General features: G+C 33.2%; 160 protein-coding genes, 59 pseudogenes and 1 riboswitch (2 of these 220 only partly in view). Of the genes and pseudogenes, 139 read left to right on the top strand and 80 right to left on the bottom strand.

Annotated elements, in window-relative coordinates:
• The 4 genes from ABLV95_RS09990 to ABLV95_RS09975 all read left to right on the top strand — a co-directional run.
• Window positions 1–390: the 3' end of an N-acetylneuraminate lyase gene (locus ABLV95_RS09990; RefSeq protein ID WP_069817158.1), read on the top strand. Its footprint begins 492 nt before the window's first position; only the last 390 of its 882 coding nucleotides appear in the window; its start codon lies off the left edge, out of view; its stop codon occupies window positions 388–390.
• Window positions 391–415: 25 nt separating this feature from the next.
• Window positions 416–1,954: a sodium:solute symporter family protein gene (locus ABLV95_RS09985; RefSeq protein WP_427706384.1), complete on the top strand. Its 1,539-nt coding sequence runs from the start codon at window positions 416–418 to the stop codon at window positions 1,952–1,954.
• A gap of 312 nt (window positions 1,955–2,266) precedes the next feature.
• Window positions 2,267–3,073, top strand: a complete 807-nt coding sequence (locus tag ABLV95_RS09980) for a Cof-type HAD-IIB family hydrolase (RefSeq protein ID WP_069817154.1) — start codon at window positions 2,267–2,269, stop codon at window positions 3,071–3,073.
• A gap of 403 nt (window positions 3,074–3,476) precedes the next feature.
• Window positions 3,477–4,133, top strand: coding sequence for an NAD(P)H-dependent oxidoreductase (locus tag ABLV95_RS09975; protein ID WP_460875505.1), 657 nt, complete (start codon window positions 3,477–3,479; stop codon window positions 4,131–4,133).
• A gap of 114 nt (window positions 4,134–4,247) precedes the next feature.
• Here the strand turns inward: ABLV95_RS09975 and ABLV95_RS09970 are convergent, their stop codons facing one another.
• On the bottom strand, window positions 4,248–5,060 hold the full coding sequence (locus ABLV95_RS09970; protein ID WP_427706386.1) for a VOC family protein: 813 nt from the start codon (window positions 5,058–5,060) through the stop codon (window positions 4,248–4,250).
• A gap of 188 nt (window positions 5,061–5,248) precedes the next feature.
• On the opposite strand from ABLV95_RS09970, the pseudogene ABLV95_RS09965 reads away from it, so the two are divergent.
• From ABLV95_RS09965 to ABLV95_RS09955, 3 genes and pseudogenes are all read left to right on the top strand, one after another.
• Window positions 5,249–5,795 (top strand): annotated as a pseudogene (locus tag ABLV95_RS09965) (hypothetical protein).
• Between the two features lie 155 nt (window positions 5,796–5,950).
• Entirely contained in the window at window positions 5,951–7,732 is a 1,782-nt protein-coding gene (locus ABLV95_RS09960; protein ID WP_427706388.1) for an ABC transporter ATP-binding protein, read from the top strand.
• A pseudogene (locus ABLV95_RS09955) lies at window positions 7,725–9,489 on the top strand (ABC transporter ATP-binding protein). Before ABLV95_RS09960 ends, ABLV95_RS09955 begins: the two are co-directional and overlap by 8 nt.
• A 166-nt stretch (window positions 9,490–9,655) precedes the next feature.
• On the opposite strand, the gene ABLV95_RS09950 reads toward ABLV95_RS09955, so the two are convergent.
• Complete coding sequence (locus ABLV95_RS09950; protein WP_069817142.1) at window positions 9,656–9,934, bottom strand: GNAT family N-acetyltransferase; 279 nt, start codon at window positions 9,932–9,934, stop codon at window positions 9,656–9,658.
• Window positions 9,935–10,132: 198 nt separating this feature from the next.
• On the opposite strand from ABLV95_RS09950, the pseudogene ABLV95_RS09945 reads away from it, so the two are divergent.
• Window positions 10,133–11,166 (top strand): annotated as a pseudogene (locus ABLV95_RS09945) (metal ABC transporter solute-binding protein, Zn/Mn family).
• A gap of 93 nt (window positions 11,167–11,259) precedes the next feature.
• Here ABLV95_RS09945 and aldA read toward each other — a convergent pair.
• On the bottom strand, window positions 11,260–12,684 hold the full coding sequence (gene aldA, locus ABLV95_RS09940) for an aldehyde dehydrogenase (RefSeq protein WP_069817137.1): 1,425 nt from the start codon (window positions 12,682–12,684) through the stop codon (window positions 11,260–11,262).
• A gap of 274 nt (window positions 12,685–12,958) precedes the next feature.
• Between aldA and ABLV95_RS09935 the strand changes: the two genes are divergently transcribed.
• The 4 genes and pseudogenes from ABLV95_RS09935 to mhqD all read left to right on the top strand — a co-directional run bounded on the left by ABLV95_RS09935 (window position 12,959) and on the right by mhqD (window position 16,043).
• Window positions 12,959–13,387: a MarR family winged helix-turn-helix transcriptional regulator gene (locus ABLV95_RS09935; protein ID WP_069817135.1), complete on the top strand. Its 429-nt coding sequence runs from the start codon at window positions 12,959–12,961 to the stop codon at window positions 13,385–13,387.
• A gap of 75 nt (window positions 13,388–13,462) precedes the next feature.
• Window positions 13,463–14,421, top strand: a pseudogene (gene mhqE / locus ABLV95_RS09930) (ring-cleaving dioxygenase MhqE).
• 50 nt (window positions 14,422–14,471) lie between these two features.
• Complete coding sequence (locus tag ABLV95_RS09925; protein WP_460875502.1) at window positions 14,472–15,371, top strand: VOC family protein; 900 nt, start codon at window positions 14,472–14,474, stop codon at window positions 15,369–15,371.
• Between the two features lie 78 nt (window positions 15,372–15,449).
• Entirely contained in the window at window positions 15,450–16,043 is a 594-nt protein-coding gene (mhqD, locus tag ABLV95_RS09920) for a methylhydroquinone degradation carboxylesterase MhqD (protein ID WP_427706395.1), read from the top strand.
• Window positions 16,044–16,346: 303 nt separating this feature from the next.
• Here the strand turns inward: mhqD and ABLV95_RS09915 are convergent.
• Window positions 16,347–17,407 (bottom strand): annotated as a pseudogene (locus tag ABLV95_RS09915) (hypothetical protein).
• Between the two features lie 348 nt (window positions 17,408–17,755).
• Between ABLV95_RS09915 and ABLV95_RS09910 the strand changes: the two are divergent.
• Window positions 17,756–19,531, top strand: a complete 1,776-nt coding sequence (locus ABLV95_RS09910) for a cation:proton antiporter (protein ID WP_460872850.1) — start codon at window positions 17,756–17,758, stop codon at window positions 19,529–19,531.
• Window positions 19,532–19,597: 66 nt separating this feature from the next.
• Here the strand turns inward: ABLV95_RS09910 and ABLV95_RS09905 are convergent, their stop codons facing one another.
• On the bottom strand, window positions 19,598–21,550 hold the full coding sequence (locus tag ABLV95_RS09905) for a fructose-1,6-bisphosphatase (RefSeq protein ID WP_460875500.1): 1,953 nt from the start codon (window positions 21,548–21,550) through the stop codon (window positions 19,598–19,600).
• Window positions 21,551–22,055: 505 nt separating this feature from the next.
• On the opposite strand from ABLV95_RS09905, the gene putP reads away from it, so the two are divergent.
• The 4 genes and pseudogenes from putP (at window position 22,056) to ABLV95_RS09885 (ending at window position 27,557) form a co-directional block, all read left to right on the top strand.
• Window positions 22,056–23,606 carry a sodium/proline symporter PutP gene (putP, locus tag ABLV95_RS09900; RefSeq protein WP_427706401.1) on the top strand — a complete coding sequence of 517 codons (1,551 nt, stop codon included), beginning with the start codon at window positions 22,056–22,058 and terminating at the stop codon, window positions 23,604–23,606.
• A 398-nt stretch (window positions 23,607–24,004) separates the two neighbouring features.
• Window positions 24,005–24,184 (top strand): putative quinol monooxygenase, encoded by a 180-nt coding sequence (locus ABLV95_RS09895; protein WP_460875497.1) that lies wholly within the window; start codon window positions 24,005–24,007, stop codon window positions 24,182–24,184.
• Between the two features lie 202 nt (window positions 24,185–24,386).
• Window positions 24,387–25,085: an acetolactate decarboxylase gene (gene budA, locus ABLV95_RS09890; protein WP_460871986.1), complete on the top strand. Its 699-nt coding sequence runs from the start codon at window positions 24,387–24,389 to the stop codon at window positions 25,083–25,085.
• 554 nt (window positions 25,086–25,639) lie between these two features.
• Window positions 25,640–27,557 (top strand): annotated as a pseudogene (locus tag ABLV95_RS09885) (FUSC family protein).
• 128 nt (window positions 27,558–27,685) lie between these two features.
• Here ABLV95_RS09885 and ABLV95_RS09880 read toward each other — a convergent pair.
• Both ABLV95_RS09880 and ABLV95_RS09875 read right to left on the bottom strand, forming a co-directional pair.
• Window positions 27,686–28,915, bottom strand: a complete 1,230-nt coding sequence (locus ABLV95_RS09880; protein ID WP_427706410.1) for a 5,10-methylene-tetrahydrofolate dehydrogenase — start codon at window positions 28,913–28,915, stop codon at window positions 27,686–27,688.
• Entirely contained in the window at window positions 28,905–30,077 is a 1,173-nt protein-coding gene (locus tag ABLV95_RS09875) for a hypothetical protein (RefSeq protein WP_460875495.1), read from the bottom strand. Before ABLV95_RS09875 ends, ABLV95_RS09880 begins: the two co-directional genes overlap by 11 nt.
• Before the next feature lie 194 nt (window positions 30,078–30,271).
• Here ABLV95_RS09875 and ABLV95_RS09870 point away from each other — a divergent pair, with 194 nt between their 5' ends.
• From ABLV95_RS09870 to uidA, 9 genes and pseudogenes are all read left to right on the top strand, one after another.
• Window positions 30,272–30,685, top strand: coding sequence for a DUF2188 domain-containing protein (locus ABLV95_RS09870; RefSeq protein WP_427706415.1), 414 nt, complete (start codon window positions 30,272–30,274; stop codon window positions 30,683–30,685).
• A gap of 229 nt (window positions 30,686–30,914) precedes the next feature.
• Window positions 30,915–31,610, top strand: a complete 696-nt coding sequence (locus tag ABLV95_RS09865; RefSeq protein ID WP_427706417.1) for a GTP pyrophosphokinase — start codon at window positions 30,915–30,917, stop codon at window positions 31,608–31,610.
• 262 nt (window positions 31,611–31,872) lie between these two features.
• Window positions 31,873–32,555, top strand: a pseudogene (locus ABLV95_RS09860) (GntR family transcriptional regulator).
• Window positions 32,556–32,590: 35 nt separating this feature from the next.
• Window positions 32,591–34,142 (top strand): annotated as a pseudogene (gntK, locus tag ABLV95_RS09855) (gluconokinase).
• Window positions 34,143–34,326: 184 nt separating this feature from the next.
• Window positions 34,327–35,686 (top strand): annotated as a pseudogene (locus ABLV95_RS09850) (gluconate:H+ symporter).
• A gap of 563 nt (window positions 35,687–36,249) precedes the next feature.
• Window positions 36,250–37,329 carry a YkvI family membrane protein gene (locus tag ABLV95_RS09845; RefSeq protein ID WP_427706422.1) on the top strand — a complete coding sequence of 360 codons (1,080 nt, stop codon included), beginning with the start codon at window positions 36,250–36,252 and terminating at the stop codon, window positions 37,327–37,329.
• 187 nt (window positions 37,330–37,516) lie between these two features.
• Window positions 37,517–38,731, top strand: a complete 1,215-nt coding sequence (locus ABLV95_RS09840; RefSeq protein ID WP_427706424.1) for a helix-turn-helix domain-containing protein — start codon at window positions 37,517–37,519, stop codon at window positions 38,729–38,731.
• 527 nt (window positions 38,732–39,258) lie between these two features.
• Window positions 39,259–40,663 (top strand): annotated as a pseudogene (locus ABLV95_RS09835) (MFS transporter).
• Window positions 40,664–40,706: 43 nt separating this feature from the next.
• Window positions 40,707–42,500 carry a beta-glucuronidase gene (gene uidA / locus ABLV95_RS09830; RefSeq protein WP_427706428.1) on the top strand — a complete coding sequence of 598 codons (1,794 nt, stop codon included), beginning with the start codon at window positions 40,707–40,709 and terminating at the stop codon, window positions 42,498–42,500.
• A gap of 444 nt (window positions 42,501–42,944) precedes the next feature.
• Here uidA and ABLV95_RS09825 read toward each other — a convergent pair whose 3' ends face one another.
• From ABLV95_RS09825 to ABLV95_RS09805, 5 genes are read right to left on the bottom strand one after another with little or no spacing between them, the layout of a single operon-like run.
• Window positions 42,945–43,172, bottom strand: coding sequence for a hypothetical protein (locus ABLV95_RS09825; protein ID WP_460871983.1), 228 nt, complete (start codon window positions 43,170–43,172; stop codon window positions 42,945–42,947).
• 31 nt (window positions 43,173–43,203) lie between these two features.
• Window positions 43,204–44,313: a glycoside hydrolase family 3 protein gene (locus ABLV95_RS09820; RefSeq protein WP_460875492.1), complete on the bottom strand. Its 1,110-nt coding sequence runs from the start codon at window positions 44,311–44,313 to the stop codon at window positions 43,204–43,206.
• On the bottom strand, window positions 44,310–44,672 hold the full coding sequence (locus tag ABLV95_RS09815) for a hypothetical protein (protein ID WP_460875490.1): 363 nt from the start codon (window positions 44,670–44,672) through the stop codon (window positions 44,310–44,312). Before ABLV95_RS09815 ends, ABLV95_RS09820 begins: the two co-directional genes overlap by 4 nt.
• Window positions 44,673–44,676: 4 nt before the next feature.
• Window positions 44,677–44,853 carry a hypothetical protein gene (locus ABLV95_RS09810; RefSeq protein ID WP_460875488.1) on the bottom strand — a complete coding sequence of 59 codons (177 nt, stop codon included), beginning with the start codon at window positions 44,851–44,853 and terminating at the stop codon, window positions 44,677–44,679.
• On the bottom strand, window positions 44,834–45,523 hold the full coding sequence (locus tag ABLV95_RS09805) for an HAD family hydrolase (protein ID WP_460875486.1): 690 nt from the start codon (window positions 45,521–45,523) through the stop codon (window positions 44,834–44,836). Before ABLV95_RS09805 ends, ABLV95_RS09810 begins: the two co-directional genes overlap by 20 nt.
• Before the next feature lie 515 nt (window positions 45,524–46,038).
• On the opposite strand from ABLV95_RS09805, the gene ABLV95_RS09800 reads away from it, so the two are divergent.
• On the top strand, window positions 46,039–46,224 hold the full coding sequence (locus tag ABLV95_RS09800; RefSeq protein ID WP_069817088.1) for a hypothetical protein: 186 nt from the start codon (window positions 46,039–46,041) through the stop codon (window positions 46,222–46,224).
• Between the two features lie 240 nt (window positions 46,225–46,464).
• Here the strand turns inward: ABLV95_RS09800 and ABLV95_RS09795 are convergent, their stop codons facing one another.
• On the bottom strand, window positions 46,465–46,734 hold the full coding sequence (locus ABLV95_RS09795; RefSeq protein ID WP_069817078.1) for a DUF1413 domain-containing protein: 270 nt from the start codon (window positions 46,732–46,734) through the stop codon (window positions 46,465–46,467).
• A 187-nt stretch (window positions 46,735–46,921) separates the two neighbouring features.
• Here ABLV95_RS09795 and ABLV95_RS09790 point away from each other — a divergent pair, with 187 nt between their 5' ends.
• The 3 genes from ABLV95_RS09790 (at window position 46,922) to ABLV95_RS09780 (ending at window position 48,447) form a co-directional block, all read left to right on the top strand.
• A complete protein-coding gene (locus tag ABLV95_RS09790) occupies window positions 46,922–47,626 on the top strand; it encodes an SDR family oxidoreductase (protein WP_427706434.1) in 705 nt (234 codons plus the stop codon).
• 86 nt (window positions 47,627–47,712) lie between these two features.
• Window positions 47,713–48,213, top strand: a complete 501-nt coding sequence (locus ABLV95_RS09785; RefSeq protein WP_427706436.1) for a GNAT family N-acetyltransferase — start codon at window positions 47,713–47,715, stop codon at window positions 48,211–48,213.
• Between the two features lie 48 nt (window positions 48,214–48,261).
• Window positions 48,262–48,447 carry a hypothetical protein gene (locus ABLV95_RS09780; protein WP_176721522.1) on the top strand — a complete coding sequence of 62 codons (186 nt, stop codon included), beginning with the start codon at window positions 48,262–48,264 and terminating at the stop codon, window positions 48,445–48,447.
• 83 nt (window positions 48,448–48,530) lie between these two features.
• Here ABLV95_RS09780 and ABLV95_RS09775 read toward each other — a convergent pair.
• A pseudogene (locus ABLV95_RS09775) lies at window positions 48,531–48,898 on the bottom strand (VOC family protein).
• Between the two features lie 177 nt (window positions 48,899–49,075).
• Here ABLV95_RS09775 and ABLV95_RS09770 point away from each other — a divergent pair.
• Window positions 49,076–49,993: an ABC transporter substrate-binding protein gene (locus ABLV95_RS09770; RefSeq protein WP_427706438.1), complete on the top strand. Its 918-nt coding sequence runs from the start codon at window positions 49,076–49,078 to the stop codon at window positions 49,991–49,993.
• A 153-nt stretch (window positions 49,994–50,146) separates the two neighbouring features.
• Here the strand turns inward: ABLV95_RS09770 and hisIE are convergent, their stop codons facing one another.
• From hisIE to ABLV95_RS09720, 10 genes and pseudogenes are all read right to left on the bottom strand, one after another.
• Entirely contained in the window at window positions 50,147–50,776 is a 630-nt protein-coding gene (gene hisIE, locus ABLV95_RS09765; RefSeq protein ID WP_460875482.1) for a bifunctional phosphoribosyl-AMP cyclohydrolase/phosphoribosyl-ATP diphosphatase HisIE, read from the bottom strand.
• Window positions 50,773–51,531, bottom strand: coding sequence for an imidazole glycerol phosphate synthase subunit HisF (gene hisF / locus ABLV95_RS09760; RefSeq protein WP_427706440.1), 759 nt, complete (start codon window positions 51,529–51,531; stop codon window positions 50,773–50,775). The genes hisIE and hisF overlap by 4 nt, the downstream gene beginning before the upstream one ends.
• Window positions 51,528–52,233: pseudogene (gene hisA / locus ABLV95_RS09755) on the bottom strand (1-(5-phosphoribosyl)-5-((5-phosphoribosylamino)methylideneamino)imidazole-4-carboxamide isomerase). Before hisA ends, hisF begins: the two are co-directional and overlap by 4 nt.
• Entirely contained in the window at window positions 52,230–52,805 is a 576-nt protein-coding gene (hisH, locus tag ABLV95_RS09750) for an imidazole glycerol phosphate synthase subunit HisH (protein ID WP_427706442.1), read from the bottom strand. Before hisH ends, hisA begins: the two are co-directional and overlap by 4 nt.
• Complete coding sequence (gene hisB / locus ABLV95_RS09745) at window positions 52,802–53,380, bottom strand: imidazoleglycerol-phosphate dehydratase HisB (RefSeq protein WP_069817060.1); 579 nt, start codon at window positions 53,378–53,380, stop codon at window positions 52,802–52,804. The genes hisH and hisB overlap by 4 nt, the downstream gene beginning before the upstream one ends.
• Window positions 53,358–54,364: pseudogene (locus tag ABLV95_RS09740) on the bottom strand (pyridoxal phosphate-dependent aminotransferase). Before ABLV95_RS09740 ends, hisB begins: the two are co-directional and overlap by 23 nt.
• Complete coding sequence (gene hisD / locus ABLV95_RS09735) at window positions 54,357–55,619, bottom strand: histidinol dehydrogenase (RefSeq protein ID WP_460872849.1); 1,263 nt, start codon at window positions 55,617–55,619, stop codon at window positions 54,357–54,359. Before hisD ends, ABLV95_RS09740 begins: the two are co-directional and overlap by 8 nt.
• Window positions 55,609–56,226 carry an ATP phosphoribosyltransferase gene (hisG, locus tag ABLV95_RS09730; protein WP_069817054.1) on the bottom strand — a complete coding sequence of 206 codons (618 nt, stop codon included), beginning with the start codon at window positions 56,224–56,226 and terminating at the stop codon, window positions 55,609–55,611. Before hisG ends, hisD begins: the two co-directional genes overlap by 11 nt.
• A gap of 19 nt (window positions 56,227–56,245) precedes the next feature.
• A complete protein-coding gene (locus tag ABLV95_RS09725; protein WP_069817053.1) occupies window positions 56,246–57,061 on the bottom strand; it encodes an ATP phosphoribosyltransferase regulatory subunit in 816 nt (271 codons plus the stop codon).
• Window positions 57,062–57,316: 255 nt separating this feature from the next.
• A pseudogene (locus tag ABLV95_RS09720) lies at window positions 57,317–58,619 on the bottom strand (D-serine ammonia-lyase).
• 152 nt (window positions 58,620–58,771) lie between these two features.
• Here ABLV95_RS09720 and ABLV95_RS09715 point away from each other — a divergent pair.
• Both ABLV95_RS09715 and ABLV95_RS09710 read left to right on the top strand, forming a co-directional pair.
• Window positions 58,772–59,146, top strand: a complete 375-nt coding sequence (locus tag ABLV95_RS09715; RefSeq protein WP_460875480.1) for a hypothetical protein — start codon at window positions 58,772–58,774, stop codon at window positions 59,144–59,146.
• Window positions 59,147–59,151: 5 nt separating this feature from the next.
• Window positions 59,152–59,511 (top strand): hypothetical protein, encoded by a 360-nt coding sequence (locus tag ABLV95_RS09710; protein WP_460875478.1) that lies wholly within the window; start codon window positions 59,152–59,154, stop codon window positions 59,509–59,511.
• A 226-nt stretch (window positions 59,512–59,737) separates the two neighbouring features.
• Here the strand turns inward: ABLV95_RS09710 and ABLV95_RS09705 are convergent.
• The 4 genes and pseudogenes from ABLV95_RS09705 to ABLV95_RS09690 form a co-directional block, all read right to left on the bottom strand.
• A pseudogene (locus ABLV95_RS09705) lies at window positions 59,738–61,904 on the bottom strand (RNA degradosome polyphosphate kinase).
• Between the two features lie 67 nt (window positions 61,905–61,971).
• Complete coding sequence (ppx, locus tag ABLV95_RS09700; RefSeq protein ID WP_427707042.1) at window positions 61,972–63,501, bottom strand: exopolyphosphatase; 1,530 nt, start codon at window positions 63,499–63,501, stop codon at window positions 61,972–61,974.
• 218 nt (window positions 63,502–63,719) lie between these two features.
• A complete protein-coding gene (locus ABLV95_RS09695; RefSeq protein WP_427707044.1) occupies window positions 63,720–65,258 on the bottom strand; it encodes an AbgT family transporter in 1,539 nt (512 codons plus the stop codon).
• A 279-nt stretch (window positions 65,259–65,537) separates the two neighbouring features.
• The gene (locus ABLV95_RS09690; RefSeq protein WP_460875476.1) at window positions 65,538–66,614 is read right to left on the bottom strand and encodes a M42 family metallopeptidase; all 1,077 of its coding nucleotides are present in this window, start codon (window positions 66,612–66,614) and stop codon (window positions 65,538–65,540) included.
• Between the two features lie 210 nt (window positions 66,615–66,824).
• On the opposite strand from ABLV95_RS09690, the pseudogene ABLV95_RS09685 reads away from it, so the two are divergent.
• Window positions 66,825–67,344, top strand: a pseudogene (locus ABLV95_RS09685) (thioredoxin domain-containing protein).
• Window positions 67,345–67,407: 63 nt separating this feature from the next.
• Here the strand turns inward: ABLV95_RS09685 and ABLV95_RS09680 are convergent.
• A pseudogene (locus tag ABLV95_RS09680) lies at window positions 67,408–68,995 on the bottom strand (FMN-binding glutamate synthase family protein).
• Between the two features lie 198 nt (window positions 68,996–69,193).
• Here ABLV95_RS09680 and ABLV95_RS09675 point away from each other — a divergent pair.
• From ABLV95_RS09675 to ABLV95_RS09660, 4 genes are all read left to right on the top strand, one after another.
• On the top strand, window positions 69,194–69,976 hold the full coding sequence (locus tag ABLV95_RS09675) for a CPBP family intramembrane glutamic endopeptidase (protein ID WP_427706456.1): 783 nt from the start codon (window positions 69,194–69,196) through the stop codon (window positions 69,974–69,976).
• A gap of 142 nt (window positions 69,977–70,118) precedes the next feature.
• The gene (locus ABLV95_RS09670) at window positions 70,119–70,769 is read left to right on the top strand and encodes an ABC transporter ATP-binding protein (RefSeq protein ID WP_427706458.1); all 651 of its coding nucleotides are present in this window, start codon (window positions 70,119–70,121) and stop codon (window positions 70,767–70,769) included.
• Entirely contained in the window at window positions 70,769–71,542 is a 774-nt protein-coding gene (locus ABLV95_RS09665; protein ID WP_069817030.1) for an ABC transporter permease, read from the top strand. The genes ABLV95_RS09670 and ABLV95_RS09665 overlap by 1 nt, the downstream gene beginning before the upstream one ends.
• A 234-nt stretch (window positions 71,543–71,776) precedes the next feature.
• Window positions 71,777–72,949, top strand: a complete 1,173-nt coding sequence (locus ABLV95_RS09660; RefSeq protein ID WP_460875473.1) for an MFS transporter — start codon at window positions 71,777–71,779, stop codon at window positions 72,947–72,949.
• A 193-nt stretch (window positions 72,950–73,142) separates the two neighbouring features.
• Here ABLV95_RS09660 and ABLV95_RS09655 read toward each other — a convergent pair.
• Window positions 73,143–74,517, bottom strand: a pseudogene (locus tag ABLV95_RS09655) (APC family permease).
• A 189-nt stretch (window positions 74,518–74,706) separates the two neighbouring features.
• Here ABLV95_RS09655 and ABLV95_RS09650 point away from each other — a divergent pair.
• From ABLV95_RS09650 to ABLV95_RS09605, 10 genes and pseudogenes are all read left to right on the top strand, one after another.
• The gene (locus tag ABLV95_RS09650) at window positions 74,707–75,303 is read left to right on the top strand and encodes a YdeI/OmpD-associated family protein (RefSeq protein ID WP_427706462.1); all 597 of its coding nucleotides are present in this window, start codon (window positions 74,707–74,709) and stop codon (window positions 75,301–75,303) included.
• Between the two features lie 287 nt (window positions 75,304–75,590).
• Window positions 75,591–76,139: a TetR family transcriptional regulator gene (locus ABLV95_RS09645; RefSeq protein WP_460875471.1), complete on the top strand. Its 549-nt coding sequence runs from the start codon at window positions 75,591–75,593 to the stop codon at window positions 76,137–76,139.
• Window positions 76,140–76,332: 193 nt separating this feature from the next.
• Window positions 76,333–77,225: pseudogene (locus ABLV95_RS09640) on the top strand (3-keto-5-aminohexanoate cleavage protein).
• Window positions 77,222–78,187 (top strand): 3-hydroxyacyl-CoA dehydrogenase NAD-binding domain-containing protein, encoded by a 966-nt coding sequence (locus ABLV95_RS09635; RefSeq protein WP_460875469.1) that lies wholly within the window; start codon window positions 77,222–77,224, stop codon window positions 78,185–78,187. The pseudogene ABLV95_RS09640 and the gene ABLV95_RS09635 overlap by 4 nt, the downstream one beginning before the upstream one ends.
• A 1-nt stretch (window position 78,188) precedes the next feature.
• Window positions 78,189–78,663: pseudogene (locus tag ABLV95_RS09630) on the top strand (thioesterase family protein).
• A 302-nt stretch (window positions 78,664–78,965) separates the two neighbouring features.
• Window positions 78,966–80,150 carry a betaine/proline/choline family ABC transporter ATP-binding protein gene (locus ABLV95_RS09625; protein ID WP_460875467.1) on the top strand — a complete coding sequence of 395 codons (1,185 nt, stop codon included), beginning with the start codon at window positions 78,966–78,968 and terminating at the stop codon, window positions 80,148–80,150.
• Window positions 80,150–80,786, top strand: a pseudogene (locus ABLV95_RS09620) (ABC transporter permease). Before ABLV95_RS09625 ends, ABLV95_RS09620 begins: the two are co-directional and overlap by 1 nt.
• A 15-nt stretch (window positions 80,787–80,801) precedes the next feature.
• On the top strand, window positions 80,802–81,746 hold the full coding sequence (locus ABLV95_RS09615; protein WP_460871968.1) for an osmoprotectant ABC transporter substrate-binding protein: 945 nt from the start codon (window positions 80,802–80,804) through the stop codon (window positions 81,744–81,746).
• Window positions 81,746–82,436: pseudogene (locus tag ABLV95_RS09610) on the top strand (ABC transporter permease). The gene ABLV95_RS09615 and the pseudogene ABLV95_RS09610 overlap by 1 nt, the downstream one beginning before the upstream one ends.
• Window positions 82,437–82,455: 19 nt before the next feature.
• Window positions 82,456–83,218: pseudogene (locus tag ABLV95_RS09605) on the top strand (alpha/beta hydrolase).
• Between the two features lie 151 nt (window positions 83,219–83,369).
• Here ABLV95_RS09605 and ABLV95_RS09600 read toward each other — a convergent pair.
• The 5 genes from ABLV95_RS09600 to ABLV95_RS09580 form a co-directional block, all read right to left on the bottom strand.
• Window positions 83,370–84,419, bottom strand: a complete 1,050-nt coding sequence (locus ABLV95_RS09600) for an acyl-CoA dehydrogenase (protein WP_427706478.1) — start codon at window positions 84,417–84,419, stop codon at window positions 83,370–83,372.
• A 14-nt stretch (window positions 84,420–84,433) separates the two neighbouring features.
• The gene (locus tag ABLV95_RS09595; RefSeq protein ID WP_427706480.1) at window positions 84,434–85,195 is read right to left on the bottom strand and encodes an ABC transporter permease; all 762 of its coding nucleotides are present in this window, start codon (window positions 85,193–85,195) and stop codon (window positions 84,434–84,436) included.
• 5 nt (window positions 85,196–85,200) lie between these two features.
• Window positions 85,201–86,160 (bottom strand): ABC transporter substrate-binding protein, encoded by a 960-nt coding sequence (locus tag ABLV95_RS09590; RefSeq protein WP_427706482.1) that lies wholly within the window; start codon window positions 86,158–86,160, stop codon window positions 85,201–85,203.
• Between the two features lie 13 nt (window positions 86,161–86,173).
• Window positions 86,174–86,914, bottom strand: a complete 741-nt coding sequence (locus ABLV95_RS09585; protein ID WP_427706484.1) for an ABC transporter ATP-binding protein — start codon at window positions 86,912–86,914, stop codon at window positions 86,174–86,176.
• 356 nt (window positions 86,915–87,270) lie between these two features.
• Window positions 87,271–87,783 (bottom strand): DUF4242 domain-containing protein, encoded by a 513-nt coding sequence (locus ABLV95_RS09580; RefSeq protein ID WP_460871967.1) that lies wholly within the window; start codon window positions 87,781–87,783, stop codon window positions 87,271–87,273.
• A gap of 264 nt (window positions 87,784–88,047) precedes the next feature.
• Here ABLV95_RS09580 and ABLV95_RS09575 point away from each other — a divergent pair, with 264 nt between their 5' ends.
• The 5 genes and pseudogenes from ABLV95_RS09575 to ABLV95_RS09555 form a co-directional block, all read left to right on the top strand.
• Complete coding sequence (locus ABLV95_RS09575; RefSeq protein WP_285324356.1) at window positions 88,048–89,661, top strand: M20/M25/M40 family metallo-hydrolase; 1,614 nt, start codon at window positions 88,048–88,050, stop codon at window positions 89,659–89,661.
• 133 nt (window positions 89,662–89,794) lie between these two features.
• The gene (locus ABLV95_RS09570; protein WP_460871965.1) at window positions 89,795–90,235 is read left to right on the top strand and encodes a DUF805 domain-containing protein; all 441 of its coding nucleotides are present in this window, start codon (window positions 89,795–89,797) and stop codon (window positions 90,233–90,235) included.
• Between the two features lie 224 nt (window positions 90,236–90,459).
• Window positions 90,460–91,165 (top strand): annotated as a pseudogene (locus tag ABLV95_RS09565) (DUF969 domain-containing protein).
• Window positions 91,158–92,084 carry a DUF979 domain-containing protein gene (locus tag ABLV95_RS09560; protein ID WP_460875465.1) on the top strand — a complete coding sequence of 309 codons (927 nt, stop codon included), beginning with the start codon at window positions 91,158–91,160 and terminating at the stop codon, window positions 92,082–92,084. Before ABLV95_RS09565 ends, ABLV95_RS09560 begins: the two are co-directional and overlap by 8 nt.
• Before the next feature lie 50 nt (window positions 92,085–92,134).
• Window positions 92,135–92,673, top strand: a pseudogene (locus ABLV95_RS09555) (pyroglutamyl-peptidase I); the annotation flags it as partial.
• A 172-nt stretch (window positions 92,674–92,845) separates the two neighbouring features.
• Here ABLV95_RS09555 and ABLV95_RS09550 read toward each other — a convergent pair.
• Entirely contained in the window at window positions 92,846–93,346 is a 501-nt protein-coding gene (locus ABLV95_RS09550) for a GNAT family N-acetyltransferase (protein WP_285324352.1), read from the bottom strand.
• A 235-nt stretch (window positions 93,347–93,581) separates the two neighbouring features.
• On the opposite strand from ABLV95_RS09550, the gene ABLV95_RS09545 reads away from it, so the two are divergent.
• Window positions 93,582–94,394, top strand: a complete 813-nt coding sequence (locus tag ABLV95_RS09545) for a metallophosphoesterase (RefSeq protein ID WP_460871963.1) — start codon at window positions 93,582–93,584, stop codon at window positions 94,392–94,394.
• A 70-nt stretch (window positions 94,395–94,464) separates the two neighbouring features.
• Here the strand turns inward: ABLV95_RS09545 and ABLV95_RS09540 are convergent.
• Window positions 94,465–95,080, bottom strand: a pseudogene (locus ABLV95_RS09540) (C39 family peptidase).
• Between the two features lie 168 nt (window positions 95,081–95,248).
• Between ABLV95_RS09540 and ABLV95_RS09535 the strand changes: the two are divergent.
• Window positions 95,249–95,713 carry a GyrI-like domain-containing protein gene (locus tag ABLV95_RS09535; protein WP_460871962.1) on the top strand — a complete coding sequence of 155 codons (465 nt, stop codon included), beginning with the start codon at window positions 95,249–95,251 and terminating at the stop codon, window positions 95,711–95,713.
• A 94-nt stretch (window positions 95,714–95,807) separates the two neighbouring features.
• Here ABLV95_RS09535 and ABLV95_RS09530 read toward each other — a convergent pair whose 3' ends face one another.
• Window positions 95,808–97,016, bottom strand: coding sequence for a multidrug effflux MFS transporter (locus tag ABLV95_RS09530; RefSeq protein WP_460871961.1), 1,209 nt, complete (start codon window positions 97,014–97,016; stop codon window positions 95,808–95,810).
• 171 nt (window positions 97,017–97,187) lie between these two features.
• Between ABLV95_RS09530 and ABLV95_RS09525 the strand changes: the two genes are divergently transcribed.
• The 3 genes and pseudogenes from ABLV95_RS09525 (at window position 97,188) to ABLV95_RS09515 (ending at window position 100,289) form a co-directional block, all read left to right on the top strand.
• A complete protein-coding gene (locus ABLV95_RS09525; protein ID WP_069832923.1) occupies window positions 97,188–97,568 on the top strand; it encodes a GtrA family protein in 381 nt (126 codons plus the stop codon).
• Window positions 97,569–97,762: 194 nt separating this feature from the next.
• Window positions 97,763–98,617: pseudogene (locus ABLV95_RS09520) on the top strand (cation diffusion facilitator family transporter); the annotation flags it as partial.
• 82 nt (window positions 98,618–98,699) lie between these two features.
• Window positions 98,700–100,289 (top strand): annotated as a pseudogene (locus ABLV95_RS09515) (IS3 family transposase).
• A gap of 296 nt (window positions 100,290–100,585) precedes the next feature.
• Here the strand turns inward: ABLV95_RS09515 and ABLV95_RS09510 are convergent.
• Window positions 100,586–100,964, bottom strand: a pseudogene (locus ABLV95_RS09510) (hypothetical protein).
• A gap of 378 nt (window positions 100,965–101,342) precedes the next feature.
• Here ABLV95_RS09510 and ABLV95_RS09505 point away from each other — a divergent pair.
• Entirely contained in the window at window positions 101,343–102,029 is a 687-nt protein-coding gene (locus ABLV95_RS09505; protein ID WP_069817446.1) for a 2,3-diphosphoglycerate-dependent phosphoglycerate mutase, read from the top strand.
• A gap of 232 nt (window positions 102,030–102,261) precedes the next feature.
• On the opposite strand, the gene ABLV95_RS09500 is transcribed toward ABLV95_RS09505, so the two are convergent.
• The 3 genes from ABLV95_RS09500 to ABLV95_RS09490 form a co-directional block, all read right to left on the bottom strand.
• On the bottom strand, window positions 102,262–103,035 hold the full coding sequence (locus ABLV95_RS09500) for an ABC transporter permease (protein WP_069832925.1): 774 nt from the start codon (window positions 103,033–103,035) through the stop codon (window positions 102,262–102,264).
• Window positions 103,035–103,730: an ABC transporter ATP-binding protein gene (locus ABLV95_RS09495; RefSeq protein WP_460875463.1), complete on the bottom strand. Its 696-nt coding sequence runs from the start codon at window positions 103,728–103,730 to the stop codon at window positions 103,035–103,037. The genes ABLV95_RS09500 and ABLV95_RS09495 overlap by 1 nt, the downstream gene beginning before the upstream one ends.
• Before the next feature lie 491 nt (window positions 103,731–104,221).
• Window positions 104,222–104,326, bottom strand: coding sequence for a putative metal homeostasis protein (locus tag ABLV95_RS09490; protein WP_002511503.1), 105 nt, complete (start codon window positions 104,324–104,326; stop codon window positions 104,222–104,224).
• 221 nt (window positions 104,327–104,547) lie between these two features.
• Between ABLV95_RS09490 and ABLV95_RS09485 the strand changes: the two are divergent.
• The 6 genes and pseudogenes from ABLV95_RS09485 (at window position 104,548) to ABLV95_RS09460 (ending at window position 110,066) form a co-directional block, all read left to right on the top strand.
• Window positions 104,548–105,994, top strand: a pseudogene (locus ABLV95_RS09485) (MDR family MFS transporter).
• A gap of 119 nt (window positions 105,995–106,113) precedes the next feature.
• Window positions 106,114–106,446, top strand: a complete 333-nt coding sequence (locus ABLV95_RS09480; protein ID WP_427706504.1) for an ASCH domain-containing protein — start codon at window positions 106,114–106,116, stop codon at window positions 106,444–106,446.
• Window positions 106,447–106,636: 190 nt separating this feature from the next.
• The gene (locus ABLV95_RS09475; protein WP_427706506.1) at window positions 106,637–107,005 is read left to right on the top strand and encodes a cystatin-like fold lipoprotein; all 369 of its coding nucleotides are present in this window, start codon (window positions 106,637–106,639) and stop codon (window positions 107,003–107,005) included.
• A gap of 43 nt (window positions 107,006–107,048) precedes the next feature.
• Complete coding sequence (locus ABLV95_RS09470) at window positions 107,049–107,657, top strand: DsbA family protein (protein WP_427706508.1); 609 nt, start codon at window positions 107,049–107,051, stop codon at window positions 107,655–107,657.
• Between the two features lie 158 nt (window positions 107,658–107,815).
• Entirely contained in the window at window positions 107,816–109,372 is a 1,557-nt protein-coding gene (gene adcA, locus ABLV95_RS09465; protein ID WP_427706510.1) for a zinc ABC transporter substrate-binding lipoprotein AdcA, read from the top strand.
• A gap of 177 nt (window positions 109,373–109,549) precedes the next feature.
• Window positions 109,550–110,066 (top strand): annotated as a pseudogene (locus ABLV95_RS09460) (YceI family protein).
• Window positions 110,067–110,158: 92 nt separating this feature from the next.
• Here ABLV95_RS09460 and ABLV95_RS09455 read toward each other — a convergent pair.
• Entirely contained in the window at window positions 110,159–110,926 is a 768-nt protein-coding gene (locus ABLV95_RS09455; protein ID WP_460875460.1) for a hypothetical protein, read from the bottom strand.
• Window positions 110,919–111,257, bottom strand: coding sequence for a PadR family transcriptional regulator (locus ABLV95_RS09450; RefSeq protein WP_427706514.1), 339 nt, complete (start codon window positions 111,255–111,257; stop codon window positions 110,919–110,921). The genes ABLV95_RS09455 and ABLV95_RS09450 overlap by 8 nt, the downstream gene beginning before the upstream one ends.
• A gap of 159 nt (window positions 111,258–111,416) precedes the next feature.
• Here ABLV95_RS09450 and ABLV95_RS09445 point away from each other — a divergent pair, with 159 nt between their 5' ends.
• The 3 genes from ABLV95_RS09445 (at window position 111,417) to ABLV95_RS09435 (ending at window position 112,744) form a co-directional block, all read left to right on the top strand.
• The gene (locus tag ABLV95_RS09445; RefSeq protein ID WP_427706516.1) at window positions 111,417–112,010 is read left to right on the top strand and encodes a helix-hairpin-helix domain-containing protein; all 594 of its coding nucleotides are present in this window, start codon (window positions 111,417–111,419) and stop codon (window positions 112,008–112,010) included.
• Window positions 112,011–112,484 carry an SRPBCC family protein gene (locus ABLV95_RS09440; protein WP_069817463.1) on the top strand — a complete coding sequence of 158 codons (474 nt, stop codon included), beginning with the start codon at window positions 112,011–112,013 and terminating at the stop codon, window positions 112,482–112,484.
• Between the two features lie 83 nt (window positions 112,485–112,567).
• A complete protein-coding gene (locus tag ABLV95_RS09435) occupies window positions 112,568–112,744 on the top strand; it encodes a hypothetical protein (RefSeq protein ID WP_176721553.1) in 177 nt (58 codons plus the stop codon).
• 227 nt (window positions 112,745–112,971) lie between these two features.
• Here ABLV95_RS09435 and ABLV95_RS09430 read toward each other — a convergent pair whose 3' ends face one another.
• Together ABLV95_RS09430 and ABLV95_RS09425 are read right to left on the bottom strand one after the other, a co-directional pair.
• Window positions 112,972–114,414, bottom strand: coding sequence for a 6-phospho-beta-glucosidase (locus ABLV95_RS09430; protein ID WP_460875455.1), 1,443 nt, complete (start codon window positions 114,412–114,414; stop codon window positions 112,972–112,974).
• Between the two features lie 23 nt (window positions 114,415–114,437).
• Window positions 114,438–116,334, bottom strand: a pseudogene (locus ABLV95_RS09425) (beta-glucoside-specific PTS transporter subunit IIABC).
• 168 nt (window positions 116,335–116,502) lie between these two features.
• Between ABLV95_RS09425 and ABLV95_RS09420 the strand changes: the two are divergent.
• Entirely contained in the window at window positions 116,503–117,204 is a 702-nt protein-coding gene (locus ABLV95_RS09420) for a GntR family transcriptional regulator (RefSeq protein WP_069817477.1), read from the top strand.
• Window positions 117,205–117,272: 68 nt separating this feature from the next.
• Here ABLV95_RS09420 and ABLV95_RS09415 read toward each other — a convergent pair whose 3' ends face one another.
• Window positions 117,273–117,674: an Rrf2 family transcriptional regulator gene (locus ABLV95_RS09415; RefSeq protein ID WP_069817479.1), complete on the bottom strand. Its 402-nt coding sequence runs from the start codon at window positions 117,672–117,674 to the stop codon at window positions 117,273–117,275.
• 201 nt (window positions 117,675–117,875) lie between these two features.
• On the opposite strand from ABLV95_RS09415, the gene ABLV95_RS09410 reads away from it, so the two are divergent.
• From ABLV95_RS09410 to ABLV95_RS09340, 15 genes and pseudogenes are all read left to right on the top strand, one after another.
• A complete protein-coding gene (locus ABLV95_RS09410) occupies window positions 117,876–118,694 on the top strand; it encodes a formate/nitrite transporter family protein (protein WP_069832933.1) in 819 nt (272 codons plus the stop codon).
• 189 nt (window positions 118,695–118,883) lie between these two features.
• Window positions 118,884–119,420, top strand: coding sequence for a GNAT family N-acetyltransferase (locus ABLV95_RS09405; protein ID WP_069817484.1), 537 nt, complete (start codon window positions 118,884–118,886; stop codon window positions 119,418–119,420).
• A 138-nt stretch (window positions 119,421–119,558) separates the two neighbouring features.
• Entirely contained in the window at window positions 119,559–120,311 is a 753-nt protein-coding gene (locus ABLV95_RS09400; protein ID WP_460875453.1) for a sirohydrochlorin chelatase, read from the top strand.
• Window positions 120,280–120,744, top strand: coding sequence for a precorrin-2 dehydrogenase/sirohydrochlorin ferrochelatase family protein (locus tag ABLV95_RS09395; RefSeq protein WP_069817488.1), 465 nt, complete (start codon window positions 120,280–120,282; stop codon window positions 120,742–120,744). Before ABLV95_RS09400 ends, ABLV95_RS09395 begins: the two co-directional genes overlap by 32 nt.
• A pseudogene (gene nirB / locus ABLV95_RS09390) lies at window positions 120,737–123,142 on the top strand (nitrite reductase large subunit NirB). The gene ABLV95_RS09395 and the pseudogene nirB overlap by 8 nt, the downstream one beginning before the upstream one ends.
• Window positions 123,143–123,144: 2 nt before the next feature.
• A complete protein-coding gene (locus ABLV95_RS09385; protein WP_427706525.1) occupies window positions 123,145–123,459 on the top strand; it encodes a nitrite reductase (NAD(P)H) small subunit in 315 nt (104 codons plus the stop codon).
• On the top strand, window positions 123,450–124,367 hold the full coding sequence (gene cobA / locus ABLV95_RS09380; protein WP_460871950.1) for a uroporphyrinogen-III C-methyltransferase: 918 nt from the start codon (window positions 123,450–123,452) through the stop codon (window positions 124,365–124,367). Before ABLV95_RS09385 ends, cobA begins: the two co-directional genes overlap by 10 nt.
• A 305-nt stretch (window positions 124,368–124,672) precedes the next feature.
• Window positions 124,673–128,356, top strand: coding sequence for a nitrate reductase subunit alpha (locus tag ABLV95_RS09375; RefSeq protein ID WP_460875450.1), 3,684 nt, complete (start codon window positions 124,673–124,675; stop codon window positions 128,354–128,356).
• A complete protein-coding gene (gene narH / locus ABLV95_RS09370; protein WP_427706531.1) occupies window positions 128,346–129,914 on the top strand; it encodes a nitrate reductase subunit beta in 1,569 nt (522 codons plus the stop codon). The genes ABLV95_RS09375 and narH overlap by 11 nt, the downstream gene beginning before the upstream one ends.
• Entirely contained in the window at window positions 129,907–130,482 is a 576-nt protein-coding gene (gene narJ, locus ABLV95_RS09365) for a nitrate reductase molybdenum cofactor assembly chaperone (protein ID WP_460875447.1), read from the top strand. The genes narH and narJ overlap by 8 nt, the downstream gene beginning before the upstream one ends.
• Complete coding sequence (gene narI, locus ABLV95_RS09360; protein ID WP_427706536.1) at window positions 130,475–131,152, top strand: respiratory nitrate reductase subunit gamma; 678 nt, start codon at window positions 130,475–130,477, stop codon at window positions 131,150–131,152. Before narJ ends, narI begins: the two co-directional genes overlap by 8 nt.
• A gap of 14 nt (window positions 131,153–131,166) precedes the next feature.
• A complete protein-coding gene (gene nreA / locus ABLV95_RS09355) occupies window positions 131,167–131,619 on the top strand; it encodes a nitrate respiration regulation accessory nitrate sensor NreA (RefSeq protein ID WP_069817505.1) in 453 nt (150 codons plus the stop codon).
• Between the two features lie 9 nt (window positions 131,620–131,628).
• Window positions 131,629–132,664 (top strand): annotated as a pseudogene (locus tag ABLV95_RS09350) (sensor histidine kinase).
• A gap of 21 nt (window positions 132,665–132,685) precedes the next feature.
• Entirely contained in the window at window positions 132,686–133,339 is a 654-nt protein-coding gene (nreC, locus tag ABLV95_RS09345) for a nitrate respiration regulation response regulator NreC (protein ID WP_460871948.1), read from the top strand.
• A gap of 384 nt (window positions 133,340–133,723) precedes the next feature.
• Window positions 133,724–134,891 (top strand): annotated as a pseudogene (locus ABLV95_RS09340) (nitrate/nitrite transporter).
• Window positions 134,892–134,977: 86 nt separating this feature from the next.
• On the opposite strand, the gene ABLV95_RS09335 reads toward ABLV95_RS09340, so the two are convergent.
• Window positions 134,978–135,412 (bottom strand): Hsp20/alpha crystallin family protein, encoded by a 435-nt coding sequence (locus tag ABLV95_RS09335; protein ID WP_285324175.1) that lies wholly within the window; start codon window positions 135,410–135,412, stop codon window positions 134,978–134,980.
• A 383-nt stretch (window positions 135,413–135,795) separates the two neighbouring features.
• Window positions 135,796–136,236, bottom strand: a complete 441-nt coding sequence (locus tag ABLV95_RS09330; RefSeq protein WP_285324173.1) for a MarR family winged helix-turn-helix transcriptional regulator — start codon at window positions 136,234–136,236, stop codon at window positions 135,796–135,798.
• A gap of 457 nt (window positions 136,237–136,693) precedes the next feature.
• On the opposite strand from ABLV95_RS09330, the pseudogene ABLV95_RS09325 reads away from it, so the two are divergent.
• Together ABLV95_RS09325 and ABLV95_RS09320 are read left to right on the top strand one after the other, a co-directional pair.
• Window positions 136,694–137,051: pseudogene (locus ABLV95_RS09325) on the top strand (DUF3139 domain-containing protein).
• A gap of 453 nt (window positions 137,052–137,504) precedes the next feature.
• Entirely contained in the window at window positions 137,505–138,779 is a 1,275-nt protein-coding gene (locus ABLV95_RS09320; RefSeq protein ID WP_460875445.1) for a cation:dicarboxylate symporter family transporter, read from the top strand.
• A gap of 195 nt (window positions 138,780–138,974) precedes the next feature.
• On the opposite strand, the gene ABLV95_RS09315 is transcribed toward ABLV95_RS09320, so the two are convergent.
• The 3 genes from ABLV95_RS09315 to ABLV95_RS09305 all read right to left on the bottom strand — a co-directional run bounded on the left by ABLV95_RS09315 (window position 138,975) and on the right by ABLV95_RS09305 (window position 141,582).
• Complete coding sequence (locus tag ABLV95_RS09315) at window positions 138,975–139,322, bottom strand: DUF4889 domain-containing protein (protein WP_427706547.1); 348 nt, start codon at window positions 139,320–139,322, stop codon at window positions 138,975–138,977.
• 156 nt (window positions 139,323–139,478) lie between these two features.
• Complete coding sequence (locus ABLV95_RS09310) at window positions 139,479–140,363, bottom strand: hypothetical protein (RefSeq protein ID WP_460871946.1); 885 nt, start codon at window positions 140,361–140,363, stop codon at window positions 139,479–139,481.
• Complete coding sequence (locus ABLV95_RS09305) at window positions 140,356–141,582, bottom strand: helix-turn-helix domain-containing protein (protein WP_460875443.1); 1,227 nt, start codon at window positions 141,580–141,582, stop codon at window positions 140,356–140,358. Before ABLV95_RS09305 ends, ABLV95_RS09310 begins: the two co-directional genes overlap by 8 nt.
• A gap of 226 nt (window positions 141,583–141,808) precedes the next feature.
• Here ABLV95_RS09305 and ABLV95_RS09300 point away from each other — a divergent pair, with 226 nt between their 5' ends.
• Both ABLV95_RS09300 and ABLV95_RS09295 read left to right on the top strand, forming a co-directional pair.
• Complete coding sequence (locus ABLV95_RS09300; protein WP_460875441.1) at window positions 141,809–142,384, top strand: N-acetylmuramoyl-L-alanine amidase; 576 nt, start codon at window positions 141,809–141,811, stop codon at window positions 142,382–142,384.
• 141 nt (window positions 142,385–142,525) lie between these two features.
• Window positions 142,526–143,968 carry a sucrose-specific PTS transporter subunit IIBC gene (locus tag ABLV95_RS09295; protein ID WP_460875439.1) on the top strand — a complete coding sequence of 481 codons (1,443 nt, stop codon included), beginning with the start codon at window positions 142,526–142,528 and terminating at the stop codon, window positions 143,966–143,968.
• Window positions 143,969–144,080: 112 nt separating this feature from the next.
• On the opposite strand, the gene ABLV95_RS09290 is transcribed toward ABLV95_RS09295, so the two are convergent.
• Window positions 144,081–145,019 (bottom strand): magnesium transporter CorA family protein, encoded by a 939-nt coding sequence (locus ABLV95_RS09290; protein WP_460875437.1) that lies wholly within the window; start codon window positions 145,017–145,019, stop codon window positions 144,081–144,083.
• A gap of 66 nt (window positions 145,020–145,085) precedes the next feature.
• Entirely contained in the window at window positions 145,086–145,706 is a 621-nt protein-coding gene (locus ABLV95_RS09285; protein ID WP_427706558.1) for a TetR/AcrR family transcriptional regulator, read from the bottom strand.
• 155 nt (window positions 145,707–145,861) lie between these two features.
• On the opposite strand from ABLV95_RS09285, the pseudogene ABLV95_RS09280 reads away from it, so the two are divergent.
• The 5 genes and pseudogenes from ABLV95_RS09280 to ABLV95_RS09260 all read left to right on the top strand — a co-directional run bounded on the left by ABLV95_RS09280 (window position 145,862) and on the right by ABLV95_RS09260 (window position 153,354).
• Window positions 145,862–147,153, top strand: a pseudogene (locus ABLV95_RS09280) (ABC transporter permease).
• 386 nt (window positions 147,154–147,539) lie between these two features.
• Window positions 147,540–149,205 (top strand): annotated as a pseudogene (locus ABLV95_RS09275) (Na/Pi cotransporter family protein).
• Between the two features lie 240 nt (window positions 149,206–149,445).
• Window positions 149,446–150,462 carry an MsnO8 family LLM class oxidoreductase gene (locus ABLV95_RS09270; protein WP_460875435.1) on the top strand — a complete coding sequence of 339 codons (1,017 nt, stop codon included), beginning with the start codon at window positions 149,446–149,448 and terminating at the stop codon, window positions 150,460–150,462.
• A pseudogene (locus ABLV95_RS09265) lies at window positions 150,459–151,788 on the top strand (LLM class flavin-dependent oxidoreductase). The gene ABLV95_RS09270 and the pseudogene ABLV95_RS09265 overlap by 4 nt, the downstream one beginning before the upstream one ends.
• A gap of 81 nt (window positions 151,789–151,869) precedes the next feature.
• Window positions 151,870–153,354, top strand: coding sequence for a Na+/H+ antiporter NhaC family protein (locus ABLV95_RS09260; protein ID WP_427706568.1), 1,485 nt, complete (start codon window positions 151,870–151,872; stop codon window positions 153,352–153,354).
• Between the two features lie 97 nt (window positions 153,355–153,451).
• Here the strand turns inward: ABLV95_RS09260 and ABLV95_RS09255 are convergent, their stop codons facing one another.
• Entirely contained in the window at window positions 153,452–154,216 is a 765-nt protein-coding gene (locus tag ABLV95_RS09255; protein WP_065338647.1) for a DeoR/GlpR family DNA-binding transcription regulator, read from the bottom strand.
• A 174-nt stretch (window positions 154,217–154,390) separates the two neighbouring features.
• Here ABLV95_RS09255 and ABLV95_RS09250 point away from each other — a divergent pair, with 174 nt between their 5' ends.
• The 9 genes and pseudogenes from ABLV95_RS09250 (at window position 154,391) to ABLV95_RS09210 (ending at window position 162,102) form a co-directional block, all read left to right on the top strand.
• Window positions 154,391–155,473, top strand: coding sequence for an MDR/zinc-dependent alcohol dehydrogenase-like family protein (locus ABLV95_RS09250; protein ID WP_069817542.1), 1,083 nt, complete (start codon window positions 154,391–154,393; stop codon window positions 155,471–155,473).
• 46 nt (window positions 155,474–155,519) lie between these two features.
• On the top strand, window positions 155,520–156,518 hold the full coding sequence (locus ABLV95_RS09245) for a dihydroxyacetone kinase subunit DhaK (protein ID WP_427706570.1): 999 nt from the start codon (window positions 155,520–155,522) through the stop codon (window positions 156,516–156,518).
• A gap of 12 nt (window positions 156,519–156,530) precedes the next feature.
• Window positions 156,531–157,163 (top strand): dihydroxyacetone kinase subunit DhaL, encoded by a 633-nt coding sequence (gene dhaL / locus ABLV95_RS09240; protein WP_427706572.1) that lies wholly within the window; start codon window positions 156,531–156,533, stop codon window positions 157,161–157,163.
• Between the two features lie 33 nt (window positions 157,164–157,196).
• Window positions 157,197–157,644 (top strand): annotated as a pseudogene (gene rpiB / locus ABLV95_RS09235) (ribose 5-phosphate isomerase B).
• Window positions 157,645–157,953: 309 nt separating this feature from the next.
• Window positions 157,954–159,205 (top strand): annotated as a pseudogene (locus tag ABLV95_RS09230) (copper resistance CopC/CopD family protein).
• Window positions 159,206–159,245: 40 nt separating this feature from the next.
• A pseudogene (locus ABLV95_RS09225) lies at window positions 159,246–159,801 on the top strand (YcnI family protein).
• Between the two features lie 146 nt (window positions 159,802–159,947).
• Window positions 159,948–160,368, top strand: a pseudogene (locus ABLV95_RS09220) (DUF2871 domain-containing protein).
• Window positions 160,369–160,594: 226 nt separating this feature from the next.
• A pseudogene (locus ABLV95_RS09215) lies at window positions 160,595–161,628 on the top strand (NAD(P)/FAD-dependent oxidoreductase).
• A gap of 71 nt (window positions 161,629–161,699) precedes the next feature.
• A pseudogene (locus ABLV95_RS09210) lies at window positions 161,700–162,102 on the top strand (GNAT family N-acetyltransferase).
• Between the two features lie 290 nt (window positions 162,103–162,392).
• On the opposite strand, the gene ABLV95_RS09205 reads toward ABLV95_RS09210, so the two are convergent.
• Both ABLV95_RS09205 and ABLV95_RS09200 read right to left on the bottom strand, forming a co-directional pair.
• The gene (locus ABLV95_RS09205; protein WP_427706581.1) at window positions 162,393–163,751 is read right to left on the bottom strand and encodes a glucose transporter GlcP; all 1,359 of its coding nucleotides are present in this window, start codon (window positions 163,749–163,751) and stop codon (window positions 162,393–162,395) included.
• Window positions 163,752–163,964: 213 nt separating this feature from the next.
• Complete coding sequence (locus tag ABLV95_RS09200) at window positions 163,965–164,954, bottom strand: acrylyl-CoA reductase family protein (RefSeq protein ID WP_285324144.1); 990 nt, start codon at window positions 164,952–164,954, stop codon at window positions 163,965–163,967.
• Between the two features lie 271 nt (window positions 164,955–165,225).
• Between ABLV95_RS09200 and ABLV95_RS09195 the strand changes: the two genes are divergently transcribed.
• Window positions 165,226–165,744 (top strand): GNAT family N-acetyltransferase, encoded by a 519-nt coding sequence (locus ABLV95_RS09195; RefSeq protein WP_427706583.1) that lies wholly within the window; start codon window positions 165,226–165,228, stop codon window positions 165,742–165,744.
• Between the two features lie 194 nt (window positions 165,745–165,938).
• Complete coding sequence (locus tag ABLV95_RS09190; protein WP_460875430.1) at window positions 165,939–166,805, top strand: hypothetical protein; 867 nt, start codon at window positions 165,939–165,941, stop codon at window positions 166,803–166,805.
• A 104-nt stretch (window positions 166,806–166,909) separates the two neighbouring features.
• Here ABLV95_RS09190 and ABLV95_RS09185 read toward each other — a convergent pair.
• A pseudogene (locus ABLV95_RS09185) lies at window positions 166,910–168,601 on the bottom strand (CDP-glycerol glycerophosphotransferase family protein).
• Between the two features lie 236 nt (window positions 168,602–168,837).
• Here ABLV95_RS09185 and ABLV95_RS09180 point away from each other — a divergent pair.
• Window positions 168,838–170,439: an L-lactate permease gene (locus ABLV95_RS09180; RefSeq protein ID WP_460875428.1), complete on the top strand. Its 1,602-nt coding sequence runs from the start codon at window positions 168,838–168,840 to the stop codon at window positions 170,437–170,439.
• 270 nt (window positions 170,440–170,709) lie between these two features.
• On the opposite strand, the gene ABLV95_RS09175 is transcribed toward ABLV95_RS09180, so the two are convergent.
• Entirely contained in the window at window positions 170,710–171,867 is a 1,158-nt protein-coding gene (locus tag ABLV95_RS09175; protein WP_460875426.1) for a glycosyltransferase family 4 protein, read from the bottom strand.
• Window positions 171,868–172,257: 390 nt separating this feature from the next.
• Between ABLV95_RS09175 and mqo the strand changes: the two genes are divergently transcribed.
• On the top strand, window positions 172,258–173,736 hold the full coding sequence (gene mqo / locus ABLV95_RS09170; protein WP_460875422.1) for a malate dehydrogenase (quinone): 1,479 nt from the start codon (window positions 172,258–172,260) through the stop codon (window positions 173,734–173,736).
• A gap of 89 nt (window positions 173,737–173,825) precedes the next feature.
• Here the strand turns inward: mqo and ABLV95_RS09165 are convergent, their stop codons facing one another.
• Together ABLV95_RS09165 and ABLV95_RS09160 are read right to left on the bottom strand one after the other, a co-directional pair.
• Window positions 173,826–175,193, bottom strand: coding sequence for a HAMP domain-containing sensor histidine kinase (locus ABLV95_RS09165; protein ID WP_427706593.1), 1,368 nt, complete (start codon window positions 175,191–175,193; stop codon window positions 173,826–173,828).
• The gene (locus tag ABLV95_RS09160) at window positions 175,186–175,860 is read right to left on the bottom strand and encodes a response regulator transcription factor (protein ID WP_069817568.1); all 675 of its coding nucleotides are present in this window, start codon (window positions 175,858–175,860) and stop codon (window positions 175,186–175,188) included. Before ABLV95_RS09160 ends, ABLV95_RS09165 begins: the two co-directional genes overlap by 8 nt.
• Before the next feature lie 155 nt (window positions 175,861–176,015).
• Here ABLV95_RS09160 and ABLV95_RS09155 point away from each other — a divergent pair.
• Together ABLV95_RS09155 and ABLV95_RS09150 are read left to right on the top strand one after the other, a co-directional pair.
• Window positions 176,016–177,067: pseudogene (locus tag ABLV95_RS09155) on the top strand (ABC transporter permease).
• Window positions 177,067–177,735 carry an ABC transporter ATP-binding protein gene (locus ABLV95_RS09150; RefSeq protein ID WP_002506847.1) on the top strand — a complete coding sequence of 223 codons (669 nt, stop codon included), beginning with the start codon at window positions 177,067–177,069 and terminating at the stop codon, window positions 177,733–177,735. The pseudogene ABLV95_RS09155 and the gene ABLV95_RS09150 overlap by 1 nt, the downstream one beginning before the upstream one ends.
• Before the next feature lie 206 nt (window positions 177,736–177,941).
• Here ABLV95_RS09150 and ABLV95_RS09145 read toward each other — a convergent pair whose 3' ends face one another.
• Window positions 177,942–178,913, bottom strand: coding sequence for a YdcF family protein (locus ABLV95_RS09145; RefSeq protein WP_427706597.1), 972 nt, complete (start codon window positions 178,911–178,913; stop codon window positions 177,942–177,944).
• A 216-nt stretch (window positions 178,914–179,129) separates the two neighbouring features.
• Here ABLV95_RS09145 and ABLV95_RS09140 point away from each other — a divergent pair.
• The 3 genes and pseudogenes from ABLV95_RS09140 (at window position 179,130) to ABLV95_RS09130 (ending at window position 182,843) form a co-directional block, all read left to right on the top strand.
• Window positions 179,130–179,595, top strand: a pseudogene (locus ABLV95_RS09140) (MarR family transcriptional regulator).
• Between the two features lie 395 nt (window positions 179,596–179,990).
• Window positions 179,991–181,382, top strand: a complete 1,392-nt coding sequence (locus ABLV95_RS09135) for a zinc ribbon domain-containing protein (protein WP_427706599.1) — start codon at window positions 179,991–179,993, stop codon at window positions 181,380–181,382.
• Between the two features lie 248 nt (window positions 181,383–181,630).
• Window positions 181,631–182,843 (top strand): annotated as a pseudogene (locus tag ABLV95_RS09130) (multidrug effflux MFS transporter).
• Window positions 182,844–182,957: 114 nt separating this feature from the next.
• Here ABLV95_RS09130 and ABLV95_RS09125 read toward each other — a convergent pair.
• Window positions 182,958–183,506: a TetR/AcrR family transcriptional regulator gene (locus ABLV95_RS09125; RefSeq protein WP_285323694.1), complete on the bottom strand. Its 549-nt coding sequence runs from the start codon at window positions 183,504–183,506 to the stop codon at window positions 182,958–182,960.
• A gap of 128 nt (window positions 183,507–183,634) precedes the next feature.
• Here ABLV95_RS09125 and ABLV95_RS09120 point away from each other — a divergent pair, with 128 nt between their 5' ends.
• The 3 genes and pseudogenes from ABLV95_RS09120 (at window position 183,635) to ABLV95_RS09110 (ending at window position 187,869) form a co-directional block, all read left to right on the top strand.
• Window positions 183,635–184,282, top strand: a complete 648-nt coding sequence (locus ABLV95_RS09120) for an HlyD family efflux transporter periplasmic adaptor subunit (RefSeq protein ID WP_460875418.1) — start codon at window positions 183,635–183,637, stop codon at window positions 184,280–184,282.
• A 12-nt stretch (window positions 184,283–184,294) separates the two neighbouring features.
• Window positions 184,295–186,196: a DHA2 family efflux MFS transporter permease subunit gene (locus ABLV95_RS09115; protein ID WP_460875415.1), complete on the top strand. Its 1,902-nt coding sequence runs from the start codon at window positions 184,295–184,297 to the stop codon at window positions 186,194–186,196.
• Between the two features lie 72 nt (window positions 186,197–186,268).
• Window positions 186,269–187,869, top strand: a pseudogene (locus tag ABLV95_RS09110) (IS3 family transposase).
• A 134-nt stretch (window positions 187,870–188,003) separates the two neighbouring features.
• Here the strand turns inward: ABLV95_RS09110 and ABLV95_RS09105 are convergent.
• Complete coding sequence (locus ABLV95_RS09105) at window positions 188,004–188,645, bottom strand: hypothetical protein (RefSeq protein ID WP_427706609.1); 642 nt, start codon at window positions 188,643–188,645, stop codon at window positions 188,004–188,006.
• Window positions 188,646–188,924: 279 nt separating this feature from the next.
• Between ABLV95_RS09105 and ABLV95_RS09100 the strand changes: the two genes are divergently transcribed.
• Window positions 188,925–189,824, top strand: a complete 900-nt coding sequence (locus ABLV95_RS09100) for an alpha/beta hydrolase fold domain-containing protein (RefSeq protein ID WP_427706611.1) — start codon at window positions 188,925–188,927, stop codon at window positions 189,822–189,824.
• A gap of 196 nt (window positions 189,825–190,020) precedes the next feature.
• On the opposite strand, the gene ABLV95_RS09095 is transcribed toward ABLV95_RS09100, so the two are convergent.
• Together ABLV95_RS09095 and ABLV95_RS09090 are read right to left on the bottom strand one after the other, a co-directional pair.
• Window positions 190,021–190,422, bottom strand: coding sequence for a hypothetical protein (locus ABLV95_RS09095; protein ID WP_285323699.1), 402 nt, complete (start codon window positions 190,420–190,422; stop codon window positions 190,021–190,023).
• Window positions 190,419–190,904, bottom strand: coding sequence for a thioesterase family protein (locus ABLV95_RS09090; RefSeq protein ID WP_427706614.1), 486 nt, complete (start codon window positions 190,902–190,904; stop codon window positions 190,419–190,421). The genes ABLV95_RS09095 and ABLV95_RS09090 overlap by 4 nt, the downstream gene beginning before the upstream one ends.
• Before the next feature lie 151 nt (window positions 190,905–191,055).
• On the opposite strand from ABLV95_RS09090, the gene corA reads away from it, so the two are divergent.
• Window positions 191,056–192,003: a magnesium/cobalt transporter CorA gene (gene corA, locus ABLV95_RS09085; protein WP_427706616.1), complete on the top strand. Its 948-nt coding sequence runs from the start codon at window positions 191,056–191,058 to the stop codon at window positions 192,001–192,003.
• Window positions 192,004–192,077: 74 nt separating this feature from the next.
• Window positions 192,078–193,122, top strand: a pseudogene (fni, locus tag ABLV95_RS09080) (type 2 isopentenyl-diphosphate Delta-isomerase).
• A gap of 109 nt (window positions 193,123–193,231) precedes the next feature.
• On the opposite strand, the gene ABLV95_RS09075 reads toward fni, so the two are convergent.
• Both ABLV95_RS09075 and ABLV95_RS09070 read right to left on the bottom strand, forming a co-directional pair.
• The gene (locus ABLV95_RS09075) at window positions 193,232–193,921 is read right to left on the bottom strand and encodes a sodium/glutamate symporter (RefSeq protein ID WP_460875412.1); all 690 of its coding nucleotides are present in this window, start codon (window positions 193,919–193,921) and stop codon (window positions 193,232–193,234) included.
• Window positions 193,887–194,291, bottom strand: coding sequence for a sodium/glutamate symporter (locus ABLV95_RS09070; RefSeq protein WP_460876750.1), 405 nt, complete (start codon window positions 194,289–194,291; stop codon window positions 193,887–193,889). Before ABLV95_RS09070 ends, ABLV95_RS09075 begins: the two co-directional genes overlap by 35 nt.
• A gap of 544 nt (window positions 194,292–194,835) precedes the next feature.
• On the opposite strand from ABLV95_RS09070, the gene ABLV95_RS09065 reads away from it, so the two are divergent.
• Window positions 194,836–196,167, top strand: coding sequence for a Na+/H+ antiporter NhaC family protein (locus ABLV95_RS09065; protein WP_460875410.1), 1,332 nt, complete (start codon window positions 194,836–194,838; stop codon window positions 196,165–196,167).
• A gap of 326 nt (window positions 196,168–196,493) precedes the next feature.
• Here the strand turns inward: ABLV95_RS09065 and ABLV95_RS09060 are convergent, their stop codons facing one another.
• Entirely contained in the window at window positions 196,494–197,105 is a 612-nt protein-coding gene (locus ABLV95_RS09060; RefSeq protein ID WP_427706622.1) for a DNA-3-methyladenine glycosylase, read from the bottom strand.
• A gap of 204 nt (window positions 197,106–197,309) precedes the next feature.
• Here ABLV95_RS09060 and ABLV95_RS09055 point away from each other — a divergent pair, with 204 nt between their 5' ends.
• From ABLV95_RS09055 to ABLV95_RS09040, 4 genes and pseudogenes are all read left to right on the top strand, one after another.
• Window positions 197,310–197,954, top strand: a complete 645-nt coding sequence (locus ABLV95_RS09055) for a DUF805 domain-containing protein (protein WP_460875408.1) — start codon at window positions 197,310–197,312, stop codon at window positions 197,952–197,954.
• Between the two features lie 189 nt (window positions 197,955–198,143).
• Window positions 198,144–199,044: pseudogene (locus ABLV95_RS09050) on the top strand (ABC transporter ATP-binding protein).
• Window positions 199,037–200,275 carry an ABC transporter permease gene (locus tag ABLV95_RS09045; protein WP_460875406.1) on the top strand — a complete coding sequence of 413 codons (1,239 nt, stop codon included), beginning with the start codon at window positions 199,037–199,039 and terminating at the stop codon, window positions 200,273–200,275. The pseudogene ABLV95_RS09050 and the gene ABLV95_RS09045 overlap by 8 nt, the downstream one beginning before the upstream one ends.
• Window positions 200,276–200,954: 679 nt before the next feature.
• Window positions 200,955–201,971: an aldose epimerase family protein gene (locus ABLV95_RS09040; RefSeq protein ID WP_427706630.1), complete on the top strand. Its 1,017-nt coding sequence runs from the start codon at window positions 200,955–200,957 to the stop codon at window positions 201,969–201,971.
• A gap of 221 nt (window positions 201,972–202,192) precedes the next feature.
• Here ABLV95_RS09040 and ABLV95_RS09035 read toward each other — a convergent pair whose 3' ends face one another.
• The gene (locus tag ABLV95_RS09035; protein ID WP_427706632.1) at window positions 202,193–202,861 is read right to left on the bottom strand and encodes an MOSC domain-containing protein; all 669 of its coding nucleotides are present in this window, start codon (window positions 202,859–202,861) and stop codon (window positions 202,193–202,195) included.
• Window positions 202,862–203,024: 163 nt separating this feature from the next.
• Here ABLV95_RS09035 and ABLV95_RS09030 point away from each other — a divergent pair, with 163 nt between their 5' ends.
• Window positions 203,025–203,714, top strand: coding sequence for a ribose 5-phosphate isomerase A (locus ABLV95_RS09030; protein WP_069832974.1), 690 nt, complete (start codon window positions 203,025–203,027; stop codon window positions 203,712–203,714).
• Between the two features lie 224 nt (window positions 203,715–203,938).
• Here the strand turns inward: ABLV95_RS09030 and ABLV95_RS09025 are convergent, their stop codons facing one another.
• Together ABLV95_RS09025 and ABLV95_RS09020 are read right to left on the bottom strand one after the other, a co-directional pair.
• Entirely contained in the window at window positions 203,939–204,229 is a 291-nt protein-coding gene (locus ABLV95_RS09025; protein ID WP_460875403.1) for a hypothetical protein, read from the bottom strand.
• Window positions 204,230–204,279: 50 nt separating this feature from the next.
• Complete coding sequence (locus ABLV95_RS09020; RefSeq protein WP_460875399.1) at window positions 204,280–205,320, bottom strand: lysostaphin resistance A-like protein; 1,041 nt, start codon at window positions 205,318–205,320, stop codon at window positions 204,280–204,282.
• A 394-nt stretch (window positions 205,321–205,714) separates the two neighbouring features.
• On the opposite strand from ABLV95_RS09020, the gene hutG reads away from it, so the two are divergent.
• The gene (gene hutG, locus ABLV95_RS09015; protein ID WP_427706636.1) at window positions 205,715–206,644 is read left to right on the top strand and encodes a formimidoylglutamase; all 930 of its coding nucleotides are present in this window, start codon (window positions 205,715–205,717) and stop codon (window positions 206,642–206,644) included.
• On the opposite strand, the pseudogene ABLV95_RS09010 reads toward hutG, so the two are convergent.
• Window positions 206,634–207,508 (bottom strand): annotated as a pseudogene (locus ABLV95_RS09010) (LysR substrate-binding domain-containing protein). The gene hutG and the pseudogene ABLV95_RS09010 sit on opposite strands and share 11 nt — an antisense overlap.
• Window positions 207,509–207,651: 143 nt before the next feature.
• Here ABLV95_RS09010 and ABLV95_RS09005 point away from each other — a divergent pair.
• The 9 genes and pseudogenes from ABLV95_RS09005 (at window position 207,652) to ABLV95_RS08965 (ending at window position 218,455) form a co-directional block, all read left to right on the top strand.
• On the top strand, window positions 207,652–208,926 hold the full coding sequence (locus ABLV95_RS09005; RefSeq protein WP_427706640.1) for a YjiH family protein: 1,275 nt from the start codon (window positions 207,652–207,654) through the stop codon (window positions 208,924–208,926).
• Window positions 208,927–208,973: 47 nt separating this feature from the next.
• The gene (hutU, locus tag ABLV95_RS09000) at window positions 208,974–210,638 is read left to right on the top strand and encodes a urocanate hydratase (RefSeq protein ID WP_427706642.1); all 1,665 of its coding nucleotides are present in this window, start codon (window positions 208,974–208,976) and stop codon (window positions 210,636–210,638) included.
• A complete protein-coding gene (hutI, locus tag ABLV95_RS08995; RefSeq protein ID WP_427706644.1) occupies window positions 210,635–211,873 on the top strand; it encodes an imidazolonepropionase in 1,239 nt (412 codons plus the stop codon). Before hutU ends, hutI begins: the two co-directional genes overlap by 4 nt.
• Before the next feature lie 155 nt (window positions 211,874–212,028).
• Window positions 212,029–213,247 (top strand): annotated as a pseudogene (locus tag ABLV95_RS08990) (SulP family inorganic anion transporter).
• A complete protein-coding gene (locus ABLV95_RS08985; RefSeq protein ID WP_460875392.1) occupies window positions 213,247–214,371 on the top strand; it encodes an amidohydrolase in 1,125 nt (374 codons plus the stop codon). The pseudogene ABLV95_RS08990 and the gene ABLV95_RS08985 overlap by 1 nt, the downstream one beginning before the upstream one ends.
• An 85-nt stretch (window positions 214,372–214,456) precedes the next feature.
• Window positions 214,457–215,341 (top strand): annotated as a pseudogene (locus ABLV95_RS08980) (SDR family oxidoreductase).
• 70 nt (window positions 215,342–215,411) lie between these two features.
• A complete protein-coding gene (locus ABLV95_RS08975) occupies window positions 215,412–216,023 on the top strand; it encodes a flavin reductase family protein (protein ID WP_460875390.1) in 612 nt (203 codons plus the stop codon).
• Window positions 216,024–216,150: 127 nt separating this feature from the next.
• Window positions 216,151–216,252, top strand: a riboswitch (SAM riboswitch).
• Between the two features lie 123 nt (window positions 216,253–216,375).
• Window positions 216,376–217,668 carry a Na+/H+ antiporter NhaC family protein gene (locus ABLV95_RS08970; protein WP_460875389.1) on the top strand — a complete coding sequence of 431 codons (1,293 nt, stop codon included), beginning with the start codon at window positions 216,376–216,378 and terminating at the stop codon, window positions 217,666–217,668.
• Between the two features lie 280 nt (window positions 217,669–217,948).
• Window positions 217,949–218,455 carry an SRPBCC family protein gene (locus ABLV95_RS08965; protein WP_046465894.1) on the top strand — a complete coding sequence of 169 codons (507 nt, stop codon included), beginning with the start codon at window positions 217,949–217,951 and terminating at the stop codon, window positions 218,453–218,455.
• Between the two features lie 333 nt (window positions 218,456–218,788).
• On the opposite strand, the gene ABLV95_RS08960 is transcribed toward ABLV95_RS08965, so the two are convergent.
• The gene (locus tag ABLV95_RS08960; RefSeq protein ID WP_046465893.1) at window positions 218,789–219,553 is read right to left on the bottom strand and encodes a MurR/RpiR family transcriptional regulator; all 765 of its coding nucleotides are present in this window, start codon (window positions 219,551–219,553) and stop codon (window positions 218,789–218,791) included.
• 221 nt (window positions 219,554–219,774) lie between these two features.
• Between ABLV95_RS08960 and ABLV95_RS08955 the strand changes: the two are divergent.
• Window positions 219,775–221,368: pseudogene (locus tag ABLV95_RS08955) on the top strand (alpha-glucoside-specific PTS transporter subunit IIBC).
• Window positions 221,369–221,444: 76 nt separating this feature from the next.
• On the opposite strand, the gene ABLV95_RS08950 reads toward ABLV95_RS08955, so the two are convergent.
• Window positions 221,445–221,975, bottom strand: a complete 531-nt coding sequence (locus ABLV95_RS08950; protein ID WP_046465891.1) for a hypothetical protein — start codon at window positions 221,973–221,975, stop codon at window positions 221,445–221,447.
• A 265-nt stretch (window positions 221,976–222,240) separates the two neighbouring features.
• Between ABLV95_RS08950 and ABLV95_RS08945 the strand changes: the two genes are divergently transcribed.
• The 3 genes from ABLV95_RS08945 (at window position 222,241) to ABLV95_RS08935 (ending at window position 224,161) form a co-directional block, all read left to right on the top strand.
• Window positions 222,241–223,155, top strand: coding sequence for a bile acid:sodium symporter family protein (locus tag ABLV95_RS08945; protein WP_069817605.1), 915 nt, complete (start codon window positions 222,241–222,243; stop codon window positions 223,153–223,155).
• Between the two features lie 165 nt (window positions 223,156–223,320).
• A complete protein-coding gene (locus ABLV95_RS08940; RefSeq protein ID WP_460871901.1) occupies window positions 223,321–223,965 on the top strand; it encodes an HAD family hydrolase in 645 nt (214 codons plus the stop codon).
• A 4-nt stretch (window positions 223,966–223,969) separates the two neighbouring features.
• Complete coding sequence (locus ABLV95_RS08935) at window positions 223,970–224,161, top strand: hypothetical protein (RefSeq protein WP_046465888.1); 192 nt, start codon at window positions 223,970–223,972, stop codon at window positions 224,159–224,161.
• 130 nt (window positions 224,162–224,291) lie between these two features.
• Here ABLV95_RS08935 and ABLV95_RS08930 read toward each other — a convergent pair whose 3' ends face one another.
• The 3 genes and pseudogenes from ABLV95_RS08930 to ABLV95_RS08920 all read right to left on the bottom strand — a co-directional run bounded on the left by ABLV95_RS08930 (window position 224,292) and on the right by ABLV95_RS08920 (window position 225,734).
• Window positions 224,292–224,474, bottom strand: a complete 183-nt coding sequence (locus ABLV95_RS08930; RefSeq protein WP_002506889.1) for a hypothetical protein — start codon at window positions 224,472–224,474, stop codon at window positions 224,292–224,294.
• The gene (locus ABLV95_RS08925) at window positions 224,471–224,830 is read right to left on the bottom strand and encodes a hypothetical protein (protein WP_460871926.1); all 360 of its coding nucleotides are present in this window, start codon (window positions 224,828–224,830) and stop codon (window positions 224,471–224,473) included. The genes ABLV95_RS08930 and ABLV95_RS08925 overlap by 4 nt, the downstream gene beginning before the upstream one ends.
• Before the next feature lie 72 nt (window positions 224,831–224,902).
• Window positions 224,903–225,734 (bottom strand): annotated as a pseudogene (locus ABLV95_RS08920) (formate/nitrite transporter family protein).
• A 348-nt stretch (window positions 225,735–226,082) separates the two neighbouring features.
• On the opposite strand from ABLV95_RS08920, the gene ABLV95_RS08915 reads away from it, so the two are divergent.
• Complete coding sequence (locus tag ABLV95_RS08915; protein ID WP_460871900.1) at window positions 226,083–227,471, top strand: amino acid permease; 1,389 nt, start codon at window positions 226,083–226,085, stop codon at window positions 227,469–227,471.
• Between the two features lie 232 nt (window positions 227,472–227,703).
• Window positions 227,704–229,135: pseudogene (locus tag ABLV95_RS08910) on the top strand (alkaline phosphatase).
• Between the two features lie 160 nt (window positions 229,136–229,295).
• Here the strand turns inward: ABLV95_RS08910 and ABLV95_RS08905 are convergent.
• A complete protein-coding gene (locus ABLV95_RS08905) occupies window positions 229,296–230,171 on the bottom strand; it encodes a MurR/RpiR family transcriptional regulator (RefSeq protein ID WP_460871899.1) in 876 nt (291 codons plus the stop codon).
• Between the two features lie 2 nt (window positions 230,172–230,173).
• Window positions 230,174–230,686, bottom strand: a pseudogene (locus tag ABLV95_RS08900) (PTS transporter subunit EIIC); it runs 929 nt beyond the window's last position.

Below are 230,686 nucleotides of genomic sequence, written 5' to 3'. Positions count from 1 at the left end.
AAATACACGGCACCAAACTTCTTCTTGCTTGAGCGTATACGTAAAGCGTATCCAAATAAACTAATACTTTCTGGCTTTGATGAAATGTTAGTTCAAGCCGCAATATCTGGGGTAGATGGTGCAATTGGCTCAACTTATAATGTAAACGGCAAACGCGCAAGACAAATTTTTGAAAAAGCTCAAAATGGTGAAATTGAGGAAGCTTATCAAATTCAACATGATACAAATGACATTATTGAAAATGTATTATCCATGGGCATTTATTCAACATTAAAAGAAATTTTAGCAACACGTGGTATTGATGGTGGTCAACCTAAGCGTCCATTCAAACCATTTGATGAAAGTAATAGAAGTAAATTGGAAACATTAATCAAAAACTATAATTTATAAAACATCACGTAAGGGGATGAAGTAAATGCAACAGGTAGGTTTTGGTACATGGAACTGGGTAGCAGTAATCGTTTATTTATTAATTATGCTGTTAGTTGGGGCATATTTTACAAAACGAGCAAGTCAAAATACAGATAGCTTTTTCACGGCAAGCGGACGTTTGCCATCTTGGGCGGTAGGATTTTCTATTTATGCGACCACTTTAAGTGCGATCACATTTATGTCTACGCCAGAAAAAGCATTTCTAACTGACTGGTCTTATATTGCTGGTAATATTGCAATTGTAGCAATTATTCCACTGTTAATTTATTTTTATGTGCCGTTTTTCAAAAAGTTAAATGTTACTTCGGCATACGAGTATTTAGAAGCACGATTTGGACCGAGTGTCCGCGTCATAGGTTCATTACTGTTTGTGTTATTTCATATAGGTAGAGTTGCAATAGTAATTTATTTACCTACATTGGCAATCACAGCAGTATCTGATATGAATCCTTATGTAGTGGCAAGTCTGGTCGGCATACTTTGTATCTTATATACTTTCCTAGGGGGCTTTGAAGGTGTAGTATGGAGTGACTTTATTCAAGGGGTTATCTTATTAGGTGGTGCCGCGGCAATTATCATCTTAGGGGTAACGCATATACAAGGTGGTATGGATACACTTATATCAGATGCTTTAGAGAACAAGAAAATTATTAGTGCAGATAACTGGAAATTAAATTCAGCAGCTGCGGCGATTCCTATTATTTTCTTAGGGAATATATTTAATAACTTGCACCAATATACGGCGAGTCAAGACGTAGTACAACGTTATCAAGCGTCAGATTCGATGAAAGAAACAAAAAAATCATTATGGATGAATGGTGCTTTAGCATTAATTTCTGCACCATTATTTTATGGTATGGGTACAATGCTTTATTCATTCTATAGCCATGAAAGTAGTTTGCCAGAAGGTTTTAATACATCATCAATCGTACCTTACTTTATACTTACTGAAATGCCGCCATTTATTGCCGGTTTACTAATCGCTGCTATTTTTGCAGCCGCGCAGTCAACGATTTCATCAAGCTTAAATTCAATTTCTGCTTGTTTATCTGTCGATATTAAACATAGATTTTTCGGTAAAGGTGAAGAGAAAAAAGAAGTTACGTTTGCAAGATGGATGATTATTTTATCAGGTTTGTTTGGTTTTGGAATGTCACTCTATCTTATTGCAGCGGATTCCAATGATTTATGGGATTTATTCTTATTAGTTACAGGTCTTGTAGGCGTACCATTAGCAGGTGTATTTGCGGTTGGTATCTTTACAAAACGTACGAATACATTTGGTGTCATTGTAGGATTGATTTTGGGAATTATATTTGCTTATATCTTTAACGGTGTAGGTGGAGGAAGTTCACCATTCTTCGTTTCCATTATTTCATTTGTAGTTGCATTTATCTTCTCTTATATTGTGAGTATTATTGTTCCAGGTGAGAAGAAAGATATTAAAGGTTTAACTATTTATGATATTAAAGAAAAATCTAATTATGTATCTAAAGTACATGTTAAAAAACCTAAAAGTTAAGCATGATTATACAACAACTTTCCTTAATTAAAATAACTGTTAAAGCTATAATATAGTTTGAAATAAAAGTGAAAATTACAATATTGGAAGCATATAAACTGTCGAAAAAGCATCAAATTTTCCGGCAGTTTTTGTATTTGTTTTCCATTATTTAAGTTACATGAAAAAATATAAAATTGATTTTTGTAATAAGACAGTGTGGGTTAAGTATTAATAATTAAATTACAATATATAATGAATTTACTTTGAATCAAACTGTATAGTCGATATAATATAAAGATATACATAATAAGGAAGATTTGAGGGGACATTATGATAAAAGCAATTGCAGTTGATATGGATGGAACATTTTTAGATTCCAAAAAAGGTTATGATGAAAAAAGATTTGAACAAATTTTTCAACAGCTCAAAGCACATGACATTAAGTTTATTGCAGCAAGTGGTAACCAATATGCAAAATTAAAATCTATTTTCGGGCAACGTGATATGTTGTTTGTGGCTGAAAACGGTGCGGTTATATATGAAGGAGATACTTTATATGACTATGAAGCATTTGATAGAAGCTTTTATCAAAAAGTAATTGACTATTTAAATATTGAGCGTGGCATTGATAATCTGATTGTTTGTGGATTACGCAGTGCATATATATTAAAAGATAATACGGAAGCATTTAAAAAAGATGCGCATTTTTATTATCGTCAATTGGAAGAAATTGAGTCATTTCAAGATTTGCCAGAGGATGAATATGTGAAAATAGCATTGAATATTAATAGAAACTCACATCCGACACTGGATGATGATTTAACTAAAAACTTTACAGAAGATTTAAAACTTGTGTCGAGTGGTCGAGACAGTATCGATCTTATTATACCTGGAATGACTAAAGGCCAGGCATTGCATCGTTTACTTAAAAAATGGGAATTAAGTCCTGATAGCCTGATGGCATTTGGTGATGCCAATAATGACTTAGATATGTTAGAACTTGCAACACATAGTTATGTTATGAAAAATAGTGAAGATGAAACATTATTTGAAGTAGCAAATCACATCGCACCTACGAATGATGAGCAAGGCGTGTTAACTGTGATTGAGGAAAAAGTATTAAAAGTACTGAATTAAATAGGGAAGCGGGACAGAAATCTTTAACTTTGCTGTATTTATGTACCTTACGCTTAAACTGTCGACAAAATCGTAACGTTGTTGGCAGTTTTTTTGTCCTTTCTACAAACATAACTTTGACAGTGCTATATAAATTTCATACTCGCTTGCCTAGGGCTATAAGCCTCAGCCTATAGTCTTGGGCTCGTGCTGTTCCCTCAGGCGTCTCGTATGAAATAATGATTTGGATACTATAGTTTATATAAAGAGAGTTGATTTATTATAAATCATACTCGCTTGCAAGAGCACAGCCTTAGTCGTTTATATTAGCCACTACAATTATATAAACATATTATTTCAATAAGAATTAAAAAGTAGCTATACTAAGATATATAATTGATTTGAAAGGTAGGTCACTCAGGTTATGACACAAATGCAACAAACGATATTAGATGCGTTTAATTTTAGACATGCAACAAAACGTTTTGACGCAAGTAAAAAAATAGAAGACAGTGATTTTAATACTATTTTAGAAGCGGGCAGACTTTCACCAAGTTCACTTGGATTAGAGCCGTGGAAATTTGTTGTAATTCAAAATAGTGAGATCAGAAATAAATTGAAAGAAATCAGTTGGGGGGCACAAGGCCAACTAGATACAGCAAGTCATTTTGTATTGCTTTTAGCACGCAAAAATGTAACAGCAAAATCACCTTTCGTTCAACATATGATACGTGATATTAAACAATATAGTGAAGAAAGTATTCCCGCAACAGAAGAAAAATTTGAAAGTTTCCAAACAAGTTTCCATATTAATGATACTGAACAAACATTGTTAGATTGGGCTAAAAAACAAACATATATTGCACTTGGTAATATGATGACGAGTGCGGCATTGTTAAACATTGATTCTTGTCCTATCGAAGGCTTTGATTTAGATGCGGTTACTCAATTCTTAGATGAAGAAGGTATTGCAGATACAGCACACTTTGCACCTTCCGTAATGGTCGCTTTTGGTTATAGAGAAACAGAATCGAAAGACAAAGTACGTCAGCCACAATCAGATGTTGTAACGTGGTTATAATAAACTATTAGTAAAATATTTAATTTATATAATAAATAAAACCTCCAAACTATCTACTTTTTGCAGAAGCTTTGGAGGTTTCTTTGTATACTTTATTCGAAAAGACGCTAGTAGTTATTCATTTTTATCTGCTACGAGTGAGGTGTCATTGTGTATTGCAATTTCAAAACCTTCTGGTCCAATAAATTGTTCTGAAGTTGCACTAGGTTTGTAAATATCTACATGTGATAGACCGAAACTTGTGTCGTTATCTTGACGCATCGTGTTAGATTGCCATACGTTTGCTGCAATATGGTGGTGGTATCGGTTAGTAGACATGAATAGCGCTTGTGGGTAATCAGAAATGTGCTCTAACCCTAATTGGTCAATATAATAACGACGCGCTTGTTCTAAGTCTGCGGTTTTTAAATGTAAATGTCCTATTTTGGCATCGCTAGGCATACCTTGCCAACCTGTTTCTGTACGTTGTGCAACAAGGTCATTAACGTCGACTTGCAGTGTATCCATTTTTACTTTATTACCGTTCCATGACCATTCATCTTTTGAGCGATCATCATAGATTTCAATTCCGTTGCCTTCAGGATCTGAGAGGTATAACGCTTCACTGACAAGGTGGTCACCTCCACCAACTTGTACGCCTAAACTTGATGCGTGATATAAAAAATTAGCTAAATCTACTCTAGATGGTAATAGTAGAGCGATATGGAATAGACCTGCTTCTTTCATAGAAGGGCGACGTCCATCAGTGATTTCGTGTAAAGTTAAAGTGTGACCATGGTTGCCTATATTAAATATAATGTCCTTTTGTGTTTCAGTATTGACGGTTAAGCCTAAAATTTGTTTATAAAATTTAATCATTGTTGATAGGTTTTCAACATTTAAAGTGATATTCGTTACTTGGATTGATGTATTATCGTGAAAAGTCATAATAAAGCTCCTTATCATTACTTGTATTTATTATTATTACAAGTTTGAGTTTAGAGTAACTTACTTTATAAGTCAACACAATTTGCTTGAATATACAAATAGAATTTCAAAATTATTTATTGTTTGAATATCAACATTCGGGTATATTAGGGTTAAATGAAGAAAGTTAACGGATAGGAGTTTTGAAAATGCCACATTATTATTTTAAAGAAAATTTTTTCAGTTCTTCCAAATCAGCAATTGATGTGTTTAATGATAAGGATGAAGCGGTATTTAAGTTACAGTTATTTTATACTTCATCAACACAAGAAGCTTTTGCAATGTTTGGCAATAGTAAACAAAACTTTGAGATTACAGATGGCAAAGATACGTATCGTATTCTTCAGGAAAAAACCATAAGTGGGGCATTTAAAACGCCATTTAAAACGGTATGGGAAGTAGAGAAAAACGACAATCCAATAGGTGTTTTTCGTTCGAAAATAGGGTTTAAACCCACATTACTTTTTGAAGGTAATAAAGGAGATACATTAAAATTTCAATCAGGACTTTTTTCTAGAAGCGTAAAAGTGACAGACGGACACAATGTATTAATGCAAACAAAGTCTGAACGCTTTAAATTAGCATCACGTCATGACGTATATATTGAAGATGAAACGTATCACCCGAGCAATGTTAATTATGTTATTTCAAGTGTTTTACGAATTTCAAGAACAACAACGGAAAAACTCAAACTAAAACTTATTATAATTATGCCGGCAGTGATCCTCATTGCTGGTATTTTTGTATCTTTCTCAGCAACTAATTATGTAAAAATATTCCTATATTTACATATGTTAACTTATGGTAAAATATGGAGACAATGTAATTAACGTGATTTTGGGGGTGAGGGTTTGAAAGTATTTTGGAAATTAGGATGGTTTTTTAAGCAACAAAAAATGAGCTATATTATTGGTTTGTTTACGTTGCTATTAATCGCATTAATTGAAATTGTACCACCTCAAATCATAGGTAAGACAATAGATCAAATGACGACAAATAAGTTAACACCCAAATTATTAACAATCTACCTCATTATCCTAACTATAGTAGCGATATTAACGTATGTTTTAAGATATGTATGGAGATTATCTATTTTTGGAACGAGCCAAAAGTTAGGGCAGACTTTGAGAACCTATTTATATGAAAAATATACGGCGATGAGTGCGATATTTTTCCAAAACAGACGTACAGGCGATTTAATGGCGCATGCAACTAACGATATTAGAGCAGTTCAAAATGCTGCAGGTGCGGGTATTCTAATGATTGCTGATTCGCTAATTAGTGGAGGTACCGTTGTAATTACTATGGCTACGACGGTAAGTTGGAAACTAACATTAATTGCGCTCATTCCCTTACCTTTTATGGTGTTATTAACAAGTTACTATGGGTCTCTTTTAAGCAAAGGGTTTAAAAAAGCACAAGCCGCATTTAGTAAATTGAATGATAAAACACAAGAAAGTGTTGCAGGTATTAAAGTGACTAAAACATTTGGTTATGAAACAAGTGACCAAGCAGATTTCAAAGCGCTCAGTGATGATGTCGTAGCGAAAAATTTGAAAGTATCGAAAATAGACGCCTTATTTGACCCTACGATAACATTGGTAATTGGTACGAGTTACTTTTTAGCAATTGCATTTGGTGCACAAATGGTATTTCAAAATGAGATTACGCTAGGACAACTTATCACTTTTACTACGTATTTAGGCATGCTTGTATGGCCATTATTAGCACTAGGTTTATTTTTTAATATTGTGCAGAGAGCCAAAGCTTCTTATGAGCGTATTGAGGAAATTGAAAACTTACCGAATGATATAGAGACTACTTATAAAATCGATGGTCCTCCAACAGGTGACATTATATTTAATATAGAACAATTTAATTTCCCGGGTAATGATGAACAAGGACTTTATGGAATTCATTTTTCAGTTAAGCAAGGATCGACACTCGGTATTGTAGGGCGTACAGGTTCTGGGAAAAGTGCATTAATACGTTTACTATTGAGAGAATTTGATACTAAAAGACCACAAGATATCACTTACGGTGGCTATCCAATTCGAGACTATAATGTGAAGCATTTAAGAGCTCAATTTGGCTACGTGCCACAAGAACACTTTTTATTTTCTACTACAATACGTAATAATATCGCATTTAGTAATGAGGAGATTGATGATGACAGTATTTATGAAGCGAGTCGCTTAAGTCTTATTCATGACGATATTATGGATTTTCCCAATAGTTATCATACTGTAGTTGGTGAACGAGGTGTTTCTTTATCTGGTGGTCAAAAGCAACGTGTGTCAATCGCACGAGCATTGTTAGTAGATCCAGAAGTTCTTATCTTGGATGATTCATTGTCAGCTGTGGATGCACAGACAGAAGAAGCTATTTTAGCTAATTTAGAAAGTGTTAGAAATGGTAAAACCAACATCATTACTGCACATCGCATGAGCGCTGTAAAACATGCTGACTTCATCATTGTATTGGATGAAGGGACAATCGTTGAAAGTGGTACACACACTTCGCTCATAGAGAAAAAAGGTTGGTATTATGAAACGTATCAAGCCCAAGCTTTACAAGATAAGTTATCACGTAACTTAGATGATCTTACGAAAGGGGGCGATGAAAATGACTGAACGTACTAACTTAACTGCCAAGGATCAAGGGAGTGCATTAATTCGGTTATTTAAATATACGCTACCCTATAAAGGTACAATCACGTTAGCCTTTATCATGCTGATCTTATCCACTGTGGCAAGTATGATGACGCCGTATATGGTCAAGATATTTATTGATGATTATTTAACGCCACGATATTTTCCAAAAGATATTATGATTTGGTTGATTGTAATATTTCTAGGCATACAAATCATAGGTGCTATCACGCTTTATTTTAGTCAGTATATGTTCCAATATTTAGCTTTTAAGGTAATTCAACAATTGCGTATTGACGCTTTTAATAAATTAGGGAAATTAGGAATGAAGTATTTCGATAAAGTACCTGGGGGCAGTATTGTATCAAGATTGACGAATGACACAGAAACAATCGTGGATATGATTATTGGTGTGTTTTCTACTTTTATCATGGCATTTTTTATGATGATTGCAAGCTATATTATGATGTTTATTTTAGACGTAAAATTAGCATTAATTGCACTTGTGTTTTTGCCTATTATTTTTCTAATATTAGCGACGTATAGAAAATATTCTGCCTTTCTTTTTACTAAAACGAGACAAAGATTATCTGATTTAAACTCTAAATTAGCAGAATCAATTGAAGGTATGAGAATTATTCAAGCGTTTAATCAAGAGCAACGATTAAATAAAGAGTTTAATAAGATTAATGACGAACATTATGATTATATGCTGAAGACAGTAAAGTTGGATAGTTTATTATTACGTCCTGCCATCAGTTCGATATCAGTTTTTGCAGTGGTCATGATTCTTGGTTATTTTGGTGTTATAAGTTTTACTACTGGTATCACGGCGGGTGTTGTATTTGCGTTTGTACAATATATGGAACGTTTCTTTGAACCTATTAATCAAGTGAGTCAGAATTTAAATATCTTACAACAAGCACTCGTATCAGCTAGCAGAGTATTTGCACTTATTGATGATGACACTTATGAACCACAACAGCATGAAATCAATACGCGCAAAATTGAAGAAGGAAAAATTGCATTTAAACATGTTAGTTTTAGTTATGATGGTGAAACAGATGTGCTGAAAGATATCACTTTTACTGCCAATCCAGGTGAAATGGTAGCTTTAGTTGGTCATACTGGCTCTGGAAAGAGTTCTATCATTAACCTGTTTATGCGTTTTTATGAATTTAACCGAGGTGACATAGAAGTGGATGGCAATTCACTTAAGACGATACCTAAATCGGAATTAAAAGAGAAGATAGGATTAGTCTTACAAGATGCATTTATATTTTACGGTACAATATCATCTAATATTAAGTTGTACCATCCTACAATGACATTTGAACAAGTGAAGGTCTGCAGCAGAATTTGTACATGCTAATCATTTTATTGAGAAATTGCCAGGGCAATATAATCATAAAGTGATAGAAAAAGGGAGTGCCTTTTCAAGTGGCGAAAGACAATTAATTGCCTTCGCGAGAACAATTGCTACGAATCCCAAAGTATTAATTTTAGACGAAGCAACTGCAAATATAGATTCAGAAACAGAAGAACAAATACAAAAATCATTAAATGAAATGCGAAAAGGTCGCACAACTTTAGCAATTGCACATAGATTATCTACAATACAAGATGCGGATCAAATTCTTGTATTAAACCGTGGGGAAATAGTAGAACGTGGTACCCATGATCAATTGATTGCACAACACGGTATATATCATAATATGTATTTATTACAAAATGGATAAGAAAGAGGCGGGCGTATGAAATCAAAATTTGATTTCATACATCCACCTCTACATGGCTGACTAGAACAAGGCATGCAAGAACTGAAACGTTTGCATAAGAACTTGAAACAAGTGTATTTAAATGTCAGCCGACTATTGTGAAATATCTAATTTAAACTTTTAATACTTAACCTACATAAACATCTTGATAATCTGAATTTTTTTCAATTACTGCTTCAGCAAATGGACAAGATGCAGTCACTTTTAAATTATTATCACGTGCATAATCTACAACTGCTTTAACTAATTTCGAACCAATGCCTTGTCCGCCAAATTCTTCTGGAACACCAGTGTGATCAATATCAATTTGATTATCACCTTGTTGTTTGAAAGTAATTTGTGCTTGTGGGTTATTTTCGTCATCACCAATGTAAAATTTATTGGTACCTTGTTTAATATCAGCCATTATTATCACTCCTATTATAAATGTATTACTTACTAAATATCACGTTTTGCCGAATGTTAAACAATTTACAGTATGAATTAACATAGAAGTGATAAAGTTGAGTATAGAAAATATAATGATTAAGCGAAAACCATTGAAAAATATGTAAAATAAGTTTATAGTTTTAACGGAACAATTTCGATTTGGAGGAGCGTTTTTTTGAAAAAAAGTATACTGTTGATACTGACATGTGTATGTGCTGTGTTACTCAGTGCGTGCGGAGATATTAATAAAGAAGAAAAAAAGACGTCAGTTCTAAAAATAAACTAAAAATATATACGACTGCATTTGCATTCAAAAGCTTTACCGAACAAATCGGTGGCAAATATGTGGAAGCAGAATCTATTTATCCACCGGGCGCTGATATGCACTCATTTGAGCCTACGCAAAAAGAGATGATTAATATTGCCAAAGGTGATTTGTTTGTTTATTCAAGTGAAGATATGGATCCAGTCGCAAAAACAATTACAAATTCTATCAATAATGATAATTTAAAATTGCCCTTAGCAAAAAATTTGAGTGAAAAAGATTTTAATGCTAATCATGAACACGAGGAAGCAGAGCATAGCCATGAACATGAAGGCCACGAACATGAAGAAATAGCACACGAACACGAAGGCCATGAACATTCAGACAAAGCAGATGAACACGAAGGCCATGACCATGGCAAAAATGATCCTCATGTGTGGCTTGATCCAGAGATGAACAAAATATTCGCAAAAGAAATCAGAGATGATTTAACGAAAAAAGATCCTAAACACCAAGATTATTATGACAAAAATTATCAAAAATTAGTTAAAGATATTGAAGCTATTGATGAGCAAATGAAAGCAATTACTAAAGATACGAAACGAGATAAAGTAGTTATTTCACATGATTCGATTGGTTATTTAGCTAACAGATATGGTTTTGAACAAGTGGGTGTCAGCGGTATGAATAATGAAGAACCAAGTCAAAGAGATTTGATGGATATTGTTAAAAACATTAAAGCTACAGGACAGCCCTACGTTTTATATGAACAAAATATTTCTTCTAAAGTAACAGATGTCATTCAGAAGGAATCTGATTCGACACCATTAGGTTTCCATAATATGGCGACCTTGTCTAAATCCGAAGCGGATAAAGACAACATTTCATACCAATCATTGATGAAAAAAAACATAAAATCATTGGATAAAGCTTTAAACGATTAAAAAGTCAAAGTCAAAAAGCCACGAAAGAATGGTGTTTTAGCGCATTTCTTCGTGGCTTTTTAATATTATTATTCAAGTCTATGACTGATGTGTTTAGTCATATCTTATATAAGATACAGTGGTATTATAATATTCATCAAGACCATGAATACCATCAGCGCCACCTAAACCAGATTCTCTCCAACCTGCATGGAAGCCATTCACGACTTCTTCAGCTTCACAGTTAGCATAAACTTCGCCAAATTTAAGACGTTCTGTAGCAGTCATTATTTCTTTTAAATCTTCAGAAAAGATAAATGACGATAACCCGGCATTAGTATCGTTTGCTTGTTCAATAGCGTCTTCAAATTCATTATATGTCACAATCGGTATGACAGGACCAAAAATTTCTTCTTTAAATGCACTATCTTGTGGATTAACTTTATCTAAAATAGTTGGTTCATAAAAATAGCCGGCGCCATCCACTTTATGTCCGCCTGTAATTAAGTCAGCACCATTTTTGATAGCATCTTGTACTTTGTCATCAATGCTATCAAGTTGTTGTTGATTAATAATAGCACCATAGTCCGTATCCTTATTGAATGGGTCGCCAACTTTAAGTTGTTCCATCTTAACTTTTAATTTATTGATAAATGTATCGTGAATTGCTTCGTGTACAAAAATACGTTCTGGACATGTACATACTTGACCAGCATTGTTTACTCTTGCAGTAACGATATAGTCAACAGCTTTATCTAAATTAGCGTTAGCAGTGACGAGTGCAGGGGCGTTACCACCAAGCTCTAAATTAACCTTTTTAACTGTACTAGCACTTTCAGCATAAACAGATTTACCCGCACGCATACTACCAGTAAGAGAGATTAATTGAATGTCAGGATGTTGTGCCAATTGAGTACCAACTGTTTCGCCTTTACCTGGTAGGATTTGTACAAGGCCAGCAGGTATTGTAGATTGGCGAATAAGTTCTGCAAGTTTAAGTGTAATTAAAGAAGTTGCTTCACTAGGTTTAATCACTACCGAACAGCCAGTAACGATAGCCGGTATGACTTTTCTCATTAATACCATAATTGGCGCGTTCCAAGGAACAATGCCAGCAGTAACACCAACGGGTTTTTTCGTAAGTAAAATAGTTTCGTTTTCACGACTGTTTTGTAAAACCTCACCTTTGTTACTCATACTTAAGCTAGTCATATAATCGATGAACTGAATCGCTTTATCAATTTCACCCTTAGCTGAAGCAAGTGTTTTACCTTGTTCTTTAACGTATAATTCTGCCAATGTATCTTTATTCTGTTCCAATAATGGAATTAATAATTTTACATGATCAGCACGCGTAGGTTCAGGTACTTTTTCCCATTCTAACTGAGCGTGTTTTGATTTTTCTACTGCATCATTAACTTCTGATTCTGTTGCGAATGAAATTGTATCTATTACTTCTTCCGTAGCAGGGTTAATTACGTCTGCTGTGTCAGTTGATTTACTTTCGATAAATTCATTATTGATAAATACTTTGTTCAATTATGACACCTCCATCTAGTTCCTTCTACCACTGAAGTGGTTTTTAAAAACGAAAATGAGAGAAATAATATTATTTTGTATAATAATTAATGAGATATTTTAATTTACTTTTGAAGTGAAAATAAGTAATGAAAATGACTTTTAGTCTTAAATAAGAGCATAAAATAGATGTTTTATTTATTTTGGTATATTTTTTATACTTATCTGTTGACTATGTTATTGAGAGGTGTTATATTTATCTCGAATTCGAAACAAATTGAAAGTTGGTGACGTAATGAACCGTACAAAAGAATCATTAAATGCATTCATTGGATTAAACCGAACGGTAGACTTTTTGGAACAAATTGTAAGGACAGACGTTCAACGTTATGGCTTAAATCTTACAGAATTTGAAGTAATGGAATTATTGTATAACAAAGGTGATCAACCGATACAGCGTATTGGACAGAGAGTATTAATTGCTAGCAGTAGTATCACATATGTTGTAGATAAATTAGAAGAAAAAGGTTTTGTAATCAGAATACGTAATGAACAAGATAAACGTGTTACCAATGCTTCGCTTACCGATCAAGGACATGCATTGATGGATGATATATTTCCAGAACATGCGGCAACGTTAACATCAACATTCTCGGTACTTACCGATGAAGAAATGACCACATTAAAACAAGCTTTGAAAAAAATAAGTGCTCAATCCACGTAGTGTAGTAGCACTTTTAAAATTTAGTAAAAATTACTTCGAAATCGAGATAAATTATAAAAAATAAGGAGTTTTATTATGACAAACAATCAATTATTAGGTATCCACCATGTAACTGCGATCACTGACGATGCAGAAAGAAACTATAAATTTTTCACAGAAGTATTAGGTATGAGACTTGTTAAAAAAACAGTAAACCAAGATGACATATATACGTATCACACATTTTTTGCAGATGATGTCGGTTCACCAGGAACAGATATGACATTTTTCGATTTTCCTAACGTGCCAAAAGGGACTGGTGGAACAAATTCAATTTCACGTTCATCATTTAGAGTTCCAAATGATGCAGACACTTGAATATTATGAACAACGTTTTAATGACTTTGAAATAAAACATGATGGCATACAAACGTTATTTGGCACAAAAGTTTTACCATTTGAAGAAGTGGATGGTCAAAGATACCAACTTGTATCAGATGAGCATAATACAGGTGTTGCACCGGGTACACCATGGAAAAATGGACCTGTACCAACAGATAAAGCTATTTATGGATTGGGACCAATCGAAATTACAGTTAGCTATTTTGAAGATTTCATCAAAATATTAGAACAAGTCTTTGGCATGAAAGTGAAACATGAAGAAGATAATGTTGCTTTATTAGAAGTCGGTGAAGGTGGCAATGGCGGTCAAGTAATTTTAAGAAAAGATGCTGAAGGACCAAGCATCGCGTCAAGGATATGGTGAAGTACATCATGTGTCATTCAGATTAAAAGATCATGAAGCAATTGAGCAATGGATGGAAAAATATAAAGAAATGGGCATAGGTAATTCTGGCTTAGTGGATAGATTTTATTTTGAAGCTTTATATGCACGTATCGGTCATATATTAATTGAAGTATCTACAGATGGCCCAGGTTTTATGGGTGACGAACCGTATGAAACACTTGGAGAAAGTCTAGCACTGCCACCATTTTTAGAAGAGCAACGTGAATATATTGAATCAGAAGTCAAACCATTTAACACAAAACGTTAAAGCACTCGCATTAAAAAAGTGTAAAGGTAAATAATTAGGGGGGAACAATTATGGAAGCAATTCAACACATTCATCATATTTCAGCAATTGTAGGTAATCCAGAAGAAAATATTCAATTTTATAGAGATATATTAAATTTGAAATTAATTAAAAAGACAGTGAATTTCGATGATCCGTCTACGTATCATTTATATTTCTCGAATGGTAACGTCGATAATGGAACGATATTAACGTTTTTCAATTGGCCAAATGCACATAAAGGTCGTATTGGTGCAGGGCAAGTTGAAAGAATTGCGTTTAGAATTCCAAAAGATGCTATTGCGGCTTGGGAACAACATTTACAAGAAAATGATATAAAGGTAGAAAGAACACAGTTATTTGATAAAGAAACGCTAGAGTTTGATGATATACATGGTTTGCCATTGGCACTTGTTGAAGGCGAAACAAATACAGGTAATGACAAAGATATTATTGGTTTTCATGGTGTGACGCTGTTGTCTATGGATCCAACAGCGACTGCCCGTACTTTAACAACTGATATGGGGTTGTCTCAAGTAAGTGAAAATGATGATTATCTCCATATTGAAACAGCTGGAGATTGGCAACATCATGTGATGGTTAAGAAAGTCGCACCGAAAGAAAATGTACGTTGGGGTGTTAGCGTTGTACATCACATTGCTTGGTCTGTACCTACAGATAAAGACCATCGTGGTCGGCAAGTAAAAATGACAGGAAAAGGTTATCACGTAACAGATGTTAAAGACCGCAATTATTTTAATGCAGTTTACATGAAAGAACATGGTGGTATCATTTTTGAATTTGCGACAGAGGGTCCAGGATTTACTGTTGATGAACAATTTGAGGAACTTGGTACACATTTGATGTTACCACCTCAGTTTGAAGATAAAAGAGAAGAACTTTTACGCCATTTACCACCAATTAGAATATAGTGGTTTATTATAATAGTGATTTTACACATTAGCGAGGTTGAATGAATATAATACAACAATAAAAGGAGCTGTCGATATATGGAACACATTTTTAAAGAAGGCGAAGCAAACGCACCTACATTTATTTTATTACATGGTACAGGTGGGGATGAAAAAGACTTGTTACCATTAGGTGAAGTATTGAATTCTAAATATAATGTATTAAGTGTTAGGGGAGAAGTTTCTGAAAATGGTATGAACCGTTACTTCAAACGTCTAGGAGAAGGAAAATACGATATCGAAGATTTAGAATATAGAACAGAGCGCTTAATTACATTTTTAAAAGAAGCGGCTGATAAATATAACTTTGATTTAGCTCAAGCCATACCAGTAGGTTTTTCAAATGGCTCAAATATAGCGATTAGCATGATGTTACATGATAATATTACATTTAAAAAAGCATTGTTATATGCACCACTTTATCCTGTAGATTTAGTGAACAATAAAGATTTAAGTGGTGTAGATGTATTACTCTCTATGGGAGAAAATGATCCAATCGTTCCTGTAGAAGCTAGTAAGAATGTAATTGATATTTTTGAAAGCCGTGGAGCAAATGTAACGCAAGTTTGGGTGAACAGTCACGAATTGACTCAAGCAGGTATTCAAGCGGGCCAAACAGTATTAAATCAATAATTTAGCAAGAATTAGAAGGCATAAACTTCATGTGTGTAAAATAGCGCATGCAGTTTATGTCTTTTTTTATTTAGAGGTAATAATAACTAGATTTAAAATACATAAAAAAGAAGAGTCTAAGACAAAATATATGTCTCAGACTCGATTATTACCTAGTCAGCTGTCTTGGACTGGTTTCATACGATGAAATCTTGCTAGGAAAAATAGATTCCTATCCCACTCTCCAAAGTGGTGGAAATATTCGATTTTGACTATATCTTATAAAAGTGATTTTCTTTCGGAATATAGATGATCAAATATGTGTTATTCGGGTTTGTTTTTAAGTATCCCTTTAATAAATATCGGAATTAATAGAATGAAACCGAAAATACCCATAATAGGGAATACTTTGCCTATCAATTCGATAAAACCAATAAAAGTTGTAGCAAAAGTAATGATTGCCATTACGATAATTAAAATGTAATACGATTTACTATAAGGTTCAGTAAAGCGTGAGGCAAATGCATACATTAAACCTACAACTGTGTTATAAATAACCAAAATCATAACGATAGCCATAAATACACCAATAAAAGGAGAAATATTATTTGCTAGTAATAATGATGGGAGTGCAACGCCTGTAATTTGAGCAAACTCTGTAACCATTCCAAGATTGAGCATTAGCAATAAGAAGGTGATGATAATACCACCAAAAATACCACCCCAAATAGTGGATTTCTCAAATTTTAAACGTCCGCCCATTACTGAAAGAAAGCTAAAAGCAGCGAGCAATTTGTAAACTACCATAATTGATTGCGTCGAACCACCACCAGTTGTCTGTACGGCCTTCACTGTTTGCATAGTTGTCAGCAGCCTCAAAATTAAATTGGCCAGTTGAAAAATAATATATTGCAATAATTGTTACTATTAAGACTAAGAATGGGGTAACCATACCTAATACAGTAATTAAGCGATCAAATTTTAAAAATAGTGTTAATAAAATAACTAAGATTAATAAAAATGAACTAAGACCATAGGGAATATCAAAACTTTCATTAATTGTAGATACGCCACCTGCAGTCATAATCATTGCTAATGCAAATAAAAATAATGTTAATATGATATCAAATATCGTAGCAATTGTACGAGGTAAGTAAAATTTAATCGGTTCTGTATGACTATGTGAACGCAGACGATAACCTGTGTTCAGCACAAAAACCCCGCCAACAGTAATAATCAAGCCAGTAATAAAAACACCATAAATACTAAAATTACCGTTACTTGTAAAAAATTGGAAAATTTCTTGCCCTGTAGCAAAGCCAAGCACCTACTACAACACCGACAAATGCAAAAGCAACAATAATAATTTCTTTTAATTTATTCATATTGTTTGGAATCCTTTCATGACAATTCATTATCCGAATTAAGTTATGTTATATAAAAAACATCACAATAGTTAATTCTACCTTAAAAAGGAAGAGAAATAAACACGAAAGTTTATTTGGTGTAGACATATGTATATCAGGAACGTACTTTATGAAGCGTTTCGGAATAGCGCTACGATTAAAGTGAAATATGTGTGGGTATATAGTGAAGGTCATTTTAGTGCGTTAAACTTAAAATTTTGGTAGTATGTTTTTCTGTTAATGAATTTTTGAAAGAAAGCATAAAAAAGTTGTTTGATATTAAAAATAGAGAGAGGGAGTTATGTGACTTTACTAAACTTACCGTTAATGTTGCTTATCGTTATATTTTTAGCGCTTGGCATTTTCAGCCAGTGGTTTGCTACCAGAATTAAATGGCCATCGATTGTCGTCATGGCCATCGTAGGGTTACTTGTAGGACCAATATTTGGTCTGATTAATCCTCAAGAAAGTTTAGGACAAGAAGTGTTCAGTCCATTAGTATCATTAGCTGTAGCAATTATCTTATTCGAAGGAAGTAGTAATTTAGACTTTCGTGAATTAAAAGGTATTTCCAAGGCAGTGATGCGTATCATTACTATAGGAGCTACGATTGCTTGGATCTTAGGTTCTATTGCCTTACATTATGTATTAGGATTCTCATGGGCAATTTCACTCGTCTTAGGCGGTTTATTTTTAATAACGGGACCTACCGTAATTCAACCGTTATTAAAACAAGCTAAAGTTCGAAAAAGTGTAGATTCAATATTAAGATGGGAAAGTATCATACTTGATCCTATTGGCCCTATGTTAGCGCTCGGTGCTTTTTATGTGTTTCAAATATTTGAACAGGGCTTTGAATTGCAAATTATATTGAGTTTCGTCTTACGTTTCTTAGTAGCTGTGGTCATCGGTTTTGGTGCATCATACTTATTTATGTGGCTGATTAAACGTGATTTAATCCCTCAAAATCTCATGCCACCGATTCAATTAGTCTTTATTTTATTAATATTTGCTATATGTGATGAAATTTTACCAGAATCTGGATTACTTGCAGTTACAATTTTCGGTTTAATGATGGCACGCATGAAACGACACGATTTAATATTCAAAGAATCTGATCATTTTATTGAGAACACGTCATCAATCATGATTTCAACGGTATTTATTTTAATTACATCTTCTTTAACATTAGAAGTATTAAAAAGTGTCATGTCGTGGAAATTATTTATTTTCTGCGCAATCATGATTATTTTAATTAGACCGATTTCAATTATACTGGCTACGATAAATACAGAAATTTCAAAACGTGAACGCGCGATGGTGTCTTTGATGGCGCCACGTGGTATTGTCGTTCTTACTGTTGCTCAGTTTTTTGGGGGCTTATTTGTAGAGAAAGGTACACCGATGGCTGAATTCATAACGCCAGTTACTTTTGGTTTAGTGTTTATTACCGTAGTGATTTATGGTTTTAGTTTCTTACCATTGAGTAAAGTGATGAAGCTTTCAAGTACAGAACCACCTGGTGTAATCATTGTAGGGGAAAGTGAATTTGCTTTTCATCTCGGTGCAAAATTGAGAGAACATAATATTCCAGTTATGGCATTTAATTTATTTAAAAATACGTCTCAACGGTCACATGATTTAGATTTTGAAATTTTTGAAGGCAATTTACTGTCTAGTAATGATCGTATTTATGCAGATATGACACGTTACAACAAATGTTTACTTATGACGCAATCATTTGTATTTAACAGTCTAGCATTTAATGAATTAGTCCCAGAATTTGGTTTGAAAAATGTAGATATGATGCCCGTGTCATTTAGTGATGAACATGCACGAAGTAATGTGGATGGGCCAATCAAAAATCATATTCTTTTTGATTGGAATTTTACATCACGTTGGTTTAACCGTTTTATTAAAGATCACAATATTATAGAAATACCAGTATCTTGTAAAGATGAGTTAACTGAAAATGATATGATACTTTATCATATCGGCGATGGTAAAGTCGTAACATTCAAACGTGGTAATAATAATCCTGTAGAATCAGAAAAAGGGATGATTGGTTATTTGAAAGACGCTTATTTACATCAAAATATATAGAAAAAATCCATTTGCGCAATGTTTTATTGTTAGCAAATGGATTTTTTATGCGTTTATTGAGTTGTTTTAATTTACGAAACGGTCATGCATTAACTCTTTTAAGATATCAATTTTTTCTTGGATAGTTTGACCTGAATTCGTATCACGTATTTTTTTACGCTGTAATTCTTTATCTACGACGCGGCGAATCGAAAGTTCGTCGGCACCGTTAAGTAGAACATGCTTTTTCGAATTAAAATGTTTATGAGCCACAAGTCGCATACCGAATGAGTTATAAAGTAAGGTATAGCCTGCGATACCGGTCGTTGATTGATAGGCTTTTGAGAAGCCGCCATCGATTACAATCATTTTACCTTCTGCTTTAATTGGATTTTCACCATCAATTTCTTTTACAGGGGTATGTCCGTTGATAATATGGCCTTGTTCTGGATCTAATCCAAAGTCTTTCAGCATTTTTTTACACATATCTACATCTTCACGTAAATAATAATATGGGTTTTTAGCTTCTTTATGTGCTGATTTATCACTAATAAAGTAACGTTCAAAAGTTGTCATTGCTCGTTTACCAAATAATGAAGAATATTTGCCAGTCCATAAATACCACACGAGATCAGTTGCTAAGTCATCTTCAATTTCTTTATTATCGAATGCTTTTCTTACGTGAGTTTCAAAGTAGTCTAATAAGTTTCGACCATAACGTTTTTCACCGTCTATCGTCATAGATTCCATTTCACCATTTTCATCTACAGGAATGCAACCATGGATAAGTAAATTACCGTTATAAGGCAAATAGAGCTTGCCTTTTTGCATTAAGAAAGTCATATGACGTTTTAATTTTTCTGATTGTTGAACAGATAATAATAAATTGTTCATCACTTCTTCTTCTTCTTCAAGTAATTTATTAGGGTCTTCTGGATCGATTGTTTGGAAACAAGTATTTTCTAACGTGTAAGTCTTGCCATACAATGTAGCTTCATTTTTTGCATAATCGATACTTTCTAACACTAAACGCTCTTCCATTTCGAATGTTGGGCGACGTTTAATAATAGGTGCTTCTAATTTAAACTGTAAGATTGCGATAGCTTGGTGTATTTTCGTGATTTGTTCTAATTCTGCTTGGGTTAAATCCTGAGGATTTTTAGGTTGAAACGCTTTGTTATTACCATCATAGTACTTTTCAGCAAGTGTTAATAATGGGCGCAAATTAATACCATAGGCATCTTCAACGATATCTAAGTTATTGTAACGTGCGCAAATACGCAGTAAATTAGCTAAACAAACCTTAGAGCCCGCATATGCTCCAATCCATAAAACGTCATGATTACCCCATTGAATATCTATTGAAGGATAGTCAATCAGTGTTTCTAAAATTTTATCTGGTTCTGGGCCACGATCATAAATATCACCTACAACATGTAAATGATTAACTACTAAATGTTGTATAGTAAATGATAAACCGATGATTAAATCATCAGATTGTTCAAGCTCTATGATTTGATTGATTAATGTTTCGTAATAGGAATGTTTATTATTGTATTTATTACTTTTATACAGTAATTCTTCAATAATGAAGACATAGTTTTTAGGTAAAGATTTACGTAATTTTGTACGTGTATACTTTGATGATGCATATGTAATCAATTTAATTAAACGATTAATTGTAGTTACATACCACTCATCTAATTCAGCTTTAGAAGTAAAATTGTTTTTTATTAATTTTATTTTTTCTTCTGGGTAGTATACGAGTGAGGAAAATTCATTAATTTCTTTACGTGTTAAAGTATCTTGGAAAATGTCGTTAATCTTTGACAGTACATTCCCAGACCCATTACGTAACACATGTTGGAAAGCATGGAATTCACCATGTAAATCACTGACGAAGTGTTCTGTGCCTTTTGGAAGTTCTAAAATAGATTCCAAATTAATGATTTCTGTAGCCAATTCTTCCTTTGAGTTGAATTGTTCTGAAAGTAAGTCTAAATATCTGTCCTTTACGCTCTTATCCGTTGTTTTACACATGATTTATGTCACTCCAGTTGTATAATTTTTGTAATGTTTTGTATTACAGCTATGTAAAACGCTTTCATTATATAGTCTATATTGTAGCATTATTTTGAATTGTTATGTCCATTTCTTATTATATTATTAACTGTACATAAATTCTAAAAAATGGCTTAGTCATGTATAAACGATAGCAAATATATATAATGGAAAAGGTCGATTATCACAAAAAATAATGTAAAATAACATGTTACTCAAATACAGTTAAAATGATATTAATATAAAAGTTGTGGGAAACATACATTATTTTGAATTGTAAAGTGTGATTATAAGCACGAAAAGAGAATAATTACACCTTTAATTTTAACCGTTAAAAACGCTTGTATAACAGCATTTATAGTGTCATAAAGACCTTTTAATAAAAAAAGACCAAAAAAACTTCTCATAAGTGGTTTAAAATTCCATTAATTTTTGTATAATGAATGCATGTGACAAAATCATATAATAAAAGGGAGTTTGTTCAATGTTTACATTGGGAGCATCATTACAGAGTCAAGTAGACCCGAACTGGCAAACGTATATTATGCTGATTATTTATTTCATTGTTTTATTGGGCATAGGTTACTATGGCTTTAAACAATCGACAGGCAATGTCAGTGAATATATGTTGGGCGGCAGAAACATTGGTCCATATGTAACAGCACTATCTGCAGGTGCATCCGACATGAGTGGTTGGATGATCATGGGACTACCTGGGGAAGTTTATACTACTGGGCTATCAGCAGCGTGGTTAGCGATTGGTCTAACTATAGGGGCATACATAAACTATATTGTTGTAGCACCGCGTCTCCGTGTATATACAGAGAAAGCTGGGGACGCCATTACGCTACCAGATTTCTTTAAAAATAGATTAGATGATAAATCTAACTCTATTAAAATAATTGCCGGGGCAATTATTGTCGTATTCTTTACGCTTTATACTCATTCTGGAATGGTTTCAGGTGGGGTGTTATTTGAAAGTGCATTTGGTATGAACTATCACTTAGGTATGATAATCGTAGCGGCTATTGTTATTGCATATACATTCTTTGGTGGATATTTAGCCGTATCATTAACAGACTTTTTCCAAGGGGTCGTTATGATTATCGCTATGGTAATGGTACCGATTGTTGCTATGATGCAATTAAGTGGACTTGATACAATATCACAAGCAGCAGCATTAAAACCTACGAACTTGGACTTGTTTAAAGGTACAACAGCGATAGGTATTATTTCATTCTTTGCTTGGGGCTTAGGTTATTTTGGTCAGCCGCATATTATTGTACGTTTTATGTCTATCAAATCAATCAAACAAATACCAACAGCAAGACGTTTTGGTATTGGTTGGATGGCAATCAGTTTATTAGGTGCAGTAGGCGTCGGTCTTACAGGTATCACATTTATCAATCAAAGTGGTACTGATATACAAGATCCTGAAACACTATTCATTTTAATGGGACAAATTTTATTCCATCCGCTTGTTGGTGGATTCTTACTTGCTGCTATTTTAGCCGCAATTATGAGTACAATTTCTTCACAATTGTTAGTGACATCTAGTTCATTAACAGAAGACTTTTATAAATTATTCCGTGGTGAGAAAGCAGCCAAAGAACATCAAAAAGAATTTGTTATGGTGGGACGTTTATCAGTAATCGTTGTAGCACTTATATCACTTTGGATTGCTTGGACACCAAACGACACGATTTTAGGTCTTGTAGGTAATGCATGGGCAGGTTTTGGTGCAGCATTTGGACCACTTGTACTATTGTCATTATATTGGAAAGGCTTAAGTCGTACTGGTGCAGTGAGTGGTATGTTATCAGGGGCAATTGTAGTAGTTATATGGATTGCGTTTGTTAAACCACTTGGTGAAATCAATGATTTCTTTAATTTATATGAAATCATACCAGGCTTCTTAACAAGTTTAATTGTAACGGTTGTAGTAAGTAAATTTACTAAAAAACCTGAGATTGATGTTGAAGCTGATTTAGCAGATGTACGTCAAACTGTTAACGATGCTAAAAAGCAAAAATAGTACATAATTTAAATAAGGGGTTTAAATTATGACTACAAAATTAAACAAATAAACTAAATAGTGATTGTGGAATCACCATTTAGTTTAAAGCGGGAGAAATTATAGATTATAAAAGACTAACTTCAAAGGGGAGTTAGTCTTTTTTATTGATTAAATTGACTTCAAAATATGATGTATTTCGATTTATTACTGAATGATACTTTTTTGAATGATTGATATAAAGCATGCAATGTTTGCGATATTGAGTTTGCGGTAATTAATAAAGATAATGATTTCCTAGGAGGATTAAAAGATGGTTACTGTAAATGCTATAATGAAGATTGACCCGTCAAAGCGTGATCAGTATTTAGCACTAGTAGAACCACTTGTATTAGCAGACTAACAAAGAAGATGGCGCATTGTATTATGCACACTTTGAACGCACTGATGAGCCTAATACATTTGCTTTTATTGAACAATATGAAAATGAAGAAGCTTTAGAAGTGCACAATGGTACAGAACACTTTCAACACTTTTTCAAAAAAGTTACGCAATATTTGATTACTAAACCAGATATTCAAGTTTCTCAAACTAAATAAAAGACTATTTCAAAATAAGAGTCTAAACTTACGTAATCTTGTGAGTTTAGACTTTTTATTCCTTTTTCCTAGGGTTAATTAAGACACTAAGCTGTTGTAGTGTAATATAATGGTGTATAATTTCATATTGGAAGCAATTATAATAAAAATACCCCTATTTTTTAAAAGTGCGTAATACGTTTTAGTAAGGAGAGAAGAGATAATGTTGTATCAACACGGTACACTAGGTACGTTGATGGCAGGTTTGTTAGAAGGCACTGCTACGATTAACGAGATTTTAGAACATGGTGATTTAGGTATAGGAACGCTAACTGGCTCTGATGGTGAAGTTATTATATTAGATGGTATCGCATATCATGCTAATGAATATGGTGAGTTCAAACAATTAGAGGGTCACGAAATGACACCATTCTCTACAGTTACCCCTTTCAAAGTAGATAAGCAATTTGATGTTCGATATATCACCGACTCTGAAGCTGTGTTGAATGAAATCCAACGTCAAGCGACGAGTAATAATATATTTATAGCTGTCAAAATCACCGGTAAATTTGAAATGATTCATGCCAGAATGATGCCGAAGCAAGAGAGACCTTATACAAAATTAATAGAATCAGCTAAAAAACAACCTGAATATACGAAAGAACAAGTACATGGCACGATTGTAGGATTTTATTCTCCACAATTATTTCATGGCGTCGTCGCAGGAGGATTTCATTTACATTTTGTGGATGAAAATAAAACGTTTGGTGGCCATGTCTTAGATTTTGAATTTAATAGTGGTTCTGTAGAAATTAGTAATATAGAAACACTTGAACAACACTTTCCTGTGAATAATGATGAATTTTTAAAAACAGATATAGATTATTCAAGCGTTCATGAAGATATTAAAGAAGCAGAATAAATCATTGAGTGCTATAAAAAGATTTTTCACATCATACAAACAATGAAATGATTTATAATAATTTGGCTATGAAATTATCCAATCAAATACGGCAAAATATTTTTAGAAAAGTGTTAAAATGGTGGAGTGATGTTTTGAGTTGGACATATGTAGCTTTACGATAATAAAAAATATTGAATTGTTAGTAAACTGAGATAAATAGGCTACATGTGCTTACGATCTAATGAGACTGAGATATAAATACAACATACTACGTTGTAAATGTAAATTTGAGATTACACAGTAGTTGTCTGATATCTAAATGCACTTGTATCAAGTTTTAAAGAACTAATGCTTCATGTATGAAGGCTAGTAGTTCTTATGCAAGAGCCTCAGCTCTTGTATTCCTTTATCTAGTCAGCCTTGTGGGGGTGGGAATACGAAATCAAATTTCACATTTTTGATTTCTCTCTCTCTCCCATTTTTATATGTGCTTTTTAAATACTAAAATTTGTAGGGCGCATACGTATTAAACTAATAAAAAAATAAAATATTAAAGGAGATGAACACCAACATTGGTTAAATATTTAAAGTCACTTGTTCGATTTAATACCATGAAAATCGATGTTGCTAAAGGTTTAAGACAAGCTATATTAATGTTTATCCCACTCGTTATTGGTTATTTAATGGGTCATCTTTCTACAGGATTATTAATATCTACTGGTACTTTAGCACATATATATGTATTTGGTGGGTCATCCAAATCGAAACTACGTATCGTATTTTTCTCATCGATAGGGTTATCTATTGCAATGATATTAGGTACGCTCACAGTAAGCCAGCCACTTATCTTTGGTGTATTACTACTTATTGTTACGGTGATTCCGTATTATATATTTAGTTCGTTGAATATACCTGGACCTTCATCGACATTCTTTATTGTTGCTTTCAGTTTACCTTTTAACTTACCTGTAGCTCCAGAAGAAGCCTTATATAGAGGGCTTGCTATGTTTGTTGGGGGATTATTAGCAACATTAATTGTTACTATCCTTATAGTAATCTCAAAAGAATCTGCAGAATCAAAAGCTATTAAAAACGATTATAATATCATTAAACAACTTATTTATAATTTTGATGATCCGAAAGCATTTGCTAAAGCATCACAATTCGCAGTGACTGCTTTTAGAAATTCAGACACTCAGCTGATCACTTCCAGTACTGCCAAATCTAAAGAGTCACCCGAATTTCAACGTTTGCTGTTACTTCATAATACGGCGCAAGGTATTCATTCAGAATTATTAGAGCTGAATGAAAAGAACACACGTCCATTACCTAAAGAAATCAAAGTAATGGCAGATTTTGTAATTAAACTTGTATATTCTGAAGGTGATATTAAAAAACAATGGACAAAAGCAGTGGAAATTGATGACCAATATCAAAATCTCGTTGATAATATATTCAAAGTAGATGCAATCATGAATGCAGGTGATGAACGTGTAGAACATGAAATTGATATTCGTGTTCCTATATACGGACATCGTATGTTAACAAATTTAACACTGGATTCATTTGTGTTTAGAAATACATTACGCTATACAGTTATTATGGCTATTTCAATTTTTATAGCGCTTATGTTTGGTTTTGAAAAAGCATATTGGATTCCTTTAAGTACACATACAGTACTATTAGGTTCAACAACGTTACATAGTTTTGAGCGTGCTTGGATCTAGGGGAGTTGGTACAATTATAGGTGTGCTTGTATTATCTCTTATTTTATTATCGACGCCGCCGTTACCAATTGCGATTCTCTTGTTAGCTGCAGCAGCAGGTGTGACAGAAGTGTTTGTGGGGGCTAACTATTCATTCGCTGTTATTTTCATAACGATTCAAGTGATCTTGTTGAACGGTATAGCAGCAAACCACTTAACAATTTTAATTGCGTTGCCACGTGTGATTGATGTAATTGTGGGTATTGCAATTGCTGTTATTTGTTTATTGATAATAGGCAGAAAGACAGCGTCATCCATGTTACCAGCAACACTTGCAGACGTTGCAAGAGACGAGGCAGTATTATTCCATTACTTGTTTGCAAGTAGTAAATATTCATCACGAGAACAAGACAAACAAGAAATGCTTCAGTTAAGTGTGAAACTCAATAACATGAAGCAAGTATATAACAGCGCAAACGGTGAACTGTTTAGTAATAAGATGGTCATACAGTATTATTATCCGAGTATTTATGCCCTAGAAGAAATTAGCTTTATGCTTACAAGGGCTTTGAGTAATGAAGAAAGATATCATATAGATGATGAAACAATGGGCGAATACTTACTTATCTTTGAAAATATAGCAAAACATTTTGAAAGAGGTTCGCATATTAAAGTCCAAGAAATACCAGAACTACCTCAGTATATACACATTAAAACATCATTGATGAGTATTCAGAATAACTGTATGAATGCAAGACAAAAAGTGAATTTAGCACAAGTTTAAAAAGCAAGCCAACCCTATGATGAATGAAATCAAGGGTTGGCTTGCTTTGTTTTTTATTTATTTTAAGGTGTCAAACAAGTTTTCAAGTGCGAAAGGGAGTCTGAGGTTTGTCTGAGGTAAGACTGCCCTTAGTGATCTTGTTTATTTTCACCTTCTTGTTCTGCTTTCTTTTCTTCCTCTTGTTTTTTCTCTTCAATATCTTTCTTAGCTTCAGTTCTTTTCTGTTCTTGTTGTTTTTCTTGGTCTTCCATTTTTTTATAACGTTCTTTTTGTCTAAACCCATAAGTACTTTCTAATATGAGTTCTTCATTGTTTAAACCAGCACCAATTGCACCGGCAACTGTTGATATAGAAGTAGCAAACCAAGCAAGATTTATATAAGTGATTAACGTTGCGGGGCCACCCATTTGTAAAGTTTGGCCTAAATAGCCTGAAGGCAAGACTACAAGAGTAGCAATTAAGAATAAAAAGAATAATATTATATAATAAATGATAAGTGAAACAGTTAGCGTTAGTACTGTCGTCAAATTATATAACATTGTAACTCTTTTATTTCTACTCTCTTTTTTCGATTCCCATAAATGGTGCGCTACAATAATCCAAAACATCATGCCAAAAATGGCGACTACCATCATGAGTAACATACGCCAAGATGAATAAACATAACTTAAATTCCACATCGTAGTAAAAACGATACCGAAAGCACCAGTAGTGAATGCTATGGCTACGACATTACTTAAGCTACTGAGCATGTTTAATGGATTGTTTGCAAATGTCATACCACTAATTAAACGGAAAGAACCTTTTGTATTAGATGAAACAAAATAATGTGTATGTTTGGAATTTGTATCTTCCAAATATGCTGTACGTGATTTTAAAGTTGAAAGTGGAAATTGTGATTTTAATTTTTCTTGACTATCTTTATCGTGGTTACTATTTTTTTGTAAATCCTGTGAATGATCCATATTTACAGTTTCAATAATTCCAACTATAGATTTTTGTATACGTTTTTGAACTGGTCGCCAACCGTAGGAAGGGACGGAAATTAAACTGGCACCATTACTTTTATTGATATCAAAAGCGATTACATTATTATCTTTAATAATAGGGAGGTCAGTAAGTCCTATCGTATATTGCCAATTATTATTATTTTGGTAGTTAGCAATTTTCTCGAATATTTCTTTGGCGGTTTCTGCAGAACCGGTGAGGGGATCAACAACTGTATTGATTTTCCATTCGATATCTTTAGCAAAATAATTTGATAATACCTCTGATAAGTTATTTTCAAGATTGTGAGCGATTTTTTCTGTTATTCCTGGCGCCGCTACTAATCCAATTTCAATCGTTCTATTTGTCATTGGAATCCTCCTCACTGTGTGACAGTTTTTGGCCATTATTGTATTCTGATGCTTGATTAGAACTATTAGTGTTATCGTCGTCTTGTTCTAGTTCTTTATATCTATAATATTGTCTGAATGAATATGTTACACGTTTGATTTTTTCAGCATTTTCAACCGTTGAACCCATGGCACCGACTAAAATGCCCAACGAAGTTATAAACCAAATAAGGTTAATATAGTTGACGAAAGTTGGCTGTTTTTCATTCAAAGAAGTCCAGCTAGAAAAGATCTCTGGTGGTACAAATAATAATGTGCTTATTGTGAGTAATATAAATAATGCAACAAAATTAAAAATGGTAATAGCGAATAATGTAGTCAATGTCGTGAAATTGTAAATGAAACGATACGATTGTTGTGTCTTTGGATTTGGGCGCTCCCATAAATTATATGAATATATTAACCATCCGACCATGCCGCTTATAGATAATAACATGAGTAGAATAAAGCGCCAGTATTCATAATCTAAGCTCAAATCCCATGGTGTTGAGAAGATTGCGATATATGTTCCAGTTGCAAAGGATACTGAAATAATTTTTTTGAAATCTAAAATAGCAGACCAAGGTTCATTAGAAAAAGTCATGCCTAAGATTAAATGAAACCAACCTAAAAATGATGTTTTAGAAACAATACGCTTTCTATTATCTTGTTTGTTATCTTCATTTGGTATAACTTCATTGAATTTTGTTAATTTAAAATACTTTGATTTCAAAAGGCTTTTATCTGAACCTGAAGTAAAAAAATATTTAACAATAAATGTAATGAAATGACGTAGCTTGTGTTTTAAATTCACAGCACCTAATGCTGGAACCGATAATAATGCTGTTTTGTCGTCTAGGTTTATATCACAAATTACAGTTTTATTATTAGATAAGCTTGGTAAATCAGTTATACAAATTGTGTAATCCCAATTCTTTTGTTTTTTAATATTTGATGCGATATCTAGTGCTTTATCCATATGTTCAGCAGTTCCAACCATTGAAGCGACATGTGTTTCAAATTCCCAATTCGTTTTATCATCTACATGGTTTTGGATATCATCAGCTAGATAATCGGAAATCTTGTTTATCAGTTTATGTGGCATGTCAGGTGAAGGAATTAAACCTATTGTTATATTTGTCATTATATCCCTCCTTTATAAATAGTGTATGAAATGATTAGATTCATACTTTAATTCCCGTTCGTTAAGGAAATTAATCATTTTTAATGAGTTTGAGTTTTTAATTGAAAGTGTATATTACTTTGTTTGTAACTTTTTAGTAGTGGTAAACAATAATTAAGACGAAGAATAAATTATAACGTAGGAGGTTGAAGTTAATGCCTTGGACAATGAATGATTACCCACAAAGTTGGAAAAACATGGAAAAACTAGAACTTAAAAAAGCAATAGATATTGGAAATGCGATGCTTAAAGATGGTTATAAAGAAGATAGAGCAATACCAATTGCGACGAAACAAGCTGAATCTTGGTATAAAGACGCTTCTAAAAAAGAATTAGATGAATTGAAAAACAAGAAAATAACTAAACATGAAAAAGATGATTCAGCGAATCCTAAATTAAATAATAAAGATGTTCACGTTTATTTTGAAGATAATAAGTGGAAGATTAAAACGGAGGGTGCTAAGCAAGCTTCCGATAGTTTTGATAAGAAAGAAGACGCCATGAAACGTGCACGTAATATTGCTGATAACAGATCGACAGAAGTGAGAGAACATAAGAAAGATGAATAGCATTCAAATATTCAGTTTTCTAGTCATCTTTGCCGGGGTGGGACAACGAAATCTCATTTAAAAATGAGGTTTCTGTTCCACTCCTTTTTTTAAATATATTTTAGTTTTGAAAACAAAACAACGATTTTTTAAAAGTGTAGTTTATCACATTTGAAGTATCTTTTTATTTAGTTAATAAATGGGAATTAGCTATAATGTAGTTTAAGTAGATTTTTGGGAGGAACGAAATATGTATATTGAACGTAAACCTTCGTTAAATATAGACAATTTGAAGGAAGAATTTAGAGCGAGTATAAAAAATATCAATAATCAAGAAGATGCATTTGATATGGTAATAGGGTTTGTTGCTTTAGAACAATTATACTCGTCAGCGCTTAAGGAAATTAGTACTAAGTTAGATATCTTAGATGACAATTTTCAACAAATGTATAAACACAACCCAATTCATCATATGGAACGTCGTGTTAAAGAAATGAGAAGCTTAATTAAAAAGTTAAATCGTAAAGGATTAGAGATAAGCACAACGTCTGCTAAAGAAAATATACTAGATATCGCAGGTATTAGAGTGATATGTAATTATATTGATGATATTTATGTTATAGAAGAATTATTACTCAAACAAGAAGATGTGAAGCTCTTGAAACGTAAAGACTATATTGGAAATCCTAAAGATAATGGATATCGTAGTTTACATATCGTTGTAGCCATTCCAGTATTTTTAGCTAATTCAGTAGAAACTGTGCCTGTAGAAATTCAAATTAGAACAATTGGTATGGATATGTGGGCAAGCTTAGAGCATAAAATACGCTATAAAAACACTGAAAATACTGAGAACCATAGAAATGTATTAAAGCAATGTGCAAACGAAATAACAGCGGTTGAAAGTAAAATGCAAAATATACATTCTGAAGTCTTCGATAATTAAATAAGGCTACATTAAAGTTGAAGCTCTAATTTGTTGTGGCTAGGGACGGGTGTCGTGAGCTTCACCCATCTTAATGCTTCAAATTTTTTATGAAAGTAAAATAAATATAATAACCGATATGCCAGGTTCAAGTCCTGCCATGTCGGTTTTTTAAGTTGAAAAGAGATAAAAATATCATTTGCAAGCGTTTGCAAATACTGAACTTGTGTATTACTATACTTGTATACAAGTATATCGTATTGATAAAAGAGGTGATGTCATCATGAATTATAAATATCCAGAACAATGGTTAGAAGGTGTCTCGAAAGGTGAAATGATTGCTCGCAGAGATTCGTTTAAGAATTGTTGAGGGCACAATAACGCCAGATACGTTATTGACGGAGAATCAAATTGCTAAAGAATTTAATGTTAGTCGATCGCCAGTTAGGGATGCATTTAAATTATTAAAGCAAGATCAATTGATACATTTAGAAAGAATGGGCGCAGAAGTATTGCCTTTTGATGATACAGAGAAAAAAGAACTTTATGATTTAAGAATAATGTTGGAATCATTTGCGTTTAGTAGAATCAAAGCTTTGAATAATGAACAGATTGTTAAAGAATTACGTAAACAATTAGAAATGATGAAAGTGGCAGTTAAATTCGAAGATGCAGAAGCATTTACTGAACATGATATGAAATTTCATGAAGTAACCATACTCGCTTCAAAGCACCAATACTTAAAAAATTTTTGGAATAACTTAAGACCGGTAATGGAAGCACTGATACTATTGTCAATGCGTACACGCATGAGCGAGAATCCAGAAGATTTTGAGCGCATTCATCGTAATCATGAAGTGTTTATAGAAGCGGTTGCGAAGCAAGATGCTCGCAAAACTTAGAGAAGCATTCCATCTCAACTTTGATGATGTTGGTGAGGATGTTGACAGTTTCTGGTTAAATTAATGTTTTAACCCGGTAAAGAAGTAGGAGGAAAAATCATGAAATACATGATAGGTGTCGATATAGGCACAACGAGTACGAAGTCAGTACTATACGATGAAAAAGGTCAATTTATAATGAAACACAATATCGGTTATCCATTGCATACACCGAATGTGGAAATTTCTGAAGAAAACCCAGACGAGCTATTTGATGCAGTGTTAATGACAGTTAAGTATGTAATGAGAGAAGCTAATATCGCTAAAGAGGATCTCAAATTAATCTCCTTTAGTGCACAAATGCACAGTTTAATAGCAATGGATGCAAGTAATCAACGCTTAACTGAAAATTTAACTTGGGCAGATAATCGTGCAAGCCAATACGCTGAACTAATTAAAAATGAACATAATGGTAATGAAATATATCAAAGAACCGGCACACCAATCCATCCTATGTCACCATTGGCAAAAATATTCTGGATGAAGCACGAACAACAAGAAATATACAAACAAACTGCTACATTTGCTGATATTAAGACATACATTTTCTACCAATTATTTGAGCAATTTGTTATAGATCAATCCATGGCATCATCTACAGGAATGCTTAACTTAGAAACATTATCTTGGGATAAAGAAGCGCTCGAATTGTTAGGTATTGAAGAAACACAATTGCCAGAGGTTGTACCAACAACGCACATTTTAAAAGGTATGAAACATCGTTATGCAACATTGATGGGCATAGATGAAAATACACCAATTGTGGTTGGTGCAAGTGACGGGGTACTTTCCAATTTAGGTGTGAACGCATTTAAAAAAGGTGAAGTCGCTGTGACGATAGGAACATCGGGAGCGATAAGAACAGTGATAGATAAACCACGTACAGATTATAAAGGACGTATTTTCTGTTATGTGTTAACTGAAGACCATTATGTTATAGGTGGTCCTGTGAACAATGGTGGTGTTGTATTACGTTGGCTTCGTGATGAATTATTAGCTAGTGAAGTAGAGACTGCAAAACGTTTAGGCGTCGATCCGTATGATGTGTTAACTAAAATTGCTAATCGAGTTAAACCAGGTGCAGAAGGGTTGATTTTCCATCCATATCTCGTCGGTGAACGTGCACCATTATGGAATGCAGATGCTAGAGGTTCATTCTTTGGTTTAACACTAACACACAAAAAAGAACATATGATTCGTGCTCGCGTTAGAAGGTGTACTTTATAATCTTTACACCGTATATCTTGCGCTAATCGAAGTGATGAATGAAACGCCATCGACAATTAAAGCAACAGGCGGTTTTGCGAAAAGTGAAGTGTGGCGCCAAATGATGGCAGATATTTTTGATACGAATTTAATTGTACCTGAAAGTTATGAAAGTTCTTGTTTGGGCGCATGTGTATTAGGAATGAAAGCACTTGGGGAAATTGATGATTTTTCTATTATCGAAGAGATGGTCGGTACTACAAACGAACATAAACCAAACCAAGATAATGTAAAAGTGTATCAACAACTCGTTTCCATATTTATCAACTTAAGTCGATCATTAGAGGATCGCTACGCAGAAATTGCAACATTTCAACGTGAACATATGACAGAGGACAAACCATAGCAAAACGATATAGATATAACCTTTAAAGAGAAAAGTGACAAGTAAACAAGCGACACTCACGTTATGAAAAACTTGTCACATGCTCTTTAAAATTTTAATTATGAAAGAAAGCGTTACCATGATTGATTAGTTACATGTCTGTTAAGTTCTAATTCAATCTTTAATTTGAAAGGGGAGAACGATGATGTTTGAAACAATTTGGCCATTGATTACGGTGGTAATAGGAATTATCGTATTATTATCACTTATTATTTTCTTGAAATTAAACACATTTATTTCATTAATTATCACATCAATTGTGACAGCAATTTTACTAGGTATGCCTTTAGATAAAATCATTGAAACAGTAGAAAATGGTATGGGAAGTACACTAGGACATATTGCATTGATCTTCGGATTAGGCGCTATATTAGGGAAACTACTCTCTGATGGTGGGGGTGCGACACGTATTGCCGACACGCTCATCGATAAGTTCGGACCTAAACATGTACAATGGGCAATGCTTGTAGCTGCGTTTATTGTAGGTATTGCCTTATTCTTTGAAGTAGGTTTAGTATTATTGATTCCTTTAGTATTTACGATTGCTAAACGTGCAAATGTTTCACAATTGAAATTAGGTTTTCCAATGGTTGTGGCTTTATCTGTAACACACGGATTTTTACCGCCACATCCAGGACCAGTGGTTATAGCTAAAGAATTAGACGCAAACCTAGGTCATGTATTACTTTACGGTATGATTATTGCGGTTCCAGTTACAATTATAGCTGGACCATTGTTTAATAAAATTGCTCAAAAAATTGCACCAACAGCTTATACGCGTGAGGGTGATATATCAGCCTTAGGTGCACAAAAAGAATTTTCAGAAGAAGAAATGCCAGGATTCGGAGTCAGTTTATTAACTGCGATTTCCCCTGTTATTTTGATGTTGTTATCAACAATTGTACAATTAATTACAGGACATGAAGAAGCTACCAATGGCTTTGAATCATTTATTTACTTTATTGGTACTGCGGCTACGGCAATGCTTATCGCGGTATTGTTTGCAATCTTTACTATGGGTATAAAACAAGGACGCAAAAACTCAGAAATTATGGATTCAGTATCTAATGCGATTTATCCAATTGGGATGATGATCTTAATTATTGGTGGTGGCGGCACTTTCAAAGAAGTGTTAATTGAAGGTGGCGTTGGAGATACGATTGCTACATTATTTGAAGGTACAGAAATGTCGCCGATATTCTTAGCATGGCTGGTTGCTCGCAGTACTTCGTATTGCACTAGGTTCATCAACAGTAGCGACAATATCATCTACAGGTATCGTCTTACCATTGTTACAAGTATCAGATGTTAACGTTGCGCTCGTTGTTCTTGCCATAGGTGCGGGTAGTGTTATTTTATCTCACGTTAATGATGCAGGTTTCTGGATGTTCAAAGAATATTTCGGTTTGACTGTTAAAGAGACTTTCTTAACGTGGTCATTACTTGAAACTGTGATTTCAGTATCTGGTTTAATCTTCATACTTATACTTAATATGTTTGTATAAAATAGAAAGACAATTTGTCGACAAAGTCTAACGACTTTGTTGGCATTTTTTTATGCACGCTTTCTGCGGGCACAGCCTCAGCTTGTAGTCTTCGGCTAGTACTTTATTAACGAGGCAGGAGTTGGGCCAAATAATTGCCGTTTTAAACTAAAATAATCTCATGAGTGAACTCATATAAAAGCAAACACATATAAAAAATATAACTGGAAAAGAGAAAAAAGATTAACTTAATATCTATTAAAATTAAAAAATGAAATTGATGAACAAAGATAATCTCAATAAAGGAGTCCTTAATAGTTAAGAGGCTTTTTATGTAATTTATTATGAATTTTCAAATTTTTGTTGTGATTTTACGTTACTTAAATATAGTTGTCATTGAGAAGAACAACATTAAATTGCTTTAAAATGATAAAATAGAATCAATCTCAAATTTTTAACGGTGTCAAAATGCCTATTTCAATCTTTTCGAGTGATTGAAATATGAGTTATTGATGTTACACAAATATACGAGAATTGAAATTATACACAACTCATTTATAGTAAGTAAAATAGGGGGCTTAATTATGAAAAGAATATTACTGATCGCAAGCGCGTTTATCGGTGTCATTGTAGGAGCCGGATTTGCATCAGGGCAAGAAGTACTCCAATACTTCACGAGCTTTGGCATTATGGGGACATTTGGCGCTATCATTACTACAGCATTATTTGCTTATGTGGGTATGATGCTTGTTTGGTTAGGAAGTAAATCTAAGACAGATTCTCATAAAGAAGTTATACATAATATCACAGGGAAATCTATATTCGGTAAAATTTTAGGATGGATTATTGATTTAGTCATTATCTTTACGCTCTTTGGTGTAGGTGTCGTTATGATTGCAGGAGCTGGATCAAACCTTAATCAACAATTTGGAGTACCTTCAATTGTAGGTACTATCCTTATGACAATACTTATTTTACTTGCGGGTATGATGAAAGTAGAAGGCGTTGTTAAAGTTATTGGGAATATTACTCCATTTTTAATTATATTCATTATAATAATTTCAGTTTATAGTTTTATGACAACAGATACATCATTTTCACAACTTAATACAATGTCGGATGCGAAACCATCAACTTTACCCAATTGGTTTGTAGCAGGTGTAAACTATGCATCATTTAATACAGCAGTTGGTGCTTCTATGGCAATCGTTATGGGTGGGTCTGAGAAAAATACAAAAGTTGCGGCATTAGGTGGTTTATTCGGTGGACTCGCATTAGGTGTGATGATTGTACTAAGTCATTTAGCTATCTTTACACAAATCGATATTGTTGGCGAAATGGAGATGCCAATGTTAGGTATCGTAAATCATATTTCACCTATACTCGGCGTCGTTATGGCTTTTGTCATTTTCGGTATGATTTTCAATACTGGTTTAGGTATGTTCTATGCATTTGCAACTCGTTTTACGGTAGTAGATACGAAACGATTTAAACTTTTCTATACAGTTACAGTTATCGTTGGTTTATGCTTGAGTTTCGTAGGTTTTACAGATTTAGTAGCAATTTTTTATCCATTAATTGGTTATTTAGGACTTGTACTAATATTTGTATTATTCTATGCACCATTTAAACTCAAATTTGGTAAGAAAAATTCACATAAATAAGCACGAGAGTATAACGTAAAAAGTCGTTTATCTTGTTTGAATTAATATTTTTAATGAATTTTTTTAATAATAAAAAATGAACTAGTTATAGAGTTATTTGATAAATTCAAAGAAATTTAATATAAATTTCACACCTCACTCCTTATTTTTAGATATAATAAAAATATAAGGAATGGGGTGTTTTTTTATGAATGAGGAAACGCTAGAGATTTTACAGATGCATGCACTACAATTATTGGGAATTCGGCTAGAAGGATATGATATGAGTGATATGAATGGGGTGATTAATCATATCAAGACGCCGTTTACAAATACTGCGCGCAAGCAGTTCAAAAATGAATTGAAACATTTTATTGTGCAAATGCACAGCAATAAAATTTATCATTATACGAATCGTTTTGGTGTGAACTTTTTAATCTTCAAATTTAAAAAGTACAAACAAATTTATATTGTTGGTCCATATATGGAGAAGCGGCCTAATGAACGTCGTTGTAATGAGTTGCTCCAGAGTTTGGATATTAAAATATCTAAACTATCTATATTGAAACAATATTTGCTGACTATACCATTATGTCATCAAGTTAAAGCACAAAAAATGTGTCGTTTAGCAGTTCGATTCTTGAAAAAAAGAAATATAAATTATGAAACTGTAAAAATTGATTTTAGTTTTCATTCAAATACAGAAGATTTAGCAGAATCTAAAGCGCAAATGGATTATACGTTAAAAGAAATAGAGTATCGTTATAATTTAGAGAATCAGCTACTTACTGCAGTTGAAAATGGCAATGCTAATGAGGCTTTATCAATTCTTAATGCAATGAATTTATCAGTGGCAGGCTTACGACGTGTAAGGGATGATATTTCAAATGAACAATATAAGGCATATTTGATTAATACGTTATGCCGTAAAGCTGGTGAAAAAGCAGGTGTAAGTTTGATTCATATTGACGAAATATCTGCAAAGTATGCGGCATTAATAGATCAAACGATGGACATAGAAACTTTAGATGAAATTACCCATTCAATTGTTAAAGCATATACAGATAGCGCGATGAAGGTAAAAGCGAATGCCTATAGTCCAAAAGTAAGTAAGGTAATTCAATATATTGAAAGAAACTTAGATAGTGCATTGTCATTAGATGAACTCGCTTCATATGTTGGTTTGGCTCCGAGTTATTTGTCCAAAATATTTAATAAGGAAATTCATAAATCTATCTCACAATACATCATTGAATCTAGAGTTAAAAAGGGACGTGATCTTATTGCAAGAACTAAAATGACGGTCGCTGAAGTTGCTAATTATGTAGGTTTCAAAGAACAAAGTTATTTTACTCAGTGTTTTAAAAAACAATACGGAACAACACCATTAAATTATCGAACAAAACATAAAGAGTTTTATTAGAATAATGAAGTATAGAAAATTAAAAAAGGCTTTAAATCTTTCATTTTTAGTGAATATATTATTAAAAATATCAATAAAATAATAATTATGATGTAAAATCATTGTTTAACGTACAAGTTTACAACATATATTTAAAAAATGAATTGTAGGCAAACCAAAAAGAACAGCTGAATTTGTATGTCAAAAAGAAGCTGTAGTTACAGTGTTTGTGAATCACCTACACTTACGATGTATTAGTTAAGTGAAATTCATTTTATAACAACGTTGTTATTTTAATGTTGACTGTTTTGTATTTAAAAATATAATAAAGTTAAGATTCCTATAAATAAGGGTGAGCGATATGTCACTATCGACTTCAAAAACAGTTTGATTTATGGGGATAAAAATTTTTAACGATATAAGAAAACGCTTACATCACTGCATATCTTATTATCGATTGATTGTAACAATCACTAATACATACTAAGAAACGATTAAACAGCAAAGTGTAGTCAGAAACGTTTCTATAGTGGAAAGAGGTTATCAGCATGGTTACAGCAAAATTAAAACCAGCAAATAGTAAGTTAAAGAGTTTTAAAGAAATTCAATCACCAAGATTAAAATTCAAAGAAAAACTTGCATATGGATTTGGAGATTTAGGTAATGGCTTAATGTTTGATATGGGACAAATTTACTTATTGTTATTCTATACAGATATTTTGGGCATACCGTCAGTAGTTGGGGGAGCTGTGTTTCTTGTTGCGAAGTTCTTTGATGCTTTTGTAGATACTGGAGTGGGGACTTTAGTAGATAATCAAAGGAACTTTGCTAAACGTGGCAAGTTTAAGCCTTTTATTTTGTATGGTACGATACCGCTCGCCTTACTTACAGTTTTAACCTTTATGTCGCCAGATATTAGCCAAACTGGGAAAATAATATGGGCATTTGGAACTTACTTGTTATTTAACGCGAGCATATTCATTTGTGAACATTCCATATGGTTCATTATCAGCATCTATGACAATAAATGCAGATGATCGTACGCAACTATCAGTATTTCGTAACTTAGGTTCACAGGGGGCTATGTTTATTTCTGGGATTGTAGTTATCCCATTAGTTAGTCTATTCCCTAATCATGCATTAGGTTATCCAGTTGTAGTGGGTATACTTGCTGTCGCTGGTGTGACATTCCATCTATTGTGTTACAAAGGCGTTAAAGAACGCCATACAGTAGAAAGACCGAAAGAAAAAGGTATTGGTCGTAAAGCGTTTTTAAATTTATTTAAAAATAGACCATTTATCATTTTAGCATTATATACTTTATTAACGATTACAGCATTATTCTTACAACAGTCCTCGCAACTATATTACTTCCAATATGTGCTGGGTGAAGCTAATTTAGTGGGCGTTGTGAGTACATTAAACGTTATTATATTAGTACCCGCATTGTTCTTAACTACATTTTTAAGTAAAAGACTAGGTAAGAAAATGACAGCAGTTATCGGTGTATCTGGTTTCGTTGTATTCCAATTTATTAACTTCATGTTCTTCTCCGATAATGTGTTATTATTCTTAATTGTTAATACGATTGCACAATTATTCTTAGTTATTCCTAATACTGTGACTTGGGCATTTATTGCAGACGTTGTAGAATATGGCCAATGGCAATCAGGTATTAGATCAGAAGGTATTATTTATTCAAGTTACAGTTTCACTAGAAAAATATCACAAGGTTTAGCTGGTTTCCTACCAGGTTTAGCTTTAACGCTCATTGGTTATGTACCACAAGCGGCTCAATCAGCTGAAACAATAGCAGGATTAAAAGTATTGTTCTTTATTGTACCTGCTTCACTTTGTTTAATCGCAGTGATATTGTTCTTCTTTGCGTATCCATTAACTGACCATAGACATAAACAAATTGTTAAAGAATTAGCACTTAGAGAAGAATTATAATACATTTCTAATATAATTGAACTGTTATGGAAGGAGTTAAATCATGTTATATCCAGTGATAAACGAACATAGAAGTATCATTGATTTAAATGGTATCTGGGACTTTAAGTTAGAAGGTGTAGATGATCAAATTGATGTGACACGACCATTAAATACGGAATTAGTTATGGCAGTGCCAGGATCATATAATGACCAAGGTGTTACTTCAGATATTCGTAATCATGTAGGCAATGTTTGGTATGAAAGAACATTTACAATACCTAACGTGTTGAGCAACGAACGTATTGTATTAAGATTTGGTTCCGCAACACATAAAGCAACTGTATATATAGATGGTAAAGAAGTAACATCACATCAAGGTGGTTTTTTACCATTTGAAGTTGACATCGATTCGAAATTTGGTTCTGGTCAGCATCGTTTAACAGTTTGCGTGAATAATATTTTAAATGAAACCACTTTGCCAGTTGGTGAATACAGTGAAACGATTGGTAAAGATGGTAAAATAATTAAGAAAAATCCACCAAACTTTGACTTCTTTAATTACGCAGGATTGCATAGACCTGTAAAAATATATACGACGCCTAAAGTATTTATACAAGATATTGAAATTGTACCAGAAGTATTAACAGATCGAGCTAATATAAAATATAAAGTCACAACGAATGAAGCAGTGCCTACAATAGCAGTTAAGTTGCGAGACGAAGAAGATAATATTGTTGCTGAAACATCAGGTGCAGAAGGAATGATAGAAGTAGAGCATCCTCATCTATGGCAACCTTTAAATGCCTATTTATATCATCTAGAAGTGACATTGTTAGATAATGACCAAGTCATTGATATGTATTCGGAGCGTTTCGGTATTCGTTCTGTAGAAGTAACAGATGGACAATTTTTAATTAATGGAAAGCCATTTTACTTTAAAGGCTTTGGTAAACATGAAGATGCTTATTATGGTGGACGTGGTATGAATGAAGTTACAAATGTATTAGATTTCAATTTGATGAAATGGATTGGTGCCAATTCATTTAGAACGTCACATTATCCATATTCAGAAGAAATGATGCGCTTAGCAGATGAACAAGGAATCGTCATCATTGATGAGACGACCGCAGTAGGTGTGCACTTAAACTTTAGTGCTATTTTATCTGGTAGTACAACGCGAGATACATTTAAGGAAATTGGTACAAAAGCAGCACATGAAGCGGTAATTAAAGGTTTGATTGAACGTGATAAGAACCATGCATGTGTAGTAATGTGGTCTGTTGCTAATGAACCGGCTTCTACTGAAGAAGGTGCTAAAGCATACTTTGAGCCTTTAGTGAACTTAGCTAGAGCATGTGATCCACAACAACGACCGGTAACGATTGTGACAATTCTCACGTCACAACCAGATACATGTGAAGTACAAGATTTAGTTGATGTGCTGTGCTTAAATCGATATTACGGTTGGTATACACAGTCTGGCGATTTAGAAGCGGCTAAAGAAGCATTAAAAGCAGAGTTAGATGGTTGGACAGAGAGACAACCAGGTAAGCCAATTATGTTCACAGAATACGGCGCAGATACAATAGCGGGGATGCACGCAATTAATGATGAGTTATTTACGGAAGAATATCAAATACGTTATTATGAAGCCAATCATGAAGTTATAGATCACTATCCGCAGTTTATAGGTGAACAAACATGGAACTTTGCTGACTTTGAAACATCTAGTGGAATTATTAGAGTGCAAGGAAATAAAAAAGGTATCTTCACACGTGAGAGAAGACCGAAAGCAGTCGCACATTATTTCAAAAAACGTTGGGACAACATTCCTGACTTTGGATATAAAAATTAACACATAGGACTCATAATGAAGTTTAAACATAGACCCCTCTACGATGGACGATACATTCGTAGGGGGGTCGTTTTGTTAACTACTTTACATAATAAGTGATTATTATGAACGAATTCTGATATAAAAATCACTTCATTTGATATATATTAACTATTAGTTTAGTTAATATTACACCACCATTGCTTAATTTATGTATTATTTTTGTTTGAAAAGCGGCAGTGATTTGGTCCGACTCCTTACGAGTTAATAAAGTACTAGCCGAAGCGTACAAGGCTGAGGCTGTACTCATAGAAAGTGTGCATAAAAAATGCCAACAAAATCGTGAGACTTTGTCGAAAAATATAAAAGGGATTTTCCATAATTGGAAAATCCCTTTTAGTCGTTGATAAGTATTTATGTTCTTAAAAATATTTCAACAATCTAATTTATAAAACTTACTTATTATTATAATTTTGCTTGCCATTTATCTGTCCAAACTAAGTCGTTATGCGTACCTTTGAATTCACTTTCACCCATGATTTTGTCTACTGTTTGTTTGATTGTTTCTGGGTTCGAATGATATGCGTTAATATAAGCTTTGACCATTGTTGCATCGTGTAAATGCGTTGTGAAGTTTAAAGAGACAAATACTGTTGGGACTTCATGTACATACCAAGGAATTTCATTACTCATGGCAGTCCCCCATTTAATGCGGTAATTATTTTCAGCAGCGTAACCAATAATGTTTGCAAAGACAAGTGCTCGCATCCACTTTTTCACGATAGTCTAGCGTTTTGCCTTTAACTCGTGTAGATCCATCGTTCAATGTCACATGGAAACCGCGTGATTCTAATTCTTGAATGATATCTTCTTCTACATTGTTTGCAGATTTATAGATACCATCTTTTTCACCTTCGATAATATATAACTGAATATTCTTATGCGTTTCAGGTCGAATCGGTAATTGATCTAAAGTGTTTTTAACTAAAGTGATACCTAAGTCAGCAGCTTCAGCACGCATTGCTAAATGTTCATCACAACCAATAATAGCTAAATCTTCTTGTGAGCGGATCAGCGTACCCTCTGCTTGTTGTTTATGCAAATTCATTTGAGCTTTAAGTCCTAAAATGCGACGAACTGCATCATTTAAACGCTCCTCAGTGATAATACCTTTATTATAACCGTTTAACATAAATTGATAATCTTCTTCTAAATCATTGAAGAATAAGAACATATCACAGCCGGCGGCAATAGCCTGTGGTACATAGTCTTCACGACGCATTGCGGCGGTCATACCTAACATATGGCTAGCATCAGTAACAACTAATCCATTAAAGTTTAAGTCTTCTTTTAATAAGCCTGTAATTAATTCGGGTGCGAGTGTAGCAGGTAAGATATCTTTATCTTCAAGCGCTGGATTTAATTTTTTAGAATAAGCGGGTTGTGCAATATGACCTGCCATAATCATTTGAACGCCACGATCGATATGATGTTGATAAACTTTACCGAAACTATCGTCCCATTCTTGTGTTGATAATTCATTCACGCCAAGTACAAGATGTTGGTCACGTTCCTCAGTACCATCTCCTGGGAAGTGTTTGATACAAGTAATCATATCGCGTTCAGAATTAAAACCATCTATAAAAGCGCTAGAATATTTTATAACTGTTTCTGCATCTGTACCGTATGCACGTGTGTTCACTATTGTATTTCGCCAATTTTGCAAAATATCTACACATGGATCGAAATTAATATGTACGCCTAAAGCTGAAGATTCACGTGCTGATACGAGGCCAGCATTATAAGCGACTTTTGTGTCTTGTGCTCGCTTCACATTGTGCGAGCACTTGCGATGTAGGTGCCATCTTTACAAGCCCCGTTACCACCTGAATCACAGTTTGCGGCTACTAAGACTGGAACTTTTGCGTGTTTTTGTAAATCATTGAGTAAATTTTGAACATCTTCTTTATTCCCGCCTTCATAACGTGCGCCACCAATGTGGAAACGTTCTAAGACTTCTTTATTTGTTAAGTCAGCATCATGAAACTTCTTCCCGCCTTCTAAAGAAAATAAATTAAAAAAGAGTTGTCCAATTTTTTCTTCGTCTGATAAATTTCCTAGTGTACGTTCTACCCATGAAATTTGTTCGTCATCTAAATTATAAGGTGTTGCTTTTAAATTTACTTTTGCCATAAACTTAGTTCTCTCCTTCGAAATTATTATAAAATATTGTAGTTAGGGATGATTGAATGTCTTGATTGAATCGACCTTCTTTAAATAATTTTAAATATTTATTATCAAAATCTAACCATGATTGATTTTCATGTCCTGCTAAAATAGGATAGAAATAAAGATCATGCGATTGAGCAAGCATCCATGTCACCTTTAGCATCACCTAACATGATGATGTCTTCGGTATTGTAAAATTGTTTCAAATGTTCTAAACAGTATTCTTTAGTACCAGCTTCTTGAGCAAACATGCCACTTAAATAGGGTGTAAGGTGGTATGTTTCCCATTCATAAGCAACTGCGGATAAATTTGCGGAAGATACGATTGCAATATCTGCAAACGTTGAGGCATTTTTCAACGTACGTTGTACATGGTCGAAAGGACCAATACTAGGTAAGTTTTTGATATGATCATTTACACTGTGTGACCACGACAGTGCTTTTTGTAAACCTAACTTTTCAGGAGAGGCTTGAATTGCTTGTTCTAGAGCCGGATTGGAAAAAGATGCTGTTGTTTGGACCCAATGCTTTATATCTTCATAACCTTCAATGTTTAATCCTTTTGCTACAAGTTCGCTCAACATTTTTTCGAGGCCTTTAAAACGATTGATACCTCTTGTAATTTCGTATAAATTAAAAGCATTCCAACGCTCTAACACGTCTTCATTGATATCATCAAGTTGCCATTCATCTACAAGCGCAGGGCCAAAAGCACGTTCGTGTTTAATTGTCATTGAATCGATGGCACAACCATCTGAATCAACACAAATCAATTTCTTAAACTTAGGTTGATATTGTGATAAAGTTTCGATCATATTAAATGCTCCTTTCAAAAATAATTTTTATTTATAACTATCTAAACATTACGAATAAATAGTTAAAGCATTGCTAGTCTAAGCGTAGAGAATAATTATAAAGCGCTTACATTACACTATTAAAATTATCACGCTCAAAGCAAAAATACCACATTATTTCACGAAATAATGTGATAATATTCACAAATTATTCAGTTTGAAGTGAAATTTTAATAAAAAGGTTATTTTTTTAATAAAAAGCTGTTTGTGAAAGATCGTAATGAGTAACTTATAACTTATGTATGTCTATAAAAATAATGATATAAGGATACTTTCAACGACATGAAAATGGAAGAATCGCTTCAATTAATTTGAGAAGTCAATTAATAAACGATTTTAATAAATACAAAAAGATTAAAAGTGATGAATTTGTGAAAAAAATCACAAAATACTTCCAAATTAAGTCACTATCTATTATGATGAAAGTGTAGAAGATAGATAAAGCTTAGCGAAAGCAAAAATACGGAGTGATTATAATGAGAAAAGTAATTGAGGAAGTAATTTTTTCAAATGAAAGCAGTTATGATATTTACACGCATACCGGTGTAAACCAAGGCATTATCAATGATATTAAAGATGGATACAGAAGTATTGATTATATAGCTTACATTGATGCAGAGAAATTATACAACTATGGACTTGCAAAAAAAGTAGCTAGTTAATGATTTATACACTGTGTGCATCGAGTGATTTTGGAGCTGAGTATATCTCTCGTTATGACTGTGCAATAATGAAAGTTATCACTCAACTTCTAGCATGATTTTCTCCCCATTATCAACTTTCATGATTTACCGTTCGTCCGTTAAAAGCTTAAAAAGCCTACACTTACTGTTCATCCAGTAGTGTAGGCTTTTGTATTGTATATAAAGTGCAAACAAAAACGTTATCTTAGTATGATGGAATCAAATATAGGCTTTAAAATTATGTTTAATTTCATTGTAATCATAAACTAAATTATACAAGCGCATACGAATATGATCCTCGGTAGTGTAAGGTATGCGTAAATGGTCGTTTTGTTCTATAAATTTATGAAATTCACGTTCTAATTGTTTACGCTGTGGTATCTTCATATTAATCCATTCTTCTTTATCAAATAATGATTCAAATCGGAAATCAAAGCTTGTTTTACCGATTGTTTCACGTAACTTAGCTAAGCGTTCTTCAAAATTCATGAGCCATCCTCCTTTAAGCATCGAACATGTTGCTACTTATATTTATTATACACACTTACTTTATAACGAAATAAGTAATCTGACAAGATAACCAAAATTCAATTATTTATTTATCCTTACAACTGCATGATACAATGTGGAAATATAAAGAAGCAATTACATATATTAAAAAGAGAGGAAGTTATAAATGGTTGAATTGAAAAATAAAGTTGCAATTGTTACAGGTGCAAGTAGTGGAATTGGTGCAAGCATTGCGCAAGTACTTTCAAGTCATGGAGTGAAAGTGGTGTTGTCGGGACGTAATGAATCACGTTTAAACGATACTGCCCAACGTATTCAAACAGCAGGCAATGCAGACGTTGAGACATTAGTAGTGGATATTACAGACAAAAAAGATGTTGAGCGTTTAGTCCAAACTGCAAAAGACAAATTTGGTCGTGTAGATATATTAATAAATAGTGCTGGTCAAATGCTGTCTTCAGCAATTACAGATGGTGATGTAGAAGCGTGGGATGCGATGATTGATGTGAATGTTAAAGGAACACTTTATGGCATAAATGCAGTGTTACCAACGTTTTTAGGTCAATCAAGTGGTCATATTATAAATATAGCTTCTATCTCTGGATTTGAAGTAACGAAAAAAAGTACATTATATAGTGCGTCAAAAGCAGCTGTACATGCGATAACACAAGGTTTAGAAAAAGAATTGGCTAAGACAGGCGTTAGGGCGACAAGTATTTCACCAGGAATGGTTGATACGCCTTTAAGTGGAGAAACGGATTGGGGAGAACGTAAGAAATTAGACCCTGAAGATATTGCAGAAGCAGCTATATATGCATTACAACAACCGAGCCATGTCAATGTGAACGAAGTAACTGTACGACCAGTATAGAATAATATAGGTGCAGATCCCTAACTTCAAGTAGCGCTAGGGGTCTATGATGATACTTGTAGCGATAGACTGAAAGGCGTGATTAAATGAACTTTAGATATTTAAGTGAAGCTGATGTATCACAGTATCGATTACTAAGACTCAATTCACTCCAGACAGACCCTAATGGCTTTGCTTCTACTTATGCTAGTGAGATTGAATTTCCGATTGAGAAATTCAAAGTGAGGTTAGAAAATACAGCTACTCATTTTACTGTAGGGGCTTTTGATGAAGCAACACTGGTTTGTATTGCGACGTTTTATAGCGAGACTTTAGAAAAAATAAAGCATAAAGGTAATTTAGTTTCAGTATATTGTCACCCACAATATAGACGTCAAGGTATAGCTGAGCAACTGATTCAACAAAGCATTGATGATGTGGTTGAACAAAACACAGTAAAAACAATCAATTTATGCGTGCTTAGTGAAAATAAACGTGCAATTAATTTATATGAAAAGTTAGGATTTAAGCGTTATGGAACTGAGCCGAAAGCACTATACGATGGAACTGTTTACTATGATGAAGAATTAATGTGTTTAGAACTTTAAGCTGATTTTAAACTTTGTGATTAGTAAGGCAGACAGTGGGAGAAAATGATGGAACAGTATACAAAAACAGAATTACAACAAAGTAGGGAACAAATACGCTCGCTTTTAACAAAATGTCAAAAATCGCTAACGCAATTAGAACAAAAAGGAAATCCAAATAGTCGAACGACATTATTAAAAAATAGAATTCAAGCATTAGAAATTGCTTTAACATTGATAGATGAACAATTATAATTGCATAAATGACCTAATAAACGCCTCGCACATGAATGATTATGTGCAAGGCGTATTTTTAAGGAATCTAATAAACAACCTAATTATAACCATTCAATAATCTCAATTCGATTGCCGAATGGATCATAAATATAAAAACGATCGGCACCTTCAAGTTCGTCCCCATATATAATTTCAATTGCTTTAGATTCAAGTAATTTTCTTACGTCAGTAGCGTTATGAACGAGAAAAGCAGGGTGTGCTTTTTTAGCTGGTGAGAAGTCATTTTCAACACCAACATGTAATTGTTGATGACCGACTTGAAACCACACGCCACCTTTTAAAGCTAAGTTAGCAGGTTTTGTAATTTCTTTGAATCCAAGTGTGTCGGAATAAAATGTGCGAGCTTCTGATTCACGATTGGTCAGGCGACAACTTGTACATGATCAATTCCTAAAAAGTAATTTTCCATTTCAGTCATCTCCCTAATATAATTTTAGAATATCAAAAGATAATTAAAAGAACAGTAATTTTATTTAGCTTATTAAATATAGTATATATTTATTTCTTGTAAAAGTATAATTAAATTGCAATTGATAATCAATTTCAATTATAATAAAGGTAGTATATAATGGGAGAGGTTATTAATTTGAAAAAAATACTATGTTTAATGTTATGTTTTATAATGTTTTTAGCGGCATGTGGTAGTGGCAATGAATCTAATAAATCAGATGCAAAAGATGATAAGGGGACGAAATCTTATACTACAGAGGATGGTAGTAAAGTTAAAATACCTAAAGATCCGAAAAGAGTCCTAGTTTTAACAGCAAATTACGGGAACTTAAAAAAATTAGGTGTTAAACCTGTTGGCATTACGAATGTATATCCAAACTCTAAATATTTAGACATGGGGAAAGTTAAGAAAATTGATCCAGAAAATGTAGAAGCTGCTGCTAAATTGAAACCAGATTTGATTATTACATATAAAGAAAATAAAAATAATAAAAAATTATCTAAAATAGCGCCAACAGTACCTATAAAAGTACAAAATATGGACTATAAAGATACTCATATTGAAATTGGTAAGTTAGTAAATAAAGAAAGCAAAGCTAAGAAACAAGCCAATGAACTATCTGAAAAGTTAGCAAAAGATGGTGAAGAAATTAAAAAAGCCATTGGGGAAGATAAAACTTTTTCAATTATGGATATTCAAGCAAAAGATATTTATCAATTTGGACCTAGGTTTGGACGAGGCAGTGAAGCAATTTACGAAGGATTTAAACTAAAAGAAGATCCTGAAGCTAAAGAAGCGATGCCAAAAGAAAAATTCATGAAAGTACCTAAAGAAAAATTCAATGACTATTCAGGTGATTATTTACTTTCACCAACAAAAGATGGTGGGAAACTGAACAATGAATTTGTTAAGTCGAACATATGGCATAATAACGAAGCTGTACAAAATGACAATGTGATTTATTATTCAATGGATGAAGCCATTTATGCTGATTTGATTTCAGTAGAAAAACAAGCAGAATTTTTCAAAAAAGAACTTTTGAAAAATAAATAAAATATAAAGTGAAAGAGAGCGGAAATATGAAATCAAATTTTGATTTCTGTACCGCTCTCTCTTTTTTATGATTTAAAATCGAATGGTAGCAATCAACTTGCGACGTTATCAAAATTAAAAAGGATTCACGTCGAAGTAAAGTAAGTGTTGTTTTTACCAATTGTCTATATCATTACGTTCGCCTTTGAAGTTATTTGAGGTCTGATGACGTTGTGCTAACACAGCTTCGACGTCTTCAAATTTAATATTTAAAGCATGTAATAATACGAATAGATGATACATTAAATCTGCAGTTTCATTTGTCACTTCATGACGATCAGACTTCATCGCGCCAATAACAACTTCAAACGATTCCTCGCCAAATTTTTTGGTAATTTTTTCAAGACCTTCATTTAACAAATATTGTGTATATGAGTTCTCTTTATTGGATTGTGCACTTGAAGTTACAGTTTGTTCTAATTGTTGGATATTAAAAGGAACGTCGGTATTAAAGCAACTTTGGCTCCCAGTATGGCAAGTTGGACCATTTGGCACAACATCGATGAGTAGTGTATCTTGATCGCAGTCTAAATGAATATTTTTAACTACTTGCGTGTGTCCAGAAGATTCGCCTTTGGTCCACAAACGTTCTTTAGAGCGAGAATAGAAACAAACAATGCCATCTGCTAAAGTTTTGTTATATGTTGCTTCGTTCATATAGCCAAGCATGAGCACTTGTTTTGTATCAACATCTTGCAAAATTGTTGGTAAGAGTCCTTTACTAAAATCAGGTTGTTGTGTCATCTAATGGGAATACCTCCTTGTGCCATCGTTTGTTTTATTTCATCTACAGTGGTTTCTTTATCGTGTAATATACTTGCCGCAAGACCTGCAGAGACATCTGTTTGTTTAAATAAATCAACAAAGTGATCTGGTTTTCCGCCACCACCTGAAGCAATGACAGGAATATTTACAAGTTGTTCAATGTCATGTAAATGTTTCACATCAAAGCCTTGTTTCATACCATCGTGTCTCATGCTTGTGATGAGTAGTTCACCTGCGCCTAATGCTTCTACTTCTTGGACCCAATCATATACACGCTTATCAGTACGTTGTTTACCACCGTGAGTATAACAATAATAGTCGTTCAGTTCGTCATCATAATTGCTATCAATAGCGATACAAATGCACTGACTTCCAAATTTTTCACTCGCTTGTTTAATGAACTCTGGATTGTTAAGTGCGCTTGAATTCAGTGAAACTTTGTCTGCACCATGATTAAGTAATTGTGAGATATCATCTAAAGTAGCGATCCCGCCGCCAACCGTAAGTGGAATAAATAATTTTTCGGCAGTTTCCTCAATGACATCAAGTACAAGATCATGACCTGCTTCTGTTCGAGAAATATCTAAAAAGACAAGCTCATCTGCACCTTGGTCATTGTAATAAAGTGCATAGTCTACCGGATTACCAATATCTCGTAACCCTTTAAATTGAATCCCTTTAACTACGCGACCATCTTTTACATCTAAACAGGGGATAATTCTCTTTTTAATCATGATAATCCCTCCCAAAAATCAGCATTGTGCGCTGCTTTACCGACGATTGCGAGCATAGACGCCTAGTGATTCTAACTGTGTTAAGTCTTGTTGGTTTCGTATACCACCTGAAGCGACAATTTGTTTGTCAGATGCTTCGACTAATTGTCCTGTTATTTCAAAGTTAGGTCCTTCAAGTCGGCCATCTTTAGAAATGTCTGTATAAATAATGCCACCAAGTGGAAAGTGTTCGATTTTGTTAACTAAATCAAATAGGTCTAGTTGAGCGTCTTGTTCCCAACCATTGATTTTTACATCACGACGATAAGCATCAACAGAAATGTATATACGATTTGGATACTGATTTGCCATTTGTTCTAACCATGCTAAATCTTGAATCCCTTTCGTACCAACAATACAATAATCAATACCGTCATTGAAATATGCTTCTATTGTGTCGATGCTTCTAATACCACCACCAACTTCCATTGGTTTGTCAGTAAGTTGTCTTAACTCTTTTATATAATTTCTTTCAATAGATGATTGCTGTTTTGCGCCGATTAAATCGACAATGTGAATACGATCAACACACTTAAACTGGTTATAAAATTTGATGCTTTCTTCAGCGCTACGTGGCATTTTTTCTTCTGAATCATATTTACCTTCAGTTAGTCGCACACTTGTAGCATTGATTAAATCAATTGCCGGCCAGAGTTTAATCATAATAAGAAACCGCCTTTCAATGCTTGGTTGAGTATTGCTAATCCATCGGCTCCACTTTTTTCTGGATGAAATTGAATGCCGATATAGTGTTTATATTGAACAATTGCTGGAATGGGATCACCGTATTCAGCGAAAGCTACAACATGTTCAGACATTTCAGCTTGATATGAATGTACGAAGTATACATCTTGTGCCAATTGAGGGTGGTTGCTGATTAAATTATTCCAGCCTAAATGTGGTACAGGATAGGGTGTTTGAATCGGAACAATATTTCCCGGGAAAAGTTTTAAACCTTCGACATTTCCTTCTGCACTCCAATCGTATAAGAGTTGCATGCCAAGACAGATGCCTATAATCGGTTTATCTGTAATTGACTGTAACACTGTTGCTAAACCACGTGTTTGAATCGCTTGCATGGCATCTTTAAAATGACCAACACCAGGTAATATGATCATATCTGAAGCTTCAATTTCATTTTGCTCATCTGTCAGTATCGTTTCATAGCCCAAATGTTCCACCGCACGTTGTACATTTTTAATATTTCCTAGACCGTAGTCTATGATAGCAATCATTCAATCACACCCTTAGAAGAGGGTATGCCTTCTGAATCATTACTTGCTAAAGCTTCTTTTAGTGCACGGGCGAATGATTTGAATATGCCTTCGATTTCGTGGTGTGTATTACCGCCACGTAATAAATCAATATGTGTTGTTAATCGTGCGTTAATCACTAATGCACGAAAGAATTCATCTACAAGTTCCGTATCAAAAGTACCTACTTTTTCTTTACTTAATTGTGCATTAAATGATAAATATGGACGACCACTGATATCTACAACTGAGCGCGCAAGTGTTTCATCCATAGGAATATAGCTTACACCATAGCGTTGAAAGCTTTTGCGTTCTTTAACTAATTCTAATAATAATTGACCAAGCACAATACCAATATCTTCGGTTACATGGTGATCATCGACTTCCGTATCACCGTTTGCTTCTATTATAATTGATAATTTGCTGTGGAAAGTAAAGAGGGTGAGCATATGATCTAGAAACCCCACACCAGTATCAATCTTACTTGAACGCTGATCGTCTGCGAGAGAAATACTTAGTTGGGTTTCGGCGGTGTTACGTGTTTTTTGATAAATCATATTGAGACCTCCAATTTTTAATGATTGCGATTAATTCATCTAATTGTTCATCTGTAGCTATAGAATAACGAACATAATCAGCCATTTCGTTTTCGTCATAGACTCTAGGTAGGAAACCGTGCGCTTTAATAAATGCGCCTAAACTTTGTGCTCGCAGTTCCCTTTGTTAAAACAAAGTTAGTCGAGGAAGGAAATACGACCATGATATCTGATACTAAATCATCAAACATATTGCGTAATTTCATAGCAAGTTGTCTTTGATGATTTATAAAATTGTTAAGCATTTCTGTATGTTCAAACATATATAAAGCAATATGCAAAGTAATTGTATTTAATGGATAAGGGTGCTCAATCCTTTTAATTTCTTGAATTGTTTCGGGCGTACTAATCAGCATGCCTAATCTTAATCCAGCCGATGCCAAAGGCTTTTGAAAGTGTACGCATTTGTAAAATGTGCGGCTGCATCTCTATTTGATAAGTATTACCAAAATCTAAATAGGCCTCATCTATGATGAAATAGCCGCCTAATGTTTCCATCTTATCCCCAATTGCTTTTAAGAACGTCTGGGTATATTGCTTACCTGACGGATTGTGTGGATTACTCATGATAAAGAACGCGGGCTGAACTTCATCTATACGTTGCAAAATATGCTCTAAATCGAATGATAAATCTGGCTCAGCATTCACAAATTCAATTGGACGATCGACTTGATAGGCATAGGCTTGATACATGAAAAAATCTGGATTCAATGTGAGTACTGGACCTTCTGGCATAATCAGCATTAACTTTTGAATTAATTCATCAGAACCATTACCTGCAATAATTTGTTTAGCTGAAAGGTTATAATAATTTGCATAAGCTGTTTTAAAGCGCTCATATTCGTCATCTGGATAGAAATTAAATGGTGCTTCTTGAATAATTGTTGCCAATTGTGAATCGGATAATGGACGAAGTGGACTTTCATTTTTGTTAATTCTAATCATCATGTGGCTCCTTTGGTGATCTAATTTCTATAGATTGTTCATGGTTATAAAGTTGTTCAATATGAGCAAGCTTACGTGCAGAGCCTTCAATTTTCTCAAAAGTAGATTCAGATAGATCAATCACAGAATGACGTGTTAAAAAGTCATTGACGGATAAACCATTGGTAAATCTCGCAGTTTGATTGGTCGGTAATACATGACTTGGACCCGCTACATAATCACCTATTACTTCTGGAGAATAATGTCCTAAGAATAGTGCGCCTACATAACGCACGTGATTTAGGTAATCACGTGGTGAAGCTGTTTGAATTGATGCGTGTTCTGGCGCGATTTGATTCATTAAATCACAGGCTTCATTAAAATTATCTACTGAAATTAAAAAATGATTGTTTGCTAGGCTTGCTTGAACGATAGGTTGACGTTCAATTTGACTTAAAGTTTGTTGAATGCGTTGTTTGAGTTGTTGTAATAAGTCTTTATTTTCACTAATCACAAACGTTCTCGCAAGTTCATCATGTTCTGCTTGAGCAAATACATCGTAAGTTACAGCATCTAAATCAGCCGTTTCATCTATAATTAGGGCGATTTCGCTTGGACCAGCAATTTGATCGATACCTACTTGACCAAAGAGATATTTTTTGGCGTAGGCAACATACTGATTGCCTGGACCTACAATTTTATCTACTTTAGGTATTGTTTCTGTACCATAAGCAAGCGCCGCGATGCTTTGTGCGCCACCGACCTGGAATACCCTATCGACACCTGCAATATAGCAAGCTGCTAAAACAATATCAGGTAATCCTTGAGTTTGTGGAGGTGTGACAACAAAAATATTTTTAACACCAGCTACTTTAGCTAATGTAACAGTCATTAACACAGTAGAAGGATAGCTTGCTTTACCACCGGGCACGTATACACCGACACGTTCTAATGGATGATACAATTCATAACATTCATTAGAACCTTGTTGTTCCGTGGATTTAATAGATGTTTGATAAGCTTTGATACGTGAGTGACTTTGTTGAAGTGCGTCACGTAATGCATCGTCAATGCGACTATAAGTCGCTTCTAAAGTTTCATAAGGAATTTCAAGTTCTGATGTCTCCACATGATCAAGTTGTTGGTTATAAGCTTTTAAAGCTTGATCACCTTGAAGTTTTACATTGTCACAAATATCCTTAACTAGAGGATATAATGCTTCATTTAATGCGGATTGATTTAAATAGTTCTCTAAAAATGTAGCTTTATTTATAATCAATGAGAGACACCTCCAATGTTTGTATAAAATCATCTATCTCGGTTGATTTTTTAAAATAAGATTGCTTATTTGTAATTAATTTAGCATTAATGTTTTTAATTGTATCTTTTTCAACTAACCCATTTGATTTTAAAGTTGTACCTGTTTGAACGATATCTACAATGCCATCAACCATATCGACTAAACATGCTAACTCGATAGAACCAGATAGTTTTACTAATTCTACGTCTAATCCTTGGGCTTCAAAATATTTTCTGGCCGTTTTAGTATAAGATGTAGCTACCTTCGTAAAAGTTGTTGTATCGGGTTTCGCCGCTAATGCAAAGTGGCAAGCACCAAAAGGCAAATCAAGTAAATTATTGATTGTGTAATTACCTTCTTCTAGGATGTCACTACCTACGATGCCTACATCTGCAACGCCCTGTTCGACATAAATAGGTACATCGCTTCCTTTAACTAAAACAAATTGGATTTCTCCTACAGAGATGAGTAACTGACGCTCTCTCTGTTCCAATGCGCGTACAAGTTCTTGTTCATCTACTTCATTCAAATAAGCAATGAAACTTTTTAGTAATCTTCCTTTTGCTAAAGCTACAGTAAGCATGATGTTCTCTCCTTTTTAATTAAAGTATAAACCCAAGTCCAAAGCCTTCTAACTCACCTTTGTAAAAACCACCTGTAAGTTGTTGTGCTTTATTATTTTTAAGATGACATCTCATAAAAGCACCTTTGTAATAAGAACGCGGTGGTTGTGGGGTGATATCTAAGTGAATATCAGTTATGTGTTGAGATTTAAACCACTGTTCCCATCGAAGTAATGCTTGTATTGTACGATGATCATGTGGGAATAACTGACTTAATAAATCAAGTTGTTCTGTTGTCTTAGTAGTAAGTAATTGAACTACCGGGTGCGCTATACCTAATTGAGATGTAAGTTCTGAAATATTGCGTTCCTGTATGAGTTTCAATACCTCTTTGGTTTGTTCTTTAGGAGATAGAAGTAAATCTATCAGTTGATAATGACCTAAAATCACAAAATCAATATCATCATTTAAAGTTGTTTTGATATAGTCATAAAAAGTGATGAAGTCATTTTGCATATCTGTAATGGTTGGATTGTAATGTTCGATACCTAACTGAGTATAGACTTCATTATCACGAACAATAGGGCCGGTGTACGCGACACTTTGATATTGTGGTGGATAATTACTGTAATAACGTAATAATTGATCGGTAAAATCATTGCGTAATGCAAAGATATGATGGTCATGTTGCCAGAAACTGCGCTCAGTCATTTGCTGTAAATCGTCTGTAGTCAGTGTTCGCCACGACAGTGATTCGATAAAACTGAAATCTACAAGTTTGAATCCAGCTTGTTCAAAATGTTTTAAAAACGCTAATTCAAATTCTTTGTTATTAATAAGTGTTGTTGTATTCATAATATGACCATCCTTTGTCTTTTTACTTTGTCACTCTACCGAACTAAAGTGGATTGATAAAGAATACTTTAACATAGTTATTTTTTAAATTCAATAAATATTCTGAAAATAGATATTTGATTTAAATGAGATAACTAAAAGTTTCTTATTAAAAAATGGGAGAAAATGATTAAAAAGGAGCGGGAATATGATGAAATCGAACTTTGATTTCATATTCCCGCTTCCAATTATCTAACTAAATAGTGATCAGCTATTTTAAATTAAACTCTGACCATAGATGACGTATTTCATCATTTCTTCTTTTGGTACCATGTTTCCACCTGTAGCCCACACGATGTGGTTGGCATTTTCTATATGAATCCCTTTGTTTTTAGCGTGTTTTGTAGCTTCAGCAATGCCAACAAAACCTGAAGCGGCAGATGGTTCGATAAAGATATCTTCTTTTTCACTTAACATATATAAGTAGCGATACATTTGCTTATCCTCAACTGTAAATGTGCCATATAAAAGTGTATTCATGATTTGACCGACTAAGCGGGAAGGGCGTGACACAGCAAGTCCATCGGCATCGGTACGTCCGTCTAATCCAATATCAGTCACTGAAATTTCATCGTGCAATTGCGTCATCATGCCAAGTAACATACAAGGTGCATGGGTTGGTTCGGCAAAAATACAATAAACGTGTTCACCAAAGACTTTTTTCAATCCAAAAGCAACACCACCAGGTCCGCCACCAACGCCACACGGTAAATAGACAAAAAGAGGGTGGTCAGCATCTACTTGAATATTTTGACGCTCTAATTGTGTTCTTAGGCGTAATGCGGCTACAGTATAACCTAAAAATAAATCAGCAGAACCTTCATCATCAACAAAGTGACAAGATGCATCATGTTCTGCACTTTTTCTACCCTCAGCAACAGCAAATTGGTAATCAGATTGATGTTCCACGACTTCTACACCACGCGCACGTAGTAAGTCTTTTTTCCATTGACGGGCATCACTAGACATGTGTACAGTAACACTGAAACCAAGTTTGGCACTCATTATACCTATACTTAAACCTAAGTTGCCAGTTGAGCCAACAGAAACATTATATTTACTGAACAATTCTTTATAATGTGGTTCATCTAGAATACGATAATCATCTGTCCATTTGAGACCACCATGTTCCATTGCTATCGTTTCAGCCAGCTTAAGGACTTCATAAATACCACCTCGAGCTTTGATAGAACCTGAGATAGCAAGATGGCTATCGCATTTAAGCCATAACTTCCCGTTAGCTCCATATTGTTCCGTTTGAGAAAGGTGGTTGTGCATAAAGGGTATGGGCTTTAATGGTGATTCAATTAACCCATGATCTTTCTCTGTTTCAGGAAATACTTTGCGTATATAATTACTAAATCGTTCGAGACGTAATGCTTGCGTCCTCCATATCTTCTATTGAAAATGGCAGTGTTTCAACTTGACGAAATTTGGGATTTTCCCAAAAGATAGGTTTATATTGTTGCATATCATTAATTAAAGGGAAATTTTGTTTTAATTTTTTTAATTCAAGCATAAAAATCCTCCTATAATACGAAATCTTTCATTTATTAATTATAGCAAAAATAGTGTGTTAAAATGCGAATGATACGAATGATATCATTTGATGCGTCGTTTTAAAAAATATCAAATCAATTATCAACTAGAGCGTAAATAGGAGCGATAACAATGAAAGTGTTTATATTTGGTGCGAATTGTTATTTAGGTAGTCAATTAATTAAGAAATTACAAAAGCATCATGAAGTTTATACAAATAACAATATTGCGCATTTGAATAGTGGTTTTATGGCAACAAATGTATTCCAAACTTATGAATTGCAACGTACTTTAAAACAAATGCATCATATTATATATATAACGAATAAAGCGGCGCTTCCCAATGCATATTTACAAGGGCATTCGCATAGTATGCATGTGTGGGCTATTGAAAATATATTACAGACCTTACCTTCATATAGTGACAAGAAGATTCACATATTAAACGTGGAAAAAAGTATAATAATCATTTTAAAAATTTATTTGATTCGCAAAACGTCAAAGTAATCGATATGTCAGCATCTAAAGTTATAAACAAAATAGGTAAATGCTCAAGACCTATGCAAAATAAATATAAAAAAGTCTATTCATTTCAACATATGTTACTTACAAAAGAAATCAATGCAATACAACTTGTTGGTATGTATGAACAATATTTAAAAGAATGTAGTTTAGGATGGATTAGAATTAAGCAAACAGAGCAACGTTTTGAAATTAGCTTGAAGTTTCTTCCATATCCATTAATAAAAATGGAAAAAGCATACAGCTCACCAACCAATTTCATTTTAAAAGTAACAGGCGGTTTACTAGTAAGTACAAAAGGAGAAAAAAATGGGATGCTCGAATTTAGAACGTCAAGCATCGAGTTATAGATGTGTGATTGGTTTGAACCATTATGAACCCGCATTGCCTTGGCTAGTATATTTATTATCACAAGCTCCGATACACAAGTGGGTGATGTCTAAACTTTATAATTATGTGTGGAAGCACTATTAATATATAATGGCTAGCGCTATTGTATGGCAAAAAACATAATAAATAGCGCTTCGGGTGCTCACTTTTAAACGGAGCATTCAGCGCTATATTTAATGTAGTGGATTATTTTTTGAAGGTGCGACGTATTTTAGAGAACCAACCTTGAGGTGAATTGGCTGATACAACATGAGGTTGTGGTCGCGATACTTCATCTTGAAGTTGTTGACCATAATTCACCGCTTCCTTCATTAAATAAGCTTGAGAGTTCAATGGTGACAAGTTATTTTGGATGTAATGATAACGTCCATGTGCGTCTTGAAAACGTCCTTTTTGATTATCAGATAGCTGAAGGTTCATATAATCTAATAAACGTTTGGCAATGACTTTGTCTTCAACAGGAAATAAGATTTCTACACGTTTAATCATGTTACGTGTCATGGCATCTGCTGAAGATAGATAGATTTTTTCATCTCCATTATTGTGGAAATAGTAAATGCGTGAATGTTCTAAAAAGCGACCCACGATACTCACGACTTCTATATTTTCACTAATACCCGGAATACCTGGTTTGAGACAGCAAATACCACGAATAATAAGTTGAACTTTTACGCCGGCGCAAGAGGCTTCAAATAATTTAAGAATAATATCTTTATCTGTTAAAGAGTTCATCTTCATTATAATATTGCCGTTACCATGTTCGTGATGTGTTTGAATTTCATTGTCTATGCGTGCTAAGAAGACATCTCTAATATCAAATGGCGCAACGATGAGTTTATTGTAAACAGGTTTGACTGAATACCCACTAAGATAATTGAAAAAGTTTAGAGCATCTTCAGCAATTGCATCGTTGGTAGTAATTAAGCCCATATCTGTATATAATTTAGCCGTTTTATCATTATAGTTTCCGGTTCCTAGATGAATAAAGGAAGTGAGTTTATTATTGATACGTTTGACTACAAGGGCAATTTTACTATGCGTTTTTAAATGGGTCATCCCATATATAACGTGACAGCCAAGCATCTTCTAACATTCTTGCCCAATGCACATTATTTTCTTCATCAAAACGTGCTTTTAACTCAACAAGTACGGTAACTTGTTTCCCATTTTCAGCAGCCGTTTTCAAGCTATTAATAATAGGAGAATCTTTACTTACACGATAAAGCGTTTGTTTAATAGCAATTGTGTCTGGATCTTCAGCGGCTTCACGTATAAAGTCGACAATAGGTTCAAACGATTCGAAAGGATGATGGAAGAATATATCTTTTTTTAACGATAAATCAAATACATTATGATTACCTAAAGACTGTGGTGTCTGTGGCACGTACTTTTTGTATTTTAAGTGTTTCAATTTATTAGATAAGTGATCAACTAAATTAGATAGCATCGTTAAATCTAACGGCCCGTCTACGAAATAAACCTCATCATCATGTACTTCTACTTGGTTCATAATCCACACAATGTCTTCATGTGTAGCGAATCGGCCATCTACTTCTAAACGTACAGCAGTGCCACGTTTACGCTCCTTTAAAAACCTTTCAATTTCAATGAGGAGGTCTTCCGCACCGTCTTCATGTATAGTTAAATCAGCATTTCGAGTAATTCTAAACGTAAAAGTATTTAATACTTCATATCCACTAAATAAATCATTGATAAAATGCGTAATGATGTCTTCAACCATAATAATGAATTGCGTATCGCCTTTATTTAATGAATAAAACCTTGGTATTAAGGAAGGTATTTGAACAATTGCAGAGTTAATGGCATCTTCAGTATCTATATCAACAAAGATATTCAGGCTTTTATTATTTAGTTTTGGGAATGGATGATAGGCATCTATTCCTAATGGCGTTAACGTTGGTAAAATGCCCGTTTTGAATTCTGATTGTAATTGAGATAATAACGATTCAGGTAATTCATCTGGTTGAACAATTTCAACTTTATGTTGGCGTAAATCTTCTACCAATTCGTTATAACGCTTATATTGTAAGTCAACATTTTGTTTATTTTTGATATTGATTTGATTAAGTTGTTGTTTTGGTGTTAATTGGGCTTTGTTTTCTGGTTTGTCATAACCCATTTTGACTTGGTCTTGTAACCTGACTACACGTACCATAAAGAATTCATCTAAATTCGAACTAAATATCGAAACAAAATTAAGTTGTTCAAGCAATGGATTGTTTTTATCACTTGCTTCTTGTAATACGCGATAGTTAAAATCTAACCAACTGAGTTCTCTATTATTAAAGTATTGTGGTAGGTTCAAATCTTTTGCTCCCAAATTTCTATGCATAACTCTAATTACACCTCGTTGTAGTCTGAATATTGGATTTTGCTACGTATAACTTATCATATAAATTTTAAGATTTTGTAAAGATGATAGATAGGTCATCTTTTAAGATTTTTTCAATATGTTTTTTCTGCCTCAAGGATTGATATTCTTCAGCGATAGGCTCACCGTTGTAGTATACATATAAGGTGTAACCATCATCATTTTGTTGTAATTCTACTTGCTCTACAGAACTCGTATGAGACACATTAAGCGCATTAACAAACTTGATAATACCGCCTAAGCATTGGATGTTATCTAGTTCTTTACCGCGCAACCACTTTGTTTCATGACTAAAGAATTTTAATAACGACTTATTTTTAAAACTAGCAAGTAAAGCGAGTTTCACTCGATCTTCGTGTGGAAAACCATCAATCATTGAATTCGCGATAATATAATAAGTGTGCGGTGAGCTTGAATCAGCATCAATAAATCTCCCTAAGTAATACAAAAAAGAACCCTCGGCAAATAGTTCGTTTTCTTTTTGAGTGACCTCTAATTTTTTAAAGCCTATTAATTGTTCTAATAATGTTTGTGCTAACTTCACACGTTGTTTTGCACTTGTTTCCTCAATACGATATTCATTAGCTAAATGGTATAACGCGTCTTTACGAATATTCTCTTTTCTAAATTCTTCAGGATGACGTTCAGAAATTAATTTCATCGCATAACCTTCACGCAGTCCTTTTCGAGAAAAAGTGAATTGCTTCGCGTTAATTCTATTAAATAATGACTTGAAGACAGCTACTGCGGGTAGAATAATGTCTACACGATCTCTACTTAGACCATCTATATCTTTTAAATCATCATATGAACTTTTTTTAATGATTGAGTAGACTTCATCAATATGCGCTTCAGTCATTGCATAGTTGTGAACCCCGCCGATAGGATATGAGTGTTCAGATTGATGAATGCGCGCGACATTACGTGCAGAACCCCCAATACCAACTAAAGTAACTTCTTGATTTTTTAACCAAGAAAGTTGCTCAAATTGTTTAACTAAAAACTTTTCCATATTTTTGATTGCTGATTTATCATTATGGTCTTTACCCTCAAAGAATCGATGGGACAAAGTAACGACACCAAATGGAAAACTATGCGAATCTATTAGTTTTTTATCTTTAAAAAGTGTAACTTCTGTAGAGCCACCACCGATATCGATAGATACGCCGTCATTAACGTCAGTAGTATGTGTAATAGCGTAGAAACCATAAAATGCTTCTTCTTGTTCTGAAATAACTTTAATGTTGATGTTAAGTGTTTTCTTGATATGTTCTATAATCTGATCTTGGTTGATAGATTGTCTAATGGCCGCAGTTGCTACCGGATGTAATTCATCTATATTAAACTTGTCAGCAACCTTTTTAAAACTGCGCAATGCTTTAGTTAATACTTCAATACCGTCATCATTCATGGCCAAATCTTCAGTTAAATATTGGCTTAATCTTGCCGGTGTTTTGATATTTAATATTTCATTTAATCCTGTTTTATGATCAAATTCAAAAATAACGAGTCGAATGGTATTTGAACCAATATCTATTAATCCTATACGTTCCATAATTTCCTCCTAAGTAAATGAGGTTATTTTACTTTACTTGTACTGTATTTACCCTTTTCTTACTTATATATTACAACATTTATAAAAAAATGTGATCTATAATTTTAATATTACTTAATAAAAGTATAACTACACTTTGGTTATTTCAGAGATTAGTGTGGTTGAAAGTAAAGAGACAGACACGGAAATGATTCCTACGTGTCTGTCTCTATTTTAATAACTTATTTTACATGTAAAGGGCCACCTGGGCCAAGCGGCCAACCTAATAAATACCAAGCAATCATGAATAATGGCCACACGATACTTAATATAATTGTATAGGGCATTAGACTAGATAATAAAGAACCTAATTTCATATCATTATCATATTTTTGTGCATAAGATAATAGCAATGGCAAGTAGGGCATCATAGGTGTAATTGGGTTACTAATGGAATCACCAATTCTATACAGCATTTGAGTCAATGCTGGATGGAAACCTACAATGATAAGCATCGGTATGAAAATAGGTGCTAAAATACCCCATTTGGCAGATGCACTACCAATCAATAAATTAATCAGTGCACTTAATAAGATAATACCTAGGATAAGCACAACGCCGTTCTGACCTTGAAGTATTGAAGCACCTTTAACGGCAACGATAATGCCTAGGTTACTCCACTCTAAAAAGGCAAGTAACTGAGCTGCAAAAAACACAATGACAATAAAAGAACCCATAGATGACATTGAATCAGCTAACATTTTTCCTAAGTCTTTAGAACTTTTAAATTCTTTTACCATAATGCCATAAACTAAACCAGGAACTAAAAATAATACTAAAATAATTAGGCCGACGCCGTTAATGATAGGTGCATCATTCAGTAAACTACCTGTGTTAGCATTCCTCAGAAAACTTTGTTGCGGTATAGCTAAAATGATAAGCAATATAATTAATACAAAAAAGCTGATATTAGCCCAAAAGACGGCACGGTTTTCTTGGGGTGTGAGTTTTGAATTAGAATCATCTGCTTGAATAGCTGAATTAGAATCATCAAATTTACCTAATCTAGGAATGACAAAACGCATAGTAACCCAATATACGGAAGGCAATAAGACGAGCACACTTGCTGCAATAAAGTACCAGTTCATTGCTACGTTGACATGCACACTATCAGAAACAATACTTGTAGCTGGTTTTGTAAATGCATAAAGCAATGCGTCTGACATACCAATCATGACATTTGCAGAGAATCCGCCAAGTGCAGATGCGTAAGCCATTGCTAAACCTGCAATAGGGTGGTAGCCCAATTTAATAAAGACCATAGCTGCTAATGGGGGTAACACAATCGGCGCTGCATCACCAGCAGCATTGCCTAAAATACCTATAATAATAATGACCGGCACAATGAAATGCTTAGGTGCCTTATGTACGACTTGAATCATTAATTTATCGAAGTAACCTGTTTTTTCTGCTACGCCAATACCAAGCATGACTGCAAGGACAAGACCTAATGCCGGAAATTCTGAAAAGTTTTTTATGGCGTCATTCAGAATCATCGATAGTCCATCTTTACTTAAAATACTTTTGATTGCGATGGTATCGCCTGTGCCCGGATGTTTTACGGAAATCTGAAACAATGATACAACCCAAGTAAGTATTGCGAGTCCTACACACATTAAGAAAAATAAAATGCTAGGGTCAGGTAATCTGTTTCCAACTTTTTCTACAATATTCAAAAATCTATTTATTAGCGTTGGCTTATCTTTAGTATTCGAAACCATCATAACGACCTCCCTAATAAGTTATCGGTAGTATAACAAATTAAGAATAAAAATAGAATAAATATTCTGAAAACTTTATAATTTTCAAATTTTAAATATATATTTCATATATGAACGTTCGTGTATTTATTTAAAAATTTCATTTGAAAAGTATAAAAAAAGAGAGGGGATAGAAAATCAACTTTTGATTTCTGTCCCGCTCCCGTATAGCTTATATAAATTCACACTATGTTTGTTGTAAAGTTATATTTGAATACTGTGTCTCAGTTAACTCGTAGCTTACCAAATGATTTGATCAACCACATCGTCATTAAGAGATTTAATAATTTCTGTAACTAAGGCTACTGAATTTTTGTAATCATCCGTGTGTAACACAGAAACATTGGAATGCATGTAACGTAATGCGACGCCAATAGCGACAGTTGGTATCCCTTCATTCGCTACATGAATACTTCCTGCGTCTGTGCCGCCGCCAGCAGTAGTGTCTAATTGAATCGTAATATTATGTTTTTTAGCCACTGCTTTAATATGTTTCATAAAACCAACATGACCAATATTAGATCCATCCATTAAAATAACAACAGGACCATTACCAATTGCTGTATCACTTACTTGACCAGACATTCCAGGTGTATCATATGCGACAGCAACGTCTACAGCTATAGCTAAGTCAGGTTTAATCTTGTTGGCAGCTACTTTAGCACCACGAAGACCAACTTCTTCTTGAACATTGGCACCTGAGACAAGATTGATGTCAATCGTCTCGTTCTTAAGGTTTTGTAATACATCTACTGCAAGTGCACAGCCGTAACGGTTATCAAAAGCTTTTGCAGTTAAATATTTATTATTCGCTAATGCTTCGAATTCACTATAGGGTGTGACCATATTACCTAATTCAATACCGAATTGTTGTGCTTCTTTTTTACTTTTAACTCCAATATCAATAAACATTTCTTTCATATCAACGTTTTTTTTGCGTTCTTCCGGTGATAATACATGTGGCGGTTTTGAACCGATAATACCTCTGATTTTTCTACCGTCATCTGTAGTTACCGTTACTTTTTGAGAGAGCATGACTTGGTTCCACCGACCACCAATAGGGGTGAATTTTAGGAAACCGTCATTATCTATTTTAGTCACCATAAAGCCGATTTCATCTAAGTGACCAGCAACCATTAATGTTTTATTACTTGTAGTGGCAGTCTTTTTACCGAAAACACCGCCTAGATTGTCTTCTATGATTTCATCGCTTACTTGTGTTAAATATTCGTGCATTAAAGATTTAACTGCCATTTCGTGGCCTGCAATACCATCAACATCTGTTAGAGATTTTAATAACTTCACTGAATTGTTCATATAATGCCTCCCATTAAAATTGATAACTTTATTTTAACATGAAGTATGCGATTACATAGCATTTTGACTGTAAGGGGGGATTAAGCAGTGAGAAAAGCCGTTAGTTTATTTGAAAAATAAAAATCCCTACTAAATCACTCAGACTAAAAGTGTGCATAAAAAGAATAAGCATGTTTCAATATAAATATAGACAAAGTGGAGGGATTTTATATGACAGAAGTTCAACATCTTACATTAGGTTCATCAAATGCACCTGTTAAAGTGGAATCATTTATAAATTTGGCTTGCCCATATTGTAAAAATTATTTTAAAGCCGCAGATCAATCATTAAAACCACTGATAGAGCAGGGGAAAGTACAACATGTAATTAAGCATTTTGATAAAACGAAGCAAGGATTATTAAAAGGTACGGTTGCAAATATTCATTTAGATTATCAAAATACTGATGAAACACTAGAAATTATACGTAAATTGTATGACACTCAAAAAGAATGGTCAGTTGATTTTGCTACTATAGAAGAAAAAATGCAAGCAAGAGTTTAACTTATCACCTCAGAAAGAAGCTGATGAACGCGCTTTAGCGATTACTGAAGAAGCATTTAGTCGTGGAATCAAAGGCATACCAACAGTATTCATAAATGATAAGAAATTTGAGTTCAATCCATTAGAAGATGCGCAAAGTACAATAGAAACAAAACTAACGCAACAAATAAATGAAGCAAGTCATTAGAAAAAAGCTCTATTACTTTGAAAAGCAGTTTAATTGCTTTTAAGGAATAGAGCTCTCTTTATGTCATCGATGTTGATCAATCAGCTTCAATTTATAGTCTCGTATAGATTGGATTCCGCCATCTTTATTTTTAATAATAAGATGGTCTTTGGATATTTGAGTAGGTGATTCAACACCAACCGCAGCAGCCTATATTAAATAACCCTTCATGTAAGCTTGTTACAAAATTAGTGACACGATATTTTTTCTCATCGATAATCAGTCCTCTTTCAAGTTTAGGATCCGTAGTAGCTACACCTACTGGACAAGTATTCATATGACATTGTTGACTCATTATACAGCCGACACTAATCATCATGCCACGTGCCACGTTCACTAAGTCTGCGCCAAGTCCTAAAGCGATTGCGATTTTATCCGGTGTGATAAGCTTTCCGGATGCGAAGATTTTAACACGATCACGAATGCCATGCTTTTCAAGCAATGAAGTTACAATAGGCAAAGCCGTAAATAAAGGTAAACCAACACCATCTTGCAATTCTTGGAAAGTTGCACCAGTGCCGCCTTCACCGCCGTCAACAGTTATGAAGCTAGGATATTGATTTGTCTCAACCATAGTTTGTACAAGTTTTTCTACTTCTGAAACTTTGCTTACAACAATTTTAAAGCCAACTGGTTTTTGAGCTTGTTGCTTGAGCTGAGTCACCCAATTAAGTAAAGCTTTTGGACTATCAATGTTATCGAAGCGGTTAGGTGAATTAATGGTTTTCCATGGTTCAACCATACGTATATTTGCAATTTCTTCTGTTACTTTATTACCTTGCATATGACCACCACGCGTTTTGGCACCTTGAGCGAGTTTTATTTCAAAAGCTCTAATCTTATCTCTATGTGCTAACTCAAGAAAAGCATCTATATCAAATACGCCTGTTTTATCACGTACGCCGAATAATCCTGGTCCAATTTGAAAGATGAGATCTACGTCTCCAGAAAGATGGTGCTCTGATAAGCCACCTTCGCCGGTATTCATCCAAGTACCTGCTTGACCAAGTCCTTTAGACAGTGCAGTGATTGCATTACTACCTAATGCACCATAACTCATACCAGATTGGCCAACTAAGCGCTTAGGTTTGAATGGATGCTTAAGTTCTGCACCTAAAGTGATGCGGTTTTCTTCTGATATATAGTAAGGATTAAGTTCAGCTTGAATTTTATGTTCATCACGATTGAACAGACGTTCATTATCGATTTCATAGATAAAAGAAGAAATCATAGGTGACTGATCAATGTGTAATTCTGATGTTTGTAAAGGAAACATTGTATTTTGTAAATAAAACCCATCTTCGTAATCTTCTTGCGTACCAAAACTCGTCATTCTAGAATTATATTTTCCAGCTAATACGATGTTAGTAAAATCATTTCTGGAAAATGGTTTACCTTTCGTATCCGCTAAGAATAAATATTGACGGAGTTCAGGACCAATTTTTTCTCCAAAATAACGAACACGTGCAAGTAATGGGTAATTACGTAATACACTATGTTGCTTTTGGTGCTTATCTTTAAATAGTAAAAATCCCCCAACAATTAGTACACTTAATAAAATTAGCACTAAGATGATATTTACGATGAATTGTAATATTGTCAAAATCGTCATGTAACATCCCTCCCCATTTATATATATATATATATATTACAACAAAATGCGCTTTTTACAATATGATAACTACTATAAAGTTAGGCTGGCCAATATACTAGTGTTGAGGATAGATACCGAATAAATATATTATAAAATGTATATAAGTAATTTAAATCATGGTATATTCGTTGTATACAATGATAAGGAAGGTGTCATATGGCTCAACAGTCAACTCAAGAGATCAAAAAAACACACAATGAAAAAAATATATGGAACAAGGACAAGATTGTAAAAAAAGATTTTTGGCTATTTCCTATATATATTGTTGCGAGTAATATAGTTCCTATTATTTTCTTTGTTTTAATATATGGAATATATTCTATTATTGATATAAAAAATGAATCATTTGTTACTGATGAAAATATATTAATCATGGGCGCAGTCATTGCAGAAATAATTATTCTATATAGCTTTTATGCAATGCATAGAAAAGATAGAATGATATCAATTGCAATGAATAGATTTAAAAAAGTGCCTCGATATCTATTGATGATTATTGGTGCATATCTATTAATTTTAATTTTAAATTCAACATACGCTTGGTTAATGGAATTTTTGCCTAAGTCATTACAATATAATGAAACACAAAATCAAATGTTCTTAGAAGAAATGTTCTCTGATAACAGGATGTTACCATTTTTGTTTATTGATATTGTGATTTTAACGCCTATTATTGAAGAACTATTATTTAGGCATTTAATCATCCATGAACTAGGCAAAAAAATTACATATGGTTTTGCCACAGTCCTGTCAATTATACTTTTTGCAGGTGTTCATGTGATTGGTGCTACATCTCCATTTGAGATAGGGTCCTATATTATTATCGCGATGGGGATTGCTTTTGTTTATTTAAAGAGTGGTATGAATTTAGCGCTGGCTATAACGTTACATGCTGTAAATAATTTAATTTCATTCATAGCTATTGTTTTTATGAAATAAAAAATAAGTAAATGAAATTTGATGAGCGACATATTAATTATTAGGTGAACGCCTTAACCAAACTCATTGTGAGAAAAGACTATTAAAATAATAGATTTAGGGAATAAGTAATATCAAATGATTCATATTTTAAGGAGGACAGATGATGTTAGAAGTTAAAAATGTTTCTTACAAAATAGACAATAGATACATCATCGATAATATCAATTTGAAGATAGAAAAGGGAGATACAATTGCTATTATAGGGCCTTCTGGAAGCGGTAAAAGTACATTGTTACGATTGCTTAATAATTTAATTAGCCCAACGCATGGTGAAATATATTTTAACGGCAAAGCTTATGAACAAATTAAACCTGAGTCATTACGTATGGACATTAGTTATTTATTACAAGAAAGTGATTTATTTGATCTTACAATTGGTGATAACATGGCGTTTCCTGCTGTAGTTCGAGAGGACAAATTTGACCGTAAAAGAGCTAAGAAGTTATTAAAAGCTGTTGGCTTAGGTCACTATAATTTTAATACAAGTGTAGAGCATCTATCAGGTGGAGAAAGACAGCGTATTACAATTGCTAGACAATTAATGTATAAACCTCAAATACTATTGTTAGATGAAGCTACAAGTGCATTGGATACGCAAAATAGTGAGAAAGTAGAAGACCTCATTTTCAAGTTTGCCGCTGAAGGTGTTGCGATTTTATGGATTACTCATAGTACGAATCAGAGTATTAAACATTTTCAAAAAAGAATCCGAATTGTTGATGGCAAAATAGACAAACAGGAGGATTTATAATGAGCACAACAGCTTTAGTGTTAACAGGGTTACTCCTAATCTTTCCTATGATTGTATCTTATAAAGAAAAATTACATATTATTAAAGATTTACTCGTAGCAACAACACGGGCTGTCGTTCAACTTGTTATTTTAGGATATCTTTTGCATTTTATCTTTGATGTAAACCAAAAATGGTTGCTCCTATTATTTGTACTAATTATTATTATTAATGCTTCTTGGAATACAATCAGTAGAGCATCGCCAGTGATGCATCATGTGTTTTGGATATCTTTTGCAGCAATATTTATTGGTGTTGCATTACCATTAGCAGGCGTCATTATCACAGGTGCTATTCAGTTCAAGCCTAATGAAGTCATTCCGATTGCGGGTATGCTTGGGAGTAATGGTCTGATTGCTATTAATTTAGCCTATCAGAATTTAGATAGAGAATTTGTTAAAGAGATGAGTAGGATTGAAGCTAAATTAGCGTTAGGTGCTACACCGAAACTCTCTTCTAAAACGACAATACGAGAAAGTGTAAAGACAGCAATTGTACCAACAATAGATTCAGTTAAAACATATGGGATTGTATCTATACCTGGTATGATGACAGGGTTAATTATTGGTGGTGTTGATCCATTAGAAGCTGTGAAATTTCAATTGATGGTCGTGTTTATTCATACAACAGCAACAATCATGTCAGCACTAATTGCTACATACTTAAGTTACAAACAATTCTTTAACCATCGCAATCAACTGATAGGACGTCACTTACACGCGAAACAACGCTAATTTTATAGAAGAAATTCAGTCAGGGAGCATCTAAAATAGGATGCTCCCTTTATTCATTGTTGCTTTTAACTTTATGAGCTAATTAATGAATATTGCAGTAATTTGTGAATTGTTAAATGATATTTATAAGTCAGAGATTGAACTAAGTAAATGTATTCAAACCTGTTGACGAATGGTTTATAATATAGTGGTTATGTAAAAATTGCAACGAAATGAAAGAAAGGAGTGAAACGTATGTCAGCTATGCGAATTACAACCTTTATTTTAAGTATATTTATCGTAGGTATGGTTGAAATGATGGTTGCTGGGATTATGAATTTAATGAGTAATGATTTAGGTGTTTCTGAAGCAATTATTGGTCAGTTAGTAACTTTATATGCAATTACCTTTGCTATTGCAGGACCAATCTTGGTTAAAGTCACAAATCGTTTTTCACCAAGACCAGTTTTATTATGGGCATTAGTAATGTTTATGTTAGGAAACGTAATTATTGCAGTTGCACCTGATTTTACTATTTTAGTATTTGGACGTATTTTATCTTCAGCAACTGCAGCTTTAATTGTAGTGAAGATACTAGCATTAACTGCTTTATTAACGGCACCTCAACATCGTGGGAAAATGATAGGTATCGTTTATTCGGGTTTTAGTGGTGCTAACGTATTCGGTGTGCCGATTGGAACAATTATTGGTGACTTAGTTGGTTGGAGATTTACATTTCTATTTATAGTGGCTGTAAGTATACTTGTTGGTATTCTTATGTACTTTTATGTACCTGATCCAGAGTTTAAAGCTTCTACAACAAGTACAAGTAGTCAAAAACGTGGCAGCAGTTATTCTAAAATCTTAAGACCTGCAGAAATTACAAAATATTTAGGGATTACATTCCTATTATTAGTAGCGAATTCCGTTACATTTATCTACATTAATCCGTTAATGTTGTCTAGTGGTCATGATTTATCATTTGTCTCTATAGCATTATTAATCAATGGTATAGCAGGTGTGATAGGAACTTCGATGGGCGGAGTACTATCAGATAAATTAACAAGTAAGCGCTGGTTAACGATTGCAACTTCAATATTTATTCTTATGATGTTAATCTTGAATGTTTTCTTACCAGGTACTGGCTTGCTATTAATGGTCATCTTCATTTGGAACATCATGCAATGGAGTACAAATCCGGCAGTTCAAAGCGGTATCATCGAACACGTTGACGGTGATACGAGTCAAGTTATGAGTTGGAATATGTCGAGCTTAAATGCTGGTATTGGTATCGGTGGTATCATCGGTGGCTTGGTTGTTTCGAAAATAGATGTTTTAGCTGTAACTTACTTTAGTGGTGCCATTGCTTTAGTAGCACTCATATTGGTTATAAGTTTAAAAAACGTAGCAAAATATAATAAAGCATAGGTAACATTAATTCAGAGCATCAAAAATTGTTGATTAGCTCACAAAAATTAGTGATAAAGAAGCTTTAGTTATAAGTAAATTAAGATTTAATTTTAAGTAGAAAACAGAATTTTGGGAAGTCAAATATTAATGAGGACGGACACATGTTGATTGAAAAAATTGATGTCATGTGTCCGTCCTCATTTTTATTAAGTTATAGATTATTAGAAACGTTGATTTGTTTTTCGGGGGAATGCTTAGAATTTAGTTGTATTTCACTAATGTTTAAATGCGCTTTTTTATTTGAGAAATGAGCAATAAAAGCTGAGATAATAATATATATAAAGGTACCTATGATATAACCTAATTTTAAATCTGAAATGAGCAAATAAGATTGGCATAGCAAGACTATAATTGCACATATAGCTATTGTCACCAGAATAGGATAAGGGACTTTAAATGGGGACTGTTTATATGCTTCGGGATATTTTTTGGGTAATTGTGTCACAGCTAAGGCTGGAAATGCAAATACGATGAGAGAGATGCCTGTACCAAGTTGTGCAACAACATCTAAAGACATACCTGTAATAATAGGCAATGCACCAATAATGTAAAAGATAAGTAATAGCCAATGAGGTGTACCAAAACGTTTGTTTACTTTACCTAAATATTTAGGTAAATAACCATCATGAATTGCCACTAATAAACTTTTTGTTACCCAAGTAAAAGTCGAATTAAGTGTTGTTGCTAAAGCAAACATTGCGCCACCCACCATGAAGAAGATAAATGCCGGGGTTGGTAATACTTCTTTTGCGACACTCGTTAAAGGTCTACCTGCTACTTCTGGAATAGGTAATACACCTACTGCAATTGAGGCAATAAATGCGTATAATAATCCGACAAATATAGTAGCAACAATAATAACAATTGGAATGTCCCTTTTAGGGTTTTTCATTTCTCCACCAAGTTCAGCAACCACTTGAGCACCTCCTGTCGCAAAAGAAACAAGGCCTACAGCAGTAAAGAAGCCGGTGAAACCATCTGGGAGCATAGATTTCGTATTAAATACACCAAAGTTAACATGTGGAACACCAAATATGATAAAGCAAGACAAAGCCACTATTAAAGTGACTACCATGATATTTCCAATAATAGAGGCAGATTTAATACCAACGATATTTACGATAAATAAAATAGTTAATAATGAGAAGGCGACAGCCCTAACCGGTACTCCAGGGAAAAGACCTTCTAAATATTGTGCGAATGACAATGCATATAATGACAACGTAATCTGCAAAAAGATAAATAATAGTAACCAAAAAATGCCTGTCTTTGGAGACAATAAACGACTAGTGTATTGATACATTCCGCCAGTAGTAGGTAATGTCGAACCTAATATTGCGATTGGGAGCATCGTAAGTAAGGTGATGAGGGCAGATAAAATAAATGCAGGTGTTATGCCGCTACCAGTCATCTGTATACCAATTCCAGTCAGTGACATGACACCAAGCACCTATGATTTGCCCGATAGCTATACCCAGGACGTCAGTTAAGCCTAGTACTTTTTTTAAATTTGTTGCTTGTTGCATTAAAATCACCTCTAAATTCTATGTAATAGTCTAAATAATAAAAAAATCATAACATAACAAACATTTAATTCATAGTACATCAATCGGAAAACTTGGTATAAATGTTAAAAAGATTAAATATAGATAAAATTAATCATTTCATAGTAGAATAAAGATAAATAAATTAATTAAAAAAGAGGTGCAATTTTTATGACTAATGAACACGATCATATTAAAGTAAATGCATTTATTGATAGATTAAAACAATGGCAAGATGAATTTAAAATAATGCGTGAAATTATTAGAGAAACTGAATTAGTAGAAGATTACAAATGGATGCATCCTTGTTACACGTTAGACAATAAAAATGTTGTGATTATTCAAGATTTTAAACATTATTGCGCGTTACTTTTTGAAAAAGGATCTATCATGGAAGACCCATACCAATCACTTATCCAACAAACGAAAAATGTCCAAGCCGCAAGACAGTTGCGCTTTGAAAGTCTAGACGAAATTGAAAAACGAAGAGATGAAATTAAATGGTATGTTGAAGAAGCAATAAGAATTGAAAAATCAGATAAGCAAGTGCCAATGAAAAAAACAGCAGATTATGAAATGCCGGAAGAACTACAAATAAAATTAAATGACAGCGCTGAACTTGAAGAAGCATTTTATAATTTAACACCTGGTAGACAAAGACAATACATGTTCCATATAGGACAAGCTAAAAGAGCGACAACACGTGAAAAACGCGTTGAAAAATATGTGGATCATATTTTAGAGGGTAAGGGTATAGATGATAAATAATATAGACTTGAACTTGATATTAAAAGAACGAAGTAAGTTTACAAAGTAGCAACTTAATTTAAGTAAACTGAAAAAAGTGTAGAATGATTTTTAAGAGGTATTCATATTTATTTCAAATAAAATAAAACATGTGTTTAGTTCATATCGCTTGTTTAAGGGTCATTATTTTAATTAATAATAAAAAGATACAGTTGCAACTTTAACAATTATCGTTTATAGTTTGCTCGAATATAAAAAGTGTTATGAGAAATCAACTCGTAAAGTACTTTTAGAGAGAGGGTGTATTAATGCCAAGAGTTTCTAAACGGATACAATTACTAGAAGCAGCTGCTTCTATCGTTAATGAACAAGGTAGTGAATATTTAACTTTAGATGCTGTTGCTAAGAAAGCAGGCGTAAGTAAAGGTGGCTTGTTGTATCATTTCAAAAACAAATTTGCATTAATTCAAGGACTTGTCGACCATGCAGACGAAATATATCGAATTAACGTTGATAAACATGTGCAAGGTAATGACCAACAACAAGGCAAGTGGATACGCGCATTTATAGAGGCCACGCGCGAATATAGTTCTGAAAATGCATCTATCACTTCAGGAATGTTAGTCGCACAAGGTATAAATAGTAATTTATTATTACCTTTGCAAGACACATATAAAGAATGGCAATTCAATATTGAAAATGATGGCTTAGACAAAGTTGATGCGACAATTATTCGAATGGCAGTCGATGGACTATGGTTGTCTGAAATATTTGGTTTAGCCGCCATTGATGATTCGATGCGAGCTGAAGTTTTAGAAAGATTAACAGCTTATACTAAAAATGAAAAAATCGATTGAAAAGGGTCGATAAAATTAGAAATTATAAAAAAATAATTAAATGAAAAATTCATGTAAAGCACTGATAATATAGGGATAGTCAATGATTCAAAATTGATTAATCCCTTTTTTTATATGTTATAAGGTTGAAACTAAACCGTCTGGTTGGTACACTAATCGATGTATTAAAAAACTTTGTTGGAGGTTTATATTAATGAAGAAAGTTATGCTAACAGCAGCTATAACAGGTGCTGGAGATACTACAGAAAAAAATAAAAGTGTTCCTGTAACACCTCAAGAGATTGCTGATTCAGCGATAAAATGTGCAAGAGCGAGGAGCGACTGTGGCACATATACATGCTAGAGACCCAGAAACAGGTGGCATTAGTCATAACGTTGAATTTTTTAAAGAAGCAGTGAAATTAATTAGAGAAGCAGACGAAGATATTGTTATAAATATTACTTCTGGTGGGGGCGGAGACTTCATTCCGAACCTAGAAGATCCATATACTGGTGCAAAAGGAACAGACATGCAAACACCAGAAGAAAGACATGAACCTGTAGGCGCATTATTGCCAGAAATGTGTACCTTGGACTGTGGTAGTGTCAATATGGGTGATACGCTTTATTTAAGTCCAGCGAGGTTGGTTAAGAGAACAAGCACAACTTGTTAAAGATGCTGGGGTTAAACCTGAGTTAGAGTGTTTTGATAGTGGGCATATTTCGTTTGCTAAGCAACTTATAAATGAAGGTTTAATTGAAGGAGAGCCGATGTTCCAATTCTGTCTTGGCATTCCATGGGGCGCAGAAAATGACGCGGAAACGATAGAATACTTTAAGACGCGTATACCTGAAAATGCACATTGGTCAGCATTTGGTATTGGCAGAATGCAATTTCCAACAGTAGAAGAAGCGGCTAAACGTGGAGGCAATGTACGTGTGGGCCTAGAAGATAATTTATATTTGGCAAAAGGTGTCAAAGCAACAAATGAACAACTCGTTGAAAAGGCTGTAGAAATATTAAAAGGTTTAGATATAGCACCAATGACGCCCGCTGAAGCGCGTAAAAAATATCAACTTAGAGATCCAAAAGGAGGCACAAAATGAAATTCGCAGTCGTAGGTACAGGCGTTATTGGTAGTGGATGGATTACAAGAATGTTAGCACATGGACATGAAGTAATTGCTACTGATCCAAGTGAAGGTGCATATGAAAGCATGTTGAAACAAGTAAAACAAAATTGGCCATATGCTGAAGAACTTGGCTTAGCAGAAGGTGCTTCATTAGAAAACCTTACATTTACACCTTATTTAGAAGAAGCAGTTAAAGAAGCAGATCATATACAAGAAAATGTGCCTGAAGTTGGATCAATAAAAGAGCAAGTGCTTACAGAAATAGACTTTTATGCACGACCTGATGCAACAATAGGCTCAAGTACTTCAGGTATTAAACCTTCAGAATTACAGCGAAACTTGCAACATCCAGAACGTTTAGTTGTCGCTCATCCTTTCCATCCGGTATATATTTTACCGCTTGTAGAAATTGTTCCAGGACAATTAACTGCGGAAGCAACGACAGTAAAAGCTGAACAAGCTTATGAAAGTATCGGCATGGACGTATTGCATGTAAGACATGAAATAGAAGGTCATATTGCTGATAGATTAATGGAAGCACTTTGGAGAGAAGCATTGCATATTGTAAATGATGGCATAGCTACTACAGAGGAAGTAGATAAAGCATTCACACATGCAACAGGCTTACGTTACGCACAATATGGACCGTTCATGACTTTCCATTTGGCAGGTGGAGAAGGCGGTATGCGCCACATGCTAAAACAATTTGGACCAGCTTTGAAAAAACCATGGACTAAATTAGTAGCACCAGAATTAACGAAAGATTTATATGATGAAGTTGTTAATGGTTGTGAAGCTTCATCACAGGGCCAAACAATGTCAGAGCTTGATCAAAAGCGCAACGAATTCTTAATCAAAGTTAAAAAATTAGCAGAAGCATATTGGCCAGAAGATACACCATCAATGAAAAAAGCTACAAGCCCATCGGTGTATTAATATGATACATTCACAGTTTGAATATACGACTAAAGTGAAAGATATTTGGGTGGATCACAATGGTCATATGAATGACGCTGAATATAATCGTGTGTTTAGTGATGCGACAGATGCTTGGCTTGCTTATCTAGGATTAGATAAAGAGACGATAGCACAAAAGCAATACACAGTATTTACTTTAGAAAACCATGTGATGTATTTAAAAGAAATTAAAGTCGATGAATACATCTCGGTTAATGTTGAGTTATATGATTATGATGCGAAACGTTTACATGTATTTATGACGTTAACAGATGCAAATCAATCTCGTTGTGCAACTTATGAAGTGATGCTCATGGGGATGAATACAGCTGTAGATAAGCCCGAAGCATTTCCAGAAATGATAAAAAAAGCGATTGAAGATTATGCTCGCTACCAATATGATTGAAAATCAGCCCAAAGAGCTTGGTCATCTGATTGGTATTAAGCATAAATAGTATAATTGAAATCAATTTGAAACGATTGATTAACTACGTTTATTGAATGTTTTAAGAAACAAAATTCATGAGTATAAATTGTTTATTTTTATTAATTAAGGTATCTTATTGTATAGGGTAACAAAATCAAATTTTAATTTATTGTATAATTGATTTGTTTTTTAACAACCAAAACGAATAAATTAGGGCTATTTGTAGCTATGTTGTTACTTATTTTAGGATTTGTATAACATCCACAAGTAGTCCTAAATTTATTATGAAATATTTTTAAATTAAATATGTACATAGAAAGGGATTGAACCATGTTAAGTATTAAAAACTTATCAAAAGTCTACGGTGGTGGGAAGAAAGCTGTAGATAACATAACATTAGATGTTGAATCTGGTGAATTTATTGCGTTTATAGGAACAAGTGGTAGTGGTAAAACAACTGCTTTACGAATGATTAACAGAATGATAGAAGCTACTGAGGGACAAATCACAATCAATGGCAAAGATGTCAGTAAAATGAATCCAGTCGAATTACGTAGAAAAATTGGTTATGTAATTCAACAAATAGGACTTATGCCTCATATGACGATCAGAGAAAATATCGTTTTAGTGCCAAAATTATTAAAATGGTCACAAGAAAAGAAAGAGCGTAAAGCGAAAGAATTAATTAAACTCGTAGATTTACCAGAAGAGTTTTTAGATAGATATCCTTCCCAATTATCTGGGGGACAGCAACAACGTATTGGGGTAGTGCGTGCGTTAGCGACTGAACAAGATGTCATATTAATGGATGAACCATTTGGTGCATTAGACCCGATTACGAGAGATACATTACAAGATTTAGTGAAAGAATTACAACGAAAATTAGGTAAAACATTTGTTTTTGTTACACATGATATGGACGAAGCGATTAAGCTAGCAGATAAGATTTGTATTATGTCTGAAGGACAAGTTATACAATTTGATACGCCAGACAATATCTTACGTCATCCTGCAAACGATTTCGTTCGTGATTTTATAGGTCAAAATAGATTAATTCAAGATCGTCCAAACATGCGTACAGTTAAAGATGCAATGATTAAACCTGTAACTGTACACGCAGATCGTTCACTGAACGAAGTAGTTAAAGTCATGAGAGAACGTCGTGTAGACACTATTTTTGTAGTAGGTAATAACAATAGATTACTGGGCTATTTAGATATTGAAGATATTAACCAAGTATTACGTTCAAACAAAGAGCTTATCGATACAATGCAACGTGATATTTATAGAGTAAGAATAGACAGTAAATTACAAGATTCAGTACGTACAATTTTAAAACGAAATGTAAGAAACGTTCCGGTAGTGGATAAAGATGGTGAAACATTAATTGGATTAGTTACGAGAGCAAACCTAGTGGATATTGTATATGACAGTATCTGGGGCGAAATAGATGAAGATGACAATGCGAATCAACATGCAATTGTCGAGCCCGAAAATGTAGGAGCTGATAAATAATGAAAGATTTCATAGAGCAATATGGTGGGCAACTGATATCAAAAACAGCTGAACACTTTTATATCTCAATGATCGCATTGTTAATCGCAATCGTAGTTGCTGTTCCATTAGGCATTATCTTATCCAAAATGAAAAGAACTTCAAATATCGTACTCACAATTGCCGGTGTGCTTCAAACAATACCAACGCTTGCGGTATTAGCTATCATGATACCGATATTTGGTGTGGGGAAATTACCTGCAATTGTAGCATTATTTATCTATGTACTTTTACCAATATTGAATAATACTGTATTAGGCGTCAAAAATATAGACAATAATATTAAAGAAGGCTGGTACAAGTATGGGAATGACGAAGTTACAACTTATGAAAGATATTGAGTTACCGTTAGCTTTACCACTTATACTAGGTGGCATTCGATTATCATCTGTATATGTAATCAGTTGGGCGACGCTAGCAAGTTATGTTGGTGCAGGCGGATTAGGTGACTTTGTATTTAACGGGTTAAATTTATATGATCCATTGATGATTGTAAGTGCGGCAGTGCTTGTAACAATTTTAGCTTTAGTTGTAGACGTATTACTTTCAATAGTCGAAAAATGGGCTGTTCCAAAAGGATTAAAAGTATCCAGATAATATAAGGAGGACATTATGAAGAAGTTTAAACAGTATAGTATCGTGCTTGTACTGTGTCTGACGGTGTTGTCTGGATGTAGTTTACCTGGTTTAAGTGGTAGCGACTCAGATAATGAAGTTAAAATTACAGCACTTGCAACGAGTGAATCACAAATTATGTCTCATATGTTGAGACTCATTATACAACATGACACAGATGGTAAGATTAAACCATCATTAATTAACAATTTAGGTTCAAGTACCATTCAACACAATGCTTTAGTGAATGGAGACGCGAATATGTCAGGGGCAAGATACAATGGCACAGATTTAACAGGTGCTTTAAAAGAAGACCCAATAAAAGATCCTGAAAAAGCGATGACAGCGACTCAAGATGGGTTCCAAAAGAAATTTGATCAAACATTCTTTGATTCATATGGTTTTGAGAACACATACGCATTTATGGTTACTAAAGAAACAGCTGAGAAATATAATTTAGAAACTGTTTCAGATTTAGAAAAATATAGTGATGAGTTAAGACTTGGCGTAGACAGTTCATGGTTACATCGTGAAGGTGATGGTTATCCAGGATTTACGAAAGAATATGGATTTGACTTTGATACAGTGCGTCCAATGCAAATCGGACTTGTATATGATGCATTAAATTCAAAAAACTTAGAAGTAGCAGTTGGTTATTCAACGGATGGACGTATTGAGGGGTACGATTTAAAAGTACTTGAAGACGATAGACAATTTTTCCCACCATACGATACGAGTGCAGTAGCAACGAATAGTTTATTAGAAAAACATCCAAAATTAAAACCAATTATTAATAAGTTGAATGACAAAATATCAACAGAAGAAATGCAAAAGCTTAATTATCAAGCAGATGGTGAAGGTCAAGAACCAGCTGTTGTAGCTGAAAATTTCTTGAAAGAACACAACTATTTTGAAGACGATAAGAAAGGTGGTCAAAACTAATGGAAGGTAATTTATTACAGCAATTAGTCGAATATTATTCAGTCAACTTTGGCTACCTATGGGATTTATTTATTAAGCATTTATTAATGTCAGTATATGGCGTTTTATTTGCGGCAATTGTAGGTATACCATTGGGCATTATCATCGCTAGATATAAAAAATTATCATGGACGATTATTACAATTGCCAATATTATACAAACTGTACCAGTTATTGCGATGTTAGCAATTTTAATGTTAGTGATGGGCTTAGGTCCAAACACAGTTGTTTTAACAGTGTTCTTATATGCATTGTTACCTATAATTAAAAATACTTTTACAGGTATTATTGGTGTTGATGAAAACATTAAAGATGCTTGGTAAAGGTATGGGTATGACACGAAACCAAGTGTTACGTTTGATTGAGTTGCCGTTGTCTTTATCTGTAATTTTAGGTGGTTTAAGAATCGCACTTGTTGTAGCAATTGGTGTTGTAGCAGTTGGCTCATTTATTGGAGCACCAACTTTAGGTGACATTATTATTCGTGGTACAAACGCAACAGATGGCACGACGTTTATTCTTGCGGGTGCAATTCCAATTGCATTAATCGCAATTCTAATTGACGTTGGATTGAGATTTTTAGAAAAACGTTTAGACCCTTCTAATAAAACACAGAAAAAAGAAAAGCATAAGCCTCAAAGTATTAATTAATAAAGGGTAGTGATTAAAGTTGGCAATTTTATCAATTAATTATAATTCTAAAACAATAGGTATGCATCATCATTTTATGGTGATTTTACCGGAAGATGAAAGTTATTTTAATAAAGCAACACAACCGAAACCACTGAAAACTTTATTATTACTACATGGTCTTTCAAGTGATGAAACTTCTTATATGCGTTACACAAGTATCGAACGTTATGCTAATACGCATCAATTAGCTGTCATTATGCCAAACGCGGACCATAGTGGATACAGTAACATGGTTTATGGCCATAACTATTTTGATTATGTATTAGAAGTGTTAGATTATGCGCATCAAATTTTACCATTATCTGATAAAAGAGAAGATAATTTTATTGCTCGGGCACTCTATGGGTGGCTATGGCACCATTAAATATGCTTTATCACAAGGGCATCGTTTTGCTAAAGCTTGTCCGTTATCAGCAGTGTTTAATGGTCAACATCTTATGGATTTTGATTGGTATGATTTCTCAGGTGAAGCTATAGCAGGAATAAGTAAAAGGGTTAAAGGTACTGATTTAGATCCATATCATTTAGTCGATCAAGCAATAGACCTAAATAAAGTTATTCCGGAGTTACTCATTATGTGTGGCACGGAAGATGATTTACATGAAGATAATCAACAATTTATCAAGTATTTAGATGAAAAAGCAGTTCCATATCAATTTGAAGATGGACCTGGTGAACATGATTATGCTTATTGGGATCAAAGTATTAAACGTGCGATTGAATGGTTTGTAAAGGTATAGCATAAAAAAATGTCGATAAAGTCTCAGACTTTATCGACATTTTTTGTGCGCAATTTCCGGGATTGAAATTATATAAAGTTATATGCACATAAAGTAAATATATAAAATGTAATTTTCTGTTTTATGGTAGTGATCACTTTTCTAAATTAATCTATTTAATTGAAGCATTAGTACTTTTGAATTCTTCTTGTAGTTTACCTAAATGTCTTAATGTTGGCGTTAACGCCGCAAAGAAAAAGCCTTCTTTTAATTTACGTGCTTGAGGTGCACGAGGTGAATATGCTCTAGAACCACCATTAACCATGGATGCTTGATTGACTTCAAGTAGTAAATAACCGGCTTCTTTTTTCAAATTAATTAAGTCACCAAATTGATCCTGTAAATCATTAGTATCTAATAAATTGTAAAATTGTTTTTTTATATTGTCGTAACGTGTTTCAAAGTCTTGAACATCATATTCTAAATACTTGTTAATACCATTTTGTGCATTAGAGAATTTATGAATTAAATCAAGTGATGAACGCACAGAACCTAATGCAATCGGTATTTGTAACGCTACAAATTGTGGACGGATCTTAGACGCGAATGTTTTTGCATCGTGTGTAATAATATGTGCTTCAGGTATGTGCACATCATTCATTTCAATTGAAAATGTTGCTGAACCATTCACACCTAAGAAGGTAGACATTTCATTTATATTAACGCCTTCTTGATTGGCTTGAACGATAAACATTACAAGTTCATCTGATGTTTCAGATTTAGAAATAGCACCAAAATAATGCTCTGCAGCAATGTTACTAATCGCAGGTAATCTACCATTCACAATGAATTGATTATCATTATAATGATGTGACAAGTTGAATGATTCTAAATCATTAAATGATTTCATCGGATTTGATAATCCTGTAGCACCTAAAATCTCTCCTGATAGTAATTGCTGTTGTAAATCTTTATTTAAATGAGGCTGTTCTGCATTTTGTAAATAGGTAGAAAAGGCCAGTTGGCACCATAAACAGAAGCCAGTTGTCAGACAAGACTTTGATACTTCTTCGATAACTTCTGAATTTGCTTTGACATCATTTTCTTTAAAATATCCTTCTTTAAATAAATTTTGAATGAAGGTTTTAGGATAGTGTGAACCGTCATCAATTTCTACTAAATATGGATCTAATTCGTTTTCAATATGTGTTTTTAAACTCATAAATATGCTCTCCTTTATTCACCAAAACGTGTTAATATCATTTTCTCTAAATAACTAATGATGCGATCAATTAAGAACCCAAATACCCCAATAAAGAATATGGCAGATAAAACATCTTCTAAATTCAACATATTCCGTGAATCAACAATTAAGAATCCGAGTCCAGATTGTGCGCCAATCATTTCGCCAGAAACTAAGAATATCCAACTTGTTCCAACTGCCATATGTATACCGCCCATAATATGTTTAAATGCACCAGGGAAGAGGATATTTCGATATAATGACCATCCCCTTAAATTTAAATTAGATGCAATCTTCAAATATTGTGGTTCTACATTTCTAATCCCTTTGATTGTATTAAAAACAATTGGGAAAAATGCGGCGATAAAGATAATTGCCATTGCGGGTAAACTCCCGATACCAAACCATAAAACGACGAATGGCGACCACGCAATAGGGGAGACGGGTCTAATTAATTGAAATAGAGGTTCTATTGCATCAAAGAATGCATTACTACGGCCTAATAAAAAACCAACAGGAACCCCTATGATAACTGCAAATCCAAATCCTACAATAAAGCGAAATAAACTAATACCTAAGTGTGAAAATATTTCCCCGGTAATAATGAACTGCCATATACTTTCTGCTACTAGTAAGGGTCCCGGTAAAAGAATAGGCTGGTAATCTCCAATCCAAATTACGCATTGCCATATAAATAGGAAAATAATAAAAGTAATGATTGGTAATGTCCATTTTTTGGCTATATTAGCTGTCATTTCATTTACCCCTCCTTATATAGCGTAGGATCAACAAAATCTTTATAAGCGGGTGCTTTAAAAAGTTTATGATCATTTACTAAATCTGTAATTTTACTGTAACCGTCTTTTTTAATCGTTAAATCGCCGTATGAAGTCCACTCTGCTGATTGTTCTAGGACTTTTCTGTCTTGTTTGAAGTTTTTGGCCATGACATCGACACTTTTATCTTTATTGTTCATTTTATAACCAGCTTGTTTATAATCTGACATAAACTCTTTGGCAACTGTATGATGTTGATCAATAAGATCACTTCTAAGTACAAGTGCGCAACAATAAGCATCTGGAACGATATCATTACCATGTTTTAAAGTGTCGCCTTTGCCTAATTTTTCTCCAAGTGCGCCGAATGGTTCTGCTACAGAATACCCCGAAATTCGATCTTCGCTTAACGCTGCAGGCATTTCTGCTGGAGCCATTTCATGATAACTAAAGGTATCAGATTTTAAGTTCATTTGTTTTCGCATTTTTTCTAGTAATAAATAATGTGTTGAATAACGATGTGGGATAGCAAAACTGTATTCTCCGTGATTGTGAAAATCAGAAGCTTCTTTACCTTTTTGTCCCATAATCACATTGCCCTCATGATGACCTAAGGCGACTGCTTTAATATCTGAACCTTTTTGCTTTGATTTCATCGCAAGTTCAATCAGTGTAGATGCGCCATCGATTTTACCGCTGTTCAAAGCATCCATAAGGTCTGGCCAATTATTAAAACGTATGAGTTCAAGTTTGTAACCAGATTTTTTAGATTTTTGTTGAATTTCTTCTGTCATCATCAAATTTGCTGAATGTGTTATTGGAAGATATCCTATTTTTATAGTTTGCTTTTTATTGTCGCCATTTTGACTATCTTGATTTTTATTCGTGCTACAACCTGAAAGAATAAGAAGGAGTATTAAAGTAAAAGCAATATATTTTTTCAATTTCTAACACTCCTTATAAATGATATTCTGGCTCTGCCATATGGTGATTTAAAGCAAATTTTTCCATAATATCATTTCTTACTTTTAATAAATGACTATCATTACGGTTACGAGGATGAGATTGTTTGATATTATATTGGCTGATAATCTCACAACCATCACCGAGGAGCACAATATTATCTGAAAGATAAATTGCTTCATCAATATCATGCGTAACTAAAATGATTGTTGCTTTTGTGCGCTCTTTTAAACGGACAAGTTGATCTTGTAATTTATAACGTGTAAAGGCATCTAAAGCGCCTAAGGGTTCATCCATGAGTATGACATTCGGTTGATGTACTTGTGCTCTACAAAGCGCAACACGTTGCTTCATACCACCTGATAATTCTTCTGGGAATAATTTCCCTTTATGATTTAAATCTACGGTTTTTAACTGTTCATTGATGTCTTCATTGCTTATGTATTGAGACAAACCAATACGTATGTTGTCGTTAATATTTTTCCAAGGAAGTAAGTTGTGGTGTTGAAATATCATTAAACAATCAGGTGATGGTGTTTGTTTAATTTTTCCATCAATATTTACTACACCTGAAGTTGGTGTTAAAAATCCACCAATAATATTTAATAACGTCGATTTACCACAACCACTTTTACCTATAAAAGTTACGATGTTACTTTTTTCTATATTTAATTCAAAATCATTAATGACTTGGTTATCGCCAAATTGATGTTGAACATGGTCAATGTGAATCATTACAACACCTCGATTAATCTTATCGTTTTAGTATGGTTTATTCTGACACTAAAGGGCTATGCATACACATAGCCCGTGAAGTGATTGATTTTAATGTTTTATTTTGAAAAAAGTGCATAAGAACTACTCATCTCAATTTCATTGAGAAGCAGAATTAAGGATTACAATAGCTAAGCTATTGCATAAGAACTACTAATCTCAATTTCATTGAGAAGCAAAATTAAGGATTACAATAGCTTTAGCTATTGCATTAAGAAAAACTAATGACTAAAAATCACTTTTAGAATTAAGGATTACAATTGCTAAAGCAATTGCATAAGAACTACTAATCTCAATTTCATTGAGAAAGTAGTTCTTTATATTTTCTCGATATCATCGATAGGTGTATCTACAGCTTTACGTGCGCGGCGAACAGCATCTTCATCCGGTGCATCGTATAAACAGATACATTTTGACATATCTTCACATACGTAAGTACGTTGGAATTGTACTTCAGGTACTTCTTCATAATGTACTGAGTTTTTCTTTTTACGTGCTAAATATTGATCCATAGAAACGCCTTCTGGAATATTCCAAGTTACGAGGTAATCTACATGAGCATCACCTTTTTTTACGTCTTCTAATTCTTTACCAACTAAACGTACTTCTTTAACAAGGTTGATATTAATTGAAGCATCTTCTAAAAATTGTTTCGCTTCAGTATCATCATTAGCTTCAACGATAAAGTATCCGTGTGTAAGGTCTTCTGTCGCCTGTACTTCGATAAGTGTTGGCACTTCGCCCGTTGTTAAATCAGTTGCTTTCTTTTCTAATTCGCTTTTATTTGATGCAAATGCTAAATCATTTGCTTCTAGTAAATATAATGTCATAAATATTAACCTCCAAGATTGATAATAAGTGAATAATACAACAATCCCTATCAGATTACAAGGATATAATAGAATGTAATTTTAATTTTCAGAAAACTGTTAATTAATTTATAGAATATTAGAGTTAAGAAGTATCAATGCTAACTGCGTAGCGATTGAGAAAGAGTTAAAGTGTTAAAATATTTATTTTTTAATTAAATCTATTGCTATTGAATTTCAATACATATTATACTTGAGAAAACGCTTACAAATAGAGGGGATAAAGTGACAAAATTGCTATGGCAATCATACGAAAATCGATTAAATTTATTAAAGAGATTAGTGAATCATCAAACCGTGACGAATTCTGAAGGTGAGCTAACATTTCCAAACTTCATCAAGCAACAATTGTTACAACTTACATATTTTCAAAAACATAAAAAACATATTCAAATGACACAAACTGAAGATGATAAGGAAGCTGTCGTTGCATTTTATCAAGCGGACACATCAGCAAAAACAATTGTGTTAATAAGTCATTATGACACTGTAGGTGTAGAGGATTATGGGAATTTTCAGTCCAACGCGTTTAATCCAGATGAATTAAAGTCATTCTTTTCTCAAAATCATGATTATTTAAATGCAGAAGCAATTGAAGACTTAAAGAATGACTCCTATTTATTTGGGCGAGGAACAATGGATATGAAAGCAGGGCTAATGTTGCATCTTTCATTAATTGAATTAGCCAGTGTTGAAGCATGGGACATTAATTTAATTTTAGTTACAGTACCCGATGAAGAGGTCAATTCTTCAGGGATGCGTAAAGCAGTAGAAGCAATCGCTCAGTTAAAGCAACAATATCAATTGGATATACAACTTCATTTAAATAGTGAACCTACTTTTCAACAAGCTGGTGCGGATGAAAAGCATTATATATATTCAGGGTCAATTGGAAAAATTATGCCTGGCGTATTATGTTATGGCAAAGAAACGCATGTAGGTAACCCATTAGATGGTTTGAGTTCTAACTTCATGATGAGTTATATTACTCAAGCGATTGAATACAACAATGTATTTAAAGAAGTTTTTGAAAATGAAGCGACGCCAGTTCCAGTATCACTGCATACAAGAGATAATAAATTGGCATACGATGTCCAAACACCATTCAGAACAATAGGATTATTTAATGTTTTTCTTTTTAAAAATAAGCCTGATGATGTGTTTAGACAATTTATCGATTCAGTGGTACACGCTACAGAACGCTGTGAAAGTGATTGGCTCTCCATATTAGAAGAGCAAGAGAGACAATTTGATACGAAAATTAATGTGCTAACTTATGATCAATTAAAGCAATATGCCATTAAACAACATGGAGTGGCCTATATAACTAAGCAAATTGATAAGGCAATTCAAGAAACAGATGAGTTACATTTACAAAGTGTCAATGTTGTTGATACGTTAATGCAAACCTGTAAAGATATTGCACCGGCAGTAGTGACATTTTTTGCAACACCATATTATCCTGCAGTTAATTCGTCTTACGATAAGCGTATTGAATCAACGGTCAAATTAGTGCATCGAACGTTGCGCGATCAATTTCAACGTCAAAGTGAACGTATTCACTATTTTAATGGTATTAGTGATAGTAGTTATTTGAACTTTGATGGAGATATGGAACAAATTGTTGCTTATGAAAAAAATACGCCTAATTTTAATAAAACATATCAACTACCATTTGAAGCAATAAAAACTATTAGCGCGCCGATATTATTATGTGGACCCATAGGTAAAGACGCGCATAAAGTCAGTGAACGTTTGCATAAAAAGAGTGCATTTGAAGAATTACCTGTTGTTTTAGAACAAATTATTAATTCTTATATTGAGTCAGCAAAAGAATAAGAATAACTTGTAATATTTTCTTAAATAAATTTTTATATTCTATGGCTTGTTAGTGTATAGGTTAGTGCGATATATTAGTGAATATATTCATTGCACAGGTATTTCCATAAGAAGAAAATGGAGTGGTAACAATATGATAGAGGCGTATAAAAGTTTTTGGAAGAGGTATGCTGACTTTAAAGGGAAATCAGATAGACTAGAGTTCTGGACACCAGTATTGGTTCATATCATTGGCATCTTTATCGTAGCGTTAATCGGCGCAATTAGCTTTTTAGCGGGCGTTTTTATTGTCGCAACAATTTTATCTGCACTTATTGGTATATTTGCTTTAGCAATCATGGTACCTATGGTTTCAGTAACATTAAGAAGATTTTATGATGCGGGTAGAAAAAGGATTACTGCACTCATTTTAATTATTTTATCGATAGTCGTTAATATCTTATTTGATATTATACAAATCAATAGCGTTGCAATGATCTTAAATGTTGTATCAATAATTTGTACGATTATATTGATTGTTGAGACACTATTGCCTTCACGTGACGTTCCTGAGTCAGAATTGAAATGGTTATAAAATTGGTTTTTGATAGTCAATATTAAAGTGAATAACATTTATTTATGAAGTAAAACTTTTTCTAGTTAGCCTTGTAAGGGTGGAAATAAGAAATCACAATTTGATTTCTTGTTCCACTCTTTTTTTGTAGATTTTAGTAAAAGTGAGTTATCAATATAATTTTTCTGAAAATTCATTGTATTTAGGAATAATAAATTTATACTATAGTAAAAAGGAGGGATTTTATGGAATGGTTAAAATTAATTGGTATTTTAATTATCATATTAGGATTTGTCTTTAAAATCGACACGATTGCAGTAATTTTAATCGCCGCAGTGGTTACTGGAATTGTATCAGGATTAGATTTATATGCAATTCTAGATACATTAGGGGAGGCATTTGTTGATAATAGGTCAGGTGACGTTGTTCATTTTAACTTTACCGATGGTTGGATTAATTGAAAGATTTGGATTGAAAAAACAAGCATCTAATTTAATAGGAAAGGTAAAGCGTGTAACGAGTGGACGATTGCTGACAATTTATTTAGTGATTAGAGAACTAGCGGGTGTGGCGTCGATTCGTATAGGGGGACATCCACAATTTGTCAGACCACTTATTAATCCAATGGTACAAGGTGCATTAAAAACACGTTATAACTTAAAAGATGAAGAGGTCGATGCAACGGATATCGAGAAGATAAAAGCACAAGCGTCTGCAATGGAAAATTATGGTAATTTCTTTGGACAAAATTTATTTGTTGGTGCAGCAGGTGTGTTACTTATGGTTGGCACGTTTCAGTCATTAGACATTAAAGTAGATGCAATAGATCTTGTGTTAGCATCATTACCAATTGCAATTATCGTTTTCATTATCGTATGGATTAATAATATAAGGTTTGATAAGTATTTAGATAAAAAGTATGGCACGAAGCAGGTGAATAAAAATGACTGAAAACACATTGAATAATATTTTAGAGCTCTTTTACATATTGATAGGTTTACAATTACTTTATACAGCGTATCGTGTATTAAAAGCTTCGTCACATCAGAAAAAGTATGGAACAGCACTATTTTGGATTTTGCTAGCGACGACTTTTATCATAGGGCCTTATATACCAAATGTAATAAACGGTATATTTATTTTAGTAATGGGTGGATTAACATTATTTAAACAAGTAACAATCAAAAATATCATTGATGTCGATGAAGGAACAGGGGATAAAGGTGCAAAAAAATATGGTAATAAATTATTTGTTCCAGCTATTATACTAGCTGTGGCCGCCATTGCAGTATCAAATTGGACGCCCTTAGGTGGGGCAATTGGTTTAGGTATATCCTCTGTTTTAGGTTTAATAGCAGCTTATGTTGTAATTAAACCTAATGGCAAATATGTGCTCTATGATAGCGACAGATTAACACAACAGATTGGCACTGTAGGTATATTACCTCAGTTTTTAGCAGCTTTAGGTGTGCTATTTACTGTGAGTGGTGTTGGAGATGTTATTTCTAAAGGGATATCTTCATTCTTACCAGAAGGCAATCATTTATTAGGTGCTGCAGCATATATATTAGGCATGGTATTATTTACGATGCTAATGGGCAACGCTTTTGCGGCCTTTACTGTTATCACAGCAAGTATTGGTATTCCATTTGTTATAGCGCAAGGTGGAGACCCTGTTATAGCTGGTGCTTTAGCAATTACAGGTGGATTTTGTGGAACGTTGTTAACGCCTATGGCAGCAAACTTTAATACATTGCCAGTAGCATTATTAGAAATGAAAGATGAATTTGGTGTTATTAAAGCACAAGCACCTATCGCGTTTCTATTAATTTTTGTACACATTGGTTTAATGTATTTTTGGGCTTTTTAAATCATGATTACTGTAGAGTTAATCAATTAAAAAAAGGAGGCTATTAGACGATGAATATATTAGTAACGGGATTTGACCCTTTTGGTGGAGAAAGAATTAATCCTGCTCTAGAAGCTGTCAAACTTTTGCCAGATGAAATTGAAGGTCATAAGATAGATAAATTAGAAATACCTACTGTTTTTCATAAAAGTAAAGAGGTCGTTGTAGAACAATTAAGACAGAAGGAATATGATATTGTTTTAGCTATTGGACAGGCAGGGGGCAGGTTTGAATTAACTCCAGAACGAGTTGGAATTAATATAGATGATGCGCGTATTCCAGATAATGAAGGGAATCAGCCAATTGATGAAGCGATTCAAACAACTGGAGCATCTGCTTATTTTTCTAATTTACCGGTTAAACGTATGACAGAGGCAATAAAATCACAAGGTGTACCGCACGCTTATCAAATACTGCCGGCACATTTGTATGTAATCATATTTTATATCAACTTGGTTACATACAGGCAACGCAGTTTCCAAATATTAAATTTGGTTTTATCCATGTGCCATTTATACCTGAACAAGTTACAGATAAGCCAGAAAAGCCATCGATGTCTATTCAAACGATTGCTAAAGGTTTAAAAGCCGCGCTTGAAGCTGTCATTGAATCAGACAAAGATATCAAAGTGGTATTAGGAGAAACACATTAAAAGATGTACACTATAAAAAAAGAGACTGAGACATGTGCTATGTCCCAGCCTCTTATTTTTTATGATGGTATTAATGATCGTGTTCTGTTCTTGTGAAATTCATTCTTATTTCGTTATATGTTTTACCGAGATAGGTAGGTTTTTTCTCAGATGTTCGTTTGAAACCGATCTGTTCATAGAAATGGATGGCATTATCATTTTCTTCAACGACCCACAGCATTACGTTATCTGGGTAAGACAATTCTAATGCACGTTGAGTTAGCGCAAAACCAATCATATGGTGTTGATAATCTTCTAATAGATATGATGAGAAAATTTCACTCCAATCATCTGAAGCAACCGATGTTTGTGACTTGCCATAGGAAATAAAACCTACAATTTCATTATTTACAATAGCGACTAATGTGGGTACATCATGCAAGGAGGACTGCTTGATAAATTGTTCTTTATCAAGATTTTCTAAGTAATCATTCTTAGCTATGTCATTGTATGTTTCTAGCCAGCTTTCATAATGGACCATCGCTTTACCGTGCTTATCTTTTTCGGACAAGGCTCTAATCGTAAACTCCATAGAATGTCCTCCTTTATATACTAAATTGATATTATTATAGCATCATTTATTTTTAAAAAGAAATGTTTACACTTTTAATAGTAATGTAAAATAAATATATTACGGGATGGTGTTATATTATCGGTTAATATTTATTTTATTAGTTAGCACAATTCAAAAATGTGCGGATTACTTAATGAACTATATGAGAATATGTAATAATGATAGTGTTATGAAATAGAGGAATGTGATAAAGATGAAAATAGGTATGATTTCAGATTTGCACGTAGATAGACATAAGACACTGACACCTGAAGACTATCAACAAGTATTAATTAAAGTGATAAATCAGCGTGACATAGAATTGTTGCTTATTGCAGGGGATATCTCTAATAATTATAACTTAACGCAACAATTTATTGAGCGCATTGAAAGTACGACGCAAATAAAAGTGTTATTTATTCCGGGCAACCATGATTTTTGGGCAACAGATACAGGTGCTACATCATCCGAGATTTTAGATTTTTATATGTCGATGGAGACGTGCTTAATTGGTAAACCTTATGACATCAATGATGAGTGGGCCATTGTCGGTAACACAGGTTGGTATGATTATACGTACGCGGATCCTAAATTTTCAATAGAGCGAATTGCTCGTAGAAAATATTACGGTGCAACATGGCAAGATAAAGTGAAAATTGATTGGCCTATGGAAGATAGAAAACTATCTCGCATTGCGACCAAACAAACGGCAAAGGATATTGAAAAAGTTAAACACAAAAAAGTGATACTTATGACACATATCGTAACGCACCCGAAATTTGCAGTTCCAATGCCACATCGTATATTTGATTATTTTAATGCGTTTATAGGAACATCAGATTTTGATACTTTATACCAACAATATGATATTCGCTATAGCATCATGGGGCATGTCCATTTTAGAAATGCATTTGAAGAACACGGTGTCACATACATTTGTCCATGTTTAGGTTATCAAAGAGAATGGCGTTCACCTGATATAGAACAAGAAATCAATCATGCATTATATAGTATTTCAATTTTTTAGTAACCTTGTAGGGGCGAGAACATGAAATCAAATTAGATTTCTACTTCGCCCCATTTTTATTTCTACAACATTATGATGGGTGAATATAAAAACTCATGCGGCCAGGTGCATTATAACTTTGTTCTAATTTAGCTTTTTTAATTTTAATAATTTGAAATTTATTCGGTATGATTGCGGGAACAAGTATTATTTTACCTAAATGCGACCATAGTGGATCAATATAATAATAATAATGTTCGTCATAACCAATGAGTACAGTTACATGAATGTTGGACACTAACTGAGTTGGATGGTTATCTAATTTAAATGTACGTTTCGCAGGACGCTGTCCTAGCACAGTGTGATAAATCACCACTGGTTGGCCTTGATCGATTATGCTACATAGCGCATTTAAAGATTGCCCAGTACTGTCATTGATATGTGCATCGTATTGTTTTAAATACGGAACTAAAGCAGTCGGGAATATTGTTTGATGATGACCCCATTTAATCCATAGATAATTACCCACATAACCTTTATGAGGATTATTTGCATGTCTAGGCCAATGTTTCATAATTTGAGTAGGCTGGAATAGCGTGTGCATTAAATTGTAGTATCATGGCAGCGGATACGCCTTCACATCCCATAATCATTGGAATAGGAAAAAGCTGACTAATTGGTTTTACAGATAAAATTTTTCGACTCATGCTATGGCTCCTTACTTAATTTGTAAAAAGGGACTTGTTTTGAAATTTATTTTATTATATAACCATTATTTGAAGATGCATATTAAGATGCCTTTATATCTATATAATAGTTCACGATAGAAATCGCATATGCATTTTGGTTATAATAACAAAAAGGGGTGGATGTGTATGGAATACAGATTAGAGACGCTATCACGGACTTCAGTTTTAGGTGTCAAAAAGGAGTATACGACTGGTCAAAAAGCGCAAGAAGATATATTTAATTTCTGGATGGATTTTGATGATAAAGGGAAGAAACAGGAATTAATGCCACTAGGTAATAATCAATTGCAAGGGCTATTGGCTGTTTATAAACCTCATGCTAATGGTGAAGTCCATTGCCTCATTGGTGTTACCAATGATACGGATGAAGCGCAATGGCGGCGAACAGAATTATCTGAGGGTAGATACATTGTCTTTGATGCTAAAGGGCCAGTACCTGAGTCTATTAAAAAGGGTATGGAAAAGATAAATAGACATATTTTACCTACATTAGATTACGAATTTCGCGATGCGCCATTTTTTGAGTTGTATAAAGAAGGGCCCATAAGATCAGAAGAATATATTACAGAAATATGGCTTCCTATCGTTTAGATAAATCATAGTAACACAAAATTAAAGGGAGCCTCCAAAAAATTTGGAAGCTCCCTTTAATAATAGGACTGGTGTCCCACCTGTTTTATATAGACTATTTGTTCAATACACTTCTTCTGGTAGTGAATTTTAAGCCAAGTTCTAATGAAATAATTAGCACCGTAGTAATAACTAAAATCGTTAAATATGGCATGACACTATATCCGCCTTGTAAACCAACTAAGGGTGATATCACACCACCTAGAATAAATTGGAAAAGACCGAGTAAACTAGAGGCGTTGCCACTTCCGCCTGTACGTGATTCCATCGCTAATGTAAAGCTTAGCGGGCCAATCCCTGTTACTGGGCAAACATTTAAGAAGAATGCGATGACTAAAACCCAGGTCGGTAAGTGTAATATGAGTGTGATACAAATTAATACGACGCCCGCAATTTGTATCATTGTTAGTGCAATCAGTAATACATAACGATTTATATAGCTAACTAAAATAGCAGTGAGCTGACTCATGATAATTAACCCGATACCATTAATTGCAAATAGCACACTAAATTGTTGGGGGGTCATATCATAAATTTTTTGTGTAATAAAAGGGGCTGCAGATGAAAAGCTGAATAACATCACATATGTCAGTCCTTGCGGCAACATAGGAATAACAAAAGCTGGTTTTTTCAACAAATAACCAAAGTCTTTAAAAATGGTGCCGAAGTTAAGTTTTGAAAGATCAGCTGTTCTTGTTTCTTCCATTTTGAAAAGGGCGAAAAAGAATATGATCATACTAACAATTGTTAAAATAAAGAAAATAGCTTGCCAGTTTGAGACACTTAAGGCATAACCACCGATCAGTGGAGCGATAATAGTAATAATCCCATTCACGACAAGAAGTGAAGCTAGACCTTTGGCTAAGGCTTTTCCTTTATGTAAATCTCCTATAGAGGCCTTAGCTATGACGATGGCTCCGCCACCAGTCAAACCTTGTATCAAACGAATTGTTAATAAGGTAGACATAGCGTTTGCGAATACTGCAATAAATGAAGCAATTGCATATAATATGATAATAATCAACGCAATCTTTTTACGTCCATATGCATCTGACAAAGGTCCAAAGATAAATTGTCCTATTGCAAGTCCTATCATAGCCAAAGACAGTGTAAGTTGCGCTTGAGAAGCGGTTGTATTAAAATCACTTTGTACACTTGGTAATGATGGAACGTACATATCTATTGTTAAAGGACCAAAAGTAGTCATAATACCCAACACAATAATAACCATTAGCGGTAGTTGGCGATTTGAAGTTTTGTCCATGTTAAGTGCTCCTTTAAATTTCTCTCTAATGCATTATTACATACAAGTTTAATTATTCTGTAACTAAGTAATTATCCCATATGAATTTAGAAATGCAATGATAATTTACATACTAAAAAAACAAATAGAACGTGCGAAATAATTATAAATATGAATCAAAGGAGTAAGTTCATGAATTTAAATAAAACCCACTATGAAATTATAAAGTTCATCATTGTTGGTGGCATTAATACATTAAATTACTACATCGTCTACCTTATCTTATTAAAATTAATAGATTTAAATTACTTAGTCAGTCATGTAAGTGGGTTTATGGTTAGTTTTATAATTTCATATTATTTAAACTGCCATTTTGTATATAAAGTAAAACCCACATGGCGTAAATTTATTCAATTTCCATTAACGCAGGTTGTGAATATGGGCATGCAGACATTGCTATTGTATATTTTCGTACAGTGGCTTCATATTTCTTCAGTAATAGCACCGTTTGCAGGGTTAATTATAACGATACCTATAACTTTCGTTTTATCAAAATATATACTTAAAGACTGAATTTTTAAGGACTTAAAAATAAAGTTAGAACAGTGATAACTTTACTTTTTGTACAATTTAACAACTTTATTTAGGAAAGGCTAAAAAAATAATTTTACTATTTATATTAAATAATTTTTGAATAAAAATTGTTGTAAATATGCTTGGGATAGGTCATAATAAATGTTCTATATTAATTAAGGTGGACATCAGACATGACACAAAATGAAAATTTGAAAACAGCGCAAAAAGGCGCTTATTTAAGTTTAATTGTATATATCGTTCTTTCAATTGCCAAATTTATTGTTGGCTCTATGTATGATTCAGCGGCAGTTAGAGCAGATAGTTTAAACAATATGACTGATATTGTAGTCTCGTTAGCGGTTATTATAGGACTGAAAATTTCTATTAAACCTGCAGATAAAAACCATCCATATGGACACTTAAAATCAGAGAATATTTCAACGTTACTCGTTTCGTTTATTATAATGTTTGTAGGTATACAAGTTGTGATAGAAAGTGTTCCTGAGATTTTTTCTAAGGATCACCATGCACCTAATGTAATTACAATATATGTCAGTGTGATAAGTGGCATCATAATGCTGATAGTATTTTACATTAATCAAAAATTAGCTGAACGTACGAATAGTAGTTCGCTAAATTCAGCGGCAAAGGATAATTTATCAGATGCGTTAGTCAGTATCGGAACAGCTGTAGGCTTAATTTTTACACAATTTGGTTTGCCAATCCTTGATACAGTACTCGCAACGGTTTTAGGTTTACTTATTATATACACTGGTTTTAGAATATTTAAAGAATCAATCTTTACACTAAGTGATGGGTTTAATGAACAAGAATTAGAAGCTTACAAAAATTATGTTTTAGAAATAGAAGATGTGATTGATGTGCAAAATATTAAAGGTCGATACCATGGCAGTAGTATCTTTGTAGATGTAACTATTGTCGTTGAATCGGATTTATCTTTAGAAGATGCGCATCATATCTGTGATAAAGTAGAACAACATATGCATGAAAAGGGTATTTCTTCAGTTTATGTACATCCCGAACCAAGCATCTATACAATAATTGAAATTAAATCATATTCAAGCTGTCGACAATTGATATGCTCCCTCCAAAGTAGACATTTAAAAAATGAAAACTTTGGAGGGAATTTTTATGTCTAAAACTTATAAAGTAAATACAGAAACTTTTCTTTTAGCTTTTAGAATGATGGAAAATGGTGTAAGTGCTTCAAGCGTTATAAAAGAACTGAATATAAATTTAAGTAAATCAATGTTAAATGAAAAATATAGCAATTTTAAAATCAATGGTATTAAATCTATAATGCCATCTTTAAAAAATAATACCTATTCTAAACATTTCAAAAGAAACGTTGTGGAGGAATATTTCAATACTGAATTATCAAGTTATGACTTAGCTTATAAGTATAATATTCCTAGTTCGGGTACTGTTAGATCTTGGATAAAACGTTATACTGAGGGTATAGAAAACAAAACATATTCCCCTAAATCCGAGGTGTATACAATGAAGGCTAGAAAAACAACTTTAAATGAACGTATTGAAATTGTTGAATATTATATCGCGAATGAAATGAACTATAAGGCAGACCTCCGAGAAATTCAATGTGACCTATGGTCAACTATATAACTGGGTAAAAAAATACAAAGAACATGGTAGTGATGGTCTAATTGATAGTCGTGGTAAGCATAAACCTAAATCAATTATGACGGATGAAGAAGTGTTGAAAGCTGAAATCAAAGCTTTGAAAGAGCGTAATAAATATTTACAAATGGAAAATGAAGTATTAAAAAAGGAGGAAATTATAGAAAGAGAGTTGATGAATCAAAAATCAGACAACAGGCATCGTACAAAACGATAGAAGCATTAAAATACAAATATCCAATCTTAAAATTATGTGAAATATTAGGAGTTTCCAGATCGGGTTATTATAAATGGCTTCATCGAACAGTAAGCAAATTAGAACAGGAAAACTTAGATTTAATGGATACTATTCAAACAATATACGATAAATATAAAGGGATTTATGGTTATCGTCGAATCTACATATACATTCGCCTCAAATTAGGAAAAACAGTTAATCATAAGCGTATTTATAGATTGATGAATAAAATGAATTTAAAAGCTACTATTCGTAAGAAGAAAAAGAGGTACATTAAAAGCAAACCTACGGTTACTGCAGAAAACATTTTAAATCGTCAGTTTAATGAATCACGTCCTAATACCAAGTGGCTGACAGATACTACTGAATTCAAAACCAAAACAGGACAAAAAGTTTATTTAAGTGCTATATACGATTTAGGTTCAAAGAAGATTATCAGTTATGAAATGAATACAACTAATAATAATGAGTATGTTTTCAACACGCTTAGAAAGGCAATTAACCAAGTTGATAATACCCAAGGTATTGTATTTCACAGTGATAGAGGCTTCCAATACACAAATAGCAGATTCAAGAAAATATTGGATGAAAACAAAATGATACAGAGTATGTCTCGTGTTAGTCGCTGTATAGATAACGGGCCGATGGAAGGTGTTTGGGGCATTATTAAAAGTGAGATTTATAAAGGAAATAAAAATTACACATTTGAAACTGTTAAATTAGCTAAAAAAGTTATAAGTGAATATATAAACTTTTTTAATAACGATCGAATTACATTAAAAATGGCTGACCGCATACCTAAAGGTATGAAGTCAGCCTAAAACAAATTTCAATTATTTAGTTGTCTACTTGACTGGGTGCAGTTCAATTGTTGACAGTTTTTGTTGCAATTTTTTCGTATATATAAATTCCAAACACGCTTGCATAGGGTGCGACTTAATATAGTAGTCTTCGGCTTGTGCTATAGATGCGAGTAAAAAGTTAGTGAAAGTTGTAGTTGTTTGATAAATACATGAGTTAATAACATAAAAAGGGACCTGAAAGTAATTTCAGGTCCCTTTTTATGTTATTTTACAACAAGCTATTCTTACACGTAGTGCTTGAATAGTAGCATTAATTACCACCGACCATTAGCTAGACGGAAATCGATTGTCGCTTCTATTGAACCGTAACGGTCCTCAGCATAGTTAATCATACCTTTAGTTTGTTCTTCAACTGTGCCAGTGCCCCAAGCTTCTTTAGTTTGTCCTAAACCTTTATAGCCCAATTCGTTTACTGCTTCAGGGTCCCCACTTGATTCAGGCATTACAATATTATCCCATAGTGCTTTAGTACCGCCTCGCTTCTATAAATTCACTGTATACATCATTGTTAGCTTGCGTAGTTTGTTGTGTTGACGTCTCAGTTGCGTCTGCTGTTGATACGCTTGAACTCACTCCTAAACCAGTTGCCGCAATAGTAATCGATGCGAAAGATGCTAATAATAATTTTTTCATTTTTTAAAATCCTCCTAATTGATTTACCTGTATACAAAGTTAAATATCACAGGTTATGTTTTTACATTTAAATACTTAAAAATTTAATGAATAATAGTTATTTACTGTTTTCTTAATTCAACGTTTATAACTGTAACATCAAAAAATGATGAGTAGGTTACAGAAAAATAAAAAGAAAGTATCTTTTATGAATAAATGAATACAATCATTTCAAAATAAAGTGTAAATTGTTATAATTTTAATATAGAAATGCGATAGTTAGTGCGGGAATAGGTGAGTGGCCAGCTTTGCAACTATAAACAATCAGTATTATTGCTGTAACATTCCTGTAAATATCGCATAAAATCATATTTTACTTAATGGAAAGAAGGAAATATTATGCCAAAATTAATTTTATGTAGACATGGGCAAAGCTTATGGAATGCTGAAAACTTATTTACAGGATGGGCAGATGTAGACTTATCTGAACAGGGGAAAAATGAAGCAATCACCTCTGGTAAAAAAATAAAAGATAAAGGTTTAGAAATTGATATTGTTTATACGTCTCTGTTAAAAAGAGCTATTAAAACAACATATCATTTGTTAAATGAATCTGATCAGTTATTTATACCAATTATAAAATCTTGGAGATTAAATGAACGTCATTATGGCGGATTGCAAGGTTTAAATAAAAATGATGCTCGAGAAGAATTTGGTGAAGATCAAGTTCATATTTGGAGACGGTCATATGATACGCCACCACCAAAACAAAATGAAGAACAAAGAAATAGTTACTTAAATGATAGAAAATATGAACTTATAGATAGAAGAGTTATGCCAGAATCTGAAAGTTTAAAAGATACCTTGGTCAGAGTTATACCATATTGGAATGATCAAATTTCTCAACAGTTATTAGATGGTAAAACAGTGTTAGTTTCTGCTCATGGTAATTCATTACGCGCACTAATTAAGTATTTAGAGGATGTATCTGACGAAGCTATTGTTAATTATGAAATAAAAACAGGCGCACCTCTTATTTATGAATTAACAGATGATTTAAAAGTGACGGATAAATATTATTTATAATGAAAGATAAGTAATAAACTGGATAAAATATATAACAGCCCTGAGTTTTATGAATTCAGGGCTGTTATATATTGTCGATAAAGTTTTTGACCTTGTTTGGTAAATTTCTATAAACTTTTAAAAATTATGATTTCAAATATAAGATACATTTTAATTTTATGATTGCTTATTTATCTAGAACACGTCTTATGCATGCGTATCTGATTCTAATAACTTATCTTAGGATTAAAAATTAAACGTTCTTTTTTCTAAAGACTAAAACTACTAATATTAAGAAAACTACGATATATGCAATATTTCCAATAAATAATTCGTGTAATTCTAATTTTGTCATTTTTTTGTATATATCATTATCGAGAATTTGGACACTTAGATTCAACATATTAATAGGGTTCCATTTAAGCCATTCCCATTGCTCAATAGCCATAAATAAAATACCGGCGAGTATCGAAGTAGCAAAATAGAAAACAATACCGACAGCAATTGAGACGCCCGGACTTTTAAGTATACAAGAAAGTAACAACGTTAAACTCAAAATGAGCCACATACCTACATAAGTTGCTAATGATGTTAATAATAAACTTTGTAATGGAGATAATTGTTCTCCTGAGTGTTTTAAAATATCGATGTCAGAGAAAAATATAAGGTTAAGTAGTAAACTAATTAGAATACAAAGTACAAATACAATTAGAGAGTAGATGAACAAGGCAATAAACTTACTTAAAATAATACTTGTTCTTGTGTAATTTCTATAAAGTAAATTTTTAATTGTACCGTAATGGAATTCCATAGTAATAATTGTACTCGCTTGAATTATCATTAAAAAGATAATCCAAGAAAAGCCACTATAACCTTGTTCCAGTAGCAACTTCGACTCAATTACATTCGAATAGTTTTTGCTTAAAATAGCTAAGCCAATCATGATAATAAAAATAATTATTGGTATAATAATTGATGATTTCTTTTTGAAAATTTTATATAATTCTTGGTTTACCAATGTTCCCATTATTTTCTCTCCTCCTTATGATCGATGATATTAAGCAATACATTTTCCAAATCACTTTCATTCGAATTATTGAGTTCTTCCATTGTTGTTTCTTTAACGATAGCCCCATTATCAATAATTAAAATCGAGTCAGTAACTTTAACGAGTTCACTTAACATATGACTTGATATGAGGAATGAAACACCTTGTGCTTTGAGTCTTAAAATAGTTTCTCTCACATTTCTCACTGCTTTTGGATCTAATCCGTTCATAGGCTCATCTAAAATAACGAGTTGAGGTTGGTTTAAAAGCGAAAGTGCGATACCTAATTTCTGTTTCATTCCTAAAGAATATGCTTTTGCTTTTTTATTTATAAACGGAGTCATTTCTAAAATTTTTATAATTTGTTCCATATTTTCTTTGTCTTTATCTTCATTAATTAAGTTCATGTTTTCGTAACCGGTAAGGAAAGGGTACACTCCAGGGTTTTCAATTAAAGCGCCGATATGCTTATTATTCATAGATCCATGTAGTTTAAGCGAACCGGATTGATAATTAGAAAGCCCTAAAATAACTTTCATTAACGTTGTTTTCCCAGCTCCATTAGCACCGACTAAACCTACGACTTCTCCCCGCTTAAGAGTGAATGATATGTCTTTTAAAATTTGTTGTTTCTTAATTCTTTTATTAATATTTTCTAAAGTTAAAAGCTGCATAAAATTCTCCTTCCAAATAAAATTATTGGTGTGCAATACTATTTTACCAAAAAAGGAAGAGCAATAATATACTTTAATTATATTATTTTTATGAATACAAACTATCTTGAAGAAAAAGTAAAAGGCGGGGACATGTCACATGTCTCGGCCTCAATTTTTATATTGGCAGTGGCTGACTGAATTGAAAATACAGTCATATCTGGATTTTAAAGAACTACTACTTCATTTATGAAGACAAGTAGTTCTTATGTAAGAGTTTCAGCGCTTGTATTCCATTTTCTAGTCAGCTATGTAGGGCCTGGGCTCATACGACGAAATGTCATTAGAAAAATTAGATTTCTGTCCCACTCCTATGCATCTTTATCACTTAGTAATATGGAATTTAATTTATGTAGAAAATCCGCATAATTTAATAGAAATTGACAAACATCATTCTGGAGGGAATTTAAGCTGTCATTATAATTTTGAATTATAGTATTTAAGTAGATATATTATTTATTGCGCTTATGTTGCTGAATGATCTTACGCGCACGTTTTCGTGTTTTTATGTTGGGGCTATTTAGGTTACGACGTGCTGTTTGTACATCTAATTTCATAAAATATGACCTCCTTTATCTATGTGTATTATGAAGTATCAGAAACAATTTGTAAATAGTAATTATTACGATTTGAAGATGATAATTTTACATTAAAAAATAATTTCTCCTATTTGTAATGTTTTTAAGTTTATTTGATGTGATGTTGTTGAAATATATGTATAATGCATAAATGCAGCTATTTTATGGTTGATAGACTAATAAGAAAACAGGAGACAAATATGAATCAAAAAACCAAAATATTAATGATATTAATGATGTTGCTTGGCGGTTTCTTCGGACTTTTAAATGAAACGTTATTAACAACAGCATTACCAAGTATAATGAAAGATTTTCAAATAGATTACACACAAGTGCAATGGCTCACAACAGCCTTTCTATTGACTAATGGGGTAGTTGTCCCATTATCAGCAATGGTGATTCAACGATTTTCAACTAGGAAAGTATTTTTAACAGCAATATTTATATTCTTTATAGGTACAATTATTGCAGGATTTAGCCCTAACTTTTCAATTCTTTTAGGCGGAAGAATTGTTCAAGCATTAGGATCTGGAATTATGTTACCACTTATGATGACTACAATATTAGACATCTTTGAACCTCATGAACGTGGTAAGTATATGGGGACATTTGGTTTAGTTATTGGTTTAGCACCAGCCATAGGGCCAACGTTATCGGGTGTACTTGTTGAATACTTCGATTGGCGTTCACTTTTCTTTGTTGTTGCACCAATCGCGAGCATTAACATTCATCGGCGCACTTAAGTTTGTGAAAAACGTGGGCACGAATAAAAAAGTGCCAGTTGACGTATTCTCCATCATATTATCCATACTAGGATTTGGTGGTTTACTCTATGGTACAAGTTCGATTTCACGTGATGGTTGGAGTGACCCAGTAGTTTTAACAACTGTAATAGGCGGATTGATCTTAGTAATAACTTTCATTGTTCGCCAAACAAAATTAAAAACGCCATTACTAGACTTTTCAGTATTCAAAAACAGTCAATTTGCTATAGGTATTATAATTATGGCATTTACAATGATATCAATGATTGGATCTGAAACAATATTACCAATGTTCGTTCAAAATATAATGAAAGACTCAGCACTTCAATCTGGGCTTATATTATTACCTGGCGCTATTGTAATGGGGATAATGTCAGTAGCTTCAGGATTTTTATATGAGAAGTATGGTGCTAAAATATTAGCATTAATTGGTATGTCCATTGTGGTAGTAACGACTTCTTACTTTGTAATCATGGATGAACATACTTCATCAGCAATTCTTGCAACGGTATATGCAATTCGTATGATAGGTATTGCACTAGGATTGATGCCATTAATGACACATACAATGAATCAATTATCACATGAGATGAATGCACATGGTTCATCAATGACGAATACAGTACAACAAATTTCAGCTTCTATTGGTACAGCTGGTTTAATTACTGTGATGACTCAAGTTTCTAAAAATTTCACACCTGATATGAGTAATTATAAGGGTATTGGAAAACAAGAGATGGCAGCTCAAATACAACATGAAGCTTTATTAAGTGGCTATCATGGAGCATTTTGGTTTGCTGTTATTATTTCTATTATCAGTTTACTCAGTGTGTTTATGCTGAAAAGTCAGCGTAAAATACGCGCAGAACAAAAAGAATTATAATAGATTAATCGTACGAAGCACTATAGACAACACTGTAATTAGATTTGTAATTGTGATATTTTTAAACATAAATAACCTCATAAATACAAGAATGGAGTGTATGTATCATAGAACATTCGATGAAATTAAATAATGAACCATTTCATTTAGTTAAAAATGGGACGAAAACAATTGAAGTAAGATTAAATGATGAAAAAAGGCAAGAAGTACAAAATGGAGATACCATTATTTTCACAAATCTCGAGACGGATGAACAAATCAACGTAGTCGTCACAGAAACAGTGGATTTCCCTTCATTTCAAGCGTTGGTTAATCAATATACAAATCAAGAAATTGGTGCTAAAGAGGAAGAACAGCTTTCTCAAAAATTAGCAGCCATATATCAAATATATTCGCAAACTGACGAATTAAATTATGGTGCATTAGCAATTAAAATACGCTTAACAGATTAAGAATAAATTCGGCCTGGCATAAATTGTCGAGCCGAATTTTTATTCGTAAAAAATCAAAAATTTAAAAAGAATGAATTTAAAATCACTCTAGAACATTTAAGTTATTCATTGTATGATAATATTTATGGAAGAAGTATATTTTAAAGGTGATTCATGAGTAGTTAAACTGGATTTAGGAGTGTGCCAAATAATGAAAAAATTATTGATCATGATCGCTATATCGACGGTTATTGTAGCAGGCTGTAGTAGTGGAAAGTATGCTGATAAAATAGATAAAGCAGTAAATAAACAACAAACATATCAAGAAAACTTATCTGAAAAACAAAAAGGTGATCTTGAAGAAAAATTCGACAAAAAAAATGCGAATATATACGTTTATGAAAAAGGTAAATATGTCATGCTTGCTTATAAGCCTTTTAAAGAAGACGAAGAGGTACATTATTATACTTATAAATTTGAAGACGACAAAGCAAAACATTTAAAAGATTTTAATTCGAAAGCATATACACACAAACATGAACCTGACTATAAAGAAGAAAATATGGATATTAAAGAATAATTTTATTTACTGATATCTAAAATTGAGGTGTTTTGGAAAGCATATGAAAAAATTATGGCTATGTTTAGGTTTAATAGCTACTATGTTATTAATAACTGCTTGTTCAAGTGATGAGGATGCACATAAAGATGACAAGCAAAGTGCCAATGGGAAAATTAAAATTATAGAATACGGTGATTTTAAATGTTCTTATTGTAAAAAAGTAGAAAGTAATATTATGCCTAAACTTAAAAAAGATTATATAGACAAAGATAAAGTAGATTACCAATTTGTGAATATGGCTTTTCTTGGTGATGATTCAATTATTGGATCGAGAGCCGGGCATGCAGTACAACAAATTGCACCGAAACAATATTTAGATTTTCAAAAATTAATGTTTGAACAGCAAGGCGATGCTGAAAAAGAATGGATAACTGAATCACTAGTAGATAAACAAATTGATAAATTAAGTATCGACAGTAACCAAAAAGAAAAAATTAAAAAAGATTATAAAACTGAAGATAGTAAATCATGGAAAGCGGCTAAGAAAGACCAAAAACAAGCTGAAGACAAAAATATTGATACAGCGCCTACAGTTTATATTGGTGGAGAAAAAGTAGAAGATCCTTATGATTACGATAATTATAAAAAATTAATAGAAAAAAATAAGTAAGTAAATGGTCTAAAGTACAAAATTGTAATAACAATGTGCTTTAGGCTTTTCTTTTACTCAAAAATAAATCGTAATCATTATTATTTAGTATTGCGTTTTGTTCGGAGGGAGTTTATAATTTTAAATCGTAAGCGTTACTATTTGAAGGAGGATGTAGAATGAAAAAAACACTATACATAATATCTTTGGTCATTTCATTTGCAATTGTCATAGCAGGATGTGGCAAAGCTGATACGAATGAAACAGGAAGTGAAGGTGACAAAGATAAAATAAAAATTAATACAACAGTTTTTCCATTAAAATCATTTGCTAAAGAGATTGGAGGAGAACATGTTTCAGTAGAATCAATTTATCCAGCAGGCACAGACTTACATAGCTATGAACCAACTCAAAAAGACATAATTAATGCGAGTAAATCAGATTTGTTTTTATACACAGGGGACAACCTAGACCCTGTTGCTAAAAAAGTGGCTTCAACGATAAAAGAGGATGATAAAAAATTATCGCTAGAAGATAAATTAGACAAGTCCCAGTTACTTACAGATCAACATAGCCACGACGAAGAAGATACACATGAGCACGAACATAAGCACGAGGGACATCATCATGGAGGATATGATCCGCATGTTTGGTTAGATCCTAAATTTAATCAAACTTTCGCCAAAGAAATCAAAGATGAATTAATTAAAAAAGATCCAAAACACAAAAATGATTATGAAGAAAATTATAAAAAACTAGACAAAGAACTAAAAAAAATAGATAACAAAATGAAAGATGTTACGAAAGATAAACAAGGTAATGCTGTGTTTATTTCTCATGAATCAATAGGTTATTTATCTGAAAGATATGGTTTTGTACAAAAAGGTGTTCAAAACATGAATGCAGAAGACCCATCTCAAAAAGCTTTAACAGAAGTAGTTAACGAAATTAATAATTCAGGAGCAAAATATATTTTATATGAAGATAATGTCTCAAATAAAGTTACAGATACAATTCGTAAAGAAACAAAGGCTGAACCATTAAAATTTTATAATATGGAATCACTTAATAAAGAACAACAGCAGGATGAGGATTTAACCTACCAATCCCTTATGAATAAAAATATAGAAAATATTGATAAAGCTTTAAATAACGATATCAAAGTAAACGATGACAAACAGCAAGGCAAACATGAAAAAGCTATTTCAGAGGGTTACTTTAAGGATGATCAAGTTAAAGATAGACCATTAGCTGATTATAAAGGTGATTGGCAATCAGTTTATCCATATTTGAAAGATGGATCATTAGATGATGTGATGAAGCATAAAGCTGAAGAAGATGATGCAATGACAGCAAAAGAATATAAAGCATATTACGAAAAGGGTTATAAAACAGATATAGATAATATCAATATCACAAGCGACTCAATTACGTTTGAAAAGAACGGTAAAAAAGCGACAGGTAAATATAAGTATGATGGTAAAGATATTTTGAAATATGAAAAAGGCAACAGAGGCGTAAGATATACATTTAAATTAGTAGGTAATGAAGATAAAGCTTTACCTAAGTATGTCCAATTTAGTGACCATAATATTGCACCTAAGAAAGCACATCACTATCATATCTTTATAGGTAATGATAAAGAAAAAGTGATGAAAGAATTAGATAATTGGCCGACATATTATCCTAAAGCATTAAATAGTAAAGAAATTAAAGCAGAGATGTTAGCGCATTAACTATTCTAGTTACTGTAAATTAATTTACTTTTTAAATTTAAAATGAATAAAAAAGTGAATTAAGGGAATGAAATTAAAGGAGATGAAAAGTTCGGACTTTTCACTTGATATAATAAATATATCTGGTATACTAAATGTATCAACTAAAACTAATAATACTTTGGAGGTATGTTTTTTATGACAACATTTAATTTTGACCCAAGCACATTCAGTAGTAGAATTTTCAATTAAGCACTTAATGATTTCTAACGTTAAAGGTAAATTTAAAGATTTCGATGTAAACTTAGAAGGTGACATCAATGATTTAAGTTCACTTAAAGGTACAGCCGTAATTAAAGCAGAATCGGTTGATACAAACGTAGCAGACCGTGATGGTCACTTACGTACTGGAGATTTCTTTGATACTGAAAACTATCCAGATATTAAATTTGAAATTACTTCAGTAGACGAAAAATCTGTAACTGGTAATTTAACAATTAAAGATGTAACTCAAGAAGAAACATTTGATGCTTCTTATGAAGGTACAAGCAAAAACCCATTAAATGGTGCACAAACTGCAGGATTTATTGTAAATGGTACAATCAATCGTGAAAAATATGGAATGACATTTAACCAAAAACTTGAAACAGGTGGCGTAATGGTTGGTAAAGATGTGAAATTCCAAACAAGTTTAGAATTCGCTTTAGAAGACTAATATAAAAATAAATGTTTAAGATTTAACGCTTATTAAAAGAAATAGCTACTAGATAACCTAATATAGGTATCTAGTAGCTATTTTTATATAGATTAATGACTTTCTTCTTTTCTCTCACGCCAATATTTAAAGAGTATATAAATACTAAGACTCCAGAGAATAATTATAGTACCGATACTAGCAATTAATACGAAGTTATAGCTTGTATGATCTCCACCAGTAAATATTTTTCCAATAAGGTCTGGGAGACATAAGATTAATATTAAAAAAGCAAAATATTTTTGTTTTATTACAAAACAAGTAATCATCGTTATTAATAAAAGTATTAGTCCAATTATAAAGTTAGTAGTTTGATTGGGTGACCAAAAAACAAATAATGGATGGTTACGTAACACGAATTCACACAGTAAGTAAATTCCGAAAATCAAAGGTGCAATAACAAAAGCTGCAACATATGTTTTCTTACTATCGCCCCATCGCATAATTACTTTTTTTACTACAAATAATATCAACACAAAAGAACCAATAAAGATGAATAAAATATAGAGTATTAAAGATAAACTTAACTGAAATGAATTGTCCAGCATTCTTGGAACAATTGTCATTACAATCATAAATGAAATGATATAGAGTACATATTTATGAATACCTTTAGTTAAACTCAATTCTTTAGAAAAGTTATCAGCATAATTTTTGATAGGCGTGTTTAGTAAATTATCAATATTATCATTGCTTTCTTCAGCGATTGTAATATGATCACGTAATTCTTCCTCAATCGCATTAATTTCATCTTCGTCCTTGCCACGAAATAGCAATTCGATTCTTAATTTTAATAAAAAATCTTCAGCTTTTTTAGTCAACAACGTCAACACTCCTCATTAAATTATTCATACCATTGTTTAAATAGTTCCACTTACTTTTGAAATTTGATAATTCTTTTTTACCGTCTTCAGTTAATAAATAATACTTACGTTTTGGTCCGCCAGTATCTGATTTTTTAGTTATCGTAGTGACATATCCATTTTTATTTAGTCGTAATAATACTGGATATATACTGCCATCACTAATTTCAGGGAATTGTTGAGATTTTAATTTATCTAGAATTTCATAACCATATGTTTCACCTTGAGAAATCAGTCCCAATATGGCGCCATCTAACAATCCTTTCATCATTTGATTTGAAATTGACATGTAATCCCTCTTTTCACTATCTTATAATATAAGATAGTTGGAATTGTACGCTTTGTCAACTACCTTACGATAAAAGATAGTAAGTCATAATTAATATTTGTTGATAAATAATTAAGCGATGAAATGGGTATAGTGATACATAAGATAGGGGGAGATCACATGGCGACAGATTTACCAAAAATAGGACGGCCCGCAACCCAAGCTCTTAATGATATAGGTGTCGTAACGTTAGAAGAAGTTGTACAATATGAGCGAACAACATTATTAGGCATACATGGTATTGGTCCTAAAGCGATTGAAATACTTCATGTAGCATTAACAGATATCGACTTAAATTTTAAAAATGAAACGGAGTCAGATTTACCATTTAAATTAACGGGGGATTTAAATTGTGATAATGCACCCAAAAGGAAGATAATGTTAGATTTTTTAATAGGCTCAATATTAGTAGATAAAGTGCAATTATTGGAAGCTGTTACAGCAGATTTTATATGGGAGGTTCCTGGCGCTTTTGAATTGCATGGTTTTGAAGCGTTTTATGATGAATTAAACGCACATAAAGTCGATATTGATTCATTGGAAGTGACCCATAATATTTCTCATGGTAAATTAGGAGCGATACATGGCACTCAAATTGCTCAAAATGGAGATACAATTTATTTTGCGGACTTCTTTGAATTTGAAAGCCATAGTAAAAATGCTAAAGTAAAAAAGATAATATCATATGTAATTATGGATAAAGGAGAATCGTAAATGACAGTTCAAGTTGAGGAAAACAAAATAATTTTTACGAGAGATTTTAATACAACGGCACAAAATATATTTAAAGCGTATACTGACCGTGCTTTATTTGAACAATGGTTTCACCCACAAGGTGCAAAGACTGAAGTATTTAAATTTAATGTTCAGACTGGTGGACATGCATTTTTCGCTATACGTGCGCCTCAAGGTACAAGCTATACTGTGACTAATTATAATGAAGTGAAAGAACCGACGCTAATTGATTATTATGATTACTTTGCAGACAAAGATGGTAATATTGATGAAAAAATGGCAGGTATGCATAACATCATTCATATAGAAGAAAACAGTAAAGGTTTGACTACGATAAAATCTATAGCAGAATTGCCAGATCCTAAAGCAGCTCAACAATTGTTGGATATGGGTGTAGAAGAGGGTATGAATAGTACTTTTGATAATTTAGAGACACTTTTAACAAAATTATAAGAATAGTCAATAAGATGTTGGAAATTACCTGTTTATTCCAACTCTCTTTTCGATATAATAGTATATGAAAAGAGGTGAGTGTATTGAATAAACGTTATGTTAAAGTACTTGGACTATATTCAGTGAGTACGCTAGTACCCGCGTTATTTTTAAATGAAAAAAGTTTGAGTCATACTACATTTAAATGGTTTATACGTACATTAACAGGATATGGTATTTTTGCCTATGGTTTACATGTGTTAAGTAGGTATAAAAACTAATATTTTATATAAAAAGAGAGTAGTACGGAACTCTAATTTTTCTAATTAGAGTTCCGTACTACTCTTCATACTGACGACAAAGTCTCAGGCTTTGTCGTCAGTTCTGTTTGCGCATACTTAAGTAAATCAATATCCTTCATAATGCTTAACTTAGGTAGTAGTCAAAAGCATTAGTCTATGACTAGTACTATTACCACAGGTGTCAGTGAAAATTACAGTCGTTATTATTAATTTAATGATTCACCATTTGTTTCAATAACATTGCGATACCAATCAAAAGAATCTTTCTTTCTGCGTTCTAAAGTACCATTGCCTTGGTTATCTCTATCGACATAAATTAAACCATAACGTTTTTTCATCTCTCCTGTAGTGAAAGAAATAATGTCTATAATACCCCATGGTGTATAGCCCATTAGATCAACACCATCTTCGTCAACTGCTGTGATTGTCGCATTAATATGTGCTTTTAAATAATCGATACGATACGTATCATGAATTTTACCGTTTTCATCAATTTCATCTACAGCACCAAAGCCATTTTCAACGATGAAAAGTGGTATTTGGTAACGGTCATATAATATATTCAAAGTATAGCGTAGACCTGTAGGATCAATGGCCCAACCCCAATCACTTTGCTGAATGTGAGGATTATCGACAGAATTCGCTAACCCACCATTGGTAACATTTTCTCCAGTATATGATTTTGCATCGTGTTTAACAGCAGTAGACATATAGTAGCTAAAACCAATATAATCAACTTTACCTTCTGATAAAATTTTGTCATCTCCTTCTTGCCAACCAATATCATAATTCTTTTGTTCTAACATTTTATTTGCATAGCTAGGATAGTAGCCTCGAACTTGGACATCTGGGAAGAAGAAACGTAAACGATTTGCTTTTACAGATTCCATCATATCTTCTGGATTACAAGAATAAGGATATATTGCTACATGAGAAATCATTAATCCTATTTCAAAATCAGGGTTAATTGCTCTACCTATTTTTACAGCTTTTGCACTCGCGATTAATTCATTATGAGCGACTTGATACAGTACTTCTTCTGGGTTTTCATCTTCTTCTATAAGGACGCCTGAGTTTGTCCATAAGAAAATCGGATTATCTATATCCATTTGGTTATTAATTTCATTAAAAGTCATCCAATATTTAACTTTATCCTTGTAACGCTTGAATACAGTTTCTGCAAATTGAGCAAAGAAATCTGCTACTTTTCTATTTCTAAAACCACCATATTCACGTGCTAAATGTAATGGCATTTCAAAATGAGACAAAGTAATCACTGGCTCAATACCATATTTTAACAATTCATCAAAAATATTATCGTAAAATTGTAGTCCTGCTTCATTAGGTTCTATTTCATCTCCATTTGGGAAGATACGAGACCAAGCGATTGATGTACGTAAACAATTTAATCCCATTTCATTAAATAATGCGATGTCTTCTTTATAACGATTATAAAAATCTATACCTACATGATTTGGGTAATATTTATTTGGGTCTACATCTTGTGTGATTTCACGAGGCTTGCCATGTTCTCCATTAGTCATTACATCAATAACACTTAAGCCTTTTCCGTCTTTATCGTAACCACCTTCAAATTGATTGGCGACAAGAGCGCCACCCCATAAAAAGTCTTTTGGTAATTTAGTCATTATTATATACTCCTTTATTCTTATTATTTATTTATAATTGTTAGTAATGCATCATTTTGCGAAACTTGTACTGCATCCGTAGTAATTACTTCACTAAATTCAGCTGAATTAGTGACAATGATTGGAATTACAGTATCGTATCCACTTGATTCAAGCCACTTTTGATTGAAATGCAATAAAGGTTGTCCTAGTTTGACTTCATCATTTTCATTAACTAGTAATTCAAAACCTTCTCCTTTTAACTCCACAGTTTCTAAACCAACATGAATCAATAGTTCTACACCGTCAGGAGATGTAATGCCAATTGCATGTTCACTTACAGCAATCATACTTACAGTGCCTTCAAGTGGTGCGTGAACTGTATTATTTGCAGGTTTTATAGCAATACCTTGACCCATCATACCTTCTGAGAAAATAGGGTCATCGACTTCAGTTAAAGGAAGGATTTGCCCATCTAAAGGACTATGAATAAGTGTTTCAAGATTGCTATTTGTTGAAACTGCTTGTGGAATAGTACTTGAGTTAACTTCTGTGTCTTCTACTTCCTCTGTCGTATCATGACCATAACCTAAGAATTGAATTAATATGATAGGTAAGATGATAGCAATTACTGATCCTAATAAAATGCCCCAAATAGATGAAGGGTTATCAGGACTATATCCATTAATAATTGTTATAGGGCCAGGCAGCTCTGCGTATGCATAATATTTAGGATTAAAGAAACTTGCAACAAATGCACCTAAGGCGCCGCTGATACATGCAATAATAAAGGGTTTTTTAAAGCGTAAATTGATACCATATATTGAAGGTTCAGTAATTCCAAAAATGCCTGTAACACCTGCTGAAGAAGCGACACGTTTAATTTCTGTACGCTTAGATTTAATTAACACACCTATAACAGCACCGATTTGAGAAATAACGGCAATTGTTTGGAAAGCTTGGAATGAATCACTTTGATGTTGCTCAAAGTTTGCTAAAACCATAGGCGTGATGCCCCAATGCACACCGAATATTACAAAGATTTGCCACAAACCGCCAATAAGTGCGCCGCCTAACCATGGCGCAACTTCAACGAGAAAGTTGAAACCAGCGGCAATACCATGTGCGCCAAGTGTAGTGATTGGTCCAATAACGAGTAATGTAACAGGAACCATAATGACGATACTTAAAAATGGTGTGAATAAAGGTCTTACTACATCATGTATCCATTTGTTTAAGTATTTTTCAATATAGGATAATATCCACACTAAGAAAAGGGGTGGCAATACAGATGAAGTGTAACTTGTCTCTGTAAGCGGCATGCCAAATAATTTAATTGTTTCACCGCTTTGTATTCTTTCTACCATTCCTGTTAAATCAGGACTCACCAATGCCGCAGTACAAGCAATTGCAATATAAGTATTTACATTAAAATGGCGTGAAGCAGTAATTGCGATGAATATTGGTAAGAATGTGAAAGGGGCCCAGGACATGAAATTAAAAACTTCATAAGTGCCTGTGTTTTCAAAGGATGGAATAATCAGTTTTATGATTATTAATAAACCTTGTAATATACCAAGCAGCAGCTAAAATGTAAATAAATGGTGCGAACACTGCAGACATCGTCGCGATGACACGGTTAAGTATTGACCCTTTATTTTCAGATTGTTCATTATCATCCGATGGTTGTTCACTTGTTAAAGCTTCAAAAAATTTAAATACTTCACCGACGTTATTTCCTATGACAACTTGAAATTGACCATTATTTTCCACAACAGTCACGACACCATCTATTTCCGATACTTTTTTCTTAGCATTTGGAATAGATCTTTTTAATACTAATCGTAATCTGGTTGCACAGTGCGTGCTATTGACAAGGTTTGCTTCACCCCCAACTGCCTCTAATATACTTTGTGCGAGTATTTTATTTTTGTCTGCCACATTTCCCAACCCCTTTAATAAGTTAATCAACACGATTTGTGTAATCGTTTCCTATATTCTAATTGTACCGGTACAATTTGTAAAGACCCTTACAAATAAAAAGTTCGGTAGTTTAAATTAGCATTCATGTTATAATTGGGTGAATTTTAATATAAAAGGGGTAAGTGTATGCTCAAGTATGAACAAATTGCTCAACAAATGAATGAATATATAGAAAGTGGTCAATTTCAAGCAGGGGATAAATTACCAAGTGTTGAGGCATTAAAAATAAAATATGATGTGAGTAAAAGCACGATTATTAAAGCTTTGGAAATATTAGAAAAACAAGGGAATATTTATCAAGCACGCGGTAGTGGCATCTATGTGCGTAATAAAAAAAGAGATGGATATCTTAATCTCTTTTCAACTGGCGGTTTTAGTGATGAATTTACGGGACTAAATGTAACAAATAAGGTATTGCGCGTTGAGGAAGTCATTGCACCAGAAAGCGTTCGGCAAAAATTAAAGTTAGACAAAGATACATTAGTCTATGTTTTAGAGCGTATTGTTTATGTAGATGGTGAAATATTTTGTTTCGAGCAGTCGTATTTTAATAAAGATATCGTGCTATTTTTAAATGAATCTATAGCAGAAAAGTCTATTTTTAAATATTTAGAACAAAACTTAAAAGTGAAGATTGGGTTCTCAGATGTTTATTTTAATGTAGATAAATTGGAAGAAGAAGAAGCTGAATTATTAGAATTGGATGAGGGCGATCCTTGCTTAAATTATGAACAAGTATTTTATACAACAACCGGCATACCATTTGATTGTTCGCATCTGATATACCATTATCAGAACGCTCATTTCTATATTCCTTCACAAAAATGAAACACTTGGTTATCTTGTTTTACTTAATGAAAATTAAGCATATAGCAAGATAATCAAGCGTTATTTATTTAAAAGCGATCAATGACACTTTTAATCGTATAGGTATTAAGTTTATTTACAATCGTTTCGTCTACATCACTATATATTTCATCAAGTGCGTGGGTAATATTTTTCCCTACAGGACAATCTGTGTTCGTATGACCATGAATTTTTGCGAAATGGGTAGTGTTAGAAAAAATCAGCTTATATAAATCACCTAACCTAATATCATGGGATGCGCTAGATAAACTATAACCCGCGATGCCTTGGCTACTCTGTATAAAATTACCGTCTCTTAAATAACGGCATAATTTTCTCACTAAAGTGGCGTTACTATTAATACTGTCAGCGATATATTGACTTGAAACAGGTTCATTTTTTATAGCTAACAGAGAGAGAATATGGATTGAAACAGAGAATTGTGTATTCAAGTATATGCCTCCTTTAGGTTTACTTGTGTGTATTTCTAGTACAAGTAAAGTTTACGTTATTTTAAACTAACGCGCAATATATTAAATTTTAAAATTGAAAAACTTATTTTTTGACTATTAAATATCAAATGAAACTAATATAATAACATTATTGGTATAGATAAATTATCATTTTTTTAAATCAAAAAGGGGGCATATTTCTTGGTAGATAATAATAAATCCATTAAGGACACTTACATGTCGAGAGAAACGATTGATAATATTAATAATCAAGTACAAATGAAGGAAGTTTTGTTTGATAAGACACCTGGTCGTTATGCGCTTAAATCAATTATGTCAGGATTCTTACTAGCAATTGTAACGGTATTTATGCTAGCTATAAAAACACAATTTGCAGGTACAAATGAAGGTTTAATTAATTTAATGGGAGCTATTTCATTCAGTTTAGCCTTGGTTTTAATTGTACTGTCACATTCAGAATTATTAACGAGTAACTTTATGTTTTTAACAGTTGGTTGGTATTATAAAGTTATTGGCATGAATAAAGCATTGGGTATTATGATGGTATGTTTTCTATTTAATATAATAGGTGGATTTATCCTGTTTGGTTTAATGAAATTCACCCCGATTATGACCTCAGACATGGTTGCAAGCTTAACGAAACTTGTTAATGGTAAGACGATAGATGCCACATGGTATGGCATTTTAGGTAAAGCCATATTTTGTAATTTCTTTATTAATATTGGTATTTATTTATCAATTCAATTTAAAGACGGTCTAACTAAAGCATTTTTCATTGCTAGTGGCGTCATTGTCTTTGTATTTATGGGTTATGAGCACGTTGTATTTAATGCAGGGCTATACGCAGGTATGGTGTTTTATGATTTTGATGTAGTCGCATGGTTACACGTATTGAAAAATATTGTGTTCGCCTTTATAGGTAACTATATTGGTGGTGGTATTTTCGTTGGTCTAGTTTACGCATATTTAAATGGTAAACGAAATAGCTTACATAATTAATGGTATTCATAATAGTAACAAGCACGATCATAATTTATTTTGTGATGGTGCTTTTTTCGATTTTTAAAACATAATAATTGACTCAATAATTAAGAAGCCATATTGTATTGATATGATTGTAAATGGTTTATGATTTTTTAGGGATGTTATCTATGAATGAATAAGCTATAAATGAGAAGGAGTGACAAAATGTCTGAATATAATATAAGAGTTGCTGTGGAATCAGACGCGGAGGCATTACAAAAATTGATGTATGAATCTTTTACCCCATTAAGAGAATTAGGTATAGATTGGCCATCAGTTAATGCGAATGTTGAATTAGTTAAAAAGAATATTAAAACAAGTACGATGTTTGTACTAGAAGATGAGCATGAAATAATTTCAACACTTACTGTACGTTATCCTTGGGAAGGAAAACGTCGTATCTCAATATATCCGTTTGTTTGGTGGTTCGCTACGAAGCCGTCATATGATGGTAAAGGTATTGGAAGTCAGTTGTTAAAATATGTTGAGGAGACTTATTTAAGAGACACACTTAAAGCACCAGCAGTGACGCTTGGTACATCAGCACGTTTACACCCTTGGCTACTAGATATTTATAAAAAACGTGGCTATGAAATATACGGTGAGCATGAGAGTAACGATGGAGATTTAGGAGTTATTATGAGAAAAGTGCTTATACCAGAAAGTTTTGATGAAGAAGTGTTAGGTACGCCACCATTTTAATAAATTGAATAAAATGCATAGGGAATCCCATTAGTAATTGAATAAGGGGATTCCCTATTTTTAATTTGTTATGTGATTTTATTCACAAAAGCAACTGGATTTATATTACAATGCAAGTGTAAAGAAAGGGGGCATCACATGACAGAGCATATACTTGTTATTCATGGCATGAATAAAGGGAAACAAAATAAAGAACTTCATGATTTTTTGGAGCAATTGTTAAGTCGTAACGTACATGATTATCATATTGCTTTCTTAGAAAGTAAAAATCAATGTCTTGAACAAGTACTAGACAAACTTATTCAACAGGGTACTAAAAGTTTTAATATCATTCCACTTTTGCTTTTTCCAGCAAAGCATTATTTAGAAGATATCCCTATGATTTTAAAACTTTATGAGTATAGATATCCACATATTGAATATAAATTTGCTGAGCCACTTGGCACACATAAATTAATGACAACGCTAGTTAAACAGAAAATTTTAGCTAAAGTTAAAAGGCATCCTAAAATACAGCATATTATTTTAATGGCTCATGGCGCTGAACGTTATCGTCATCCTGATATTGCTTTATGGCAGTTAACTCAAGCGTGTGATGTTTTTGAAACACCTATTTCTATGATGACATTATATGGTGACTACAGTTATCGCTTTAAGTTACAGCACTATTTAAAAAATAATATAGACATATTGATTGTCCCCATATTTTTCTACGACGGCTTTTTGGTGAACAAAGCAAAATACCATATAGCACATATGAATGATGATTGTAATATTCATTATGCATCAGCTATTAATTTTGAACCTTTGCTCTCAATGATAATCACAGAAAGAATTAAACAATTAGAGGTGTTAGAAAGTGTATCCAATTCAACTCAACTTGTCAGATAAACGTGTTGTAGTGGTTGGCGCAGGTAAAGTTGCGTATAGAAAAGTGCGACAACTTATTAAGGAAGATATACAGTCGCTAGTTATTATAAGTAAAAAATTTTTACCAGAATTTTTTGAAATGGAATATCCTAAAATGAAGTTGTTTACAAAGTGTTATGACAGCGAAGATATTAAACATGCGGATATTATTTTTGCCGCAACAGATGACGAAGATATTAATAATCTAATTAAGCAAGAGGCGAAGCCTTATCAACTTGTTAACCATATCAGTGATAAAGCGCAATCTGATTTTTATAATATGTCAGAAATAAAATACAAAGACATAAACATTCATTTTAGATCAAATGGCACAAATTGTAGCGGAGTGAAACAACTATCAAAGGCGGTACAAACATTTTTAAATGAAGTGTATGAGGAGGAAGACGATGTCTAAAAAGCAGTTAGTAATGATTGGTAATGGTATGGCGGGCATACGCACGATTGAAGAAATATTAGAACGCGATGCACAACAATATAACATAACGATTATCGGTAAGGAACCCTATCCAAATTATAATCGAATCATGCTATCAAATATATTGCAGAAAAAGATGACAGTGGATGAAACCATTATGAATCCTTTTGAGTGGTATAAAGACAATGATATTCAGCTGATTACGAATGATCCAGTAGTAGAGATTAATCGAGAACTAAAACAAGTGATTACGGCTGATGGCCTAAGATGTCATTACGATATTTGTATATTTGCTACGGGTTCAAGTGCTTTTGTATTACCTATACCAGGGGCGACTTTACCGAGCGTAATAGGTTGGAGAACGATCGAAGACACTGAGCGTATGATTGGAATTGCTAAATCAAAGTAACATGCTATCGTAATTGGCGGTGGTTTGCTGGGATTAGAATGTGCACGTGGATTAATGGACCAAGGTATGGAAGTCACTGTGGTACATCTTGCTGAATGGCTTATGGAAATGCAATTAGATAGAAAGGCTGCAGATTTGTTGAAAACAGATTTAGAAGCACAGGGAATGAACTTTAAATTGCAGGCAAGTACACAAGAAATACTTGGACAAGAAGATGTTACAGGCGTGTTGTTAGCAGATGGAACAACATTAAAAGCAGATATAGTGGTCATGGCAGTTGGTATTCGACCGTATACACAAGTTGCACAGGAAAGTGGCTTAAAAGTGAATAGAGGTATTGTCGTTAATGATTATATGCAAACGAGTGATGAAACTATTTTTGCAATAGGTGAATGTGCAGAACACAATGGTAAAGTATATGGATTAGTTGCACCATTATATGAACAAGGTAAAGTGTTAGCAGACCATTTAACCGGTCGAGAAACAGAAGGTTATCGAGGTTCCACAACATTTACTTCTTTAAAAGTTTCGGGCTGTGATTTATATAGCGCTGGTCAAATTACAGAAGGTATAGATATCCAAGGTGTAGAGGTTTTTGATAGTGTTAATAACCACTATAAGAAAGTGTTTTTGAAAGATGACAGCATTGTTGGAGCAGTTTTATACGGAGATATTGATGATGGTCCGAGATTTTTTAATATGATGAAAAAACAAGAACCATTAGAGGATTACACAATGGTTTCACTTATGCATAAGGGCGGAGAAACGCGTGAAATAAGTATTGTTGACATGTCAGATGATGAGACAGTATGTGGATGTAATGGTGTCAGCAAAGGTAAGATTGTGAGTGCGATTAATGAACATGGCCTTACAAGTGTAGAAGCAGTCACAAAAGAAACAAAAGCTGGCAATTCTTGTGGTAAGTGTAAAGGACAAATTGGTCATATTTTAGAGTATACATTAGGTGATGATTTTGTTGATTCTAAACCATCTGGTATATGCGCATGTACTGAGCTCACACGTAATCAAATTGTTACTCAGATAAGAGCAAAAGGGTTGAAAACGTCTAAGGAAGTACGCCATGCGCTCAATTTTAATGATAAGGCAGGTTGTCCAAAGTGTAGACCAGCTATTAATTATTATTTGAATATGGTTTATCCATTTGAGCACAATGACGAAATTGAATCACGCTTTGCAAATGAACGCTATCATGCCAATATTCAAAATGATGGCACATTTTCAGTAATTCCCCAAATGCGCGGCGGTGTTACGAATGCAGATCAATTAATACGTTTAGGAGAAGTTGCTAAAAAATATGATGTGCCATTAGTGAAAGTGACAGGCTCTCAACGTATAGGCTTGTATGGTGTTAAAAAAGAATTACTACCACAAATATGGGCTGATTTAGGTATGCGTTCTACTTCAGCCTATGCGAAAAAGACGCGCTCAGTTAAAAGTTGTGTCGGTAAGGAATTTTGCAGATTTGGTACGCAATATACTACACAATTAGGTATTCGTTTAGAAAAAACATTCGAATACATCGATACGCCACATAAATTTAAAATGGGTATCTCTGGTTGTCCAAGAAGCTGTGTAGAATCCGGTGTTAAAGACTTTGGTGTCATCAGCGTTGAAAATGGATTTCAAATTTATATTGGGGGCAATGGCGGTACGGATGTAACAGAGGGAATGCATTTAACTACCGTCGAAACAGAAGATGAGGTCATTAAATTATGTGGTGCGATGATGCAATATTATAGAGAAACCGGTATTTATGCAGAACGTACTGCACCGTGGATAAAACGGTTAGGTTTTGAAAATGTTCAAACAGTTTTATTAAATCAAGAAAGACAAGACGATTTGTTTAATCGTATTATGGAAGTGAAAAAAGCTATAGAAGCTGAACCATGGACACACATTTTAAATAATGAAGCAGCACAAAAAATATTTGAAGTGGAGAAAGTTTAATTATGAAAGCATTAGAAAAAATAAAAGTAGCAATGGTCGATGAGCTTGTTCCTTTAGTTGGCAAAAAGGTAATCATAAATGATATCGAAATTGGCCTATTTTTAACAGAATCAGGTGAAATACACGCAGTTCATAATAGATGCCCCCATAAGCAAGGACCACTTTCAGAAGGTACAGTGAGTAGTGAATTTGTATATTGTCCTTTGCATGATCAAAAAATAGATTTGAAAACGGGTCTCGTACAGCCACCAGATACAGGGTGTGTGGATGTTTACGCTGTAGAAATTCATAATGGAGCTGTGTATATATGCCTATAAATACTTATGGCAAAGTATATCTCATAGGTGCTGGACCTGGGCATCCGGAATTATTAACAAGAAAGGCCGAACGTCTCATTCGAAGTGCAGATATCATATTGTATGACAGATTAGTCAATCCATTCATTTTACAATTAGTAAGACCAGAAATTGAAATTATAAATGTGGGTAAGGAAGCATACCGTAAGCATATACAACAACAAGTCATAAATGAAAAGTTAATTTCAGCCGCAAAGCAACATAGATGTGTTGTTAGATTGAAGGGTGGAGATCCGGCAATTTTTGGTAGAGTCCATGAAGAGGTTGTTACATTATCACAAGCAGGCATTGATTTTGAAGTTGTACCAGGTATTACAACAGCGAGTGCCGCTGTAGCCTCAGTAGGTTTAGGATTAACAATTCGAAATATCGCTCATAGTGTCACTTTTGCTACAGGATATCTGAATAAAAGTAATCAGCAACAAGTTGATGTTACAACACTTATAAACGGAGGTACGTTAGCTATTTATATGGGTGTGAAGCGATTGAGTGAAATTATGAAGGATATATATCAGACTACACAAGTTGATTATCCAGTCTTGCTCATATTTAATGTTTCTTCTTATAATGAAAAACACATCATAGGTAGAGTAACTACAATTGCGGAGCAGGTTTCTGATGATTTAGACCATATATCACCTGGCATGGTGATTGTTGGAGATATAGCAGCCTGTGAAAATATTAAAAGTGCTTTAAACCAAAGTATTCCTAAGAAATATTTAATTACTGGACTGCGTTTAGAAGCAATTAAACAAGCATTTGATATCTATGAAAAAGATGGATGGTGCATAATTAATCCTGATGAAAAGCATGAACTTCATCACAGCCAACAGTTGTTTATAGAACAACAATTAATGCAAGCATTTTGATGAAGAAATTCACACTAAGGATATAAAATAAGGTGATTTCAGAGGATAACTGATAACACCAAAATAAAAAGATGATGAGGCTGGGACATATCACATGTCTCAGCTTTTATATTTATGTCTTATTAAATTGCTTTTGCACACGAGTAGATGCTTAAAAACTAAGGGTATTTCCATCTCTTATTAGGTGATTCCCTAATATTTGAAATTTGTGAAAAAATGTACAATTTAGTTAAGCAGTGAATGAAGTGAACCATAGAATCCTACTTTAAAAATTTTACTGGCAATGATCTGAGAGGGTGTTTTCAATGAAAAAATTTGGATTAAGCTTTTTTAAGCCGACTGAAAAATTTAATGGTAACTGGTCAGTCTTAGAAAGCAAGAGTCGGGAATGGGAAAAAATGTATAGAGAAAGATGGAGTCATGACAAAGTAGTTAGAACGACTCATGGCGTGAATTGCACAGGTTCTTGCTCGTGGAAAGTATTTGTGAAAAATGGTGTGATTACATGGGAAAATCAACAAACAGACTATCCAAGTTGTGGACCTGATATGCCTGAATTTGAACCTAGAGGCTGCCCACGTGGTGCTTCATTTTCTTGGTATGAATATAGTCCTTTGAGAATTCGTTATCCATATATCCGTAAAAAGTTGTGGGAACTTTGGGTAGAAGCCCTAGAAACTCATGATAATAATACGATAGAAGCTTGGGCGTCCATCGTAGAAGATGAGGAAAAAGCAAAAATATATAAACAAGCACGAGGCAAAGGTGGATTAGTGAGAACGAATTGGAAAGACGTAGGTAAACTCATATCTGCACAAATTATTTATACCATTAAAAAATTTGGTCCAGATAGAATAGCTGGTTTTACACCGATACCTGCCATGTCTATGTTGAGTTATGCTTCTGGTGCACGATTTGTGAGTTTACTTGGTGGAGAAATGTTGAGTTTTTATGATTGGTATGCAGATTTGCCACCTGCTTCACCTCAAATTTGGGGTGAACAAACAGACGTACCTGAATCCAGTGATTGGTATAACGCTTCTTACATTATGATGTGGGGTTCTAATGTACCGATGACCCGTACCCCAGACGCACATTTTATGACTGAAGTTCGATATAAAGGAACGAAAGTGGTATCAATTGCACCTGATTATGCAGAGAATGTGAAATTTGCAGACAATTGGTTAGCGCCACATCCTGGTTCTGATGCGGCACTTGCGCAAGCGATGACGCATGTCATACTACAAGAACATTACGTTAATCAACCCAATGCGCATTTTATAAATTATTCAAAACAATATACAGATATGCCATTTATTATCATGCTAGATAAAGATGAAAATGGTTTTAAAGCAGGTCGTTTCTTAAGAGCAAATGACTTAGGCGAAACAACAGAGCATAGTGAATGGAAGCCTGTCATTTTTGATAAAATCACTCAGGACTTAACGGTTCCAAATGGCACAATGGGACAACGTTGGGAAAAAGAAAAACAATGGAATTTAAAACTAGAAAATGAAGACGGTAGTAAAATTGATCCAGCACTGAGTCTTGTAGAAGATCATTTTGAATTAGAAAAAATACAATTTCCATATTTCAATAATGAGGGTAATGGCATTTTTGTACGACCAATTGCGGTTAAAAAAATTACCCTTGCAAATGGAGAAGAACGCTATATAACTACAGTTTATGATTTAATGACAAGTCAATATGGTGTAAAAAGATTTAATCATGAATTAGAAGCTAAGGACTACAAAGATGCAAATTCATATTATACACCCGCATGGCAAGAAACGGTGACTGGTGTGAAACAAGATGTAGTTACACAAGTGGCACGTGAATTTTCGCAAAATGCAATTGATACAAAGGGTAAATCGATGATTATTATGGGCGCAGGTATTAACCATTGGTTTAACTCAGATACGATTTACCGTTCTATCTTAAATTTAGTATTACTATGTGGTTGTCAAGGTGTGAATGGCGGCGGATGGGCGCATTATGTTGGCCAAGAAAAATGTAGACCAATTGAAGGATGGAATACACTTGCATTCGCTAAAGATTGGCAAGGACCACCGAGATTACAAAATGGTACAAGTTGGTTCTACTTTGCAACAGATCAGTGGAAATATGAAGAGTCTAATGTGGATAGTATAAAATCCCCATTAGCAGAGAATATTAAGCATCAACATCCAGCAGATTATAATGTGCTAGCGACTAGATTAGGTTGGTTGCCTTCGTACCCACAATTTAATAAAAATAGCTTGTCATTTGGTGAAGCAACAAGAGATGCGAATGAATTTAATGATGAAGCGATTTTAAAACGCGCAGTAGATTCAGTGAAATCAAAGGAAACACAGTTTGCAATTGAAGATCCTGATTTGAAAAAGAATCATCCAAAAACGTTATTCCTTTGGCGTTCTAATTTAATATCTAGTTCTGCGAAAGGGCAAGAGTATTTTATGAAACATTTACTCGGCGCGAAGTCGGGATTATTGGCAGAACCGAATGAAGAAGTAAAGCCAGAAGAGATTCAATGGAGAGACGATACTGAAGGTAAGTTAGATTTACTTGTATCACTAGACTTTAGAATGACTTCGACACCGCTTTACTCAGACATTGTCTTGCCTGCTGCAACATGGTATGAGAAGCATGATTTATCATCTACGGACATGCATCCTTTTGTACATCCATTTAATCCGGCGATAGATCCTTTATGGGAATCACGTTCAGATTGGGATATTTTCAAATTGTTAAGTAAAGAAGTATCAGACACTGCGAAAAAACATCTGACAAGCGTATACAAAGATGTCGTAACTACACCTTTAGCGCATGATACACAACAAGAAATATCAAATGTGAACGGTATTGTAAAAGACTGGACTAAAGGTGAAGTAGAAGCCATTCCTGGTAAGACAATGCCAAGCTTTACAGTTGTTGATCGAGACTACACAAAAATATTTGATAAATATGTCACACTTGGTCCTTTATTAGAAAAAGCTAAAGTGGGTGCGCATGGTGTGAGTTTTACAGTGTCAGAACAATATGAAGAGTTGAAACATATGGTCGGTACTTGGAATGATGAAAAAGAAGATTCAGTGAGAAATGGTAGACCTAGAATAGATACTGCAAGACGTGCAACAGATGCTGTATTGAATCTGTCTTCAGCTACAAATGGCAAATTATCACAAAAATCTTATGAAGATTTAGAACAACAAACAGGTATGCCATTAAAAGATATTTCTAGTGAACGTGCATCAGAAAAAATAACTTTTTTAAATATGACGGCCCAACCAAGAGAAGTTATTCCAACCGCAGTGTTTCCTGGTTCAAATAAAAATGGACAGCGTTATTCACCTTTTACAACGAATATTGAGCGTTTAGTTCCATTTAGAACATTAACAGGACGTCAAAGTTATTATATTGATCATGAAATATTCCAACAATTTGGAGAAAACTTACCTGTCTATAAACCAACTTTACCACCAATGGTATTTGGGACAAGGGATAAGCATGTCACGATGGATGATCAAACGCTCGTATTACGTTATTTGACGCCACATGGTAAATGGAATATTCATTCTACTTATCAAGACAATCAACATATGTTGACACTATTTAGAGGTGGCCCAACAGTTTGGATTTCAAAAGAGGATGCAAAAGCACATGACATTGCAGATAATCAATGGCTAGAAGTCTACAACAGAAACGGAGTTGTAACGGCTCGAGCAGTTGTGTCGCACCGTATGCCGAGAGGTACGATGTTTATGTATCACGCTCAAGATAAGCATATTGAGACGCCAGGCTCTGAAATTACTGAAACAAGAGGTGGCTCTCATAATGCACCAACACGAATACATTTAAAACCAACACAACTTGTAGGTGGTTATGCGCAAATCAGTTATCACTTTAATTATTATGGTCCTATTGGAAACCAAAGAGATGTTTATGTAGCTGTTAGAAAACTGAAGGAGGTTGACTGGCTTGAAGATTAAAGCACAGATCGCAATGGTATTAAACTTAGATAAATGTATAGGTTGTCATACTTGTAGTGTAACTTGTAAGAGTACATGGACAAACCGCCCCGGAGCAGAATATATGTGGTTTAACAATGTAGAAACTAAGCCAGGTATTGGTTACCCAAAACGATGGGAAGACCAAAAACAGTATAAAGGTGGATGGTATTTAAATAAAAAAGGGAAACTAGAGCTTAAATCTGGTAGTAAATGGTCAAAAATAGCGTTAGGTAAAATATTTTATAATCCAGATATGCCAGTGATTAAAGACTACTATGAGCCGTGGACGTATAATTATGAACACCTTACGACAGCTAAAGCAGGTAATCATTCACCAGTCGCTAAAGCACATTCTCTAATATCAGGTGAGAAATTAGATTTGAATTGGGGACCTAACTGGGAAGATGATTTAGCAGGTGGACACGTTACTGGACCAGAAGATCCTAATATTCAACGTATTGAAGAAGATATCAAATTTAAATTCGATGAAACCTTTATGATGTACCTACCAAGATTATGCGAGCATTGTTTGAACCCGAGTTGTGTTGCTTCATGTCCTTCTGGTGCAATGTATAAACGTGACGAAGATGGGATTGTGCTAGTCGATCAAGAGGCTTGTCGTGGTTGGAGATATTGTATGACAGGTTGCCCATATAAAAAAGTTTATTTTAACTGGAAAACAAATAAAGCAGAGAAGTGTACATTTTGTTTCCCACGTATTGAAGCGGGCACGCCTACAGTATGTTCTGAAACTTGCACTGGTCGTATGAGATATTTAGGTGTTTTATTATATGATGCCGATAGAGTTGAAGAAGCGGCTAGTGCAGAAAATGAGCAAGATTTATATGAAAAACAACTCGATTTATTCTTAAATCCATATGATGAATCAGTGATTGAACAAGCGCAAAAAGATGGCGTTTCAATGGAATGGATTGAAGCAGCTCAAAATTCACCAGTTTACAAACTCGCTATTGAATATAAACTTGCGTTTCCATTGCATCCTGAATATCGCACTATGCCAATGGTTTGGTATTGTCCACCATTGAGTCCAATCATGAGTTATTTTGAAGGGCAAACGGCAACAGATGCAAATAGAAATCCTGATATGATATTCCCAGCGATTGAAGAGATGAGATTACCAATTCAATATTTAGCGAATTTATTTACTGCTGGAGATACAGAATCAATTAAAATAGCGTTGCAACGTATGGCAATTATGAGAAGTTATATGCGTGCAGAAGTGACAAACAAACCATTTGATACAGATAAATTATCAAGACTTGGATTAACTGAACGCCAAACAAAAGATATGTATCGCTTGTTAGCTATAGCGAAATATGAGGATCGCTTTGTAATTCCAACATCTCATAAAGAAGACTATATAGATACGTATCGTGCTCAAGGTAGCCAAGGTTATGGTGGAGAATACTTCGGTTCTAATTGTGAAGGATGTGGCGTACCTGTTGGTACAGCATCTGAAAAATCAGGACAAGAGATATACAATGAAAATTTCTATGGAGGGATTTTCCGTGATTAATTTAACGCAGTATTATTATTATCAAGAAACTTTTGGCTACTTAGCTCAACAGTTGGAATTTCCTGAAAAATTGACATTTCATCCGAAAACATTTGAAGAAGTGATTGATTTGAGCCATCCAACGTATGATGATTTATTAATTTATCGTGAAAAGATGCATGAATGCAGCCTGTTGGAAATTAAACAATTGTATTCAGACACATTTGATTTTAATAAAAAGGCACCACTTTATATGACTTACAATAAATTTGATACACAAAAGGAACGTGGACAGTTACTTGCTAAATTAAAAGTACTATACGAGATGTTTGGATTGGAAATGGCAACCAACGAATTACCAGATTTTTTACCCTTAATGCTAGAATTTTTATATATTGCACAATGGCAAAATGATCCACGCGCACAAGGAAATATTGAATTTGTCATCATGATTATTGAAGATGGTACCTATGCGATGGCACAGCAATTAAAAGAAAAAGATAGCCCATATTATTACTTGATAAAAGGCTTAAGAGCTACTTTAAAAGCGTGCATCGAACCTGTATCAGAGGTGAAGACAAATGTTTAATCAATTTTTATGGGTGATTGTACCTTATCTGTGCGTAGCTATTTTTTTCATTGGGCACATTGCACGATTTAAATTTGATCAATTTTCATGGACTGCTAAATCTAGTGAATTTATTGAAAAGAAACAATTGAAATGGGGCAGTCTCATGTTCCATTTAGGCATAATTCCCGTAGCTATGGGGCATTTTGTAGGCTTAGTTATACCTGCATCTTGGTTATCAGCAGTAGGTGTTAATGATCATTTGTATCATATAGGAGCAGTGTATATTGGGAGTATATTTGGTATAATAACTATGATAGGTATGTTGTTGCTAACCGCACGCCGTGTAACTAAAAAGAACATTAGAAAATTGAGCTCTACCTCAGATATTATTGTGAATTTTTTACTTTTATTCATTGTTTTTATGGGCTGTTATGCTACTTTAGTGACAAATGCAACGATACCAACATTTGATTATAGAGAGACAATATCAATATGGTTTAGACAACTATTTATGTTTTCTCCTGATGCTACTTTAATGACGCAAGTACCACTCACGTTTAAGATGCATATACTTCTAGGATTTGTGATTATGGCTTTTTGGCCGTTTACTAGATTAGTCCACGTATGGAGCGTGCCACTAACTTATGCAAGTCGTAGTTACATTATTTATCGAAAGCATAAAGTGTGAATGGAGGCAAAAGATTGAGCCTATTATCTTTTAATGAACAAGTGAATTATCAAGCCGTTTTAGACACGCTACGTATTGAAGAAGGTTTTGATTTTGCAGGATTGGCATTTTACAAAGATGAAAACCAATTTTCACCTATAAAATGGAATTATGTATCTGGAAGTACCAATGCTCGCTATAAACTCATTGTGCTTAGAATAGGTAAAGGGATTGCAGGAAATGTGATGAAAACAGGTAAGCGAATGGTGATAGAAGATATCAATCAATTTCTCTTACCGAGCGAAAAACATAAATATCCAATCGTATTATGTGAACGGCTAACAGCAGTGATAGCAATACCATTATGGTATGAAAATCACGTTTATGGTGTGCTATTATTAGGTCAAAGAAATAATAGACCACTACCTCAAACATGTCACTCTATTTCAATCGCAAATAAATTGGGTGTTTTTAATGAAGAAGACTAGGTGATTTTTATGAAAACGAATCAAATGGAAAATATAGACCAATTGTTAGTTCAATATTTTAATAATACAAGTGAAAAAATAGTGTTTGTTGATAAACATGGTCAAGTGATAGCGATGAATAAAGTCTGCTCATGATATTATTTCACCGGATAATGACTACCAAGAAATGACTAATACGATATGTAGTCACTGTGATGGGTATACAAATGAATATGATTTACAGTCATGTACAAATTGCTTTTTAGAAGCTGAGTCAGTTGGAAATACAAGTTTTCAAGTATTTATGAAAACGACGCGTGGTACGGTTGAACCTTTTACAGCGACATATCAAACTATTGATGAAACAAAAGATATTAAAGCATTTACATTACAAAACGTTTCACCTCAAATAGAGCGTCATGATAAGATGTATCAGCGAAAAATGATGCAAAAAACGATATCTGCACAAGAAAATGAAAGAAAAAGAATCTCACGTGAATTACATGACAGTCTCGTACAAGAAATGTTAAATATCGATGTGGAATTACGATTGCTAAAATACCATAGAGAAATGCAAACTTTGGTAGATAACTCTAAGCGTATAGAAGGATTAATGTCCAAATTGATAGATGATATTCGTAATTTATCTGTTGAATTGCGACCGTCATCTTTGGATGATTTAGGTTTAGATGCAGCATTTAAAACCTATTTCAAACAAGTTGAAGCCAATTATGGCATACGCATAGAATATCATTCTAACCTAGCTTCACATCGCTTTGATAGTGAGATTGAAACAGTCGTATATCGTGTTGTTCAAGAGGCGCTGTTTAACGCAATAAAATATGCCGGTGTAGATACTGTCGATATTGATTTGCATGTAAACGATCATAAATTAATTGCAGAAATTATAGATAGAGGCAAAGGCTTTATAAAAACAGATCAACCACAAGGTACCGGACTAGGACTTTATGGTATGAATGAACGCGCAGAACTCGTCAATGCAGAAGTAAGTGTAGATACACAAATTGATAGAGGTACGATTGTTACATTAGAAGTTCCAATATAAGGGAATAAGGAGAAATTAATTTTGAGAATAGTGATAGCAGATGATCATGCTGTTGTGCGCACAGGATTTTCTATGATTTTAAACTATCAAGAAGATATGGAAGTCGTTGGGACAGCAACTGATGGTGTAGAAGCGTACCAGAAAGTAATGGAATACAAGCCAGATGTTTTAATTATGGACTTAAGCATGCCACCGGGTGAATCAGGGCTTATTGCAACAAGTAAGATTTCTGAGAGTTTTCCAGAAACAAAGATATTGATATTAACGATGTTTGACGATGAAGAATATTTATTTCATGTATTAAGAAATGGTGCAAAAGGTTATATTTTAAAAAATGCTCCAGATGAACAGCTTTTATTGGCTATAAGAACCGTTTATCAAGGTGAAACTTACGTAGATATGAAACTCACAACATCGCTAGTAAACGAATTCGTTAACAATTCCTCTCAAGATACTCAAGCGAGTAATGATCCTTTTAAAATTTTATCTAAAAGAGAAATCGAGATTTTGCCTTTAATTGCAAAAGGCTATGGCAATAAAGACATCGCTCAAAAGTTATTTGTATCTGTTAAAACGGTGGAAGCACATAAAACACATATCATGCAAAAACTAGACTTGAAAACGAAACCTGAATTAGTTGAATATGCAATGAAGAAAAAACTAGTCGACTTTTAAATCACATAGATTCATCAATATAGTGTTAGCTCGAAAAATGATTGTCCTATTCAATCATTTTTTCGCGCTAACTTTTTTTATAAAAGATTTGTTTACTGTGCTGTGAAACCGAAATATAAAGTAATAATAATGGCTAATGAATATAGGGGAAACCACCCATTAACTTAAGGGATAATCCTTATGTTAATTTTTTCACAATAATCATAAAATGAAAGTGTAGCCAGTATTTTGTAAACAAAAAGCATTTTTTAATTCGCTTATATTACACCAGTTTTAACTTTCATAAATATTAAATAATGCCCACATTTTTAAATTATAGAGTAACTGCGAAATACTGGCTATTTAATCATTGAAATTAAATAGATGAAAATGAAGGTGAAATGAATGAACAAAGCAAGTGGTGGTTTCCAACTTAGCTTACAAACGCTAAGTCTTGTAGTTGGATTTATGGCTTGGAGTATTATATCTCCATTAATGCCTTTTATCTCCCAAGATGTTAATATCACGGGGAATCAACTTTCAATTATTTTAGCAATACCCGTTATATTAGGTTCTATTTTAAGAGTACCATTTGGATATTTAACTAATATAATTGGTGCTAAATGGGTGTTTTTCTGTAGCTTTATTATTTTATTATTTCCTATTTACTTTTTAAGCCAAGCTCAAACGCCGGGTATGTTAATGGCTTCTGGTTTCTTCTTAGGTGTTGGGGGCGCAATTTTCTCAGTTGGTGTCACTTCAATACCTAAATATTTCCCTAAAGAAAGAGTAGGACTTGCTAACGGCATTTATGGCGTGGGGAACATTGGTACTGCAATTTCTTCATTTTTAGCTCCACCTATTGCGGGTATGATTGGATGGCAAACGACAGTTAGAGGCTATTTAATTGTTATTGTATTATTTGCAATTTTAATGTTTTTACTGGGTGATGCGAATGAGAAAAAAATAAAGGTGCCACTAGTTAAGCAGTCTAAAAAATTAATGAAAGATCTTAAGCTTTATTATTTATCATTATGGTATTTTATTACATTTGGTTCTTTTGTAGCGTTTGGATTATTTTTACCGAATTTTTTAGTTCAAAACTTTAACATTAGTGAAGTAGATGCCTGGTATTAGATCTGGTATCTTTATCGCGTTAGCCACTTTTTTAAGACCACTGGGTGGGATTTTAGGTGACAAATTTAATGCAGTTATTTTATTAATGATAGATTTTGTATTTATGATTATAGGCGCAATTATTTTAGGATTTTCAAGTCATATATTATTGTTTACAGTCGGTTGCTTACTTATTAGTATCTGTGCAGGTACTGGTAATGGTCTCGTATTCAAACTCGTTCCATTCTATTTTGCAAAAGAATCAGGAGCGGCGAATGGTATTGTTTCAATGATGGGTGGGCTTGGTGGTTTCTTCCCTCCAATTGTTATATCATATGTTACGATGATGACCGGTACGAGCCATTTAGCATTTATATTTTTAGCATTCTTTGGTGTTATTGGCATTATTACCATGCTACATATCGTAAAAAAAGAAAATTTGAGACTGATCTCTTAAAATAGGCAGAAATTAAAATTAAGATAACAAATAGCGCTACATTTCCATAAGTTGGTAATGTAGCGCTATTTGTTATCTATGAATGTTTAGTCTATTTCGATGTTTGATTTCGGTTGTTCTTTTTGCTCTTTTTTAGGCAATGTTACAGTGAGTAAACCATTTTCATAAGAAGCTTTGATACTACTATCATCAACATTTTCAAATGGGAATTGACGGCTCAAATCACTGTGGTTACGTTCTTGGTGTAATGCACGTTTAGTGTCGTTTTCATCTTGAACTTCGACAGTTTGTTTACCTTCAATCGTTAGTAAATTATTTTCAAATTCTAAACTAATATTTTCTTTTTTAATACCTGGAAGTTCAGCTTCAACGATATAGGCGTTGTCTAATTCTTTAATATCTGATTTAATACCCTCAGTGCCAGGAAATTGTTCGAAAATTTGTTTCCCAAAATCTCTGAATAAATCACCTGGATTTACATCGATAAACGGATTGTTAAAATTTTTATTTTCAAAAGTCATGCTACATCTCTCCTCAGCGTAGTTTAATTGTTATATTTAATCGAATCGAATGGAATTGAAGTTTAAGTAATAAAAATTATAAAATTAAGGTGAACACTTGGTTTACCTTACAAATACATTATAATAAAATAGTCAAAGAAAATCAAAGTCAAACTATTAATCATTGTATTCATATTATTTTAGCATGAAAGTTGAAATATTTTGAAATGAAACGCTAGGATGTAGAGCCTGTTTTATAACAAGTGATTGTATAGTTTAGTTTCAGGAGTAAAGTAAAATAAGTGGGGATTGTAGTAAGTAGGATTAAAAAGAGGTGAGTCGAAGATAAAAATGTTATGTATGTATTACATTGTCCCATTTAACCTCAACAAACCCCATATGAATTAAATATCTTTCGCGAAATGTTTATTAACAAATTTTTGCAGTGTATCTTTTAAATCTATAGCTTCATCTATGTCCATGTCGAATTCACTAAAAACTTTTTTTGAAACTTTTGAAAGTGGTTCTTGCACGTTTGTCCCTTTATTAGTAAGTGCAATTTGCAAGTTACGTTCGTCATCAATCTCACGAGTTCTTGTTACGTAACCTTTTTTCTCAAGTTTTTTTAACAAAGGTGTAAGTGTTCCAGAATCTAAAAAGACACGCTCACCAAGCGTCTTAATATTAATTTTTTCGTCCACCTTAATTGCGAGTAAAACGATATAACCTGTATATGTTAAATCATACTCTTTTAAATGAGAAGTATACTTCTTAATTATTTCTTTAGAAGAAACATAAAATAGAAAGCATAGTTGCTGTTCCAGGTAGCTGTCCTTTTCCTCCATTTAATCACCCCTTTTGAAATTTAACCATATTATGAACACCATTCATTGTCAAGGAACGGTTGCGCACCTCTATATATAGCTTTTTATACTATTTTTTAACTATTATCTTATTAAATAAGTAAAAATTTAATGCTATAACATTCCGCACGTCTTAATTACCTTGAATTCATATAAAGATTATAAGCTTTAAATTAATACGACTAACTTTGAAATGAGATTGAAGTATTAAATGATATTAAGAAATGTTAACTTGATGTTTGGATTAATCTGAAATATAAGGAGATTTTGTTACAAAACAGTTATAACGCTTTATAATTGTATTATAATCAGTCATACTATTAATATTATGAATTTTAATGAGCGAGTATTAATGATTTGAGTAAGATATAACTTATATATTAGGTTAATGACTTACTTTACTATAGAAAGATATCGCGTTAACTAGAGGAGATTATAAATGAAGACATTTTTTAAAATTGTGGGTGTATTAATTATAGCGCTTATAATTTCAATTGTATTATTCTTTGCCATGAGAACATACCAAGGGCATAAACACTTAGAATTAGTTGATCATTATATGAAAGACCAAAATTTGACAGAGAAAATTAAATCTGAAGAAACGCTGTACAGTGCTAAAAAAGGTTTGTTTTATAAAGAAGTTAAATTTAAAGATGATCCAAAATATACTTATGTAGTTCAACCCATCAAGCATGACTACAGGAATTGTAGTTCAAGGTTTTGATCCAGAGACAAATAAAGATATCAAAGGCGCTAAGCATAATGCATTTAAAAAAGATTATAAAATTAAAGACTAACTATAAAATTAATCATACAAAAAACGTATCTACAAATAGTGTAGATACGTTTTTTTCTATGACTCAGCAAACTATCAATAACATTTCATTGTAAAATAACACGTTACACAAATATAAAAAATGAGGATATACGTAAAAATAAGGGAGGCATAAGGCCATTTTATATAGGTTGAATAGGTGTGAGGCTATGACATAATAATATGTCTCAGTCTCACTTATTTCTAGTAAGCTTTGACGGGTTGGGATCATACGAAAAAATCTTGTGAGAAGTATTATGTTTCTGTCCTACTCCTTTTTATGAAAATTATAAACTGATTATGTTACTTAAATATTATTTATATTCGTATAAATTCACTTAAAGTATAAAATGAGTTTTTTAGTAGAATTTTTTGTGATTACAAAAAAAGCTATTCTGATATAATTAAGCGATGTCAGAAGAAGGAGCGTAACATCATGGCAATTATTAGAAGAATTAGTTTACCTATGCAGGTAATTATTGCATTGGTATTAGGTGTGGTCGTAGGTTTATTACTCTATGGTCACGATGAAGTCGCAAACTATATTCAACCGTTTGGCGACGTCTTCTTGAATTTAATAAAAATGATCGTAATACCAGTTGTTTTTTGTTCATTAGCTTTATCTATATCAAACGTAGGTGAATCTAAAACGGTTGGTCGTTATGGCTTTAAAACAATCTTGTATTTTGAAATTATAACAACAATAGCAATAGGTTTAGGACTAATTTTTGCAAATATATTTAAACCGGGTAGTGGACTAGACCCAGATAAATTACCAAAAGGTGACATTTCAAATTATGAAACTTCAGCTAAAGTCGCTGAGGAATCTACATATGGAAATCATTTAATCGATACAATCGTTGGTATAGTACCAACAAACTTTTTTGAAGCTTTAACTGCAGGTGAATTATTACCTATCATTTTCTTTTCTGTGTTTTTTGGTGTTGCATTATCAGCGATTGGAAAGAAAGCACAACCAGTTAAAGATTTTTTAAGTGGTTCGTTAGAAGCTATATTTTGGATGATTAATAAAATTCTTAAATTAGCGCCAATAGGTGTTTTCGCATTCATTTGTACTACAATTATGACATTTGGAGCTTCAGCATTGTTACCATTATTAAAATTGTTACTTGTTGTTATTGGCGCAATGATTTTCTTCGTTGTTGTCGTTTTAGGCATTGTAGCAAAAATGTGTGGTGTTAGTATTTTCTCTATAATGAAAATATTAAAAAATGAATTACTGTTAGCATTTTCAACTTCCGGCTCTGAATCCGTACTTCCAATCATTATGCAAAAAATGGAAAGATTCGGTTCACCAAAGGACGTTACGTCATTTGTAGTACCAATAGGCTATACATTCAACTTAGATGGTTCTGCATTATATCAATCCATCGCCGCATTATTCGTTGCGCAAATGTATGGTATTGATATGTCAATAGGCCAGCAACTAATGCTTATGCTTACTTTAATGGTTGCTTCAAAAGGTATGGCAGGCGTCCCAGGTGTTTCAATTGTCGTTCTCATAACAACATTAACTTCTATGGGTCTACCAGCAGAAGGATTAGCACTTATTATTGGCGTGGATCGCTTGTTAGATATGTTAAGAACATGTGTAAACGTTATGGGCAACGCCTTATCAACAATTGTAATTGCCAAATGGGAAAATGTTTATGATAAGGAAAAAGGCGAAGCATATTTGAAATCAATATAATAAATTTAAATCTGACATTTAAAACACTAAGTAGAGAAATAATTACTACTTAGTGTTTTTGTATAGATTAAGCAATTTGATAAAAGTGTTGGTAAAATCAAGTAAGAAAAAAGCAGTTAAATTTCCACTTAAGAAAATTTAACTGCTTTTATTTTTATGACGGAAAGTACTTTAGCATTTGCATAATCACTTGGATTACATGCCTTTCATTTCACCCATGTCATGAATTTTCATCATTAAGCCATGTGGCATATCGTCATGATCGATAACTTCCATTTCGCTATAAGTATCGTCACCTTCAGCTTTTACTAATTTAACAAAATCTCCACTCTTAGGTGAAAATCCAGATTCAGAAGGTAACTTCACATCTTCTTCTATCTTTTTATCTTTTTCGCTGATTACTTTTTCAGCTGTTGTACTGTTTTCCATATAACCATAATAAGTCTCTTTTGGACCACTAGACATCATCATAACGATTAAAACAATAGCAACAATTAACATCACTGAACTAATAACAATTGCAAACATTTTTTTGTTTTTCAAAGTTGAAATCTCCTTTATATCCGTTTCTTCTTTTATATCTGAAATGCTAAAATAATGCAATTATAAAGTGGATAATTATATTCGTTTTATAATAAATAGTACGATTTTAGACTTATTTATAAGATAAGCTAATTTAAGTATAACATTGATTGCTATTTAGGATGGTGAGATACGTATATACTTTAGCTCGTCATAATGAAGTTCAAACTCTAGAGGATTCGCTGTTCGTATAAATTGTTTTATCTCAGCTTTTGGCGTATTTGCTTGTTCTATATAATGCAAGAGTGTGCGTTCGATATAGGTTTCATTTAATAAAGGTGGTAGGGCGTAATCAATAAAACCATGTTCTCTGTTAAGTGTTTGTATAAATAGCATTGCCTTAGTAGGTAATACATGAGGTCTTAGGACAAATTTATGTACTTCTTGTGGTGAAAAGCGATGTTTCAATGAATTAAATAATAATATGTGTATATTTTGAAAATCTTTAAAAACGATATAATTTTCATGGATTGATAAAGGCTTGCCAATAAAAGGTTTTACAATTTGATATAGATACATTAAAGGCTCATATATTCCGTGACGATTCATTAATGCAATATCCATGCTATCTTTAGTCATTAATTCGTAACCTACGCCACACCCGCGATTGAGCATAATTAATATATGACACATTAAGTCGGCAGTTTCTAAAGGTGTATTTTCTTTATATAATTTAAAACACTTTTTGGTGAGTTTGGTATATACAAATTTAGAAGTGTGAATTTGTGATGCGTCAATGAGTTGGTTATAGTAATCAAAATAGCTCATTGAATGATTAAACATATTACTTTTTTTATTAAGCAATGATTGGATATCTTTTTGTTCAATATCAATAAAGTAAAAATCAAAGTTAAATCTGCGTAATATATCAAATGCACTTTTTAAGGCATGCGTTTGTTTGATCACGCCTTCAACTGTTATAGCTAATTTTACATGTATATTTAAATCTTGTACTTTAATATATAAACGGTTGATTTCTTTTAAGGACAAATGTTCAAGCATCGAAAAGCATTATAAAATTATAGTTAGATTGTTGTTGATGATAATCATTTTTATATTTTAAAAATTGTAAGATGATATCTTGAATAAATTTAAATTGCTGCCTAGATTTAATCTTAATTGCGATACCTACATTGTTTGAAAACAATGAATCAATGAAGTCAATCAAACCAGTGAAACTCAACTTTTCTAAAGCTAGCTTACTAATATTATTAATCATTAAATAGGATTCGGATAAATCAGTAAAATTGAGATTGGTGTTTAAAGTTGATTGAACTATATCCATTAGGTCATCAATGTGAATAAAAAGCGTCGGTGTTTTTGCAATATCTTTGTAGGTTAATTGATCCAATTCGATATTCATTTGATTAGATGGCAATGGCTTTTCTACTGAAATAGATTCGAAATAGGGGATATAATTACTAACATCTTCGTTAATTAGCTTAATAGGCATACGTTGTAATACCATGAACTTTTTCCTGTATTCATTAGGTGTCATATTCAAGTGGTTTTTAAATTGATTTGTATAATTTGGATAATGGTTAAATCCCATATTTTCTGAGATGGCATGGATTGTCTCTTTACTATGTACTAATTCTGCTAAGGAGACGGCTACCTTTAAGCTAGCAATATAATGTTTGAAACTTATACCTAAGTATTTCTTGAACAAAATAGAGATATACGGTGCTGATATATAAAAAGAATTAGAAATATCTTTTGAAAAAATAGGCTGAGTGATATGAGCTTTAATAAATACAGTGATTTTATTTAATAAATTACTTTCAGATTGAATAGAAGGTACATAAATAAAATCTTGTTTAATTTTAGCTTCTTTATTTAAAATAGTAATAAGTTCAATGATATTTGAAGATTTCGTATCGTTTAAGCGACTTAATTGCTCAATCATAGTTAATGTTAAATATTTGATATATTCACTAGAATTTATCAATTTGAAATTATAATAACAATGAAAGAATGATTGATCTATTTCCGCAAATTGCTGTACAGGTATTGTTAATTCAACAAGTTGTTCAGCGTTCGTTATATGATATAAATCGCTATGATTGATGACGATAAGATTGCCGCCAACAGACTCATGTTTCCCATTGATTACGACGTCAAGTTGGTTATTTAAAGAAAATAACAAGATTACTCGGTCGATACAACGTCGTGTGTATGTACTTAAATATTCATGAATACATAGTGTTGTACTTTCCATCATAAAAGCAACTCCTAATAGAAAAAATGATTTGTTGAACAAATTCCATTATATAATAAAATGTTGTGAACAGTAACACTTTAAATATAAATGTTTTTGAATATAATGTTGTTATAACGATGTAAAAATTAAATATAGAACAACTTAAAATGAGGCACGTATAAATTTTCACTATACAATAACACATTTTTAATTCATATACGTATTTTTTAGAGGAGGTTATTCATTTATGAATCATATTTATTCCAACTTTTATACCACATATAATAAAATAACTGATTTAAAACCTTATATATTAGGCATTGTACTTCATGATGATGCTGAGAATTATACTGCCAAAGATTATATAGATTGGCTAAATAATAGAATCGAAAAAAATGAACTTGAAAAAGGATGGGCAAGTGTTTATGTAGATACGGATACTTGCTATTGGTTTCACCCAACAGAATATGTTGAATGGCATTGTGGTAACGCCTATGCCAATACACATTTTATAGGTATAGAACGATGCCAATCTAAAAGAGATGGTGTGCTTACAGATCAAGAATTTATGGAAAATGAAGAAGTTAGTTTTTGGGTTGTCTGCGCTATTATTAAAAAATACAATTTACCAGTTAACAGAAATACCGTTAGAATACACAAAGAATTTTTTAAAACTGAATGTTCAGACAGGGCATGGAAGATTCATCTTGAAGATGCACAGACAAATCCAGAATCTATAATAAAACTAAAAGATTATTTTATAACTAAAATTAAAGGATATTATAATAAAGTTGGTGATTCTGAACTCGAAAATATAGGCTGATTATCATTTAGTATGTGGCATATATCTCTTGGAATAAGTAGTGTAAAAGTTCATTTAGCTATTGCGTAAATTATTGGAACCGGTTACAATTAAAATATTCATATTTATGGAACCGGTTCTATTTAAATGGGAGGTATAGAGATGAACTATAAAAAATCTGCTGCAGAAATACTACAAGCAATCGGTGGAGAAGAAAATATAGATGCGATGGCACATTGTGCTACACGATTACGTCTTGTTCTTAAGGATGAAACCTTAGTAGATGAAAAAGAATTATCCGAAATGGATGTTGTGAAGGGAACATTTTCTACCGGGGGCCAATATCAAATTATTATAGGTTCGGGTACTGTGAACAAGGTATTTACAGAGTTAGAAAGCATAACAGGTAAAGAAGTCGCTACGACATCAGAAGTAAAAGCAGAAGGTAATAAAAACATGAATCCATTCCAGAGGTTTGTGAAAATGTTATCTGATATATTTGTACCAATTATTCCTGCAATCGTAGCAGGTGGTTTATTAATGGGGATTAATAATATTCTAACAGCACCAGGTATTTTCTATGATAAACAGTCGTTAATAGAAGTACATAATCAATTCAAAGGTCTGGCAGAAATGATTAACATCTTTGCGAATGCACCGTTTACGCTACTACCAATTTTAATTGGATTTAGCGCTGCTAAACGCTTTGGAGGAAACGCCTTTCTTGGTGCGGCCTTAGGGATGATTCTTGTTCATCCAGAGTTAATGAGTGCCTATGATTATCCCAAAGCTTTAGAAGAAGGGAAAGAAATACCTTCTTGGAATGTACTTGGTTTGGAAATAAATCAGGTAGGTTATCAAGGGCAAGTATTACCAATGTTAGTAGCTGCTTATATTTTAGCTAATTTAGAAAAGGGTTTACGTAAAGTAGTACCAGCTGTATTAGATAATTTATTAACACCGTTACTTTCAATTTTAGTAACTGCATTTTTAACATTTTTATTTGTTGGACCTATCACACGCACATTAGGTTATTGGTTGTCTGATGGACTAACATGGTTATATGAATTTGGTGGCGCAATTGGAGGACTTATTTTTGGATTGTTATATGCGCCAATTGTAATTACAGGTATGCACCACAGTTTTATTGCAATTGAAACACAACTCATTGCAGATAGTGCTTCCACAGGTGGTTCATTTATTTTCCCAATAGCAACGATGTCCAACATAGCGCGAGGTGCAGCAGCTTTAGCCGCATTCTTTATTATAAAAAAGAACAAGAAATTAAAAGGTGTAGCATCTGCTGCGGGCATCTCAGCACTTTTAGGTATTACGGAACCTGCAATGTTTGGGGTGAATCTAAAATTAAGGTATCCATTCATTGGAGCGATTGTAGGTTCAGGTATTGGTTCAGCTTACATCTCATTCTTTAAAGTTAAAGCAATTGCTTTAGGTACTGCAGGACTTCCAGGTTTTATATCTATTAGCGGCCAGAATAACGGTTGGTTACATTATGGTATCGCCATGCTCATTACCTTTATCGTAGCCTTTGCGGTTACGTATGGTCTATCTTTTAGAAAAAACTATAAAAATGAAGTAGGATAATTATATAAATTCTAGTGAGATTTAGACTTTTGCTATAACGCATAAAAATAAACCCAACGTTAATTACAATGTGGGTTTATTTTTATGATAAATATCAATTTTTAGGATGCCTTCAAAGCTTTTGTTTACGCCATAAAAATGCGCCGACAATCGTCACGATGACTAATGAAATAGCAATGACAATCAGCCATGATACATAGCTGTGATCATCTATAGGTAAGGGTACGTTCATACCAAAAAAACTAAAGACCAATGTAGGCAAGGTTAAGAAAACAGTAAACAACGTTAATGTCTTCATCGTATTGTTCATTTCATTAGAAAGTAACGAGGCGTAAGAAGTTGTAATACTCTCTAAAATGTCCGTATATAATTTTGTGGTTTCTAAGGCTTGGTTATTCTCGATAACCAAATCTTCCAACAAATCTTCATCTTCATCAAAACGCTTAATCGCAGGTAGTCGGAATAATTTTTTGATAATGGCTTCATTGCCTTTAAGTGCGACAAGAAAATATACTAAACTTTTCTCGACTTCCATTAAATTATAAAGTTGTTTATTCGTGACATTATTTTTCAAATCACGTTCGATGCGTAATCTTGTTTTATTAAGTAATCTAAGATTTCTATTATAGTGGTTGGAAATTGTCAGTAATATATTAAGCGCAAAGCGACTATGAAAATGTAGATTAATATTTTGGCGATTAAACTTTTCAAGAAACTCATTTTCAGTATTACATACGGTTATTATTTTTTTGTTACCAATGATGATACCTAAAGGAATAGTAATAAATGAAAGTACTTTTAAGTTTGTATCATTAACAACTGGGATATCGAGAATGATTAGTGAATAACGTGTATCTTCATCATACTCTACACGAGCGCTTTCTTCTGTATCTAATGGGTCCCGAACAAAGTCGTCTGGAATACCGTATAAATTTATTAAAGATTCAATTTCTTCCCAATTTGGATCAACTACATTTACCCAGGAAGCGGATTGATCTAATGGAGATTCAACAATCTCATGTGTTTGTGTGTGTTTATATGCAGTAATCATAATACAAATAGTTCCTTTCTCTAAAATTCTTTTTAATACTAGCGAAGAAATACAAAGATGACAAGTTTAATTTGTGAAATCAGTATGTTGGTGCTCATTTGCCATAAGACGTAAAGGACCATTAAAGATAATTTTAAACAAATAATCAACTACCGTCTCTGGATTCATTCTATCTTCATCTTGTACCCAATGCTTAATAAATGAAATCATGGCCCCCGCAGTATAACTATGAAAATAGTCTAAAGGAATATCTGCAATTGTATTGTTATTTGAAACATTTTTTTTCATATTATTCAGCATGATATCGGAAATTTTATTTTCAATTTGACTTTTACGTTCCAAGCTAAAAATAACTTTGTAGAAATCTATATGATCATATAAATAAGTCACTACTTTTTTTAAAATATCTTCTGTAAAATGCTTAGTAAAGGCCTCTAAATCATCATTCTGCATAATGACTTTATCGAAATCAACTGCAGACGATAAAGCTAAAGTATATTCATCTTCCATATCAGAAAGTAAAATATATTTATCTTCATAGTGTAAATAAAAAGTACCACGGTTCACATCGGCTAATTGTGTAATATTTTGTATCGTAATTTTTTCTAAATCTTTTTCTTCAAGCAATTGTATAAAAGCATTTTTAATTGCTGTTTTCGTTTTACGGACACGTCGATCTTCTGGCATAGTCGTCACCTCATTAGAGTTAATTAACAATATGTATTTATATGTTGATAAACAAACAATATGATTGTTATTGCATATTGAATATTCGATTAACCTCATTATAATAAACAAAGTAATCAATAATCAACACGATGTTTAATAAGGAGGTAAATAATATGAATATATTTAAAAGCAAATTACTTTGGGTTGCACCAATAGCGATATTAATTATACTTGCTATTTTTTCAATTGGATTTTATCCTGCATATAATCCCCAACCGAAAGAGATGCCGATTGCAATTGTGAATCACGATGAAGGGACATCTATTCAAAATAAAGATATAAGCATAGGTGAAAATTTAGAAGATAAATTAAAGGATAGTGACTCAAATGAAATAAAATGGGTCAATGTAGATAGTGAAAAAGAAGCACGCAAAGGATTAGATGAACAAAAATATTTTGGTGCTGCAATTTTCGAAAAAGACTTTTCAAAAAATGCGATGAGTAAAACTCAAAAGGTAGTAATGGATAGTAAGAAACAAGAAATGGAAGATAAAGTGAAATCAGGTGAAATGCCAGTCGCTCAAGCTAAACAAATACAACAAAAAATGAGTGAATCGAGTAGTAGTCAAGGTATAACAGTTAAGCAAGCTGAATTTAAAACACTTACGAACAGTGGGGCAAATATGCAAGCTTCACAAATGTCATCCAGTGTACTCACAGGTATAGGAGATAATCTGAATAAGCAAATTTCTGAGCAGTGCGCTAGATACATTAGATAAACAAAATGTAAAAGTGAATGCGAGCGACATCAAAGATATTACAACGCCAGTGAATGTAGTAAATAAAAAAGTGAATGAAGTGAAGGACCACCAAGCTAGCGGTAACGCGCCATTCTTAATGTTTATGCCAGTGTGGATAAGTTCAATTGTAGTTTCAATATTGCTATTCTTTGCATTTAGAACCAGTAATATTGTTAAAATTTCGCAACGTATCATTGCTTCATTAGGTCAAATGATTCTAAGTGTAATCACAGCATTTATTGGTGGATTTGGGTATGTTTATTTCATGTCAGGCGTGTTAGGTTTTGACTTCCCTGATATAAATAAAATAGCAATTTATATATCTATTTCCATTCTAGGATTTATAGGATTAATCTTGGGTGTAATGACGTGGCTAGGTATGAAAGCAATACCTATTTTCTTTATTGCAATGTTCTTTAGCATGCAACTCGTAACCTCGCCAAAACAAATGTTACCTAAATTCTATCAAGACTATATAGTGAATTGGAATCCATTTACGCACTATGCTGAATATTTACGAGAATTACTCTATATGCATCAGTCATTAGAAATGAATTCAACGATGTGGATGTTTGTAGGATTTATCATTTTCGGTATCATTTCATCTCTCTTAGCGAGCAATAATTAGAAAGCATAGTGGAAAACGTTCAGAATTACCATCTTAAACAAAGTAATTAACTGTATATTACAATCAATTAGAGAAAAATTGAATTAGAATTAAGATCAAATAAAAAAGGCTTCCCAAAATTTGGGGAGCCTTTTTTTATTACTTACACCTCAATAAAAACATGAAAATGAGAATTAATTAATTTGAATATATTTATACGATTAAATTCATTAAAAAGACATAATTATTTTACACGTAAAATCAATAAAATAACTAGGGAAATACTGATAACAAAGCGTTTTATAAGGGGTCTGATACATCGTTGAAATATGATTGCAAAAACATTTAGAAATATCCCTCTAATTTTAATAAAAAATTAACACTAAATTTACAAATATGCGTTATAATTCACATAGTTTACAAATAATTTAAAGAGGTGTAACAATGGATTCATCTGTTATGGAGATAATTTTCACTTTTATCGGTGGATTAGGTATATTTTTATACGGGATTAAGCAAATGGGCGACGGCTTACAAGCTTCAGCAGGAGACCGTCTTAGAAGTATATTAAATAAATTTACGAGCAACCCGCTTATGGGCGTACTTGCAGGTATGATAGTTACGATTTTGATACAAAGTAGTTCAGGTACAACAGTAATTACGATTGGACTTGTAAGTGCAGGATTTATGACAATGCGTCAAGCCATTGGCGTTGTAATGGGAGCGAATATAGGCACAACGGTTACAGCATTTATTATAGGTATTGATCTTGGTGCATATTCGTTACCAATATTAGCTATTGGTGCATTTTTAATATTCTTTGTTCAAAAACGTAAAGTTAAAAATATTGGTATGATTTTATTTGGTTTTGGTTCGCTATTCTATGGATTAGAATTAATGAGCGGCGCCGTAAAACCACTTGCTAATTTAGATGGTTTCCATCAATTCATGTTAGACATGTCAACGAATCCAATTTTTGGTGTAGCAACAGGTACAATCATAACAGTTGTCATCCAAAGTTCGAGTGCCACAATTGGTATACTACAAGGGTTCTTTGCGAACGACTTAATTAGTTTAAATGGTGCTTTGCCAGTATTATTAGGCGACAATATAGGTACAACAATTACAGCAGTACTCGCAAGTTTAGCTGGCTCACTTGCTTCAAAACGTGTAGCAGACAGTACATGTTATGTTTAACGTAATAGGTGCGGCAATATTCTTAGCGATTTTACCTATATATCAATGGGCTGTCGAATGGATGCAAGGCGCAATGAACTTAAATCCAGAAATGACAATTGCATTTGCACACGGCACATTTAATGTAACAAATACATTAATCCAATTACCATTTATATTTGTCTTAGCTTGGATCGTTACGAAACTTATTCCAGGTGAAGATATCAATGAAAAATACAAACCTAGACATCTAGATAAAAATTTAATTAATAGAGCTCCAAGTATCGCTTTACAAGAAGCACAAGATGAAATCCAAAACATTGGACGCATGACATTCTCTTTATTAGAGAATGTGAGTGAATATAATGAAAAAAATGAGAAAAAAGTACTTCAAAAGCATGCCGCTATTAATAATATGCATGAAAATGTAAAAGAATATTTAACGAAAATATCTGAGAAAAAGATATCTAAAAAAGATGCAGAAAGAATGTCAGTGTTATTTGACGTAAATCGTACGATGTTAAAAGTAGCCGGATTATCTGAAGCATATATATTAGATTTGAAACAATTGCATAATGAACCAGTACAAATCTCTGATAAAGCTACACAAAGTATCGATAAACTCTATTCACACGTGAACACGTCATTCGAAAAATCAGTTGAAATGTTTAGCGTATATGACAAAGTTAAAAAAGATGAAATTGTTAATTTAAGTAATGATTCATATACACTTGAACACGATTTAAGAAAAAAACATATTAAGCGTTTAAGTTCAGGTGAATGTTCACCAGAAGGTGGTCTGTTATATCTAGATATGATTGCTATACTAGAACGTATCGGCTATCATTCGAGAAATATATCAGAAGCAATGATTGATATTGACGAACTTTCAAATGAAGAAGAAACAGAACATACTGTAGGTTGGACTTACTAAAGTTTAATTAAATATAAAGTTAAAAGCTGAGAAAGTTTGTTGTAAAACAGACTTTCTCAGCTTTTTTTATGTTGTTGAAAATTAACCAATATTGCTATAGTCGACACAATAAAATACATGTATCAAACCAATTCAATTTTAATCCTTAGTAAAGAGATAGGGATACTTGACAAAATGTCATAGAAGGCATAATATTACATATAATAAAATTTTCAGAAAACTGATATGGGGGGACAGCATGTGACAGCCATTAGCATTCTTGATCAAAGTCCAATAGATAAAAATGAAACAGTAAACGACGGTATAGCTCGTACCGTTGAATTGGCACAACTAGCAGATAAATTAAATTATACAAGGTACTTTGTTGCTGAACATCACAATATAGAAGAAGTAGTCGGTACGAGTCCGGAGATACTTGTAACACATATATTGAATCACACAAAAAATATACGTGTAGGTTCTGGTGGCGTAATGTTGCAACATTATAGTCCATTCAAAGTTATAGAACAATTTCATTTCATTAGTCATTTAGCACCTGGAAGAGTCGATTTAGGTATAGGTAAAGCACCGGGAGGCTTTCCTTTAGCAACACAAGCGTTGCAAACAGAATTCAAGTCACCTCAAACAAGCTTCAATGATAAATTTCATTTATTAAATCAATTTAATAATGGCGATTTTTCTGAAGACGAAGATTATCGACAATTACAAACAACGATTCGCAATAATGAAATACCTACACCACAAATTTATCTACTAGGTGGTAGTGAACGTTCTGCTCAATTTGTCGCTACAGAAAAAGTTGGGTTTATATATGCATTTTTCATAAATTCAAATATTGAAACATTACAACAAGCCCTTAAAGATTATAAGCAACAATTTCCTGAAGGCAGAGTCATTGTAGGAGTAGTCGCCGTTGTATCAGAGAATAAAGAAGAACAAGCAATAGTTAAAGAAGGTAGCACAAATTACGCTTTACATTTCGAGGACGGTAGAAAAATCACTGTCAATACAAAGGAACAAGTAGAAAAATTTAAAAAACAAAGTGACGAAGACTTTGAAGTTGAAGAAAAACAAATAGATGTTTTTAATGGTTCCGCAGATGAAATTAAGCAACAGCTCAATCAATTAAATCATGACGGCAATATAGATGAATTTATGCTACATATGCCAGTTCAAAATCATAAATTAAGAATTAAAACAGTAGAACAACTAGCTATAACGAATAACAAAGAAAAGCAGAAAGAAGGGGTATTATGAGTCAAAATAAAATCGATTTTGGAATCATGTTAAACGGTCCTGGTGGTCATATGCATGCTTGGAAATCTAAAGACGTACCGAGTGATGCCAGTACAAATTTTGAGTTTCAACTTGATGTCGCTAAAAAAGCTGAACAAGCAGGATTCAGTTTTGTATTTGTAGCAGATGGATTATTTATTCATGAGAAATCTATTCCACACTTTTTAGATAGACATGAGCCGTTAACATTTTTAGCTGCGCTTGCGCCGGTAACTCAACGTATTGGGTTAGTTGGTACCATTTCAACGTCATATAGTGAACCCTTCACTGTTGCTCGACAACTCGCAACAATCGATAAAATCAGTCACGGCCGTGCAGGCTGGAACATAGTAACTTCGCCACTTGTCGGTAGTGCTGATAATTATAGTAAAGGAGACCATCCTGAACATGATGTCAGATATGATATTGCTGAGGAACATCTTCAAGTCGTTCAAGGATTATGGGATTCTTACGAAGATGATGCCTTTACATTTGATGTTGAGACTGGTGCATATTTAGATAAGGAAAAAATGCATACGTTAGATTATAAGGGACAATATTTTCAAGTTAAGGGCCCATTAAATGCCAGTCGTTCAGAGCAAGGTCAACCTGTCATATTTCAAGCGGGTGCATCTCCTAAAGGACAAGCATATGCAGCTCAATATGCTGATGCAGTATTTACTTTAGGTGAATCACTGGATATTGCTAAAAGTAATTACGACAGTATTAAATCACAAGCCAAAACGTTTGGGCGTGATCCACAAAACATTAAAGTATATCCTATATTATCCCCAGTTATTGGTAAGTCGAGCGATGAGGTAGAAGCACGCTTTGATGAAATAAAATCATTGGCGACAATTGACGAAGCTTTAGATTACTTAGGCAGATATTATGATCATCATGATTTCAGTCAATATGATCTCGATGCACCGTTTCCAGATTTAGGTGAAGTGGGGCAAAATAGCTTCCGTGCAACTGCAGATTCTATCGCGGCACGTGCAAAACAAAATAATTTAACATTGAGAGATGTTGCTTTAGAAGAAACAGCTCGTCGCTCTCCTTTCACTGGAACTTATGAAGAAGTAGCAAACTTACTCATTGAATGGTTTGAACATGGCGCAAGCAGATGGATTTATCTTCGGGCCTCATATTAACGGACCTGTATATGATGAATTTTTAAATAATGTATTACCTATTTTAGAAGAAAAAGGTTATTACGATAAAGCATATCAAGGAGATACATTACGCGATCACATTGGTATTCCTTTTAAAGAAAATAGATATAGTAAGTCAGAAGTAACACATTAATACTCAATAAATAATAAAGTGGATAGACGCATATGGTTTTATAATGTTGTGTCTGTTTTTTAAATATAAGGAGTGAAGTTCATGTCAGAATCAAGTACAACATCATATGAACATGTAAATCATAGTAACGTCAACAACACCCTAGAGCAAACTGAAACAAAAGTGAAAAGAAAATTCCAATTACCTCATGTGCTAATAATGATGCTTATTATGATGATGTTTGCTTGTTTATTGACGTATGTCATTCCCGCTGGACAATTTGATACGAGTAAAGACGGATCAATGATACAGGGAACTTATCATGCGATTTCACAAAGTCCAGTGAACCCATTTTATGCTATTACACTCATACTTAATGGGGGGATACAATCGGCCCAAACGATTACACTATTATTATTTATAGGTGGCGCAATGGGCGGTATATTACAATTAGACTCTGTGACAAAATTAACGAATTATATGATTTTTCGTTTCGAACATGCAGGTGCATTACCATTAATTATCGGGTTGTTTTCTTTGATGGCGTTTATCGGCTTCTTCGTTGGTGGAGATCAAATGATCGTGTTCGTAACGCTTGGCGTCATACTCGTAAACCGTTTGAAATTAGACCCTATTATGGCACTAGCGATTACATTCTTACCTTTGTATATGGCATTTTCAATTTCTCCATCAGGTATGGCTAAAATTGGCCAAATTGTTTATCCTGAAGTAGCGCTATATTCTGGTTATGGTGGAAGAGCTATCATGTATGCAGTGTTTTTAATTATCACCTTGTTATATGTGATTTGGTACGCAAGAAGAGTCATTAAAGATCCCAATAAGAGTATGATGCCGACGCATACGTGGCTGTTTAATCATAAAGACAAAAGTAATGATGATATGGCAATTGAAGATAGACAAGTAAATTGGAGAGATATCATCGTAGCCGCATTAGTCATTGTGACGCCGATTATATTAGCCTTAGGTAATGGTATGTTAAACTGGACAGAAAAATACGGCAATGGTGTATTTATTACTGTTTTTGGCATTAGTTTTGTTTTAGCCTATTTAATAAAACAAAAAGGGACAACTGCAATGGTTGATGGATTTTTGGAAGGTGCTAAACCGATGTTGGTCGTAGCATTTGCGATTATCATGGCAAATACAATTAGTGTTATTTTAGAAAAAGGAAAGATATTAAGTACAATTGTAAACAGTCTTACTACACAACTTGATGGTTCATCATCTGGCATGGTAGCTGTTATCGTCTTTATTGTCGTAGGTGTATTTAATTTCCTAGTACCGTCTGGTTCAGGATTAATGAGTGTGATGATTCCTATTTTACAACCTGTAACTAATGCGTTAGGCGTTAATGATCAAATGCTGTTAACCTCTTTATCGTTTGGTGGAGGGTTAGGTAACTTAATTACACCAACTTTAGGTGCAACAGTAGGTGCTATCGCGATTGCCAAAGCAAACTTTGGTTCGTGGTTTAAATTTATGATACCACTGTTTCTAATTTGGATTGTCGTTGGTTCAGTTATACTTTACATCTTTACTGCTGTAGGTTGGAGCGGCGGCGTTTAAAAAATAACAAAAATATAAGGAACAATGATGTACTGTAATATTTTAGAAGTCATATTTAACTTTTAAAATAACAGTTTTCATCATTGTTCCTTTTTATTTATTGTGCAATTGTAAGCGTGAAAGGGACGTCATGTGTCCATTTTTGAGTTGGTGGTTCATCCGTTATGACTTCGGTGATATCACTGATTTTGGCAAAGGAAAGTGTAGAAGAAATATCGAATTTACTTTTATCAATAAGTGCAATTACATTTTCACTTTCTCGTACCATTTGTTTTTTTAATTGAACTTCAGGTAGTGAGAAGTCTGTTAATCCATTATCAAGTGTAAAGCCATTTGCGGATAAAAAGAAATAATCAATATGATACATTTCTAATATTTGTGAATCTATATTACCAGTAATAGCATTTGAGTCCTGGGAAACAAATCCTCCAACTACTAGAACAGTTAAATGGGGGTTCTCTTTTAAAAGTACCGCATTTTCTAAACCATTTGTAATAATTGTAAGTTCCATAGTAGTTTCTGCTAATAATTTTGCTAATTCATATGTTGTAGAGCTTGCATCAATCATAATGCATTGTTGGGGTTCAATCTTTTTTAATGCATATTTACTAATTTTATACTTTTCACTATGTTTTTGTGTCAGACGATAAGAAAAGTTTAATTTAGAAGTCATATTTTCAGTTACTTTTGCACCACCGTGTGTTCGAGTGACTTTGTTTTCACTTTCTAAACGTCTAAGATCACTCCTAACGGTTGCTTCTGTCACACTTAAATAATCTGAAAGCTGTTTAACAGTCGCACGTTTGTGTGATTTTATATAGGTATATATATGCTCTCTTCGTTCATCCGCGTACATTTTCATATGAATCATATCCTCCTTCGTATCATAAACTATTTTAACATAAATCGTACACAAGCAAATAAAAACAAGACAAAACGAAAATAAATGAAAAAATATTTGAAAGAAACGAAAAAATATATTAGAATTGTAGTTGTAAATGAAAACGCTTTCTAAAAAGTGGAGGAGCTGTTAATAATGACAAAGAAAAATTATCCGGAAAAAATGAATGCTGTTGTAGCTTATGCACCTGGAGAATATAAATATGAAACTGTAGATACGCCAACAATTGATAATCCTAAGGAGATTGTCGTTAAAGTAGAAGCTTGTGGAATTTGCGCAGGTGATATTAAAGCATATGATGGGGCACCTAGTTTTTGGGGTGATGAAACACAGCCGTCATATATCAAAGCACCTATGATACCTGGACATGAATTTATTGCACGTATTGTAGAAAAAGGTAATGAAGTCACAGATTTTGAAATTGGTGATCGTGTAATTTCTGAACAAATTGTACCTTGTTGGGATTGTAGATTTTGTAACCATGGACAGTATTGGATGTGTGAAAAACATGATCTATATGGCTTCCAAAACAATGTAAACGGTGGTATGGCAGAATATATGAAATTCACGAAAGAAGCAATTAATTATAAAGTGCCGGAAGATATGCCAATTGAAAAAGCAATTTTAATAGAACCTTATGCATGTAGTTTACACGCTGTACAACGTGCAAATGTTAAACTCGGTGATTTTGTTGTGTTATCTGGTGCAGGAACTTTAGGTTTAGGCATGGTGGGTGCTGCTAAAAAATCAGGAGCTGAAACGTTAGTAGTGCTAGATATGAAAGATGACCGTTTAGAATTAGCAAAAAAATTCGGCGCTGATATTGTTATGAATCCATCTAAGGTAGATGTCGTCAAAGAAATTAAAGCGCTGACTGAGGGGTATGGTTGTGATACTTACATCGAAGCAACCGGTCATCCTAAATCAGTAGAGCAAGGTTTGAGTGCAATTAGAAAATTAGGTCGTTTTGTAGAATTTTCGGTATTTGCAGATCCCGTTACCGTGGATTGGAGTATTATATCAGACCGTAAAGAATTAGACCTAATGGGTAGCCATTTAGGACCTTATTGTTACCCGCTTGTTATCGATGGTATAGCAAAAGGAGATTTCCCAACAGATGGTGTTGTGACGCATCAATTAGCACTTAAAGATTTTGAGGAAGGTTTTGAACTAATGAAAAAAGGTGATCAATCATTAAAAATCGTTCTGGTACCTTAAACAGCTAAGTACAAATACAGAGCATCGTAAAAAGGAGAGAATTGAAATGAAAAAAATGATTAATAACCCCGATAATGTCATTGAAGAGTTAATGACAGGTTATGTGATTGCCTACCCTGACTATATTAGACGTTCAAAACTTCATCAAAGGGCGTTAATTGGAAAGAAACGTGATACGAATCGAAAAGTAAGTGTATTAATAGGTGGTGGTTCAGGACACGAACCAGCGTTTCTGGGTTATGTAGGTAAAGGTATGGCAGATGGTGTCGCTGTCGGTAATATATTTGCTTCTCCATCTCCTATTCCAATACAAGCTGTAACTAAAGAAATAAGTTCAGGACACGGTGTGCTATACATTTATGGTAATTACGCAGGCGATTTGATGAACTTTGAAATGGCTAGTGAAATGACTGAAATTGAAGATGACATCAAAACCGCAGTGGTCATAGGTAATGATGATGTTGCCTCTTCAAAAGATATTGATGATCGTAGAGGGATAGCTGGAGAGTTGTTAGTGTATAAGGCGGCAGGCGCAGCAGCTGATTTTGGCTATGACTTAGAAGAGGTAAGACGTATTGCCCAATTAGCTAATGATCATACACGTTCAATGGGTATTGGTTTAAGTCCATGCTATTTACCTCAAACTGGAAAACCAAGTTTTGATTTAGAAGAAAATGAGATGGAAATTGGTTTAGGACATCATGGTGAGCCTGGTATTGAAAAAACAACAATTCGCACAGCAAAAGAAACAGTCCATGTGATGATGCAAAATATTTTAAAAGAAGGATTATATAACGCTGACGATGAAGTGGTTGTATTGGTTAATGGCTTAGGTGCAACCTCTCAAATGGAACTGTACATCATAAATAAAGAAGTAGATGAAATTTTAAAAGAACAAAATATTAAAACATATAAATCTTATATAGGTAATTTTATAACTTCAATGGAAATGGGCGGCTTTTCGGTGACTTTAATGAAATTAGATGACACTTTGAAATCTTGTATGGATCATCCTGTAGATTGCCCAAACTTTAAAGAAGTGTAGGAGGAAGTAGTTATGGCGTTGACGAGTCAATCATTTAAAGCATATATCTTAGCGTTAACAACCTTATTTGAAGAACAACAAGATGTACTTTGTGAATTGGATAGGAAAATCGGTGACGGTGACCATGGTGTAACGATGAATATTGGTTATCAAGCCGTACAAAAAACGATAAATAATGAATTACAAACACAAGACGATATCGCAAAGATTAGTGTTGCAGTGGGGAAAAGTTTTTTAGATGCAGTTGGTTCTTCAGTTGGTCCACTCTATGCTTCTGGTTATCTTAAAGCGGCCGTTGCAATAAAAAATAAAACTGAACTAGATGATGAAGCATTATATCAATTTTGGATTGCTTTTAGTAAAGGTATTAAAGATAGAGGTAAAGCTGAAATTGGAGATAAGACAATGATAGATACGCTTGAACCATTCTATAAATCTTTAGAAAGCGCACTAGATGAGGGCGAACCGTTTGGGCCTGCTTTTAATAAAGCACTGGTTAAAGCGAAGTCAGGAATGGATAGCACGAAAGAGATTATTTCGAATAAAGGCCGTTCTAAAAGACTCGGTTACCGTGCCCAAGGACATGTTGACCCAGGTGCGACATCTTCGTATCTCATGTTAGAAACTTTTAAATCATTTATTTAATTACTGTAGCTAAATCTATAAGGAGGAATTAGAATGAAAATAGCAATTGGTGCAGACCATAATGGTTATGAATTAAAAGAAGCGGTTAAAGCTCATGTTGAACAATTAGGACATGAGGTAGAAGATTTTGGTTGTCATCAATGTGCAGAAACTGACTATCCAGATGTAGTCGCTGAAGTAGGTAAAAGCATCCAACAAGGACAAAATGAAAGAGGTATCTTAATTTGTGGTACAGGTATTGGCGTTGCAATCACTGCTAATAAACTCAAAGGCATTCGTGCAAGCACTTGCACATGATTATTACTCTGCAGAACGTGCACAATTAAGTAATAACGCACAAATTTTGACCATGGGTGCTCAAATTGTTGGTATAGAAGTCGCTAAAAAGAACGTTGAAGCTTATCTCAACGTAGCTTGGGAAGGCGGTTCACAGCGTAAAGTGGATAAAATAGACCAAGTTGAGCATAATGAAAACAACTAAAAGATAATTTGAAATCAATTCATATATTAAAAACGCTCATTCCTAATTACAACAATTTGGGAATGAGCGTTTTATTATTTAGAGAGCGCATAAGTGATATTTATTTTTGAAAAGTAAAACATCATATTTTTAAAAGATAGCATTGTATAAATGAATAATGTGTAATAAATTGATTGCAAGTATATAACATGAATTAAAATAATTATTGTAAATGATATGTCTGAAAAATGACAATTAATAATTAATATTGTGAATATACTTTGAATTTAATATGATGAGAGGTACAAGACATAATTAGGGGGATATGTTGTGCAACTGTCTATAAGATTTCCTAAAGCGACGATGTCTATATTTTTCATCACTATAATCATAGTGTTTATGGCATTAACGCAACAAGTGTCAGCACATGCCACACTTGAAAAAGCAACGCCAAACGCAAACAGCGTTGTAGATGAACAACCAGGAGAAATTGAGCTACAATTTAATGAACCAGTACACGCACAATATTCAAGTGTGCAAATTTTTGATGATACTGGAAGTGAAATTGCTGAAGTGAAACCAAGTACAACGGGTTCTTCGCAGACATTATCATTTCCTGTGGATGAGTTAGAAAAAGGAACGCATAATATAAAATGGCAAACAATGTCAGCAGACGGTCACGAGATAAGCGATACGTTTGAATTTTCAATTGGAAAAGAAACTGCTAATGGCATTGACACAACACCACCATTTTATGAAAAAGCAGATTTTTGGTTTGGTGCATTACGCTTTATAACTGAAGGGCTTATTATTACATTATCTGGCCTATTTCTAGTAAATCAATTGGCAAGTAGGAAGGGATTATTAACATTTAAGTCTGATCGATATTTTAAACCCATTGTATGGATGCTTATGATGCTTTCAGTAATAACTGCTTTAGTTTATATGATGACACTTTCTTCAGATGTTGTATCTGATGTATTATCATTGCAAACAGCAAGCACTCACACAAGTGCCATTTGTCTTAGCGATGGTGGCCATCATAGTATTGTTAGGGTTATTTACATTGAAACACATGGCACAGAGTTGGTACGTATTCATCACAATAATAATGCTAATCACATTGAGTATGTCTGGACACGCATGGTCTCAAAGCGTGCCTATTTGGTCGATTTTAATTAGAACAGTACATATAGGCGGGATGTCACTTTGGTTAGGTGCATTGATTTATTTATTATTTGTCATACGTGCGAAATCAAATCAGAATAGCCAGGCTATCAGAGCATTTTTATTGAAATTAAATACAATTGCAGTAGCACTTATTATTATTTCGGGTGTATTGATGTCTATAGATCAAACAAATATATTAGCTATTTGGACTGATATACAAACATGGAGTGCATTGCTCATCGTTAAAGTGGTATTAACGCTCATCATGATGACGCTAGGTTTTTATCAAACGACACGTGCGTTAGGAAAACAACACCGTGCAAATAAAGTAACATTGTATATTGAATTAAGTATAGGACTCATATTGATATTAGTTGGTGTAATTATGAGTCAAATTAATATTCCAGGATAAAGGGAGATAAAAATAATGTTCAAACAAATTATGGCGAGCAATAGTCGCATGTATCATTGCAGTGGGCTTTTCTAAAAGTGCAGATGCACATGTAACGTTAAATCCGGATACAAGTGAACCGGGCTCATATGAAAAGTATGATGTTAGAATTCCAGTAGAAAAAGATGCAAATACGACTAAAATTGAATTAAAAGTACCGGAAGAACTTACAGTAGTTGGTGTAGAGCCTAATGATCAATTTGATCATAAATTAACTAAAGATGATGAAGGTAATATTACAAAAATTACTTGGACAGCAACAGATAAAGGCATTGGTCCAAATGAATTCATCGATTTACCAATTCAAGTCGCTAACCCTGAAAAAGAAGGAGAATTCAAATGGGAGGCTTACCAAACCTACGATGATGGTGATACTGTTAAATGGACAGGCGATGAAGATGCAGAAAAACCTGCGCCTATTACTAAAGTAGCTAAGGGCAACGAAGATACTGCTCGGAAGTAGTCAATCTAGTAATGGTCCAATAGCACTATGGATTGTATCAATTGTTGCAATTATTTTATCGTTAATAGCAATTTTTAAAAAGACAGCTAAATAAAATAGGTGTGTAAAGTTAATTAATAAAATAAATAAAAAGGCGAGTCATCTTAAAAATATGACTTGTCTTTTTAATGTGTAAGTTTGTTGAATTGTCACTGTAATTTTCAAAAAAATATCCTATAATAGCTATAAGGAGGAGTCTCGATGCGCAGAATTTTGTATGCTTTTTTAGTCTATACAATCTTAGGTTTACTAAGTGGGTTTTATTATCGTGAATTAACGTTAGCGTATGATTTTACTGGTGAAACACAACTTGTAGTTGTACACACACATACGTTGATATTAGGTATGTTTATGCATCTTATTTTATTACCTGTAACGAAAGTCTTTAATTTAAGTAGTTATTATCTATTTAATTGGTTCTACATTATATTTAACCTGGGTGTATTAACAACAATAGGAATGATGTTTACTAAAGGGACATATCAAGTCATAGGTAAAACAGTACCAGAATCATTTGCAGGATTTGCTCGGTATCGGACATACAATTTTAACAGCAGGATTTATTTTATTATTCTTCTTGTTAAAAAGTGCAATTATTAAAGATCCTAAAGATGAAAAATAAAATTGAGGATGAGACATGTAATGATGTCTCATCCTTTTTTATTATCTTGATGAGTCGCTTCGTTAATGAGGTATGGGTTAAGAAAAAATGACCGTATAGTTATATTAATTTGAAGAACACAAATAAATGTAAAATTGATTAAAAATAACAGCGTTTCCATTGATAACCGTTATCATTTCAAGCATAATAGAATCAACAGAAAAGATAGATTTTGGGAGGATTCATTATGGATGACGTTATAATTATTGGCGGTGGGCCAGCAGGATTGTACGCGAGTTTCTATGCGGGTTTACGAGGTATGAGTGTTAGAATTATTGATATACAAGATAAACTTGGTGGAAAAATGCATGTTTATCCTGAAAAAATTATATGGGACATTGGTGGTTTAGCACCTAAACCGTGTGCCGAAGTAATTAAAGATACGGTTGCACAAGGTTTACATTTTAATCCTGAAGTGAATTTGGAAGAACGTGTCATAGATATTAGAAAAATAGCAGAACAACATTTTGAAATTGAAACGGCTAAACATCATATTTATAATGCTAAATCTGTCATCATTGCAATTGGTGGTGGGATTATTAATCCTAAGCAATTAGATATCAAAGATGCAGAGCGCTATAAACTAACGAATTTGCACTATGTAGTCCAATCATTGAAAAAATTTAAAAATAAAAATGTATTGATTTCAGGTGCTCGGAAATTCTGCGTTAGATTGGGCAAATGATTTAAGTGGTTATGCCAAAAGTGTCACACTTATTTATCGTAAGGCAGATATTAGAGGCTATGAGGCAATGAAAGATGTGTTGGAAAAATTAGAAGTTGAAAAGTTATCTAATACACATATTCATCAACTTATTGGTGATTCTACGCAAACCAAAATTGAGCAAGTTATTTTAGAAAATACAGAAACAAAAGAACAAATTGTAAAAACATTTGATGAAGTAATTATAAGTCATGGGTTTGACCATGAAAGTACATTACTAGAAGAATCTTCAACTCAAGTTGATATGTTTAATGAATATAGTATTAAAGGTTTTGGCAATACATCTACAAGTATTGAAGGACTGTATGCATGTGGTGATATTATTTATCATGAGGCAAAAGCACATCTGATTGCTAGTGCATTTAGTGATGCTCGCGAATGCCGCAAACTTAGCTAAATTATATGTCGAGCCTAAAGCCACGCCTGAGGGTTATGTATCTAGTCACAATGATGTGTTTAAAGAATCTAATAAAGTAGTTATGAAAAAATATCTATAAAATAAAAGTAAGCTAAAAGGCTATGTGATATGGTAAATGTTACATAGTCTTTTTTTAGGAGTTGTTCGTAAATGATAGAAATAAAGCATGAAGCACCAAGCAATTTCAGAGTATCGAAATTTACGTAAAATAGCAGGATTGAGTGAGAAATCACAAAAAGCAGCAGAGAAAGGTTTAGCTCATGCTTGTTTTGATGTAACCATTTATGATAATCAATTGCTTGTTGGCATGGGGAGAGTGATTGGTGATGGTGGGACAGCGTTTCAAATTATTGATATAGCTGTTAATCCTAATTACCAAGGGCAAGGTTATGGCAAGTTGATTATGACAGATATTATGGCCTACATTTCTGCTGAAGCGGAACAAGGTACTTATGTCAGTTTAATTGCTGATTATCCAGCAGATCAATTATATGCACAATATGGTTTTATCATGACAGAACCGCATTCGGCAGGAATGTATAGAAAATATTAAAATATAACAAAACTGGCTTATTTAATAACATAAACAAATCAAACTTTGTACTGAACACCAAAAGTTGTACTGTGGTTTAGTATATAATTTCAAAGGTTTGTTTTAGATTGTCGACTATTTGTTGGTTGAACTTATATAGAAGAAAATGCACACAAAAATTTAATGAAGGAAAACACCTATAAAAACCAAATGTTTAATGTGCACAAAAAGAGAGGGTATGAAGTCATATGACTTCATACCCTCTTTGAGGTAAAACTGATGTGTTTCAGTGTACCTTTTATATAATGAGATTATTTTGTTTCATTAATATTTGCTTCGTCTGCATTTGTTCTAGAACGTAATTCGGCTTCGATTTCTTCTAAGCTACGTCCGCGCGTTTCTGGTAGGTATTTAATAACAAAGATTAAAGCTACAATACCAATAGCCGCAAAGATTAAGAATACTTGCTCTACTGGTAATACGTCAGTCAAGAGTGGGAAGAATTGTGCAACTAATAAACTACCAATTGACAATACTAATGCCGCCATACCCGTTGCCGCGCCACGTGCACGCATTGGGAATAATTCTGGTAACATAACCCATAGTACAGGACCCCAAGTGAAACCAAAGAATATAATGAAAAGAGTTAAACAAGCAACAATAATCCAAGCTGATGATTGAATTCCCATTGACCATATTAAGATAGCCATGATTAATAATGAAGCTACCATACCGATATTACCGATAATTAATAGGCGTTTACGGTCAATCTTATCAATAATATTAATAGCCACAATTGTAACTACCACGTTCACTGCGCCGATACCGACTGTACCTAAAATAGAAGTGGCATCTCCTAATCCAGCTTTACTGAAAATAGTAGGCGCATAATAAATGATTGCGTTAATCCCTATAATTTGTTGTAGCAAGGCAAACACACAACCAATTAATAGTGTAGGTCGTAACCAAGCTGATTTTAGAACATTCCAAGTGCTGTCAGAAATCTTGTTGATTTCTTTCATATCAGCAATTTCTTTGTCTATTTCACTGTGTTTAAACGTTAATTTCATAACGTCTCGAGCAGCTTTTTCGCTTCGATGTTCAAGTAACCATCTTGGACTTTCAGGCATAAATGCTACACCGATAAGTAAGATGAGAGAAGGTACAATTGCAAGACCTAACATCCATCTCCAACCTTCAATTGGTGTGAAAGCGTAGTTGATTAAATATGATGATAAAATACCAATTGTAATCATTAATTGGTTTAATGAACTTAATGAACCACGTTGTTCTGTTGGTGCCATTTCTGATAAGTATACTGGAACGATTGCGGTAGAACCACCAACGGCTAAACCGATAACTAAACGACCGAGTACTAAGATTTGCATTGATGGTGCTAATGCTAGAATTAATGCCCCGACAATATAAATGATCGCTATGATAAACACAACGCGTCTACGTCCAAGTCTGTCAGACATTGGTCCACTTGCTCCCGAACCAACAATTGCCCCAACGAGCATAGATGAAACGACTAAACCTTCTGTAAAACTATTTAAAGGAATATCATCTTTTATAAATAATAAGGCACCAGATATGACTCCCATGTCATAACCGTAGAGTAAACCACCTAAGGCACCAAGGAAAAAGATGAGTTTCTTATTTATTTTCATTCCCAAACCCTCCTGATTTAATTCGATAGATATAAGTATACGCTTTCATATATTGGTTGTAAATATTAAAGTATAAGTTTTTTATTAATTCATATGTGTTTATATCAAACGGAACATTTTCTATATACGAATATAAATTCATTTATATTTAAAATGCAAAAAATCCTACTTCAAAATAAAATTGAAGTAGGATAGCAAGAACTCACTATTTTACTAGGCTTCGAAATCGATAACGATACGGCCAGAATTATTATGTTCAAGCACCTTTTTAATACTATCTTTTATATCGCTAAATTTGATTACTTGTTTAATTTCATGTAATTGATCTGGTTTTAAGTCTTTAGCTAATCGACGCCAAATATGTTTACGTTGTTTCATTTCAGTATAAACTGAATCAATGCCTATAATACTTGTACCTCTTAATATGAAAGGAAATACTGAACTGTCAAATGTATGACCACCAGTCATACCAATTACTGCGATACTTCCATTGTAATCTATTTGTTTGATAATCTGAGATAAACTTTCGCCACCTACAGGATCAATTGCTCCTTGCCAAGTACGTTTGCCAAGCAGTTTATTATCAGTTTCGTTAATACGAGGTATAACTTCTTTTGCACCGAGTGATTTAAGCTTTTCTTCAACACCTGATTTACCTGTGCTCGCTACAACATCAAAGCCAATAGAATCTAACATCATAACAGCTAGTGTTCCAACACCACCTGTAGCACCACGTACAAGAACGTCATCTTTTTCAACTGAAAGTCCGTTACGTTCTAATTTCTCTATTGCTAATCCTGCTGTATAACCAGCTGTTCCGTAGATCATAGCCTCTTCCAGTGTTAAATCTTTAGGTAATGGCACGATCCATTCTTCTTTGACACGAGCATATTCACTAAATCCACCAAAATGACTACTACCTAAATCGTAACCAGTTACGATTACTTCTTCGCCAGGATTGAATGCGTGCGTATCAGAATGTTCTATTACACCTGCTAAATCAATGCCTGGAACCATTGGATAAGCATTGACAACTTTTGAATTTTCAACTGTTGCTAATGCATCTTTATAATTGATACCTGAGTACTTAACCTTAATCAGCACTTCACCTGCTGGAAGGTCATCTATAGTTATATCTTTAAATTGATTTGTTACTTTGCCGTCCTGTTCATCGACTACAAAAGCTTTAAATGATTCAGTCATTGCCTTAGGGCACTCCCTTATGTATATATTTATGCACAATTAAAAAACTAGAATCAACTTTATCACGTAATTGCAAATTACACAATAAGCCTAGACACAAGGTTTTAGAAGTAAGCGTTTTAAAATAAAAAACTTTTGTGATTATGTGAAAGTAAAACGATGTTGTAAATATACCTTTTAAAAGTAATGGAATTATAATCAAATTATAGTAAAATTATCCTCGGATTAGTATAATAAATTACAAATATGAATTGAGATAGAGGTGGACATCATGACCCAATGTATTGAACGTGTTAAACAATCTGAGGTTAAAATATTGAGAGCCTTGTGCATGACAACTTTTAGAACAACTTTTGAGGCAGGCGAATATTCTGATGAAGATTTTAACCATTATTTTAATGAAGCTTATGCTATGGAGCAACTAGAAAAAGAATTACTAAATAAAAATTCATTCACTTACTTTTATAAGGAAAAAAATGAAATAATTGGTTATTTTAAATTGAATGTTAATGATGCTCAAACGGAAGTTATGGGTGATGAGTATCTCGAACTGCAACGTATTTATTTTCTCCCCCAAGCACAAGGAAGTGGTAAAGGTAGCGATGTCTTTGATTTTGCAGTAACAAAAGCTAAAGAACTGAACAAATCAAAGCTTTGGTTAGGTGTATGGGAGCATAATGCGCAAGCTTATCGGTTTTATCTAAAACAAGGACTTACAGTGACTGGAGAACACCAATTTTATACAGGTTCTATTATAGATACGGATTTAATTATGGAGAAAGATTTATAGATATGAATAGTATTTAATAAATTGTTTAGTTTTCATTAAATTTATATTTTATTTCGAAAAAATTTTGATAAAAGATGTTTATTTTTAAATTTATAGTGAATAACATACTAATTCTCATCTAACTTATTGGGCAAATTAATACATATGGCTAAATCATTAAGTTATGAGTATTAAAACATAAGGAGGTTTTCTATATGAAAAAATTATTAGCAGGGGCTCTGACACTATCTTTAGCTTTAGCCGCTTGTTCAAATGGTGGCGATGACGAAAGTAATAAAAAAGATGATAGTTCAGACGACAAAAAATCTAGCGAAGACCAATCAAAAGATTCTAAGAATGATGACAAGAAGAGCAATGATAGCTCAGACAAAGATTCAGACAAAGATTCAGACAGTAAATCTGGTGACAGCAATTCAAGCGATGATGATAGTTCTGATAGCAACAGTAATAGCGATTCAGATAGCAGTAGTTCATCAAGCGACAGTGGAAATGCTTCAGACAGCAATGGTTCAAATTCAAGCGGTAGTAATGACGCTAACAGCTCTAATAGTGGCGATAGTGCTAATAGTTCTAGTGGTACATATGCTAATGGCGATGCGACTAACAGTGGTAATAACGCTAATGGTTCTGCAGATAGCGCAAATACAAATGGTGCAAATGATAATGCGAATTCTAACAGTGATGCATCAAACAATGCGAATGCAAATGCAAACAATACAAACAATGGTACAGCAAATTCAGGAGCATCAGAATATGTGCCACCGTACCAAGGACAAAATGCGGTTCCAGTTTCACAAAATATTTCGTCAGGAACTGTTGATAATCAGGCCGCATTACAGAATTTACCTAACTTCCAAAACTCATTAGATAATGCAACGGCAGAAGTTAACTCAATTAATGGTCAATCTAATCCTTACAATGATTATGCCATTGAAGGAAGCGAAGGTAACTATAGTTATATCTTTAGTTTCCAAAATCAAGCTGAACCAGGAACATATGCAATTGCTACAGTAGATCAACAAGGGACTGTAAGAGTTGTAGATCCAGCTTATCATCAATAAACAATCGAAGTGAAAATGATATACACAATAAAAAAGGCTAGGAGATCTCATTACTGTAATGAGTTTTCTTAGCCTTTTTAATGTAAGTTTAACGATATTTTATGTTAATTATAAGTTTTATTACACTTTTTAATAATATGAGACAGGGTTTCAAAAGCATGATTATCTTTATTGATAAAAGAATTGGAATGAATCTCTGTCATTTGATGACTAATTAAATCATTTAGCAATGCTTTAGCATCACTATATCTAACAGTAGCTAATGAATGCATAACTTCATCGTAGACGCCACGTTCAGAAATGTATTTAGCATGATTTGGTGTGTACTGACAAACAGTTTTATTAATTGTTAATGCATCAAAAATAATAGAAGAATAGTCTGTGAGTACAATGTCTGAAACTAATAATAAATCTTGAACTTCTATATGTGACGGTGCAAGAATTGCATTTTCAGGAATATAAGAAGATTGATCTTCAATATGTCCTTTAAATACAACATTATATTTATTGAGTAATCCATCACTAATAGGTAATAAATCTGAATCATCGTGGTGAGATTTCCATGTTGGTGCATAAAGTAAAGTTTCTTTTTCAGGGTCTAACTTCAATTCTCGTTTAATAAAAGAAATATAATGGTGATCTGTTTGTTTATCTAGCAAATATCTATTTCTAGGATAACCGCAGTTTAAAATATGTGTTTCTTGTTGCGGAAAAGCAGATTTGAAATATTCTATAATAGATTCACTATCACACACAAAATAATCTTGTTGTAACCATTTATTGTATTTACGTGCGCGGTAATTGTAAATATTTAGATTTTGTGACGGTTCATTACTATCTAAAAACAGTTTTTTTATGGGCGTGCCGTGCCAAAGTTGAATAACAGTTCCATTGGGTTTCAGTGTGTCTGGAATATTACTTTCTAATATCACTACACATGCGCTTTCTATAAGCTCTTTTGCTTTTGGATCATTTGGCTTAATGAAGTTTGGACCATTGACATCATCGGTTATAAAATATATTGGTAATTTTGAAAAATGTTTTGCAAAGTGATTGAACAAGTAACGAGAATTACCTCTAAAACCATAATCAAAGCCTAAGAATACAATATGATTTTTAACTTTTGACGGGTTTTTTTCATATATGTAGCTTTGCTCTCGATGTTTTTTAACTGACTGGCGTTGCATCATATTGAATAACCAGTGAGGCATTTTGAAACCTGTAGAATTTAACCATTTATCAGTAAAACGCATTTGTTCTGGCGCTAATGTTTCATTTGTTTTAAATGGAAGTCCATGTTTATGTTCATATGCTAATTTATTTAAATTGAACTTTGTCGTGTTCAATGGTGTCAGTTTATGTATATCCTTCCATATCTTATTACTTGTAGTGAATGAATGACTGAAATCAAAAGTGACATGACTGTCAGTAGCAACATCATCTTGCAATAGTGATATTAAAGCTAAGTCAAATACATTTTGTATATTAAAGTCATCTATAATACGTCACGTTGTTTCTATATGGAAAATGATGTTTGGATAGTGATTAATATTTTCTATCCAGTCATTAAATGTAATCTCTAATTTACCAAAATAACGACAATCATTTATATATTGTTGGTTAACAGTATAGTCAGATACAATCGTGCAAGGTTTCAAATTAACTGCATCAATCATATTTTGGTGTATTTTTATATTCTTGTTTATTACAACAAAATGTGTATAATTTTCTAGTGTTGCTTTTTTTAGTTGAGTTTCTAAATGTTGCCACTCAGCTAATTCAATTTGTTTTATCATTAATATCCCTCTACTTAATCATTATTGTTACTATTTTACCACGGAGTGCACTTGAGATAAATGAATCCCTTGTACAGCAGGTTTTAAAATTTTAAACTTCGTGTTACGCTAGAAAAAATAACGAAAGTTTTAAAAAGTATATTGTATTTAAGACAGAAAATGTTATAATTTCATTGTGAAAAAAATCACAATAATAAACTACCCCAAAATTAAAATAGAAAGAAGTAGTGAAACGAATGTTTGTAGAAACTTTTAACCCCTTTAACAATGTATTAGTCTCATCTATCATTGCGGCGATTCCTATTATTTTATTCTTGTTATGCTTAACTGTATTTAGAATGAAAGGGATATATGCCGCAATAACTACTGTAGTCGTTACATTAATCATTGCAATATTGTGTTTTAAACTACCAGTAAGTATTGCTTCTGGTGCAGTTGTCGAAGGATTTTTCCAAGGTATCATACCTATTGGTTATATTGTTATCATGGCAGTATTATTATATAAAGTCACAACTGAAACAGGGCAGTTCCAAACTATCCAAGATAGTATATCTAGTATCTCACAAGACCAACGTATCCAATTATTACTTATTGGGTTTGCGTTTAATGGGTTCTTAGAAGGTGCTGCAGGTTTTGGTGTGCCAATTGCAATCTGTGCACTTTTACTTACTCAACTTGGTTTCGCTCCATTACAAGCGGCGATGTTATGTTTAATTGCAAATGCTACGGCAGGGGCGTTTGGTGCGATTGGTTTACCTATTACTGTAATTAATACTTTAGGTTTACCAGAAGATATTACAGGTATGGCAGTCTCACAAATGTCTACGCTAACTTTATTCATTATGAATATGGCGGTACCATTTCTATTGATATGGATTATTGATGGTTTCAAAGGTATTAAAGAAACATTGCCGGCCATCTTAATTGTAAGTATTACTTATACAGTATTACAAGCTGTAATTACATTATTTGTTGGACCTGAATTAGCAGATATTATTCCGCCATTAGGTGCAATGTTAGCATTAGCTTTATTTTCTAAAAAATTCCAACCAAAACATATCTTTAGAATTAATAAAGAAGAGAAACCACAACAAATTGAGCAACATAAAGCGAAAGAAATTGTTTATGCATGGAGCCCGTTCTTTATTTTAACTGTATTTGTAATGATATGGAGTGCACCAAATTTCAAAGCACTGTTTGAGCCAGGTGGCGCATTAGAAGCGTTCGTCTTTAACATCACATTACCGGGCACATACAGTGAGATTGCAAATAAAGCAATTAGTCTTCCATTAAACCTAATTGGTCAAACAGGTACAGCCATTCTTTTAGTAATAATTATTACTATTTTAATGTCTAAACGTGTTGGTTTTGCTGATGGTGGTCGACTATTTAAACTTTCATTTAAAGAACTTTGGTTACCAATCATCACAATATGCTTTATCTTAGTAATTTCAAAACTTATGACGTATGCGGGGTTAAGTAATGTAATTGGTGAAGGTATTGCAAAAACAGGCGCTATATTCCCATTATTATCTCCAATTTTAGGTTGGATTGGCGTATTCTTAACTGGATCAGTGACAAATAATAATACGTTATTTGCGCCGATTCAAGCAGCTGTTGCAAATAATATAGGAGCAAGTGGTGCGTTACTCGTTTCTGCCAATACTGTTGGTGGTGTAGCGACGAAACTTATATCTCCACAATCTATTGCAATCGCTACTGCATCTGTTCAACAAGTTGGTAAAGAATCTCAACTGTTGAAAATGACATTACGCTATAGTATTGCGATGCTCGTATTCATATGTATTTGGACATTTATCTTGAATTTCTTTGTATAGAAATAAATAATTAAAAACGACTACACATTATTTGGCTGTCGACAAAGTCTGTGACTTTGTTGGCAGTTTTTTTGTGCGCTTTCCACAAGTATAAATTTGACTTCACTATATAAGTTTCATACTCGCTTGCCTAAAGCACGGCCTCAGCCTGTATTCTTCAGCTTGTGCTATTCTACTGGACGGAGCCAAATCACTGTCGATACTTAGGTTTAAAAAAACAAATCAAACGTCATAATTAACGTTTGATTTGTTTACGTTTTGGATAAAGTACTATGGCGTGTGTGAATTTAGCATATTTGAAAACTGTTGATAAACAGCTTCAGGAGCATAAGCGACTACGGTCTTGAAACCATTTTCTATAAGGACTTGTTCTTTGAATTCTTGATTGATTAGTCTACGTAGTTTATTCGATAATTCAGTCACGTTCGTGTGATCTATTAAATAACCATTCACGTTATTTTTAATAATAGAATCAGGGCCAGCGTTTCCACTAAAGCTTACTACAATATTACTTTGGTTCATGGCTTCTAAGATAACCATGCCGAAACCTTCGTTACGCGAAGGAATGACTGTAATTTCACTAATTGCTAATTTTTCGTTTAATTGTTGCGTTGAACCTTGTAGTAAAACAATATCTGATAAATTATAACGATCAATAAGTTGTTGTAGCGCTTCTCTTTCCTGACCTTCTCCGAAAATGTGTACTTTATAGCCAAATTTTCTGACGATATGTTGAATAGGATTAATACTATCGATGAGTAAGTCGAACCCTTTTTCATATTCTAAACGACCAGCTGCAGTAATTATTTTTTCTTTTGTGATAGTAAGTCTAGGTTCATCTAAAATGTTTGGAACAACATAAACAGGTGTTTGAATAAATGATTGATATTTAATTTTATCTACAGTAGTAAGTGTAGTCACTTTATCTAAAGCGGTATATGCATCAATGATTTCTTGTTGAAATGCTTCGGGATGGGCTTCAAAATTCATGTGCTCCATGCCAATGGTTTCAATGTTGTTTTGTGCGTATTTTGCAATCAATATATTAAAACTGGCTCTAGTTCCGATTAGAACATCCGTATCAATTTTACGGATGGATCTAATCATTTTTTTCTCTATATAATGTGAAAATTGATTTAAACCCGGTTCGTTTTTTGAAAGTACTTTAGGTTTAGAAAATGAAGTGTATTTATTGATGCGGTTAAAAAATAAATCTTTAAAATTTTTAGGGTGTAACTGATAATTGATCAAAGGTTTTATAACTATAGAATCATGGAGTTCGAAATAAGGTTTTATATCACCTTTAAATACAGAAATGATTTCGATTTTATGACCTTTTTTAGCTAGCGTATTAGCTAATTGTGAAATAGACTTTACAGTGCCACCCATAGCATAAATATTATGCATGAAAAAAGTGATTGATTTCATCCGAGAACCTCCAAATGTTTCTTAACTTAAATTAGAATTCATTATATCATGAATTGTATGATGTTTTTTTATGAGTAGTATCAAACTTATTTAAGTATTTAAAAAGCGTATTAACGTCTTTTTAGAAGATATAATAGAACTTTTATTTAACAGTTTGGTTAACACATATTAACAAAATTTGTGTAGAATTACTGAAAGCCCTTTTTTCATAGGGCAATTACGTATATAATTAGAGAAGTATAAAGATATATTTCGTTATTTTTACATTTTAATCAATTATAACGGCAAGGTTTTTTTATTTTTTAGTTATAGAAAACGCTTCATCCCATTTTTTAAAAGGATAAAGATAACGTTTCTATAAACATATATAAAAGGGGGACTGTGTTTGTTATGAGCACAAAACATAGCAAAACAGATGTCATCTTAATCGGTGGCGGTATCATGAGCGCAACATTAGGAACTATATTAAAAGAACTCGCACCAGAGAAAGAGATTAAGATGTATGAAAGGTTATCTACACCAACAGAAGAAAGTTCTAATGGTTGGAATAATGCAGGAACCGGTCACTCTGCATTATGTGAGCTGAATTATACAAAAGAAAATAAAGATGGTTCAATAGATATAAATAAGGCCGTAAAAATTAATGAACAATTCCAAGTTACTAAACAATTTTGGAATTACTTAGTTAAACAGGGTCAACTTACGCGACCTGAGGCGTTTATTAAGCCTGTACCTCACATGAGCTTTGTACAAGGCGTCCGAAATGTAGATTTCTTAAAAAGACGTGTGGAGAGATTAAATAAAAACATTCTATTCAGTAATATGGAAATTACTGATAATAAAGATAAAATAGCTGATTGGGTGCCACTGATGATGGAAGGTCGTACATCTCATGTACCAGTGGCAATGAGTTATGATAAAACTGGCACAGATGTTAACTTCGGTGCACTAACTAAAAAGTTATTTGAAAACTTAGAAGAAAAGCAAGTTGAATTGAATTATGAACATGAAGTACAAGATCTTAAACAACGTGAAGACGGTGTTTGGGAGATGAAAGTTAAAGATTTACAAACAGATATCGTGACATTTGTTGAAAGTGATTTCGTGTTCATCGGGGCTGGTGGGGCAAGTTTACAATTGTTACAAAAAACAGGTATTAAAGAATCTAAACATGTTGGTGGATTCCCTGTAAGTGGCTTGTTCTTAGTATGTAAAGATGAATCTATTACAACGCAACATCTTGCTAAAGTATATGGAAAAGCTTCAGTAGGAGCGCCACCAATGTCAGTACCACATTTAGATACACGTTACATAGATGGCAAACGTACAATATTATTTGGTCCATTTGCAGGATTTTCACCTAAATTCATGAAAACTGGTTCAAATATGGATTTAATTAAATCTGTGAAGCCAAATAACTTAATTACAATGCTGTCTGCAGGAATTAAAGAAATGAGTTTAACAAAATATTTAATTTCACAACTTACCCTTTCAAATGAAGAGCGTATGGAAGACTTACGTCAATTTGTTCCTAATGCTAAGAGTGAAGATTGGGAAATTGTTGTAGCCGGTCAACGTGTGCAAGTTATAAAAGATACAGAAAATGGTAAAGGAACATTGCAATTTGGTACAGAAGTTATAACTTCTGAAGACGGTTCATTGTCTGCATTGTTAGGTGCGTCGCCTGGTGCTTCTACAGCAGTAGATATTATGCTTGATATGCTTAAACGCTGCTATGGTGAAGAATTTAAACAATGGGAAGATAAAGTAAAAACAATGGTACCTTCATATGGCATGAAATTATCAGATAATGAAGCACTTTATACGAAATTGAATAAAGAAATCACGAAAAATCTAAAAATAAATTAATATTGCTTTAGCATTGATATAATAATAAGAAATGAAAATAAGCGCACGGCTAATCTAGTATCATACTAGGCTAACCGTGCGCTTTTAGTTTAACTTTTACGGATTTCGATAGAGAATGTAGTGCCCTTATTTTTTTCGCTTACTATGGATATCGTACCTCCATGTAGTTCAAAAATGGCCTTAGCAATAGCAAGGCCTAAGCCATTACTGTTGTCATGGTTACTTGCTTTATAAAAACGTTCGAACAAACGAGATTGGGTTTCTTCAGTCATACCCTGACCATCGTCTGTAATCGTACAATTGATAGAATCTAAATCTTGTTTGAGCATAATATCTATCGTGCCACCTTGAATTGAATATTTAATGGCATTTGTAATGAGGTTTTGGAATGCTTGATGTAATAAGCGTTCGTTACCAATCATTTCAATATTCTCTAAATCTGACATAATGATTAAATCTTTTTCATTGGCAGAAAATTGTTCATGGCGAATAATTTGTTTTAAAAGTTGGTTAAGTTCAATGTGATCTTTAAATTCAAGATGTGCACCATTATCAATTTCCGATAACAGTAAAAGTTCTTTTGTTAATTCGCTAAGTTGTGTAGTGATTTGGTAAATATCATCAATATAGCGCTCACGTTCTTGATCACTCTTAGCGAATTTGAGCTGATCAAGTAGATGATGAACATGGGTTAATGGTGTTTTTATTTCATGAGAAACGTTCTGAACGAAATGTTGTCTCATATCATCTAATTGTTTTAATGAAAGTCTCATTTTATCAAATCGGTATTGTAACGTGCCTAATTCATCTTTACGGGTGATCTTAATGGCCGTATCAAAATTACCTTGCATAAGACGTTCTGTCGCATTTTTCAATTGTTGAATGGGTTTGATTAATGTATAAGTTGAAGAAATAACTAGAATGATAGAGATAATGAGTAATAACGATATTAATATCGCTAAGAATATTCTAAATTCACTAAATGTTTTACCAATATCTGGTCTCATGAAGACAGCATAGTTTTGACCTTTGGATTCAAAAGCAATACCTACTGTGTTTTGAGTAGTGTTTTCAAAAAAACCAGTAATAATAGGCGCGTAAGGTAAATTTTTAATACCATGATAATCTTTACCGTTTAGTACGCTTTGAACTTCTTGTGGAGCTATATTATCTTTTCTGAATGGTTCACCATAGTATGTTCTTTTTCCGTTTTCTGAAATAGTCATAATTTGGTAGTTCATTTCACCTAAATGTTTGAAAAATGGTGGATAGCTATCTATTTTTGATTCATTTTGGTATTCCATCGAATCTTTTAAAGTACGCATAATTTTTGCATCATTATTTTCTTTCAAAAAATTATGATAAATAATATTTGTACATAAAAAACTGACTGCCGCACTGAAGAGCATAACAACAATGGTATACACTGCAATGCGTGTATAGAGTGATTTAAACATGATCATCCACCTTATAACCCAATCCACGCACTGTATGAATTGTTACTGATGCTTCCAATTTTTCAAGCCTTTTTCTAAGACGTTTAATGTGAACATCGACAGTGCGTTCATCACCTTCATAATCAAATCCCCATATTTTTTCTATTAAATCATCACGGTTAAAAACTTGTCTTGGATGAGAAGCAAGGATAAATAGTAATTGGAATTCTTTATTAGGCAAATTCATCGTTTTAGATGCTGTTTGTAATTCTAAATACGCTTGATTAATCGTCAGGTTGCCAATAGTAATTTCATTATTAGCATTAATATTATAGCGTTTAAGCACAGCTTTAATTCTGAAAATAAGTTCTTTCACTTCAAAAGGTTTCGTGACATAGTCATCCGTGCCTGTTAAATAAGCTTGCTCTTTATCGCTTAAAGCATCACGTGCAGTTAACATGATGACCGGCATATTGTAATCTTCTTTTAAAATCTTACAAAGCTCAAAACCGCTCATGCCACCCATCATAATATCTACAATGGCAATGTCTACTTGATTGGATTCAAGGTAGGATAATGCATCTTCAGCACTTGATTGCGTAATTGTTTCTAATCCTTCACGACTAATATAATTAGAAACATACTCTAAGATTTTTTTGTCATCATCGACAATTAGACAAGTTGTCATGGGCAATGTCTCCTTCTTCATTTTAATGTCATTATAAACGTTACTAAATGACTTAACAAATAACAAAAGTTTTTAAAAATGAACATGAGTTCATATTGAGTTCACATAAGGAGGATAAACTCTAGATATAAGTTTTAGAGAAGGAGTGGGAAATAATGAAATTAGCATGGCAGGAGATTAAATATTATAAATTCCGTTATATTTTAATTATGTTAATCATTTTATTACTAGGTGTTATGGTCTTATTTATTAGTGGACTAGCACAGGGGTTAGCGAGAGAAAATATATCGATGTTAGACAACATGAAAACTGAAAAATATGTTTTACAGGACAATAAACAACCACAAATTGAGAAATCAATTATCAAACCAGAACACCAAAAAAAATAGAAGATATTACAAATCAAGAACCATTAAAATTAGCGTCACAAACATTAAAAATTAATAAAGCCGAAGAAGATGTTGTGATGATTAATACAGTAGATAATGACAAGCCTGAATTGGCAGAAGGTAGTTATCCAACAAAAGATAATGAATTTGCAATCAACAGCAAGCTTACTGCCGAAGGTATAAACGTCGGTGACATGGTTGAAGTTAAAGATGGTAAAGAATTAAGAGTATCAGGTGTTATCAACGATACGATGCATTCACATAGCTCAGTCGTGATGATGAATGACAGTGGTTTCGACAACTTGAACAAACAAGTGAGTACAGTTTATCCTGTTAAAGACTTAACAAGTAAACAACAAGATGAAGTAAATAAAATCTCAGATGTCAAAGTATTTACACAAGATGATATTACAAGTGAAATACCAAGTTATCAAGCAGAGCAAGCGCCATTAAATATGATGATTGTAAGTTTATTCGTGATTTCAGCGATCGTACTTAGCGCATTCTTCTATGTTATGACGATTCAAAAAATACCAGAAATCGGTATCTTAAAAGCAATTGGAATCAAAACAAAACATTTATTAAGTGCATTATTAATTCAAATATTAATTACTACTATGATCGGTGTATTGATTTCTGTCGGCTTCGTGAGTGGTTTATCATTAATTATGCCAGTATCGATGCCATTCCACGTAACAGCATCTAATCTATTATTAGTTGTAGGCGTATTTATTGTAGTGGCAATTATAGGTGCGGTATTATCATTCATTAAACTATTTAAAGTAGACCCTATTGAAGCAATTGGAGGTGGAGAATAATGAGTTTACAAGTAAAAGATATTAAAAAAACATTTGGTAAAGGTCCATCAGAAACCCCAGTATTAAAAGGAATAAACTTTGAAGTGAATGATGGAGAATTCGTAATATTAAATGGTGCGTCAGGTTCAGGTAAGACAACATTGCTTACTATTTTAGGTGGTTTACTCTCACAAAATAGTGGTGACATTTTGTATAATGGTTCTCCGTTATATGCAGGAGATAAAAAAGCATCAGAATTAAGATTGAATGAAATTGGATTTATATTTCAATCTTCACATTTAGTACCTTATTTAAAAGTGAAAGCACAGTTAACGACAATAGGTAAAGAAGCCGGAATGTCTAAAAATGATGCTAATCAAAGAGCGGAAATGTTATTAAAACAAATAGGATTAGAACACCGTTTAAATGTATTTCCACATATGTTATCTGGTGGGGAGAAACAACGTGTAGCGATTATGAGAGCATTGATGAACAATCCTAAAATTATACTTGCGGATGAACCTACAGCAAGTTTAGATGCAGAACGTGCAACTGAAGTTATTCACATGATTAAAAATCAAATACAAAGTAAAAAAATGATAGGTATAATGATTACCCATGATAAACGATTATTTCAGTATGCAGACAGAGTAATTGAATTAGATAATGGTGTAATAGTGAATTCATAGACCATAAAAGTTCAATTCAGTCAGCCACTGACAATATAAAACAAGAGGTTGAGACATGTGATATGTCCCAGCCTCTTGTTTTTTTACGTTCTCATTCATCTTATGTTTATTGCCAATAATTAATGCTTAGCACTATGTCACGTTGACCTATTTGCTAAATTGATATTTTTAATTGATTTAAGTTGGTTGTTTTTAAAATTATATATCTACAGAGTAGGGATATGCCACAATGCAAAAATACAAGCAAAAAACAATGTAGCGAAGTAGACTGTTAGCAATAACTTGTATTGATACATTAATGCTAAAAAATCTCTAATTAAAGCAACTTCAAAAAAGTGATAGGGCGTATGACTTCCTACACCTGTTAATTTAAGGTCTAACTTTTGGCCGAAGCGGACTGCACGCATAATATGAAATTGACTTGTAACACAGACGATCTTAGGTTTTATATTAAATGACTGTTGTATCAGTGATTTTGTAAATTTAATATTTTCGTATGTACTCGTAGATGCATCTTCCATTAAGATTTGATTTGGATTCACGCCACGGTCAACTAAGTAACGAAACATGGCCAAAGCTTCAGATATAGGTTCATCCGGACCTTGTCCGCCACTTACGATTAATTGCGCATTTGGTTGTTGATTAAACAAGGCTAATGCTCGATCTAATCTACTAGCTAGCATAGGCGTGACATGTTCATTAAAAATACCTGCACCTAAGACGAGTATTGTATCAAATTTTGCAATGTGTTGCTGATTTAAATAACAAGAAGCGCAAGATACATAACAAATAAAAGTGAAAATTGCGCTAAAGGCAATCGTTGCTAACCATAGAAATACAACATTAAATGCAAACGGTAGCAAGCTAATGTAGGCACAAGAAAGTGTGAAAACAATGACTTTAAAAGATAAGCGATAGAGTCGTTTTAAAAATAGCGCGCTCATACGATATTGCAGTATATGTTTGTGTTTTATATGTACTAATAAGAAACCAATAATCATCACAACAATGATATCTATAGGGATATGATGAGAAGCAATACGTAATATAATTACAATATAACCTAACATTACCTGGGAAATAAAAATATTGATATTTGCAAAATATTTTAAATTTAAATACATACTTACGAAAATAAGTACTGTCAGTATACTACAGAGTAGTGCCAGAATATTCATGTTTCACCCCAGTATTTTATAGTATATTAAATGTAGTTGAATCTATTAAAATAAGCAAATGTATAAAACGTTACTATTAATATTAAGCAATACACAACATCCATAAATGGATGCATTATATATTTTAACTTTTATAGAAGTTAAAATATTGATACTATTAATATAACAAATAACAAAATGATATTACATATAGTGGAGATTGAAGAGGTGCAACCAATGGTGAAAAATTTAAGTAGTCATATAGAATTCATGGGAGAATTCATAGATGATGTAAATACATTATTAGCTAAATTATTAAAGGCGTTAAGAGAAGAGTACAATGTATCAAAAGAACAGGCAAACGTTATTTTAATGCTTGAAAATGGAAAAGCGATGACTTTAACAGAAATAACAGAACGTCAAGGCGTAAATAAAGCTGCCGTCAGTCGAAGAATAAAAAAGCTAATTCAAGCTGAGGTTGTACAATGGGATAAATCTGAAGATACAGGCGATCAACGATTAAAATATATTAAATTAACTGAGAAGGGCAAACAGTTTAATAGAAAAAGTAAGTCTATTATAAATGACATAGTGAGTGATATGCTCGCATGATTTATCAGATGATGAAATTGAACAAGCACGTTATGTATTGGAAATCATTGATCAAAGACTGAAGAACTTTAATGTCAAACATCATTCGTAACATTAATTAATATTAGTATGGTAGGACGAATCTAAAAACACAGCAAGTTATAATTAGATAAATATGAGTCTTATTAAGTGGCTGTTAGCATCCAAGCTAGGGTGACTAGTAGTCTGCTTTTATTTTATGAATTATTTAGTTATAAAGTTTGTAGATATATTGTTTTGAACAATGGATGATCCAATGACAGAACTGAAGCATTAGACTAAATGCGTATATCAATTTTTAAGCAAGGCACATATAATAAATATTATAGCTATTAAAATATACATTATAATACTTCAATTATGCATAGGTATAGTAATTTATACAGTATTAATCTGACATATAGTTTCAACCTATAATGTGTTAAAATAACGGGATAGTGTAAAAATCGAGGGTAAAGAGGTGATAAAATGCAAAAATGTCCAAAGTGCGGAGAAAACATAAGAAATGGGCAGAGAAGGTGTAGTCATTGCGGTTATCGAGCAAAACAAGACGATTCAGAAAAAATGACGCGCTCTACAAAAACAAATAAAAACACAGCAAACATTAACGCACGTAAAGTTATTCCTTTGGGGATTGCATTCTTTATCCTTATCTTACTGATCATTGTTTTTTTCTTAGTAAGAAATTTTAATTCACCTGAAGCACAATCAGAGATTATAATAAATGCAGTAGATAATAACGATACGCAAAAACTTTCAACGCTTTTGAGTACCCAAAATAACAGTGTTGATGAAAATGAAGCTGAAGCTTATATTAAATACATAAAAAATGAAGTTGGAATGGATAACTTTGTGAAAGATGTAAATAGTAAAATTGCGAAATTGAACCAAAATGATACAAAGAATTCAGGTTTTGTCACAGCCAAAAATGGAGAAAAAGTTCTGAGAATCAGTAAAAATGGAACACGTTATTTAATATTTGATAATATGAGCTTTACTGCACCAACTAAAGAAGCAATTGTGAAACCTAAACAAAAAACAACTTATAAATTTAAGGCAGATGATAAACAAAAAACAGTAGTTGCTGAGAAAAATAAGCCAACTTCTTTAGGTAAATTTATTCCAGGTGATTACACACTTGAAGCTAAGAAAGAAATGGAAAACGGTCAATTCAATGGTCACCTTAAATTCAACTTTAATAACAGCAACAATGAGTCAGTTGATGTTATTGAAGATTTTAACGAGGCATATGTACAAGTTGAATTAAATGGTGCATCCGAAATAGATACAGATTCAGTTAAGGTGAAAATCAATGACAAAGCTTATGATTACGCAAAAGCTAAAGAATTTGGTCCATATCCTAAAACAAAAGATATAACAGTATCTGCTGAAGGACAAGCGAAGAAGAAAACATTTAAGTCAGCAGAAACAACAGTGAAAACAGATAACCTCAAAGATAAAACACAGGTTACTTTAAACTTTGATGATGATGAAATTGAGAAGTATGTTGAGGAAAAAGAAAAAGAAGAAAATAGTTTTAGAAATAAGGTGTCTCGTTTTTTCGGTGAATACACTGCGGCAATGATTAGCGCACGCAGTCAAAGCAATTTTAATTTAGTATCATCTTATATAAAGAAAGATAGTGAAAAATATAAGGATACTAAAAAGGACGTTAAATCTAATGAACTATTCTATCTTCAACAACCACAAATCACTGATATTGTAAAAGAAGGCAAAACATTCTACGTTACGGGCCAAGCATTAAAAGAAGATGGCCAATATGGTGAGGTAGAATATCAACTTGAAGGTAATGACAAAGCGAATGATTTAAAAGTAGTGAAATACTCAGAGGAAAGTTAAATATTTGAAAATTTAATGCAAAACGTACTTTTTATAGTTACCTTGTGGGAGCAGGAATACGATATCAAATTTTGATTATGTATTCCTCGCTCCCTTTGTCTTTTACATATCAATTTAACTTCATCTATTTAAAATTGCGTTCGCAAAGGCTATAATAATAGCAATAAACTTTATCTTATAATGATATGATATAAAGTATTAACTAAGTAGCTAAAATTGCTAGAGCTTCAACATTGGGGAGAATAGAAATGTCTAATTATCAAGAGCAAAATAAGAATTCCTTACTGTTTGTTATTATCTTAGGCGCGTTGACTGCGATAGGGGCATTATCTATTGATATGTTCTTGCCAGGTTTGCCGCAGATACAATCAGATTTCAATACAACAACATCTAATTCACAACTTACATTATCTTTGTTTATGATTGGTTTAGCATTAGGTAATTTATTTGTAGGTCCGATATCAGATGCTATAGGACGAAAGACACCACTAATCGTAGCTATGGCGTTATTTACTTTGGCAAGTATAGGTATTATTTTTGTTGATAATATTTGGTGGATGATTGCCTTAAGATTTGTACAAGGATTTTGTGGTGGAGCAGGAGCGGTGATTTCAAGAGCGATATCAAGTGATCTGTATACTGGAAAACAATTAACTAAATTTTTAGCGTTACTTATGCTAGTAAACGGTGTTGCACCAGTATTAGCACCAAGCACTAGGGGGCATCATTTTATCATTTTCTACGTGGCGGATGGTCTTTGTCATATTAACTTTATTTGGTCTGCTTATGTTATTTGGAACGATATTTAATATTAAAGAGTCATTGTCAACTGAACAACGAGATAGCCCACATCTCGTAAGTATTTTCAAAAGTTTCAAACGGTTATTAGCAACGCCTCGATTTGTATTACCTATGCTTATACAAGGTGTGACCTTCGTTGTTTTGTTTAGTTATATTTCTGCATCTCCTTTTATTGCACAACGCATTTATGACATGTCTGCTCAGCAATTTAGCATTATGTTTGCATCTGTAGGTTTAAGTCTCATTATCTCTAGTCAATTAACAGGTAAGTTAGTGGATTATATTGATAGACAAGTTCTTTTACGTGTATTAACAATCATTCAATTAGTGGGTATTGGGTGGATAAGCATTGTTTTGTATATGCATCTATCTATCTGGCTATTGTTTATAGGTTTTATTATTCTTGTGGCTCCTGTTACAGGAGTAGCGACACTAGGATTCTCAATTGCAATGGATGAGAACACAGGTGGCAATGGAAGTGCGTCTAGCTTATTAGGATTAGTTCAATTCTTAATAGGTGGCCTTGTATCACCACTAGTAGGTGTAATGGGGGAAGATAGTTATATACCCTACGTTACAATTATATTGATAGTAGGGGTATTATTGATGATACTTCAAATAATAAATTATTTTGTATTTAAACGTGTAGCACCTAAATAGTAAATTGGTTAAAGAGAAAATGAAAAACGGCTGTTAGATTCCTTAGTGGATACCTAGCAGCCGTTTTTCATTTATGTACTTTAGAAATATCGTAATACGAAAGTGATTACAGTATTAACGCCCTAATTTAATTGCATTTGCAAGTAAAATTTGTGCCATTTCATTTGGTGATTCAATACAACCTTCTCGTATCCAATAATAGATAATACCAAGCTGTCCCCCAATAGCATACGTAACAAACTGTTTTTTATTTGCCACGGTCGTATAATCATCTAACATTTTTGTATAATTGAGTTTGGTTTCTTTAACATAATCGCTAAATAAGTCACGATTTGGATTTGTGACAAATATTGCGTGAAAGAAGCCATAATGACGATGGATATAGCACAAAATAATTTTGAAAAATTTATATAATTTCTCGTAGTTGATTTCTGTATGTTCAAAGCTATTGTATAAGACATCTAATAATTTTATATACTTCTTTAGGTGATAAGTTTGAATTGTAGATAAAAGCTCATATTTATCTACGAAATAATCATAGAATGTCGTTCTGTTAACGCCACTATAAGCGCAAATCATTTTAATAGTAATATGTTCAAATGGATGTTCTTCTAATAGGATAATCATATTTCGAATGATTTTATTTTTAGCTGTCTGTCTCATTTTATCTCCTTCAAAATAACATATGATTACTTACCCGACACATTTAGTAGAAGTGTCGGTGTTTTTTTATTTAGCATGACTCTATAATATATAAGGTGAATTTTAAAAGCAAATAGGAGGAAAGTGTAATGAAGAAAATGGTGTTAATTAATGTCATTACCATTGTAGTTCTTGTAATAATAGGAGTAGTTGGTTTCCACTTTTATAATCAAGCTACAGGATTTGTCAGTACAGATAATGCCAAAGTTGACGGAGAGCAAATTAAAGTTTCAGCTCCATCAGCAGGCGAAATTAAATCTTTTGACGTTAAGAATAATGAGAAGTTAAGTAAAGGCGACAAAGTTGCAGAAATCGCAGCAAAAGGTGAAGATGGCCAATCACAAGATATGGATATTAAAATGCCCCAAGATGGAACGATTGTAAAAACAGATGGTATGGAAGGTTCAATGGCGCAAGTCGGAACGCCAATTGCCTATGCTTATAATTTAGATGATTCATACATTACTGCAAATGTTGATGAAAAAGATATTGCGGATGTTGAAAAAGGTAAAGATGTAAATATAACACTAGACGGTGAAGATGCTGAGCTTAAAGGTAAAGTAGAAGAAGTTGGTAAAGCAACAGCTTCAAGTTTTTCAATGATGCCTTCAACAAACAGTGATGGTAACTATACTAAAGTTTCTCAAGTAGTACCTGTAAAAATCTCACTAGATTCAAAACCATCTAATAATGTTGTTCCAGGAATGAACGCTGAAGTCAAAATTCATAAAAACTAAGGAGGGCTTGAAATGACAATAGCCTTCATTATAATTTACGTAGTCATAGCGCTCATTCTTGTCGGATTATTGAATCTATTTATCACTAAAAAAAATAAGAAGAAATCAATGCGACAAATGGAACATGCTAAGCATGAAAACAACACATCGAATGAAACTTATCAATCTAAATTTAAAGTAAGAGACAATGAAAAATCTAGCGAAACAATGTCACAATCTGAAGAAACACATCATACAAGTGAAAATGTTACATCGGATTCTGGTGTACTTGATGATGAAATTGAACACTCAAATACAGAAACAGAAGAAGTACAACAACAAACTGATTCTGATCACGAAAAGATAAATCCAAATTCAGAAGAAGCCCAAGTCAATGAACAGCTAAAAGCTAAACATAGTTCATTTATGTTTGGTAAGGGTGCTACACAAGGCAAAGTTTTAGTAGCCATGATTTTTGGTATGTTCATTGCAATTTTAAACCAAACATTATTGAACGTGGCTTTACCAGAAATCAATATTGATTTTAATATTTCTGCGAATACGGGTCAGTGGCTGATGACAGGATTTATGTTGGTCAACGGTATTTTGATTCCTATCAGTGCGTATTTATTTAATAAATACTCTTATCGTAAACTCTTTTTAGTTGCGATGGCATTATTCACTCTGGGCTCTTTAGTCTGTGGTATATCAGGCTCGTTTGGAATGATGATGGTAGGACGCGTATTGCAAGCCATTGGCGCAGGTATATTAATGCCGTTAGGTACAAATGTATTTATGACGATTTTCCCACCAGAAAAACGTGGTGCGGCAATGGGAACGTTAGGTATCGCAATGATCTTAGCACCAGCGATTGGTCCAACATTATCTGGATATATCGTTGAAAATTATCAATGGAATGTTATGTTCTATGGTATGTTTATCATCGGACTTGTAGCTTTAGTTGTTGGTTATATATGGTTTAAAGTATATCAAGAAACGACAAACCCTAAAGCAGATATTCCAGGTATTATCTTTAGTACTATTGGTTTTGGTGCGTTATTATATGGTTTCAGTGAAGCAGGAAATAATACATGGACTTCACCTATAGTGTTAATTTCATTAGTGCTAGGTGTTATTTTTATTATTGCCTTTGTTATCAGAGAACTTACAATGCGTGTACCGATGTTAAATCTAGAAGTATTAAAATATTCTGGTTTCACTTTAACAACTGTAATCAATATGATTGTCACAATGAGTTTATTTGGTGGTATGATTCTGTTACCACTATATTTACAAAATCTAAGAGGATTCAGTCCAATGGAATCAGGTTTACTATTATTGCCAGGTGCATTAATTATGGGAGTAATGGGTCCAATTTCAGGTAAATTACTAGATACAATTGGTATTAAACCGTTAGCCCTTATAGGTACAGCAATTATGACTTATGCAACTTGGGAATTGACTAAACTTGATATGAATACAACATATGCTCACTTAGTAGTAGTTTATATGATTCGTTCATTTGGTATGAGTTTTATCATGATGCCGATTATGACTGCGGGTATGAATTCCTTGCCACAACGTTTGATTTCGCATGGTAATGCCTTATCCAATACATTAAGACAACTTGCAGGTTCTATAGGCACAGCCTTATTAGTGACTGTAATGTCAACACAAACAACTGAACATATCGTCGCTTATTCACAAGATTTAGATAAAACAAATCCATTTATTAAAGATCGTTTACAAGAAATGGCTCAAGCAATGGGTGGCGAACAATTGGCGACATCACAATTGTTAGAATTTGTTCAGAAACTCGCATCCATCAATGGTGTGAATAGTGCATTCTTAATTGCGACAGGTTTAAGTGCGCTTGCATTTATATTGAGTCTTTTCTTAAAAGGGAAAGAACATTATCTATCGAAAGAGAATTAAAGTAACTATAAAATATTAAAGCGTGAGGATAAAATTCTCATTCCAAATTAAAAGAACCAATCCGTTAGTTTGATATGCTCCCTTCAAAGTAGACACTTAAAAAGTAAAAACTTTGAAGGGAGTTTTTTTGTGTCTCAAAAACTTAAAGTAGATTTAAATTCACTTCTTATTGCCTTTGACAAATATGAAGAAGGCATGAGTTTTGCGAATATTGTAGATGAATTAAACCTAGATATTCATACAGGTATATTAAGAGATAAATACTATCAATATTTAGATAAAGGTATGGAATCGTTGATTCCAAAATCAAATAACAATAGTTATTCAAAAGAATTTAAAATGAACGTTGTTGATGAATATTTTCATAGTGAGTTATCTTATCGAGATTTAGCGATTAAATACAACGTGCCATCACATAAGACTATAATTAATTGGACAAAACGTTATACTGAGGATAAAGAGAACCAAAATTATTCTTCAATATCTGAGGTGTATATAATGAAAGCGAAAAAAACGACTTATGAAGAAAAATTAAATATCGTTAAATTTTATCTGGATAATGAATTAAGTTACAAAGAAATAGCCCAAAGATTTAATGTTACTTACGGTCAAGTGTACCAATGGATACAAAAATATAAAGAGCATGGCGGCGACGGTCTAATCGATGGTCGAGGTAAAGGTAAACCTCAATCAATATTAACTTCTGAAGAAGTTAATGAAGCTGAAATTAAAGCATTAAAAGAACGTAATAAAATTTTAGAAATGGAAAATAAAGTTTTAAAAAAATATCAAGAAATAGAAAGAGAGATGATGAATCAAAAATCAAACAAATCACGGCATACGAAACGATCCAAACGCTAAAAGAAGAATATCCTGTTCAACAACTATGCCAAACGCTTGGAATTTCAAGATCCAGTTATTATAAATGGATTCATCGCGTACCTACACAAAGAGATGTAGAAAACGAATCTTTAATGGAAGACATACAAGAAATATATGATAAATATAAAGGCATTTATGGTTACAGACGTATTTACATTTATATTCGAATTAAATTAGGTAAAAAAGTGAATCAGAAGCGTATTTATCGATTAATGAAAAAACTGAGACTAACTGCTGTCATACGTCGTAAGAGAGCACCATATAAACGCTCAACGCCTCAAATCACAGCTGAAAATATATTGAATCGTGAATTTCAAGAAGATAAACCTAACGTTAAATGGTTAACTGATGTAACTGAGTTTCGACTTAAAGCCGGAAACAAAGTATATTTAAGTGCTATTTATGATTTAGGTACAAATAAAATAGTTAGTTATGAAACAAGTGCTTCAAATAATAATCAACTCGTATTTAACACTTTTGATAAAGCAGTATGTAATATGGACTCTACCGAAGGTATTCTTTTGCATAGTGACCGAGGGTACCAATACACATCTAGGCGATTTAGAGATAAATTAAATCGCTTTGGCGTAATTCAAAGTATGTCGCGTGTTAGTAGATGTATAGATAATGGACCAATGGAAAGTGTTTGGGGGATTATTAAAAGTGAGATTTATAGAGGAAATAAACATTATTTATTTGAGAATATAGAAAGAGCTAAAATTATTATAGATGATTATATTCATTTTTTTAATAATGAGCGCATCACATTAAAAATGGCTGATCTCGCTTAATACGAGATCAACCTAAAATTTAATTATTTACTTGTCTACTTGACTGGGTGCAGTTCAGTTGTTTAATGGATTGGTTCTTTCTATTTTAAATTTAGTTGTATTAGTTTAATGAATCAATGCTTATGCTTTGGATATTAAGCACGTATACGAGGTTTACGATTTCTAAAAAGCATACTAATGATAATCAAAGCAATACTACATCCTAAAAGAATGAGCGCATTATGAATTGCGTCGGCTTCTGTCAATATATCAATAGGCCTAACTGAAACGTAATATTGATTCATTGAATCGGCAATACGTTTAGCAATATTTTTAATTAAGTAAGAAAAACCAAATGTAATAACTAACATAATAGCAATAACAAACATATTGACAACTTTTAATGCAGTTCTATTAAAAATAATCGTAAAAATTGTTAAAATGATACTAAAAATACAAGCAATAAAAAATACATAAAACACTAATATTAAACGATCGATACTTGTTTGTAAGTTATCAATGTTTTCAACATTGATATTTAAGTTAGAGAAGCTATTGATCGTTTCCTGAAAGTTTGTAAGTTGGTGGAAGTTAATCGTTTCTTTGACAAATACTAGATTGAAAATAGGTTCCTTAAACATACTATAGCCTGTAATAGCTACTAATATTAATACGATAAGTTGGATAAGTATGTTCACCCAAGAAAGTTTCTTTTTACCGTAGCGAGATCCTCTTTGCATAGGCTCGCTCGTTAATGTGTGCTCAAAATCGGCAAACTGTTTGTTTTTTTCGGCCATAAGGTGCTCCTTTCGCTAAACTAATATTAACATCTTCTTATTTTATGACTTTTGTTTTGTTATAATGCTTAATAACTGATACATTTTAATTATCGATAGAATGTATTTAATATTCAATAGCATTTAAAATAGGGGTTTTTTATGTTACTTACATTATATTATATCTTCTTTTTTATGTCATTGTATTAATTTTACCATAACATTAATTTTTAAATACTAAATTATATTAAAAAATTCTGATAAAATGCACATTAAATATAGAGATTGGGTTGATTATGAATGAAATCAAGACTGACAACAAAATTTATCAACAAGTATTTATTACCACATAGATCAATTTTATTTGAAGGTGAGCAAGATTTTGAACGATTTTTAGATACAAGGTTAAAAATGAATGAAAAAAAGCATAAACAACCAGAAACATTAAATGTAAAATCTGATTTGGATAAGCAAACTATAGGGAACATGCAGCTTTTCAGATTTTGTTTTAGGCATAGTCGCAAGAAAAAAATACTATATATACATGGTGGCTACAATGTATTGCAACCGTCAGCATTTCATTGGAGATTAATGGATAAGCTCGCATTAAGTACATTACATGAAATTGTTATGCCAATTTATCCTAAAGCACCTGAGTACTATATTGATGACACATATAGTGCTATTTTTGAAGTGTATAATCAATTATTATCCGAAGTGAGTAGTGATGAAATTGTTATTATGGGTGATGGGACTGGCGGTGCATTAGCATTAGGCTTTATGCAGCAATTGCAAGATAAGCAACAACCCTTACCAAATAAACTTTATTTACTGTCACCGCTTCTAGATGCGGATCTACAAAACGAAGCGATTACAGAAGAATTAGAAAAGAAAGATGTCATTCTAAATAGATATGGTATTCAAAAAATTATGCGCCATTGGTCAAAAGGTTTTTCACTAGATGAACCTAAAGTTTCACCTATTAATGGGAATTTAAGTCATTTACCACCGATATTTATGTTTGGTGGTACGCGTGAAATTTATCAACCAGATATGAAAAAATTGGTTGATATTTTAGAAGAGCGTCAACAACCCATACATTATTATGAATATAAAAATATGGTTCATGCATTCGAACTTTTGCCTATTAGAGAGTCTCATAAAGTGGTTAAACAAATCGTTAATACAATTGATGTATAATGTACGATAAAGTTAGTTATTTCAAATGAAAATCCAACTTACAAAGGCAAAGGATATAGAATAAAATAAAACGAGGCTGGGACATAAATACTTGTCTCAGCCTGAATTATTTTCTAGTCAGCTTTGCCGAGGTGACTCATACAACGAAATCTTTTTAGAAACATTAGATTTCTGTCCCACTACGGTTTCATTGCGTTTAAGTATTTATAAGTGTGTTAACTGTATCAATAACTAATTTTTGACCCCTTAGATTATAGTGAGTGGCTAAAAATAATTCAAATTCATCTTGAGGTTCAATCATTGAACTAAAGTTAGAAGCAGATGTTTCAAATTCTTCAGAAGTAATAAGCGTGTAATTATTATAATGTTCAATGAATGTACGGTCATCTGTATATGTTTTTAAAAGCGTATGAATGGCATCGATTGCCTTCTTTTGACCTTGGAGATAGCTTATATCTAAACCTCGCTTAATGAGTTTACTATCAGGGCCATTAATAACGAGACTTTTATTTTGGTTAAGTTCACTCAGTTCAAATTTAGTATTATCAAATAAATCATAAAGTTGTAATTGTACGATTTCTCTTATACTTTGTGTCATGAATATGCATCTCCTTGTTGTGGAATGTTGATACGATGACCTAATTGTTTAGGCCACTCGATGCGTCCTTGATTATCATAGTAACTTACAATTTGATCTAAATAATGTTGAGGGAATGGGGCTGATTTTTTAGTCTCTCTGCTAATACCTAACATCATAGCTTCATTTGTAGCTACAGTCGTCCCGTCTTGTTGTTTCATTATACAGAAGAAATGTACTCTCTTAACATCATAATTATATATATATACACTGATGTAGAATTGGTCATTTTCAATTAATTCCGATAAATAAGCAGTCTGTTCCTCAACAGTGAACATTGTATAATTTAATGCTTTACGTTCTTGAAGTGATAAACCATGCTGATAATTAAATTGGTTAATTGCGTCACTAAAAACCATATTGTAGTTCGCATCATGTACGTGTCCGTTATGGTCAATCATTTCTTGAGCAACAGTTTGAACTACTGTAAAAGGCTTTTCCATGTAAACAGCTCCTTGGTTGTTAAAAACAAAAGTAATAGTTAAATTTTAACATGTAAATGTATTTTCTAAAGAAAAATAACTAAAACTTACCAAACCATACATACGGTCTATTTCATGGTAAAATAGAAGAAATGATTTGAGGAGGGAAATTATGAGTGTGACAATAAAATATCAGACTTCCAAAGAAACTTTAACTCAAGTTAACCACTTTAAAGAAATTCCTGAATCAGCTACTTTTATCTGGTGTGATTTTAATGATCCATCTGATGAAGAAAACGAGATGTTACAATCCTACTTTAATTTTAATCAGCTTGAAATTGATGATACGGTAAATGGGACTCCAAGAGCTAAATATAAAACCTATGATACTTATCAATACATAGTGTTTCATAGTGTTGACTCGCAATATAAAGGAGATAAAGTTCTGAATCTGTTCATTAAAGACAACATGTTAATTACATATCATCATAAGCCCTTTGATGTATTACAAGAAGTGGAACAGTATATCTCAAGTCATTATGAATCGGATTTAGATGCTTCAGATGCGATACTTTATATTTTGGACGAAGTTGTAGATACTTATTTTGAATTAATTTATGATATCGAAAATAAAGTCTATGAGTTAGAAGATAGAGAAACACATGGTAGCTCAACTAAAGAAATAATGGATGATGTATTTAAAATACGTTCAAAAATCATAAAATTAAAGCGTATTATATATCCAATGAGAGAATTAGTAGAGAATATGAAAGAAAGCAGTCAATTACTTGTAGATGACAAAAATCATATGTATATTCAACATATAGACGATCATATGATTAAACAAGAAAATATAATGAACTTATCACAAGAAATGACAGAAGAAATAAGGGATAATTATTCGTCATATTCATACTATAAGATGAATAGCATTATGCAAATACTTACTTTAGTATCTGTTGTATTCCTCCCACTAACATTAATTACAGGTATATATGGAATGAATTTTTCAAATATGCCAGAGCTTAAATGGCATTACGGTTATTACATTGTGCTTGCAATCATGTTAGCGATTAGTATAGGGAGTATTTTTTATTTTAAAAAAGAAAAATGGTTTTAATTTTATATTTGAAAATATAGGTAATGTTTTAAATAATAGAGTGAACATAATAAGGATTGAAAGTAGGGCAAAAGATGAGTGATAATAAAAGAGAACAAAGAAAGAATGAGCACGTAGAAATTGCAATGGCACAACAAGATGCTACAATTTCAGATTTTGATGAAATAAGGTTTGTCCATCATTCAATTCCGAATATTGATGTGGATGATGTTAATATACAAAGTGAATTAAAGGACTTTACACTTAAGAAACCATTATATATTAATGCAATGACAGGCGGCAGTGAATGGACGAAAGAAATCAATGAGAAGCTGGCAATCATTGCACGTGAAACTGGGATGGCAATGGCTGTAGGATCTACACATGTTGCTTTACGTAATAGTAAAATGATTTCATCATTTAGTGTAGTAAGAGAAACAAATCCTGATGGTATTATATTCAGTAATGTTGGTGCAGATGTGCCTGTAGATAAAGCAGTTGAATCAGTGAAATTACTTGATGCACAAGCGCTACAAGTTCATGTAAATGCACCCCAAGAACTTGTCATGCCAGAAGGGAATAGAACCTTCTCTACATGGATGGAAAACCTTGCGCAAATTGTAGCACATGTGGATGTACCAGTAATTGTTAAAGAAGTTGGCTTTGGTATGAGCAAAGAAACAATTAAACAATTGTATGAGATTGGAATCCGATACGTTGATGTAAGTGGACGCGGCGGTACAAACTTTGTAGATATTGAAAATGAAAGACGTACGTATAAAGATATGGATTATCTTGGTTTATGGGGTCAAACGACTGTTGAATCATTATTAGAAAGTACTGCACACCAAGCAAGATATGGATATATTAGCAAGTGGTGGTGTGAGAACACCATTAGATGCAGTGAAATGCCTTGCATTAGGTGCGAGTGCTGTTGGTATGTCACGACCATTTTTAAACCAAGTCGAGAACCATGGCATTACAGAGACAATTAATTATACTGAACAATTCACAGAGCATATGAAGAAAATTATGACCATGCTTGATACGCCAACAATTAAAGATTTAAAACAATCACAAATGATCTTTAGTCCTAAGCTAGAATCATGGATAGAGCAAAGAGGATTAGATATTAGGTAATAAAAAGGATGGCTAAGACATAAATACTTGTCTCGGCCATCCTTTTATTCAACTGAGCATGTTTATATCTCAGTTTGATTCAAATGTCATTTTACTTTAACCAAAAATGTTAATGAATGCTCGTAACGATTGGTACACCAAGTAAATCTATTAAGAACGCACCGACAATCGGAACGACAAGATAAGCTTTAGGTGATGCACCGTATTTTTTAGTAATAACATCTAAGTTAGCCATTGCGTTAGGTGTAGCACCAAGACCGTGTCCGATGAAACCACCAATCATAACTGCGGCATCATAATTTTTACCAAGTCCTCGGAATACGACGAAGACTGAGAATAAAACGATGAATACAACTTGTGCTAATACAATAACAATTAATGGAACTGCTAATTGATAAATTTCAGTAAGTTGAATACTCATTAAGGCAATAGATAAGAATAAGCTAAGAGAAACATCACTGATACTATCGATAATCTTCATATCAATCAGATTTAAATTGTTATATTCTGAAATATTACGTATGATAACTGCAACAAACATAGCACCTACATAAACAGGGATATTAATACCTGTTAAATCTGAGAACGTATTACCTAAATAAGAACCAATAGCCATACAGATGGCTACAATTGAAAATTGTAATAGGAAAATAGTTGTCGGTGTCATGCGATTTTTTAAGTATGAGTTTGATTTTACACTACTGTAATCTTTCATTGTTTCTTCTGCATGTTCTGGTTTTAAATTATATTTATTTATTAAAAATTTAACGACTGGTCCACCAATTAAACCACCGAGCAACAAGTCCTAATGTTGCAGCTGCTAGAGCGGCTGTTAATGCGGAATCAATACCCATGTCTTGCACGGTTTGACCATATGCTGCAGCATTACCATGTCCACCTTCCATTGACATTGAACCAGCTGTTAGTCCAAGCAATGGCGGAATATTTAAAACTTTTGCGATAGATACACCGATGATATTTTGGAATACGGCAAGAACGCCACAAAAGATAAAATATAATATTAATACTTTTCCGCCTAAGCGTAGTAGTTTTAATGATGCTCCTAGCCCAATTGTTGTAAAGAAAGCAAGCATAAAGAAATTCTGAATAAAATCAGAATCTAATTTTATTGTTATAATATTCGTTGATTGTAAGACAGCAACTAGTATTGAGAATAATAAACCACCAATTACTGGTGCTTGGAATACATAATCGCCTTAAAATTGATACGTGATTCACAATAAATATACCAAAAAGGTATAAAACACTCGCGAGTGCTAAAGTAGTAATAGCATCTAGCTCTAGCATTTTCATTCCCCCTCATTTTACAAATAAATCTCTCCTATAATGTGATATGTAAACAAATTTCGCACTAAAACAAGAAAGTGCTTACAAAAGCCCATTGTATTTATTATACATTTTAAAACACTATAACGCTAGAAAAGAATTAAATTCGAAAGAAAATTAATTTCATTTGTGTAAAATAACACTTTGATTTTTAATGTTACTTCATTTATATAGTATTAAAGGTAATAGCAGTGCTTCAAAATTGATTCATAATATAATAGAGGTAGTATTAAAATGAGCTATATCAATGTGATGGAACGAAAATGAATAACTGAATAAAAGAAATGAAGTTTTATGCAATGACATTCAATCGGTTTTGATATACTATATATCATATGTAAATACTAGGTTATAAGGAGTAAGTATATGGATGAATCATTAAGAAGTGAAAAACAATATGGTGCGTTAGCATTATTGCCGTTATTAATATTTTTAGTTTTATATATCGGTGTGGGGATTACATTTACGATTATGGGCAAAGAGGATGCTTTTGATCAACTGCCACGACATGTCGCTATTTTTATAGGTATTGTCATAGCATGGACTTGTTATGATAGAAAAACGAAATTTACGAAAAAAGTTCAGATTTTTACTGAACACGCGGGGAACTCAGGCATTGTAAATCTTGGATTAATATTGTTACTTGCAGGTGCTTTTTCAACGGTTACGTCTGAAATGGGGGGTAAAGAAGCTATGGTCAACATGGGTCTATCCGTGATTCCGCCAAGTTTACTTATCCCAGGAATATTTATAATGAGTGGGTTTGCTGCCTTAACGTTAGGGACTTCAACAGGAGCGCAAGCAACATTTATTCCTGTAGGTGTAGCCGTGGCACAAGCAGCGGACTTAAGCGTAGCGGCAGCAGGTGCGGCTGTTATTGCAGGTGCTTACTTTGGTGATAATTTATCTATCATTTCTGATACAACGATTGCCGCAACGAACGGCGTAGGTGCCAAGATGAAAGATAAATTTAAAATGAATGTGCTCATTGCTATGCCCGCCGCATTCATCACAGCGATTATATATGCCATTGTTGGTGGGACTGGTAATGTAGAAGGCGATTTAAGTTTCAATTTCATTAATATTTTGCCTTATATATTTGTATTAATAGCGGCTATTGCAGGTTTAGACGTCATTCTTGTGCTTATTCTTGGTATCGGGATGGCTGGACTACTAGGTTTGGTTCAAGGTCAAATGGGTATCTTCCAATTTACGAAATCGATTGGTGATGGTATGGAAAGTATGTTCAACATTTTCCTTGTAGCATTCTTAGTATCTGGCCTTGTAGCATTGATTCGATACTATGGTGGTGTAGATTGGATCATTCAAGCTATGAAGCGAAAAGCTACAGGACGTAAAAGTGCTGAATATGTCATCAGTATGATGTCAGGTGTGCTGTCTGCCGCACTTTCACATAATACGTTAGCGATTATTATTTCGGCACCAATTGCAAAAGAGATTGGTGATGAATATAAAGTGCCACCTAAACGGATGGCCAGCTTACTAGATATATTTGCTTGTAGTGCTTTAATGGTCCTCCCTCATGACAGTGGGATGTTAATGGTAGAGCAATATGGCGATGTCTCTTATTTAGAAGTATTAAAATATTCATTCTATCCAGTTATATTGGTTATTTGTACAATTATTACAATTCAATTTGGTTTATTAGATGGGAATAAAAAGTTAAAAAATAAATAGTTGATGAAAAACTTATGCTTGATATAGAAAAAAGAGCTTCCATTTTTGGAAGCTCTCAGAGTGTCGACAAAGTCTCTGACTTTGTTGGCACTTTTTTGTGCACGCTTTCCGTGGGCACAGCCTCAGCCAGTAGTATTCGGCTAGTGCTTTTCCCGCAGGAGTCGGCCCAAATTACTGCCATTTTTCAAACAAAAATAATATAATATGTTTAAATTAAACAGTGGTGGGGTCTGTAATGTTGAATAAATCAATCGATAAAAGAAATAGAAACGAACGTAGCGGAGCTTCCATTTTTGGAAACTCCTTTTCTATATGATTATAATTAGTTATTTGCGCCAAGTATGTTCTGGGTCAGTCATATCTGATTTACGCATCTTAGAGACATAGGGATTGCCTTTTACAGTAAAGCGTAGTGGTTTAAATGTCCAGTCGCCTTTGTTTGGAATTCCAATACGTCCGCTTTCTTCAATAGCACATGGGTATTTACGATTTTTAGTGTCGATTAATAGACGACTTTCATTTAAACGAGAACCATCTAAATGTCGAGGAATATTAAAAGCTTTGGTCCACTTTCCAGGTCCGTTGGTTAATTCAAATCCACTTTTTCCTCTATTTAATTTCATGGTTTCGATACCTTCTTTAGGTTCGACAGCTCTAATTAATACACCTTCAGGGACGCCTTCATCTTTTGTGACAAAATTTATTAAAAGGTGATTGTGCATCACGTGTGCATATATCGTCCCACCTCGTTTATATAAAGATTCTACTTTGGGCGTTCTTTTTCCATTAAAACCATGAGCGGCGCGGTCTTCTTTGCCAACATAGGCCTCTGTTTCTACAATATATCCAGTGAATGTTTCGAGTTCATCTTGAAAAATCACTTTGATACCTAGTAAATCTTTAGCAATAGTTATTGTATCTCGACGTAAAAAATCCATGAGTTGTTCCTCCGATTTCTAGTTTTTTAAAAAATAAATATTTTTAAATGTTTTTTTTAGAATCAGTAAAATTGTATTACTACTTACAAAATAGTTTGTTACACTAAACTAAATAAGATATTTAAAGAATTTACATATAATGTACCAAAATTTAATGTGAATTAAAAATTATCTTTAACATATGAATATGAAAGGGGGAGTATTATGGAGCGGAAAGTTAGTTTTCTTCAAGCACTCAAATTGTTCTGGACAAACTATGTTAATTTTAAAGGGCGCTCACGTCGAAGCGAATATTGGTATATGATATTATGGCATATGATTTTTATGATACCAGGGCTAATATTACTTATTATAGGTTTTATTATGCTTGTTTCAGGTCTTTCATCTTATTCTGGTGAAATCACTGTAATTGGAGGCATTCTAATATTCATATCTTTTATATATCTTGTTATATATGGATTAGCTACACTGATTCCTTGTCGGGCATTATTGGTTAGAAGATTTCATGATACAGGTAGACAAATGTTGATTCCAGTGATTTATTTTGCCGTATTAATTGTTACTAATATTATGATTACATTAATAAATGCGATGGATCCTGAATATGCTAATATTTCTAGTATCATTACGCTGATGTTGATATATATCATTTATGCGGTATTAGGAATATATTGTTTAGTTATTTGTTGTTTGGATAGTGAGAGAAAAACAAATAAATATGGGACGAGCCATAAATATGGTAATCACATTCGCTCGAATGCTCACATGTATGAGGATACTTTTAACCCAAAAGAAAATGAGCAACTTGGACAAACTCATAATCAAAAACAAGAGGAATTAAAATACTGAAATTAAAACGCTGTTACCAACTTAGTTTAAGTGGAAACAGCGTTAGTTTTTTCTTGTGCAATATCACTTGCACAAGAAGTAATAAAGTAGAATCATGTCTAGCAAAGTTGAATTTAAAATGTAACTTTGCTTGATCTAATGGTATTATCAAAGTATATAATTTTTAAAAAGAGAGGGGTCGGGGGCATAATGTCACTAAACATTAAACATGTAACCAAGAAATATAAAGATTTTACAGCGGTTAATGATATTTCATTATCTTTAGAACAAGGTAAAATGTTAGGTTTTCTAGGCAGAAATGGTGCAGGAAAAACGACAACCTTCAGAATGATTTTAGGACTAACGCCAATCACTGAAGGTAAAATTGCATATAATGACAAACCCATAGACAAGACTTCATACAACCACATTGGCTATTTACCAGAAGAGAGAGGATTACATCCTAAAATGAAAGTAGAAGATGAATTACGTTATTTAGCTACTTTAAAAGGAATGAAGTCCAAAGAAATTACGGAAGCTATAGATTATTGGTTAGATAGGTTTGGTATTAACGAAAATAGAGAAAAGAAAATTGAAGCATTATCCAAAGGAAATCAACAAAAAATCCAACTTTTAGCAAGTATGTTACATAAACCAGAATTATTAATTTTGGATGAACCATTCAGTGGCTTAGATCCAGTCAATGTAGAGTTATTAAAATCAGCTGTTAAAGATTTAAATGATGCTTGGTACTACTATTATATATAGCTCTCATAGAATGGAACATGTAGAAGAATTATGTGACAATGTCTGTATTCTAAATCGTGGAGAGCTTGTTGTTTCAGGTCCAATTGATGAAGTGAAAGCAAATCATGGTAAGAAAAGCGTCGTCATAGAAACAGAACATGAAATGCCAGAAATAGATAGCATTGACGGTGTATTACAAGTAGATAGAAGTAAAAGAGAAATCAAAGCAATGATTGAGACAGAAGAGGTTGCTGAAAAAATTTATGAAGTTGTAATACAGTATGGTTTCGTCAAACGATTCCAAGTTGTAGAACCATCACTAAATGAAATCTTTATAGCAAAAGTAGGTGACGTCAATGGATAAATTCTTTGCGACTTTTTCCTTAACTTATAAAAGTAAAGTCAAAACAAAGTCATTTGTTATTTTTACAGCTATTGTGATTCTTTTAATGGTTGGCGCGGCGAATATTAATAAAATTATTGATTTATTTGATGATGGACCTGATAAAGTAGGGGTCGTCTCATCGAATAATGAAATCTATAAAGTCATTAAATCACAAGGTGATCAACTTGATGAAGGCGCAGACTTTAAGCAATTATCAGAAAAACAAGCAAAGTCACAGGTTAAAAACGAAAAATTAGATAAAGCTTACGTTATTAAACTGAGTGAAGATAAAAAACTTTCAGGTAAAATATTGAGTAAAGATACTGTTTCAGAACAAGATAAGCAAAAATTAAAAGCGACATTATCAACTATACAAACACAATTTGTTGCGGCGAATTTAAACTTATCACAAGATGAATTAAAGCAGTTACAGTCTCAAAGTGAAGTAACTTCAGAAGTGCTTGCAGATAATGCTAACAATTCAAATTTAAGTGAAGCTCAAAAAGGCTTTAATACAATGATTGTATATGCAGGCGTGATGCTTATATTCTTTATCATTTTCAATTATGCGAGCCAAGTTGCTATGGAAATCGCAACTGAGAAAACATCACGAGTTATCGAAATGATTATTACGAGTGTGTCACCAGTGACGCATATTCTTGCGAAGATGGCAGGTGTGGTTTCAGTAGCATTAACCCAAATCAGTATATTTATTGTGGTCGGCATTATATGTTTCTTATTGTTTGATATTGGAGATATGTTAAAAGGGTTTAATATTGAACCAAACGAATTAACCGTGCAATTAATCGTCGTAGGTATCATATCAATGATTATTGGTATACTTTCATATATTATTTTAGCATCGATTTTAGGATCTATTACTGCTCGTATAGAAGATATTAATCAATCATTAATGCCAATGACATTAATTAGCATGATTGCATTTTATATTTCCTTATTTAGTATCATGAACACAGATACATTATTGGTGAAAATTACCAGCTTCATACCATTACTTTCACCATTTGTGATGTTTGTTCGTGCATCCACGCCAGATGTTGCTATATGGGAAATTGTATTAAGTATGATTATATCTATTATCACTATTTTTATACTATTATGGGTTGCAGTGCGTAGTTATAAAGATACGATTTTGAGTTTTGATAAAGGCTTTATGAGTTCGGTAAAACGTATATTTAACAAAAAATAATAATTTAAAATGAGCGATTATAATAAACTACCATCAACATGTAATATGTGGAGGTAGTTTATTTTTTATGATTGATACATTTATTGTGTATAAAAAACGTATCTTTTTAGAGTGAATAGAAAGTTGTTTATATAAAATTACTATGTACTTATATAAATTAAGTAGTAGAATAAAGAGGAAATCAACAAAGTTATAATATTATACAATGAAAATTTGGCTATTATTTGTATAATAATAGAAAAAGTATAACAATTTTTATGATTGTTTGTTAAAATTGACGATTAGTATAGATAAACATTTGACTAAATTGTTACAATATAAGAGAGTAATAGAAGAATTAGGGAGTATTAAATATTACACAAGATTTGTGTTATTGCATCACAGTGACTTTGCAAGTTAACTTATGCTAGAGGGAAGCATAGTTAATCACATTGATGTTGTTACATTTAATCGTATTATGTGTGATAGGGATTGTTCACTACAATTGAATTATTATTTTCAAAATAAATATTCAAATAAATTGGACTTGTAGTGAGACAGTTTACATTGCCTAAACACAATGAAGATCCCCTTCTGAGTTGTGATTTACAGGCCACGTTTGTAAGTGATGTTTTTATTCATGATAAAACCTGATATTAACTTTTGAAAAAGTATTGGGTTTGAAAGGGAGTAATTGATGATGTTTGCAAAAGTAGAAAGCCAAAGTAATGGTATTGATTTAATTAAAATTGATAATGAAGAAACGAAAATTGTTTTTACAAATTATGGTGCACGTATTGTCTCATGGAAGTACGATGATAATAACATTGTACTTGGAAATGTTGTAGAAGCAGATGAATTCTATGAAGAAAATCCATTTCATTTCGGGGCAACAATTGGCCGTTATGGTGGTAGAATTGCAAATGCTACTTTCGAATTAGATGGAAAGACTTATCAGCTTGACGCAAATAACGGTGAACATAACATACATGGTGGGCCAGAAGGTATTGGTACACGCTTTTTTGATTATGAAATTGAAGAGCAAGTGGGCCAAGTAAAAGTTATTTTTACAACAACTATAAAAAGTTCGGACGACCATTTTCCTGGCGATATTGAGCTAGAAGTGATTCATACTTATGATGTTGATCATAAATGGACAATTGAATACAAAGCAACCGCTACAGAGAAAACGTTATTTAATCCGATGAATCATGTTTATTTTAATTTGAATAGAGATAATAATGTGATTGATAACCATAGTATTTCAAGTTCAAAATTAGATATGTATTTATTAGGCGACGATAATATCGTTGAAAGCATGGAACCAATTGATTTAGTGGACACGTTTAACGAAAGAAACATACAATTTAAAGACATCTTTACGAGTGAGCATCCAGTTGTGAAAGCACAAATGGAACGTTTTGGCGGCATCGATCATCCATTTGATATAGGTGGCAATGAAATGACCGTTGAAAATAAACGCTTTTTATTAACAGTGAACACTGACATGCCAAATGTTGTCATTTTCACATTTAATGATACTACAAGTTGGCAAAGTGACTTTAATATTTATAAGGCACATTCTGGTTTTACGCTTGAAACGCAATGTATACCAAATGACATTAACTTAATGGGAGAAAAAGCACCATCTATATTGGAAGCTAATCAACCATACTATTCAAAAACGTCATATAAAATTTTTGAAAAAGAGTTATAGAAACTAAATTGATATTATGCAAATAAGTCTGGGACATTAATATATGTCTCAGACTTATTTTTATATTGTCAGTAGTTAACTGCATTGGAAATGCGCTTATATTAAACTTTTAAAGACTTACAATTCTTGTATTCCATTTTCTAGTCATCTTTGCCGAAGTCGAATCATACAACAAACCTTATTAGAAAAATTTAGTTTTCTATCTAGTTCCATTTATATAGTTATTTCTCTGCGATGTTTTGTGCGCGTTTTAAAAATTTTTGCAATTTTGAATGTCTCTCGTCAGTTAGATAGGGATTTTTCAAAGCATCTGTTAACCGCGTTATATTTTTATTATCGTTATAATAGATGTCATTCAGTTCGAACACTGAAAGCGGCATATGCGTGTTTGAAGAATGTATGAATTCTAAATTTGCACCATTATCTACAAATCCTTCTTTGATAACTCTAAGATAAAACCCAGTCTTGCAAGAACGCGACATGCGCTTAACTAAATCTGGAATTTTATACTTTTCTTGAATTTTCCAACATGGTTCTCTTATTTCAGATACTTCTACAATTGCTTCATCTAATTGAAATTGATCACCCAAATAAATATCATTTTCATCTAAATCGACAGCAGTTAAATTCTCACCAAACATAGCATAGTCAGGTAATGTAGAAACATCATTTTTCCATAATTCATAGTTCTTCTTACTATAAAGACATAGCGCTTTATCTGGTCCACCGTGTCCTTTATATTCTTGCTCATCTTCAATAAACCCAGTCTTCGATAACCACATTTGACTTGTAATTCTCTTTTTGTTTAAGGCTGAGCGCATCGGTCTTTTCGTACTGTATGATAAATCTTGAATTTTACCTGTAGAAATTGCATCTAGCGCATAAATCATAATTCAGTACCTCCTGCAGTTTAGTGATTATCATTTTAAAACAATTTTCAGAATATGCAAGTGAACATATATTAGCGTCTTATATTTACGTTTTTTAGCTATGTATTTTTATGAATCTCATGTACAATAAAGATAAAAGTACTGTGTGTAAAGGGGAAGCATTATGAATAAAAAACAGTTGAAGTTAAGTACATTTGATGATGCATTAGACCAAATTAAAGATGGTATGGTTGTGGGTATTGGTTCAGGTTCAACAATTGAACTACTCGTGCCAAAAATCGCAGAGAAATTAGAACAAGCACATATTGATATAACTGGCGTCTGTACTTCAAACAAAACAGCTTATATCGCAAAGGAATTAGGTATGCGGGTAGTCGATGTAAACGATGTGGATAAAATTGATATCGCAATTGATGGCGCCGATGAAGTAGACAATCAATTAAACCTTATAAAAGGTGGCGGTGGAGCACTATTTAGAGAAAAAGTAATTGATGCTATGGCAGACAGATTTATTGTTTTAATAGATGATAGTAAATGCGTAGATTATTTAGGCCAAACGTTTAAGCTTCCTGTGGAAGTAGATAAATTTAATTGGCTACTCGTTTCTAAAAAGATTGAGTCATATGGTAAGGGTAATATTAAAGCAATACGCCGTGTTGTTGATGATGTGCCATTTATTACAGATAATGGAAACTATATATTGGACTTAGAATTAAACGGAAGTATAGATGCTTACGAAATGCATGAATATTTAATCCATCTTGTGGGTGTATTGGAAACCGGTTATTTCTTAGATGTTGCTGACCAAATTATTATTGGTTCACCAGACGGTGTGAAAGTACTTGAAAAATAAATAATACAAAAAGGCGGATGAGACATGTAATTATGTCTCATCCGCTTTTTTGTACTTTTATTTAAAGGTGGTAGTCCTTTGGGAGAGGACTGACTAGTTAATAAAGCAATATAGGACGCGCAGAAAGCATAAACACAAAATGCCGACAAAGCCAGAGACTCTGTCGACACTTTGTGAGGCATACCATACTCCCCAAGTTTTAATAATGTTACGCATTAGTGTAACTAACGACGGTGACCACGTTTACTTTTAAGATTAAAAGGTGAACGCGTTTGTTTATCATTTGAATCATTGTCTACTTCTTGATCATTATGTGTGGCGTGTGTAGTGTTTGATTCAGTTGATGATGTGTCTTCAACATGATCATCATCTGTAATGGATGCTTTCGCATTACTCACAGCCGAAGATTTACGAGAAGATGAATAACGTGCACTTGTTTTTAATGACTCATTATCGTTGTCAGTTGTATCATGTTTTACTTTTTCAGTAGATGCTTCAACGGAACTATTAGTCAAATTATTTGAGTCGTTATTATCATTAGATTTTGATTTGTCATCTTCTTCATTTATTTCAACATGGTCATCATACGTCGAGTTGCTTTCAGTGTTTGTTTTTTTTGATTATCATCAGTAGTTAAATCTGCGTTGTTTTGTTCAGTTGCTTCATTAACAGTAGATGTTGTAGACGATGCTGTATTTTTATCATCGACTGTTGAAGTTGTCGTCTTTGTTGTCTCATCAGTGTGTTGTTGATCTGAGTCGTGCGCTGTATGATGAGCCGCGACAACACCACTTGCGGCAGTCGTTGACTTTAAGCTGTCTGAAGACGATGTGCTTGTCTTATTTTCATCTTTAACACTATCTTCATCAACATCATCATCGGTTTGTGCATCGTTTTCAGATGTTTCATTAACATGATCAAGGTAGTTGTTATCATCCACTTCATCTAAATTACGTTTTGTGAAGAAATAAAGAATCACACGAACGATAATACTTAATAGAATGTAAACAGCAACAACAGCGGCCGTAGTTAAAGCAATTACTTTCATTGGGAACACATCGCCTAATTCTTCGTTAAATAAGAAAACGAGTCCAAATGACATTGTTGCATGGAATATTGTCGCAATGTATATTGTACGTCCTTTTGTAGCACGAATAAGTTCTCCAATAATCATTGAAAAAGCGAAAGAATAAAGGAAACTATATATCGCATAATCAAAGCTAAATGAAATATTAACATTCCATATTGAATAAATAATGCCCACAATAATAGATGCGATAAATGTATTCATCTTAGTTTCAACAATATGTTGTAAATAAGAACGGAAACCAAACTCTACTAAGAAAGCCATGATAATTTGACCAATAATAATTGATATAATTGAAACAGATAAATCGTCTGTTTGTAGAAGTACAAAACTATCAGCATAAACATTGAAGCAAATCATAGCAATAATAAAAATAATTAATGGTATGACAAGTGCTAAAATGATACGTTCTATAACTTTTAAACTAATTGAAAACTTTAAACTACCAAGTTGCGTACCTCTGTGTTTAAAGACGAGTAAACATATAACGGCAGCAATAAATGGTGCTAAGCTGCTCATGTCAAAGACAAAAGTTTTAAGAGAAATTGTACCTTGAAAATCTTTAAGTATAATAGGTGCTCGCATAAGCAATAATGAAGAAAATAAATATCATCATTGCCCATTGAAAACCTGGTATACGTTTTGTATTCATTATGTAACCTCCAATAGGGTTCAGAAAAATCATTTATTCCTAATTATACATACTTCTGAGTGATAAATAAATTAAATTCAAATATTTATCATTGAAATGTAATACTTTTACAAAATCAAACGTCTAAATGCAACAATTTTAATATGAATTTCAAAATTAACTTTTAAACAAGTGGGTAAAGATAATTATAAATATAATTGAATTGGTAAAAATGTAAGCGTATACTTTAAGTGTCGATATAGTTTCAAAAGGAGGAGAACTATGTATAAATTAGCACAACGTGATTTATGGACAGGAAGAGTAGATAGTGAAACAGAGGAAACAGAATTCAGGCATTTTCAAACAATACAATTTCGTAATATTGAAGATGAGTACGATGAGCCACGTCACGGTGTAGGTATGTTAGGTTATGCGGTTGATAAGGGTGTTGAACTTAATAAAGGAAGAATTGGAGCTAAGTTAGGCCCAGATGCAATCAAGAAAACTTTTGCTAATTTACCAGTCTTGAGAACATGTTCAATTTATGATTATGGTAATGTTGAACATAATCATGAGACTTTAGAAGAAACACAACAAGAATTTGCGCATTATGTTGCTTCATCGATACAAAGACATAACCAAACCTTTTTGTTAGGGGGCGGACATGATATCGCTTATGCGCAGTATTTAGGCACACGTGAGGCGTTTCCTGATGCTTCTATTGGTGTCATCAATATTGATGCACACTTTGACACTAGAAAAGAATCTGGTTCTACTTCTGGTACGACCTTTAGACAAATTTTAGAACAGGATGAAAGTACTGATTATTTAGTATTAGGTATTCAACAAGGTGGTAACACGCAAGCACTATTTGATTACGCGAAAGAAAGAGACATCGGTTTTGTTTATTCTGATGAATTGTTACATCAAATTTCTCCTCCAATTAAGGATAAGATAGAACGTTTTATACATGATCATGATGTGATTATGTTTACGATATGTATGGATGTTATTGATAGTGCATTCGCACCGGGGGTAAGTGCAAATGCTGTATTAGGCCTATCACCACATGTTGTGCTTGAATTGGCGAAACGTATTATTCCAAGTGAGAAAGTTTCTACTGTTAGTATTGCCGAAACGAATCCAAAATATGATGTGGATAATCGAACTGCTAAATTATCTGCTAATTTTTTGCATCATTTTATTCTTTAATATTCCAATAATCAATGCATTGATTTATAAAAGAAAGTACTCGTTCTGAGTGCTTTCTTTTTTTAGGTAGTTGATATAAATAGAACGACCTAATTTGGGACGCATTTCCAAAGCATCCAAATCCCGAGCGTTAAATGATTGATAATATACACGTGGAATAACTGCATATCCCAATCCTCTATGGACAAAATTAGTAGCCGCTTCAAAACGATCAACTTCCATAATGATATTCGGATGTATATTCATACGTGTAAAGTAATCATCAAGATGTTTACGCACTTGAGAACCTTTGGTAGGTAAGATTAATGGCAATGATTTAATAGACGTTATTTTAGTATCTGGAAAAGCATTTTTAGGTGTAATAACGACATAGGATTCCTCATATAGAGGAATAGATTTAATATCTTCATGACTAATTTGTTCATTGGTCAATGCAAGGTGATTTTCAAAATTGATGAGCTGTTCCAGTATTTTATTTTGGTCATGCACTTCAGAAACAAGGTAAGTCTGGTTGGGGTTATATTTTAAATGGATAGAAAGCACTTGAGAAATCCATTGATTTGCTGATTCTAAAATAGACACTTTGATTTTAGGCGCATGTCCCATATTAAGGTCATACATTTTTTCTATTGTTTGATGATAGTTCTGTATCAATTGTTGGGCGTAATTATAAAAATGAATTCCTTTTTCAGTGATTTTAATATCCTTAGTAGTTCTCATAAAAAGGTCATACCCTAAATTGGCTTCCATTTTTTTTATTGTAGTCGTTAAAGACGGTTGACTAATATGTAAAAAGTTAGCGGCTTTAGTGAAACTATTATATTTCACAACAGCGACAAAATACTCTAATTGAATGATTTTCAACACAAAGCCTCCTTGAATATTTGTTTTATTTATAGTCTTAAACTATTAATAATTAGTTTATTTATATTGGTAGGATATATCATATCATATTATACTTAGTAATATAGCGGGAGGCGTACTTTCATGTTAGGGGCGTGAAGTACATGTGGAAATTTTTCATTTATAGCTTGATTGGCATTATATGTTTCTTTGTACCTATAACGATTAATGGTAAATCAACAATTCTGATTGATCATATTGTTCAGTGGATTACATATTTGGTGAATCCAATTTTGCCATATTATGTATTACTTTTAATCATTATAGGTGCATTACATCCATTTATTAATAAAAAGTGGAACAAATCAAAAACTGATATTATATTTAGCTTATTTAAAGTACTAGGCGTCTTCATTGCTTTCATGATTGTCTTTGATTTTGGACCAGGATTTGTATTGAAAGAAAGTATTGGACCTTTTTTATACGATAAATTAGCGATACCACTAAGTGTGTTAATCCCAGTAGGAGCTATTTTATTAACATTTTTAGTGGGTTACGGTTTATTAGAATTTATTGGCGTAATTATGAGACCAGTAATGAGACCTATTTTTAAAACGCCAGGTAAATCAGCAGTTGATGCGGTTGCTTCGTTTGTAGGGAGTTATTCAATTGGCTTATTAATTACAAATAAAGTCTATAAGAAAGGCGACTATACGCATAAAGAAGCAGTTATCGTTGCGACAGGTTTTTCAACTGTATCTGCTACTTTCATGATTATAGTAGCTAATACACTAGGTATTATCGAACATTGGAACCTTTACTTTTGGTTCACACTTGCAGTGACTTTTATAGTTACTGCCATTACCGTACAACTCCCACCTATAAGATTTGAGAAAAACACGACATATCAGAACCAACCATATAAAGAAGAAAAACGCAGAAATATGCCTTTATTAAAAGAGTCTTGGTTAGAAGCTAAATTAGCTGTTAAAAATGCTGACTCACTAATAGGAAATGTACGTGAAAATTTACGTGACGGCGTCGTAATGACAATTGCGATATTGCCTTCTATTATGTCTATCGGCTTCTTAGGTCTAATTATTGCTGAATATACACCGATAATCGAATATGTATCTTATATATTTTATCCATTTATAAGTATATTCCCAGTCCAAGATGTAGCAATATTAGCACAAGCCTCAACCATTTCGATTGTTGAAATGCTGTTGCCTGCGGCGATTGCACAAACTGCTGATTTAGCTACGAGATTTATAGTAGGCGTAATGAGTGTTTCGGCAATTATCTTTTTCTCGAGTGTGGTGCCTGTGATTCTTTCAACTGAGATAAAAATATCAGTTGGTAAATTGGTCTTGATATGGTTTGAAAGAGTAGTACTTACTTTACTCATCACGATACCATTCGCATTATGGTTATTTTAAGATTTATTAAACAAAGGTTAATTAATTAAAATGAGGAGTGATTTTTCATGAGAAAAATAGTAGCAAAAAAAGGTTTAGATATTGAATGTAAAGGCTGGGAACAAGAAGCAGTCCTTAGAATGTTGTATAACAATTTAGATCCAGAAGTAGCTGAACGTCCTGAAGATTTAGTTGTATATGGCGGTATTGGTAAAGCAGCTAGAAATTGGGAAGCATTTGAAGCGATAGAAGAGACGTTACGTTCATTAGAAGCGGATGAAACAATGTTAGTGCAATCCGGAAAACCAGTTGCTGTATTTAAAACACATGAAGAAGCACCGCGTGTATTAATTTCAAATTCAGTGCTTGTACCAGAGTGGGCAAATTGGGATCACTTTAACGAATTAGATAAAAAAGGTTTAATGATGTATGGACAAATGACAGCAGGTAGCTGGATATATATTGGTTCCCAAGGTATTGTTCAAGGCACTTATGAAACATTTGGTGAGCTTGCTAATCAACATTACGATGGCACGTTAAATGGGACAGTGACTTTAACAGCTGGTCTAGGTGGCATGGGTGGTGCGCAACCTCTGGCCGTTACAATGAATGGCGGTGTTGTAATCGGTGTAGATGTTGATGAGACACGTATTGATAAACGTATAGAAACGCGTTATTGCGATGTGAAGACACATGATTTAGATGAAGCTTTACGTTTAGCCGAAGAAGCACGACAAGAAGGCAAACCATTATCTATCGGACTTGTTGGTAATGCTGTAGATACACACAAAGCCATTTTAGATAAAGGATTTAAAATTGATATTGTTACTGACCAGACAAGTGCACATGATCCATTGAACGGTTACATTCCACAAGGTTATTCTTTAGAGGAAGCAAAAGCGTTACGTGATAAAGATCCTAAAGCATACGTTGCGTTATCGCAAGATTCAATGAGAAAACATGTTGAGTTAATGATCGAATTCCAAAAAAATGGTGCAGTTGCTTTTGATTATGGGAATAATATTAGACAAGTTGCCTATAATAATGGCTTAGAAAACGCTTTTGATTTCCCAGGATTTGTACCAGCTTATATCCGACCTTTATTCTGTGAAGGCAAAGGACCATTCCGTTTTGCGGCTTTAAGTGGAGATCCTAAAGATATCAAACGTGCAGATGAAGAAATGAGAAAACTATTCCCAGATAATGAAAAGCTCATTCGTTGGTTAGATTTAGCTCAAGAAAAAATTGCATTCCAAGGATTACCTTCTCGTATAGCTTGGTTAGGTTATGAAGAACGTGCCAAAATGGGCTTAGCTTTAAATCGTTTAGTTCGTGACGGAGAAATTTCTGCACCAGTTGTTATTGGTCGTGACCATCTTGATTCAGGTTCTGTTGCGAGTCCAAACCGTGAGACAGAAGGCATGAAAGATGGTTCAGATGCTGTGGGAGATTGGGCAGTATTAAATGCTTTAATTAACACAGCAGCTGGTGGCTCATGGATTTCGTTCCATCATGGCGGTGGTGTAGGTATGGGTTATTCATTACATGCTGGTATGGTCATTGTCGCTGATGGTTCAGAACGCGCAGATCGTCGTTTAGGACGTGTATTAACGACAGATCCGGGTATGGGTGTTGTAAGACATGCAGATGCAGGTTATGAATCAGCAATTAATGTTGCTAAAGAAAAAGGTATCAAAATTCCAATGATTACGGGTAAAGGAGATAAAAAATGAATGATTTAATTATACAAAATATTAAACAATTAATTTTACCAAAATCTACAGAGCGTCCTTTAAAAGGAAAAGATTTAGACAAATTAGAAATCGTTGAAAATGGAACGGTAGTTGTTAAAGATGGCAAAGTGGTTTACTCAGGCGCCCATACAGATGAATATGAGGCGAAGGAAACAATCGACGCTACAGGAAAAGTTGTATCACCATCACTTGTTGAAGCACATACACATTTAGTTCATGGTGGTTCAAGAGAACATGAAATGTCGCTTAAAAGACAAGGCGTTTCATATTTAGAAATACTTGAACAAGGTGGAGGTATTTTATCCACAGTGGAAGCAACGCGAAATGCCACTGAAGAAGAGCTGTTTAAAAAAGCTGAAAAGAATTTGTTAACGATGATACAACACGGGGTTTTAGCTGTTGAAAGTAAGAGTGGTTATGGTTTAGATAAAGAAAGTGAACTCAAGCAACTACGTGTATCTAAGCGTTTAGCAGATAAATATAACTTAGATATGAAACATACTTTCCTAGGTCCACATGCAGTACCAAAAGATGCGAAATCTAATCAAGCCTTTTTACAAGAAATGATTGATTTATTACCTGAAGTTAAACAGTATGCTGATTTTGCAGATATCTTTTGCGAAACAGGCGTATTTACAGTAGAAGAATCCAGAAGATATATGCAAGTAGCAAAGGATTTAGGCTTTGATGTTAAAATTCATGCGGATGAAATTGATCCATTAGGTGGTCTTGAATTAGCAATTGATGAAGGTGCAATTTCTGCAGATCATTTAGTAGCATCCAGTACAGAAGGCAAAGCGAAACTTAAAGATAGCGATACAGTAGCTGTATTATTACCAGGTACAACGTTTTATTTAGGAAAAGAACAATACGCAGATGCTAGAGGGATGTTAGATAATGATGGGGCTATCGCAATTGCAACAGACTTTAATCCAGGAAGTTGTGTAACAAACAACTTACAACTTGTGATGTCGATTGCCGCATTGAAATTAAAATTATCACCAAATGAAATTTGGAATGCCGTTACGGTAAATGCGGCGAAAGCAATTGATGTTGACGCTGGTACAATTAATAAAGGTGACAAAGCCAATATTGTCATTTGGGATGCACCAAACCATGAGTATATTCCGTATCATTATGGTATAAACCATGCTGAAAAAGTAATTAAAGGTGGCAAATTACTGGTTGATAACCAAGTTAAGTTAAATAACTAATAACATTGAGTCTGGGGCATAAATACATGTCTCAGACTCAATTTTTTTCTAGTCAACATTATGGGCGGGAATACGAAATCAAATTTGATATCTATCCCGCTTCATTTTAAGGGTAAAACAAATTAAGTTTGAGTTGATTAAATATTTCGACAATTATGGTACCATGTTATTTAAAGCATACATGGGAGGTGACATCGAATGTGGGGCAAACTACTTATGTTAAACAATGGAGCGGGGATTTAAGTCAAAATATGCTCACAGGTATATTACTTGCCCTTGCATTACTTCCAGGCGCAATTGCATTCTCTTTCATCGCCGGTGTAAGTCCAACGATAGGCATGTTAAGTACTGGTTTGATGATGCTCGTGTTGAGCTTTACTGGGAATAGAACGTTGATGGTCTCAGCGCCAAGTAGTGGTGTGTCGCTAGTAGTCGCACCATTAATGGCAAGTCATGGTCTAAACGCGCTTATATTAGCTACATTGTTTATGGGTGTCATACAAATTATATTGGGATATTGTCACATAAATAAATTGTTAGACTTCATACCTACGGGTGTAGTCATTGGTTTTATGAATGCATTAGGTTTATTATTGTTTACCTCCCAATTAAAGCATATATTTAACATTTCAGCCTCGACATATGTGTTTGCAATTGCTTCATTCTTTATTATTTGGCTTGCGGGGCGATATATCAAACTTATACCAAGCACCTTTAATAGCTATTATTATATTGACACTACTTGCAGGAGTGATGAAACCAAACATTCAATATGTGTCTGATATGGCTTCAATACATATAAAAATGCCAATACCTTCCATACCAAATGAAATAAGTGATTTGAATATAGTGGTGATTGCATTGCTTTATGGTATAGCAATGGCTATTGTAGCCGTGATACAAACGACTTTAACTGCGCAAATGGTTGATGTTGTAACTTCGACAACCAGTGATAAGAATAAGGAATCTATTGGTCAAGGCATCGCGAACTTTATCGTTGGCTTGTTTGGAGGGTTTGGCGGTAGTGCACTTGTTGGACAATCACGCTTTAATGTAGCAATGGGTGCGAATTCAAGGTTGTCGACTTTCATCACAGGAAGCTTTTTATTGATATGTTTATTTATTTTTGGAGAGATTATCGGACGCATACCTATGGCAGTGTTAGCCACTGTGTTGATCACGATTTCACTTGGTACGTTTGATAGACGAACGTTGCCATTTATTCGCAAAGCACCCTTGTTAAATAGCGTTTTAATTATTTCTACCGTAGTAATTATTTTAATTACGAATAACCTTGCCTTAGGCGTCGTTGTTGTAACAATAAGTTATTACATGATTTACCGTTTTATTAATAAGAAAGGACGTGACATATAATGCCACAATATGAAGATTATGTGAATTGGAGAAGAACATTACATCAATACCCTGAACTTTCAGATGCTGAATATGAGACGACAAAAAGATTGAAACGAATATTAGAAGCGTATGATATTAAAATAATTGATTTACCACTAGAGACTGGTTTAGTTGCTGAAGTGGGACAAGGTGAAACATTCGTGGCTGTAAGAACAGACATTGATGCTTTGCCTATCCATGAGCAAGTGGTACATGAATTCACTTCAACGAATGAAGGTGTGATGCATGCATGTGGACATGATATACACATGGCCAGTATATTAGCGGTAGCAACAAGACTTAAAGATATTGAAAGCCAATTAAAAGGACGTGTCCGTATTATTTTTCAACCTGCAGAAGAACTGGGTTATGGGGCGCTACATATCACTGAATCAGGAGCGATTGATGACGCAAAAGCTGTATTAGGCTATCACAACTATCCGTCGTTAGATGTGGGTGAATTTGCAGTGAAGTCGGGTGTAATTACATCGTCTGTAGACCGTTTTGAATTTAAAATAAAAGGTACAGGTGCGCATGTCGCTAAACCAGAACAGGGTAACGACCCTGTCATCGTTCTAGGACAATTAATTAATAGTGTTCAATCGATTGTAAGCAGAAATTTATCTGCTTTTGATAGCGCAGTCGTAACTATAGGTGAAGTATCTAGTGGCAATACATGGAATGTTATTGCTGATCAAGCGTACGTCCAAGGTACTGTGAGAAGCTTTGATGAAGATAAACGTGTTTATATTGAAGAACGACTTAGAGCAATTGGAAGTGGACTTGCAGAAGCCTTTGATGTCGAAATAGAAACACTATATCATCGTTTACCAGGTGCCGTTAAAAACGATGAAAAATTAACGAATGACGCTATCGAAGTAGCCAAACAAGTTGGATATAATGTAGAAGTTATGGATAAACCTTTAACAATTGGCGAAGACTTTTCTGGTTTTGCAAATAAATATCCAAGTGTCTTTGCATTCATTGGGTCGAATAGTGAATATGATTTACATCACCCTAAGTATGACCCAGATGAACGTATTCTAGAAAAAGTGCCTGAGTATTTTGTTACATTTGTTCAAAAATTATTGAACGAAGTATAAGTTGTTAAACACTTTGTATATGTATTAACTCCTATAAAATTTGGGTAATGTATAGATATAATAATTATTTAAGGAGTGTTGTATTATGGCAGCCCAAGATCCAAGAACAAAATTTTCAAATGAAGATTTTCCAAAACAAGAACAAACGCTTCCTGGTTTACAAAAAGAATTAGAACCTAAACCAGATTGTGGGGAAACTTCATATATTGGTTATGGTAGATTAACAGATTATAAAATGTTAGTGACGGGTGGAGATTCTGCCATTGGAAGAGCTGCACGCTATAGCGTATGCGAAAGAAGGCGCAGATGTAGCGATAAATTATCTTCCTGAAGAACAAGCAGACGCCGAAGAAGTACAAGAAGTGATTGAATTAGCAGGTAGAAAAGCTGTTTTAATACCAGGAGATCTCCGAAATGAACAATTTAACTATGATTTAGTTGAGCAAGCTTATAATGAATTAGGTGGTTTAGATAATGTAACCCTTGTAGCAGGACACCAACAATACAGAGATGATTTAAAAAGTTTCGATACAGCTTCATTTACTGAAACATTTGAAACAAACGTTTATCCTATATTTTGGACAGTTCAAAAAGCACTAGATTATTTACAACCGGGTGCTACAATTACGACAACATCATCCGTGCAAGGGTATAATCCAAGTCCTATCCTACATGATTATGCGAGCATCAAAAGCGAGCAATCATTTCATTAACTAAAAGTTTATCAGAAGAATTAGGTGCCAAAGGTATTCGTGTGAATTGTGTAGCACCTGGGCCATTTTGGTCACCCCTACAAATATCTGGCGGACAACCACAATCGAAGATACCTACATTTGGTCAAAAAGAAGTGTTAGGTAGAGCAGGGCAACCTGTTGAACTTTCAGGAGTATATGTACATTTAGCTGCTGAAGAGTCGAGTTATACGACTGGGCAAGTTTATGGTGTAACAGGCGGAACTCAGTTAGACTAATGATATCAAAAGTTAGTAATCTCTTATAGATTATCTAGCTTTTATTTTTTGAAGGGTATGGTAATAAAATATGAAACAATTTAAAGCAGATACACTCTCTAAAAAACAAAATTATAAATTATTGAGTGGGAGTATAATTCCAAGACCGATTGCATTTGTTACTTCTCAAGATAAATCAGGTCATTTAAATGCGGCGCCATTCAGTTTCTTTAATATAGTGAATAGCGCACCGCCAATGATTATGATTTCTACGGTCCGTTCAGAAGGTGAACGAAAAGATACCTCAGTAAATATCGAAGAAACCGAAGAATTTGTCGTTCATATTACTGATGAAACAATTGTTGAAGAAGTTAATAAAACGGCAACACCAATAGAGCGTAAGCGTAATGAGCTAGAAAGAACAAATTTAACATGTATTGATTCAGAACTTGTTTCTGTCCCAGGGATACAACAAGCAAAAGTCCGCATGGAATGTAAATTAAACAGAATTATTCCATTGGGCGATCCACAAGAAGGTTCTGATTTAATTATTGGTGAAGTCGTTATGTTCCATATCGATGATGATGTATACTTTGAAGATAGTAAAATTGATGCTCAGGCATTAGCGGCTGTCTCGCGCTTAGCCGGCAATGACTATGCGTCGTTAGGAGAAACATTTACGATTGTGCGACCTACTGAATAAGGTGTCGCACTTTTTGTATATAGCGTATGATTGCAAAGTAATGTTGACAAACGTGCTTTAACGTATTAAGCTAAATCAGTATTTGACGAATTACAGTTGAAAATGTACTGTAATAGAACAATTTAATAACTTATCTAGAGAAGTGGAGGGACTGGCCCGTCGATACTTCGGCAACATGATGATGCGTGTGCCAATTCCAGTAGCATAAATGTATGCTAGAAGATAAGAATGAAAACACAACGTTTACTCTTTTCTTCAATAGAAAAGAGTTTTTTTATTTTCAAAAAGGAAAAACAAAGAAATAGCGATGAGTAAATTTCACGCTTTTACCCTTATAGAAAGTTGGTTTTGTATGGAGAAGATAAAGAAAGGTAACGCTTGGGCATTGATTCCATTGCTCGTATTTGTAGGCTTATTTTTAGGTGTAGGTATTGGTACGGGTGATTTTTCAACAATGCCTTTAAATGTAGCAATTTTAGTAGCATCTATTGTAGCTTTGATTTTAAATAGAAAAGAAACGTTTCATAAAAAAGTGGAAGTCTTCACAAAAGGCGCGGGTCATTCAAATATTATTTTAATGATGCTCATCTTTATACTGGTCGGAGCCTTCTCTCAAACTACTGAAGACATGGGTGGCGTGCAATCTACAGTTAATTTAGGATTGTCACTTATTCCAGAAAATTTAATTATCGTAGGCTTATTTATTATTTGTATGTTTGTTTCGCTTTCAATGGGTACCTCTGTAGGTACAGTAGCGACAATAGCGCCTGTTGGATTTGGATTGAGTCAAGCAACTGATGTCTCAGCAGCTATTACGATGGCTACGGTTGTAGGTGGTGCAATGTTTGGTGATAATTTATCAATGATTTCAGATACAACAATCGCAGCTGTACGTACTCAAAAAACAAAAATGAGTGATAAATTTAAAGTGAATATTAAAATTGTGTTGCCAGGTGCTATATTTACGATTATAGCTTTGTGGTTTTTAACAAATGGAGCACAAATTGATGCAACTAAAAGTTATGACTATAACATTATCAAAGTCTTACCTTATTTAATGGTACTGATATTAGCATTAATTGGTATTAATGTGATTATTGTACTTATAGGTGGTATCGCATTATCAGCAGTAATTGGCCTTATAGATGGATCATTTGGTTGGACGGGATTATTAGGATCTATTTCAAAAGGTATTATTGGTATGGAAGATATAGCGATGATTGCCTTACTTATCGGAGGTCTTGTAGCACTTATTCAACATAACGGCGGTATTACATGGTTACTTCACTTTGTTCGTAATAGAGTGAAATCAAAACGTGGCGCAGAATTAGGTATAGCTGGGTTAGTCAGTGCAGCGGATATTTCAACAGCGAATAATACGATATCGATATTGATGGCTGGTCCACTAGCAAAAGAAATTTCGGAAGAATACGATGTAGACCCAAGAAAATCTGCAAGTATTTTGGATATGTTTGCGAGTTGTTTCCAAGGACTCTTACCTTATAGTCCACAGTTAATTGCAGCAGCAGGTGTGGCATCTATATCTCCATTTGAGTTATTACCTTACTCTATTTATCCTATGATTTTAGGAGTTTGTGGTTTGATTGCAATCTTCTTTAACTTACCAAGATTAAATAAAAAATAAGGGGTTAAAAGGGAAGGAGAATCAGTGCATTGTTTGTATCTGATGAACCTCCCTTTTTATTATGTTGGAATATAATGTAATTTTATAAAAAGTTCTTAAATACATGTTTTTACGGAAGTGACGTTTAAAATTTTGACGTTTACTGACTATTGACGATAAAATATAGAAGTTGATCGTTTTAAAGTAAAGACTAGAACATTTTATGATTCATATGATTATTGTTTAGAAGTCTTGTAGAATAGGTTAGAATAGAATTAAGAGTGAAAGTAGGTGAACAATCGTGGGTAAATATAATGTTGAAAATGAATACGTTGAGATTCGACTTGAACGACTATTTAAAGTTGAACCAGAATTATTATATCAAGCATGGACAGATCAACGTTTTCTTAAACAATGGTTTATGACAACAGATAGAACAAATAAATCAATTCATATTAACGCTGAACAAAATGGAAGTTATGAAATAGTTGACGTTCGTAAAGGGAAAGAAAATGTAGTAAAAGGTTCTTTTATTACGTTAACACCGTATGAATATATCGTCATGACAATTGGTATGCCAGAGTTAAGTGATTCTGAAGATACAATTGAAATTGAAATATTCGAAAGAGAAGCGGGCATCACACAAATGATTTTTAATTATAAAGCTTTTGTGCCAAAAGAACGTAGATATACAACACTGGAATATAAGCAGAAGAAAAAAGAATATCATGATTCTACTGCGCATGGTTTTGAAATATTATTTGATAAATTACAAGTGGTATTGGAAGAATTTGAATCAGACCTTTAACATGTAATGAGATGTTGTGAATATAAACTGTTAGCAAAGTTGTCGCTTTGTTGGCAGTTTTTTTGTGCGCTTTCGCCCAAGTATAACTTCTACTGTACAATATATATTTCATACTCGCTTGCCTAGGGCATGGTCTCAGCTTGTATATAGTCTTCGGTTCATGCTGTTCCTCTCAGGCGTCTCGTATGAAATTAGGTTGAAAATACCGTAGAACAAATTAAAATAACACCACGCCATAAGTAGATGTTAATGGTGTGGTGTACTGATATTTGAACTTAGAGATGCTTAGTTGTATTGCAATAGTAATAAGCTCAGCATAAAGTTTGTGAATTATTAAGAAATAATTTCACCTTTTTCTATGCGCTCGTTAAACTTACGCAATAATGTTTCGAAAAATATGTGATAACTTATAAAGCTTGAATAATCTATACCGTCAGCAAGATAAAAAGTGTTGCTAGAGACATAAATATTATAATCAGCTTTTTGAGCAAGTGTATTATCATTTAAAGTAGTTATGGAGAAAAAATACTTTTGACGTAACTGTAATAAGTTGGTGATATCTGTTAATTGATGAGATTCACCAGAAAGAGAAATAATGAAGAAAATATCTGTAGGTGTTGTTCTATTAAGGACCATTTTAAATTCGTGTACATCATGTAAAACAATAATATTTTTATGAATTGTTAACAAAATACGTTGCGCTTCTTGGGCGACATTCATTTGCGCGACGCCTGTCCCATACAAATAGACGGTCTCTGCTTCATTGATTTTATCAGTGACAAGATTATAATCAATGCGTTCTAAATATGTAAAAGTATTTTCGACGTCTTGTTTAAAACCTTCGATAGAGTCTGAAGGGAGATTATGAGATTTTTCAGTTTCAAACTTTAAATAAGATTTAAAGTCACTATAACCATCAAAACCTAATTTACGTGTAAAACGATGAATAGTTGCATTTGAAGCATGTGTATATTCTGCTAAGTCTTGAATTTTCATTGTTTTACATTTTGTCGTATGTGTATTGATAAAATGAGCAATATGTAAGTCATTCTCATTTAATTTATTAAAGTTATTATTAACGCGTTCATCTAAAAACAATATGATAACCTCGCACTTCATGAAAATATTTTCAACTTTTGGAAATATAATCTGATTATACAAAACTATTCGTAATATAGTCAAACCATTGCTTATATGTAAGCGTTTCCTTTAGTATTGAGATAAGATTTGAAACAGACGTATCTAAAAAATGATAAGTTTACATATAAGTATTTGAATGTAAGTTATCTAAATTTAATAGAACTTGGGGGTATATTTTTATGAACGCAATTAAACGATTTGGGAGTGCGATGATAGTTCCAGTGCTGATGTTTGCTTTCTTCGGTATTGTCTTAGGGTTTGCTACATTATTTAAAAATCCGGCAATAATGGGAAGTATTGCAGAAGATGGGACGACTTGGTTTAGAATATGGTCCGTAATAGAATCTGGTGGTTGGGTAATATTCGATCATATGGAAATTGTATTTGCTGTCGGATTGCCACTTTCTTTAGCTAAAAAAGCACCTGGTCATGCCGCACTAGCAGCTGTTAATGGGCTATCTCATGTTTAATACATTTATTAACGCTATTCTTACACAATGGCCACATACATTTGGGGCTAATTTTGAAAAAGGAGTCGAGAATGTTACTGGACTCAAAGCAATTGCCGGGATTGAAACGTTAGATACCAATATTTTAGGTGGTATTATAATTTCTAGTATTGTGACATGGATACATAATAGGTTCTACAGTAAGAAACTGCCTGAAATGCTAGGTGTGTTCCAAGGATTAACATTTGTAGTAACGATTTCGTTTATTGTTATGTTGCCGATTGCATTGATAACATGTATTGTTTGGCCGACGATTCAAGGTGGTATTTCTTCATTACAAGGATTTATCATAGGATCGGGTTACATTGGGGTATGGCTATATCACTTCTTAGAAAGAGTACTTATTCCAACAGGTTTACATCACTTTATATATGCACCAATTGAAGTAGGTCCAGTAGTGGTAAACCACGGATTAAAAGCAGAGTGGTTTGCGCATGTAAATGAATTTGCTACGAGTACGAAGTCATTGAAAGAACAATTCCCTTATGGATTTATGTTACAAGGTAATGGTAAAGTATTTGGTTCGATAGGTATTGCATTAGCAATGTATTCAACTACACCTAAAGAGAATAAGAAAAAAATTGCAGCGTTACTTATCCCGCCTACATTAACTGCTGTAGTTGTAGGTATTACAGAACCATTAGAATTTACATTCTTGTTTATTGCACCTTATTTATTTGTATTGCACGCACTATTAGCCGCAACAATGGATACACTGATGTATGGATTTGGCCTCGTAGGTAACTTTGGTGGCGGTCTATTAGACTTCTTTGCTACCAATTGGATACCTTTAGCACAAAATCATTGGTTAACATATGTAATTCAAATCATTATTGGTCTTGTATTTACAGCTATTTATTACTTCTTATTCAGATTCTTAATTTTAAAATTCAATATTCCACTTCCTGGTCGTAAGAAAGATGAAGAAGACGTGAAGTTGTATAGTAAACATGATTATAAGAGTAAAAAAGGCAGTGATGACAAAGGAAACGCAACATCTACTGGTAATGAATACGAAGATAAAGCAAATTATTATTTAGAAGGCCTTGGTGGTAAAGAAAATATCAAGGACGTAACAAATTGTACGACACGCTTAAGATTAACAGTGAATGATATAGATAAAGTAGAAGATAGTGGTTATTTCACACATAATCAAATGGCACATGGATTAGTTAAAAGTGGTAAAAATGTCCAAGTCGTTGTTGGTATGTCAGTACCACAAGTAAGAGAAGCCTTTGAAAACATCGTTAACGAGGAAGAGTAAGATTAAATAGATAATAAAAAATAAGCACAGCCCGTATGGAATCGTTCCATGGGCTGTGCTTTATTATATAAACGAATTACGAAATTCTAGCTTTATTCATTAATCTTGGTTGATATATTGCACCAAGTACATCAATGTTATGAGTAGCAATCATTTGGATGAGTTTTGCGAAAACTTTAGGAGAACAAGAAACATTTATTTTATCTCTATTGAAGGTATATGTAATATGCTCCGTTTGATTGATTAAGTTCAAAATATCAATGACTTTGTCTTTAACAAAAGCGTCGTAAAGTCCATCGATAGTTAGTTCAAAACGTTTAGAAGATAACAATAAATGATCAAGATCTAATAATTTTTCAGAATGATTACTTTCTATAATTTGATAAATTAAATAATTATGGAAGCTCAGAAAACTAATAATATATGGTAACTGGTATTTTGGTAAGTTGACCTTTAATGCATACAAGTTATTTTCTTTAAAAATTGAAAACTTGAATGAGTTGCAAAAATTAATTTGCTTACATAATTTAGTTAAATTTTTACGTGTGGCACGTTTGTTAAGTCCACCTATATTTAACACAAAAGTTTCCGTTCTATCTAAAAACATATTATACCTCCATATCTATATAAAGTGTCATATGGATATTAATCATAATATTCTTTACACTTAAAATTATACAAGTTTTTATTTCTATTAAATTGTACCACTCTTTTAAAATGTTGACACTAGGTCTTTAGAACGAAGTTGAAAATTATTTTTGAAGTTAAATTTTTGGCTTTTAAAAAGTTGGAATATTTTGAAAATTCAGTTGTATAGCTGTTTAAAGTATGATACATTTTTCATTATTAATACATAGAGGAAGTGTTTAGAGATGTTATCAAAAGTGAGTAAGTTTGCAACAAACACATTCTTGATATGGATGTTAATCGCCGCAATAATTGGCTTTATTTTTCCAACTCAGTTAGCTACGTTAAGTGGTTGGGTGCCATATTTACTTGGTATCGTAATGTTAGGGATGGGATTGACCATTGACCCGAAAGATTTTAAGATTGTATTTCAATCGCCAAAGTGCGTAATAATTGGTGTGATTTTGCAATACACAATCATGCCTTTAGCGGCTTTTTTAATTGCTAAATTATTTCAATTACCACCAGAAATTGCAATTGGTGTGATATTAGTTGGGTGTTGTCCAGGGGGAACATCAAGTAACGTTATGAGTTATTTAGCAAATGCGAATGTTGCGTTGTCTGTAGCTATTACAAGCGTCTCTACGTTACTTGCTCCGTTCTTAACGCCAGCATTAATTTATTTATTCGCACATGAATGGTTACAAGTTTCATTTATGAGTATGTTTTGGTCAGTAGTGCAAGTGATACTTATTCCTATTGCGATTGGTTTTATATTACAAAAAGTATTTAAAAAATTCGCTGATAAGACTGCAACTGCATTGCCAATCGTTTCTGTAATTGCTATTTCACTGATACTCGCTTCTGTAGTAGGTGGGAGTAAATCACAAATACTAGAAACAGGATTGCTCATTTTTGCAGTAGTCATACTACATAACATTGTTGGTTATGTATTAGGATATACATTAGCAAATATATTTAAACTGGAACGCGCTGATAAAAAAGCTGTTTCGATTGAAGTTGGTATGCAGAATTCAGGGTTAGCAGTAACATTAGCTACTGTACACTTTAGTCCTTTATCGGCAGTGCCTGGGGCAGTATTTAGTTTGGTACACAATATTACCGGACCAATTTTAGCAAAATATTGGAATAAACGGTAATAACACTAGAAGCATAAATAATGAGGCTGGGACATATCACATGTCTCAGCCTCAATTTCTATATTACCATTTTAAAATCTAAACTACATATTTCGATTTTAAAATATGATAAGCTAGCATTAATATAATTTAACGAAACAACAAGTGGACAGAGGAGGATATATTATGTATAGAGCAGTCATATTTGATTTTGATGGCACGATTATTGATACAGAAAGGCATCTATTTGAAATCATTAATAAGCACTTGAAAAAACATAATTTAACTGAAATAACATTGGATTTTTATCGTCAATCTATTGGCGGAGTCGCGACGGATTTACATCATTATTTAGAAAGTCAATTAGGTAAAGAAAATAAGCATGAAATTTATGTCGAACATAGTAGCACAAGCGTTGATTTGCCAATCATTGATGCAATGAAACAGTTAATGGACTATTGCAAAAAATGTCATATACCCATGGCGATTGCGACGAGTAGCTATAGAGCTGACATCAAACCAGCTTTTGAAAGTCTAGGATTAAGCAATTATATCGATATCGTTGTAGGTAGAGAAGATGTTGAAGCGGTTAAACCAAGCCCTGAGCCATACCTCACTGCTGTTCAAAAACTGAATTACAATCCTGGAAATTGTTTAGCAATCGAAGACTCAGTTAATGGTGCAACTGCCGCAGTTTTAGCTGGTTTAGATGTTATCGTCAATACAAATACAATGACAGAAAAACAAGATTTTAGCGAAGTGGCATTTACTGGAAAAGATTTAACCGGTGAAGAAATCATTACGACGTACTTTGAGAAAAATAGAGGCTAATTAAATGAGTGGATATTTAATTTTATTTTTCTTGGGTGGACCCATTGTATTGGCGATAAGTAATTTGGTATTAGGTCCGATTTTTAATAAAAAAATACCTTTTAAAATACAATTTAGATCATTTATGGTAGGAACGGTGGTTTATTTGTTAGGCGCTAGTTTAATATATTATTTTGTGCTTCAAGATAAATTGTAAATTTGGACCTGATTTTAAATATAAAAAGGGAGCTTCCATATGGAGGATCCCTTTAGCACGCAAACAAAGCACTGTTGCGAACTCAACTGCATTATATATGTTAGCTTATATTTAATATAAACATTGTTAATTATAAAAGTTGGAAAATCAATGTTGCTACAACGAGGACAAGTAGTATTGAATCTATACCTACCATGATTGCAAAACGCGTATTTTTTTCCCCAGTTTCTTTAGAGGCTTTTACTGCTTTTAAATTAGGAATCAAACTTACAATCAGTAAAATAATTACAATAACGCCTATAATCATACTCATGATTTGTCACCACCATTTTTATTTTTTTCTATATATTCCCAAACATAACCGACGATGATACCAACAATTAAACCGACAATAATACCAACTTTTATAGTAGATATTAAAGCACATATGATAATAGCTAATAACAATGCGATTGGAATCGTGATACCAAATTTATATTTTCGTTCTGGTGAATCAACAATAGAAAATAAGACATAATATAATATAGCAAATACTACAATTACAAGTAGACTTTTTAAAATTAATTGTCCAATTGAACTATCTGAACCAGTAACATAATTTAATAAGAAAAATAACACACCAAAGATAAGAGAAACTGTAATTGTTTTTTTAAGTAAAATTTTATTCATGTTGAACTCCTTTGTAATAAAATCTAATGAAAATTATACCATAGAAAGTTTGAAATATAGAACGTCACAAAATTAATGCAACCTTTGCCCGTCATATTGATGATGATCATTTAAATATGCGTAAAACAATCCGATGATCAAACCCCCGCCAATATAGTTTCCAATTGCGAGCACCAAGTAAATTGATTAATGTAGGAATAACTGCCAATAAATCACTTTGATAAACGAGTCCACCAACAAATAATACAGAATTATAAACGACATGTTCATAACCCATAAAGGCGAATATGGATACGCCAAACATCATGACAAACATTTTAGCTAGAATGTCATCAATTTGCATGGCGATAACTAATGAAATATTGATAAAAAAATTCGCGAATATCCCTTTGATTAAAATTGCTAAAAATCCTGCGGCAAATAGTTTATGCTCTATTGTAATTTCAAGCTGTATGAACATCTCCGGAGACATAATATCTGAATGTCGTGTGAGTGTGAAAAATATTAATCCTCCCGCCACGTTTCCTATAAAGCATAAGGTGAAAATTTTTAAGACACGCATAGGGCTAATAACATGATAATACAATCCAACAGTGAAATACATAAAATTACTTGTTAATAATTCTGAATTGGTGAATAGTATTAGCACTAATGCAAAACTAAAGGCAACGGATGAAACTAAATTTGTAACACCAGAGGGCACATCGCTTCCAAGAGAAGCTTTAATCAACAATATGAATACAGTAATAATACCTAATATAAAGCCGGCCATGGTTGCACGTAATAAATAACGTTTAAAGTAAAAACTTTGAAGTACATCCTTGGTTCTAATCGTATCAACTACATGATCAATCCACGCCTTACCATAGAAGACTTTATCCCATTTAATGTTTTTCTCATTCAATTACGTATCCTCACTTTCGATAGATTAGGACAAGTATACTATGACAATCAGTATTTGTGAATAAATTCACAATATCTCCATAATAAATTTTATGAATTATATTTGAAGTAGGTATGTTCCACTGTGAATCACTTTAAATAAATCGTGATGACATTTGAAAAATCAAAAACAGTGAAATTCATAAAATTACTTTGCTTTTTTTGACGAAATAAAATACAATTAATAACGGAAATGTAAGCCCTTACATAAATCGAAAATAATTGTTCCAATTTTTAGATTTTATAGTATAATGGCGACATGATAAGTGTTTCATCTTTATTTATAATCGAAAGAGATGGGGTTTGAATTATGAATGAGAACAATGAGTTACAGAGGGGACTAGGTGCGCGTCAGATGAGAATGATTGCACTTGGTGGAACAATTGGAGTCGGACTGTTTTTAGGAGCTACAAGCACTATAAAATGGACAGGTCCTTCAGTTATATTTGCATATTTAATTGCAGGTATATTTATATTTTTAGTAATGAGAGCAATGGGAGAGATGGTTTATTTACACCCAACTTCTGGTTCCTTTGCTAACTTTGCAAGTGATTACATACATCCAGTAGCTGGTTATTTAACAGCCTGGAGCAATATTTTCCAATGGGTAGTTGTTGGTATGAGTGAAGTAATAGCTGTTGGAGAATATATGAATTATTGGTTTCCTGATTTACCGCAATGGATACCAGGCGTTATTGTAGTAGTATTATTGGCTTGTGCAAATCTTGTGTCAGTTAAAGCTTTTGGTGAATTTGAATTCTGGTTTGCAATGATCAAAATCGTAACGATTATCTTAATGATAATTGCTGGTTTTGGAATTATCTTCTTCGGGTTAGGTAATGGAGGAGAGGCAATTGGACTTTCTAATTTATGGGCTCACGGTGGTTTTATGCCTAATGGTTGGTTAGGGTTCTTCTTTGCACTATCTATTGTAATTGGTTCATATCAAGGTGTAGAGTTAATTGGAATCACTGCCGGAGAAACAAAAGACCCACAAAAAAATATAAAAAGTGCAGTTAATGGCGTCATTTGGCGTATATTAATTTTCTATATTGGAGCTATTTTTGTAATTGTTACAGTTTATCCTTGGGATCAATTAGGTAACATTGGTAGTCCATTTGTTGCTACATTTGCAAAAGTTGGTATTACATTTGTCGCTGGACTAATAAACTTTGTTGTACTTACTGCGGCAATGTCTGGCTGTAACTCAGGTATATTTAGTGCAAGTCGTATGACATTGAATTTATCTCAAAAAGGTATGCTACCTAAATTCTTTGGTAAAGTTATGAAAAATGGTGTGCCAGTCTGGACTGTAATTGCAATTGCATTAGGTATTTTAATCGGTGCATTATTGAACGTTATTTTACCATTATTTATTAAAGGTGCAGATAGTATATTTGTATATGTTTATAGTGCATCTATATTACCAGGCATGGTGCCTTGGTTTATGATTTTAATTAGTCACTTAAGGTTTAGAAAAAATCATCCTGAAGAAATAGAAGGGCATCCATTCAAAATGCCAGGTGGGGCTTTTACTAACTATATTACAATGGCATTCTTTATTGTCGTATTGATAGGTATGCTATTTAATAAAGAAACAGTAGTCTCAGTAGTAATAGGTATAGTATTCTTATTATTCATGACGATGTTCTTTTTCTTAAAAGGCTATCATAAGTTAGGTAAAGATAAACAAATTTAACATAGGTTGATAATTCAACTGAAATATAGGTTAGCTATTTTATGACTGAAACTACTAAGTTATAAAATAGCTAACCTTTTTATTATAAAAAATAGCTCTAAAACTGTGGATATAAGTGCTTGTATAACTACTGTTTTACAGAAAATTTACATTATTAAAATATTGACGCAAAATTAATGGATTACACTTAACATGTAAGCACAATAATACATATCAAAGGAGTTATTAATTTATGAAACTATTTAATAAGTTAGCAACTGTAACTGTAGCTAGTGCAATTGTTGTTGGCTCGGCATTAGGCAATGTACAACCAACATATGCTTCTGGTAATGGAAAAGCATCAAATGATACACCTGATGTATCTTATATGGGAAATACTGAAAACCCTAAAAATGTAATATTCTTAGTAGGCGATGGTATGGGGCCATCTTATAATTCAGCGTATCGTTATTTCGCAGATAATCCTGAAACAAAAGAAATGGAAAAAACTGCGTTCGATAAACATCTTGTCGGTAATCAACGTACAAATCCAGCTGATCCAAAAGAGAATGTAACGGATTCAGCAAGCATCTGCTACTGCATTTAGTTCTGGTCATAAAACATATAATGGCGCAATAGGTGTAGATGAAAATAAAGAAAATGTTAAAACAGTATTAGAACAAGCGAAAGAAAATGGTAAATCTACCGGTTTAGTTTCAACTGCTGAGATTACAGATGCAACACCTGCAGCTTATGCATCACACGTAGATTCACGCGATAAAAAAGATGAAATCGCACAACAATTTTATAATGATAAAATTAACGGCGAACATAAAGTAGATGTCTTACTCGGTGGTGGTGCAAAATATTTCGGTGAAGAAAATGGTAATTTAACAGATAAATTCAAAAAAGATGGTTATGATGTTGTAGATAATAAAACCGATTTACAAAAATCAACAAGTAAACAAATATTAGGTTTGTTCGCTGATGGAAATATGCCATTACAAATAGACGCACCTGATAAAAATCCTAAACTATTAGATATGACAGAAACTGCAGTTAATAAATTACAGCAAAATGATAAAGGTTTCTTCTTAATGGTGGAAGGCGCTTCGATTGATAAAGCAGGGCACCCAAATGATGTTACTGGTGTAATGTCAGAAATGGAAGGTTTTGAAAAATCATTTGATTATGCCATGAACTATGCTAAAGAACATAAAGATACACTTGTAGTAGCAACTGCAGATCACTCGACAGGTGGTTTATCAATTGCCAAAGGTGAAGATTACCTCTGGAACCCTAAAGTAATTCACGATATGAAACATTCAGGCACATACATGACTGAACAAATTGCCAAAGGTGAAGATGCTGAACAAGTAATTAATGAAGGTTATGGTTTTGATGTAGAAGCGGCTCAAATTGATAAAATTAAAGATGAAGCTGAAAAACTGAAAAAATTAAATGAAGATGATGAGGCATATGAAGGGCAATTACAAGAATTACAAAATGCAATTCAAAAACCAATCAATGATAAATCGAATACGGGGTGGACTACAACCGGACATACAGGTGAAGACGTGAACACATATGCGTTTGGTCCCGGTAGTGATAAATTCCAAGGAAATATAGATAATACAGATAATGCTAAAAACATTTTTGAACTTTTAAAAAGTGAAGCTAAATAAACAAAATATCAATATTTAGGGTAACTTGTAATAAGGGACTAAAAATCGCTATACGTTTTACTAGTCCCTTATTCAAATTCATAAAAAAGCACCTATCGAAACAGCGTATTATGCTGACGATAGGTGCTTTTCTTTAATATAGTTCAACTTAACATATCGATTAATGTTTAAATTGAATTTTAGATAAATGCTTACGGTAATTATCTAAAGCCATTTTAGACTGCGTAATAGAGTCTAGTGCACTTTGATAATTCAATGCAATATAACGATAGTAAAGTATATCTACTGTAAAAAGTTGAGCAAATAGTGATGTTGTTGCGACCATACGCAGTTCGTTTTCATCCGTTTGACCATATATTAAAGTATGGTCTGAAACTTTTGCGACTGGGTTATCATTAGAACTAGAAATTGTAATAATTGGAATGTTATAGTCCATTGCGACTTTAGCCATAGATTGCATTTCACTGTGATTACCTTGATTTGTTACAAAGATAATACAATCATTTTCATCGTGTGTCGCTAACGTTGACATAAATAAATGCGTTTCTTGTAACAAACGGACATTGAGTCCAATGCGGGATAATTTTTGAAATAAATCAGTAACGATGACGAGTGAAGCACCATAACCAAATAGGAATATTGTATTTGAACGCTTCATTGTTTCACAAATACTGTCAATACTATATTCATCTATGTACGTTGATACATAGTTCATCGTGTCTGTTGCACGAGATAGCATTTTTGTTTTTAACGTATCGACTGACTCATTATCCGCTAATTCGAGGTGATTATTATGGATTGCATCATCAGGTAAATAACGAGAGATGGCAATCTTTAATTCTTGGAAACCTTTATCTGTAATTTTTTTACTAAATCTAACGATGGATGCTGTGCTAGTATGAATCTCGTTAGATAAGTCTTGAACTGACATATTGATAATTTTATGTGGTGAATTCAAAATAAAATCTGCAATCTTTTTCTCACTTTTAGTTAACTGAGCATAATTGCTGTCAATTTTGTAAAGTACGTTGGTCATAGTTAATCACCTAAGCTATCAGATTCTCTCATAGTCTTCGTCGTACCTAAGAAATAGGTGAAGACGAAACCACCTGCATACGCGACGAGTAGTCCTGCAATATATCCTAAATACATATGATCTGAAATCAAAGGTAACAATGAGATCCCACTAGGTCCGATTGCAGTTGCCCCAATGTGACCAATACCTCCAACAACAGCGCCACCAATACCTCCACCAATACATGCAGTGAAGAATGGTTTGCCTAACGGTAAAGTGACACCATAAATTAAAGGTTCTCCGATTCCTAAAAATCCTACAGGTAGTGCACCTTTGAGTGTATTTCTTAAAGTTGTATTTTTTCTACATCTTACCCATAAAGCTAAAGCAAGCACCAACTTGACCAGCGCACTGCCATTGCGGCAATAGGAAGTAAATAAGTTGCACCCGTTTGATTGATCATTTCAATATGAATAGGCGTAAATATATGATGTAATCCTAACATAACTAGTGGTAGGAAAAAAGCACCGATGATA

It is taken from the genome of Staphylococcus sp. Mo2-1 (genome assembly GCF_046721385.1).
GTDB lineage: Bacteria > Bacillota > Bacilli > Staphylococcales > Staphylococcaceae > Staphylococcus > Staphylococcus equorum_A.
This window is presented reverse-complemented; position numbering and strand designations above follow the sequence as displayed.

Excerpts from the sequence above, each read along its gene's own strand:
- ABLV95_RS09440 (WP_069817463.1), top strand. The coding sequence starts at position 112,011 with ATGACAGTTCAAGTTGAGGAAAACAAAATAATTTTTACGAGAGATTTT.
- ABLV95_RS08925 (WP_460871926.1), bottom strand. The coding sequence starts at position 224,830 with ATGAATAAAATTTTACTTAAAAAAACAATTACAGTTTCTCTTATCTTT.
- ABLV95_RS09150 (WP_002506847.1), top strand. The coding sequence starts at position 177,067 with ATGAGTTTACAAGTAAAAGATATTAAAAAAACATTTGGTAAAGGTCCA.
- dhaL (WP_427706572.1), top strand. The coding sequence starts at position 156,531 with ATGGCGTTGACGAGTCAATCATTTAAAGCATATATCTTAGCGTTAACA.
- hutU (WP_427706642.1), top strand. The coding sequence starts at position 208,974 with ATGAGAAAAATAGTAGCAAAAAAAGGTTTAGATATTGAATGTAAAGGC.
- ABLV95_RS09910 (WP_460872850.1), top strand. The coding sequence starts at position 17,756 with ATGTTGCTTATCGTTATATTTTTAGCGCTTGGCATTTTCAGCCAGTGG.
- ABLV95_RS08935 (WP_046465888.1), top strand. The coding sequence starts at position 223,970 with ATGAGTGGATATTTAATTTTATTTTTCTTGGGTGGACCCATTGTATTG.
- ABLV95_RS09695 (WP_427707044.1), bottom strand. The coding sequence starts at position 65,258 with ATGGTTTCGAATACTAAAGATAAGCCAACGCTAATAAATAGATTTTTG.
- ABLV95_RS09430 (WP_460875455.1), bottom strand. The coding sequence starts at position 114,414 with ATGACTAAATTACCAAAAGACTTTTTATGGGGTGGCGCTCTTGTCGCC.
- hisB (WP_069817060.1), bottom strand. The coding sequence starts at position 53,380 with ATGATTTATCAAAAAACACGTAACACCGCCGAAACCCAACTAAGTATT.
- ABLV95_RS09310 (WP_460871946.1), bottom strand. The coding sequence starts at position 140,363 with ATGCTTGAACATTTGTCCTTAAAAGAAATCAACCGTTTATATATTAAA.
- ABLV95_RS09295 (WP_460875439.1), top strand. The coding sequence starts at position 142,526 with ATGAACTATAAAAAATCTGCTGCAGAAATACTACAAGCAATCGGTGGA.
- ABLV95_RS09870 (WP_427706415.1), top strand. The coding sequence starts at position 30,272 with ATGCCTTGGACAATGAATGATTACCCACAAAGTTGGAAAAACATGGAA.
- cobA (WP_460871950.1), top strand. The coding sequence starts at position 123,450 with ATGCCTATAAATACTTATGGCAAAGTATATCTCATAGGTGCTGGACCT.
- ABLV95_RS09780 (WP_176721522.1), top strand. The coding sequence starts at position 48,262 with ATGGAACAGTATACAAAAACAGAATTACAACAAAGTAGGGAACAAATA.
- ABLV95_RS09970 (WP_427706386.1), bottom strand. The coding sequence starts at position 5,060 with ATGACTTTTCACGATAATACATCAATCCAAGTAACGAATATCACTTTA.
- ABLV95_RS09560 (WP_460875465.1), top strand. The coding sequence starts at position 91,158 with ATGACTGAAAACACATTGAATAATATTTTAGAGCTCTTTTACATATTG.
- ABLV95_RS09905 (WP_460875500.1), bottom strand. The coding sequence starts at position 21,550 with ATGTGTAAAACAACGGATAAGAGCGTAAAGGACAGATATTTAGACTTA.
- ABLV95_RS09710 (WP_460875478.1), top strand. The coding sequence starts at position 59,152 with ATGTCAGCATCTAAAGTTATAAACAAAATAGGTAAATGCTCAAGACCT.
- ABLV95_RS09790 (WP_427706434.1), top strand. The coding sequence starts at position 46,922 with ATGGTTGAATTGAAAAATAAAGTTGCAATTGTTACAGGTGCAAGTAGT.
- ABLV95_RS09865 (WP_427706417.1), top strand. The coding sequence starts at position 30,915 with ATGTATATTGAACGTAAACCTTCGTTAAATATAGACAATTTGAAGGAA.
- ABLV95_RS09040 (WP_427706630.1), top strand. The coding sequence starts at position 200,955 with ATGTTTGCAAAAGTAGAAAGCCAAAGTAATGGTATTGATTTAATTAAA.
- ABLV95_RS09060 (WP_427706622.1), bottom strand. The coding sequence starts at position 197,105 with ATGGATTTTTTACGTCGAGATACAATAACTATTGCTAAAGATTTACTA.
- ABLV95_RS09580 (WP_460871967.1), bottom strand. The coding sequence starts at position 87,783 with ATGACATTATATTTACTAGAAGCAAATGATTTAGCATTTGCATCAAAT.
- ABLV95_RS09615 (WP_460871968.1), top strand. The coding sequence starts at position 80,802 with ATGAAGAAGTTTAAACAGTATAGTATCGTGCTTGTACTGTGTCTGACG.
- ABLV95_RS09035 (WP_427706632.1), bottom strand. The coding sequence starts at position 202,861 with ATGATTTATGCGCTAGATGCAATTTCTACAGGTAAAATTCAAGATTTA.
- mhqD (WP_427706395.1), top strand. The coding sequence starts at position 15,450 with ATGGAACACATTTTTAAAGAAGGCGAAGCAAACGCACCTACATTTATT.
- hutG (WP_427706636.1), top strand. The coding sequence starts at position 205,715 with ATGTATAAATTAGCACAACGTGATTTATGGACAGGAAGAGTAGATAGT.
- budA (WP_460871986.1), top strand. The coding sequence starts at position 24,387 with ATGTTGTATCAACACGGTACACTAGGTACGTTGATGGCAGGTTTGTTA.
- ABLV95_RS09840 (WP_427706424.1), top strand. The coding sequence starts at position 37,517 with ATGAATGAGGAAACGCTAGAGATTTTACAGATGCATGCACTACAATTA.
- ABLV95_RS08930 (WP_002506889.1), bottom strand. The coding sequence starts at position 224,474 with ATGAGTATGATTATAGGCGTTATTGTAATTATTTTACTGATTGTAAGT.
- ABLV95_RS09815 (WP_460875490.1), bottom strand. The coding sequence starts at position 44,672 with ATGGCAAAAGTAAATTTAAAAGCAACACCTTATAATTTAGATGACGAA.
- ABLV95_RS09445 (WP_427706516.1), top strand. The coding sequence starts at position 111,417 with ATGGCGACAGATTTACCAAAAATAGGACGGCCCGCAACCCAAGCTCTT.
- ABLV95_RS09055 (WP_460875408.1), top strand. The coding sequence starts at position 197,310 with ATGGAGCGGAAAGTTAGTTTTCTTCAAGCACTCAAATTGTTCTGGACA.
- ABLV95_RS09795 (WP_069817078.1), bottom strand. The coding sequence starts at position 46,734 with ATGAATTTTGAAGAACGCTTAGCTAAGTTACGTGAAACAATCGGTAAA.
- ABLV95_RS09975 (WP_460875505.1), top strand. The coding sequence starts at position 3,477 with ATGACACAAATGCAACAAACGATATTAGATGCGTTTAATTTTAGACAT.
- ABLV95_RS09045 (WP_460875406.1), top strand. The coding sequence starts at position 199,037 with ATGGATAAATTCTTTGCGACTTTTTCCTTAACTTATAAAAGTAAAGTC.
- hutI (WP_427706644.1), top strand. The coding sequence starts at position 210,635 with ATGAATGATTTAATTATACAAAATATTAAACAATTAATTTTACCAAAA.
- ABLV95_RS08950 (WP_046465891.1), bottom strand. The coding sequence starts at position 221,975 with ATGTTTTTAGATAGAACGGAAACTTTTGTGTTAAATATAGGTGGACTT.
- ABLV95_RS09530 (WP_460871961.1), bottom strand. The coding sequence starts at position 97,016 with ATGGACAAAACTTCAAATCGCCAACTACCGCTAATGGTTATTATTGTG.
- ABLV95_RS09335 (WP_285324175.1), bottom strand. The coding sequence starts at position 135,412 with ATGACTTTTGAAAATAAAAATTTTAACAATCCGTTTATCGATGTAAAT.
- ABLV95_RS09500 (WP_069832925.1), bottom strand. The coding sequence starts at position 103,035 with ATGGGAACATTGGTAAACCAAGAATTATATAAAATTTTCAAAAAGAAA.
- ABLV95_RS08915 (WP_460871900.1), top strand. The coding sequence starts at position 226,083 with ATGAATGAGAACAATGAGTTACAGAGGGGACTAGGTGCGCGTCAGATG.
- ABLV95_RS09525 (WP_069832923.1), top strand. The coding sequence starts at position 97,188 with ATGAATTTAAATAAAACCCACTATGAAATTATAAAGTTCATCATTGTT.
- ABLV95_RS09715 (WP_460875480.1), top strand. The coding sequence starts at position 58,772 with ATGAAAGTGTTTATATTTGGTGCGAATTGTTATTTAGGTAGTCAATTA.
- mqo (WP_460875422.1), top strand. The coding sequence starts at position 172,258 with ATGAGCACAAAACATAGCAAAACAGATGTCATCTTAATCGGTGGCGGT.
- ABLV95_RS09205 (WP_427706581.1), bottom strand. The coding sequence starts at position 163,751 with ATGAAAATAAATAAGAAACTCATCTTTTTCCTTGGTGCCTTAGGTGGT.
- ABLV95_RS09825 (WP_460871983.1), bottom strand. The coding sequence starts at position 43,172 with ATGAGTAATGAAATTCCTTGGTATGTACATGAAGTCCCAACAGTATTT.
- ABLV95_RS08945 (WP_069817605.1), top strand. The coding sequence starts at position 222,241 with ATGTTATCAAAAGTGAGTAAGTTTGCAACAAACACATTCTTGATATGG.
- ABLV95_RS09495 (WP_460875463.1), bottom strand. The coding sequence starts at position 103,730 with ATGCAGCTTTTAACTTTAGAAAATATTAATAAAAGAATTAAGAAACAA.
- ABLV95_RS09950 (WP_069817142.1), bottom strand. The coding sequence starts at position 9,934 with ATGGCTGATATTAAACAAGGTACCAATAAATTTTACATTGGTGATGAC.
- ABLV95_RS09135 (WP_427706599.1), top strand. The coding sequence starts at position 179,991 with ATGCAAAAATGTCCAAAGTGCGGAGAAAACATAAGAAATGGGCAGAGA.
- ABLV95_RS09105 (WP_427706609.1), bottom strand. The coding sequence starts at position 188,645 with ATGGCCGAAAAAAACAAACAGTTTGCCGATTTTGAGCACACATTAACG.
- ABLV95_RS09290 (WP_460875437.1), bottom strand. The coding sequence starts at position 145,019 with ATGATTACTGCATATAAACACACACAAACACATGAGATTGTTGAATCT.
- ABLV95_RS09095 (WP_285323699.1), bottom strand. The coding sequence starts at position 190,422 with ATGACACAAAGTATAAGAGAAATCGTACAATTACAACTTTATGATTTA.
- adcA (WP_427706510.1), top strand. The coding sequence starts at position 107,816 with ATGAAAAAAACACTATACATAATATCTTTGGTCATTTCATTTGCAATT.
- ABLV95_RS09400 (WP_460875453.1), top strand. The coding sequence starts at position 119,559 with ATGACAGAGCATATACTTGTTATTCATGGCATGAATAAAGGGAAACAA.
- ABLV95_RS09420 (WP_069817477.1), top strand. The coding sequence starts at position 116,503 with ATGCTCAAGTATGAACAAATTGCTCAACAAATGAATGAATATATAGAA.
- ABLV95_RS09450 (WP_427706514.1), bottom strand. The coding sequence starts at position 111,257 with ATGTCAATTTCAAATCAAATGATGAAAGGATTGTTAGATGGCGCCATA.
- ABLV95_RS09585 (WP_427706484.1), bottom strand. The coding sequence starts at position 86,914 with ATGATTCACATTGACCATGTTCAACATCAATTTGGCGATAACCAAGTC.
- ABLV95_RS09300 (WP_460875441.1), top strand. The coding sequence starts at position 141,809 with ATGAATCATATTTATTCCAACTTTTATACCACATATAATAAAATAACT.
- ABLV95_RS09470 (WP_427706508.1), top strand. The coding sequence starts at position 107,049 with ATGAAAAAATTATGGCTATGTTTAGGTTTAATAGCTACTATGTTATTA.
- ABLV95_RS09180 (WP_460875428.1), top strand. The coding sequence starts at position 168,838 with ATGTTTGTAGAAACTTTTAACCCCTTTAACAATGTATTAGTCTCATCT.
- ABLV95_RS09475 (WP_427706506.1), top strand. The coding sequence starts at position 106,637 with ATGAAAAAATTATTGATCATGATCGCTATATCGACGGTTATTGTAGCA.
- ABLV95_RS09175 (WP_460875426.1), bottom strand. The coding sequence starts at position 171,867 with ATGAAATCAATCACTTTTTTCATGCATAATATTTATGCTATGGGTGGC.
- putP (WP_427706401.1), top strand. The coding sequence starts at position 22,056 with ATGTTTACATTGGGAGCATCATTACAGAGTCAAGTAGACCCGAACTGG.
- ABLV95_RS09670 (WP_427706458.1), top strand. The coding sequence starts at position 70,119 with ATGATGTTAGAAGTTAAAAATGTTTCTTACAAAATAGACAATAGATAC.
- ABLV95_RS09665 (WP_069817030.1), top strand. The coding sequence starts at position 70,769 with ATGAGCACAACAGCTTTAGTGTTAACAGGGTTACTCCTAATCTTTCCT.
- ABLV95_RS09090 (WP_427706614.1), bottom strand. The coding sequence starts at position 190,904 with ATGGAAAAGCCTTTTACAGTAGTTCAAACTGTTGCTCAAGAAATGATT.
- ABLV95_RS09805 (WP_460875486.1), bottom strand. The coding sequence starts at position 45,523 with ATGATCGAAACTTTATCACAATATCAACCTAAGTTTAAGAAATTGATT.
- ABLV95_RS09120 (WP_460875418.1), top strand. The coding sequence starts at position 183,635 with ATGAAGAAAATGGTGTTAATTAATGTCATTACCATTGTAGTTCTTGTA.
- ABLV95_RS09005 (WP_427706640.1), top strand. The coding sequence starts at position 207,652 with ATGTGGAAATTTTTCATTTATAGCTTGATTGGCATTATATGTTTCTTT.
- ABLV95_RS09125 (WP_285323694.1), bottom strand. The coding sequence starts at position 183,506 with ATGAGACAGACAGCTAAAAATAAAATCATTCGAAATATGATTATCCTA.
- ABLV95_RS09250 (WP_069817542.1), top strand. The coding sequence starts at position 154,391 with ATGACAAAGAAAAATTATCCGGAAAAAATGAATGCTGTTGTAGCTTAT.
- ABLV95_RS09065 (WP_460875410.1), top strand. The coding sequence starts at position 194,836 with ATGGATGAATCATTAAGAAGTGAAAAACAATATGGTGCGTTAGCATTA.
- ABLV95_RS09480 (WP_427706504.1), top strand. The coding sequence starts at position 106,114 with ATGAAATTAAATAATGAACCATTTCATTTAGTTAAAAATGGGACGAAA.
- ABLV95_RS09195 (WP_427706583.1), top strand. The coding sequence starts at position 165,226 with ATGACCCAATGTATTGAACGTGTTAAACAATCTGAGGTTAAAATATTG.
- ABLV95_RS09020 (WP_460875399.1), bottom strand. The coding sequence starts at position 205,320 with ATGAGCAGCTTAGCACCATTTATTGCTGCCGTTATATGTTTACTCGTC.
- uidA (WP_427706428.1), top strand. The coding sequence starts at position 40,707 with ATGTTATATCCAGTGATAAACGAACATAGAAGTATCATTGATTTAAAT.
- ABLV95_RS09785 (WP_427706436.1), top strand. The coding sequence starts at position 47,713 with ATGAACTTTAGATATTTAAGTGAAGCTGATGTATCACAGTATCGATTA.
- ABLV95_RS09595 (WP_427706480.1), bottom strand. The coding sequence starts at position 85,195 with ATGACAGCTAATATAGCCAAAAAATGGACATTACCAATCATTACTTTT.
- ABLV95_RS09985 (WP_427706384.1), top strand. The coding sequence starts at position 416 with ATGCAACAGGTAGGTTTTGGTACATGGAACTGGGTAGCAGTAATCGTT.
- hisG (WP_069817054.1), bottom strand. The coding sequence starts at position 56,226 with ATGCTTACTGTAGCTTTAGCAAAAGGAAGATTACTAAAAAGTTTCATT.
- ABLV95_RS09255 (WP_065338647.1), bottom strand. The coding sequence starts at position 154,216 with ATGAAAATGTACGCGGATGAACGAAGAGAGCATATATATACCTATATA.
- ABLV95_RS09845 (WP_427706422.1), top strand. The coding sequence starts at position 36,250 with ATGAAAAGAATATTACTGATCGCAAGCGCGTTTATCGGTGTCATTGTA.
- ABLV95_RS09115 (WP_460875415.1), top strand. The coding sequence starts at position 184,295 with ATGACAATAGCCTTCATTATAATTTACGTAGTCATAGCGCTCATTCTT.
- ABLV95_RS09030 (WP_069832974.1), top strand. The coding sequence starts at position 203,025 with ATGAATAAAAAACAGTTGAAGTTAAGTACATTTGATGATGCATTAGAC.
- ABLV95_RS09330 (WP_285324173.1), bottom strand. The coding sequence starts at position 136,236 with ATGGAGGAAAAGGACAGCTACCTGGAACAGCAACTATGCTTTCTATTT.
- ABLV95_RS09625 (WP_460875467.1), top strand. The coding sequence starts at position 78,966 with ATGTTAAGTATTAAAAACTTATCAAAAGTCTACGGTGGTGGGAAGAAA.
- ABLV95_RS09535 (WP_460871962.1), top strand. The coding sequence starts at position 95,249 with ATGGAATACAGATTAGAGACGCTATCACGGACTTCAGTTTTAGGTGTC.
- ABLV95_RS09875 (WP_460875495.1), bottom strand. The coding sequence starts at position 30,077 with ATGACAAATATAACAATAGGTTTAATTCCTTCACCTGACATGCCACAT.
- ABLV95_RS09810 (WP_460875488.1), bottom strand. The coding sequence starts at position 44,853 with ATGCTTGCTCAATCGCATGATCTTTATTTCTATCCTATTTTAGCAGGA.
- ABLV95_RS08970 (WP_460875389.1), top strand. The coding sequence starts at position 216,376 with ATGGAGAAGATAAAGAAAGGTAACGCTTGGGCATTGATTCCATTGCTC.
- ABLV95_RS09880 (WP_427706410.1), bottom strand. The coding sequence starts at position 28,915 with ATGACAAATAGAACGATTGAAATTGGATTAGTAGCGGCGCCAGGAATA.
- ABLV95_RS09160 (WP_069817568.1), bottom strand. The coding sequence starts at position 175,860 with ATGACAACTTGTCTAATTGTCGATGATGACAAAAAAATCTTAGAGTAT.
- ABLV95_RS09375 (WP_460875450.1), top strand. The coding sequence starts at position 124,673 with ATGAAAAAATTTGGATTAAGCTTTTTTAAGCCGACTGAAAAATTTAAT.
- ABLV95_RS08940 (WP_460871901.1), top strand. The coding sequence starts at position 223,321 with ATGTATAGAGCAGTCATATTTGATTTTGATGGCACGATTATTGATACA.
- ABLV95_RS09925 (WP_460875502.1), top strand. The coding sequence starts at position 14,472 with ATGGAAGCAATTCAACACATTCATCATATTTCAGCAATTGTAGGTAAT.
- ABLV95_RS09245 (WP_427706570.1), top strand. The coding sequence starts at position 155,520 with ATGAAAAAAATGATTAATAACCCCGATAATGTCATTGAAGAGTTAATG.
- ABLV95_RS09165 (WP_427706593.1), bottom strand. The coding sequence starts at position 175,193 with ATGTTTAAATCACTCTATACACGCATTGCAGTGTATACCATTGTTGTT.
- ABLV95_RS09550 (WP_285324352.1), bottom strand. The coding sequence starts at position 93,346 with ATGGAGTTTACGATTAGAGCCTTGTCCGAAAAAGATAAGCACGGTAAA.
- hisF (WP_427706440.1), bottom strand. The coding sequence starts at position 51,531 with ATGATTAAAAAGAGAATTATCCCCTGTTTAGATGTAAAAGATGGTCGC.
- ABLV95_RS08905 (WP_460871899.1), bottom strand. The coding sequence starts at position 230,171 with ATGACCAACGTACTTTACAAAATTGACAGCAATTATGCTCAGTTAACT.
- ABLV95_RS09935 (WP_069817135.1), top strand. The coding sequence starts at position 12,959 with ATGAACCGTACAAAAGAATCATTAAATGCATTCATTGGATTAAACCGA.
- ABLV95_RS09570 (WP_460871965.1), top strand. The coding sequence starts at position 89,795 with ATGATAGAGGCGTATAAAAGTTTTTGGAAGAGGTATGCTGACTTTAAA.
- ABLV95_RS09600 (WP_427706478.1), bottom strand. The coding sequence starts at position 84,419 with ATGAGTTTAAAAACACATATTGAAAACGAATTAGATCCATATTTAGTA.
- ABLV95_RS09505 (WP_069817446.1), top strand. The coding sequence starts at position 101,343 with ATGCCAAAATTAATTTTATGTAGACATGGGCAAAGCTTATGGAATGCT.
- ABLV95_RS09725 (WP_069817053.1), bottom strand. The coding sequence starts at position 57,061 with ATGAATACAACAACACTTATTAATAACAAAGAATTTGAATTAGCGTTT.
- ABLV95_RS09980 (WP_069817154.1), top strand. The coding sequence starts at position 2,267 with ATGATAAAAGCAATTGCAGTTGATATGGATGGAACATTTTTAGATTCC.
- ABLV95_RS09690 (WP_460875476.1), bottom strand. The coding sequence starts at position 66,614 with ATGAACAATTCAGTGAAGTTATTAAAATCTCTAACAGATGTTGATGGT.
- ABLV95_RS09635 (WP_460875469.1), top strand. The coding sequence starts at position 77,222 with ATGAAATTCGCAGTCGTAGGTACAGGCGTTATTGGTAGTGGATGGATT.
- ABLV95_RS09545 (WP_460871963.1), top strand. The coding sequence starts at position 93,582 with ATGAAAATAGGTATGATTTCAGATTTGCACGTAGATAGACATAAGACA.
- ABLV95_RS09800 (WP_069817088.1), top strand. The coding sequence starts at position 46,039 with ATGAGAAAAGTAATTGAGGAAGTAATTTTTTCAAATGAAAGCAGTTAT.
- narI (WP_427706536.1), top strand. The coding sequence starts at position 130,475 with ATGTTTAATCAATTTTTATGGGTGATTGTACCTTATCTGTGCGTAGCT.
- ABLV95_RS09660 (WP_460875473.1), top strand. The coding sequence starts at position 71,777 with ATGTCAGCTATGCGAATTACAACCTTTATTTTAAGTATATTTATCGTA.
- ABLV95_RS09285 (WP_427706558.1), bottom strand. The coding sequence starts at position 145,706 with ATGCCAGAAGATCGACGTGTCCGTAAAACGAAAACAGCAATTAAAAAT.
- ABLV95_RS09260 (WP_427706568.1), top strand. The coding sequence starts at position 151,870 with ATGTCAGAATCAAGTACAACATCATATGAACATGTAAATCATAGTAAC.
- ABLV95_RS09490 (WP_002511503.1), bottom strand. The coding sequence starts at position 104,326 with ATGAAATTAGATGTACAAACAGCACGTCGTAACCTAAATAGCCCCAAC.
- ABLV95_RS09650 (WP_427706462.1), top strand. The coding sequence starts at position 74,707 with ATGACTAATGAACACGATCATATTAAAGTAAATGCATTTATTGATAGA.
- ABLV95_RS09675 (WP_427706456.1), top strand. The coding sequence starts at position 69,194 with ATGGCTCAACAGTCAACTCAAGAGATCAAAAAAACACACAATGAAAAA.
- hisH (WP_427706442.1), bottom strand. The coding sequence starts at position 52,805 with ATGATTGCTATCATAGACTACGGTCTAGGAAATATTAAAAATGTACAA.
- ABLV95_RS09305 (WP_460875443.1), bottom strand. The coding sequence starts at position 141,582 with ATGATGGAAAGTACAACACTATGTATTCATGAATATTTAAGTACATAC.
- ABLV95_RS09645 (WP_460875471.1), top strand. The coding sequence starts at position 75,591 with ATGCCAAGAGTTTCTAAACGGATACAATTACTAGAAGCAGCTGCTTCT.
- ABLV95_RS09190 (WP_460875430.1), top strand. The coding sequence starts at position 165,939 with ATGAAAAAATTATTAGCAGGGGCTCTGACACTATCTTTAGCTTTAGCC.
- ABLV95_RS09200 (WP_285324144.1), bottom strand. The coding sequence starts at position 164,954 with ATGACTGAATCATTTAAAGCTTTTGTAGTCGATGAACAGGACGGCAAA.
- ABLV95_RS08985 (WP_460875392.1), top strand. The coding sequence starts at position 213,247 with ATGCCACAATATGAAGATTATGTGAATTGGAGAAGAACATTACATCAA.
- ABLV95_RS09405 (WP_069817484.1), top strand. The coding sequence starts at position 118,884 with ATGTCTGAATATAATATAAGAGTTGCTGTGGAATCAGACGCGGAGGCA.
- ABLV95_RS09145 (WP_427706597.1), bottom strand. The coding sequence starts at position 178,913 with ATGAATATTCTGGCACTACTCTGTAGTATACTGACAGTACTTATTTTC.
- ABLV95_RS09385 (WP_427706525.1), top strand. The coding sequence starts at position 123,145 with ATGAAAGCATTAGAAAAAATAAAAGTAGCAATGGTCGATGAGCTTGTT.
- ABLV95_RS08975 (WP_460875390.1), top strand. The coding sequence starts at position 215,412 with ATGAAACAATTTAAAGCAGATACACTCTCTAAAAAACAAAATTATAAA.
- corA (WP_427706616.1), top strand. The coding sequence starts at position 191,056 with ATGAGTGTGACAATAAAATATCAGACTTCCAAAGAAACTTTAACTCAA.
- hisIE (WP_460875482.1), bottom strand. The coding sequence starts at position 50,776 with ATGACACAACAACCTGATTTTAGTAAAGGACTCTTACCAACAATTTTG.
- ABLV95_RS09320 (WP_460875445.1), top strand. The coding sequence starts at position 137,505 with ATGGCAATTATTAGAAGAATTAGTTTACCTATGCAGGTAATTATTGCA.
- ABLV95_RS09100 (WP_427706611.1), top strand. The coding sequence starts at position 188,925 with ATGAAATCAAGACTGACAACAAAATTTATCAACAAGTATTTATTACCA.